Genomic DNA, 230,686 nt, shown 5'->3' on the forward strand with positions numbered 1-230,686 from the left:
GGATGGGCGTGGCGGGTCTGCGCCTTCGCATCAAGCCTCGCCAGCAGGCTGCTGCGTTCGCGCTGCCAGCGGCGCAGCACGGCGTTGACCAGGCCGGCCAGTTGCGGCCGCTTCAGCGCCCGCACGGCTTCGACCGTGGCGGCCACCGCGGCGTAGTCCTGCAGTTCCAGGATTTCCAGCTGGACCAGGCCGAGCACCAGCAGCGCATGCACGGCCGGATCCTTGTGCCGCAGCGATTTTTCCAGCAGGCCGTCGACGGCGGCGTCGAAACGCAGCCACCAGCGCGCGCCTTCGCTGAGCAGGGCCATCAGCAGGGCGCGATCGCGCGGATCGGCGAGCTTCGGCGCGTCGCGTTGCATGACCTCGCGCAGCGAGGCGCCACGCAGGGCGATTTCAGCCAGTCCCCTGGCGGCCAGTGCGCGGGTGTCGACCTTCATGACGGGCGCCGCAGTTCGGGCCGGGCATTCAGATAATCGACCGCCCCGATGCGCTTGCCGCCGGCGCGTTGCACGGCGGTGATGCGCAACACGCCGGTGCCGCAGGCCAGGTCGATGCCGTGCCGCCCCGCGCCCAGCACCTCGCCGGGTAGCGCCTGATGATCCTGGGCGATCGCCTGCGCTGCCCACACCCGCAGGGTCTCGCCGGCGATCTCGCCTTCCGCCACCGGCCATGGATCGAACGCGCGCACCTGTTGCTCCAGGGCGATCGCGGGCCGGCTGAAGTCGAGCTTCGCCTCGGCCTTGTCCAGCTTGTGTGCGTAGGTCACGCCCGCTTCGGCTTGCGGCGTGGCCAGCAGGGTTTCGCCAGCCAGGGTGCGGCGCAGGCCTTCGGCCAGTGCGTCGGCGCCGAGCCGCGAAAGGCGGTCATGCAGCGAGCCGCCGGTGTCGTCGCGACCGATCGGCGTGCGTCGCTGCAACATCACCGGTCCGGTGTCCAGGCCAGCTTCCATCTGCATCAGGTCGACGCCGCTCTCGGCATCGCCGGCCAGGATCGCGCGCTGGATCGGCGCCGCGCCGCGCCAGCGCGGCAACAGGCTGGCATGCACGTTCCAGCAGCCGAGCCGCGGGATGGCCAGCACCTTGCGCGGCAGGATCAGGCCGTAGGCGACCACCACCAGCAGGTCGGGCCGCCAGGCCGCCAGCGCCTGCTGCACCTCGGCGGACTTCAGCGACTCGGGTTGTTCGACCGTGATGCCGGCGGCCAGTGCGGCCTGCTTGACCGGGCTGGGGGTCAGCTTGCGACCCCGTCCGGCGGGACGGTCGGGTTGCGTATAGACGGCCACCACCTCGGCGCCGCTGTCGCGACAGGCTTCAAGGCAGGGCACGGAAAAGTCGGGCGTACCCGCGAAAACGATGCGCAGACCCCGGCGGTCAGGCTCGGCGGCGCTCAAGCACCGACCGCCTGCTTGCGGTGCTTCTCCAGCCGCTTCAGCAGCAGGCTGCGTTTCAGCGGTGACAGGTAGTCGACGAACACCTTGCCTTCCAGGTGATCCAGCTCGTGCTGGATGCACACGGCCAGCGGGCCTTCGGCCTCGATGACGATGTCCTTGCCGTCCACGTCCTGGGCCTGCACCTTGACCGCCAGTGCGCGGGTCACGTCGGCGTACAGGCCGGGGAAGGACAGGCAACCTTCCTGATAGACCTGCGAGCCGTCCTTCTCGAGGATGCGGGCGTTGATCAGTACCAGCGGCTGGTTGCGCTCGTCGCTCATGTCGGCCACCAGCACGCGCTGGTGCACGTTGACCTGGGTGGCAGCGAGGCCGACGCCGTTGGCGGCGTACATGGTTTCCAGCATGTCGGCGACGAACTGCCTCAGCTTCGCGTCGAACACGGTCACCGGCTCGGCGCGGGTGCGCAGGCGCGGGTCGGGGAATTCAAGAATGGACAATACGGACATGATTTTTACCTCGGCGCCGAAAATGCGGGCGATTTGGTAAAAAGCCACCCTCGGAGCCATCTAGAATGTGTCTCATTGTACGTCGGCAAGCATCCGAGTGCAGACGATTTTTGCCAACTCGCACCTGTTGCGCGGGTTAACCATTCGGTTACACTCGACCGAGCATCTGGGGAAGGGGGATTCCCACCAATGATCAAGAAAATTATCGTGTTGCTGACGGGCATGCTGGTCACCGTGGCGGTCTATGCCGCGGGAGCGCAACTTCGCGCCGACCACCCCGACAGCTACACCGTTCGCCGCGGCGACACCTTGTGGGCAATCTCCGCCAAGTTCCTCGCCAAGCCGTGGCTGTGGCCGGAGATCTGGCAGGCCAACCCCCAGGTGCGCAACCCCCACCTGATCTATCCCGGCGACGTGCTCAACCTGTCCTTCATCAATGGCCCCCGCGTGGGCCTGCAGCCCAGCGTCCATCGCGAAGGCGACGCGATCCCCGCCATTCCCCTGTCCGAACTGAAAATGTTCCTCAAGGAAATGCGGGTGATGGACTCGAACGCGGTGAGTTCCGCGCCTTACGTGGTGGGCCTCGAAGAGTCCCGTCTGCGTGGCGCCGTCGGCCAGAACCTGTACGTGCGTGGCCTGCAGGGCGAGCCGGGCCAGCGCTGGGCCATCGTGCGACCGACCCACGTGTTCCGCGGCTTCAACCAGGATGACGCCTCCAGCGCCGACCTGGTCGCCCACGACATGGACAGCAACGCGGCGATGGTCAAGGCGCCGTGGAGCGAGGATTCGCGCAACGACGGCCATTACGGCAAGGGCGACGACCTCGGTGTCGAGGTCAGCGTGATCGGCACCGCCGAGACGCTGCGCACCGGCGATCCGGCCACCCTGCTGCTGCTCAATGCGACCCAGGAAGTGCGCAGCGGCGATCGCATCATGCCGATCGACGACAAGCCGTACGACGCCTACTACTACCCGCATGCGCCCAAGTCGGTGCCCGCCGATGCCAAGGTGATCGGCTTTGCCGACGCGATGGCTGCCGCCGGTCCCCGCCAGGTCATCATGCTGTCGGTGGGGGCCCGCGACGGGATCGACAACGGCAGCACGTTCACGATCTTCCAGCCGGGCGAGACGATCCACGACGACGTGGCCAGCAACAGCATGAACCGCGGCCTCGGCGAGACGGTCAAGCTGCCCGACGAGTACGTCGGTCACGTGATGGTGTTCCGCACCTTCGACCGGGTCAGCTACGGCCTGGTGATGGACGGCCTGCGTCCGGTGGGCATCGGCAGCCGGTTGACCGCGCCGCAATAAGCCGCAGCGGCATCTTCCTACACGACGGCGCGGTTTCCACCGCGCCGTTTTCTTTGCCGGGTGCTCCGTAAACTCGACGCATGACCAGGGACGATCTGCAGGAACAACGCGCGTGGCTGACTGCCCTGCGCACGCCGGGGCTGGGGCCGGGCGGGCTGCGGGTTCGGCTGGATGCGGCCGGCGGAGACATGCATGCCGCGCTGGCGCAGTTGCAGCGCCACGCCGCTGCCCTGGGTGAGCCCGCGCAGGCCTGGCTGGCCCGGCCCGATGCCGCGCTGCTGGATGCGGACACGGCCTGGCTGGCCGAGCCGGCCCATCGCCTGTTGCGCTGCACGGACGCGGACTTTCCGCCGCTGCTGGAAGACATCCCGCAGCCGCCGGCCGCGCTGTTTGTGGTGGGCGACAGCGATCTGCTGCTGTATCCGCAGGTGGCGATCGTGGGAGCCCGCAGCGCCAGTGCCAAGGGACTGGCCCATGCCCGGGCGTTCGCCACCGCGCTGGCCGACGCCGGCTTCGCGATCACCAGCGGCATGGCCGACGGTGTCGACGGCGCCGCCCATGCCGCGGCCCTCGATGCCGGCGCCAGGACGGTAGCGGTGATCGGCACCGGGCCCGATCGCGTCTATCCCCGCAAGCACCATGCGCTGGCCCGGCGGATCGCGGCCCAGGGCGCGATCGTCAGCGAGTTTCCGCCCGGCACGGCGGCGCGCCCCGATCATTTCCCCCGTCGCAACCGGATCATCTCCGCGCTGGCGCTGGGCACCCTGGTGATCGAGGCGGGGCTGAAGTCCGGTTCGCTGATCACCGCCCGCCTGGCGGCCGAGCAGGGCCGCGAGGTATTTGCGCTGCCCGGTTCCATCCATGATCCGCTGGCCCGCGGATGCCACCAGTTGATCCGCGACGGCGCCCGGCTGGTCGAGACGGCGACGGAAATTGTCGAGACATTGGCGCCTGCAGCGCGCATGCTTGGCGGCCAGCTGGCTGCCCGGCTGGACTCGGCGGGGTCGGATGATGCTGATCCGCGAGCCGTCGGAACCCCGGGAATCGATCGTTCCGGTCCTTGCGGCGATCCGGATTATCGGCGGCTTTTGACTGAACTTGGTCACGCGCCGGCGACATTGGACGAACTTGTGCAGCGTACCGGGCAGTCTGCCGGCGCGCTTTCGTCGATGCTGCTGATGCTGGAGCTGGAGCGGCGCGTCGAGAGCCTGGCCGGCAATCGCTACCAGCGCCTACCCGACGACTGAGCCTCGCCGGCGTGGCTCGGCCCCGCGCGGCGGGCTTGACAGCCGCCGGCGGCGCGTGGTTTCAACTATATATATGTCCGGCACGGAAGCGCCGGTGGTTCACTCTCGGATATCCCGCTTCATGGCAAAAAACCTGCTCATCGTCGAATCACCGGCCAAGGCCAAGACGATCAACAAATACCTCGGCAAGGATTTCCAGGTCCTCGCCTCCTACGGTCACGTGCGCGACCTCAAGCCGAAGGAGGGCGCGGTCGATACCGAGCACGGCTTCGCGATGACGTACGAGGTGATCGAGCGCAACCAGAAGCACGTCGACGCGATCGCCAAGGCCGCCAAGCTGGCCGACGACATCTACCTCGCGACCGACTTGGATCGCGAAGGTGAGGCGATCAGCTGGCACATCAGCGAGATCCTCGACGAGCGTGGCCTGACCAAGGGCAAGCAGCTGCACCGGGTGGTGTTCTCCGAGATCACGCCGAAGGCGATCAAGGCGGCGGTGGCCGCGCCGCGCCAGCTGTCGCACGATCTGGTCGACGCCCAGCAGGCGCGCCGCGCGCTGGACTACCTGGTCGGTTTCAACCTGTCGCCGGTGCTGTGGCGCAAGGTGCAGCGCGGGCTGTCCGCCGGCCGCGTGCAGTCGCCGGCGCTGCGCATGATCGTCGAGCGCGAGGAGGAGATCGAAGCGTTCAAGGCGCGCGAATACTGGACCGTCGAGGCCCAGCTGAAGCATGTCGACGGCGACTTCAGCGCGCGGCTGTCGCGCCTCAACGGCAAGAAGTTCGAGCAGTTCGACCTGACCAGCGAAACTGCTGCGCATGCGGCCCGCGAGGCGCTGAAGGCGGCCGCCCGTGGTCGCCTCGTCGTCAGCGAGGTCAGCTCGAAGGAGCGCAAGCGTCGCCCGGCCGCTCCATTCACCACCTCCACCCTGCAGCAGGAGGCCGCACGCAAGCTCGGCTTCACCACCAGCCGCACGATGAAGGTGGCGCAGGGCCTGTATGAGGGCGTGGCGCTGGGCAGCGAGGGCAACGTCGGCCTGATCACCTACATGCGTACCGACTCGACCATGCTCGGCGACGACGCGATGGCCGAACTGCGCCAGCTGATCGCCCGCGACTTCGGTAGCCACGCGCTGCCGGATGCCCCGCAGGTCTACAAGACCAAGTCGAAGAACGCGCAGGAAGCCCATGAAGCGATCCGTCCGACCTCGGCGATGCACACGCCGAAGTCGGTGGCTGCGTTCCTCAACGACGATCAGCGCAAGCTGTACGAGCTGATCTGGAAGCGCACCGTGGCCTGCCAGATGATCCACGCCACGCTGAACACCGTGTCGGTGGAGTTCGCCCTGCCGGACGTGGCCGGCGGCGATGCCTCGTTCCGTTCGACCGGCACCACGGTGGTCGATCCCGGCTTCCTTGCTGTCTACGAGGAAGGCCGCGACCAGAAGAACGCCGATGACGATGACGAAGGCCGTCGCCTGCCCCGGCTGGAGAAAGGCGAGGCCGTGCCGCTGCACGAGATCGTCGCCGACCAGCACTTCACCGAACCGCCGCCGCGTTACTCCGAAGCGAGCCTGGTCAAGGCGCTGGAAGAACACGGCATCGGCCGTCCGTCGACCTACGCCAGCATCATCCAGGTGCTGCAGAACCGCGAATACGTGTACCTGGACAGCCGCCGCTTCAAGCCCAGCGACGTGGGTCGCGCGGTCAGCAAGTTCCTCACCCAGCATTTCACCCAGTACGTCGACTACGACTTCACCGCCAAGCTCGAGGACGAGCTCGATGCGGTCAGTCGGGGCGAGGAAGCCTGGGTGCCGCTGATGGAGCGCTTCTGGAAGCCGTTCAAGCAGCAGGTGGACGAGAAGGCCGAGTCGGTCGACCGCAGCGAGGCCACCGGCGCGCGCGAACTGGGTACCGATCCGAAGACCGGCAAGCCGGTGTTCGTGCGACTGGGCCGGTTCGGGCCGTATGCCGCCATCGGCGACAAGGACAGCGAGGAGAAATTGCAGTTCGCCTCGCTGCGTCCCGGCCAGAGCATGCACACCATCGAACTGGCCGAGGCGCTGGAGCTGTTCAAGCTGCCGCGCAAACTGGGCCAGGCGGAAAACGGCGACGAGGTCAGCGTGGCGATCGGCCGCTTCGGGCCGTTCGTGAAGCAGGGCAGCACCTATGCCTCGCTGAAGCCCGAAGACGATCCGTACACCATCGAGCTGCCCCGCGCGCTGCAGATCGTGCAGGAAAAACTGGAGATGCTGGCGAACCGGCTGATCCTCGATTTCGGCAATGGCGTGCAGGTGCTGAACGGTCGCTACGGCGCCTACATCACCGACGGCGAGAAGAACGCGCGCATTCCCAAGGAGCAGGAACCAAAGGAACTGACCGAAGCCCAGTGCCTCGAACTGCTGGCCGCGGCGCCGGTGCGCAAGGGCCGCTTCGGCAAGAAGACCGCGAGCAAGAAGGCGGCCGCGAAAAAGGCGGCTCCGGCCAAGAAAACGGAGGCCAAGAAAGCGACGGTGAAGAAGGCGGCGGTGAAGAAGACCGCGACCAGGAAAGCCGCGACCAAGAAGACCGCGACGAAGAGCACGGCGAAGAAAGCCGCCACGAAAAAGACGGTCGCGAAGAAGACTGCCAGCGACAGCGCTGAGGCCTGAGTGCTGCAGCGTTTCACCCTCGCCGACCTGGATGCCGCCGCCGCGCTGCTGCACGGCGGCGGCGTGCTGGCGTATCCGACCGAGGCGGTCTTCGGCCTCGGCTGCGATCCGCATGACCGGGTCGCGTTCGAGCGATTGTTTGCGCTGAAGCAGCGCCCGCCGACCCAGGGCGTGCTGCTGATTGCGGCGGACTTCGGCCAGGTGGAGCGCTACATCGACCGGGCGTCCGTGCCGCAGGCGATGCTGCAGCAAGTGCTGGCCAGCTGGCCGGGGCCCTATACCTGGATCTTTCCCCGTTCGGCCGAGGTGCCCGACTGGGTGGCCGGCAACCACGCCGGCATCGCGCTGCGGGTGACCGCCCACGAACCGGCAGCGGCGCTGTGCCGTGCCTACGGTGGCGCATTGGTGTCGACCAGCGCCAACCCCCACGGCCAGCCGCCGGCACGCGCGGTCGAGCAGGTGGCTGACTGTTTTGGCGATGCGCTGGACGGCGTGCTGGAAGCCCCGCTGGGCGGCCAGGTCAGCCCCACGGTGATTCGCGACGTGCTGTCGGGCGCTATCATTCGCGGCTGAGCGTGCGGGGGAGCGCATGCCGGCAGGTCGGGGTCGAGCCGTCGCGGATCTGCGCGACCGCGTTCACGTCGCTGTTCACATGGCCGCGCGATGCTCGCGGACGCAACGTATCGAAGATCAGGGAGACAGCAGTTTGGTTATCGTCCACGACCCGCGCCAGCGCGAGCTCTCGCCGTTGCTGCCCCTGCTGGTGGCCGCCGATCCGGCCCGGGTGGTGGCCTGGCGGCATGGCCAGGCGATCAGCGCCGCGCATTTCCTGGCCGACGTCCGGGCCGTAGCGGCGTTCCTGCCCGACGCGACGGCCGCGGTGAACCTGTGCGAGGACCGTTACGCCTTCCTGGTGGCGTTCTGCGCGGTGGTGTTGCGCGGCCAGACCAACCTGCTGCCTTCCTCGCGCGCACCGCAGGCGGTGGACGAGGTGATGCGGGCTCATCCGGGTTGCCATGCCCTGGGCGAGCAACGGCTCGATCCGCCGCCGCCGAACTATCGGCAACTGCCGTCGTTCGACGCGCTGCCGCCCGCGCAGGTCGAGGCCGGCTGGCCCACGATTCCCGCCGACCAGGTGGTGGCGATCGGCTACACCTCCGGCTCCACTGGCGTGCCCGGGGCGAACCGGAAGACCTGGGGCAGTTTCCACGCCAGCAACGCGGGCAACCTGGCGCGGTTGCATGCCACCGTCGGCGACCGCTTCGAGGTGGTCGCCACGGTGCCGCCGCAGCACATGTACGGGATGGAGATGTCCGTATTGCTGCCCCTGCTGGGCGACGTGGGCGTGCACACCGGCCGCCCGTTCTTTCCCGGCGACGTCGCGGCGGCGCTGGCTACGGTGCCGGAACCACGGGTGCTGGTGACCACGCCGGTGCATCTGCGTGCGCTGATCGAATCGGGCATTGCCCTGCCGCCGATCGCGGCGATGGTGTCGGCCACCGCGCCCTTGCCGATCGAGCTGGCGCGGGCCGCCGAGCAGCGCTTCGACGCGCCGCTGCTGGAGGTGTTCGGCTCCACCGAGACCTGCGTGTTCGCCAGTCGCCGCCCCACCGTGGACGAGGACTGGTCGCTGTATGACGACGTGATCCTGCATCCGCAGCCCGATGGCACCGCGATCGAGGCGCCCCAGCTCGACGCGCCGGTCACCCTGGCCGACATCGTCAGCCTGTCCGGCGGCGGTCGTCGCTTCCGCCTCTGCGGTCGGCATGCGGACATGCTGGAAATCGCTGGCAAGCGCGCCTCGCTGGCCGATCTCACCCGCCGCCTGCTGGCGATCCCCGGCGTGCGCGACGGCGTGGTGTTCCAGCATGGCGACGGCGACGCGCTCGGCGTGCACCGGATCGCTGCCCTGGTGGTCGCGCCCGGCCTGGACGAACAGGTCATCCTCGATGCCCTGCGCCGGGCCATCGACCCGCTGTTCCTGCCGCGTCCGCTGAAGCTGGTCGAGGCGTTGCCGCGCAACGAGACCGGCAAACTTCCGCGAGCCGCCCTGCTGGATCTTCTGCAAGCCCGCGACTGAGCGCAGCTGCCTCACGGCGATCCCGCCGCAGCCGTTACAATGCGCAGCTGCGTCGTGTGGCGCACGGGAGTGCAGGCATGAAGGTTCTGGTGATCGGCAGTGGCGGGCGCGAACACGCGCTGGCGTGGAAGCTGGGGCAGTCGGTGCAGGTCGACGAGGTGATCGTGGCCCCCGGCAATGCCGGCACGGCGCGCGAGCCCGGCGTGCGCAACGCCGATGTGGCGATGAACGACATCGATGGCCTGCTTGCGCTGGCGAAGCGCGAAAAGATCGGCTTGACCGTGGTCGGTCCCGAGGTGCCGCTGGTCGCCGGCGTGGTCGACAGGTTCCGCGCGGCGGGCCTGCGCATCTTCGGCCCGCGGGCGATCGCCGCCCAGCTGGAAGGCTCCAAGGCGTTTGCCAAGGATTTCCTGCAGCGGCACAACATTCCCACCGCGCACTATGCGGTTTTCACCGGCCTGAATCCCGCGCTTGCCTACGTGCGCAAGCAGGGCGCGCCGATCGTGATCAAGGCCGACGGCCTGGCCGCGGGCAAGGGCGTGGTGGTGGCGCTGACCCTTGCCGATGCCGAGCTGGCGCTGCACGACATGCTTGGCGCGCACAGCTTCGGTGATGCCTCCGCGCGCGTGGTGATCGAGGAATTCCTGGACGGCGAGGAAGCCAGCTACATCGTGATGAGCGACGGCAGCCACGCGCTGCCGATGGCCTCCAGCCAGGACCACAAGCGCCGCGACGAAGGCGACCTCGGCCCCAACACCGGCGGCATGGGTGCGTACTCGCCCGCGCCGGTGGTCACGCCGGAAGTCGAGCAGCGCATCCTGAAGGAAGTGATCGAACCGACCCTGCGCGGCATGGCGGCCGAGGGTGCGCCGTTCATCGGCTTCCTTTACGCCGGCCTGATGATCGACAAGTCCGGCGCGCCGAAGGTGATCGAGTTCAACGTGCGTTTCGGCGATCCGGAAACCCAGCCGATCATGCTGCGCCTGAAGTCCGACCTGGTGGACCTGATCGATGCAGCGCTGGATGGCCGCCTGTCCCACACGACGGCGCGCTGGGATGCGCGCCCGGCAATCGGCGTGGTGATGGCCGCCGGTGGTTACCCGGGGCGGGTGCGCCTGGGTGATGCGATCAGCGGACTGGATTCGCCGGAAGGCGGCGACGTGAAAGTGTTTCATGCCGGCACCCGGCTCGATGATGCCGGGCGCGTGGTCAGCGCCGGCGGCCGCGTGCTGACCGTGTGTGCGCTGGGCGCGGACATCGGCGCGGCGCGCGAAAGCGCCTACGCCGCGGTCAGCCGGATTCGCTATGACGGCGCGTTCTGCCGCCGCGACATCGCCCACCGGGCGCTGCATCGGGGCTGATCCTGCAACCAGTACGCAGGCGAATGGTAGGCCGTTGGATGGCTTGACTTTTCCGGGCCGCGCTTTTTGGGCTATGCTTGGAACTTCCCCCGCGTAAAAGTCGTGGCGCCGAGCGCCTGAACGGACACGTGCCTGATTTCACGCTTGAAGAGGTTTCCCCGATGCGCAAGACGGTTTTGTCGCTGATGTCGGTTGCTGCACTGGCCCTGGCCGGCTGCAACAACGCTTCCAATTCGTCCCCGCAGGCGGACTCCTCCGGTCCCGCTTCGGCGAACACCGCTGGCGCCGTGGCGAAGACGCCGAGCCAGGTGAGCGGAACGATTTCGCTGCGTGCCGGCTCGTCGACGCCGTCGGACAAGGCCAGCCTGGTGCTGAACCTGGTCGACGTGTCCTCCACCGCCGTGGGTTCGGCGCCGCTGGCCAGCAAGACCTCGCCGGCCGGTACGTTCCCGCAGTCGTTCACGCTCAGCTTCAACCCGGCTGACGTGAAGCCGAACGACCTGTACGTGATCCAGGCCACCATCACCGACGGCGATCGCCAGTACACCATGCCGATCCAGGCGCCGGTGCTGGCCAAGGGCAGCAACAACGACGCGGTGGCGATCCAGTTGCAGTCGGAGCAGACCCCGTCCGAGAAGCTGCTGGCCGAATTCGGCGAGGTCAAGGCGCAGATCGGCGGCATGAAGATCAGCCATGGCACCAAGCTGGAGGCCAATGACTCGCGCGGCTGGCAGCTGTTCCGCCAGGCCGGCGAAGTGAAGTACATCCGCGAGGAAGTCGACTACGGCGACAAGGGCTACACCAGCACCGATTACGCCTACAAGAACGGCAAGCCGTGGGTGATCGTGCAGGAAACCAAGGCGAACCGCGACGGCAAGCCCAGCGCGATCGACCGCGCCGGCTGGAGCGAGGACGGCACCCTGGTGCTCCAGCAGCATCAGGTCGGCGCCGACGTGCAGCCGCTGGATGCCGCCGCTGCCGCCACCATGAAGAAGGACGCGGTGTCGATCCTCGGCATCGCCACCGGCGGCAAGAACAAGTAAGCCGTCCAGACGTCCAAAAGAAAAAGCCGCCGGGAGACCGGCGGCTTTTTTTGTGCCTTCCGAAAACTCAGAGCCTGTGAAGAAAACCACTTCTTGTGGTGTTCTTCTATCGAACGCCCGGTACATGCCCGGACGTACTCACGTGAATCAGTCACTTGCGTGACCGATCCACGTCCGGCCATCCACGTCCGACCATCCATGGCCGGGCTTCGAGGTTGAAAAAATCACAACCTCTCAGAACTTGATCCGGAAACCCATGTTGAAGGCGTTGTAGCGCTGGCTGGTATCGCTGAAGCGGGCGTTGTAGCCGATCCAGCTGGTCACCTTCGGGGTGAGCTGGGCGGACAGCCCCAGGTCGACCGTGCCCCAGGCCTTGTCCGGGACGAAGCCGACCATCGAGAACGAGCCGTTCATGGTGTTCAGGCCGGTGCTGACCGTGCGCACGGAGTCGGCCTTGCTGTCGCGCGTCCAGGCCAGTTCGGCGTAAGGCGACATGACCAGGTTGGCCACCTGCCACTGACCCTGCAGCCGCCAGCCGATGCTGCCCAGCAAGGCGCGCCGGCGCTGCTTGCCGAACCACATGGCGGTGGCGTCGCTGCCGATTTCGGCATAGCCGTCGACCTTCGCGTCCTGCCATTCGAAGCTGGCGAACGGGCCGGTGCGGATGTCGTCGAAACTGAACCACCAGCCGCCGTTGATGTTGGCGCCGACGTGCGAGCCGTCGGTGTTGCCGACTTCGCTGATGCGCGCCGCGCCGACCTGGAAGTTGCGTTCGATGTGCTTGAAGTCGGACTCGCCGTAGTGGACGATGCCGCCCACGTAGCCGCCGCCGGCCTGCCACGTCACGTAGCCCAGGCCCGAGTAGTCGACCAGGTGGTAGCCACCGCCGCCGTTCATGTGCGCGGTGTCGCGGGCGATGCCCAGCGCCACGCCGGCGGACAGGTTCTCGTTGACGCGCATGTCGTAGCCCAGCGTGAAGTGCGCGTTGTCGCTGTTCACCGACGGCGAGCTGGGGCTGGCGTCGAAACGCTGCTGGGCGTAGTCGATGTTGACGAAGGCGCGGGTGCCTTCACCCAGGCTGTCCTGCAGGATCTGGTTGTGCAGGGCACGGCCATAGGCGGTGATCGCGGACAACGGTGCTTCACCGAGCAGGGAGACCTGCTGCGGCGCGGCCAGTTCGGACGACACCACCTGGCCGAGCATCCGGTGCGCGGCGGTCGTGGGGTGGACGCCGTCGGCGAACAGATAGTTCTGGTCCGCGCCGGCGGCGACCAGGGTCGTGCCGTCGCAGTCGTGGGAGCTGGACGTGGTGCAGGCCGGCGTGGTGACGTTCGCGAAACCGTACTTGCCCGGGTCGGCCAGCACCTGGTCGAACAGCGCGTAGGCATTCACCGCCAGCGTGTGATCGCCCAGGCCGGCATTGAGGATCTGGTTGTAGGACTGCGACACGTCGGTGAGCATGCCGCTGATGCCCGGCACCAGAGCCTCGTTCGCCCGGGCCGACGGGGTGGCGCCGATATTGGGCAGGTTGAACACCACCAGGTGCTGCGCGCCGGCCTGCTTGAGCTGGTTGATCAGCGCCACCTCCTGGGTGGCCGCGGCGTTGATGTTCGTTGTGGCCTGCTGCAGGGTTTCGCCGTAACCGGGGATGACCACGCCCACGCCGTACTGGGTGGAGTGATAGAAGATGTCGTTCGCGCCGCCCCAGATCATGTAGAGGCTGTGCGGATCGGCCTTGGCACCGTTGGCCAGGTAACCGTTGACCTGCTGGGTGATGGTCTGGATCTGCGGCGCCGGATCGCTGTTGGTGGTGATGCCCGCGCCGCCATAGGCGTAGTCGCTGCCGCCCAGTCGGGATGGCTGCAGGTCGAGGCCCAGCTGGTCGGCCACGTTCTGCACGGTGACCTGGCCGGGATTGGTGGTGAACTTGTCGTACGCGCCGGCGGTGTTGGGCAGGTTGCCCGCATCACTGAGGCTGTCGCCGAACACCACGACATGGTTGAACGTGGAGCGATCGGTGGCCTGCGCGGCGTTGGCCAGCAGCATGGCGGCGGCGATCGCGCCGGCCAGATGACGTGTGCGAAGCATGCATGGACTCCTGGAGTAGCGGCCCCGGAAGGGCCGCGTAGATTTCACTAAAGTAACGGAAAGCCTGCGGCTGCACCATCGACGTCAGTTCTTGCGAGCCTTCGCAAAAGCATCCGCGAAGGCGCCGCTGGCGGGTGGTGGCGTGGGTTTGGGCAGGCCGCCACGGCTGGGCGGACGGCCATCGCGTGGTCCGCGGCCTTCCGCGGCGCCGGCGCCGCGTTCGCGCGTCTGTCCGGGTTCGTCGTCCAGCCGCATGCTGAGGCCGATGCGCTGGCGCGGCAGGTCGACCTCCATCACCTTGACCTTGACGATGTCGCCGGCCTTCACCGCGTCGCGCGGATCTTTCACGAAGGTATGCGACAGCGCCGAGACATGGACCAGGCCGTCCTGGTGCACGCCGATGTCGACGAAGGCACCGAACGCCGCCACGTTGGTGACGCGGCCTTCGAGGATCATGCCCGGCCGGAGATCCTTCACGTCCTCGACGCCTTCGGCGAAGCTCGGCGCCACGAATTCCGGGCGCGGATCGCGACCGGGCTTCTCCAGTTCCTTGAGGATGTCGCGCACGGTCGGCACGCCGAATTTCTCGTCGGTGAACTGTTCGACCTTCAGCCCGCGCAGGAAGCCGGTGTCGCCGATGATGTTGCGCACCTCGCGGCCGCACTGGGCGATGATCCGCTCGACCACCGGATAGGCTTCCGGATGCACCGAGCTGGCGTCCAGCGGATTGTCGCCGTTCGGCACGCGCAGGAAACCCGCGCATTGCTCGAACGCCTTGTCGCCCAGCCGCGGCACTTTCAGCAGCGCCTTGCGGTTGGCGAACGGACCGTTGGCGTCGCGGTGCTTGACCACGTTCTCGGCAACGCTGGCGCTGAGGCCGGCGACGCGGGACAGCAGGGCGGCCGAGGCGGTGTTGACGTCCACGCCGACGGCATTGACGCAATCCTCGACGCGGGCATCCAGCGCGCGGGCCAGCTTGATCTGGTTCACGTCGTGCTGGTACTGGCCCACGCCGATCGCCTTCGGCTCGATCTTCACCAGCTCGGCCAGCGGGTCCTGCAGGCGGCGGGCGATCGACACCGCGCCGCGCAGGGTGACGTCGAGGTCGGGGAATTCCCTGGCGGCGGTTTCGGACGCCGAATACACCGAGGCGCCCGCCTCGCTCACCACGATCTTGGCGATCGTGTGCGAGGCGTCGGCCTTGGCCAGGCCCTTGATCAGTTCGCCGGCCAGCTTGTCGGTCTCGCGCGAGCCGGTGCCGTTGCCGATCGAGATCAGGTCGACGTGATGCTGCTTGCACAGCCGGGCCAGCGAGGCCAGCGATTCGTTCCACTGCCGCTTCGGCTCCAGCGGGTAGATGGTGTCGGTGGCGAGGACCTTGCCGGTGGCGTCGACCACGGCGACCTTGCAGCCGGTGCGGATGCCGGGGTCCAGCCCCATCACCGTCTTCGCGCCCGCCGGGGCAGCCAGCATCAGGTCCTTCAGGTTGTCGCCGAACACCCGGATCGCCTCGTCCTCGGCGCCTTCGCGCACGCGGCCGAACAGGTCGAGGGTGAGGTGCAGGTGCAGCTTCACGCGCCAGGTCAGGCGCACGGTTTCGCGCAGCCAGGCATCGGCGGCGCGGCCGCGGTTGTGGATGTTTGCGTGCGCTGCCACCCGGCCCTCGGCTTCGGCGTGGCCCTGCTCGCTGTCGGCGGCGGGTGCCAGCTCGATCTCGATTACGCCTTCGTTGCGGGCGCGCATCAGTGCCAGCAGGCGGTGCGAGGGAATCTTGCCGATCGGTTCGACATGGTCGAAATAGTCGCGGAACTTCGCGCCCTCGTTCTGCTTGCCCTCGACCACGGTCGCGCGGATCTGCCCCTGCGTCCACAGCCAGTCGCGCAGCTCGCCGACCAGGTGGGCGTCTTCGGCGATCGATTCCATCAGGATCGCGCGGGCGCCATCCAGCGCCGCGCGCACGTCGGCGATGCCTTTCTCCGCGTCGACGAAGGACTCGGCGAACGCTTCCGGGGTCAGCGTGGGATCGTCGCGCAGGCCCAGCGCCAGCGGTTCCAGCCCCGCCTCGCGGGCGATCTGCGCCTTGGTGCGGCGCTTGGGCTTGAACGGCAGGTACAGGTCTTCCAGCCGCGCCTTGGTGTCGGCGGCGAGCAGGTCGGCCTTCAAGGTGTCGTCGAGCTTGCCCTGTTCCTCGACGCTGGCGAGGATCGCCGCGCGACGTTCTTCCAGCTCGCGCAGGTAGCGCAGGCGTTCCTCCAGCAGGCGCAGTTGGGTGTCGTCGAGGCCGCCGGTGACCTCTTTGCGATAGCGCGCGATGAACGGCACAGTGGCGCCGCCGTCGAGCAGTTCGACCGCGGCGCGGACCTGGGCGGTGCTGGCGGCGATATCGGTGGCGATGCGTTGTTCGATGCTTTGCATGAGCGACTTTCGATTCCTTGCAACGGCGCGTGGCGCCGGATGAACGGGACTGACCCTTGATGATAACAAGTGATCCCGAGGGCGCTGCCCCGCCAAACAAACGGCGCCGCGGATCGACCGCGGCGCCGCTGCTGTCCCGATTCAGGCCAGGATCACGCGTTGAACGAGTTGTTCTTCCTGCCGGCGGGCGCGCCGTTGAACTCGCTGGCGCGGCCATTCAGCACCAGGGTGCCGCAGATCATGTCGTGCAGGCCCTGCTTGCGCTGGGTCCAGCCGGCCATCAGGAAGCCGACGCCGAGAATGATCACGCTGAGGAACTTGGCGAAATAGCGACCCAGCGCCTTCAGGAAACTGATCCGGTTGCCGTCCAGGTCGGTGACCCGGATGCCCAGCGCCAGCTTGCCCACCGTGCCCTGCCAGGCCGAGCTTTCGCAAACCACGAAATAGAGGATGCCCACCACCATGATCAGCAGCATCGCCGGCCACATCTGGCCGTAGTAATGCGCGTTGGCGGCCATCATCGCGTCCGGGTTGCCGGCGCCATCCAGGATCGCCTGCTGCAGCGCGGCCTTCGCCGCGGTGCCACCGAACGCCTTCTCGATCAGTACCTGCGGGATGTACAGGATGATCGCGTCGAGGATGTAGGCGGCGAAGCGTTTCCAGAAGCCGGCATAGTCTTCCAGCGCGGCGGCCGTGGTCTGCGGCAGCAGCGGTGCGGCAGGTGCGGCGTACGGGTTGCTGCCCGCGGCGGCTGCAGGGGGTGCCGCGCTTACCGCGTCGGGAAACAGCACCGACAGCGGCTGCCAGTCGGCGAGGCCTTCGTACCAGGCCAGGTCGGCCGGGCTGACCTGGCCACTGCGCAGCCACTGGCGCACGTCTTCTTCCTTGTAGGGGCCATGTCGTTCACCGTCGCGGCCGATCCAGATCTCCATTGCGCACTCCCCATGCTGGTCAAAGTGGGCATGATGCCATGAGCGGCCGCGATTGCCGCAAGCTCAGGCCGCGTTGCGGCGCTTCAGGTGCACCAGCAGCAGCGAAACCGCGGCGGGCGTCACGCCGCTGACGCGGGCGGCCTGGCCGACGGTGGCCGGCAGCGAACGCTTGAGCTTCAGCAGCACTTCGGCGGACAGTCCGCGCACCTTGTCGTAGTCGAAGCCGGCCGGGATCGGCAGGTGCTCCTGGCGTCGCTGGCGCTCGATCTCCTCGCGCTGGCGCTCGAGGTAGCCGGCGTACTTCACCTGCACCTCGACCTGCGCCACGACGTCCTCGGCGGTCAGCGTCGGGCCCAGTTCGGCGACCTCGGCAAGCCTGGCGTAGTCGAGTTCGGGACGGCGCAGCAGGTCGGTCGCGCTGGTCTCGCGGGTGACCGTGATGCCGAGCTGCCGCTGCACGGCCGCGCCCAGCGCATTCGTCGGCGAGATCCACAGCGAGCCGAGTCGCTGCAGTTCGCGCTCCACCGCGTCGCGCTTGGCGCGCAAGGCATCGAAGCGCGCCTGCGCCACCACGCCCAGCTCGAAACCCCGTTCGGTGAGGCGCAGGTCGGCGTTGTCCTCGCGCAGGTGCAGCCGGTATTCGGCGCGCGAGGTGAACATGCGGTAGGGCTCGATCGTGCCGTTGCTGGTGAGGTCGTCGATCAGCACGCCGATGTACGCCTCGTCGCGGCGCGGATACCACGGCGCCTTGCCCTGCACCGACAGCGCCGCGTTGAGGCCGGCGATCACGCCTTGCGCGGCGGCCTCTTCATAGCCGGTGGTGCCGTTGATCTGGCCGGCGAAGTACAGGCCGGGGATCGCCTTGGTCTCCAGCCATGGGTTCAGGCCGCGCGGGTCGAAGTAGTCGTACTCGATCGCGTAGCCGGGACGGGTGATGTGGGCGTGCTCGAAGCCCTTGATCGACTGCACCAGGGCCAGCTGCACGTCGTACGGCAGCGAGGTGGAGATGCCGTTCGGGTAGATCTCGAACGTGTCCAGCCCTTCCGGCTCGATGAAGATCTGGTGCGAGGACTTCTCGGCGAAGCGCACCACCTTGTCCTCGATCGACGGGCAATAGCGCGGGCCCACGCCCTCGATCTGGCCGGTGTACAGCGGCGAGCGGTCCAGCGCGCCGCGGATGATCTCGTGCGTGCGCTCGGAGGTATGCGTGATCCAGCAGCTGACCTGGCGCGGGTGTTCGTCGCGCGAGCCCAGGTAGGAGAATACCGGCGCCGGCGTGTCGCCGGGCTGCTCGTCGAGGCCGCTGAAGTCGATGCTGCGCAGGTCGATCCGCGGCGGCGTGCCGGTCTTCAGGCGGTCGGCGGCCACCGGCAGTTCGCGCAGCTTTTGCGCCAGCGTGCTGGCCGGCGGATCGCCCGCGCGACCCCCGGCGTACTGCGCCTGGCCGATGTGGATCTTGCCGGCGAGGAAGGTGCCCGCAGTGAGCACCACACTACGGGCGTTGAAGGTGAGGCCCATCTGGGTGACCACCCCGCAGACGCGTCCCCCTTCGATGATCAGGTCGTCCACCGCCTGCTGGAACAGCTCGAGGTTGGGCTGGGTTTCCACGATGTAGCGGATCGCCGCCTTGTACAGGGCGCGGTCGGCCTGGCAGCGCGTGGCGCGCACGGCCGGACCTTTCGAGGCGTTCAAGGTGCGCCACTGGATGCCTGCACGATCCGCCGCATGCGCCATCGCACCGCCCAGCGCGTCGATCTCCTTGACCAGGTGGCCCTTGCCGATGCCACCGATGGCCGGGTTGCAGCTCATCTGGCCGATCGTCTCGATGTTGTGGCTGAGCAGCAGGGTGCGCGCGCCGGTGCGGGCGGCGGCCAGCGCGGCTTCGGTGCCGGCGTGGCCGCCACCGATCACGATGACGTCGTAACGGGTCGGGTGGTGCATCAAACTGACCTGAGCGTGCAAAAAGTGACGAAACGGGGCGACATGGTAACGCCATCAAGGGTTTGTGAGCCGAAACCGACGAATGGCACGCTTCCTGCTTTGATTGCCGCAGCACTTTCCAGGGCAGACGCTGCGCGACTACGCGCGCCGAGATCGAACTGACAGGGGTTCGATCGCGTACCGGGAAAGGAAGCAAGACGGCACCCCTCGGGGTGCCGTCGTCTTTTGTGCAGTCCGAACGGCCGCGCGCACCGCCGGATCGCCCAAATGACGAGGCCCCGCGGTGGTAGCCGCGGGGCCTCGTGCTTTTAGATCTGGCGCTCGGCGGTCTCAGGAACAGGGGGAATCCAGGATGACCGTATTGCCGAACGCCAGAAACCGGAAACTCGCTGAAACGAAAGCAGCGTCTGCCGTCTCGTGGTGCGGGTCGATAGTCACCGAAAATGCGTGAACAAAGGGTGACTGAAAAGGAATTTTGTGTCCGATCACGGCAGCTGATGACGTGCTGCGTCAGTCGTGTGATCCATGCCCGGAAAAACTGTGACGGACATCACACATGGCATGGCGGTTGCATTCCCTTCGCTACCAAACCACGAAGGGGATATGTCATGGACATGAGCTTCGATTTCCAACCCGTCTATCCGCATCATGACCTGCTGGTCGAACTGGGCCAGGTCGAAATGGACATCGACGAGCTGTACGACCGCAATGACAGCGAGCGTGACGCACTGCAGCCCGACCTGGAATCGCGCATGCAGAGCCTGCTGGACGCGCTTGATCATCTGGCCGTCTGAATGAAGAACCCGCCCACGTGCGTGGTGACACCACCACGCACCGCAGGGCGAGATACCGGGGCAGCCCCACTGCGCGGCACCCCGTCGACGGTCAGTGATTCAACACGCTGCCGATGATTTCGGCGAGATTGCGGGACAGCCCGCGATGCGCCGCCAGCTCCACGATCACCGTCCGCGCCGCCTCGCGCCGCCGCGGCTCCAGCCGCTGCCAGCCGTTGAACGCCGTGGCCAGTCGCGCCGCGACTTGCGGGTTCAGCGCATCCAGCGACACCAGGCGCTCGGCCAGCAGGCGATAGCCGGCACCATCGATGCGATGGAAGCCGCTGGGGTTATTGCGCACGAACGCACCCAGTAGCGACTGCACCCGGTTCGGATTCTTCAGCGTGAACGCGTCGTCGCGCTCCAGCAGTTGCACGCGCTCCAGCGCGGGCTCGCCCGGCAACTGCGCCTGCACCGCAAACCACTTGTCCAGCGCCAGCGCATCGCCGGCATGACGTGCGCGGTATTCGAGCAGGGCCGTGGACGCCTGCGGCGCGCCACTGCGCACCAGCACGGACAGCGCGGCGAGGCGATCGGTCATCCCCGGCGCGTCGCGGAACTGCGCGGCCGCCAGTTCGGCCGCGCCGTCACGGTCCAGCAAGGCCAGCAACTCCAGCACGCGGCGCTTGAGCCGGCGACGCGCCTGGCTGACGGCATCCAGCGCGATGCTGGTGTGCGCGGCCAGCGCGGCGTGGCGCTGGCGCAGGGCGTCGGCGCCCAGGCGCGCGGCCAGCCGCTGCTGCAGTTCCTGGCGCAACTGGTGAATGCGCTGCGGATCGATCGCCGACTCGCGCTCGGCCAGTTCCACTTCGCCCGGCGGGGTCAGCAGGTCGGCCAGCAAGGCGTCGTCGATCGTGGCGTTGCCGAACAGCGAGGCCAGCGCATCGCACCAGGCCAGCAAGGCGTCGGACGCGTTGCCGTCGCGCAGGTTCTCGTAGGCGCGCGCCGCCAGCTGCTGGCCGGCTTCCCAGCGGTTGAAGCCGTCGATGTCGTGGGCCAGCAGCAGGGCCAGCTCATCCGGCGCGTAGTCGCACTCCAGCACCACCGGCGCGGAAAAGCCCCGCAGCAGCGACGGCACCGGCGCGGTGATCACGTTGGTGAACACGAAGTCCCGTTCGGCCTGGTCCAGCACCACCACCATCTCGTTCGATGGTCCGGACGTCTGGCCGTCCAGATGCAGGGGCAGCATGTCACCGTGACGGGTGAACAGCGCCAGCTTCACCGGGATCGGCAGCGGCGGCCGTGCCTCCGCGCCGTTGCCGCCGGGCGCGCGCTGGCCCAGGCTCAGCGTGTAGGTATGCGCGGCTGCGTCGTACTGGCCGTGAGCCTTCAGTCGCGGCGTGCCGGCCTGGCCGTACCAGGCCAGGTACGGGGAGAGGTCGGTGTCGTTGGCTTCGCCCAGCGCGGCGAGGAAATCCTCGATCGTGGCGGCGCGGCCGTCGTTGCGCTCGAAATACCGGTCCATGCCGCGGCGGAAGCCGTCCTGGCCCAGTGCGCCGGCCAGCATGCGCACCAGCTCCGAGCCCTTCTCGTAGACGGTGGCGGTATAGAAATTGTTGATCTCGCTGTACTGCGCCGGGCGCACCGGATGCGCCAGCGGGCCGGCGTCTTCGGGGAACTGGGCGCGACGCAGCAGCGACACGTCCTCGATCCGCTTCAGCGGCGCCGAGTTCATGTCGGCCGAGAAGCTCTGCTCGCGGAACACGGTGAGCCCTTCCTTCAGGCTCAGCTGGAACCAGTCGCGGCAGGTGACCCGGTTGCCGCTCCAGTTGTGGAAATACTCGTGGGCGACCACCGCCTCGACGTGGCGGTATTCGTCGTCGGTGGTCGAATCCGGATCGGCCAGCAGGCACTTCGCGTTGAAGATGTTGAGGCCCTTGTTCTCCATCGCGCCCATGTTGAAGTCGTGGGTGGCGACCACGTGGAACACGTCCAGGTCGTAGTTGCGGCCGTAGGCCTGCTCGTCCCAGCGCATCGAGCGCTCCAGCGCGTCCATCGCGTAGTGGCAGCGGTCGATCGCGTCGGGCTCGGCCCAGATCTTCAGCTGCACCGCGCGGCCGTCGGCGGTGACGTAGTCGCGCTCGATCACCTCCAGCCGGCCCGCGACCAGGGCGAACAGGTAGCTCGGCTTGGGATGCGGGTCGACGAAGCGCGCCCAGTGCCGGCCGCCCTCGAGTTCGCCGGCGCCATCCGGATTGCCGCCGGCCAGCAGCACCGGGAAGCGCGCGCGATTGGCGCGCAGGGTGACCGTGTAGCTGGACAGCACGTCGGGCCGGTCGGGGAAGAAGGTGATGTGGCGGAAGCCCTCGGCCTCGCACTGGGTCAGCAGGAAGCCGGCCTCGCGCGAGCCGGACAGGTACAGGCCTTCCAGTGCGGTGTTCGCCGCCGGCCGCAGCCGCACGCGGGTCTCCAGCACGCTGCCGTCGCGGGCGCCGTCGACTTCCAGCACGTTGCCGGCGTAGCGGTAGGCGGTGGCGGGCAACGGCACGCCATCCAGGCTGATCGACAGCAGCTGCAGGTCCTCGCCATCCAGGCGCAGCGGCCCGTCCTGGGCGGGGTCGCGGCGCAGGCGCAGGCGCGAACACAGTTCGCTGGCGTCGATGCCGAGGTCGAAATCCAGTTCGACCGTCTCCACGCGCCAGGCCGGCGCACGGTAGTCGCAAAGACGGATCAAGGCCGGGGCGGCTTGCTCGGGGAGTGCATGCATGGGATAGAGATGGGGCGTGGGGATCGAAAAGGATACCATGCACCTGTTAAACCACAGGAAAATCCCATGGGTGCGACGCGCTACACCGCCCGGCTCAGCCGCCTTGGCGATCAGGACATCGTGGTGCTGACGGACGTCGACGGCGGCCGCTGCATCCGCATCGCGCGACGTGGCGCGGCCCTGCTCAGCTTCGAGGCCGATGTCGACGGCACAACCCGCGACCTCGCCGCAGGCTATGAAGACGCCAGTGAGATCGTGCACCGGCCGGGTTCGCGCTTCGCGATCATGGTGCCGTTCGCCGGCCGCATCGCCGATGCGCGCTATGACTTCGACGGCCAGCCGCAGGATCTCGATCCGGGCGTCACTGGCGCCGATCGGGCCAGCCGCCACGGCTTCGTGCGCGACGCGGTGTTCGAGGTCGCCGACCTGGGTGCGGACGACGATGCCGCCCGGGTCACCTTGCGCACCAGCGCGATCCGCCCGCAGCCGGGCTATCCGCACGCGATCGACCTAGCGGTGACGTTCACCCTCGACTACGCCGGACTCGGCCTGGAGGCCGTCATGCGCAACGTCAGCGACAGTGCGGCGCCGTGCTTCTTCGGCTGGCACCCGTACTTCCGCGTGGCCGATGGCGAGGTCGACGACTGGCAGTTGCAGGTTCCCGCGCAGACCCTGATCCGCACCGGCGCCGACCTGATCGCGCTGGCCGGCGCCGAGGCGTATGTACCGCTGGACGATGCGCCGGCGCTGGATTTCCGCCGGCCGCGGCTGATCGGCGACAGCATCCTCGACCAGGGTTATACCGACCTGGCGGCCGACGCCGATGGCCGCATCCGCACCCGCCTGGTCGATCCGGCCAGCGGCTTCGCCGTCACGGTGTGGCAGGAGCGCGGCGTGATGCACGCGTTCACCGCCGACACGGTGAGCCGCGATGCGCGCCGCGCGATCGCGCTGGAGCCGATGGAATGCATGGCCGACGCCTTCAACCGTCCCGAATGCGCCGCGGCGATCCGGCTGGAGCCCGGCGCCGTGCGCATTTTCCGCTGTGGTGTGGAGATCGAATCGTGAAAGATGCCCTGCCGTGTTTCGACGACATCCGCGATGCCGCCGCGCGCATCGCCCCGCACGCGCGACCCACCCCGGTCCTGCGCAGCGCCCGGCTGGATGCGCTGGCCAACGCCGAGCTGCACTTCAAGGGCGAGCATCTGCAGCGTGGCGGCGCGTTCAAGTTCCGCGGCGCCTGCAATGCCGTGTGGTCGCTCGACGACGCCACGGCGGCGCGCGGCGTGGTCACCCATTCCTCCGGCAACCACGGCAACGCGCTGGCGCTGGCCGCAGCCACCCGCGGCATCGTCGCCCACGTGGTGGTGCCCGAAGGCGCGGTGCGCGCCAAGCTGGAGGCGATCGAGCGCGCCGGCGCGATCCTGCATCGCTGCGCGCCGACCCAGGCGGCCCGCGAGGCGAAGTGCGCCGAAGTGCAGCGCGACACCGGCGCCGAGCTGGTGCATCCGTATGCCGACACGCGGGTGATGGCCGGGCAGGGCACGCTCGCCCTCGAACTGCTGCAGCAGGCCGGCGCGCTGGACGCGCTGATCACCCCGGTCGGTGGTGGCGGCCTGGCCAGTGGCGTGGCGATCGCCGCCCACGGTCTCGACCCGGCGCTGGCGCTGTTCGGCGCCGAGCCGCTGGGCGCCGACGACGCGGCGCGCTCGCTGGCCCGGGGCACGCGGGTCACCAGCGTGGTGCCCGACACCGTCTGCGACGGCCTGCGCGCCCTGATCGGCGAGCGCAACCTCGACGCGCTGCGCGCTCATCATGTCGAGGTGATCACCGTCAGCGACGCGGAGACCATCGCGGCCATGCAGTTGCTGTGGACCGAGCTGAAGCAGGTGGTGGAAGTGTCCAGCGCCACCGTGCTGGCGGCGATCCTGCAGCAGCCGCAACGCTTCGCCGGCAAGCGCGTCGGCGTGGTGCTGACCGGCGGCAACGTGGATCTCGCCGCGTTGCCGTGGTGATCAGGCGCGGCGTTTCGCACCCACGCCGCTGACCGCCACCAGCCCGGCCAGCACGAACACGATGCCCAGCAGCTCCATCATCGACGGCTGCTCGTGCAGGATCAGCCACGCCAGCAGCACGCTGACGATCGGCACGCCCAGGCTGGAAATGCTGGCCACCGTGGTCGGCAGCCGCTGCAGCACGATCGACCACAGCCACCAGGCCAGGCTGGAAGCCAGCAGCACGCTGTAGGCCAGCCCCGCGACGAAGGCCGCGTTCCACTCGATCGCCCGCTCCGGCACCGCCAGCGCGATCGCGCCCAGCACCACGCCGCCCAGCAGCATCTGCCACGCGGTGAGGTTGAGCACCGACGGCGCGTGCCGCTGGAACATCCGCTTGCTGAGCACCGTGCCGGCCGCCCAGGCCGCGCCGCCGGCGATCGCCAGCGTGGTGCTCAGCGCGCTGCCCAGTTCATGCCACGGTTCGATGATGCAGAGCAGCCCGATCGCCGCCAGCCCCACGCCGATCCAGTGACGTCGCGTGGGCCGGTCGCCCAGCACCAGCCAGGCCAGCAGCACCGCCCAGAACGGCATGGTGTAGGCGAGCAGGGCGACATGCCCGGCGCCACCGCCGATCAGCGCCCATTGCTCCAGCCCCTGGAACGCGGTGGTCTGGCACAGCCCGATCAGCAGGGTGGGCAACAGCGGCGGTGGCCGCAGCGACTGCCGCGACAGCAGCAGCGCGCCGAACAGCACGGCGGCGCCGAGCAGGTAACGCAGCGCCGCGAAATGGAACGGGCCGGCATACGCCAGCACCTGTTTCATCACGACCCAGCTGTACGCCCAGATCAGGATGGTGACGAACAGCGCGGACAGCGCGCCGCGTGAGGGCGAGGGCGACATGGGAAACCGGGCGCGGATGGGGCGACAAGTCTAGCGGGCTGGGTTAGCTTGTGCGGCACCTCGTGAGCACAAGCCCGCCATGACCAGGACCACCGAACCGCACCGTTGCCAATGGGCCGCCGCCGGCGACGCCCTGATGCGCGACTACCACGACACCGAATGGGGCACGCCGCTGCACGACGACCGCGGCCTGTTCGAGTTCCTCTGCCTGGAAGGCGCCCAGGCCGGCCTGTCGTGGCGCACCGTGCTCAACAAGCGCGACAACTACCGCAAGGCCTTCCACGATTTCGAGATCGCCCGGGTGGCCGCGATGAGCGATCGCGAGCTGGAAAAATGCCTGCTCGATCCCGGCATCATCCGCAACCGCCTCAAGGTCTCCTCGGTCCGCGACAACGCCGTCGCCGCGCAGAAGGTGATCGGGGAATTCGGCAGTCTGGACGTCTGGCTGTGGTCCTTCGTCGACGGCAAGCCGCTGCGCAATCGCTGGCGCGAACAGGCCGAGGTGCCGGCCAGCACCGAACTGTCCGACCGCATGAGCAAGACACTGAAGAAACGCGGCTTTCGCTTCGTGGGCACCACCATCTGCTACTCGCTGCTGCAGGCCACCGGGATGATCAACGATCACCTGGTGGGCTGCTTCCGGCACAAGGCGTGCACGGAGGCTTGAGTCGCAGGGCCATAGGCTGAACCTTCGAATCCCCGGAGTCTTCGCATGCGCAATCTGGATTTCAGTTCGTGGCACGGGCTGCTAACGACACTGCTCGGGCTGGCGGTGATCACCCTGATCGGCGTCGGTATCCGTCTGCTGGCGATGCAGACGATCCAGCAGCGGCGCGAGCGCGAGAACCGGCAGATCAACGAACGCCTGCGCACGCTGATCGCCGCGTACAAGACGCTGGGCGGTTCCTTCACCGGCAATCTCGCGGTCGATCCCGCTCACTTGCGCGAGCTACGGCAGCGGGAGCTGCCGGAGGGGCGCGACGACTCCGGCAGCGATCGTTCGCGGCGTATACGCGACGCCGTCGAGGCGGCGTTGTCGGACATCATCCTGCTCGGCACCGAGGAGCAGGTGCGGCTGGCGGCAAGCGCTGCGGAGGAACTCGTCGCCGGGCGGCCCACGCACACCGCCGAACTGGTCGCGTCGCTGCGCGACTTCATTCGCCGGGTGCTGGATCTGGAACCGGTGCCGACCCATCTGTCCATTCCGAAACAGGGCCCCACCCGGGTCGCGGCCTCGCGCGGCAAGGGTGATGGCGCGAAGGACGGCGGCAAAGGTGGTGGTGCCAAGGGCGGCGGCGGAATGGGTGGCGGCATGGGCGGTGGCGGCATGGGTTTCGGTGCCGGCGATGACGGGCAGGATCATCATCACTGAGGGCTCGGTACGACCGACGGCATGAGCCGCTTCGCCTGCCATGGGCTTTGCGCGCGATCGCAGGCATCATGGCCACCGTTGTCCCCGTCGGCCCCCACCCGTGTCCCCACGTTCCGATTACGCCCCGGTGTTGTTCGCGGTCGCCATGCTGCTGGTCAGCATGGTGTCGTACCAGTGCGGCGCCGCGCTGGCCAAGCAGCTGTTTCCGCTGATCGGTGCGCAGGGCGCCACGGCGTGCCGGCTGGGCCTGGGCGCGCTGATCCTGCTGCTGGTGCGGCGACCGTGGCGCACGCCGCGGCGCACGCGCGACGTGCGTGCGCTGTGGGGCTACGGCTTGTCGATCGGCGCGATGAACCTGGTGTTCTACATGTCGCTGCGCACGATCCCGCTGGGCATCGCGGTGGCGCTCGAGTTCACCGGGCCACTGGCGCTGGCGCTGTTCGGCTCGCGCCGCTGGCTGGATTTTGCGTGGATCGCCCTGGTGCTGGCGGGACTGGCCCTGCTGTTGCCGTTGCGCGGGCAGGCGCAGGCGCTCGATCCGGTGGGCGTGATGTACGCGCTGGCCGCCGGCGTGGGCTGGGCGCTGTACATCGTGCTGGGCCAGAAGGCGGGCGCGGCGCACGGCGCGGACACGGTGACCTTGGGCACCTGCATCGCGGCGCTGCTGGCCATCCCGTTCGGCGTGGCGCACGCCGGCAGCGCGCTGTTCGCGCCTGCGTTGCTGCCGCTGGCGCTGGGCGTGGCCGTGCTCAGCTCGGCCCTGCCGTACTCGCTGGAGATGCTGGCGCTGACCCGCCTGCCCACGCGCAGCTTCGGTACCCTGCTGAGCCTGGAACCGGCCATCGCGGCGCTCGCCGGCGTGGGCTTCCTCGGCGAACACCTGAGCTTGCTGCAGTGGCTGGCGATCGTGGCGATCATCGTCGCCGCGGCCGGCACGGCACTCAGCGTGCGCCGACCGGTGGCCGAACCGCCGCTCAACTGAGCAGGTTCGTCAACGGCCCTCCTGCGTTTGCTTCGTCCACCGCTGCGTGCAGCTTAATGAAAAGAGTAGATCTCGGCGCCACTAACTAATGTCCGCTCTTGGGTTCATTTGCATGATTGACGGTCACCCTGCGGAGTGCTTTTTGGGCGACGTCAAAGCAGAGCGCTGGACAAATGGTGGTTCGGAACGAAGGGTCACTCATGCTGCATGGCCTGCTCTAGCCTGCCCCTATTTGCGGCCCCGAGCTTTTGCAGCCCCAGTGCGTGGGTCATAGCGTAGAGGGCTTCTTCTCCGAGCTTTCCTTTAGCTCTTACTTCATGGGCTAACGCGCCAAGCTCTTGAATGCAGATTTCGTCGACCGAACGAATATTGTTTTCATCGATAGGGCGGCGAAAAGCGAGTGTGGCACTGGAGCCTTGATCGCTGGGCCAGAAAAAGGCTCCGACATCTTCGCTTGAACTCTGGTGTACTTGATTTGCGATAAGGATGACGCGATCGCGGATACGTCCGCCCGTACGAAGCCAGCCATGTGCCCTGGCGATGCGGCGAGCCAGGACGACATCGAGAATGGGGCCTTCATGGTTGATGACGTGGGTGATCATCCGGGTCAACGAGGGCGTATAGGAATCGGCGAAGAACCTGTCTGGTTCCACAAGATCCACGGCTTCACTCGGGTCGGCTTCGGAATACGTGTTGCCTGTTTGCGTTGCAGGAACGTCCGGTTCGTCGGTAAGTGATTTCGCATACGCAGCCTCGATGACATGTGATGTGGATGCGGTGGTCTCGGACAAATTCGGATCTGGCCTGGTCACGGAGCTGGTGGTCGTTACGGCAGCATCATGTCCGGCGGCTTCGAGCGCTTGCGCGAGTGCAGCTTCGGCTGCCAGCCGCGAAGCTTCCTCGCGAGCTTCAAGCTCGGCTTTGATGCGTGTGGCCTCCGCGGCACGATGTGCGCGGACCACGCCGAGAAGATCTTGCAGGCATTTGTCGATGCGCTCGACAACGTCGGTGGGATCGATCCACCAGTCAGTTGACCAGATACGCAGAATCTCCCAGCCCAAGCCGCGCAGGACCTGCTCGCGCAGCTTGTCGCGGTCACGTGCAGTAGCGCTACGGTGATAGGTGGCGCCATCACATTCGATGCCGGCCAAATAGCGCCCCGGTGCATCTGGGTCGACCACACCCAGATCAATACGAAACTGCGAGACGCCGATCTGGGTGTGCAGATGCCAGCCGCGCTTTGCCAGTGCGTCAGCAACGGCTTGCTCGAAGGGGCTGTCGTAGCCACCGCGACTTCCTGATGTGACTTCGGCAAGGGCACGGGAGCCACGCGCCGCAAATTCTAGGAAATGCTTGAGGTCGCGTACTCCGGCTGCGCTGGTGCGTGCAAGATCCATTTGCTCGGCGTGCAGGCTCGCGAATACACGGAGTTCATGGCGAGCTCGTGTGATCGCGACGTTCAGTCGGCGCTCTCCCCCTTGGCGATTCAGTGGCCCGAAGTTCATCGAGAGAAGTCCGGCGCGGTCCGGACCGTAGGTGATCGAGAAATACATGATGTCGCGCTCGTCACCCTGGACGCTTTCGAGATTCTTGACGAAGAGAGGCTCGAGTGCGGCCTCCTCGAAATAGGATTCGAGCGATGGATCCTGCCGGCGCGCCTCGTCGAGAAGATCCTCAATCAGGCGTTGTTGTTCGGCATTGAACGTGACAACACCGATGGTAAGCCGGCTCTCCCTGAAACCGGGCGAGCGCAGACGCGCGACGATATCGGCGACGAGTGCTTTGGCCTCGGCGGGGTTTGTACGCGACGCACCTTTCTCATAGACGCCAATCACGGGATGCAGGCTGACAGCCTGGTCGTTGGTTACCGGAGAAGGGAACGTAACCAGTTTACTTTCGTAGTAACGCTGATTGGAGAACGCGATCAGGCTCTCATGGCGACTGCGATAGTGCCAGTTGAGATTGCGCATGGGCAGGTTGGCGCCGATGCATTCGTCGAGAATGCTTTCGAGATCGCCTTCGACGTCCTCGTCGTCACTTTCAGCATCGGGCCCAGTGCGGTCGAAGAATGACGTTGGCGGCAGTTGCTTGGGGTCGCCAACCATGACGACCTGTTTGCCTCGCGCTATCGCGCCGATGGCGTCCCAAACGGGAATCTGCGAAGCCTCATCGAACACGACAAGGTCGAACGTGCTCGCATCTGGCGGCAGGTACTGCGCAATCGACAATGGGCTCATCAACAGGCAGGGAGTGAGTTTGGTCAACACTGTGGGCGCACGCGACATCAACTCGCGCAGTGGCAGATGGCGGGACTTTTTGCTGATTTCATGACGCAGCGTCCCCCATTCCGATGCGCGGTCGACGCTTTCCGGGTCGGGCAGATCGGCACAAAGGCGCGCGCGCAGCCAGTCACGGGTTAGGGTCGTGAATCGTTCGTCGAGTTCGCGGAAGTCCCGGATGCGCTTCTCGTGTTCTGCGCTGACAAAATCCCGAATGACGGGTTCGTTGTCCACCACCGCATTAAGCCACCAACGACAATAGTTGGTCTCAAAACTGCGACGTACGTTACCAAGGCCTACGGCGCCGCTCTCCATGCCGGAGACAAGTGGTGCGAGACCAAGGCCGATCGCCTCAGCACGGATGCGGCGCCAAGCCGTCCAAGCGCGAAGGCGTGGTTCGGATTGAATGATGCCCTCGCATAGAGAACGCACGTCATCGAGCGAGAACGAGCCCAGTTGAGCGCGGCCATCTTCGGTAAAGCAGGCTGTGGTCGCCAGTTCGGTGAGTAGTCTCGGCAGCAGCTCCGCTGCATTCAGCAGCGCGCGCGCTTCGGCGACGATCGGGCCACCCGACTCCAGCAGACTGTTGGCGTCGCCGAGGAGGTGATGGAGTGTTGTTTTGACCGGACCAAGACCTTCCGGCGTCGCTGCAAGGCCCGCGATGGAAGCGGTGATTTGCGCATGGAAGCTCAGTGCGTTCGCTACATCCTCGGCGTGGGTATGCAGCCCGTTCCAGATGCCGCCAGTCATGCTGCGTAGATCATCGAGTTCACCCAGGGACTTTTCGATCCGCGAGCGTTCGTTCAACAGCTTCCAGTCGGCGGACATGGCATCGCCAGCTTCGCCACGCCCGATCGCGTCGTGAGTTCCGTCAAGGCTGCCTTCCTCGCGCAACTGACGCAGCTCGCGCTGGAATGCCAGCGCGGCGCGAAGTTTATCCACGGATGTCGAAAGCCCCAACCACAGCGATGCCGTGTTGGCCTGCAGATCTGCAAGCTTGTCGATCTCCTTTTCCAGAAGGCGCACCGCGCGCATGCGGGCAAGCTCCGCACGTAGACGTTGGCCACAACTGCCGTCGGCGATGGTTTCAAAGCCACGATCTTCCCAAGTTGCTTGCTGTCGAGCGGCCGCAAGTGCGGGCTGGAAGCGCAAGGCGCAACGGATGTGTTGGGGCTTGCTGTCCAAGGCTTTCCAGACATCTGTTGATGCGGTGCCCGGATTGAGCTCGATAATCTTCGCGCGCAAATCGCGAATGTCGGCCCAAGTTGTCAGGTCCCTGGCAACATCGGGTTTGCCGTTGCCGATGGTTGCTGCGGATAGACGGGCTGTGACGCGGTGCTTGAGATACCAGGATTTAGGCCAGATCGACTGCTCGGCGCGGGTCCATTCCTGCTGGAGGGTGGAGATGTCGATTTGCTCGATATCGGTGGCATAGCCGACCGAGAGATTTTTCGTGGCCTGGTCGAGCCGGGCGATCAGTGCCAATCCCTTGTTCAGACCTGTCACGGTGGATGTTGGCCACGGTTCGGCCAGTTGATCGAGCAACTGGCGATGTTTATCCATGTGCTGCAGACCACGTTCGCAGGCGTCGACGACCTCCCCGGGCCATGACACAGACAGACGCGAACTCAGGTCAAGATGCCGATTTATCAGTTCGATACCTTCCTGCAGGCGCCGCGAGATATTGCGTGCATCCGGGAGCAACACGAAACGCCAGTCGCGGCCTGCCGCAGTCGGTAGGCACCGGGCAAGCTGTTCCAGCGCTTGCACGGCCCGCCGATCTGGTGTTGGCAAAGGTAGCTCGATGGCCTGCGCAAACCGCACAACGCCTTGCTGCATCGCACGCACGGCAGGAAGCGTCTTTCGTGCGGCGTCGATGGTGTGTTGCTGCCAGCTCGGGGACCATTCCGCTTGCCCGATGGTGGCTAGAGCGTGAGTCGTGAGTGATTCGTATCCGACGGATTGCGCATTCACCTCCAGCCGGTCGGCGACGTCCCGCATGACAGCCATGGTGGCCGCATCATGCGTGGTGAAAGATGTCCAGGAAAAACTGAGCCCGTCCAGTTCCGTGCCCGCACTGAGCTGCCCGATGGCATCATAGATCGACCATCCGTTGTCGTATCGGCGGTGTAGGCTCTGAACGTACCCGTTCAATGCACGGCGCAATTCAGCCAAATGTTCGGCCTGTGCTTGCCAGGCGCCAGTGTCGACTTTCCCACGCGCCTCCCACGCAGAGTTCAGTTGGGCGAGGACATCAGTTTTCCTAGCTTTGCTTGAATGCAGTTCGAGGCAGAACTCACCGAGTTTTACTTCGCGCAGACGGCGATAGACGACATCGAGAGCCGCGATTTTTTCCGAAACAAACAACACGTGCTTTCCCTCGGCAACCGACTGCGCTATGAGATTGGCGATGGTCTGGCTCTTGCCGGTTCCCGGGGGTCCTATCAGGACGAAGTTCTTGCCGTGCGCAGCGGCCATGATGGCCGATAGTTGTGACGAATCAGCAGCCAATGGGCAAAAAACTTGACTAGGAGGGAAGTCGCAGTCGAGACGGGTGGCTTCCGGGAAGGAGATGCTTGAGTCAAAGCGGTCGCGTGGTGTGTCGAGCAAATGGCGCACGACCGAGTTCTTTCGCAACTGATCCGTGCGTTCTGCCAGATCCTTCCACATCAAATACTTCGCGAAGGAGAACGTGGACAGCACGACTTCGCGGCTCACTTCCCAGCCCTTGATGTCCTTGATGGCGTGCTCGACGTTTTTCCATATCTTGTCGACATCGAGCCCCGCATCGTCCCGAGGCAGTTCCCCTTCTGCGATACCCAGCCCGAGTCGGAAATCCTGGCGAAGCATTTCAATCAGCGTGGGATTGAAGCGCGGTTCGTCGTCGTGGAGTACAAAGGTGAAACCGGAACGCGCGCTATGCCGCTGTAAGGTCACGGGGAGCAAGATCAGAGGCGCGCGGTAGCGCCGGTCATCGCGGTCCTCGCGGGTCCACGACAGGAAGCCTAGTGCGACATACAACGTGTTGGCACCACCTTCCTGCAGCGAGGTGCGTGCAGTGCGGTATAGGTCAATCAGGCGGGCTTCGAGATCCTGCTGGGGGAGGCCGACGAAGACTTCGCGCCGCCTAAGAGCATCGAGTGCATGCTGGCGGCGTACGTTTTCGCGTTCACGTTCCTCGTATAGCGCCTGATCACGAGGATCGGCGCCCGTCATGAGGTCGGGTCGTGGCAGAAGTTTCAGCGTTTCGTTGGTTGCGAGAAGGTCTTCCAGTGCAGCAGGGTCCGGCACGTCGAGACGAAGCGCGCGTTTGCCCTCCTTGAAGTTAAGCAGGTTGTTGCGCAGCGAAAGGTCCAGGAGTTTGCGCTGCCAGCGCGCAAGACGATCTTTGGGGTTGAGTTCTGCCGGTTCAACGTCGACAGCCGCCGTGGACTCATCGGGTAGATCGGGAGCCTCTTCGATGCCGAGTTCGGTGTCAGATGTGTCGACAGCCACGCCTGTTGCCTGATGTGGTGCTGCTTCGGCACTTGCAAGTGGCTTGATACGCTGCATACGCGCACGGCGGACGTCCACCGCGAGTTCGAAGCTTTCGTCGTGGTTCTCGGCAATCAGCTGATCTGCGCGTTCGGTGGCGTAGGAGAACGATGGCACCGGGTGATGGGTGATCAGGGTGGTCTCGAATAGCACCAACTCCTTGAGTCGTACTCGTTTGCGCAGCGCGGTCACGTCGTCGACGACAGTTGTCGAGAACTGTTCATTCTTGAGCCAGACCCCCGCGAACGCATGACCATGCGTGAACACCAGTAGCGGATTGAGTCCAGCCTGTTCCAATGCAGAGCAAAACAGCAGGGTCGAGTCCAGACAGGTGGCGAGCCCGGATTCGCCGATCTGCCAAGCGCCACGCACTTTTTGCCCCGAGTGTTCGAAGCTCGCCGGCGGCAGGGCGTAATCCAGTTTCATCGACGCCACGGCGCTCCAGATGGCGGAGGTCAACTCCCAGGCACGGCGCGCACCACCTGCATAGCCGTCCAATGCAGAGCTCTTGCCGCCCTTGCGCAGTACCTCCGCTGCTTGTTTGAGCAGACGTTCCACCGCTGGTTCGTTGGGCTGGACGAAGGCAGCCACCAGATCTGGAAGGCTTGACAGACCACCCCACTGATTGCGCGGCAACAATTCCAGTTTTACGTCGCATTGCGTCACTATGTTGGCTTCTGCACCGAGGGTGCGGAGCGCGAAGGAAACCGTCGCCGTCTCGGCTTCGGTCAGGCGGCTGAGCAGACTGCCGTCCAATGCGATATCCGGAATCGGGACTTGGTATCGGCTGCGCGCAACCAGTTCATCGATTCGCCATGTTTTCGGCTGAAAAAAGGTTGGCTCGGAGGTGACGCTCAATTCAAGATCGCTAATGCGGGCATCGGTGTCGTTGACGACTGCCAGACCAATGATCACTGGAACTGCGTTCTGAAATGCCGCCAGATTGAGCTTGGTGGCAAGAGTCGCTTCGATGCGAAGCGGTTCCTCATGAGGCGCCACACTTTCTTGCTGCTGCTCCTGCGTCATCCTTGCCCCCTCCTGGCTTCGATTCGCGTGCCTTGAATAGATGCATCGTGCGGCCAAGCTGCGGGAGCCTTGGTACTGTGCACAAGTAGCTGCCTGATGCCAAAGCAAACCTCATGCCACATATGGGTCTTAGTGGCTGAGGGATAAAGGCAGAACACGAGCATGCAGGAGTGTCGCATTTTCCCGTACGCAAACCGGTGCCGCTCTCGTTCTTCGTGGGTGTAGGCAGCTTGCCTTCGCTTCATCGACGACTGCGGCGTTGCTGACGGGCGAACCTGCCTAGCACCCGCCACACGATTGCCCGCCGGTTGCCCCGGTTTTGCCCTTATCGACGCGGGTCGTCTTGTCAGACTAGCAACCTTCCACGTTTCACCCCGATACCAGGAAACCTCATGCAGCGACTCCCCGGACTGGACCTGCTGCGCAGCTGGGCGATCGTCTGGGTGATGCTGTTCCACTCCTACATCGTGGGCGGCGTCGGCGAGCATTTTTCCTGGCTGTCGAACTACGGCTGGATGGGCGTGGACCTGTTCTTCGTGCTCAGCGGCTACCTGATCGGCTACCAGTTGCTGGCGCCGCTGGCGCGCGGCGAGCCGCTGGCGTGGCGCGATTTCTACCGCCGCCGGGCGTTCCGCATCCTGCCGGCCTTTCTGGTGGTGCTGTTCGTCTACGTCGCTTTCCCGGCGTTGCGCGAAGCGCCCGGTCTGCAGCCGGCGTGGCAGTTCCTCAGCTTCACCGTCAACCTGCTGATCGATTACCAGCACAACCCGGCGTTCTCGCACGCGTGGTCGCTGTGCGTGGAGGAGCACTTCTACCTGCTGTTCCCGTGGCTGGCCTTCTGGATGACCCGGCGACCCTCGATGGGCCGCGCGCTGGCGCTCGGTCTGGGCGTGGTCGCGTTCGGCATGATCGTGCGCGGCTACGTGTGGCTGCACGACATGGCGCCGCTGCGCGAGATGGACGGGCCGGCGTTCGGCCTGCGTTTCGTCGAAGGCATCTACTACCCGAGCTGGGCGCGGCTGGATGGCTTGCTGGCGGGTGTGGCGCTGGCGGCGCTGCGGATCGGCCGGCCGCAGGCGTGGGCACGCTGGCAGGCGCATCGCGGCCGCCTGCTGCTGGCCGGCGCGGCACTGTTCGCGCTGGCTTGGTGGCTGTTCGGTGAGCGACTGGACTTCTGGCCCAGCGTGCTCGGCTACCCGCTACTGTCATTGAGCCTGGCGATCTGGGTGCTGCTGGCCACCAGCTTGCCGGCGCGCTGGAAGCTGCCGGGCGCGGGCTGGCTGGCGCGAATCTCCTACAGCCTCTACCTCAGCCACAAGCTGGCGCTGCATGCGGTGGCGACGTGGCTCGTGCAGCCCTGGCAGATGCACGGAATAGCGGCGTTCGCGGCGTATGCCATCGGCGTGCTGGCCGTGGGCGCCGCGCTGCATTACGCGGTGGAGCGACCGTTCCTGCGCTGGCGCGAGCGCATCGATGCCCGGCGGTCGACGCCCCTGCCGTCGGCTGCCGCGGCTTCCTGAATCGGCGTCGGCGCAGCCGGCCAGGCCGTCGGATGCCCGGTCACGGCAAGCCGCTTCGGCGTCGGGCGGCCGTCCGCAAGGCGGCATAACGCTTCGTGACGGTTCGTAACGTGACATCGCATCGGGCTGGCCGAACCATCGGTTCATCGGCCACGGCGGCGACGCCCGTCAGGAGGACCTTGCGATGACCTGGATGAAATTCGCCGACGCCCGCCGGCAGGAGTGGTTCTTGCAGCAGGAGGGGCTGTGGCTGCTATGCCAGCAATATGCGTACGCCCAGCTGCTGGACGAGCGGGCCCGCGTGGTGCCCGAGAAGACGCCCTGGTACTCGATCGGTCCGCATATCAGCAACGTCGAAATCGACTTCGCCAACTTCGATGCGGAGAAGACCCGGTGTGCCGAACAAGCCTACGACGGGCTTACCCGGGCGTCGCTGGAGGACGGGACGAGCGTCTTCAACCAGCTGATCCAGATGAAGGACGAGCTGGATCTGTACACCCGCAGGCTGGCCGCGAAGAAACACCGGGTGGCGCGGGACAACGCCAGCAGCATGGAGAGTCATGTCAATTTCTTCGGCGGCGCCGCCACCGTGGCCAGGTATGTGCGCGATGGTGCGGCGGCGGTCCTGCTGGTCACCGCTTCGGTGGCCACGGCTGGCACTGCTGCGGCGACAAACTCACCTTAGTACTGCCGTTGAATCTGGTGGCGTTCGCTCTGGTTCGGGCGCGTGTAGCCCATTTGCAACTCTACTTGGCGGTGAAGTCGCGCAGGCAACCGCACCTGCGCCACCACCCAGCTGGGGTATTGCACTTAAAAGTTGAATTCGCCCTCAGAACATTCCAGCCTCACTACAATCTGGGCCATTACCGCAAACAGCCCAGCGAACCCTTCCCTTCCTGTTTCCATCTGCGTGATCAATTTCGGCATCGAGTCGCCGGCACTCCAGTGTCGGCATAGTCCGTTGACTGCCGTCAACATGCTCAAGCCAATCACCGGTGTAAGATTTTTCATCTTGGGCAACTACGCAATTGGAAAAGTCAGACTTTCCGCATCCGGGCAAGATAATGGTCAGCACCACTGCCGTACATGAAACCCAATTCAATTTGAACATGCGCACTCCTTTAACGCTGGTGCAAATGTCGATGACAAGCTTTTGTTTCACTGAAGCCACTCCGACATTACAAACGGCGCAAGTTCATTTGCCGTGCTAAATACCGAATCATATTCAAGTTTACAATTTTCGTCCATGGCCCAAATGCGTTCCAATGAAATTTGCCCACCCCGGCCGCCCCGAATCCGCCCACCCTAAACATCCAATCCACGTCCACATCACATGAATGCCCTTTGCCGGATCATTCACGCCGTCAGAGGGTCGGCGCCGTCAGAGGGGCATGTCTTGCTTTAACACGTCACGGGGTGTTGATTACCGGCCATCTTCTGCAATGCCCGGATGGTCATGCGGCAAAGCAAAGCCTAATGCTGAGGCTTTTTCAGCAAAAATGTTTAGTAGTTCATGGATTTAATGCCACATGGTAAATTGTGTAAAAATGTTTCTCTGTACAAACTCCGTACAGCACCATAACCCCGAAATTTTTCGCCACAGAGTCAAGCGCTTGGTCAACGGTCAAATTGGTCATCGAGGCAGGGAGGTGAGGCGCACCCTCGATCGAATTTTCTCCCAGAGATATACGAAGAGGTGGGCCGTCCGGGTAAAAATGAAGCTTCCGCTCAACATCATCTACTTCCTTGTTGTCCATGATGCGCCATAAAGCGAGGCTTTCGGTATACCGCTGGGACTGGTCGAAGGTCAGGATGGCAAGTTTCGTTTTAAGAAGTGCAACGGGTGGTCGCCCTATTACGATTCTAATAATCCCATCCGGGCCATCTGAAATATCAATGTTGTCGTCATTCCGAAAAATATCCCGAACCGCGGAAATCGCGGTGCTGCTTCGAGATGGCGGCAGTACGCGAACATGCGGAAAAGAAACCGCGTAATAATCACCATATTTTTTACACGGCCCTAGGTAATAAATCCGAGCCACCCTTCCTGCAGATTTTAGGATGGGCTTGAGGTAGGCCAGCATGGCTTCCTGGTTCGCCTCATTTTCCGACCATGTTGTCCGTTGCCCTGACGGGGACGCTTCCAGATCATTGAATCCCGATCCCCACGTAATCAGGATAACTAAGAGCATGGCCCATCGCATACCTACCTCCTAAATCTCAAGACGTCACTGTCGTCGTGGTGATAGTTGCCTGCCGGTTTTCATGGGTTACGGAATCAGAGGAGACGGAGGTAATTGAATCTCGATCCTTGATCTTGGTCGCCACGTGGGCGGCAGGCCGCCGCCCTTCCCGGCGTATTCTCCACCATGCATCGAAACTGCTCATCGCCATCAGTGGATCACAGGCCAGCCCAGGATGCGTGTGCACGCTTGACCAGCGATAGTCTTGCGGGCTGGCAGCCATGGCAGCTCGAACGGGGTTGAGCTCGATGTAACGCATTACGGTCAACAGATAGCGCTCGGTATCGACCAGGCAGGATTTGAAGCGACCTTGCCAGAGCGTGCCACAACGCGCGTAGCGGTAGTTGAATGCCTGAACGTAATTCTGGCCGAAAAGTTGGCGCCTGGATTCACACCACGCTGAGTCACCTGCAACGGAATGCCGGGCAACTCAAGTCGTGGCAGGCGGGGCATTCTGAAACCTCGACCAACAAACCGGCCGCCAGCGTGAGGTTGTAGGCTGGCGCGGTCTGCCGACGGGCGCGCCGGTCATGGGCAGGCAGGAACCGTTTAATTACCTCCGCCCCCTTAAATTCCCAGCTCGACCGTCCGCTGTCCAGCGACGACTACATCTGCCGCACCGTGATGCTGCCCGCCTCCTATACGCCGGGGCGATGAAGGTACCTGGCAGTGTTCAGCGTCGCCGCGAGCCGCGCAGCGAATCGATCGAGAACGTGGCTACCTCGCCGCCGGGCACGCGGCGCGGCTGGCCGGTCGGCGGGCCCCAGGCGTGCGCACTGACCACTTCCCAGGTGGCCGGGATGCGGCCGTCCACGCGCATCGTTTCGTAGGCGGCCAGCATGCGCTGGTAGCGCGCCTTGCCGGTGAGGCCGCGCGAGCGCGCGCGGTCGGCGTTGGTGGCGCCCAGGCCTTGCAGTTCTTCCAGCAGCTTGCGCGGTTCGCTGTAGGTGAGGGTGTAGCGGAACACGTCGAGCACGGGATCGCGCAGGCCGGCGGTGAGCATCGCGTCGCCGACGTCGTGCATGTCGAGGAAGCGCGCCACGTGCGGCTGCTGGTCGGCTTCGGCCCAGGCCGCGCGCAGTTCCTTCAGGGTATCCGGGCCGAAGCTGGAGAACGCCATGAAGCCGCCGGGCTTCAGCACGCGCATGCATTCGCCGAACAGCGCGGGCAGGTCGTCGACCCACTGGAAGCACAGGTTGGAATACAGCACGTCGACGCTGTGGTCGGCCAGCGGCAGTTGGGTGGCCTCGGCGCAGACGCGGCGGAACGGCTTCAGCCAGCTGCTGTGCTGCTTCGCGGCGCGCAGCATCGGCAGCGCCAGGTCGATCGCGATCACCTCGGCCTTGGGATATTTCTGCTTCAGCAGGGCGGTGCCGCGACCGGTGCCGGCGCCGACGTCGACTACCCGCGCAGGCGTTTCCAGATAGAAGTCCAGACGTTCCAGCAGCGCCGCCTGCACCTCGCGCTGCAGCGCGTCGTGCTGTTCGTAGCTGCTGGCGGCGTGGCCGAAGTTGCGGCGCACGCGGTGTTGATCGAGGTGGAAATCGCTCATCGAACCTGCTCAGGGGAAGAAGGAGCCAGCAGCGGCTGCAGTGCCTGCACCACCGCGTCGGCGTGACGGAAGAACGGCGCGTGGCCGGCCTGCTGGATCTCGGTGTAGCTGCCGCCGCACTGGCTGGCTGACCACGCCATCGCCTGCGGCGGCACCAGCCGGTCGCGGCGGCCGCTGATCCACGCGCTGCGCACGCCGAGGTCGGGCAGGGCGGCGCGGCGGTCGCTGGTTTCCAGGATGCGGATGCCTTCCTGCAGCACGCGCAGGTCGGGTTCGCCCCGGGCGAACACCAGTTCGCGCAGGTGGCGCAGTTCGGCGCGCGGGTCGGTGCTGCCCATCGCCTCCAGCGCCAGGAAGCGCTCGAGCGTGGCGTGGTAGTCGGTTTCCAGGTCGCTGGCCAGCTGATGCACCAGCTTGTCGTCGCTGCCGTGCGGCCAGCCTGCGTCGCGCACAAACTTCGGCGTGGCGCACAGCATGGCCAGGCCGCGCACCTGCCGCGGCAGCTCCAGCGCCGCGGTCAGCGCGATGAGGCCGCCCAGCGACCAGCCCAGCCAGATCGCCGGCGGCGTGAGTTTCGCGATTGCCTCGGCGCAGGCACGCGGTTCCAGCGGCAGGCCGCAGTCGCGCGAATGACCGTGGCCGGGCAGGTCGACCACATGCATCGTGCATTGAGCTTCCAGAGCCTCGACCAGCGGTTCCAGTACGCCGCCGTGCATCGCCCAGCCGTGCAGCAGCACCAGTTGCACGGGGCCGTGACCGCGATGGTCGATGTACAGGCTCATACCCCGCCCTCATGAAGCATCGCGCTTGTTGCGTTCGCCCCTTCTCCTCCTCGGGCGACCCTTGGGGAGTCCCCTTGCGGGTGAGAAGGTTGGGATGAGGGGCGGGTGCTCGCTGGGAAGTCCATCGAAGCCGGCTCTGAATCAGCTCCTTCCTCGGCGTGGCCCCTCACCCCAACCCTCTCCCCGCGGGGGAGAGGGACTGGTACGCGCTTCGAATCAGCCTTTTCCTCAGCGTGTTCCCTCTCGTCAATCGCGGGGAGAGGAGGCGAAGGCAGGAGCGCTTTATCCACGGCCACCCGTCCGTCGAACACGAAGCAGTCGCCCTGCCAGTGCGTGCCGTCGGTCTGTTCGAGGTATTTCAGGATGCCGCCTTCGAGCTGGTAGACGTGCTGCAGGCCCAGGTCCTGCATGTGCAGTACGGCCTTCTCGCAACGGATGCCGCCGGTGCAGTACGAGACGATGGTCTTGCCTTCGTAGCGCGCGCGGTCGGTGGCGATGGCGGCGGGGAATTCGGTGAAGCTGGCGATGCGGTAGTCGATGGCTTGCGGGAATTTGCCGAGGTCGGTCTCGTAGTCGTTGCGGGTGTCGAGCAGCACCAGTTCGCGGCCGTCGTCGTCGTGGCCCTGGTCGAGCCAGCGCTGCAGCGTGGGCGCATCGACCGCCGGCGCGCGACCGCCTTCGGGGCGGATCGTGGGCAGGCGCATGGTGATGATCTCGCGCTTGATGCGCACGCGCAGGCGGCCGAACGGCACCTCGGCGGACAGCGATTCCTTCGGCGCGATATCGGCGAAGCGGAAATCGTCGTGCAGGCTGGCCATGAAGCCGTCGATCTGCGCGCGGCTGCCGGCGAGGAACAGGTTGATGCCTTCGGGCGCCAGCAGGATCGTGCCCTTCAGCGCCAGCGCCTCGCAGCACGCGAACAGCCGCTCGCGCAGCGCGGGCAGGTCGTCCAGGCTGATGAACTTGTAGGCGGAGATGTTGACGATCGACATGCGGGGGAATCGGCGGAGCAGGCGGCGATTATACGGGGTCGCCGCCGGCTGCCCGGGGTGCGGCAGGCAGACGCAGCGTTTCCAGCGCGGCCAGCAGCCGGTCGACGTGGGCCTCCTCGTGCGCCGCGGACAGCGTGATGCGCAGTCGCGCCTGGCCCGCGGGCACGGTCGGCGGACGGATCGCGGTGACCAGCAGGCCTTGCCGCTCCAGCGTTTGTGCCGCGGCCAGTGCGGCGTCGGCGCCGCCCAGCAGCAGCGGCTGGATCGCGCTGGGCGAGGCCGCCAGCGGCATGCCGAGTTCGGCGGCGCCGTGGCGGAAGCGGGCGATCAACAACAAGAGTTTCTCGCGTCGCCAGGCTTCCTTCTGCGCCAGTTGCACCGCTTCCAGCGCGGCGGCGGCCAGCGCCGGCGGCATCGCGGTGGTGTAGATGTACGGTCGCGCGAACTGGACCAGCCCCTCGATCAGCGCGGCCGAGCCGGCCACGAAGGCGCCGCTGCAGCCGAGCGCCTTGCCCAGCGTGGCCATCAGCAGCGGCACCTCGTGCTGGCCCAGGTTCGCGGCGCCGAGGCTGCCGGAGCCGTCGTCGCCCAGCACGCCGAAGCCGTGCGCATCGTCGACCAGCAGGGTGGCCTGCTCGCGCGTGCACAGCTGGGCCAGCTCGCGCAGCGGCGCGACGTCGCCATCCATGCTGAACACGCCATCGGTGGCGAGCAGGGCGGCCGCGGTCGGGTGGGCGGCAAGTTGCCGCGCCGCGGCGTCCACGTCGGCGTGAGGATAGCGCTGCAGCTCGGCGCCGCTGAGTTTCGCGCCATCGAGCAGGCAGGCATGGTTGAGCTTGTCCTGCACGCAGACATCGCCGCGTGCGAGCAGCGCCTGCAGCACGCCAAGGTTGGCCATGTAGCCGGTGGAGAACAGCAGCGCGCGTTCGCGTCCGGTCCAGGCCGCCAGCGCTTCCTCCAGCTCGGCGTGTTCGCGGCGATGCCCGCAGATCAGGTGCGCCGAGGTGCTGCCGACGCCTTCCTCGCGGGCGGCGCGGTTGAGCGCGGCGATCAGCTGTGGGTGTTGTGCGAGGCCGAGGTAGTCGTTGCTGCAGAACGACAGCAGGCGCCGGCCGCCGATTTCCAGCCACGGGCCGTCGGCGCGGTCGATGGTGCGCAGGCGGCGGCGCAGGTTGGCGCTTTCGCGTTCGGCCGTCTGGACGGCCAGTCGGTGCAGGAGGTCAGGGCGGGGCATGGTCATTGTTCGGCGCAGGTTGAAGAGCACCCCCTCCCAACCTCCCCCTGCGATGCAGGGGGAGGACCCAAGCCGGTGCCGCACGCTGTGCTCCCTCCCCTGCTTGCCCCAAAGGGACTTCCTCCGGTCGCAGGGGAGGGTTGGGGTGGGGTGCTCTCAGGCCGCCGCACTGCAGCCACAGCCCTGCCCGCAGCTGGCGCCTTCGCCGATGTCCGCATGCACGGTGCCCGCACTCTCGACCACCTCCATCGGATGCAGGTCGAGCCGGCGGAACAGCGCGCGATCGGCTTCCACGTCCGGGTTGCCGGTGGTCAGCAGCTTCTCGCCGTAGAAGATCGAGCCGGCACCGGCGAAGAAGCACAGCGCCTGCACCGCGTCGTCCATCTGCTGGCGGCCGGCGGACAGGCGCACGATGGACAGCGGCATCAGGATGCGCGCCACCGCGATCGCCCGCACGAACTCGAACGGATCGAGCGGCTCGGCATCGCCCAGCGGCGTGCCGGGCACGGGCACCAGCTGGTTGATCGGCACCGATTGCGGATGCTCGGGCAGGTTCGCCAGCGCCTGCAGCAGGCCGGCGCGCTGTTCGCGCGTCTCGCCCATGCCGACGATGCCGCCGCAGCAGGTCTTCAGGCCGGCGTCGCGCACCTGCTCCAGGGTGACCAGGCGGTCCTGGTATTCGCGGGTGTGGATGATCTCGCCGTAGAACTCCGGCGCGGTGTCGATGTTGTGGTTGTAGTAGTCGAGGCCGGCGTCCTTGAGCTGCTGCGCGTGGCCGTCGCCGAGCAGGCCCAGGGTGGCGCAGGTTTCCAGGCCCAGGTCCTTCACCGCGCGCACGATCGCGGCGACCTTGGGGATGTCGCGATCCTTCGGGCCGCGCCAGGCGGCACCCATGCAGAAGCGGCTGGCGCCGGCGGCCCTGGCGGCGCGGGCGCGTTCCAGCACGTCGTCGACGTCCATCAGTTTCTGCGCGGCGACGCCGGTGTCGTAGCGCGCCGCCTGCGGGCAGTACGCGCAGTCCTCGGGGCAGCCGCCGGTCTTGATCGACAGCAGGGTCGACACCTGCACCGCGTTCGGGTCGTGATGTTCGCGATGCACCGTGTGGGCGCGATGCAGCAGTTCGTTGAACGGCAGCGCGAACAGCGCGGACACCTCGGCGCGGCTCCAGTCGTGACGGAGAACGGTTTCGGCCATGGAATACCACTCGCTGAGGAACAAGCGCGAGAGTGTGGGAGCCGCCCCGAGGCGTGTCAACCGAACGATATTAAGTGAAGTTGACGAGACTTGGGCGCTCCGCTCCCGCTACCATCGCGCCTTCGCGATACCAACTGGGGGCGGTCGGATGAGTGAAGGGCAAGGCAGTACGGGCAACGTGCTCGCGGCGATCTGCAGTTTTTTCATCCCCGGCCTGGGCCAGCTGGTGCAGGGGCGCCTGCTCAAGGCGATCATCATGTTCGTGCTGGCGGCGGTGTTGTGGATCGTGCTGCTGGGCTGGCTGATCCATCTGTGGTCGATCCTCGACGCAGCACTGTACAAGCCCGCGCGCTGATCCCCCGGATGAACTTCCTGGCCACGCCGTGGCGAACCCTGCAGCGTTTCGTGCTGCCCCTGCGTTGCCTGCTGTGCAACGCCCGCGGCGAGCACGACATCGATCTGTGCAAGGCCTGCGCCGCCGAATTGCCCCGCAACGGAAGTTGCTGCGCGCGCTGCGCACTGCCGCTGGCCACGCCGGCGGCATTGTGCGGCGAATGCCAGCGCAGCCAGCCACCATGGGACAGCGCGTGGGCACCCTTCCGCTACGGCTGGCCGCTTGATCGACTGGAATCGCGCTACAAGTTTTCTTCCGATCTCGCCGCCGGCCGCGTGCTGTCGATGCTGTGGCAGCGCGAACCGCAACCGCCCCGGTTGCCCCAGCTGCTGTTGACGGTGCCCCTGCATCGCAGCCGCCTGCGTCGGCGCGGCTACAACCAGGCGCTGGAGCTGGCCCGGCCGCTGGCCAGCAAGCTTGGCGTGCCGCTGTCGCACGACGCCCTGCTGCGCCGTCGCTCCACCACCGCGCAGACCGAACTCGACGCCGTCGCCCGTCGCCGCAACGTGCACGGCGCATTCGCGCTGCGCGAAGGCGTCACCCTGCCTGCGCACGTGGCGATCCTCGACGACGTGATGACCACCGGCGCCACCCTGGCCGAATGCACCCGCGTGCTGCGCCGCGCCGGCGTGCGGCAGGTCGACGTGTGGGCGCTGGCGCGGGCCGGCAACCGCTAAGAGCGGACTACTTCACCGCCAGCGCCAGCACGATGCCGATCCACACCGCCAGGCCGAGCCAGTTGTTGTGGCGGAAGGCGGCGAGGCAGGCGTCGCGGATGCGGTCGCGGATCAGCCAGTGCTGGTAGCCGAACAGGCCGGCCGCGACCAGCAGGCCCAGCCAGTACGGCCAGCCCAGCACGGCGCGCTGGCCGATGAAGAACATGGCCAGCAGGAAGGTGCCCATCAGCATGCCGAGGATCGGCAGGTCGGCGTCGCCGAACAGGATCGCGGTGGACTTCGCGCCGACCTTGAGATCGTCCTCGCGGTCGACCATCGCGTATTCGGTGTCGTAGATCACCGACCACAGGATGTTGCCGATGAACAGCAGCCAGCCGATCGGCGGCACGCTGCCGGCGACCGCGGCGAACGCCATCGGGATCGACCAGCCGAACGCGGCGCCCAGCACCACCTGGGGCAGGTAGGTCCAGCGCTTGGTGAACGGGTAGATCGCCGCCAGCGCGGCGCCGGCAAATGACAGCTCGATGGTCAGCCGGTTGGTGAACAGCACCAGCACGAAGGCGAAAGCCAGCAGCGCGGCGAACACGATCAGCGCCTCGCGCGGGGTGACCCGCCCCGAGGCGATCGGTCGCCCGGCGGTGCGCTCCACCTGGGGGTCGAGCTTGCGGTCGGCGTAATCGTTGATCGCGCAGCCGGCTGCCCGCATCGCGAACACGCCCAGGGTGAAGATGACCAGCGGCTTCCACGGCGGGAAGTCGCCCGCGGCCAGCCACAGCGCCCACCAGGTCGGCCACAGCAGCAGCAGGGCGCCGATCGGCCGATCCATGCGGGTCAGCACCAGGTAATCCAGCGCCTTCTCGCGATACTGCGCCGGCAGTTTCTGCAGCAGCCAGTTCAGCACCCGCGTGGCGCGGGTCGAACTGTCCGCGGGCTGCACCGGCCTGGGCGCGGCCTTCGCCGCGCCGGGTCGTGGCCGCACGGCAGGCGAGGGTGCGTTCTTGCGCCGCTGGCGTTTGCGAGGTGGAGGAGCCATCGACGCAGTTTAGCGTGAGCCGCGGCCGATCGTGGCGTGACGCCATGCGCGAAACGGCAAGTCGCGCCGGCGAGCTACTGATGCAGCAACAATCGGTACGCCGGATGCGCGCTCTCATCCACATGCGGATAGCCCAGCGCGTCGAGGAAACGCCGAAACAGCGGCAATTCGGCGGCGGGCACCTGGATGCCGACCAGGATGCGGCCGTGGTCGGCGCCGTGGTTGCGGTAGTGGAACAGGCTGATGTTCCAGTCCGGGTGCATGTGATCGAGGAAGCGGGTCAGCGCGCCGGGGCGCTCGGGGAATTCGAAGCGGTACAGCAGTTCGTCGCGGGCCAGCGGCGAGCGGCCGCCGATCATGTGGCGCAGGTGCAGCTTGGCGAGTTCGTCGTCGGTGAGGTCGAGCACGTCGAACTGCTGCGCGCGGAACGCCGCGGCCAGCGCCTCGCGCTCGTCGCGGTTGGCGATGCGCACGCCCACGAAGATGTGCGCGAGGCGGGCGTCGCCGATGCGGTAATTGAACTCGGTGATGTCGTGCCGGCCCAGCGTGGCGCAGAAGCGGCGGAAGCTGCCGCGTTCCTCGGGAATGGTCACCGCGAACACCGCCTCGCGCTGCTCGCCGACCTCGGCGCGCTCGGCGACGAAGCGCAGGCGGTCGAAGTTCATGTTGGCGCCGGAGACGATCGCCACCAGCGCGCCATGACCGCCATCGTGCGTGGCCACGTAGTGCTTCAGCCCGGCCAGCGCCAGCGCACCGGACGGTTCGGCCACGCTGCGGGTGTCCTGGTGGATGTCGCGGATCGCGGCGCAGATCGCGTCGGTGTCGACGCGCAGCATCGCGTCGACATGCTGGCGGCACAGCGCGAAGGTCAGCGCGCCGACCTGCTTCACCGCGGTGCCGTCGGCGAACAGGCCGACCTCGTCCAGGGCGACGCGCGCGCCGGCTTCCAGCGAACGCGCCATCGCATCCGAATCTGCCGCCTGCACGCCGATCACCTTCACCTCGGGCCGCAGCGCCTTGATGCACGCGGCGACGCCGGCGAGCAGGCCGCCGCCACCGACCGGCACGAACACCGCCTCGAGCGGGCCGGGGTGCTGGCGCAGGATCTCCAGGCCGATCGTGCCCTGGCCGGCGATCACCGCGGGGTCGTCGAACGGATGCACGAACACCGCGCCACGCTCGGCCTGCAACCGGGCGGCGGCGGCCTGGGCGTCGCTGTACGAATCGCCGGTCAGCACCAGTTCGACCATCGCGCCGCCGAAGCGGCGCACCGCGTCCACCTTCACCTGCGGCGCGGTCACCGGCATCACGATGGTGGCGCGGATGCCCAGCTTCGCCGCAGCCAGCGCCACGCCCTGCGCATGGTTGCCGGCCGAGGCGGCGACCACGCCGCGCCCGCGCTGCGCCGCATCCAGCTGCACCATGCGGTTGTACGCGCCGCGCAGCTTGAACGAGAACACGCTCTGCTGATCCTCGCGCTTGAGCAGCACGGGCCGGCCCAGCCGTTCGCCCAGCAGCGGCGCCGCCTCCAGCGCGGATGCCTGCGCCACCTCGTAGACGCGCGCGGCACGGATCTGCGCCAGCAGGTCGGCTGCGTCGTCGGGCAGGGGCGCGACGGCATTCATGCCGCGAGCGCGGTGGCCGGATGCGCCACCTGCAGCACGTCGACCAGCTTGCGGGTCTGCTGCAACAGTTGCGCGACACCGGCGTCGTCGCACTGCAGGCTCAGCGTGAGCCGCGACACGGCGGGATCGTGCGTGGCCGCCACGGTCAGCGTGTCGATGTTGTAGCCCCGCGCGGCAAACAGCCCGGCCACGCGCACCAGCGCGCCGGCTTCGTTCTGCAACAGGATGGACAGGGTGTGGTTCATGGCAGGTGACTCCGTTGGGGTGAATCCTTCTCGGTAACGAACCTTGCTGACGATGAAGATTTGTCGCGATCTCTGGTGGATGGAAAAATCACGGCTCAGAACATGTGCGATGCAGCGGTCTCGCGCTCGACCGGTGCCGCCCGCGACGCAATGAACTCGCCGGTGATCATCTGGGCGTAGCTGGCGCCGGGGCCGACCATCGGATACACGCCGGCGTCCGGGTCGATCATCACTTCCAGGAAGGCCGGGCCGTCGAAGGCGAGGAAGTCGGCGACCAGCGGCTCCAGTTCGTCCACGCGCTCCAGCCGCCGCGCCCAGCCGAAGCCGTCGGCCTGCGCGGCCAGCACGAAGTCCTTCCTGTGCAGGCTCTTGTCCGACGCGGCGAAGCGGCCCTTGAAGTACAGCTTCTGCCACTGCCGCACCATGCCGTCGCCGACGTTGTTGAGCACCACGATCTTCAACGGCAGGTTGTACGTGGTGACGGTTTCCAGCTCGCCGATGTTCATGCGGATGCTGGCGTCGCCGTCGATGTCGATGACGAGCTTGTCCGGATGGGCGAACTGCGCGCCGATCGCCGCGGGCAGGCCGAAACCCATCGTGCCCATCGAGCCGGAGGTGAGCCAATGCCGCGGCGCGCGGAAGTCGAAATACTGCGCGGCCCACATCTGGTGCTGGCCGACGCCGGTGCTGACGATGGCGCGGCCCTGGGCGTGGCGGTTGATCGCCTCGATCACCGCGTACGGCTGGATCAGCGCGCTGGCGCGGTCGTAGTTCATCGCGTGCACGCGTTTCAGCTCGGCCACGTGGGCGTGCCAGGCGTCCAGCTTCGGTCGCAAGCCATGGCCGAGGCCGTACGCGGTGAGCCGCTCCAGCGCGCGCTTCAGCGGACCGACATGGTGCCAGTCGACCTGCTTCACCTTGCCGATCTCGGCCGGATCGATGTCGACCTGGGCGATGAACTTCGCCTGCGGGGCGAACTTGTGCGGCACGCCCGCCACGCGATCGTCGAAGCGCGCGCCCAGCGCCAGCACGAAGTCGCAATCCTCCACCGCGTAGTTCGCGTACGCGGTGCCGTGCATGCCGAGCAGGTGCAGCGCCAGCGGGTCGGTGCTGTCGAAGCCGCCCAGTCCCATCAGGGTGGTGGTGACCGGCAGGCCGAACGCGTCGACGAAGGCACGCAGCGCAGCGGCGGCCTCCGCCGCGATCACGCCGCCGCCCGCGTAGATCAGCGGCCGCCGCGCCTGCATCAGCGCGGCGAAGAACGCCGCGCAGTCGGCGTCACCCAGCGTCGACTGCTCCACCGCACGCAGCCGCGCGCGATAGCCGGCCAGCGCCAGCTCGCCACTGCCGCGCCAGGCGAGCGCGGCGTTCTGCACGTCCTTGGGCACGTCCACCACCACCGGGCCGGGCCGGCCGCTGCGCGCCAGGGTGAACGCGGTGCGCAGGGTCGCTTCCAGTTGCGCCGCGTCGGTGACCAGGAACACGTGCTTGGCGCAGGCGCCCATGATGTTGCTGATCGGCGCCTCCTGGAAGGCGTCGCTGCCGATCGCCGCGGTGCCGACCTGGCCGCAGATCACCACCAGCGGGATCGAGTCGGCCATCGAGTCGCGCACCGGCGTGACCATGTTGGTGGCGCCCGGCCCGGAGGTGACGATGGCCACGCCGACCTTGCCCGACGCGCGCGCATAGCCGGCCGCCATGAATCCCGCACCCTGCTCGTTGGCCGGCACGATCAGCGGCATCGGCTCGCTGCCATCGGCGCGCGGGTGCAGGGCGTTGTAGCGGAATACCGCGTCGTACACCGGCAGGATCGCGCCGCCGGAATAGCCGAACAGCACCTCCACGCCTTCGTCGGCCAGTACCTGCACGATCGACTCGGCGCCGCTGGAAGGCGCGCTCGCGAGCGGCGCGGGATCGACGCTGAAGGCTTTGGCAGCGCTGGCTGTCAGGGTTGCTGTGGTCACGATGCATTTCCTGGATGCGACACGCGCCGGCGGTCGATGGAACGTTGCGGTGCGCGGCGCGGGCGGCGAGCTAGTTGCGGATCAGTTCGTCTGCGGCGGGCGCGTGCACGGGCACGCCGTACGTCGAGATGATGCGCAGCTCCTGCGCCACGGGAGAGAAGCGCTCCCACGGGATGCCGTTGACGTCGGCATCGCAGTTGAAGCCGTGCGCGTCGTCATCCTCGAAGCCCACATGGCGCAGCTGGCCCGCGCGTTCGGGCTGCTGGTTGATCGAGAAATTCAGCTGGTCGGTGCGCCACATGGCATAGGTGCCAGCGACCACCGCCTGCGGCGGTTGGCCCAGGCGGCTGGTGTAATCGGCGATGGAGGCGCCCAGGTCGGCAACGGCCAGGGCGATATGGAAACGTTTCATGGCAGACCTCGTGTGTTTGGGCAGGTGATGTGACGGACAGCCGGCGACTGGTGCCGGCGGCCCGGGTCGGGCTCAGCCCACTTTCTTCAGCGGCTCGACGGCGGGTTTTGCCGCGCTCGGCTGCAACCACGGCATCCGCGCACGCAGCTTCGCGCCGACCTGTTCGATCGGGTGATCGAGGTCGGCCTGCTTCAGGCGCTTGTAGTTGGGCAGGCCGGCGGCGTATTCGGCCGTCCAGTTGCGGGCGAAGGTGCCGTCCTGGATGTCGGTGAGCACGTCCTTCATGCGTGCCTTCACGCCGGCGTCGACCACCCGCGGGCCGCTGACGTAGTCGCCGTACTGCGCGGTCTCGGAGACGAACTCGAGCATCTTGCTGAGGCCGCCCTCGTAGAACAGGTCGACGATCAGCTTCAGCTCGTGCATCACCTCGTAGTAGGCGATCTCCGGCTGGTAACCCGCTTCGGTCAGCGTCTCGAAACCGGCAATCACCAGCTCGCTGGCGCCGCCGCACAGCACCGCCTGCTCGCCGAACAGGTCGGTCTCGGTCTCTTCCTTGAAGTCGGTCTTGATGATCATCGCGCGGCCGCCGCCGATGCCGTCGGCGTAGGCTTTCGTCTTCGCCTCGGCCTGGCCGCTGGCGTCCTGGTGCACGGCCCAGATGCACGGCACGCCGCGGCCGCGTTCGTACTCCGTGCGGACCAGCGCGCCGGGGCCTTTCGGCGCGACCAGGATCACGTCGATGTCGCTGCGCGGATTGATCTGCCCGAAGTGCACGTTGAAGCCGTGCGCGAACAGCAGCGCGGCGCCGGACTTGATGTTCGGCTCGATCGCCTCGCGGTACAGCGCCGGCTGCACCATGTCCGGGGTCAGCACGGCGACCAGGTCGGCGCCGCGCACGGCCTCGGCCGGTTCCAGTACGGTGAAGCCGTCGGCTTTCGCCTTGTGCGAGGTGGGGCCGTTCGGGCGCAGGCCGATCACCACGTCGAGGCCGGAGTCGCGCAGGTTGAGCGCGTGCGCGCGGCCCTGGCTGCCGTAGCCGAGCACGGCGATGCGGGAAGAGGCGAGGGTGGAATGGCTGCTCATGCGGTAGCTCCCTGGTTGGATGTTTCAGTGCGTGGCGTGCGGTTGGGTACACGGGTGTCGGGGTGGGTGGTGGCGCCGTCGGAGGCCGAGCCGACCAGCAGGGCGTACTTGGCCAGTGCGCCGCGGCTGACCTTCGGCGCCGGTGGTTGCCAGTGCGCGCGGCGTGCGGTGAGGTCGGCGTCGGTGCGCAGTTCGCGCTGGCCGGCATCGATGGCGATGCGATCACCGTCGCGCAGCAGGGCGATCGGTCCGCCGCGCGCCGCCTCGGGCGCGACGTGGCCGACCATGAAACCGTGGGTGGCACCGCTGAAGCGACCGTCGGTGATCAGCGCCACGTCGTCGCCGAGGCCGCGGCCGACCAGGGCCGCAGTGACGCCGAGCATCTCGCGCATGCCCGGCCCGCCGGCCGGGCCTTCGTTTCGGATCACCAGCACGTCGCCGGCGCGGATGCGGTCGCCCTGCACCGCGGCAAACGCTTCCTCCTCGCTCTCGAAGACGCGCGCCGTACCTTCGAAACTGCCGCTCTTGCCGGGAATCTTCAGGATGCAGCCTTCCGGCGCCAGGTTGCCGTACAGGATCGAGTAGCCGCCGCGGGGCTTCAGCGGAGCGCTGGCCGGATGCACCACGTCCTGGGTGTCGGCGCGCGGCGCCGCGGCGACTTCGTCGAACAGCGAGCGGCCGGTCACGGTGGGCGCGTCTTCCAGCATGCCCGCGGCGATCAGTTCCTGCGCCACCCGCGCGCTGCCACCGGCGCCGAACAGCTCGACCGCGGTGTAGCGGCCGCCGGGCAGCAGGTCGGCGATCACCGGCGTGTGCACCGAGGCCGGCTCGAAATCCTCCAGCGTCCACTCGACGCCGGCCTCGCGGGCGATCGCCAGCAAGTGCAGCACCGCGTTGGTGGAGCCCGCGGTGGCGGCAACCATGCGCGCGGCGTTGCGCATCGCGGTGCGGGTGATCAGGGCGCGCGGCGTGCGGTTCGCGCGCAGGCATTCCATCACCAGTTCGCCGCAGCGGAACGCCGCCGCGCCCTTGGCCGGATGGGTGGCGGGGATGTCGTTGTAGCCCACCGGCGACAGGCCCATCGCGGTCAGCACCATCGCCATGGTGTTGGCGGTGAACTGGCCGCCGCAGGCGCCCGCGCCGGGGCAGGCGTCGCGCTCGACCGCGGTCAGCTCCTCGTCGCTGATCCTGCCCGCGCCGTGCGCGCCGACCGCCTCGAACACCTGTTGCACGGTGATCGGATGGTGGTCGTGGGTGCCGTGCGCGATGGTGCCGCCGTACAGCGCCACCGCGGGGATATCCAGCCGCGCCATCGCCATCGCCGCGGCCGGGATGGTCTTGTCGCAGCCGCACAGCACCACCATCGCGTCGAGGCAGTGGCCGTCCACCGCCAGCTCGATCGAGTCGGTGATCACCTCGCGGCTGATCAGCGACGAGCGCATGCCGGGCGTGCCCATCGCGATGCCGTCGGTGACCGCGATGGTGTTGAATTCCACCGGCGTGCCGCCGGCGGCGCGGATGCCGGCGGCGGCCTCGACCGCCAGCTCGCGCAGGTTGAGGTTGCACGGGCTCACGTTCGACCAGGTGTGCACCACCGCCACCAGGGGTCGCGCGATCGCCGCGTCGTCCAGGCCGGTGGCACGCAACATCGCGCGGGCGGGAGCGCGGTCGGGGCCGCTCTTGATCAGGTCACTGCGCATGGAAAAGCTCCGAAGGACAAATTCCCTTCTCCCCGCTGGGGAGAAGGTGCCCCGAAGGGGCGGATGAGGGGCGGGTGCTCGCCGTAAAGCTCATCGAAGCGAGCTCGCCTGGACCGCGGAAGTCCGAAAAAAAAAGCGCCCCCGGCGTGCAGAGGGAGGTTGGCCGGACGGGACAGGGGGCGGCGCCATCACGGCGACCACGAACCGTCCTGGCCGCTGGCACGCCAGGGGCAGCAGAAAGCGCGGACACGTCCCTGTGTCCGCCGGGGAAAGCGTGGGTGCGCATCAGCCGCATGCGCGCGCTCCACAGAAGAACGCGGCGGCGTTGTCGGCGTGTTCCTCGATCGCGGTCAGCACCGCATCGAGCACCTCGGCAGTGCCGGCCTGTCCGCCGATGTCGCGGCTGTGCGGGCCGTGCCGCAGCACCTGCTCCACTGCCGCCTCGATCGCGACCGCCTCGGCCTCCAGCTGCAGCGAGTGGCGCAGCAGCAGCGCGGCGGAGAGGATCGCGCCGACCGGGTTGGCCACGCCCTGGCCGGCGATATCGGGTGCCGAGCCGTGGATCGGTTCGTACAGGCCCATGAGGGTCGAGGCGGCCGCAGGCCGCACCGAACTCCCTTCTCCCGTTGACGGGAGAAGGTGGCCCGCAGGGCCGGATGAGGGGGCTCGATCGCCAAGCGACGCTGACGGCAGCAGCCCCAGCGAGCCGGCCAGCGCGGCGGCCTCGTCGGTGAGGATGTCGCCGAACAGGTTTTCGGTGACCACCACGTCGTAGCGGCTCGGCTGGGTCAGCAGCAGCATCGCCATCGAGTCGACCAGCTGGTGTTCGAGCTTCACGTCGGGGTAGTCGGCGGCGATGTGCTGCACCGTGCTGCGCCACAGCCGTGAGGTTTCCAGCACGTTCGCCTTGTCGACCGAGGTGACGTGCTGGCGACGATCGCGCGCCAGCTCGAAGGCGCGACGCACCACGCGTTCGATCTCGACCAGGGTGTATCTGCATTCGTCGGTGGCGGTGTCGGCGGTGCGCGTCTTCGCGCCGAAGTAGGCGCCGCCGGTGAGTTCGCGCACGAACAGCACGTCGACGTCCTTCAGCTTTTCGTTCTTCAGCGGCGACAGATCGGCCAGGGCCGGATGCACCTGCAACGGGCGCAGGTTCGCGTACACGCCGAGCGCGGCGCGCAGCGCCAGCAGGCCCTGCTCGGGTCGCACCGGCGCGTTCGGGTCCGACCACTTCGGGCCACCGACCGCGCCCAGCAGCACGGCGTCGGCGGCCTGGCACGCCGCCAGCGAAGCGGCCGGCAGCGGTTCGCCGGTGGCATCGATCGCGATGCCGCCGATCAGCTGCTCATCGAACGCGAACACGTGCTCGTAGCGCGCGGCCACGGTCTTCAATACGGCCACCGCCGCGGCGGTGACCTCGGGGCCGACGCCGTCGCCGGGCAGGGTCACGATGCGGGCTTTCATGCTGCTTGCTCCTGTTGTTCGTAGCGGGCGATGGCGTCACGGTGTTGCAAGAGGTAGCCGAGCTGGTCGACGCCGTTGAGCAGGCAGTGCCGCGCGAACGGTTCCAGGCGGAACGGGATGCGACCGCCGTCGGGCAGCGCGATGTACTGCTCGCGCACGTCGATCGCCAGCTCGATGCCCGGGTGCTTGAGCAGCCAGCGGTGCTCCAGTTCATCGATGACGATGGCGAGCAGGCCGTTCTTCAGCGCGTTGCCGCGGAAGATGTCCGCGATCTCGCTGCACAGCACCGCGCGGATGCCGTAATCCAGCAGCGCCCACGGCGCGTGTTCGCGCGAGGAGCCGCAGCCGAAATTGCGCCCGGCGACGAGGATCGAGCAGCCGCGCGCCTCCGGCCGGTTCAGCGGGAAGGCCGGGTTGTCGCTGCCGTCGGCCTGGTAGCGCCAGTCGTGGAAGCACAGCCGGCCCAGTCCCTCGCGCGTGGTGGTGGTGAGGAAGCGCGCCGGGATGATGCGATCGGTGTCGATGTTTTCGTCGGGCAGCACGGCGGTGCGGGAGTGGATATGGGTGACGGGTTTCATGCGGCTTGCTCCTGCGTCGTGTACTCGCGCGGATCGGCAATGCGCCCGGCCACCGCACTGGCGGCAGCCGTCGCCGGGCTGGCCAGCACGGTGCGCGCACCCTTGCCCTGGCGGCCCTCGAAGTTGCGGTTGGAAGTGGATACGACCAGTTGCCCGGGCTGCGCCAGGTCGCCGTTCATCGCGATGCACATCGAGCAGCCCGGCACGCGCCACTCGGCGCCGGCGGCGGTGAACACGTGGTGCAGGCCTTCGCGCTCGGCGTCGCGGCGCACTGCCTCGGAGCCGGGCACCACCAGCATGCGCACGCCGTCGGCGACGCGGCGGCCATGCAGCACGCGGGCCGCTTCGCGCAGGTCGGACAACCGCGAGTTGGTGCAGCTGCCGACGAACACCACGTCCACCGGCGTGCCCTGCATCGGCTGGCCGGGGCGGCTCTGCATGTAGTCGAGCGCGCGGCGTTCCTGCGCATTCGTCGCCGCCGGCACCGGCGCGTCCATCGCGATCGCCATGCCGGGATGGGTGCCATAGGTGACGGTAGGTTTCACCGCGGCCGCGTCGATGCGCACCTCGCGGTCGTAACGCGCGCCGTCGTCGCTGCGCAGCGCGCGCCATTGCGCCACCGCGTGCTCCCACGCTTCGCCTTGCGGCGCACGGGGACGTCCCTTCAGCCACGCGAACGTGGTGTCGTCCGGGGCGATCAGCCCGGCGCGCGCACCGGCCTCGATCGACATGTTGCACACGGTCATGCGCTCGTCCATCGTGAGCGCCTCGATCGCCGCGCCCCGGTACTCCAGCACGTAACCGGTGCCGCCATCGACGCCGATGCTGCCGATGATGTGCAGGATCAGGTCCTTGGCGCCCACGCCCGGCGGCAGCTGGCCGTCGACATGGATCGCCATGGTTTTCGGCCGGCGTTGCAGCAAGCATTGCGTGGCCATCACGTGGCCGACCTCGGTGGTGCCGATGCCGAACGCCAGCGCGCCGAACGCCCCATGCGTGGAGGTGTGGCTGTCGCCGCAGACGATGGTCATGCCGGGCTGCGTGGCGCCCAGCTCGGGGCCGATCACGTGCACGATGCCGCGGTCTTCGCTGTCCCAGCCGTGCAGCTCGACGCCGAACTCGCGGCAGTTCGCTTCCAGTTGCGCGACCTGGGCCTGCGCCTCGGCGTTCGCATACGGTCGGCTGCCGTCGTCGTTCGTCGGCAAGGTCGGGGTGGAATGATCCAGCGTGGCCAGCATGCGATCGGGCCGGCGCAGTTTCAGCCCGCGCTCGCGCAGTTCGCTGAAGGCCTGCGGCGAGGTGACCTCATGCACCAAGTGCAGGTCGACGTAGAGGATCGCCGGCGTGTCCGCGGTTTCGGCGGCGACGACGTGGGCGTTCCAGATTTTTTCGAAGAGCGTCTTGGCCATCACGCAGCCTCCTGCGCGGTGGCTTCGCTGTGGACGGGCGTTAACCAGGACCAGCGATCCTCGGTACGTCCATCGAACAGGCCGAAGAACGCCTGCCGCAGCTGCTGGGTGATCGGTCCGGGCGCACCTTTGCCGATCGGCTTGCGGTCGACCGAGCGCACCGGGGTGATCTCGGCGGCGGTGCCGGTCATGAACACTTCGTCGGCGGAATACAGCGCCTCGCGGGGCAGGTCGCGCTCCTCCACCGCGATGCCGAGATCGGCGGCCAGCGTGATCACCGCATCGCGGGTGATGCCGGCCAGGATGCCGGCGCTGGACGGCGGGGTGAGCAGCTTGCCGCGCTTCACCACGAAGAGGTTTTCGCCGGCGCCTTCGCTGAGCAGGCCGTTGTGGCCCAGCGCGATGCCCTCGTCGTAACCGTTGCGGCGGGCCTCCAGCCCGATCAGCTGGCTCGACAGGTAATTGCCGCCCGCCTTGGCCCAGCTCGGGATGGTGTTCGACGCGGGACGGTTCCACGAGGACACGCAGACATCGGCGCCGCGCTCGGCCGCCTCGCCCAGGTACGCGCCCCAGTTCAGCGCGATCAGCGCCACGTCGACGGGCGCGTCCGCCTTCGCCAGCACGCCCAGCCCGCCGGCGCCGCGGAACACGATCGGCCGCACGTAGGCCGACGGCATCGCGTTGGCGCGGATCAGCTCCAGGCAGGCGGCGTTGATCTCGTCCTCGCTGTAGCCCACCTCGATCTCGTAGACGCGGGCCGATTCGAACAGCCGCCGCGTGTGCTCGGCCAGGCGGAAGTAGGCCGGTCCGCGCGGCGTGGCGTAGACGCGCTCGCCCTCGAACACCGACGAGCCGTAATGCAGCGCGTGGGCGCTGACGTGGACGTTGGCCTCGGCCCACGGCTTGATCCGGCCGTTGTGCCAGACGAAAGGTGTGTGGCCATGGTTCATGCGGTGGCTCCCAGGTTGCGGGTGGCGGGGGCAGCGGCGGCGGACGCCTGTTGTTCGATGCGATTGACGATCACCAGCGCGGCCAGGGCGGCGGCTTCGACGATGTCGGTGCTGTCGCCGTGGCCGCGCCAGTCGCGACCGGCATGGCGGGCGCTCAATTGCGCATGGCCCGGCGCGTCGGCGCCTTCGCCCATGGCGTCGATCTGGAACCGGGTCAGTTCCAGCGGCGTGCCGGTGGCGCGTTCGATCGCGCGCAGTACGGCGTCCACCGGACCATCGCCGATCGCTGCTTCGGCGGCGTGATGCCCGTCGTCGTGGCTCAACTTGACCGACGCCGACGCGCTGCCGCCGAAATGCGAGTTGGCGTGCAACTGCACCAGGTGCCACGGGCCGCCGGCGTTCGGGTCGCGGCCCAGCGCCAGCGCTTCCAGGTCTTCGTCGTGCAGCTCGCGGCCGTGGTCGGCGAGGATCTTGAAGCGGGTGAAGATGTCGTCCAGCGCGGCGTCGTCGGGCGTGTAGCCCATCGCCTGCAATCGCTGGCGCAGCGCGGCGCGGCCGGAATGCTTGCCCATCACCAGGCTGGTCGCGGCGATGCCCACGTCCTGCGGCCGCATGATTTCGTAGGTGCAGCGATGCTTCAGCATGCCGTGCTGGTGGATGCCCGATTCATGGGCGAACGCGTTGGCGCCCACGATCGCCTTGTTGCGCGGCACTGCCTGACCGGTCAACTCGGTGAGCAGGCGCGAGGTCGGATACAGCTGGCGCGTGTCGATGCGCGTGTCCACGCCGAAGTGCGGCGCACGCACCTTCAGCGCCATCACCACTTCCTCCAGCGCGGCGTTGCCGGCGCGCTCGCCGATGCCGTTGATGGTGCATTCCACCTGGCGCGCGCCCGCGCTCACCGCGGCCAGGCTGTTGGCCACCGCCATGCCCAGATCGTTGTGGCAATGGCTGGAGAAGATCACCCGCTCCGCGCCCGCCACGTGGCGGCGCAGGTACTCGAACAGCGCCACGATTTCCGACGGCGTGGTGTAGCCCACCGTGTCCGGCGCGTTCAGCGTGGTGGCGCCGGCCGCCACCGCGGCACTGAACACCTCCGCCAGGAATTCGGGCTCGGTGCGCAGCGCATCCTCGGCGGAGAATTCCACTTCGTGGCAATGGTCGCGGGCGCGTTCGATGGCGCGCACCGCGGTGTCCAGCACCTGCGCCCTGCTCATGCCCAGCTTGTGTTCGCGGTGCAGCGGGCTGGTCGACAGGAACAGGTGGATGCGCGCGTGCCGGGCCGCCTGCAGCGCGCGGGCGGCGCTGTCGATGTCGCCATCCTGGCAACGCGCCAGGGCGCATACCGTGGTGCTTTTCAGCGTGCCGGCGATTTCCGCAACTGCAGCAAAATCGTCCGGCGAAGCCTGCGGAAAGCCGGCCTCGAGCACGTCCACGCCCAGCGCCTCGAGCTGCTGCGCCATGCGCAGCTTGGCCCGCCGGTCCATCGAGAAGCCGGGCGCCTGTTCGCCGTCGCGCAAGCTGGTGTCGAAGATCCGCACGCGTTCGGCGACTACGTCGTCGTCGCTGGCGGGGGCGTTGTGCTGGTCGGGGTTTTTCATCATGGCTCCGCTGTGTGGGCGTCGCCGAAGGCATAAAAAAACCCCGCATCCGTTACCGGGTGCGGGGTTCTTTGGGTGTTTTCAGGTTTTTCTATTTACCTGGACACATGCCCTCAGCCCGCACCTCCGTTGGTAATGAGGAGTACGAGTACGAGGGCAAGAAGGAGCGTGCCGCGAGCCTGCAGCAGGCCGGCAACCGTCAGGAGACGGTTTCCATTGGCGAGGCTGCGGTGGCTGTTGCGCTGCGACATGTGATCGACCGTAAGCGATGCCCGTATCGGCTGTCAACAAAAATCTTATGAAGAAATCTTCTAAGCGGTCGAAATCGCGTTCGGACGGCTATCCGTCCAAATGGATGCAGATGAAACCATCGGCGAAACCCGCGTCCCCGTCGAACCCTGCCGAATCGGCGGGGTTCCGCGCGACCCGCAGGGCGGTCCGGGTCGCCGGGTCAGGCCTCGAGCGCGGCCGTCAATCGCGCGCGCAGGGCGGCATCGTCGGCGGCGACGGATTCGGCATGGGACCGGCGCGCGAGCATGTTCGCCAGCGCCGCGGGCACCTCGACCGGATGGCCGATCAATGGCTCCACGATGCTCTCGAACTTGGCCGGGTGGGCGGTGGCCACCACGGCCCAGGGCCGCTGATCGCCGCTGCCGCGCAGCCGGTCGAGACGGTGCATGGCGGTGGCGGTGTGCGGGCAGACCACCTCGCCATGCCCGCGCGCATGATCGTGGATGGTCTGTCGGATCGTGTCGTCGTCCACGCTCTGTGCGCGCAGCAGCTGGCGCAACGGCGCGTCATCGGGAAACGTCCAGCGCAGGCGCTCGAAGTTGCTCGGGGCGCCCACGTCCATCGCGTTGGCGATGGTGGCCACCGCTTCGCGCGGCCGGTAGTCCGCGCCGGCGAAGAACTCCGGCAGGGTGGCATTGGCGTTGCAGGCCAGTTGCACCTCGCCAATCGGCAAGCCGATCTCGCGCGCCCACAGGCAGGCCAGCGCGTTGCCCAGGTTGCCGGTGGGCACGATGAAGTCGAGCGGCGTGCCGTGTTCGCGCCACCAGTCCAGCGCGGCGTGGGCGTAGTAGCTCATTTGCGGCAGCAGGCGGCCCAGGCTGATGCTGTTGGCCGAGGACAGCGGCACCTGCGCCTGCAGTTCGGCGTCGTTGAGCGCGGCCTTGACCATGCGCTGGCAGTCGTCGAAACGGCCGGCCACGCGCAACGCGGTCACGTTGTCGCCGAAGCAGCCGAGCTGGTGCGCCTGGCGCGGCGAGACCAGGCCATCGGGATACAGGATCACCACGCGGATGTTCGGTTGGCGATGGAACGCCGCCGCCACTGCCGCGCCGGTGTCGCCCGAGGTGGCGACCAGGATCGTCAGCGGTCGTGCATCGCTGCGCGGCAACCGGCGCAGGCAGGCGGCGAGGAAGCGTGCGCCGAAGTCCTTGAATGCCGAGGTGGGGCCGTGGAACAGCTCCAGCAGGAAGGTGTCCGGATGCGCCGGCAGCGCGCGCAGCGGCGCGTCGAAGGTGAACGCCTCGGCGCAGATCGCGGGCAGTTCGGCGGCCAGTGCATCGCCGGCGAAGAACGGCGCCAGCAAGGTGGCGGCGGTGTCGGCCAGGGTGCCGTGCGGGTCGAACGTGGCCGGGTCGAGGCGCGGCAGCCGTTCGGGCACGTACAGTCCGCCATCCGGCGCCAGCCCGGCGGCGATCGCCTGGCTGATCGGCACGGTCGGCGCGGCGTTGCGGGTGCTGTGGTAGCGGATGGACGCGTTCATGCGTCGTCCCCGAGCGAATCGATCAGCGCGGCCGCCGGCCCGTTGACCGGCGACACCCACGCATCGCTGTCCAGCCCGGCGTCGGCGAACGCGGCCTGCATCGCCACGCTGGCCGCCTCGGCGTCACGGCGATTGTCGTACCAGCCGAACACGCTGGGGCCGGCGCCGGAGATGCTGGCGCCCAGGGCGTGGTGATCGAGCGCGGCCTGTTTCACCTGCGCGAAATGGGGAATCAACGGCGCGCGGCGCGGCTCCACCAGTACGTCCTTCAAGCCCTCGCGTACCAGTGCAGCATCGCCGCGATAGCAGCCGGCCAGCACCAGGGCGAGGTTCGAACTCTGCGCCACGAATTCACCGAGTTCGTAATGACCGGCCAGCGCAGCGCGCGCCTTGCGCGTTTCCAGCACCACGTGCGGATGCACCAGCGCGCAGTGCCAGGCGTCGGGCACGTCGATGCGCAGCAGGCGCTCGTGGGTGGCCAGCACCAGTCCGCCGAGCAGCATCGAGCCCAGGTTGTCGCCGTGCCGGCTGCCGCTGGCCACCGCCTCGCCGTCCAGCGCGAAGGCATACAGCGCCTCGCGCGAAAGCGGCTGGTCGAGCAGGGCGTTGGCCGCGACCAGCGCCGCCACGCACGAGGCGGCCGAGCCGCCCATGCCCGAGCCCAGCGCGATGCCCTTGTGCAGCACCAGCTCGAAACCGCAGGGCAGGTCGAGCGCGGCGCGCAGCGAGAGCAGCGCGGTGCCGGCGGTGTTTGCGCGCGGATCGGTGGGCAGCTCCGTGACGCAGCCGCGGATCGCCGCGATGCGCACCACCGGCTCGTCGATGCGGCGCACTTGGGCGCGATCACCGGCGCCGGCCACGCTGTGGCCGAGCAGGTCGAAGCCGACGCCGACGTTGCCGACGCTGGCGGGTGCGAAGGCGCAGGCGACGGGCGGGCGGGCGGCGGGGTGCGATGGAGCCATGACGGGTTCCGACAATGAGGAAGTCATGCGCGCGCCTCCAGCGACTCGGCGATGCGCAGCAGGTCGGTGAACACGCCGGCGGCGGTCACTTCCGGACCGGCGCCGGGGCCTTGCACCGACAGCGGATTATCGCAGTAGCGGCGGGTGGTGAACTGCACGATGTTGTCGGTCAGCCGGGTGTGCGCGAAGGCGTGGCTGGCGGGCAGCACCTGCAGCCGCACGCTGGCGTGGCCGTGCCGGTCGAGCCGGGCCACGTGGCGCAGCACGCCACCTTCGGCATGCGCCTGGGCCAGCTTCGCGGCCATCGGCGCGTCCAGTTCGTCGAGCCGCTGCATGAAGTCGTCGCGCGGCAGTGCGGCCAGCGCCGGCGGCACCAGGCCTTGCAGGTCGACATCCTCCAGCGACAGCGGCCAGCCCGCTTCGCGCGCCAGGATCACCAGCTTGCGCGCCACGTCCAGGCCGGACAGGTCATCGCGCGGATCGGGCTCGGTATAGCCCAGCGCATGCGCCTCGCGCACCAGCGCGGAGAACGGCTGGCGGCCGTCGTGGCGGTTGCACAGCCAGGCCAGCGTACCGGAGAACATGCCGTCCACCGCCAGCAGCTCGTCGCCGGTGTCGAGCAGGTCGCGCAGCGTCTGCACCACCGGCAGGCCGGCGCAAACGGTGGCCTCGTAGCGGAAGCGCGCGCCGCCGGCGCAGGCCGCGCGGATCGCCTGCCAGCGCGGCAGCGGCCCGCTGCCGGCCAGCTTGTTCGGCGTCACCACGTGCAGGCCGCCGGCGAGCCAGCGCGGATAGTGCGCCGCCACCTCGTCGTTCGCGCTGCAGTCGATCAGCAGCGCGTGGCGGCCATCGTTGCCGCGGACGTGTTCGGCGAACGCGTCCAGGTCATTCGGCCGCCAGACCTGCGCGCCGTCGTGGCGGGCGTTGAGCTCGGCGTCGTCGCAGTCCAGCCACATGCGCTTGCTGGCCACCACGCCGCACAGCTTCAGTTCCAGTCCGCTGTCGCGGGCCAGTCGTGGCTGCGCCGTGCGCAACTGTTCCAGCAGCGCGCTGCCGACCCGACCGGGACCGATCACGCCGATCGCCAGCACGCGGCGACGCGTGCTGGCGGTGCGCGGCGGCGCGGGCGGCGGCAACGGAAAATGCTGGACTTGCTCGGGTGCACAGGTGATCACGACGGCCTCTCCCTTGGAGGCCCGATCTCGCTGGCGTGTCGGTGTGAGCCGGCCCGCCTCGTCGAGGGCGGGCCGTTGCGTGTAGAAAACTTACCTACGCACGACACCCCGCCCGGAACCCGTGGTACCGGTACCGGTGGTAATCGTGGTGGTGGTCATCGCGGCGACAACGCCCGCGCACGACGCCATGCGACCGGTGTGGACCGGTGCGCAGTGCGGGCGTGCTGGCGTGGAAAGCGGCGACATGTGCTCGACCTTACGGGGATTGCTGCGCTGCGGTCAACAGATTCATCTGCAACCTTTTCGTGGCGGGAACCGGGCGGAACGGCGACGCCGCCGGCCTGCGGCAGGTTGTCGCGAGCCCGAAGCGGCCGGTTGCGCAGGCCTACAATTGGCGGATGAACCTGTCCCTTTCCCTGCGCACGAAGCTCCGCGCGGCCGTCGTGCTGCTCGCCTTCGGTGCCGGCGCCACGGCGTCCGCCGCCACCCCGCAGAGCGCCGCGGCGCCGGTGCCCGACACTACCGAGCAGCGCGTCGCCGCGTGTACCAGCTGCCATGGCGCGCACGGTGCGGGCACGCCGGACAACGTGCTGATCCCGCGCCTGGCCGGCAAGCCGGCGGGTTATCTGCTGCAGCAGCTGGAATATTTCCAGACCGGCCAGCGCCAGCACGCGCCGATGGAATACGTGGTGCGCCAGCTCGGTCCGGCCTATCTGCGGCAGATCGCCGAATACTTCGCGCAGCAGGACGTGCCGTATCGCAAGCTGCCGGTGCCGCCGGTTTCCACCGAAACCCTGCGTCGCGGCGAACAGCTGGTGCTGCGCGGCGACTCCACCCGCGGCGTGCCGTCGTGCGTCAGTTGCCACGGCGCGAAACTGACGGGCGTGCAGCCGATGATGCCCGGGCTGATGGGCCTGTCCTACGACTACCTCAGCGCGCAGCTGGTGTCGTGGCGCACCCGCACCCGCGCGGCCGAAGGCCCGTATTGCATGGGCGTGGTGGCCAACCGCATGCGCGAATCCGACATCACCGCGGTATCGGCGTGGCTGGCCAGCCAGGAGCCGCCGGCCGACCTGCACCCGGCACCGGCCAGTGCGCAGACCGAGCCGTTGCCCGGCTGGTGCGTGATGGGCCACAGCGGGGTGGCGCCATGAGCCGGTTGCGACGTGGCTGGTGGTGGCTGGCCTTGCTGTTGCTGGTCGGCGTGCTGGCGTGGGTGTTCGTCGGCGGCGGCCACGTCGCTTCGTCGTCGCCGGCGCAGCGCGATGCCGACACCGCGGCATTGCACGATCCGGCCATCATCGCGCGGGGCGAATACCTGGCCACCGCCGGCGATTGCGCGGCCTGCCACACCGCCCGCGACGGCCAGCGCTACGCCGGCGGCCGCGCGCTGGCCACGCCGTTCGGCGACGTGCCCGCGCCCAATATCACGCCCGATCCGGAAACCGGCATCGGCCAGTGGAGCTTCGACGATTTCTGGCGCGCGCTGCACGACGGCAGGGGCCGCCACGGCCAGCTGCTGTATCCGGTGTTCTCCTACACCTCGTTCACCAAGGTCACCCGCGACGACGCGCTGGCGATCTTCGCCTACCTGAAATCGCTGCCGGAGGTGCATCGCCCCAACAGCGAACCGGGCCTCGACTTTCCGTACAACGTGCGCAAGAGCTTGCTGGCGTGGCGCGCGCTGTACTTCAAGCCGGGCGTGTTCCAGCCCGACCCGGCGAAGTCGCCCGAATGGAACCGCGGTGCCTACCTGGTGCAGGGCCTGGGCCATTGCAACGAATGCCACACCACGCGCGATTCGCTGGGCGGCATCGAACCGGATCGCCACCTCACCGGCGGCCAGATCCCGGCGATGAACTGGTACGCGCCCGACCTCAGCACCCAGGCCGGCGGCGGCCTCGCCGGCTGGAGCGCGCCGGACATCGTCGACCTGCTGAAGACCGGCCAGTCCGCCAAGGGCAGCGCCTTCGGACCGATGGCCGACGTGGTGCGCCTGAGCACCCAGCACATGACCGACGCCGACCTGCAGTCGATAGCCGTCTATCTGCAATCGCTGCCGCCACGCGCACCGGTCGTGGCCGCCGCGCCGTTCAAACGCGCGGCCAGCCACGAGCAGGGCGGCAAGCTGTACGCCCAGCGCTGCGCCGACTGTCACGGCGACAACGGCCAGGGCGTGGCCGGCATCTACCCGCCACTGGACGGCAACACCTCGGTCACCGAACCCACCGGCATCAACGCCACCCGCAGCGTGCTGCTCGGCGGCTTCGCCCCGGTCACCGCGGGCAACCCGCAGCCGTACTCGATGCCGCCGTTCGCGCAGCAACTGAGCGACGAGGACGTCGCGGCGGTGGTCAGCTACATCCGCCAGTCGTGGTCGAACCAGGCGGGGGCGGTGCAAGCTGCGGACGTGAGCACATATCGGCATACGCCGATCGATTGAGTTGGCTCGTCTCCCTCCCCTGCTCGCAGGGGAGGGCCGGGGTGGGGTCTCCGCTCTTGATCTTCCTTCAGGAAGTGGGGGCTTCCTGCCCACGTGCCACCATTCAAAGCAAAAGCTTTCGTCCTCCTTCGGAGGGCGAGTCACTTTCTCTTTGAGTGGCCAAAGAGAAAGTAACCCAAGAGAAAGGCCACCCCGCTTCCGCGCCTTGCGGACATCCTGTCCGCAAGGTCCGCGTGCGGGTTACGGGGTTTGTCGACAGTCCATCCATGGACTGACGCCAAACTGGTCGGCATTCATGCCGACCACCCTGCGGGCTGATCCTCCACCCGCCCGCCGCTACAGAGGGGCCCGGGCAGAGCAGCGGGCCATCGTGGCCCGCACTCGGTGCGCAACCGCTGCGCGGTTGCGAGAGCTGAAAAGCGAAAAGCGAAGAGCGAAGAGCGAAGAGCGAAGGCGGAAAGTTTGCCGTCGGCAGGGCTGTCGACGGGCACGTACGAGTGACGGTGCGCGTCGTTCGTTTTAGGCGTGCGGCAGCGCCTCGCCTATCTCCCTCCCCTGCTTGCCCCTAAAGGGACTTCCTTCGGTCGCAGAAAGGGTTGGGGTGGGGTTCGCTCTTGATCCTTGGAGCCCTGTGAGTGGCTTGATTTCGGCCTCAAGGAGGCGTTCAAAAGCGAGCCCGCACCTCAGGCTCGTTGCACTACTTCGCCCGGCAAACGCCCGCCGAACTTTGGGAGGTTTCTGCTTGACGCGCAACAGGCCAGCGCTGAACATCCGTGGCATATGCCCCCAATGCGGGGCCCAGCATGCGCCGGACGGGCGGGTCGATGAGCTTCGATTTGGGTGTGTGGTATCCGCATGATCGCCTCACGGACAAGGAGGCCGGCTTGCTCTATGCCCGTTTGTGCGAGGACGAGGCATGCCAAATCGAGCCGCATGCCTCCGTCGACGCTTTCTACACCGAACTGACAGCGAAGCATCCCGAAATCGACACGATCCCGGACGACCTCGTCGACGACCACGATCTTTGTCCCTGGAGCTGTGCGCTCGATCGCTCTCCCGGGCACGTCATCATGCCGTCAGTCTGGTCAAAAGCAGACTACGTATCCGTCTTCGTTCACTCACTCGCACGGAAGCATGGGCTGGCTGTATATGACCCGCAGGCCGACCGCATTACGTATCCGGACGGCAACACTTCACCAACAGAAACAAGGCGGCCTTGGTGGCGGTTCTGGTGAGTCGTCCAGCATCTTGATCAAGGCGAACGACTTCGCCGACGCTCAACCTCAGCGTCAGGCTTCCAATTCTGCGCGAACCACTTCAACGGATGTCATGGACCCTCTGGTGCTGGAACAACGTATCCGCAACCGCCTCATCGAGTACGTTGAGTGGGTGGTGGAATATCAAGCCGAGAGCGAGCCACGACTGGGTATGGGCGAGTTGCTCAATCAATGGGAGGACTTCATTACCCGTCCGATCTGCGAGGCCAACTTTCCTTCGCCCGTTTTTTCGGCAGATGAGATCCAGTCACTCAAGCGCCTGGACGATGGCTGGGAACTACTGTGCTCCGCCACGCCCAAACATGTCATTCACGACTCCGAGGTGTTCAAGATGAGCGAGTGGGAGGCGTTCGTCGCATGTGCAGCGGAAGCGGCCCTGACCTTCCACGGGCGGGGCAAGCTTACGGAAGGCATGTCAACTCAGGTTCCGGCCTGACCACTCCGTAAGAGACTTCCCGTCAATCCCAGCCGCGTGAGGCTTTTGTCCTGAGATATCGCGCGAATCGAGTAGTGGTGCTGATCCATGGAAGATTACGAAGACCCCGAAGTGGAGGCGCGCTGGTTCGCGGAGCAGCGTGGCGAAGTGCTCGCATACCTGCATCGTGAGGGCGTTCAACACGGCGTCGTCGAGGAGGTTCCCGCCTGGTCGGCGTCCCCGTACGTGTCGGTGTGGCGTATCGGCAGCGCGTCCACACAGAGTGCTGTCGGTTGGTGGGCCATTTGTGGCGACTGTCCTTGTGACTACGTTTCGGCAGCAGGTGTCCGCAATCCACGTGAAGCCGTGAAAGCCATTGCGTCGCTTTGGCAAGAAAAGGCAGCTTGCATGGCGCGCGGCGAAACGCATCCGACGTTTGTTATAGGCACCGGCGAAAATGATGAAGAACTTGCGCCGCTGCTGGCGTCCAGAGCCGAGCTGCTTCTGGAGTGGGTCGAGGACGATGAGGCGTGGGGCTAGCGCTGACGGCGCAGCTGGCGCGGCTCTGGCCTTTCTGAGAAGTGCGGGCCACGATGGCCCGCTGCTCTACCCGGGGCCCCTCTGCAGCGGCGGGCGGGTGGAGGATCAGCCCGCAGGGTGGTCGGCATGGATGCCGACCAGTTTGGCGTCAGGGCAGGATGCCCTGTTGACAAACCCCGTAACCCGCACGCGGACCTTGCGGACAGGATGTCCGCAAGGCGCGGAAGCGGGGTGCCCCTCTCTTTGGTTCCTTTCTCTCGGGCAAGCGAGAGAAAGGGACTCGCCCTCCGCAAGGAGGACGAAAGCTCTTGCTTTAATTGACCAACGAAAAAACGGCCAGGGCGACGGGCCTTGCCCGCCCTACACGAGATGGCGCTCAATGCGCCAAATCAATCGAGTAAACCGCCGTCCCATCCCGTTGTCCTTCACCAATCGAATGTTCGTCACCCCAGCGACCTTCGCCACGTCGAGCTTGTTGGCGGCGCCGGTGAACACGACGGGGCCGCGCACTTTGAGCGGCGCGAAGTTCCAGTGGGTGGAATATCAAGCCGAGAGCGAGCCACGACTGGGTATGGGCGGCGACGCGGGTTCCGCTATAACTTCGTCAGAATAATGGGAAAGCGCATGCGCTCCAATATCTTTACCCGCCATCCAGCTCTCCATGTCGCACACACCGTTTTCATCGCTTTAGCAGTTGTCAATTTTCTGGTGTTTGCCGCAGTGGCGTATCGCGTGGGCGGCGATGCGTTGAGCGGCAAAGTAGAGGCTAGCCAATACTTCCTGGGCGCCAAAGGTGGCTACACCGAGGTTTCCAGGGAAGTGTTCGAATACAGCAAGATGCACGAACTATCTGTAGTGGTCACATTGCCGTTGGCAATCCTTACAGGTTTTTTGTTCGGCCTGCCCAGGAAATCGGGTGGCGCGTAACCAACCGTTCAAGCGGATGCGCGAAAACCTGCGTGCCGCCTCACTCCAGCGTTAGGCATATGGATACACGACCTCTAAAGAAAATGCGTCGGCGGCGCCGCGTCTTCCGTCTCGGGGTCATGGTGGGGATGCTTGGCGCCGGGATGATGTTGGTGTACTTCGTCTTTCTCGCCTTGGACTCAAGTGCATCCATTGTCTACAACGGCGCACCCACTACAGCGTTTGGTGACAAGCTATCCGCCGCCTTGATTCCTGGCGTGATATTGGTTGCCTTCCTTGGCTTGCTGCTCTTGCCGGATCGCGCCATTGATCGCACTTTCGTCAGGCGTCGGCGCACGCTGTCCGTTCTTTTTTCCTGGCTGCGATAGCGCCAACCAATCCGTGGAAACCTTCCTGTCGACTCCAGTCGCATGAGGCTTTTCTCTTGAGCTTGCGAGCCGCTGCTGGTCGGGTGTCGACAGGGGCAACGCAGGGACGAAAGCTTTTGCTCTAATCGAACAATGAAAGGCAGAGCGGCGGGCAGTGCCCGCCCTACGCAGCATCGCTCAATGCGACAAGTCGATCGCGTACGTCGCCGTGCCATCCCCGTTGTCCTTCAGCTGCCGGATGTGGTCCAGCCCGGCGGCCTTCGCCACGTCGAGCTTGTTGGCGGCGCCGGTGAACACGACCGGGCCGCGCACTTTCAGTGGCGCGAAGTTCCAGGATGCGGGTTCGAGGTTGGCGGCGCCGACCTGCTGTTTGTGTTCGATCCACTTCGCCAGGATTTCGCGGGTGCCGTCGGGCGCGGCGAGCACGATGTTGCTGCCGTCGAGGCCGGGGAAGTGGCCGCCGCCGCTGGCGCGGTAGTTGTTGGTGACGATGATGAACGGGTCACTCGGCACCACCGGCTTGCCCTGGTAGCTCAGCGTGGTGATGCGCTGGCCGACCGGTTTCGAGACGTCGATGACGTAGTGGATGCCGCCCTGGATCTGGTCGAAGTTGTAGCCGACGAAGCGGCTGTTGATCAGCTGCTGCTCGCCGGTTTTGGCCGGGTCGATGCGGTTGAAGCGGCCGGCGGATTTTTCCAGCCAGGCCTTGAGGCCGGCGCCGTCGGTTTTCACCGCGGCCAGGGTGTTCGGATAGAAGTACAGGTCGGCGGCGCTGCGCAGGGTGAGCGAGCCGGCGGCGACGTCGGTGTAATCGTCGGGGCCGCCGAAGCCGGTGCGGAAGGCGGCGGCGGCGGACAGTACCGGCACGTCGGCCAGCTCGGGATGCGAGCGGGGAAGTTCAGTGCGTACGTAGTCGGCCTGGGCGGCGTTGACCGGCGCCAGTGCGCTCATGTTGCCTTCGTCGGCGAAGTAGCTGCTCATTTGCACGCTGCTGTTGCCGATCGGCGTGTTGACGTAGGCGATGGCCGCTTCATGGGCCTGCTGCACCAGCGGCGCGATGGCCGGATCGGCCGGCACGCACTCGACAGCTTGCGAGCCCGACTTGTTCGGGCTGCCTGACTTGCTGCAGATCGGGCGTACTTCGCTGTGGCTCTCGTCGCGGTCGACCACCCAGCGGCCGCCCTGGCGATCCAGCACCAACCGGATCACGCCGAGGTCCTTGCCGAAGAAGCCGCCCATCACCGTGGGCACGCCGCGGACCAGGCCGCGCTTCGCATCGACGTCCTTCATGCCGGCGTAGTGCGGGCCGGGGAATTCGGTGTGCGAGTGGCCGAGCAGCAGGGCGTCGATGCTGGGCACGCCGGCCAGGTACCAGCCCGCGTTTTCCATCTGCGGGGTGTACGGCGCGGTGTTGAGGCCGCCGTGCAGGATCGCCACGATCAGGTCGGGATGTTGCGCCTTGAGCTCGGGCAGGTATTTCTGCGCTGCCTCGACGACACCGCTGACGGTGACCTTGCCGGCCAGGTTCTGCTTGTCCCAGTCCATGATCGGCGGCGGGGTGAAGCCGATGATGCCCACCTTCAGCGGCACCTCGATGCGGCTGCCGTCCGGGGTGTAGGCGCTGATGGTTTTCGTCACCACGGTCCACGGCCTGAAGATCGGCTTGCCGTCGCGCGCGCTGTAGACGTTGGCCAGCACCAGCGGGAAGTGCGGGCCGGCGCAGCGGTTGTCGTGGCCGCCGTCCACGTTCATCGGCGTGCCGGTGACCTGCGACAGGAAGCCCAGGCCGTAGTTGAACTCGTGGTTGCCGGCGGTGCCGCCGTCGTAGCCCATCGCGTCCATCGCCTGGTAGACGGCCAGTTCCTGCGCGCAGCCGACCGGCTTCACCAGCGCCTGGTAGTCGGCCAGCACGCTGCCCTGGATGGTGTCGCCGCTGTCGAACAGGAAGGTGTTGGGAAACTCGGCGCGGGCGCGGCGGATCAGCGTGGCGGTGCGTTCGTAGCCCAGCGAGTCGTCCGGCTTCAGCTTGTAGTAGTCGTAGCTGAGCACGTTCGAATGGATGTCGGTGGTTTCCAGGATGGCCACGTTGGCGCGCGAACCGTCGGCCAGCGCGCTGCCCTGCCATGGGAGGCCGGCGCAGCCGGCGAGCAGGGCGCCGGCGAGGGCGAGCAGGGGAGTGGTGGAGCGCAACAGGCGTGGCGACATGGGGATTCCGGGGACGGGAGCTTGGGTCAGGCCGCAGAAACTAGCAGATCGGCATGGCCGGATGCGTGCCGGGGCCGATGAATGGCTCCGTTCCGGCGGGAGTCCGCCGCCGCGCAGTGCGGTGGCCAAGACCGTAAGATGACAACCCAGTGACAAGGGTCCTACAGGGGGACTGACCAGGCATGCGTCGATTATTTTTGCGCCCATCGCGAGCCGGTGTGGTGGTGTTGTGCGCGCTGGCGTTTCTGGGCGGCTGCATCGCGCTGACGGCGTGGCAGGAACCGCTGCCGCTGCAGCGCGCCTTCATCATGGCCCTGATGCTGTGCAGTTGCGGCGTGCTGCTGCTGGCGTTCGGGCGTTTTGCCAGCGGACTGGTGGTGGGCGGCGGGCTGTTCCTGCTGCTGAAGTCGGTGGCGGTGCTGAAGCTGCGTTATCTCGATTCGCAGCTGATGCCGTCGGACTTCATCTACTACGTGCGCACCAGCCTGATCGACACCTTGCGCCACTACCCGCACCTGTACACCGTTGGCCTCGCGCTGTGCCTGCTGCTGCCGCCGCTGCTGTACCTGGTGTGGCGCTGGGACTGGCGCCTGCTGGCCGGCTTGCGAGCGTCGCGGGCGCTGCCGATCCGGCTGGGCGGGATCGCGGCGTGCGCGCTGGGTTTCTGGCTGTGCATGCTGCCGGCCGGGCCGTTCGCCCGGGCCCATGCGCGCAATGCGTGGCAGAAGATGTCCGACGACGCGCAGCTGACCAATTTCTTCGTGAACCTGCGCGATGCCGACGTGCAGTTGCCGCCGATGGCCAGCGACGAGGTGGCCGAGCGCGACTGGGGCGCCACCGCGTCGGGCGCACCGGCCAGCCGGCCGCCGCCGTATCCGGACATCGTGCAGGTGCTGGAGGAAAGCACCTTCGACCCGTCGAACTACACCAACTGCAACGTGCCGGCGTGCCGGGTGGCGATGTTCCAGCCCGATGCGCGCACGCGGGGGCACGGCGTGCTGCGCGTGCATACCTTCGGCGGCGGCACCTGGGTCAGCGAGTTCGCCGCGCTGACCGGCATGCCGCAGGACATCTTCGGCTCCGGCGGCATGTATGCGCCCTACGTGCTGGCGCCCAACGTGCACGATGCGCTGGCGCTGCAGCTGCGCCGGCTCGGCTACCTCACCATCGGCGTGTATCCCACCGCCGCCAGCTTCATCAACGGCGACAATGCGTACCGCGCCTACGGCTTCGATCATCTGTACGGCGCCGACGAACTGGGCCTGGAGGAATGGGAGGAAAGCGACGCGCAGATGTTCGCCGCGGCCAAGCGCATCTACGACAAGCTCAGGAAGCCGGGGCAACCGGTGTTCATCATGATCCTGACCTTGAACCAGCACGGCCCGCACGACCACCAGCCGATGGACAAGCTGCCCGCGCCCTACCGCAACCTGCTGCGCGGGCTTGCGCCGGGCATGGCGCTGAACTTCGACACCTACCTGTCGCGGCTGCACGATTCGGACGTGGCGATGCGCGGGCTCGAGCGCGCCTTCCTCGACCGCCCGCAGCCGACCGTGCTGGTGCACTTCGGCGATCACCAGCCCTCGTTCAACGGCGGCATCCGCAAGCTGGAGCGGAGCACGCCGCCGGCGCTGGCGCCGTATCGCGACTACCTCACCTATTACATGGTGAAGAGCAATTTCGCCGGGACGCCGCTGCCGGCGTATCCGATGCTCGACATCGCCTTCCTGCCCGGCATGGTGCTGCAGGCGGCCGGCGTGCCCACCGACGCGTACTTCACCGCGTCGCGCGAATTGCGCACGCGCTGCAGCGGCCTGTACGACGACTGCGCGATCCCCGGCGTGCTGGACTCGTACCACGCCTGGACGATCAACCGGCTGCACGTCTATCAGTGACACCCGGGGGCAGTTTGCGTCGCCCATCCGTCGCGGCGCCGGCCTGCGCCGGTGCTGTCTGACGCAGCGGGGCGGCGTCGCGGCGGAAAGCTGAATGGCAAGTGTCTTGCTTTGTTTCCGGCATGAAAGATCGCCTGCCGCCGCCCCCGACTCCCACGCCCGATGACCCGCCCGTCGACCCCACGCTGGAACAGCAGATGGCCGAGTGCGGGCTGTCCGGCGACGAGCGCCACTTCCTGCGTCATCTGCATGTGGCCGAGAAACAATTGAACGAGGCCTTCAGCCAGGCGCGCCAGGGCGGCACGCTGGAAGCCCGGATCAGCGAGGTCTACCGCGAGATGTACGGCAGCCCGCGCCGACGCGCACCCGCGCCGCGCTGAGCGGGGTCGACCCTGTCGCTCAAGCCTGGCCGACAGGTGGCGGCGTCCGGCTATGATCGACGGCAGTCGTCAACGGGGATACGCATGTCCGTTCTTGCCTTCGATACCGCCACGCCTCGCTACCCGCGAGGACTGGCGGTGGCCATCCTGCTGGCGGCATCCGCCGCCATCGCCGGCGCGCTGCTCGCGGCCAGCCATCCGTCGCCGGCATGGCACTGGCTGCACTGGCTGGGCAAGCCGCTGGCCACCGTGCTGATCTTCGTGCTGGCCTGGCAGTCGCGGCCGGCCCAATCGCCGCGCTACCGGCGGCTGGTGCTTGCCGGCATCGCCTGCTCGCTGCTGGGCGACGTCCTGCTGATGCTGCCGGGCGACCTGTTCGTGCCGGGGCTGCTGGCCTTCCTGTGCGGCCACCTGTGTTTCATCGCCGCGTTCACCGGCGACTGCCGCTTCGCGGCGCGGCCGTGGCTGCTGCTGGCCACGCTGGGTTTCGGCGCGGTGAACATGGTCCTGTTGTGGGGCGCGATCGGGCCGGCGCTGCGCATTCCGGTGATCGTCTACGTGGTGGTGCTGGCCAGCATGGGCGGCCAGGCGCTGGTGCGCGCACGGGTGCTGGCCCAACGCGGCGACCCGCAGGCGCCGGCGGCGCGGCTGGCGGCGCTCGGCGGCCTGACCTTCATGCTCAGCGATTGCCTGCTGGCGTGGAACCGCTTCGATGGTCCGCTGCCGTGGTCCAGCCTGTGGGTGCTGGCGGCGTACTATCTGGCGTTGTGGTGGATCGCGCGCTCGGTGCAGCGCGTCGAGCCTTCGATCGAGAAAGAGGCGGCGAAGTGAATACGCAGGAACTCATCATCACCTGGGCCACACCGGTCTTCTTCCTGCTGATCGGCATCGAATTGCTGGTGGCGAAACTGCGCGGACGGCAGGCATACGCGGCCAACGATGCGATCAACAGCATCGGGCTGGGCGTGATCTCGCAGCTGGTCGGCGTGTTCACCAAGCTGGTGACGATCGGCATCTATGCCTGGTGCGTCGAACACCTGGCGCTGTTCGCGCTGCCGGAGAACAGCCTGTGGGTGTGGGCCGGCGCGCTCTTGTTCTACGACTTCTGCTACTACTGGCTGCACCGCATGGGCCACGAGGTGAACATCCTGTGGGCCGCCCACGTGGTGCATCACCAGAGCGAGCACTACAACCTCTCCACCGCGCTGCGCCAGACCGGCAGCGGCGCGCTGCTGGGCTGGGTGTTCTACCTGCCGATGGCGATCGTCGGCGTGCCGCTGAAGGTGTTCGTGGTGGTGGCGCTGATCGATCTGCTGTACCAGTTCTGGGTGCACACCGAACAGATCGGCCGGCTCGGCTGGTTCGACCGGGTGTTCTGTTCGCCGTCCAATCATCGCGCCCATCACGCGGTGAACGATCGCTACCTGGACCGCAACTACGGCGGCATCCTGATCGTGTGGGATCGCCTGTTCGGCACCTTTGTCGATGAGGACGACAGCGACAAGCCGGTCTACGGCACGCGCTCGCCGCTGCGCAGCTGGAACCCGCTGTGGGCGAACGCCGAGGTGTACTGGAAGACCGCGCAGGACGCATGGCATGCGAAGCGCTGGCGCGACAAGCTGCTGGTGTGGATCAAGCCGCCGGGCTGGCGTCCGGTCGACGTGGCGGCGCGCTTCCCGAAGCCCGGCTTCACCATGCCCACCGAGCGTTTCGATCCGCCCCTGTCGCGGCCGCTGAAGCTCTACGTGCTGGCGCAGTTCGCCTTGTTGCTGGGCATGGCCACGCAGTTCCTCGGCATGGCCGGTACGGCTGGCATCTCCGCGCTGCTGCTGTATGCGCTGTATCTGACCGTCAGCCTGTGCGTGATCGGCGCGCTGATGGAAGGCCGGCGTTGGGCGGCTTGGGCGGAGGGCATCCGCGTGCTGGCGACGGCCGCCGTGCCGCTGCTCAGCGGGCGCTGGTTCGGGATTGGCCATCTGGACGGCCGTATCGCGCTGGCCATCGCCGTGGTGTTCGGGCTCAGCGCGCTGGCGCTGCCATGGCTGGGCGGGCTGCGCCCATCGTCGTCGTTGCGTCACGACGTCGCGACGGGCTGAGTTTCGGGCGAACCGTCGATCGCGTAGGGCGGGCAACGCCCGCCGGCTCTTGTCGTTTCGGAAAGACGGCGGGCAGTGCCCGCCCTACGCGCGGCGGTCGGTCAGAACTTCACGCGCGCTTCCACGCCCCACATCCGCGGGGGCGTGACGTAGGCGTACGGCGTGCCCAGCACCGACTGCGAGATCGTGCCCAGCCCGCTGACGTACTGCTTGTCGAACAGGTTCTGCACGTAGGCGCCGAGGCCCCAGCGGCCGTTCGCCGCGTTCCAGTCGAGGCGCAGGTCGGTGCGCTGCTGCGGCTCGCCCAGGTCGAAGTTGGTCGGCAAGGCGCACTTGCCCTGGTAGACCGAGGCGTCGTTGCAGCGCATGCGGCCGCGATAGCCGTAGTTGGCGTGGAAGCTCAGCTCGCCCTGGGCCACGCCGTGCCAGGTGTAGTCGCCGCTGAGGCTGTACGAAAATTTCGGCTCGTCCACCGGCTGGCCGGAGACGTTCAGGTAGAGCGCATCGCCGTTGGCGTCGACGCCAGCCGGCACGCGCGCGGTGGAGTATTTCGAGTCGATGTAGCTGCCGTTGAAGCCCAGCCGCAGGTCGTCCACGGGCACCCATTGCACCTGCAGGTCCACGCCGGTGGCGTCCTGGCTGGTGTTGCTGACCTGGTAGGTCGGCACGCCGAGGCCGTCGGTGGACGGCACCACCACCAGGGTCTGCTTGTCGGTGTAGCGGTAGTGATAGATCGAGGCATTCAGCAGCAGGTGCTGGTCGGGGAAGGTGCTCTTGATGCCGAGCTCGGCGTTCCACACTTTCTCCGGCTGGAACTGCGAACCGGGCTCGGTGCCGTTGTAGCCGCCAGCCTTGTAGCCCCGGGCCAGCGACAAATAACCCATCGTGTCCGGGGTGAACTTGTAGTCGGCGACCAGGCGCGGGCTCAGGTCGTTCCAGCGGTTGTCCTTGCTGACCAGCTGGCCCACCGCGTTGGGGAAGATCTGGTTCTGGGTGAGGATGGCGCGCAGGGCATCGGCACTCAGCGCGCCGCCGGTGAGCAGCGGCGCCAGCGCCAGGATGCCGGCCGCGTCGAGCTGGTCGACCGTCGCGTCGAGCTGGGGCGCGTAGCGCACCGGCGTGTACCAGTCGAAATACTTGCGGTCGTGGGTGTAGCGCAGGCCGGTGGTGATGTTGAGCTTGTCGGTGACGTGCCAGATCGCGTCGCCGTATACCGCGTACGAATTGAAGTGGCCGTTGTTGCTGATCGTCTCGGTCCACGGATCGCCGAGCAGGCGGTAGGGCAGGTTGAACGCCTGCAGCAGCGAGTCGAAGTAGTGGAACAGCGTGCCGTCCGGGGTGAAGTTGGCGCCGAGGCCGCTGTTGATCGCCAGCGTGTCGTAGGTGTCGGTGTTCACCGTGGCCAGGCTGGTCTGCTTGGCGCGTTCCATGTAGTAGCTGGCGCCGGCGACCCAGTCGACCCGCTCGTTGCTGCCGTTGAGCTTGAACTCCTGGTACAGCGTGCGCCCCTCGCTGATCACGCCGGTGTCGAGGTGGGTGGTGACGTGGTTGGTGCCGTCGCCGTCCTCGACGTGCGAGATGTTGTAGGCGGCGTAGTTGGTGGTCGAGCTGAAGCCGCCCCAGTCGAAGCCGTGGTCGAAGGCCAGGGTCCAGCCGTTGTACTGGCGACGTTCGCGGCCGCCGTCACTGTCGTTGAAGAACGGCGCGTGGCGCGGGTCATACCAGGTCGACGGATCGGCCGGGAACGGCGCGCGCTGGTAAAGGTCGGTGGAGGACAGCGGGATCAGGCCCACGTCCATGCGCGAGGGCTGCTTCAGGCGGTCATGGTCCCACGACAGGTGCACCGTGCTGTCGGGCGTGACTTGCCAGCGCGCCACCATGCGCGTGCCCCATTCGTCGTCCTTGCCGTAGTGCTGGCCGGTGACGGCATCCCTGAGGTAGCCGTTGCTCTGGTTGTCCAGGAAGCTCATGCGCACGGCCAGGTCCTGGTTCACCGGCACGTTGAGCAGGGCGTCGCCGTAGCGTCTGCCGTATTCGCCGTAGCGCACGCGGGCCTTGCCCTCGAGCTTGTCGGTGGGTTCGTTGGTGACGATCGAGATCGCGCCGGCGGCGGTGTTGCGGCCGAACAGGGTGCCTTGCGGACCTTTCAGCACCTCGACCCGGGCCACGTCGTTGAGCGCCATCAGCGCGCCGCCGGAGCGCGTCTGGTAGACGCCATTGACGTAGACACCCACGGCCGAGTCGGTGCCGATGCCGAAGTCGTTGGTCTCGATGCCGCGCATCCGGTAGGTCGGCTGGGTCGGGTCGCTGCCGTCGACCACCACGCCGGGCACGAACAGGTTGGTCTGGCTGAGGTCGGTGGCGGCGATGATGTCGAGCTGCTTCGCGGTGACGATGTCCATCGCGATCGGCACGTCCTGCACTTCCTGCGTGCGGCTCTGCGCGGTCACCGTGATCTTGCCCAGCTCGGTGGCATTCGTGGTGGCCGCTGCCGGTGGCGGGCTGGTGTCCTGCGCCGAGGCGGTGGGCGACACGCCGAGCGTGCCGGCAAGCAGGGCGCAGGCGATGCCGGCAGCCAGACGATGGGTGCGGATGAGCATGGATGTATTCCCCGGGTCGTGGTCGCCTCCCTCGCCGCCCGCTCGCGGGCCGGTCGTGGATGCGTGGAAGCATGTTCGCCCGCGTCGCGCGCAGGTGTACAGGTGCAGCGCAACATGCCGCGCACGGGCCAACACGATGGGCGGTATTCGCTATGATCGCCGCTGGTTTCCGGCGGTCATGCGATCAGGGGTGTGCAATGGGTTTCCTCGGCAAGCTGGTGCGGCACAAGACGATCGAACAGTTGCAGGCCGAAGCCGGCACCCGCAGCGACTTCCGCCGGGTGCTGGGCCTGTGGCAGCTCACCGCGATCGGCATCGGGGGCATCATCGGCGTGGGCATCTTCGTGCTGGCCGGCCAGCAGGCGGCGATGAACGCGGGCCCCGCGGTGGCGATCAGCTTCCTGATCGCCGGCTTCGGCAGCGCCTGCGCGGCGCTGTGCTACGCCGAGTTCGCCGGGCTGATCCCGGTCACCGGCAGCGCCTACACCTACGGCTACGCGGTGCTCGGCGAGTTCGCCGCGTGGATCATCGGCTGGGACCTGCTGCTGGAATACGCGCTGGTGGTCGCGGTGGTGGCGATCGGCTGGTCCGGCTACGTGCAGGTGCTGCTGAACTCCGCCGGCGTGCACCTGCCGGAGTGGGCGCAGCAGAGCATGAGCGCGCAGACCATGCAGTATTACCTGCAGCAGCTGTTCGGCCTGCACGGTTCGGCGGCGATCGCCGGGCCCAGCGACGGCCACCGCTTCAACGTGATCGCGGCGGCGGTGTCGATCGGCGTGGCGATCCTGCTGACCGTGCGCACCGAGTGGGGCGCGCGCTTCAACACCCTGGTGGTGGCGATCAAGGTGATCGGCGTGCTGCTGGTGGTGCTGGTCGGCGTGTTCTACATCGACCCGGCGAACTGGCACCCGTTCGTGCCCGCCCGCGTGGTCGACGCCGCCACCGGGGTCGGCCACTTCGGCTGGTCGGGCGTGCTGACCGGCGCCAGCGTGGTGTTCTTCGCGGTGTTCGGCTACGACACGCTGACCACCGCGGCGGAGGAATCGAAGCACCCGCAGCGCGACCTGCCGCGCGCGGTGCTGCTGTCGCTGGCGATCGCGATGGTGCTGTACATCGCGGTGTCGCTGGTGCTCACCGGCATCGTGCCGTACAGCACGCTCGGCGGCGAAGCTTCGGTGTCCGATGCGTTCGAGTCGATCGGCCTGCACTGGCTCAGCATCATCATCGCGATCGCCGCGGTGGTCGGCGTCACCAGCGTGCTGTTCGCCTTCATGCTGGGCGCGGCGCGGATCTGGTTCGCGCTGGCCCGCGACGGCCTGCTGCCGGCCTGGTTCGCCAAGGTCAGCCCGCGCTTCGGCACGCCGGCGCGACCGACCCTGATCATCGGCGTGTTCACCGCGCTGGTCGCCGGCCTGCTGCCGATCGGCGAGGTCGCCGAACTGGTCAACATCGGCACGCTCAGCGCCTTCATCATCATCTGCGCCTCGATCATGCTGCTGCGCGTGCGCCGGCCCGACCTGCAGCGCAACTTCCGCACGCCGGCGGTGTGGTTCACCGCGCCGCTCGGCATCCTGTTTTCCGCCGCGTTGATCTACGGCCTGCCGTGGATCACCTACGAGCGCTTCATCCTGTGGATGGCGCTGGGCTGCGTGATCTACTTCGCCTACGGCATCCGCCGCAGCAAGATGGCCGGCTGATCACGGCAGGCCGGGCGGGCGCCAGCGCCGTCGCTCAGTCGACCGTGCTGGCCACGCGGTCGCGGCCGGCGCGCTTGGCCTGGCGCATCGCACGGTCGGCGCGGATCAGCAGGGTTTCGATCGCCTCGTCGTCCGCCCGGCATTCGACCACGCCGATGCTGACGCTCATGCGGCCGTCGGGGCGCTGGATGGCGTGGATCGCCACCCGCAACTGCTCGGCCCGCTGGGTCGCCTGGGCCAGGTCGAGGCCGGGCATCAACATCGCGAATTCCTCGCCGCCGATGCGCCCGATCAGGTCGTCCGGACGCATCTGCCGACGCATCGTGCCGGCCATCGCGACCAGCGCGGCGTCGCCGGCGGCGTGGCCGAAGTCGTCGTTGAGCGGCTTGAAGTGGTCGGCGTCGAGGTAGAGCACGCACGCGGGCAGCCCGCGGTGCCGGATGTCGGCCAGCGCCAGCCGCGACAGCTGCAGGAAGCGGTTGCGCAGCAGCAGCCCGGTCAGCCCGTCGGTATTGGCCTGCTCGCGCAGGCGGCGCTCCAGCCGGAACTGCTCGAACAGCGTGCGCGCCATGAACGCGCGCAGCACCGCGGCCAGCACGATCGCCACCGCCATGTAGATCAGGTACTGCACCACCTGCACGTCGTCGCTGTTGCCCAGCAGCAGCATCGGCAGCGGGCCCAGCGCGCAGACGATCATGCCGGCGACGAAATCCCAGCGACCGAGCCAGATCACCGACGAGACCACGGGCAACAGCAGGCCCGGCAACACCATCGTCTGCCGATGCGGGTTGCCGAACGTGTTGAGGTTGATGCTCACCTCCAGCAGCACCACGAACAGCAGGGTCAGCGCGCTGAGCAGGTGTGGCCGGCGCGCCTGCCGGGTCGACAGCGTCACCAGCGCCAGCGGCAACAGCGGCAACGCGCGCAGCCAGCCGGACAGCATCGGCCTTTGCAGCACGCTGCTGGCCAGCACGGCGACCAGGTAGACCAGGGTCGCCACCAGCATCAGGGCATGGATCATCGGCCCCATCCGCTGCGCGAGGTACCTGCGGTAGTCGCGCTGCTGCAGGCTGTCGTCGTGGCGCGGAAGTTGGTCGAGCAGGTCGTGCATGGGGTTCCTGGGCGGTGAAGCCGGAAGAGATCAGCGTGGATCGCAGCAAGATGGGTGCCAGATTCGGCGCAAGCGCGGGGACGTGGCAAGGCCGGCCGCGCTGGTCGTGACCTTCGGCAGGGGTGAAGGCGGTCGCGGCCGGTCTAGCATCGGGGTCTGGACTCCTGCCATGACAACTTCCCGTTGCAGGGATTCCCGGGCCCCGTCTGGCCCGAGCCGTGTCATGTCGTGATTTTTCGGCAGGTGCGGCAGCGTTCGCCAGGCTCCCCCTTTCCATCCGGAGAACGCATTGAAAGTCACCCGTCTCGCTTCCGCCCTTGTCGCCGCCAGCTTCGGCCTGGCCAGTTTTGCCGCGTTTGCCGATGTCCCGGCGCCGCAGGATGTGCCGTTTCAGGGCACCTTGAAGGTCAATGTGGACGCCACCGACCTGGCGCGCCGGATCTTCCGCGTGCACGAGGTGATCCCGGCCCAGCCCGGCCCGCTGACCCTGCTGTACCCGCAGTGGCTGCCCGGCCACCATTCGCCCAGCGGCCCGATCGACAAGCTGGCCGGCCTGGTGGTGACCGCCAACGGCAAGACCCTGCCGTGGAAGCGCGGCCCGCTGAACGTCTACGCCTTCCACGTCGACGTGCCCGCCGGCGCCAGCAACGTGGAGGTGTCATTCGAGTTCCTCTCGCCGCAGAGCAAGAGCGAGGGGCGCGTGGTGATGACGCCGGAAATGCTGAACCTGCAGTGGAACGCCAACACCATCTATCCGGCCGGCTACTACGCCAAGCGCATCATGGCCGAGACCAGCGTGAAGTTCCCCGCCGGCTGGCAGTTCGGCACCGCGCTGGAAGTGGCCTCGCGCGATGGCGACACCGTGCACTTCAAGCCGATCGCGTACAACGACCTGGTCGACTCGCCGATCTTCGCCGGCAAGTACTTCAAGCGCATCGACCTCGATCCGGGCGCCAAGGCGCCGGTGCATCTGAACGTCGTGGCCGACGCGGCGAAGTACCTGGAAGTGACGCCCGAGCAGATCAAGCTGCATCGCAACCTGGTGCAGCAGATGTACAAGATGTACGGCGCCCACCACTACAACCACTACGACTTCCTGCTTTCGCTCAGCGACAAGATGAGCGGGCAGGGCCTGGAGCACCATCGTTCCAGCGAGAACGGCGTGGGCACCGGCTACTTCACCGAGTGGGAAAAGGGCGCGCTGGGCCGCGACCTGCTGGCCCACGAATACAACCACTCGTGGGACGGCAAGTACCGCCGCGGCGCCGACCTCACCACGGTGAACTTCAACGTGCCGATGCAGGATTCGCTGCTGTGGGTGTACGAAGGCCAGACCCAGTTCTGGGGTCACGTGATGGCCACCCGCTCGGGCCTGTGGAACGAGGAGCAGGCGCGCGACATGCTGGCCTTCGTGGCCGCCACCTACGACCGCGGCCGCCCCGGCCTGGCCAGCTGGCGCAACGTGCAGGACACCACCAACGACCCGATCATCGCCCAGCGCGCGCCGCTGCCCTACCGCAACTACCAGGGCAGCGAGGACTACTACTCGGCCGGCCAGATGATCTGGCTCGACGTCGACGCCAAGCTGCGTGACCTCAGCAAGGGCAAGCATTCCATCGACGACTTCGGCAAGGCGTTCTTCGGCATGGACAACGGCGAGTGGGCCGTGAACCCCTACACCTTCGAAGACGTGGTGAAGACGCTCAACGACATCCAGCCGTTCGACTGGGCCAGCTACCTGCGCACCCGCCTGGACGGCCACGGCCCGCTGATCGGCGGCGTCGAAGCCCACGGCTGGAAGCTCACCTACACCGACAAGCCGTCCGCCGCGGTGAAGGCCATCGAGGCCCGTCGTCATTCCGCCGACCTCACCTACTCGCTGGGCCTGTCGGTGGGCAAGGACGGCAGCATCGGCGACGTGCTGTGGGACGGCCCCGCGTTCAAGGCCGGCATTTCGCCGGCCATGACCGTGATCGCGGTGAACGGCCACGACTACGACGCCGATGCGCTGAAGGACGCGGTCACCGCCTCGGCCAAGGACAAGAGCCTGCCGGTCGAGCTGCTGGTGAAAAACTTCGACCAGTACCAGACCATCCGCATCGACTACCACGATGGCCTGAAGTACCCGCACCTGGTGCGCGACACCAGCAAGCCGGACACCCTGAGCGCCCTGCTCAAGGCCCGCTGAGGCCATTCCGGCCTCATCAGGCACCGCGCTTCCCTCGTTCGCCTCCTCTCCCACTGGTGGGAGAGGATCGAGGTGAGGGAAGCGCAGGTGGCGGCGCATGCCCGCCCGCGGCAACTCGGCTATACTGCGCTCCCCCGCGGGCCACTGCCCCGCGCGGCCGCACATGCGCCTGTAGCTCAGCTGGATAGAGTACTGCCCTCCGAAGGCAGGGGTCGTGGGTTCGAATCCCGCCAGGCGCACCACACACACGCGAACAAGGCTGCCTCATCGGGCGGCCTTGTTCGCATGCGTGGGTGGTTTTTCATCCATCGGCGTAGCGGAGCCAGCCGAGACAGGCGGTCGATAGAAACGTAAAGTGCGGGGAGAACATCAGGGGCAGGCATGACCAACGAAGAATTCAAGAAGACGCTGTGGGACACGGCCAACAAGCTGCGCGGCTCGGTATCCGCGGCGGAGTACAAATACCCCGTGCTCGGCATGGTGTTCCTGAAGTACGTGTCGGACATGTTCGCGGCGCAGGCCGAGGTGATCCGCCATCGCATCGCCGACCCGGCATCCGAGTACTACATCGACGATCCCGCGGTTCGCGGGGAAAGCGCCGACGCGTTCGCCGGCGACAAGACCTTCTACGACCAGGACAACGTGTTCTGGGTGCCGCCGCAGGCACGCTTCGCCACGCTGCTCGACCAGGCCACCGCGCCTGACCTGGCACAGCGGCTGGATCGCGCCATGGGCGAGATCGAGGCGGAAAACCCCACCCTGAAAGGCGTGCTGTACCGCGAGTTTTCCCGTCTTGCGCTGGAGCCGGGCAAGCTTGGCGAGCTGATGGGCCTGGTCGCCCGGCTCAGCTTCGATCCCCGCAAGCACGGCAGCCGCGACGTGTTCGGCGAGGTGTACGAATACTTCCTCGGCCAGTTCGCGATGAACGAGGGCGCCAAGGCCGGCGAGTTCTACACGCCCAAGAGCGTGGTCAACCTGCTGGTGGAAATCCTCGCGCCGTTCAAGGGCAAGATCTACGACCCCGCCTGCGGCTCCGGCGGCATGTTCGTGCAGTCGGCCCGGTTCAAGGACGCGCACCAGAAAACGCTGGGCAAGCAGGGCGACCTCGCCATCTACGGCCAGGAGCTGATGGCGCAGACCCGCCGCCTGTGCCTGATGAACCTGGCCGTGCACGGGCTGGACGGCAACATCGGCCAGAGCTACGGCTCCAGCTTCACCAACGACCAGCACAAGACCCTGCGCGCCGACTACATCCTGGCCAATCCGCCGTTCAACATTTCCGACTGGGATGGCGACAAACTCACCGACGACCCGCGCTGGGTCTACGGCATCCCGCCCAAGGGCAACGCCAACTTCGGCTGGCTGCAACACATGCTCGCGCGCCTTTCCAGCCGCGGCCGCGCCGGCACCGTGCTGGCCAACGGCTCCATGAGCTCGCAGCAATCCGGCGAAGGCGAGATTCGCCGCGCCATGGTGCAAGCCGACGTGGTCGAATGCATGGTCGCCATGCCCGGCCAGCTGTTCTCCAACACCCAGATCCCCGCGTGCCTGTGGTTCCTGTCCAAAGACAAGAAGGCCGGCGGCAACGGCCGCTTCGACCGCAGCGGGCAGATCCTGTTCATCGACGCCCGCAAGGCCGCCAGCGGCCGCATCAGTCGCACCCAGGTCGAATTCACCGACGAGGATCTGCAGCGCATCGCGCAGACCTACCACCGCTGGCGCGGCACCGAATTTGCTCTTCCCCCTCTCCCTCCGGGAGAGGGCCGGGGTGAGGGTCCGGGATACGAAGACGTCCCCGGCTTCTGCCACAGCGCCTCACTGGAAGAAGTGGAAAAGCACGGCTTCGTGCTGACCCCCGGCCGCTACGTCGGCGCCGTGGCGGAAGACGATGACGACGAGGCGTTTGCCGAAAAAATGGAGCGGCTGACGGCGCAGCTGGCCGAGCAGATGGCGAAGGGCGCGGAGCTGGATGGGGTGATACGGGAAAAGTTGGGAGTGTTGGGTTATGGGGGCTGACGTTGCTTGGAATCCAGACCTTTGGAAGGCAGCCGGTGGCGACGTCCCGCCAGATTGGGACTTAGTTCCCTTTGGTGATCTTCTTCAATCGCCCAAGTCGATAACTGTCGGTGTCATGTACCCGGGAGAACACACAGAGGGTGGCGCGCCGCTCATTCGAGTCGGCGATGTGGCAGGTGGTGGAACCGTTCAAGCGACCAGCATGTGTATTGCTCCGGCAGTCCACCACGAGTATCGAAGAACGGAACTGAGCGGCAACGAATTGTTGATCACGCTCGTGGGTACTCCGGGAATTTGCATTCTGGCCCAGCCGAGAATGAATGGTTGGAATGTTGCGCGGGCATTGGCCGTTGCGCGAATGAAATCGCCCGAGTTAAGGCCTTACGTCAAGGCAGTGCTTGAGAGTTCGGTGATGCGCAACATCATCCTGAGCATGTTGAACACTACGGTACAGCCCACCCTCAACCTCAAAGAGATCAAGATTCTTCCCGTGCCGATGCCTCGTCAGGCCGGCGTCGCGCTTGCGCTGGGAGACGTGGCTGAGCTGTTCAATCAGCGAATCGGTTTACTCCAGCAAACCAACACCACCCTCGAAGCCATCGCCAAAACGCTGTTCAAATCCTGGTTCGTGGACTTCGACCCCGTGCACGCCAAGGCCGAAGGACGCGAACCGGAAGCCATGGACGCCGCCACCGCCGCCCTGTTCCCCAGCGAGTTCGAGGAGTCCGAGTTTGGGCTGATTCCGAAGGGGTGGCATGCAGGGAGAGTCGGAGAAGTCAGCCACCTCAATGCGACCAGCTGGTCGTCAAAACGGCATCCCGACACCGTGAGCTACGTCGATCTAAGCGGCGTACACGAGAACCGAATCGGGGCGGTCAATGAGCTACCGTTTTCCGAAGCACCAAGCAGAGCACGCAGGAGTTTGCAGGATGGCGACACAATCGTAGGCACCGTCCGTCCCGGAAATCGGGCCTTTGCGTATATCCATCGTCCTGCCACCAATTTGACTGGTAGCACGGGCTTTGCCGTGCTGTCGCCAAAAGATGGGGCATGGGCACCATTCGTCTATCTGGCAGCCACCCGGAATGACAGCATCGAGCGGCTGGCCAACCTCGCCGATGGTGGTGCCTATCCTGCCGTGCGCCCAGATGTCGTGTCGGCAACACCCGCCACCATTCCACCCTCCGAGATCAATGCCGCGTTTTCCGTCATCACATCACCAATCCTGTGCAAGATCGGCGAGAACCGTGATGCGGAAGCCGCACTGGTTGAACTCCGCGACACCCTTCTCCCCCGCCTGATCTCCGGCAAGCTGCGCCTGCCGGACGCCGAGCGCGAAATCGAGGCCGTCGTATGAGTTACGCCTGTCCGATCTGCGGTGCGTCGCTCGATCCCGTTCCACGCTACCCGCGCCATGTCTGCCAGGACTGCGCGAGCAAGGCGGCCGCCATCGACGGCCGCCCGCTGCAGTTTTCCAACACCGACTTCTCGGGCGGCTTCGAGGCGCGCTACGCCGACACCGGCGAGGCCTACGCCAGCCACGCCTGCTGGATCAACGGCATCCCCTGCCACGCCGACGAAGCGCGCTTCGGCGGCATCGTTGTCGAGGTGATGGCCTGAGTGGCGACAGCCTTTGCCTGCAACTTCCCGGTGAGCTGCACCTGGCGGAAGCGAGCGGGATGATCGCGAAGTTGTTGCAGGAAAGCCCGAAACAGATCTTCATTTCGCCATAGAGGACAAGAGCATCATGGCGTTTTCAACGGACGAAACCGTGTGGGATACGTTCCTGGCCGAATGGCCACTGGAGCGGTTGAGCACGATGACATTGGCCGACTATACGCAAGCCGGTGACAAGCACTGCTTCACCAACTGGATGGAATCCGGACTGGACCAGTACGGCAGCATCTGGGGCGGTTCGGCGTTCAAATTCGGGATCTATTCGCGCAATGACACCAAGCCCAAGGATGGTGATACCGCGCTTGCCTATGACGACAGCTACGGCTGGTATCGCCGCTTTGGCGAGACACATGATCTGGCGTTCGAGACGGTGCGGCGGGAAGTCGTAGCCGTTGCCGAGGCTGCGCGTGCAGGACGGCTGGCCGATATCGACAAGAGCGAACTTGGCCCCGCATACCGCTGGAAGATCGCATTTCATTACCAGAATCGAAGCAAGCCGCAGCTGTTTCCATGCGTATTCATGCGCAGGCCTCTGCTCTTTGCGTGTGCGCTGCCGGATAGCGACACAGTCACGCCGCTGAGCACGTTGTACGGACGTGCTGCCGAGTTGCGATCGCCTGACGAGACGCTGATGTCGTTCAGTCGTCGCGTCTGGCGGGATTGGGTGATGGCAACGCCTTTGCGCATCCGCTTGACCGAGGGCGCGGTGCGAAATGGCTACATCCCGATCAATCTGGTCAGCGCGCCATTTCCTGAGTCGATTCGGGGTGGGGCCGATGAGAGCGACGCTGGTGAAGTTGTCAGGTTCCGCACCGACACCGGCTGGGAGTTCGAGAGTGACGTTCGGGCGCCGGGCTCCGATAGTGGCCGAATCCGGACGCGGTTCAACCGGTACTTTGACGAGCGGCACGTCCAGCCCGGCGACGTCATCGAGATCCAGCCGGATGAGGACGGCGTTTACCGCGTATCCCATTATCCGAAAGGTGGCGCACCCGTCGTTCAATCCGTAGCGAAGGCAGCCCCGCCTGTCGCAGTCAAGGAACCCGTGTCCGAGTACGCCATGATGCCTACCAACAGAATCCTCTTCGGCCCACCGGGAACCGGCAAGACCTACCGGACGGTCAACGAGGCGCTGCGGATTCTTGATCCCGTGTTCCTCGGTGTCCATGAAAGGGATCGCCCGGCGCTGAAGCAACGCTTCGATGCCTTCGTCAAATCCGGACAAGTCCGGTTTGTCACCTTCCACCAGAGTTTCAGTTACGAAGACTTTGTCGAGGGCATTCGTGCCAATACCGACGAGACCACCGATGGCTTGCGGTATGAAGTAGAGGATGGTGTCTTCAAGCAGATCTGCGAGGCGGCGCGTAGCCGCAACGTGGCAGAAACCGGAACCGGCATCGACATTGCCGGACGAAAAATCTGGAAGGTCTCGCTGGGTGATGCGAGTACCGAAGGTCACATTTTCGATGAATGCATGCGTGAGGGCGTCGCACTGCTCGGATTTGGATCGGATGCGGATTTGTCCGACGTAACGTCACGCTCGGATATTGTCGAACGCTTGCGCGCCGCAGGCGAGAAGGTTGAATCGACCGACTACGCGGTGACTGCTCTCGATCTGTTCGTCCGTCGCATGCAGACGGGCGATCTGGTGGTCGTGACCCAAGGCAACTTGAAGTTCCGTGCGATTGGCGAGGTCACCGGCGACTATGTTCACGTCGACCGAGAGGGTGTGGACACCTATGCGCAGGGCCGGCCGGTACGCTGGCTTCGTCAGTACGATCCGGCCCGCCCCTACGCTGACCTGATGGAAAACCGCTTCAGCCAGATGACGATTTACGAATTGCGGTCGGGATCGATCAATATGGAGCGCCTGGCGGCGCTGCTGGCGCCCGAGCAAGCCCAACTGCATCAACCCGAGGCGCGCGTTTTGATCATCGACGAGATCAACCGCGGCAACATCTCGCGCATCTTCGGCGAGCTGATCACCCTGGTCGAGCCATCCAAACGCGATGGCTGTGCCGAGGCGCTTGAAGTGACCTTGCCGTATTCCAAAGAGCGCTTCAGCGTGCCGCGCAACGTGCATCTGATCGGCACCATGAATACCGCCGACCGCTCGCTGGCCGGGCTGGATGTGGCGCTGCGCCGACGCTTCGAGTTTGTGGAAATGCTGCCGGATATCGAAGCACTTGCCGGCGTGGTGGTAGCCGGGGTGCCGGTGGATGCGCTGCTGTCCACCATGAACCGACGCATCGAAGTGCTGCTGGGGCGCGACTACATGCTGGGCCACGCCTACTTCATGAGCCTGAAGGGCGCGCCGTCGCTGGAGGCGTTGGCCGGAGTGTTCCGTCGGCAGGTGCTGCCGTTGCTGCAGGAGTATTTTTTCGAGGACTGGCAGAAGATCGCCTGGGTGCTCAATGACCATCGCAAGCCGGCGGAGCTGCAGTTCCTGCGGCAGGACAGCACCGGCATGTCCGAGTTGCTGGGCGACGACGTGGCGCTACCGACCGAAGGCCGCGTCTGGACGATCAACGCGGCGGCGTTCGGCAAGCCCGAAGCCTACGCCGCGATCATCCAGGCTCCCCAGGGCGCAGCGTGACGCTGATCACCGTCCGCGAGCACGCCAGGCTGACCACCGGCCTGGTGACTGCCGGCAGTATGGACGAGGCGAGCATTCCGTCTTCTGCGTTCGACTGGCTGTGTCGCGAGGCGCAGCGATTCCGCACGCGCGGTGCGGCGCTGGTGCAGCTGGAGGACCGACGCTGGCTGCGACTGGACAATTACGTGGGCGTGCTGGAATCGCCCTGCGGCACGCGCATCGAGATCCTGCCCAAGCATGTGCGCGGCCAGGGCGATGTGACGGCGGCGCGCAAGGTGCTGGTGCAGATGTTGCAGCACGGCTTGCGCCTTCCAGTGCGGGATACCGGCCCCACCGCGCTGCAGACTTTCGATGCGCCGGTGAGCGAATGGATCATCCAGCAGTTCCTGCGGGAGCTGGACGTGCTGGTGCGGCGCGGCCTGCGTTTCGACTACCACCCGGTGGAAGAAGAGGTGCGGTTTTTGCGCGGCCGCCTGCAGGTCGCGCGGCAGATTCGTCAGCCGGCCGGGCGGCAGCATCTGTTCCAGGTGGAGCACCAGGTTTTCGATGCGAACCGCCCGGAGAACCGGCTGCTTGCCTGTGCGCTGGACAAGGTGGCGGGCATGACGCGGGAGTCCGCCAACTGGCGGATGGCGCATGAACTGCAGCACCAGTTGGCGGAGGTTGCGCGCAGCCGCGACGTGGCGGGCGACTTCCGCCAATGGAGCCACGACCGACTGATGAGCCACTACGGCAGCATCCGTCCCTGGTGCGAGCTTGTCCTCGGCGATCGCAACCCGATGTCGGCACTCGGCGAATGGACCGGACGCAGCCTGCTGTTTCCGATGGAGAAGGTGTTCGAGAATTTTGTGGAAGCCTGCCTGCGTCGTCGGCTCCCCCACGGCGCGACACTGCAGCCGCAGGCGGCCAGCAAATACTTTTGCCGGCAGGGGTCACGCCAGCTGTTCCAGCTGCGCCCGGATTTCGTGATCAAGTACGAAGGCGTGACCTGGGTGGTGGACGCCAAGTGGAAACTTCTCGACCGGGCCGACGTCGGCAACAACTATGGCTTGAGCCAAGGTGACTTCTACCAGCTGTTCGCCTACGGCAAGCGCTACTTGTCGGGAAAGGGGCAACTGGTGCTGGTCTATCCCGGAACCGAAACGTTCGACAAGGCGCTTGAGACGTTCGACCTGGAGGATGGTCTGTCGCTGGATGCCGTTCCGCTGGACCTCGAAAATCGCTGCCTGATCGGCAGCGCATTGCCCGATCGAAATGCCGTGGCAGCTGGCTCCTAGAGGTCCTTCCGGATTGACGACATCATCTTCGGGGATGCGAGCCATGGGTTTACGAAAACATCAAAAAGAACACTCTGAGTGAGCTGTTTTCATCATCAGCAAACTACCGGCTTGCATCAGGTTTCCCAAAGACCTATTTTGCGCACTATGAGTGAGCAAAAAACAACAAAGATAAACCAGTTGCTGCGCTCCCTGGATGACACCCGGCTGGTGACCAGTCGTTGGCTGCAGGCCCGGGGCTACACCCGCAGTCTGGTGGCGCGCTACGTGGCCGGTGGCTGGCTGGTGTCGCCGGCGCGTGGCGTTTATCAACGCGCCGGCGGCGTGCTTCGTTGGGAAAGCGTGCTGGACACGCTGCAATGCCTGGAAGGACTTGCCGTGCATGCCGGGGGCCGTTTCGCCCTGGCCCGACAGGGGCATGAGCACTTTCTTCGACTGGGGCAGGCGGCCACGGTCACTCTTTACGGCGCGGCGAGGTTGCCGGGCTGGGTTGGCAAGCTGGAACTGGCCGAACGCTTCGACTATCGCGGCCGGGGTCCGTTCGACCTTGCGCTTGCGGACCTTGCGACCGCTTCGGACGAACGTCTGCAGGCCTGCGGCTTGACCCGCCTGGCCACGGCATCCGGCGTCCAGCCGGTGGTGCTGGCCATGCCCGAGCGCGCGATATTGGAGTTGTGCGACGAACCGCCTTCAGCGGCGTTGGTGTACGAGGTCGACGCGCTGATGCAGGGACTCGCCACGCTGCGGCCGCGCTTGCTCGGCACGCTGCTGGGGCAATGTCGCAGCATCAAGGCCAAGCGCCTGTTCCTGGCGCTGGCCGAGCGGCATCACCACGCCTGGTGGGACCATCTGCATCCCGACAAATTCGACCTGGGCAGCGGCAAGCGCGTGCTGGTGCAAGGCGGGCGTCTGCATCCGACGTATCAGATAACCTTGCCGGCGGATCTCGATGAGCAGCTGGGATAGGCGCTACGCCGAACAGGTGAAGCTGCTGGTGGAGATCCTGCCGGCGCTGGCGCGCGAGCCACGATTTGCGCTCAAGGGCGGCACCGCGATCAACCTGTTCGAGCATGACCTGCCCCGCTTGTCGGTCGACATCGATCTGACCTGGCTGCCCGTCGGCAACTTCGCGAACGACGCCGCTTCGATCGCCGAAAGCCTGGCGGCACTGGGCGAGGCGCTTCGCTCCGGCCCGATGCGCCTGCAAGTGCAGCCCTCGGCGAACCAGGGCGCGCCGATCAACCGGATCATTGCCAGTCGCGGCCGGGCGCAGGTGAAGATCGAGACCTCGCCGGTCATGCGCGGCAGCGTGCATCCGATTCGCAGCATGACCGTGCAACCGGCGGTGGAGGCAGCCTTCGGTTTCGCCCAAGTGCAGGTGCTGCACTTTGCGGACCTGTACGCGGGCAAGCTTGCCGCGGCGCTGTCGCGGCAACATCCGCGCGACCTTTTTGACATGGGCGCGGTGCTTGAGCAGGAACGGCTGGACGCCATGCTGTGGCGCACCTTTCTGATCTACCTGACCTGCAGCCCCAAGCCTGCCGCAGAAATACTGGCCCCTGCCGAGCCGCGTGATTTTGCGGCAACCTTTGCTGATCACTTCGAAGGCATGACGGCTGAACCCACCAGCGCCGAAGCCTTGCTCGCGATACGCGACCGGTTGCTGGCGCGCATGCGCGAGCTGATGGACGACAGCAGCTGCGAATTTCTCATGGCGGTGGAACGCGAGGCTCCCGCTTTCGACCTGCTCGGGATGCCGCAGGCGGCAAGCTTGCCCGCGATTCGTCGCAAACTGGAGAATCTGGGTCGGCGCTCACACGCGAAGCGCGCGGCCGATCAACGCAAGCTTCAGGATACGCTGGAGCAACTGCGCGGCACGGGCAGCTCACACAGGGGAGTTCCATGAAGGAAGACCACCTCGAATCCGCCTGCCTGGACTGGCTGGGAGAACTCAGCTGGACCTGCGTGCACGGTGACGAGGTATCGCCCGGTGGCGACCAGTGCGACCGCGCCAGGTATTCCGACGTGGTGCTGGCCTCGCGTTTGCGCGAGGCGACGGTGCGGCTGAATCCCGAACTGACCGCCGCCGAAGTCGACGAGGTGGTGGACAAGTTGACGGGCTACGGCGCGCAGTCGCTGGTGGACGGCAACAAGGAGGTCTACGACTGGCTGCGCAACGGCGTGCCGATCCAGCGCATCGAGCCCGATGGCCGGCGCACGGTGTTGCGCGCGCGGGTGATCGACGTCGACGGCGGCAATGACTTGCTGGCGGTGCAGCAGCTCACGGTGCACGGGTTGAAGGTGCGTCGTCCGGATCTGGTGTTGTTCGTCAACGGCCTGCCGCTGGTGGTGATCGAGCTGAAGAACCCGGCGGATCTGCATGCCGACATCGAGGCGGCGTGGAACCAGATCCAGACCTACCAGACCGACATTCCCCAGCTGTTCTACTTCAACCTGCTCAACGTGATCTCCGACGGCACGGTGGCGCGCTACGGCTCGCTGACCGCAGAGTTTGGCCGCTACTCGCGCTGGCGTCTGCTCGGTGGCGAGAGGGTGGCGAAGGGGCGGCTGGAGCTCGACGTGCTGATGCTCGGCCTGTTCGAGCCGCGCACGCTGCTGACGTTCTTCCACAGCTTTGTCGCGTTTGGCGGGGCCGATGGCGGCGCCAGCTTCAAGATCATCGCGCAGTGGCATCAATACCATGGCGTGCAGAAGGCGGTGGCGCGCGCTGCCGACGCGCTGCTGCATCGCAAGGACGGCAAGGGCGGCGTGATCTGGTTTACCCAGGGCTCGGGCAAGTCGCTGTTGGCGCTGTTCTACGTGATGGCGCTGCGCGATCACCCGGAGTTCCGCAACCCCACCGTGGTGCTGGTGACCGATCGCAACGACCTGGACGGCCAGCTTTACGAAACCTTCTCCGATTGCGCCTGGTCGCTGCGCGGCACGCCGGAGCAGGCCGACAGCCGCGACGACCTGCGCGACAAGCTCTCGCAGGTGCAGGCCGGCGGGATCATCTTCACCACCATCAACAAGTTTGCGCCGGAGGCCGGCAAGGCTTCCGTGCCGGTGTTGTGCGACCGCTCCAACGTGATCGTGATCGCCGACGAGGCGCATCGCACGCAGTACGGCTTCAGGGCAGACATGGACGTGCAGACCGGCAAGACGAAGTACGGTCTGGCCAAGTACATGCGCGACGCGCTGCCCAACGCGATCTACCTGGGCATGACCGGCACGCCGGTGAGCCTGGACGATCGTGACACCGAGGCGGTGTTCGGCAGCTATGTCGACGTGTACGACATGATCGCCGCGCAGGACGATCACGCCGTCGTCCCGGTGAGCTACGAATCGCGCATCATCGAACTGCGCTTCAACGAGGCCGAGAAGCAGGCCTTGATGGACGAGTTTCTCGAAGTCACTGAGGACGAGGACGAAGGCCAGCAGAGCAAGACTGCCAGCCGCTTGACCCGGCTGGAAGCGCTGGCGATGGCCGAAGGCCGGCTGGAAGTATTGGCCGCCGACCTGGTCGCGCACTGGGAAGCACGCACCGAATCGGTGGCGGGCAAGGCGATGATCGTGGCGATCTCGCGCGAGGCGGCGATCCGCCTGTACGACGCGATCGTGAAGTTGCGTCCGGACTGGCACAGCGACGACATCAATGCGGGCCACATCAAGATCGTGATGACCGGCAGCTCGGCCGATCCAAGCCACTACCAGCCGCACCGCACCGACAAGCCACAGCGCAAATTGCTGGAAAAGCGTTTCAAGGACCCTGCCGATCCGCTGGAACTGGTGATCGTGCGCGACATGTGGCTGACCGGCTTCGACGCGCCGCCCGTGCACACACTGTACGTGGACAAGCCGATGCAGGGTCATGGCCTGATGCAGGCGATCGCGCGCACCAATCGCATCTGGAAGGACAAGCCGGGCGGCTTGATCGTCGACTACATCGGCATTGGCGAAGAGCTGAAGAAGGCGATCAGGCAATACACCAAGGACGCCGGCGCCGAGCGCGAGCCGGTGGATACCTCCGGCGCTGCGCTGCAGGTATTGCTCGACACGCTGGACGTGATCCGCAAGGAGTTCTTCCACGGCTTCGACTACGCCGGCATCGAGCAGCCGAAGAAGGCGCTGGCGCTGCTTGGCCCGGCGATGGAGCACATCCTGCAGGTCAATCCCGAAGTGGACGGCAAGGGGCGCAACCTCGGTGTGCGCAGTTATCTGGATCAGGTCGCCAAACTGACCACCGCGCAGGCACTGGCCGGCACACAGCCGAAGGCGATGGCGGTGCGCGAGGAGATCGCGTTCATCCAGGCCGTGCGCGTGTGCCTGATCAAGCTAACCCGCGCTGGCGAGGGCCGCTCGCGGCTGGAGAAGGAGGCTGCACTGCGGCAACTGGTCGCCAAGGGCGTGCTGGTCGACGGGGTCAACGACATCTTCGCCACGCTGGGCTTGGGCAAGGCCGACATCTCGCTGCTGGATGAGGAGTTCCTGAAGCAGATCCGCGAAATGCCGACCAAGAACCTCGCCGCCGAACTGCTGGAGCGGTTGCTGGCCGACCAGATCCGGTCACGCGGCCAGAAGAACGCGATGCAGGGCAAGGAGTTCACCAAGAAGCTGGAGGAAGCGATCACGAAATACCAGAACCGCGGCTTGACCACGGTCGAGGTGATCGAGGAAATGATCAAGCTGGCGCAGGAGATCAATGCCGCGCGCCCGCCGGACGGCATGAGCGAAGAGGAGTTCGCGTTCTACCAGGCGCTGATCGAAAACGAATCGGCCGTGCGTGAACTGGGCCATCCGGTGCTGCGCGCGCTGGCGATGGAACTCACCGACAAGCTGCGCCGCTCGGCCACGATCAACTGGCAGAACCGACGGGATTCGCGTGCCCGCATGATGGCGATGATCAAGGTGCTGCTGGCCAAGCACAAATATCCGCCGGACAAACAACGTGAGGCGACCGAAAAGGTGATTGCCCAGGCCGAGCTGCTGGCGGACGCGTGGGCCGGTGATGCATCTCCCGCTTGAGGCGGGAGCTTGGGTCGTACGCGCCTGCATCGGCGTCGACGGAGCGCCCACTACGAGCCGAGTCCAGGGAAAACGCGTTCGCCGTGGCCGAGGGTCTGCGGGCCATTGCAATCCCCATCTGCGCTGGTGAAGATCGGTCGGATGGGTGACGGGTCATCCGGTGAACTCCAGGAGTGGGTGCAGTGACGGCAGTGGCAGCAGGTGGCGAAATTCGCGAGGTGGAGGGGGAGCGGCAAACCACCGGGCTGCTGATCTATCGGGCGAGTCGGCTGGAGAAGCTGCTCGATCCGCTGGTGCAGTTGCTGGCGGTCACCCAGCCGGACAACGTGCTGGCGCCGCAGACCATCATCGCGGCGCATCCGGGCATGCGGCACTGGTTGAACGGGGCGCTGGCGCGCAAGTACGGCGCGGGCGGGATCGCCGCGAATCTCGACATCCTGCTGCCCAGTCCGTGGATCGATCGGCTGGCGCGGCAGCAGCTGGGCCAGCGCGCGGTGTCGTTGCCGCGCTACCAGCGCCAGCACCTGCGCTGGAGCATCCATGAAGTGCTGGGTGGTGACGTGGCGGCGCTGGGCATCAGCGATGCGCGGGTCACCAGCTACCTGCGCGCCGACGGCACGCATCCGTCGGGCGGGGTGGCGGATCAGGCGCGCCGTCGCTTCCAGCTGGCCGACCGGCTGGCGCGGATCTACTCGCAGTACCTGGTGTATCGCCCGGACTGGTTGCGCGGCTGGGAGCGCGGCCACTTCAGCCTGGTGACCGGAAACGCCGCCGAGCCGGTGCTGGCGTCCACCGAACAGCGGCTGCTGGCGCCGCTGTGGAAGCATCTGCATGACCGGCTGGGCGCGCATCGCGGCGACGTGGTCGGCGACCTGATCGAGCAGCTCGGTCGCGTCGAGGCCGGCGGCGAGGCGCTGCACGTGTTCGGCGTCAGCCACCTAGCGCCCTCCGAGCTGGCGGTGTTGCGCGCGGTGGCGCGGCATCGGCTGGTCGCGCTGTATGTGCCCGATCCCTGCCGCGAATACTGGGGCGGGCTCGGCCGCACGCTGCCCGCGCTGCGGCTGCAGGGCGCCGAGGAACAGGCGCGGCTGGACGCGGCCGAAGGCAACGACTACTGGGCGGACCAGGCGCATCCGCTGCTGGCGAGCTGGGGGCGCATGGGCCAGCACTTCATCATGGAGCTGGCCGCGGGCGAGGGCGACGTGTTGTCCGACGTGCGCCATCGCGAGGACGAGCAGGCGCTGCACGGGATGAATCGTCTGCAGCGCGTGCAGCAGGGCATCCGCGCGCTCGATCCGTCGCTGATGCAGGTGCGGCTTGACACGCCGATCGATCGCGCCGCGCGCGCCGACGCTTCGCTGCGCGTGCACAGCTGCCACACCCGCCTGCGCGAGCTGGAAGTGCTGCGCGACCAGCTGCTGGACGCGATCGCCGGTACCGATGCCGACGGCCAGCCGATCCGTCCCGCCGACGTCGTGGTGATGGCGCCGGACATCCAGGCGTACGTGCCGCTGATTCCCGCGGTGTTCGGCGTGGCCGGCCATGCCGGCGGGCTGTTGCCGTACCAGCTGGCCGACGTGGCGGTGTCGCGCAGTCATTCGCTGTTCGGCGCGTTCCGCAAACTGCTGGACCTGCCCGGCACGCGGGTCACCGCGCCCGAGGTGGTCGACCTGCTGGCGGTGCCGGAAATCTGCCGTCGACTGGGCCTGGACGCGGCCGGCGTGGACGAGCTGGCCGAATGGCTGAAGGCCAGCCGGGTGGCGTGGGCGCTCGACCCCGCGTTTCGCGCCCGCTTCGGCGTGCCGCCGATCGCCGAGCATACCTTCGGCTGGGCGATGGATCGCATGCTGGCCGGCTATTTGATGGCCGACGCCGCCGAGGCCGAGCGGCAGCCGTCGGTGCATCTGCCCGACGGCACCGAGCTGGCGCCGCTCACCGGCATCCACGGACCGGCCGCGGGCTATCTGGGCGCGCTCGACCATCTGCTGCAGGAAGTGCAGGCGCTGTGCGACCTGTCCGCCGAAACGCGCCGTGCCAGCAGTTGGGCGAGCGAACTGGAACGCCGCTTCGAGGCGCTGTTCCGCATCGATCCGATGGATCGGGCGGCCCGTGATGCGCAGGCGATGGTGCTCGGTTTCATCCGCACCCTCGGCAGCGAGCCGGCGGCCGCCGGCGAGGACCCGCTGCTGCACTTCAGCGTGGTGCGCGACCTGCTGGTCGAGCGGCTGTCCGCCGTGCCCGAGCAGCAGCGTTTCCTGATGGGCGGCGTCACCTTCTGCGGCATGGTTCCGCAGCGCGCGATCCCGTTCAAGGTCGTCGCGGTACTCGGCCTCAACGATGGCGACTTCCCCCGTTCGGGCAGCGACGCGGGGCTGGACCTGATGGCGCGCTATCGCCGCCTGGGCGATCGCGACGTGCGCAGCGACGATCGCTACCTGTTCCTGGAAACCCTGATGTCGGCGCGCGAACGCCTGCACCTGAGCTACATCGGCGAAGGGGTGAAGGACGGCAAGCCGCGCAATCCGGCGCCGCCGCTGGCCGAACTGCTGGCCGTGCTGGATGCGGCCGCGGGGCTGCGTCCCGACGACGACGAGGCCGACCGGCCGTGGCTGCTGCGGCATCCGCTGCAGCCGTTCGACAGCCGCTACTTCGATGCCGGCGATGGACGGCTGTTCTCCTACAACGCGCTGTTCGCCGGCATGCATGGCCGCGGCGACCAGGCCGATGTCGCGCCGTTCCTCGACCACGGCGGTACCGCGGGAATCGACCCAGGCGCGACGATCGCCCTGCGCGAACTGCATGCCTACTACCGCGACCCCGCCAGGCAGCTGCTGGAACACCGCATGCAGGTCAGCCTGGACGCGCTCGCCGACGATCGCCTGCCCCAGGACGAACCGATCGAGGCGCGGTTCGCCGCGCTCGACACGGTGGCCAGGAAGCTGTTCTTCAACGACGCGCTGCCGGGCTGGCCGCACGCCGCGTGGCCACCGGCCACCGCGCCGGACTGGCTGCGTCTGGGTGGCGTGATGCCGCCGGGCCGGGCCGGCCAGCAGGCCTGGCAACAGGAAAGCGCCGTGGTCGGCCTGTTGCTGCAGGAAGCCGCGAAGCTGCCCGGTTTCGAACACGCGGCGCTGGCCGGTGGCAGTTGCGGCATCGATGTGCCGATCGGCGGCTACCGCGTGACCGGCCAGGTCACCCACGTCCATCGCAGCAGCATCGACGACGGCGAATGCTGGCAACTGCTGCGCGTGTTCGGCGGCAGCGGCGACCGGCTGAAGAAGGAAGCGGAGCTGGGCTTTCGCGAGCGCGTGCCGATGTTCCTCGACTGGGCGCTGCTGCGCCTGCACAGCGCCCGCGCGGGCGGAACGCTGCCCGCGCTGCGGCTGCGTCCGCTGCTGGACGGTGACGAACGCCCCTGGCAGGACGGCATCAACGACTGGGACGCACGCTTCATGGCGGCCGATGACGCCGGGCGCGCGGCGCTGCTCGGCGAACTCGAACGGCGCCTGCAACGGTTGCTGGGCTGGTGGCTCGAGGCGCAGTCGGCGCCGCGCTGGTACTTCCCGAAATCGGCGTGGGCGGCGATCAGCGAACGCATCTATCCGAAGAAGCGCACCAGTCGTTCGGGTGACGTCGAGGCCGCCGACGAGCCGGTGCGGATCGACATCGGTTCGAGCTGGATCGCCGGTCATGGCGGCGTGGGCGAACGCGATTACGCACCCGGTTACAGCCACCTGCTGGCCGGTGAGGTGGACTTCGCCGAGGGCAGCGCGGAGCTGGCCGCGCTGGCGGAATTTGCGCTGACGCTTTATCGCTGCATCAGCTTCGACGCCAGCGTCGAGGTGTCGGCATGAGCACGGCAGCGGTCATCGACTGGCGCAGCCTCGACCTCGCCGATGGCGGGCGCAGCCTGATCGAGGCCAGCGCCGGCACCGGCAAGACCTGGACCATCGCGGTGCTGTATCTGCGATTGCTGCTGGAGCGGCAGCTGTCGCCGCGGCAGATCGTGGTGACCACGTTCACCGACGCGGCCGCGCAGGAGCTGCGCGAACGCCTGCGCGGCAAGTTGCAGTGGGCGGTGTTGCGCGCCAGTAAAGACCTCGCCGGCAGCAACGACGCCGGCAGCGACGAGGGCAGCGACGGACAATGGCTGCGCGCGCGCTGGCAGGGCGATGCCGAGCTGCGCGTGCGTGATCTGCAGCGCCTGCGCCTGGCCCTGGCCGAGATGGACGTGGCGCCGGTCAGCACGCTGCACAGCCTGTGCCGGCGCATCCTGGCCGATCATCCGTTCGCCTGCGGCGTGGCCTTCGTGATGGGCGACATGGTCCCCGGCGAAGCGCTGCTCGACGAAGTGGCCGCCGACCTGTGGCGGCGCCTGCAGCAGGCCGATGCCGGTGACCCGCTGGTGATGCTGGCCGCGCAGGCGGGCGACGAGCTGAGCCTGGCAAGACTCGCCCGGCGGCTGAAGGTCTGCCTGGCGCCCGGCGTCAGCGTGAAGATGGCATCGGCGGCCGAGGTCGACGCCGTGCTGGACCCGGCGTGGGCAGCGCGGCTGCGCGCCGTCGTCGCCGACGGCACGCGTTTCCGCAAGGGCTCGCTGTTGCCGGGATACTGGAGCGAGCTGGCCGACTTCCTCGACGACCGCGCGCGCATGCCTGGCGCGAAGGCGTGCGCGGGGCTGAAGGAAGCCACCGCCCTGACCGGCGTGCTCAAGGGCAGCAAGGACAACGGCGAGCTGCTCGCGCTGGCGGTGTTCGCCGAGCGCTGCGCCGAAATCATCGAAAGCCTGCGCGCCGGCTTCTGGCACGAGCTTGCCGCGCTGGCCCGGGCGGAAATGCGCTCGCGCCTCGCCGCGCGCCACCAGCTGACGTTCGACAGCCTGATCCAGTCGGTCGGCGACGCGCTGGCCCGCGAAGCGGAGCTTGCCGGTGATCGTCCGCTGGCCGATGCCCTGTTCAAGGCGTGGCCGGTGGCCCTGGTCGACGAATTCCAGGACACCGACGGCCAGCAGTACGGCATCCTCGATGCGATCTACCGCGAGCGCGACGGCGGCACCCGCGGCCGGCTGGTGATGATCGGCGATCCGAAACAGGCGATCTACCGCTTCCGTGGCGGCGACATCCACGCCTACCAGCGCGCTGCCTCGGCGGTCGATGCGACGGGCCGGCTGACGCTGGACACCAACCATCGTTCCAGCGCCGCCCTGGTCAGGGCCTTCAACCAGTTCTACGCGGTGGGCGGCACGGCGCTGGATGCCGCGGGCGAGAGTCGCATCGCCTACGAAAGGGTGAAGGGGACCGAACGGCGCGCCGGCCAGCCGTACACGATCGATGGCGAACCGTGCACCGCGCCGCTGGTGATCCACTACCGCAGCGATCCGCCGTCGTCGCAGCCGGCGCGTCGGGCCGAGGCGCTCGAGGTCTGCGCGAACCAGATCGCCGCCATGCTGCAGTCGGGCGCGCATCGCATCGGCGGCGAACCGGTGCAGCCGTCGGACCTGGCCGTGCTGCTGCCCACCGGCAACGACATCATCAGCCTGCGCGATGCGCTGCGCGAACGCGGCGTGCCCTGCGTGACTTCCTCGCGCAGCAGCGTGTTCGACACCGAGGTGGCCCGCGAGCTGCAGGTCGTGCTGTACGCGATCGCGCATCCCGCCGAACTGGGCGCGTTGCGGGCGGCGGTGGCCACGCGGCTGTGGGGCGCCAGCTTCAGCGAGCTGCAGCGCTGGGGCGACGACGTGGCGCAATGGCAACCGGTGGCGGACACCTTCCGCAACTGGAGCCAGCAGCGGGCCGAACGGGGCATCCTGCACGTGGTCGGCCAGCTGATCGATCGCCTGGCCGCGCGTTACCTGCAGACCATGGCCGGCGAGCGGGTGCTGACCGACCTGCGCCACCTCGGCGAATTGCTGCAGGCGCAGAGCGAGCAGCTCACCGGCATCGAGGAATTGCTGGCGTGGCTGAAGCAGTGCCGCGAGGATGGCGCGGCCACCGACAACGACGCCGCCGATGCGGCGCAGCTGCGCATCGAATCGGACAGCGCCCGGGTGCGCCTGATGACGCTGCACGCCAGCAAGGGCCTGGAGTTCCCCATCGTGTTCCTGCCGCTGATGTGGAATCACGGCGAACGCCCGGGTGACGGCATGTACGTGGTCAACGATCCGCGCAGCGGGCAACGCCTGGCCGAGTTCTCCGCCGCGGCCCGGGCGCGCGAGGCGCAGGACCTGCAGGACGAACGTTTCCGCGTGCTGTACGTGGCGCTGACCCGCGCCATCCACGCCTGTCACCTGTTCGCCTTGCCGCCGCAGCGGCCGGCCAGCGCCCGCAGCGGGACGCCCGCCAGCGGCACGAAACGCAGTGCGCTGGACGTGATGCTGGAGCGCATCGATCCCGCGCCGGGTTCGGCCGAACTGCGGGAGCAGACACCGGACATCCGCTGGATCGACGGCTGGCATCCGCTGGCGCGACACGACTTCAGCGCCGCCGCCGCGCCCGCCATCGAGCGCCACGCGCGCGCGTTGCCGCCGCCGCGCTCCGGCCCGCTGGAGGCGAAGCACAGCTTCACCACGCTGACCCAGGGCGAGCATCGCGACGCGGTGAATCCCGGCGCCGCCGCCGGCGACGAGGATGCAGCGGGCAACGTCGAGCTGGCCGATGCCGACGCCGTGGCGGCGGTCGAGCAGCCTTCCCCGATGGCGGCGGCGGAAGCCCATCCCGGCCTGCTTGCCCTGGCCGCGGTGCGCGGCACCGACTTCGGCAACGCGGTGCATGCGGTGTTCGAGCATCGCGAGGTGGGCGCGCCGATGTCGGCGCAACGCGAGCTGATCGCCCAGTGTCTGCGCGACGCCGGCGTGCGGCGCAAGGACATCGAGCAGTCCGCCCTGGTCGACCTGCTGGTCAGCCGCATCCAGGATGCGCTGGACGCGCCGCTGGGCATCGCGGCGTATCCCGCGTTGTGCCTGGCCGATCTTGCCGCGGCCGACCTGCGCGCCGAGATGGGCTTCCACTTCGCGCTGGATCGCGTGTCGATGCCACGCCTGCGCGCCGCCTGCGCCGCCCATGGCGAAGCCGAGCTGGTGCCGGCCAGCCAGCGCGTGCTGAGCGGCCTGATGAACGGCAAGATCGACCTGATCTTCCATCACCACGGGCGTTATCACGTGCTCGACTACAAGGGCAACTACCTGGGCGACACCCTGGCCGACTACGCGGGCGAGGCCTTGCGCGCCCAGATGGACGCCAGCCACTACCGCTTCCAGGCGCTGCTCTACACCGTCGCGGTGGATCGCTATTTGCGCCAGCGACTCGGCGCGGACTACCGCCGCGAAGAACAGCTGGGCGAATGCGTCTACCTGTTCATCCGCGCGGCGGGGCTGGCGCCCGACGCGGGCATCTGGCGGCATCGCTTTTCTTCCGAGCTGCTCGACGCGGTCGGCGAGGTGCTTGCCTCCGGACAGACCACCACGGAGGTCGCATGAACACGCCCGCCCGCAGTTACCACTTCCGTCGCCTCGCCGGCGACGTCGCGCCGCCCGACGCGTGGCGCATGCTCGACGCCACGGTGGCGCGCTGGGTGCTGGCGCATGGCGGCTCGCCGTTGCTGGCGCGGATCGCCGGTTGGGCCAGTCATGCGGAAGGGCATGGCGACAGCGCGCTGCTGCTGAATGGCGAGGCGGCGGCGCGCCACGGCATGCGGGCCTGCTCGGACGAGGACATCGCTGCCTTGCGCGCCGAACCGATGGTGGCGCTGGCTGGCGCCGGCGACGCTGGCGGCACGCCGTTCGTGCTCGATCCGCCGCACTTCTATCTGCGTCGCAACTACCTGCATGAAACCGCCGTCGCCCGGCATGTGCGCCAGCGCCGCGCGTCGTCGCTGCCAGCCAACGAGGTCGACCTCGCGGCGATCGACGCGCTGTTCCATGGCGACTCCGACGAGCGGGTGCAGCCGCAGCGCCAGGCTGTCGCCCAGGTGCCGGGCAAGCGCCTGTTCGTGCTGACCGGCGGCCCCGGCACCGGCAAGACCACCACCGTGCTGCGCATGCTGATGATGCTGATCAGGGAACGCACCGCGCGGATGCAGGCGGCGCCCACGATCCGCATCGGCGCGCCCACCGGCAAGGCCGCGCAACGCCTGTCCGAGTCCCTGCGCGACGGCGTCGCACGGATGCGGGCCCAGGCGAATGCCGCACGCGATTTCGACTGGCAGGCGCAACTCGACGGCGCGCTGGGCGCCGAGGCCAGCACCCTGCATCGGCTGCTGGGCAGCCGTGGCCGGCATGGCGGTTTCGTCCACCACGCCGACAACCCGGTGCCCGCCGACATCGTGATCGTGGACGAGGCCTCGATGGTCGACCTGGCCATGCTGCGCAACCTGCTCGACGCGCTGCGCGAGGACGCCGCGCTGATCCTGGTCGGCGACGCCGACCAGCTCACCTCGGTCGGCACCGGTTCGGTGCTGCTCGACCTGGTCGGCGCAATGGAAGCCGAACATGCGCCGGACCTGGTGCGCCTGAGCCACAGCTTCCGCGCCGACCAGTCACTGGTGCCGATCAACGAGGCGATCCGCCGCGGCGACGCGGACGCGTTCGCGGCCGCGTGGCGCGCCGCCGGCGACAAGGCGCTCCGTCGCCCGCTGGCCGACGCGCAGGATCTGGCCCGGGCGCTGGCCCGGTGGAGTACCGCGCTGGCTGCAACGCTGCAGGAGGCGGGCGCGCTCGACGTGGTGGCGAAGGCCGACCAGCGCGGCGTGCTGGCGGCGCTGGATGCGTTGCGTCAGCGCCAGTTGCTGTGCGCATTGCGCGAGGGCGAGTTCGGCGCCGCGACGGCCAACGCGATCATCGAGCGCAGGCTGAAAGGTCGCCTGGGCGTGGCGCCGGATGACGAGTGGTATCCCGGCCGCGCGGTGATGATCACCCGCAACGATTACACCGCCGGCCTGTTCAACGGTGACGTGGGCCTGTGCCTGCGCGACGAAAACGGCAACCTGGCGATCTGGTTCGAAGTGACCGTGCAGGGTGCCACCGCGATCGATGGCGAGACGCTGGCCGCCGGCGCGGCCCATCACGCCGGTCGCCGTGCCGTCAGCTTTGCGCCGGCCGGCCTGCCCGAACACCAGGGCGCGTTCGCGGTGACCATCCACAAGAGCCAGGGTTCCGAATACGACCACGTCGCCGTGCTGCTGCCGCCGGACCCGCAGCACCGCATCCTGTCGCGGCAGCTGCTGTACACCGGCATGTCGCGGGCCCGGCAGGGCCTCGAGTTGTGGGCTGCCGACGCGGCCTGCGACACCGCGCTGGCCACGCCGGTGCGTCGTGCCAGCGGACTGGCCGCGCGCATCGCCTGACGCACGCGGCCGAGTCCGCGGTCAGAACACCCCGAGCAACCAGAGCACCAGCACGATCACCACGAGCAGGCCCAGCCCGCCCACCGGGCGGTAACCCCAGGAACGGCTGTAGCCCCAGGTCGGCAGCGCGCCGATCAGCAGCAACACGAGGACGATGACGATCAGCAGCGACAGGGACATGGGGACTCCTCGATGCGCGCGCCCCCGATGGGCGCGGCGGCCACCGCGGTGAGGCGGTGCAGGCAGACCATCGCAGGCGCGCGGTGGATGAATCGTCAAGCGGCGCGGCCCGGGTGATCACGAGGCAGTCACGGCAGCGCTCGCGGGTGCCACGACTTCCGGCCAGCATCGCCAGCGCGAACGGCCCGCCGCTGCCGCAACGCAGCAAGCCTGCCGCGCCTCGTCCGTAGTAGCTTGCGTGGCAACGGGGCAGCCATCATCGACCCCGGGGGGACGGACGTTGCGACAGGTGGGGCGGGCCCGGCCAGCGGGACATGTGCCTGTCATGCACGGACGACAATAATGAAACGCCGCCTTCGCTGGCGGCTCGCGCATTTCCTGGGGAAATCATGTCGAATCCGAATCCGCGTGCAGACGTCCTGGCGTCACCTCGCAACTGGTTGTCCTGGTCGATCCGCTGCCTGTTGCTGGGGCTGGCGCCCATGGCGGTGCAGGCGCAACAGGCAGGCGATGCGCCGGTGCCGGCGGACAGTGCGCCGTCGGTGGCCAACGCGATCAATCTCAACCGGGTCACCGTGACCGCGCAGAAGCGCGAGCAGCAGGTGGTCGACGTGCCGATCTCGATCTCGGCGTACTCCGATGATTTCATGCGGCGCTTCGGCATCAGCGACGTGGAGACGCTCAGCCGCTACGTGCCCGGCGTGCAGGTGCAGGTGCAGAGCCCGAACAACCCCGGCATCGCGGTGCGCGGCATCACCACCGACGATGGCGCGGCGACGGCGGCCAGCCGCGTGTCGATCTTCCAGGACGGCGTGGACATCAGCCGTTCGCGCGGCTCGATGGTGTCGCTGTTCGACATGGACCGCGTCGAGGTGCTGCGCGGACCGCAGGGCACGCTGTTCGGCCGCGGCGCCGAGAGCGGGGCGATCTCGCTGATCCAGAACAAGGCGCAGGCCGGCAACTCGGGCGGCTTCCAGAGCGAGTTCGGCAACTTCTCCAGCCGCAAGCTCACCGGCTGGATCAACACGCCGATCTCCGACAACGTCTTCGCCCGGGTGGCGGTGCACAACGCCTACCACGACGGCTACGTCGAGAACCTCAGCGGCGGCCGGCTCGGCGGCGAGGACACCAAGGCGATCCGCGCCAGCCTGCATTTCAATGTGGGCAGCGGCAGCGGCATCGACCTGATCGCGAACTACCAGCGCGACACCCCGCCGGGCACCGACTTCCACAGTGGCATCGTGCCGAACCGCTACGGCTCGACCGACGTCTACGGCGCGGCCGATCTCGATCACGGCGACCAGCTGGGGCTGCGTCGCAAGGTCTACGGGCTCACCGCGATCGGCGACTTCGCGCTGAGCGACAGCTGGCGGCTGTCCAGCACCACCGGCCTGCGCAAGTTCAATTCGCTGGAGAAGTTCGACGCCGACGGTTCGCAGGTCAACATGCTGAACTTCGCCGAGCATTCGAAGAGCCACCAGCTGAGCCAGGAGCTGCGCCTGAACTACGACGCCGGCGGCAGCTTCACCGGCTTCTTCGGCGCCAACTATTTCTACGAGAACGGCAGCGAGGCGGTGCCGTTCAGCACCGACGAACGCAGCCTGCTGCTGCAGCTGCTGGCGCTGGCGCCGACGCTCGACGGGCTGTCCGACTCCACCCGCCAGCTGATCGCCCTGCTGGGCCCGGCGCCGCCGCTGCTCGACGCCAACTACCAGCCGAACCAGCCCTATAGCGCGATCCCGCTGCTCGGCGTGCCGCTGAACACCAACGAGCAGGAGGCGTATACCAACTACGGCCGCACGCGCTCGTACGAGGCGTTCGCCGACGGCACCTGGCGCATCAATGACCGCTTCGACATCACCGGCGGCCTGCGGGTCAGCCGCGAGGAGCAGGCCGGCGCCTACCAGGTCACCAACGCCTCGCCCGCATCGGGCATCGGTACCACGCTGGCGTTGTTCGGCGCGGGCTTCAACGGCGTCACCGGACCGAACAACCTGTTCGTGCCGACCAACGGCCGGCTGCACAACGAGCACGACAGCACCTCGGTGGTCGGCCGCCTGATCGGCAGCTTCCACATCAACGAGGACACCAACAGCTACCTCAGCGTGTCGCGCGGGCGGCGGCCCAACGTGCTGGCCTTCAACGTCAACGAGGCGGGCACCGGCTACGACAAGGTGGTGCTGCCGGCCGAGACCATCCTGAGCTACGAAGTGGGCCTGAAGGGCGAAGGCGACGGTGGCCGTTTTGCCTACGACCTTTCCGCGTTCTATTACGACTACAACAACTTCCAGAGCACCGCGTTCCAGGGCGGCCGGCTGCTGACGCTCAACGCCGGCCGCGCCAAGGTGCCGGGCTTCGAAGCCTCGTTGCAGCAGGCATTCAGCGATCGCTTCAGCGGCTTCTTCAACTACAGCTACCTGCACGCGCGTTTCGCCGACAAGGACAACCAGGGTCGCCAGCAGGGCTACGCCGGCAACCACCTGCGGCTGGCGCCGGACCACACCGTGGCGATCGGCGTGCAGTGGAACCAGCCGCTGGCGGAAGGTCGCAACCTGTACGTGCGGCCCAGCTACACGTGGCGCTCGAAGATCTATTTCGAGGACAACAACAATCCCGCCTATGTGCAGCCCGCGTATGGCCTGCTGAACCTGCGCGCGGGCGTCACCTTCGACAAGGGACGCTGGGATCTTTCGGTGTGGGGCGCCAACCTGCTCGGCAAGAAGTACCTGATGGACGCCGGCAACGTGGGCGAGAACTTCAACCTGGCCACCTACATCCCCGGCGCGCCGCGGACCTTCGGCATCGGCATCAGCGGCAAGTTCTAGCCGATGCGCAAGCGTCGCATCGTGCTGGCGGTGGTGCTCGCGCTGGGCACCGTCGCCGCGTTCGGGCCTCGCGCAAGGAAGCGCGAGCTGACGGTGACGCTGCCGCCGGTGCCCGATGCACCGCAGCGGCTGCAGGCCTGGGTGGACGCCCACGAGGCCGCCCAGCCGGGCATCCGCCCGGACAACCAGGCGCGCATCGTCTGGGCCGATCCGCAGCATCCGGCACGCACCGCCTGCGCCATCGTCTACCTGCACGGCTTCGGCGCCAGCCAGGGCGAGGGCGCGCCGGTGCATCGCGAACTGGCCCGCGATTTCGGCTGCAACCTCTACCTCAGCCGGCTGCCCGGCCACGGCTTGGCCGCGGCGGACGCGATGCGCGGGCTGGATGCGCAGCAACTGGTCGACGGCGCGGCGCGGGCGCTGGCGATCGGTCACGCACTGGGCGACCGGGTCATCGTGATCGGCACCTCGATGGGTGGTGCGCTGGCGATGCAACTGGCCGCGCAACAGCCGCAGGCGGTGGACGCGCTGGTGCTGTGGTCGCCACTGGTGCGCGAACGCGACGACCGGCTGGCGCCGATGTTCTGGCCATGGGGCGGCACCTTTCTGCGTTATGCCTACAACCACGGCGACGAGGTGGTGCCGCAGACGGGTGATTCGGCGTACTGGTCGAAGGCGATCCACATGGACGGCTATCGCAGCGTGGCGGTGCTCAGCCGCAGCGTGCTCAACCCGCGCATGTTCGCGAAGATCCATGCGCCGGCATTCGTGGGCTACTACTACCGCGACGAGAAGAACCAGGACCCCACGGTGTCGGTGCCGGCGATTCTGGGCATGTTCGACCAGCTGGGCACCGCGGCGAAATATCGACGCAAGCAGGACTTCCCCGATGCCGACGCGCACGTGATCGCCTCGTCGGTGTATTCGAAATCGGTCGAGTCGGTGCACCGGCGCAGCCGCGAGTTCCTGCACGACGTGGTCGGGCTGCCCTATGCGGGCGGCGGACACTGAGCGGAGCCACCATGCATCGCCTATGCTTCGCCATCGCCGTTTTCTGTGGAGTGTTCATGCCCGTCGTCACCACCGCCGCCGAGAAGCCGCTGGCCGCGAAAGTGCTGGTGATCGGCCACCGCGGCGCCAGCGCCCTGCGTCCCGAACACACGCTGGCCTCGTATGAAAAGGCCATCGCCGACGGCGCCGACTACGTCGAACCGGACCTGGTGATGACGAAGGACGGCGTGATGGTGGCGCGCCACGAGAACGAGATCGGCAGCACCACCGACGTGGCCAGCCATCCGGAATTCGCCGCCCGCAAGACCCGCAAGACCATCGACGGCGCGGCGGTCGACGGCTGGTTCAGCGAGGACTTCACCCTGGCCGAGCTGAAGACGCTGCGGGCGCGCGAGCGGCTGCCCAAGTTGCGCAGCACGCAATACGACGGCCAGTTCCCGATCGCCACGCTGGACGAGATCATCGCGTTCGTGGCGGCCGAATCGGCAGCGCGCGGGCGCGTGATCGGAATCGTCCCGGAGATCAAGCACGGCAGCTACTTCCGCGGCATCGGTCTGCCGATGGAGGACAAGCTGCTGGCCACGCTGGCCGCACACGCCTATACGCGCACGGCGCCGGTGGAGATCCAGTCATTCGAGATCGGCAACCTGCAGTACCTGCACGGCAAGCTGGCCGACGGCACGCACGGCAACATCCGGCTGCTGCAATTGCTGGGCGACGCCGACGAGCAGCCGTACGACGTGGCCGCCGCGGGCGGCAAGCTCGACTACGGGCAGATGATGACGCCGGCCGGGCTGTGCACCATCGCCACCTATGCGAACGCGATCGGCCCCGGCATCCGCGCGATCATCCCGCTGAAGTTCGACCACCTGCTCGGCGAGCCCACCGCGCTGGTGCACGACGCGCACGTCGCCGGCCTCGAGGTGCATCCGTACACGTTCCGGCCCGAGAACTACTTCCTGCCGCTCGACCGGTGGCGCGGCATCGATCCGCGCAACTTCAACGAGGCCGGTTCGATCACCGAGATCCGCACCTATCTCGCCACCGGCATCGATGCGTTCTTCACCGACGACCCGGCGATCGGGCGCAAGGCGCTGGACGGGATGAACAGCGGGAAGTGAGGGAAGCGAGGGCGAGAGACAACTCCCGCCTCGCGTTCCCGCCGCTTCAGCGGGCGGCGATCTGGAACTGCTGCTTCGTCACCGGCTTGCCGTCGAGCGAGATCTCGACCTGGTACTTGCCGGCCGGCCACAGGTCGGGGTTCTGCACCTTGAACGTGGTGATCGCCGGGCCATCGGTGGCGATCGACTGGCTGATGTTGCTGACCAGCTGGCCCTGGCCTTCCAGGTAGCTCCACTTCGCGTTGAGCGTGGCGCCGCCCGTACTGCCTTCGGTGGCGACGCTGGCGTAGATCGCCTTGTCGTTGCTGGCAAAACTGTCGCCGGGGCGGGTGACCTGGTGGTCGGCGTTCACCGCGCTGCCCAGGGTGAGCTTGGCCACGCTGAACGGCGTGGGCGGCGGCAAGGTAGAGGCGGCGACCGCGATGCTGGCGGCGGTGGCTGGTGCCAGCGCGCTGGATGCCGCCGGTGAAACGGGCGCTTGCGCCACCGGTGCCGTGGAAGCCGGCGCCGGCGTGGGGGCGGGCGCAGGCGGCTCGTTCTTGCCGCAGGCGCTCAGCAGCAGGGCGCCGGCGAAGGCGACGCTGCAAAGCGCGCCGGAACGCGGGAAGGATGTCATGCAGGTTTTCATGGGAACTCCGCTGTCGATCACGTGGCGGCGACCCGTCGCGGGTGTGGCCAGTGCAGCGAGGCTAGCTCGACGGATCTGAAGCGCCGATTACCGGGAGTTGCCGCGGCCGCTGAACTTTCACGCGGCGGCCACGCCCCGCGGGACAGCTACTGGCGCACCGTGCGCGGATTGCCCGGCGTGGCCGGCGTGCTGCTGCGGAACGGGTTGATGTCCAGCCCGCCGCGGCGGGTGTAGCGCGCGTACACGCTGAGCTGCCGGGGCGCGCAGCGCTGCGTGAGGTCGACGAAGATGCGCTCCACGCACTGCTCGTGAAACTCGTTGTGGGTGCGGAACGAGACCAGGTAGCGCAGCAGGCCCGCATGGTCGATCGGCGCGCCGCGATAGGCGATCTGCACGCTGCCCCAGTCGGGCTGGCCGGTGACCGGGCAGTTCGAGCGCAGCAGGTGCGAGACCAGGGTTTCGGCCACCGGCGTCGCCGTGGCGTCGGCCTGCAGGAAGTCCGCGTCCGGCGGTCCGTAGCTGTCGATGGCGATGTCCTGGTCATCGAGCGATTGGCCGTCCAGAACGCTCACCGGCAGGCTGGCGCCGCCGGCGGCATGCAGCTGCACCTTCACCACGGCTCCCGCCGCGGCGGACAAGTCGTGCAGCAAGGTGTCGGTGAGGCTGGCCGCGTCGGCGATGCGTTCCTGGGCGAAGCCGTTGAGATACAGCTTGAACGACTTCGACTCGATGATGTTGGGCGAGGCCGCCGGTACGCGGAACTCGGCCAGCGCCACCTGCGGCTTGCCGCGCGGGTCGAGCCACGACAACTCGTAGGCGTTCCAGATGTCCACGCCGTGGAACGGCAGCACTTCGCCCAGGCCGATCTCGGCGCGCTTGTCGGCGCGGGGGATCGGAAACAGCAGGCCGGGATCGTAACGGTCGGCGTAGACGGTGTCCTTGCCGAGCGGGGAATGTTCGGGAGTGCTCATGCGGTGGAGTTTAACTGCTCGCGCTCCGCGTTCTTGCGTTCAGGCACTTCGACGTCAAAAGCACCCCACCCCGGCCCTCCCCTGCGGGGGGAGGGAGTTCACGAGTACGCGGCAGGCTCTACACGTTGACCATGTGCATCATCGAGTCGACGTAGCGGTTGCCGGCAACGGCATCGGGCGGGAAGATCGCGTCGATGGCGGCGAGTTCGGCGGCGGTGAGCCGCACGTCGAGCGCGCCCAGGTTTTCGTCCAGCCGCGAGCGCTTGCGGGTGCCGGGAATCGCCAGCACCTCGTCGCCCTGCGCCAGCACCCAGGCCAGTGCCAGCTGCGCCGGCGAGCAGCCCTTGTCGGCGGCGAGCGACTTCACCTGCTCGACCAGCTGCAGGTTGCGGGCGAAGTTGTCGCCCATGAAGCGCGGACTGCTGCGGCGGTAATCGTCGGCGTCGAAATCGTCGGGCGAGCGGATCGCGCCGGTGAGGAAGCCGCGGCCCAGCGGCGAGTAGGCGACCAGGCTGACACCGAGCCGGCGGCAGGCGGCGAACATGCCGTTGTCCTGCGGGTCGCGCGTCCACAGCGAGAATTCGCTTTGCAGCGCCGCGATCGGATGCACCTTGCAGGCGCGTTCCAGCGTGGCGCCGGACGCTTCGCTGAGGCCCAGGTAACGCACCTTGCCGGCGGCGACCAGTTCGGCCATCGCGCCCACGGTTTCCTCGATCGGCACGTTCGGGTCGACGCGGTGCTGGTAATACAGGTCGATGGTGTCGATGCCCAGGCGCTTGAGGCTGGCGTCGCAGGCGGCGTGCACGTAGTCGGGTCGGCCGTTGACGCCGCGTGCCTGCGGGTTGTCCGGGTCGCGCACGATGCCGAACTTGGTGGCGATGAAGGCCTGCTCGCGGCGGCCCCTGATCGCCTTGCCGACCAGCACCTCGTTGGTGTGCGGGCCGTACATGTCGGCGGTGTCGAGCAGGTTCAGGCCGCGATCCAGCGCGTGGTGGATGGTGGCGATCGATTCGTCGTCGTCGTGGGCGCCGTAGAACGCGCTCATGCCCATGCAGCCGAGGCCGAGGGTGGAGACTTGCGGGCCGTGGCGGCCGAGCGTGCGGGTCTGCATGGTGTCGCTCCGTGGGGTGAAGGTGGATGCATGGTGCGCCCGGACGCCCATCGGATAAATGCTCAATAATGGCCATCACCATTCAATCAACGGCAACAATGGCCATGGACCGACTCGAAGCGATGCGGTTGTATACGCGGATCGTCGAACTGGGCAGTTTCACCGCCGCGGCGGACGATCTGAACCTGCCGCGCGCCACCGTCACCCATGCGATCAAGCGGCTGGAAGCCCGGCTCGGCGCGCAACTGCTGTTGCGCACCACCCGGCGCGTGCGCAGTACCCGCGATGGCGAGACCTATTACGGGCATTGCGTGCGGCTGCTGGCCGACATGGACGAGGTCGAGGCGGACTTCCGCGAGGCCCTGGTGCAGCCGAAGGGCCGCCTGCGGGTCGACCTGCCGGCGACGCTGGCGCGGCTGCTGGTGATTCCCGCGCTGCGCGATTTCTTCGCGCGCTACCCGCAGATCCAGCTCGACATAGGTACCGGCGACCGCTTCGTCGACCTGGTCCGCGAAGGCGTCGATTGCGTGCTGCGCATCGGCGAGCTGGGCGATTCGGGCATGATCGGCCGCCGCGTGGGCGTATTGCAGCAGGTCACCGTGGCCAGCGCCGCCTACGTGCGCCGGCACGGTCAGCCCGAGTCACTGGCCGCGCTGCACGATGGCCACCTGGCGGTGAACTGGGTGTCGCCGACCACCCATCGTGCCGAGCCACTGGAATTCATGGTGGGCCGCAAGCGGCGCGAAGTGACCTTGCCCGGTTGCGTCAGCGTCAGCGGCGTGGATGCCTACCTCGGCTGTTGCGAGGCCGGCCTGGGCATCGCGCAGATGCCGCGCTATCGCATCGGCGATGAATTGAAGAGCGGCCGCCTGCGCGAAATCCTGCCGGCACATCCGCCGCCGCCGTTGCCGATGACCATCCTGTATCCGCAGCAGCGGCAGATGCCCGCGCGCCTGCGCGTGTTCGTCGACTGGCTGGTGGAGTTGACGGCGGAGCAGCGCTGATCAGGAGCGAATCCCGGCCTGAGCCTCCCTGCCGCAGGGAAGCCAGCCATCAGGAAGCGCGGGGTGGGCCGGGGCGTGGCGCGCTGGTGCCCAGCGTGTCGCTGGTCAGCGGGGCGCCGGCGGTGATCAGGGCGCCGCGCTGCTCGGCCAGCGGCAGGCGCAGCATGCAGTCCTCGAAGCGGGCCAGTTTCTGGAACGCGGGCTGGGCCTGTACCTGCGCCACCAGGGCGGCCATCAGCGGCCAGCGTTCGGGATCGATCGCGTAGCGCACGAACGAGGCGGTGCGGAAGAAGCTGGCGAGGCTGATGTCGGCGATCGACAGTGCGCCGAACACGAAGCCGTCGTCGGGCAGTTGCTGCTCCAGATAATCGAGCGCGGCGGGGATCTCCACTTCGAGCGCGTGCTGTACCACGACCTCGTTCGGGGCTTCGCCGAAGATGTGGCGCTTGATCGCCAGCTGGTGGAACAGCCGCCAGATCAGGCCGTCGGCCAGCCGCGTGTCGGCGTACTCCTCCAGCCAGCGGGCGCGGGCGCGATCGGCGATGTCGCGGGGATAGAGCGAGAGCGTGGGGTGCTGGTCCTCCAGGTACTGGCAGATCACGCTGGAGTCGCTGAGCACCAGGTCGCCATCCACCAGTACCGGGATGCGGCGCAGCGGGCTGAGCCGGCTGAATTCGTCGTTGCCGACGAACGGTGCGATCGGATCGACTTCGTATTCCAGCCCCTTCAGTTCGAGGCAGGCCAGTACCTTGCGCACGTAAGGGGAAATGTAGTTGCCGATGATTCTGAGGCGCTGCGTCACGGGGCATCTCCTCCGGAACGGATGCCGCAGCGTGCGATGGCCGCCGCCCGCGCGTCAAGCTGGCCGGCCCGCGGCGCCGTGGTCGGTCGTCACGAGGCGACCGATATCCGTGCGGCAGCGTATTTTTGCAGCATGGGCCCACAGTCGGGACCAATGGCAGGGGTGTCATTGGTCATGCGCACGCTAGCATCAGGTGTTCGGTACATCTGGGCCAGGGTCGGCAGTCGCAGCAATCCGCTTTCGCAAGGGGAACGCAACATGAGTTTGATGATCGGCAGTTCGCGCGTGCTGGGTGCGCTGGTATTGGGGTCGTTGTCCGCCGGTGTCGCCGCGCAGGGGCGAACCCTGAGCGCGAACGACTATGCGCAGGCAGAGCGTTTCATGGGTTACAACACCGCGCCGCTGGTCGACCACGCGGTGCAGAAGGTCGACTGGCTCGACGCCGGTCATTTCTGGTACGTCGACCACGACGCCACCGGCGACCACTTCGTCCGGATGGACGTGGCCGGTGGCAAGACCGCGCCGTTGTTCGACCAGGCCAAGCTGGCGGCAGCGCTGGGCAAGGTCGGCGGCAAAAGTGTCGACGCCGGCAAGCTGCCGGTGCGCAGCTACAAGCTGATGGCCGACGGCCGCATCGATGTCGGTGTGCGGGGCAAGCATTACGCGTGTGACCTCGCCGCCGTCGAGGCCAGCTGCGCCGATCTTTCGAAGCTGGTGAAGACCGGCGACGAGCCGGGTGCGCTGTCGCCTGATGGCAGGAGCGAGGCGTTCATCCGCGACTGGAACCTGTGGCTGCGCGACGTCGCCAGCGGCAGGGAAACCCAGCTCACCACCGATGGCGTCGAAGACTTCGGCTACGCCACCGACAACGCCGGCTGGAAACACACCGACAACGCGATCGTCGAGTGGTCGCCCGATTCGAAGCAGATCGCCACCTTCCAGCAGGACCAGCGCAAGACCGGCGAGATGTACCTGGTCAGCACCCGGGTCGGCCATCCGAAGCTGGAGAAGTGGAAGTACCCGCTGGTCGGCGACAAGGACGTGACGATGATCGAGCGCGTCATCATCGATGTCGCCGCGAAGAAGGTCACCCGCCTGCAGATGCCGCCGGATCAGCACCGCTCCAGCCTGTGCGACGACGTCAGCTGCGGCCCCGAGGGTGGCTGGGACGACGTGAAGTGGGCGGCCGACGGCAAGACCCTGGCCTTCGTCTCCACCTCGCGCGACCACAAGCACGAATGGTTCCGCATCGCCGACACCGCCACCGGCAAGGTGCGCACCGTGTTCGAGGAGAAGGTGCCGACGTATTACGAGAGCGGCAACGGCGCGGTGAACTGGCGCTACCTGCCCGAGACCCACGAGGCGATCTGGTTCAGCGAGCGCAACAACTGGGGCAACCTGTATCTCTACGACCTCAACACCGGCAAGCTCAAGCGCGCGATCACCAAGGGCGACGGCAACGTCACCGAGGTGCTGAAGCTCGATGCGAAGACGCGCACCGTGTGGTTCCGCGGCGTCGGCCGCACGGCGGGCGTGAATCCCTACTACCAGCAGTTTTTCAAGGTCAGCCTGGACGGCGGCAAGCCGGTGCTGCTGACGCCGGAAGCAGCCGACCACACGGTCACGCTGTCGCCGGACGGCAAGGCCTTCGTCGACGCGTACTCCACCCCCACCACGCCGCCGGTCACCGTGCTGCGCAGCGCCGACGACGGCCGCAAGCTGGCCGACGTGGCCACCGCCGACATCACCCGGCTGAAGGCCACCGGCTGGGTGCCGCCGATTCCGTTCACGGTGAAGGGCCGCGACGGCAAGACCGACCTGTACGGCATGATGTTCAAGCCGAGCCACTTCGATGCCTCGAAGAAATATCCGATCATCGACTACATCTACCCGGGTCCGCAGACCGGTTCGGTGCGCGGGCGCAGCTTCTCCTCCGCCCGCGCCGACCACCAGTCGATGGCCGAGCTGGGCTTCATCGTGGTGGCGATCGACGGCATGGGCACGCCGTGGCGTTCGAAGGCCTTCCACGACGCCTACTTCGAGCGTGTCGAGGACAACACCTTGCCCGACCAGGTGGCCGGGCTGAAGGAGCTGGGCAAGAAATATCCGTGGATCGATCTCGACCGCGTCGGCGTGTGGGGCCACTCCGGCGGCGGCAACGCCACCGCAGGCGCGATGTTCCACCACCCGGACGTCTTCAAGGTCGGCTGGGCCGAGAGCGGCAACCACGACAACCGCAACTACGAGGACGACTGGGCCGAGAAGTGGCAGGGCCTGCTGGTCACCGACAAGGACGGCAAGACCAACTATGACGCCCAGGCCAACCAGAGTTTCGCCAAGGACCTCAAGGGCCACCTGATGCTGGTGCACGGCACGATGGACGACAACGTGCCGCCGTCGAACACCTTGCTGGTGGTCGATGCGCTGATCAAGGCGAACCGCAACTTTGATTTGCTGATGATCCCCAACGCCCACCACGGTTACGGCGAAGCCACTCCGTATGCCACCCGTCGCCGCTGGGATTACTTCGTGCAGTACCTGGCCGGCAATACGCCGCCGGTGGAGTATCAGCTGAAGGCGTGGCCCTGGCGTTGAACCCGGGCTCGACGCCGTGACGACACGGCGTCGAGCCAACTCGGAGGATTGCCCTGATCCTCAGCGCAGGCTGGTCTTCTGCGCCAGCCCCTTGGCCAGGGCTTCGTCCAGCAACTCGCTCATCGACTGATCGGCCGCCTGCTGCGCCTGCTGTTGCTGGCGGTCGATTGCCTCTTGCTGCTTCTCGAAGCCGGCCTGTTGGGCTTCCAGCGCCTGTTGCTGGGCGGCCAGGCGTGCTTCCAGTTCGGCGTGGCGTTGGTCGAGCCGCGCCTGCGCCGCGTCCATCTCGTCCTGCCGTGCATCAAGTTTGCGCTGCTGCGCCTGTGAATCCGCTCCGTTCGCAACGACCGAGGCGATCTGCGCCGCCATCTTCGCCTGTTGCCGCGCCAGCCCGGCCTGTTCCCGTGCGAAGGCGGCATCCTGCGCAGCAAGCCCGGCCTGCCGGCCGGCGATCGCGCCCTGCTGGCCGGCGAGCTCGCCCTGTTGCCGGGCCAGCGCGGTCACCGGTGCGTAGATGCGGCTGGCACGTTCCAGCATGGCCTTGTCGTGGATCACGTAGGCCTCGCTGCCGCGACGAAACCACAGTATCGACTTGTTGGTGGCGCGGAGCTTCTTCACTGTATCGAGATCGGCGTTCGAGCCGTTGATGGTGATCATCGAGTCGCCATTGAACAGGGCGAAGCCATTGTTCGCGTGATCCGTGGTGTCGATGCTGACGTGCTGCGCCGAGAAGCCGCTGTCGCGAGGCGGTGCCGGCGGCGCGGGAGGCGGCGGTGGCGGCGGCGGTGGGCTCATCGCCGGCAGTGCCGGCGGGGCCGGTGGCGGTGGTGGCGGCGTGACGGACGGGGCGGACGAATGCATCGGCGCCATGGGGGCGAGCGGTGCCAACGGTGCCGTGCTGGTCACCGCCGCCTTGGCGTTGTCGTGCTGGTTGCTGGCGGCGGTGACGCGGTAGGGCAGCACGCCGATCAGGGCGATCGCGGCGACGAGCAGCCAGCCGCGTGTGCGGGACGTTGGCTGGTTTGCGGTTTGCTGAAGCATGGTCAGTCGCCTCTTCAGGTTGTGGAAGGTGGGGGATGCGCCGGCCAGGCCGGCATGGACGGGTTGCGCCACGCCGAGGCGCAACAGCAGGCGGCCGTAGTCCTGTGGCGTGGCCTGGTCGTGCAGCACGACCTGCGCGTCGCAGGCCGACTCGCGGTTCAGTGCGTATTCGCGCATCGCCCAGCGCACCAGCGGGTGGAAGCAGAACAGCCACTGCGCGAGCGCCGGAATCCAGCCCAGCCAGAGGTCGCCGCGGCGCAGGTGGACAAGTTCGTGGGCCAGCGCCATCGAGGACTCGTCGGCATTCAGCGCGTCGCGCGCCGGCAGCAGCACGGTGGGCTGCCACAGGCCGATGACCTGGGGCGACACGATCGCGTCGGATACGCGAAGCTGCGGGCAGCGGCGCAGGCCGAGTTGGCGGGACTTGCGCAGGCACAGCGCCTGCATCGCCCGGTCGCCGATCGCTTGCGAGTCGTGCAGAACCTGTCGCGTGGCGCGCCATTCGCGCAGGCTGCGCGAGGCCAGCCACAGCAGCGCGGCCAGCCACAGCGCGACCACCGCGGCACGCCAGGAAAGCACGGGTGTGGTGGCCACGGTGGTGGGCGAGGTATGCAGCACGGTCTCATGGCCGGCCAGCACCGTGGCGTTGTAGGAGACCGGATGAGCAACCTGCACCGTCGCTTCCACCGCCGGCGCCGGCAACCACGGAAGTTCCACCGGTGCATGCCACAGCAGGCCCAGCAGCAGCTGGGCGCCAACCAGCCACCACAAGGTGCAGCGCATCGCCGACGACAAGCGCGGCAGCAATCGTCCAAGCAGGTAGACCAGGCCGATCAGGCCGATTGCCTGGATGGACGTCCATAGCATGCGGGTGAGCAGGGTCTCGGCCAGCGCGTTCAGTGCATCCATCTCACGACTCCTTGCGGCGTGACTGCAGCTGGGACACCAGCGCTTCCAGCTCGGCCAGTTCGTCGTCGCTGACCTCGGCGCGCTCGGACATCCACGCCACGAACGGCGAGACCGAGCCGCTCAGGGTCTTTTCGACGAAGCTGCCCACCGCGCTGCGCATCGCCTCGCCGGCGCCGGTGACCGTGCTGTAGCGGAACATGCCGCGCAGTTGCCTGCGCTTGAGAAAGCCCTTGCCGCGCAGCCGCTCCATCATCGTCAGCACGGTGGAGCGGGCCAGCCCGCGCGGCTCGCCGAAGCTGGCAGCGACTTCGCCGACCGAGGCCGCGCCGCATTCATCGATGTGCTGCAGCAGCGCCAGTTCCTGGTCGCCGATGGAGGGTTTGCGCATGACGGGTTTCGCTTGACTACAGTTGTAGGCAAGCTACGCCATGACTACAGGCGTAGTCAAGTGCCGTTCGATCGGGGCCGGGTGACGCTTCGACTCCGCCCGCCTTTCCGTATCCCCGGTCCCCGCTCAGAACGCCATGTCGAACGCCACCTCGCCCTGCACGCCGACCTGATACGCCGACACCCGGCGCTCGAAGAAGTTGGCCAGTTCCTGCACGTCCTGCAGGTCCATGAAGTCGAACGGGTTCTTCGCGCCGTACTTCTTCGGCAGGTCGAGCTGGGCGAAGCGCTGGTCGGCGCAGTATTCCAGGTACTGGCGCATGTCCTTCACCGACATGCCGGCCACGCCGCCGGACAACACGTCTTCGGCGAAGCGGGTTTCGCAGGCGATGGCTTCCTCCATCATCTCTTCGACCTGGGTACGCATGTCTGCGTCGAACAGTTCCGGCTCCTGCTCGCGCACGGTGCGCACCACCTCGAAGGCGAACGCCATGTGGCAGCTCTCGTCGCGGAACACCCAGTTGGTGCCGGCCGCCAGGCCGTGCAGCAGGCCGCGCGAGCGCAGGTAATAGACGTAGGCGAACGCAGCGTAGAAGAACAGCCCTTCGATGCAGGCGGCGAAGCAGATCAGGTTGAGCAGGAACTGGCGCCGGTGCGCGCGCGTCTCCAGCCTCTGCAGGCCCTGGATCGAGTCGATCCACTTGAAGCAGAACGCGCCCTTCTGCCGGATCGACGGAATCGTCTCGATCGCCGCGAACGCGGCGTTGCGCTCGGCAGGGTCAGGGATGTAGGTGTCGAGCAGGGTGAGATAGAACTGCACGTGCAGCGCTTCCTCGTACAACTGGCGCGACAGGTACATGCGCGCTTCCGGCGCGTTGATGTGCTGGTACAGGTTCAGCACCAGGTTGTTCGACACGATGGTGTCGCCGGTGGCGAAGAACGCCACCAGGCGCTGGATCAGGTGACGGTCGGCCGGCGACATCTTCGTGTCGAGGTCGCGCGTGTCCATCGAGAAGTCGACCTCCTCGACCGTCCAGGTGTTCCTGATCGCGTTGCGGTACATCTCGTAGAAGCCGGGATAGCGCATCGGGCGCAGGGTGAGTTCGAAACCGGGGTCGAGGATGTGGGCGTTGCGGGTGGGGTGGGCGGACATGGTGTGGCTCCTCGGATACATGGATTTTCGTTTGTCATCCCGGCGAAAGCCGGGATCCAGCGACTTTTGCCTACGCGTCGTCACGGTGGAAACCGAAGGCGCTGGATTCCAGCTTCCGCTGGAATGACGGGATTGAAGGGTTGCGGAGAAGATGGCGATGAGGGAGCGCCGACCGTGTGTCTACCTGCTTGCCAGCCGGCGCAGCGGCACGTTGTACGCTGGCGTAACCTCCAATCTCCCCGCACGCATCTGGCAGCATCGAAACAACGTGGTGGAGGGTTTCACCAGGCAACATCACGTGCACGATCTCGTCTGGTTCGAGCTGCATGAAACGATGGAATCCGCGATCACGCGCGAGAAGGCGATCAAGGCGTGGAAGCGGGTCTGGAAGATCGGGCTCATCGAGAAATCCAATCCGTATTGGCGTGACTTATATGCGCAAATAGGCGTGTGACCCCCACGCCGTCGTCCCGGCGAACGCAGGGACCCAGTGCCTCTGCGTCGCGCCGGAAGACGCTGGATTCCAGCGTTCGCTGGAATGACGGTGGGGTGCCTTACAACTTTCGCGCATAGTCGTCATGCACGAAGCGGCTGACATAGGTGGCGAGACCGCGGCCGGCACGCGCGAGTTGCTGCATGTTCGCGACGTGCTCGGGGCCGGTGGCCTTGTCGGTGTATTCGTAGGTGTCGCCATTGACGAAGCGGATGCGGATGAAACCGTCACTGCACTCGTAGGCGGTGACGCCGGAGTTGCCGTCGAGGTTCCGGTAGCGTTTCATCGCGACACCTCTCGCGTTATTGGCAGGCTTCGCAATACTCGGGGTTCTCCAGTGAACAAAACACCGCGGCGGTGGCCTGGGCCTGGTCGGGCAGCGCCGAGACGGTGGTCTTGGCGATCTTCGTCGCCGGTCGCGAGCGCAGGTAGTAGGTGGTCTTGATGCCGGCCTTCCACGCGTACATGTACATCGAGCTCAGCTGGCCGATGTTCGGGTTTTCCATGAACAGGTTCAGCGACTGGCTCTGGTCGATGTAGGCACCGCGCGAAGCGGCCAGTTCGATCAGCGCCTTCTGCGGCAGTTCCCATACGGTGCGGTAGATCTGGCGCAGACGCTCGGGGATCGCGGTGATGCCTTGCACGGAGCCTTCCGCCAGCTTGATCGCGTCGCGGATGTCGGACGTCCACAGCCCGAGCGCCTTCAGCTCGTCGGCCAGATGGCGGTTCACCTGCAGGAAATCGCCGGAAAGCGTCTCGCGCTTGAACAGGTTGCTCACCTGCGGCTCGATGCATTCGTAGCAGCCGGCGATGGACGCGATGGTCGCGGTGGGGGCGATCGCGATCAGCAGCGAGTTGCGCAGGCCATGTTGTTTGATCTGTTCGCGCAGCGCATCCCAGCGCGTGTCGTCGTGTGGCGTGGCCTGCGGCCAGTGGTCGAACTGCAGCTCGCCGCTGGCCGCGCGGCTTTCGGCGAAACCGGGATGGGCGCCTTCGGCTTCGGCCAGTTCGCACGACTGCGACAGCGCGTGGAAGTAGATCTCCTCGGCGATTCGGGTGGACAACGCCAGCGCCTCGGCGGAGTCGAATGGCAGGCGCAGCTTGAAGAACACGTCCTGCAGACCCATCACGCCGAGGCCCACCGGCCGCCACTTCATGTTCGCGCTGCGCGCGGTGGCGATCGGGTAGTGGTTGAGGTCGATCACCCGATTGAGCTGGCGCACGGCCGTGCGCACGGTCGAGGCGAGTTGGTCGAAGTCGAACGCGCCATCGCGCACGTGCCGCGCCAGGTTCACCGAGCCGAGGTTGCACACGGCCGTCTCGTTGGCCGAGCTGACTTCTAGAATCTCGGTGCACAGGTTGGACAGGTGGATCACGTTTTCGGCTTTGGCCGTCTGGTTGGACGTGGCGTTGCAGCGGTCCTTGAAGGTCATCCAGCCGTTGCCGGTCTGCGCCAGCGTACGCATCATGCGGGCGTACAGCTCGCGCGCCTTCACGGCTTTCACGGCGAGTCCGTCGGCTTCGGCCTTGCGATACGCGGTGTCGAATGTCTCGCCCCAACTGTCGACGAAGTGTGGCACCACCTTCGGATCGAACAGCGACCAATCGCCGTCGCTCTCGACCCGGCGCATGAATTCGTCGGGAATCCAGTTCGCGATGTTGAGGTTGTGCGCGCGGCGCGCATCGTCGCCGGTGTTGTCGCGCAGTTCGAGGAAGTCCTCGATGTCGGCGTGCCACGATTCCAGGTACACACAGGCCGCACCCTTGCGCTTGCCGCCCTGGTTCACCGCGGCGACCGACGCGTCCAGCGTCTTCAGCCACGGCAGCAGGCCGTTGGAGTGGCCGTTGGTGCCCTTGATCAGCGAGCCGCGCGAGCGCACCCGCGAATAGGCCAGGCCGATGCCGCCGGCGAACTTGCTGAGCTTGGCCACGTCGGCGTATTTGTCGTAGATCGACTCCAGCGAATCGACCGGCGAGTCGAGCAGGTAGCACGAGGAGAGCTGCTCGTGCGCGGTGCCGGCGTTGAACAGGGTGGGCGAGCTGGCGATGTATTCCAGCGAGGACAACAGGCGGTACAGCTCCAGCGTCTCGCCGATCTCGTTGCCGCCCAGCGCGCAGGCGATGCGCATGAAGAAGTGCTGCGGCGTCTCGATCACCAGGCGCTGCTGCGGGTGGCGCAGCAGGTAGCGGTCGTACACCGTGCGCAGACCGAAGTATTCGAAACGGCGGGTGGCCAGCGGGTCGATCGCGTCGTTCAACTTGCGCGCGTTGGCGGCCACGAAGTCGCGCAAACGATCGTTGAGGATGCCCAGCTCGGCACCGCGCGCGATCGACTGCGAGTAGCTCTGGATTTCCTGGCCGCTGACTTCCTTGTCGATGTACGCGCCGAGCAGGCGCGCGGCAAGCTGGCCGTATTCCGGCTCTTCCGCGGTCAGCGCGGCCGCGGTGCGGATCGACAGCTGATCGAGTTCCTGCGTGGTGGCGCCGTCGTACAGGCCGCCGATGGTCTTCAGCGCGACCCGTAGCGGATCGACGCCGTGCAGGCCCTCTGCGCTGCGCGTCACCGCGCGCACGATCTTGTTGACGTCGACGGCTTCCTGGCCGCCGTTGCGCTTGGTCACGTGCATGGAGGCCGCGCTGTGCGGCGGGGTCAGCGCGAATGCGGCTTCATCGGCGGACGGGCTGGGGGATTCGGCGCGCGCGACGGCGCGCTCGCGTTCGGCGGTATCGAGGGCTTGCATGGCGGTTGGCTCCGGCGAAGGACATCAAACGCCTGCTCCCGCGCGCAGGGCCTGATAGCGACGGATTCCGGAGGCGACGCGCAAGCGGACGCCGGGCGGCGACCTGCTCCACGACGCACTTCCCCGCGGAAGCCGTCACTACGCAACGGGACACGTTCGTCCCGCTGTGTCGGCAGGTCTTCGGACTTGCGGACGAGGATCAGAGCGATCCGCCTAGTTGCTCCCGCTTCCCAGCCGCTGAGGGCCAGTGCATGTGGGCGCGTTCGTTTCCGCTTTACCGCTGCGGGGCAGTTCCGGAGTCACACCGGATTCCCTTTTAAGCCCGACCGATGTCGCATCTGGTCGGGCACCGACGGACACAACATATCGGGTGGCCCGGACAGGGTCAACCCAACAAGTTGTGCATAAGTCGGGGCGAAAGCCGCTTGCGGCGAGCGCTGGCGCGGGCTGCCAAAAATTACAGCGCGTCGTGATCCAACTCACCGGTGCGGATGCGGATCACCTGTTCCAGCGTGCTGACGAAGATCTTGCCGTCACCGATCTTGCCGGTGCGGGCGGAGTTCTGGATCGCCTCCAGCACCCGGTCCAGCTGATCATCGGCCACCGCCACTTCCAGCTTGATCTTGGGCAGGAAGTCCACCACGTATTCGGCACCGCGATAGAGCTCGGTGTGCCCCTTCTGGCGGCCGAAACCCTTCACCTCGGTCACCGTGATGCCCTGCAGACCCACCTCTGCCAACGCCTCGCGGACATCGTCCAGCTTGAACGGCTTGATGATCGCCACGACCAGCTTCATGGGTTTGGTTCCTTGCCAGGGCATCGATTGCGTCGGAGGGCCATTTTGCCTGCCTGCCGGAACATTGTCGCCTGATCGCGACGGGTGTAGGACAATCCTTACAACTATTGATGGAGCGTACCGATGGCGACGCCGATTTGCATTCACCTAATATTCAATCCGACGAGTGCGAGGCGCTATCCATGATGGATAGGCAGGATATCGACCAGATTGCCCTGCGACTTGTGTCGTTGGTACCGCCAGGGTTGGCACAGGCGCATCAGGATTTGCGAACCAACTTCCAAGATGTTCTGGCGCAAGGATTGCGCCGCCTCGACCTGGTCACCCGCGAAGAATTCGAAGTCCAGTCCCAGGTACTGGCGCGTACGCGCGCCAAGGTCGACGAATTGGAGCGACACGTGGCCCAGTTGGAGGCCGCGGTGGCTGCCCGCGCGGGTTCGTAAAACCGCCTCCCGGGAGCCGCCTCCGATCCGTCACCCTCACCCCGAGAACGATCGGAGGCGGTTATTTATTCAGCGCTGCTGATGGAGCCGTTCCATGTCCATGCCCCTCAGCACCACGCCCTCCATGTTTCCCTTCCCGTTGTTCCATCGACCCGCGGCCGCATGAGTCTTGCCGTTACCCTCAGCCGTGCGCAGGAAGGAATCGCCGCACCGCAAGTGATGGTCGAGGTGCATCTTTCCGGTGGTCTGCCGTGTACCAACATCGTCGGCCTGCCCGAGGCTGCGGTGCGCGAGGCGCGCGATCGCGTGCGCGTGGCGATCCAGAACACCGCGTTCGAATACCCCGGTCGCCGCGTCACCGTGAATCTGGCGCCGGCGGAGCTGCCCAAGGACGGCGGCCGGTTCGACCTGCCGATCGCGCTGGGCATTCTTGCCGCCAGCGGCCAGGTGCCGCGCGAGAAACTCGACGACTGTGAATTCCTCGGCGAACTGGCGCTGAGCGGCACGCTGCGCAGCGTATCCGGCGTGCTGCCGGCGCTGCTGCGCGCGCGGGCGCGCGGGCGCCGGGTGGTGGTGCCGCGGGAGAACGCCGCCGAAGCGGCGCTGGTGGCCGATGTCGACGTGCGCGTGGCCGATACGCTGGCCGAGGTCTGCGGCTGGTTGCGCGGCGCCCACGAGCTGTCGATGCCGGTCGGCATTCCCAGCAACGGCGGCGCGGAAGATGGCCCCGACCTTGCCGACGTGCGCGGGCAGTTGCAGGCGCGTCGCGCGCTGGAAATCACCGCCGTGGGTGGCCACCACCTGCTGCTGATCGGCCCACCCGGCACCGGCAAGACCATGCTGGCCGAACGCCTGCCCGGCATCCTGCCGCCGCTGAGCGAGTCCGAAGCGCTGGAGACCTGCGCCGTGCTGTCGGTGGCCGGCCAGACGACCGACCTGGCGCACTGGCGACGGCGCCCGTTCCGTTCCCCCCATCACACGGCGTCCGCGGTGGCCCTGGTCGGCGGCGGTTCGTATCCGCGGCCGGGCGAGGTGTCGCTGGCGCACAACGGCGTGCTGTTCCTTGACGAGCTGCCGGAGTTCAGCCGGCACGTGCTGGAAGTGCTGCGCGAGCCGATGGAATCCGGCCACATCATGATCTCGCGGGCCGCGCGGCAGTCGACCTTTCCGGCCCAGTTCCAGCTGGTGGCGGCGATGAATCCGTGCCCCTGCGGTTACGCCGGCGACCCCCGCTGCCAGTGCACGCCCGATCAGATCCAGCGTTATCGCGGGCGCATTTCCGGCCCGTTGCTGGACCGCATCGACCTGTGCGTGGAAGTGCCGCCCGTACCCTTGGCCGACCTGGGTGCGCCGCGCGGCGACCGCGACGAGGACTCCGCCACGGTGCGCGCGCGCGTGCTCAACGCGCGGCGGCAATCGCTGATGCGGGCGGGTCGGCCCAATGCAGAAATCAGCACGCGTGAACTGGAGCGCGATTGTGCGTTGGGCGCACCCGAGCGGCGCTGGTTCGAGGCCGCGCTGGAGCGGCTGGGCCTGTCCGCGCGCGCCTATCACCGCGTGCTGCGGGTGGCCCGCACGATCGCCGACCTGGACGGCGGCGCCGCCCTGCTCGAACGCGAGCACCTGGCCGAGGCGCTGCAGTACCGCCGCTTCTGAGCGATGGCGAAAACCTGCGTGACTGGACGTCCCGGAGCGCGCATGTTTCGATAGCGCCCGGATCTTCCCAGGGAATGCGATGACTATCGAGCTCAGCCTGATGCTCGCCGGCATGCTGGTGATCGGCTTCCTGGCGCAGTGGCTGGCATGGCGGGTGAAACTGCCGGCAATCGTGTTCCTGCTGCTGGCCGGAATCATCCTGGGGCCGGTCAGCGGCGTGCTGCAGCCGGACAAGCTGCTGGGCGAACTGCTGTTCCCGATGGTCTCGCTGTCGGTCGCGCTGATCCTGTTCGAAGGCAGCCTGACCTTGCGCTTCCACGAATTGCCGGGCATCGGCAAGGCGGTGCGCGGGCTGGTCAGTTACGGCGCGGTGGCGTCGCTGCTGCTGCTGGCGCTGGCCGCCCACCTCGTCGCCGGACTGGCCTGGCCGATCGCCCTGCTGTTCGGCGCGCTGGCCTGCGTGACCGGGCCGACGGTGATCGCGCCGATGCTGCGCACCCTGCGCCCGAATGCCCGCATCGCCAACACGCTGCGCTGGGAAGGCATCGTGATCGACCCGCTGGGCGCACTGTTCGCGGTGCTGATCTACGAGGCCATCGTGTCGCGCCAGGAAGGGCACACCATCGGCATCTTCGTTGCCACGATCGGCTGTGGCGTAGGTATCGGTGCGCTGTCGGCGTGGACGATGGCGTTCTTCCTGCGTCGCCAGATGATTCCCGAATACCTGCAGAACTACGCGGTGCTGGCCGCGGTGCTGCTGGCCTTCAGCGTCTCCAACACGCTGACCCACGAGTCGGGCCTGCTGGCGGTGACGATCATGGGCATCGCGCTGGGCAACCTGCGCGGCGTGCACATCGACGACATCCTGGATTTCAAGGAAAGCCTGACCACGGTGCTGGTGTCGCTGCTGTTCGTCCTGCTCGCCGCCCGACTGCAATGGCCGTTGCCCGACGGCATGCTGGGCGCCGGCATCACCCTGTTCGTGATCGCGCAACTGCTGGTGCGGCCGGTGACCGTGGCGATCGCCAGCTTCGGCAGCAGCCTGAGCTGGCGCGAGCGCGCGCTGATCGGCTGGGTCGCGCCGCGCGGCATCGTGGCCGCGTCGGTGTCGGCGCTGTTCGCGCTGCGCCTCGACGCCCTGGGCGTGGCCGGTGCCGAGGCGCTGGTGCCGCTGGTGTTCACCCTGATCATCGGCACCGTGATCCTGCAGAGCGCCACCGCCCGTCCGCTGGCGATCTGGCTGAAGGTCGCCGAGCCGGAGCCGCGCGGTCTGCTGATCTTCGGTTCCGACGTCGTGGCGCGCGCGATCGGCAAGGCGCTGGACGAGGCAGGCTTCCGCGTGGTGCTGGCCGACGACGACTGGGACGGCATCCGCCTCGCGCGGATGGAGGGACGCAGCACCTTCTTCGGCAACCCCGCCTCGCCGCATGCCGAGCGGCACCTGGACCTCACCGGCATCGGCCGGTTGCTGGCGGTGTCGACCCATCGCGAGCGCAACTCGCTGGCCTGCGTGCACTACCGGCAGGAATTCGGGCGCGAAAAAGTCTACCGCCTGCGCAACCTCACGCCCCAGGAAAACACCGACCGCGCCGCGCTCGCCGGCAGCCTGCTGGCGCCGCCGCTGTTCGACGAGACGATGACCCACGGGCGCTTCGCCGAAATGCTGGAACAGGGCTGGCGGATCAAGTCGACCCGGCTCAGCGCCACCTTCGACTGGCCGCACTTCATCGAGCAATACGGCTCGAACACGGTGCTGATGTTCGGCGTCGAGGAAAAGGGCGCCCTGCGGGTGGCCTCGGCCAAGCGCGAACTGGAGCCGAAGCCCGGCTGGACCGTGATCGCGCTGGTGCCGCCCAGCGAGAAGTGAGGAACAAGAAGTGAGGAGTGAGGGAAAGCGAGAGCAGTCCGTGCCTTTGCTCTCTCTGACTCCTCACTCCCCTGCACTCACTTCTCTTCTTCTCAGGCCGCCGAAGCCTGCTTGAACTGGGCTTCTTCGGTCGAGCCTTTCAGCGCGGTGGTCGACGACTGTCCTTGCTGGATCGCCTGGGTCACGGCGTCGAAGTAACCGGTGCCCACTTCGCGCTGGTGCTTCACCGCGGTGAAGCCGCGATCGGCGGCGGCGAATTCCTTTTCCTGCAGTTCGACGAAGGCGCTCATTTGGCGGCGGGCGTAACCGTGCGCCAGGTCGAACATGCCGTAGTTGAGGCTGTGGAAGCCGGCCAGGGTGATGAACTGGAACTTGTAGCCCATCGCACCCAGTTCCTTCTGGAAGTTGGCGATGGTGGCGTCGTCCAGGTTCTTCTTCCAGTTGAAGCTGGGCGAGCAGTTGTAGGCCAGCATCTTGCCGGGGAACTTCGCGTGGATCGCCTCGGCGAAGCAGCGCGCGTCGTCCAGGTTCGGCTTGCTGGTCTCGCACCAGATCAGGTCGGCGTACGGCGCGTAGGCGAGGCCGCGGCTGATCGCCTGGTCCAGGCCCGGGCGCACGCGGAAGAAGCCTTCGACGGTGCGTTCGCCGGTGATGAAGGCCTTGTCGTTGTCGTCGATGTCCGAGGTGAGCAGGTCGGCGGCGTCGGCGTCGGTGCGCGCCACCAGCAGGGTCGGCACGCCGGCCACGTCGGCGGCCAGGCGCGCCGCGTTCAACTTGTCGACCGCCTCGCGGGTCGGCACCAGCACCTTGCCGCCCATGTGGCCGCACTTCTTCACGCTGGCCAGCTGATCCTCGAAGTGCACGCCGGCGGCGCCGGCCTCGATCATCGCCTTCATCAGCTCGAACGCATTCAGCACGCCGCCGAAGCCGGCTTCGGCGTCAGCCACGATCGGCACCAGCCAGTCGCAGTCGTCCTTGCCTTCGGCGTGGTGCAACTGATCGGCACGCAGCAAGGTGTTGTTGATCCGCTTCACCACCAGCGGCACCGAGTTGGCCGGGTACAGCGACTGGTCGGGATACATCTCGCCGGCCACGTTCGCGTCGGCGGCGACCTGCCAGCCGCTCAGGTAGATCGCCTGCAGGCCGGCCTTGACCTGCTGCATCGCCTGGTTGCCGGTGAGCGCGCCCAGCGCATTGACGAAGTCTTCCTTGTGCAGGGACTTCCACAGCCGCTCGGCGCCATGGCGGGCCAGCGAGTGTTCCACGTGCACGGTGCCGCGCAGGCGCACCACGTCCTCGGCGGAGTAGTTGCGCTGCACGCCGGTCCAGCGCGGGTTGTTGTTCCAGTCCAGGGTGATCTGTTCGGCGGTCGGCAGGGTCGTGGTCTTCATGGCATGGCTCCGTGGGACGGTGATTCGTGGCAGGCGGATCGGTGGGACTCAGGCGAGCTGGTCGTAGGCGGGCAGGGTGAGGAAGTCGCCGAGCACGTCGGCGTGGGTCATCGCCGAGAGCAGGGCTGCGGCCGCGTCGGCGCGGGCGGCGCCGGGATGCTGGCTGTCGCGCAGTCGGTGGGTGTGGCAGGCCAGTGCGTGATCGAACAGGGCGAAGTCGATCGGCGCGTGGTCGGGGAATGCCAGGGCGTCCGCGTGCGACCCGTCGGCGTGATGCAGCCACTGCCACAACTGGGCGCGGGCGATCTCGGCGGTGGCGGCGTCTTCCATCAGGTGATGGATCGGCACGCAGCCCAGGCCATCGAGCCAGGCGGCGGTGTAGCGCAGGCACACCTCGACGTTGTTGTCGAAGCCGGCGCGGGTGATGGTGCCGTTGGGCGCGGCGAGCAGCTGTTCGCGGCTGACCTGCACGTCCTGGCGCAGCACGCCGAGCTGGTTGGTACCGGGCATGTGCTGGTCGAAGACCTGCTGCGCCACGGGCACCAGCGCCGGGTGCGCCACCCAGGTGCCGTCGTGGCCGGCCTGCACCTCGCGCAGCTTGTCGGCGCGCACCTTGGCCAGCGCTGCTTCGTTGGCGGCTTCGTCGCCCTTGATCGGGATCTGCGCGGCCATGCCGCCCATCGCGAACGCGCCTCGGCGATGGCAGGTCTGGATCAGCAGTTCGGAATACGCCTTCAGGAACGGTGCGGTCATCTGCACCTGGCTGCGCTCGGGCAGCAGGCGGTCGCGATGGCCGCGCAGGGTTTTCAGGTAGGAAAAGATGTAATCCCAGCGGCCGCAATTGAGGCCGACCGCGCGACGGCGCAGCGCATGCAGGATCTCGTGCATCTGGAACGCCGCCGGCAGCGTCTCGATTAGCACGGTGGCCTTCATCGTGCCCACCGGCAGCTGCAGTTCGTTCTCGGCGTCGGCCATCACCGCATCCCACAGCGCGGCCTCCTCCATCGCCTCGAGTTTCGGCAGGTAGAAATACGGGCCGCGGTCGCGGCTGTGCAGGGCGCGGGCGTTGTGCAGCACGAACAGGGCGAAGTCGACCAGGGCGCCGGACATCGGCTCGCCATCCACGCTGAAGAACTTGTCGTGCAGGTGCCAGCCGCGGGGGCGCACCACCAGCACGGCGGGGTTGTCGCCCACGCGGTAGTGCTTGCCTTCGGGCGAGGTGAAGTCGATCGAGCCGTTCACCGCGTCGCGCAGGTTGAGCTGGCCGTCGAGCTGGTTGGCGAAGGTCGGTGCCGAGGAGTCCTCGAAGTCGGCCATGAACACCTTCGCGCCGGAATTCAGCGCGTTGATGATCATCTTGCGCTCGACCGGGCCGGTGATCTCGACGCGACGGTCGCGCAGCGCCGGCGGGATCGGCGCCACGCTCCAGTCCGATTCGCGGATCGCCGCCGTGTCGGCGCGGAAGTCGGGCAGGCCGCCGGCGTCGTACGTCGCCTGGCGCTCGCGCCGCGCCTGCAGCAATTTCTGGCGGGTCGGTTCGAAACGGCGGTGCAGCCGGGCCAGCAAGGCCAGCGCTGCCGGGGTCAGGATGCTCGCGTAACCGGCCGCGTCGGCATGAATCTCGATGGCGCCGAGTTCGAGTCTTTCCTGCGGTACTGCCATGGTGTCGCTCCGTGTCGGGAATGACTCGAAGCTAGGTACAAATCAGCTATTTGACAAAGTGAATGTTTCAATCATTACTATGAGCAAATGCAATACATACTCCAAAGTATTGAAATATGGCGATGAAAAAGCGCGACGTGGCGCTGAACGGACCGAAAAAGCCGCGCCGCAGCGCAGCAAAGAAGCGCGGCGAGGTCGCGCCGGCGGAGAACGGCGGGCGCTATTACTACAAAGGCAACCGGCACAAGCAGTTGCGTGCCTTCGTCAGCGTGGTGAAGCTGGGTACGCTGACCCGCGCAGCCGAGGCGCTGTACCTGTCGCAACCCACCATCAGCCTGCAATTGCAGGCGCTGGAGCGGGAACTCGGCATGAGCCTGCTGGAACGGCGCCGGCGCCGCATCAACCTCACCGACGCAGGCGAGGCGCTGTATGAACTGGCGCGGCCGCTGGTCGAAGGCTGGGACACGCTGGACCGCGACTTCCAGGCCAGGGTGAAGGGACTGCAGGCCGGCCGCCTGACCATCGCCGCCGGCACCTCGACCATCCAGTACCTGCTGCCCGACCTGGTGCGCCGCTACCGCGAGCGCTTCCCCGCGGTGCAGCTGCAGCTGGCCAACGTCACCGGCAAGGACGGCATGGCGATGCTGCGCGCGGACGAGGTCGACTTCGCCGTGGGCTCGATGCTCGACGTTCCCAACGACATCGCCTGGGCGCCGGTGCAGCACTACGACCCGATGCTGATCATGCCGCCGGGTCATCCGCTGGCGGCCAAGGAAAAGATCACCCTGGAAGACCTGTCACCTTACGGCCTGATCCTGCCGCCACAGCGGCTGTCCACCTATCGCCTGGTCGACCTGGTGTTCCAGCAGCAGCAGGTGCCGTTCCACGTGGCGATCGAGGTCGGCGGCTGGGACGTGATCAAGGAGTACGTGGCGATGGGCATGGGCATCTCCATCGTCACCGGCATCTGCATCACCGCCGTCGACAGCGAGCGGCTGGCGGTGCGCAACATGAAGCAGTTCTTCCCCCAGCGCAGCTACGGCGTGGTGATGCGCAAGGGCAAGTTCCTCAGCGCCGAGGCGCGGGCCTTCATCGACCTGGTGCGGCCTGGCCTGCTGACCCATCGCGAACACGACGATCCGGGCCATTCGCAGCGTTGATGCGGCGGCAGGGCGCGCGCCCGCATCCGGTCACACGTTGCGGTGCTTGCCCCGGAACGGCGCATAGAACGCGCGCAGGCGGGCGAGGTCCGCCTCCATGTCGTCGCTGGTGTGGAACAGCGGGCCGACGCCGATGGTCTTGTCCGGATAGTTGAACCAGGCCGTGACGATGGGCACGCCGGCCTCGTGGGCGATGCGCCAGAAGCCGCTCTTCCAGCGCGCCACCGGCTTGCGCGTGCCTTCGGGCGCGATGCCCAGCCACAGCGATTCGTGCTGCTGCAGCTGGTCGATCATCTGCTCGACCACGCCTTTGGCGGCGCCACGATTGATCGGCATGCCGCCCAGCTTCAGCAGCAGCTTGCCCAGCGGACCGCGGAACAGCTCCTGCTTGCCCATGAAATGGATGTCGGCGCCGATGCCGACCTTCATCAGCAGGCCCCACACGCCATCCCACCACGACGAGTGCGGCGCGGCGATCAGCACGGCGCGGCGCACGTCGGGAAACTCGCCGACCAGGCTCCAGCCGCACAGGCGAAGTACGCCTCGACAGAGTCGGCGGCGCCAGTTGTCGGCCAGATGCGGCATGCCCGGCGGCAGTTGCCCGGGGCTGGGCAGTTGTCCCTTCATTCGAGATCCGGCTTGCGTGAACGGGACTGCTTGATCTGGCCGCGTTGCTGCTTGCCCACCAGGCGACGTTCCTTCGAGGCGCGGGTGGGGCGGGTGGCCAGGCGCTTCTTCGGTGGCACCAGCACGCCGCGGATGATCTCCACCAGCCGCTCGCGCACGTCGTCGCGATTGCGTCCCTGGTCGCGGAAGCGGCGGCCCTGGATCACCAGCACGCCCTCGGCGGTCAGCCGGCGATCGCGGCGCCCCAGCAGACGCGTGCGGATCTCCTCAGGCAGCGACGGCGAGCTGGCCACGTCGAAGCGCAGCTCCACCGCGCTCTCGGTGCGATTCACATGCTGTCCGCCGGGGCCGTCGGCGCGCAGGAAGCGCTCGACGAGCTCGGACTCGGGCAGGGTGATGCTGTGGCTGACGGTCAACATGCCAGGCAGTTTACGGGCAAGCGAAAGGCGGGGCGAGAGACCGGCTTCTTCCCGTGTGGGCCGGGCATGGCGCCGTGTGCTCATCGACTTCGCCTCCGTGCGGCGACGCTCAGGACGAACCGAGCGGTGGCGGGAAGTCGTTCGCCGGTGCTTCGATGTCCTCGGGCTGGGGCCAGCCGAACCGGGCGAGCAGGTGCGTGTAAGCCTCATCCAGCGGCGCTTCCAGCTGCATCGGCACGCCGGTGACCGGGTGGTGGAAATCCAGTCGCCATGCATGCAGCAACATCCGATGACAGCCGAAATGCTGCTTGTACAGGCGGTTGTGGTCGCCGCGGCCGTGCTGGCAATCGCCGATCACCGGGTGGTGGATATGCGCCAGGTGCTTGCGGATCTGGCGGAAGCGGCCGCTTTCGGGTTCGGCGAGAACCAGCGCGTAGCGCTGCTGCGGATAGCGGCCCAGTTCGATCGGCACCTCGATGGTGGCGAGGCGCCGGTAGCGGGTGCGTGCCTCGCGGCGTGGGCCGGTTTCGCGCGAGCCGGGCAGCGGATAGTCGATCACCTCTTCGCCCGGTTCGGGCCAGCCGCGCACCACCACGAGGTACTGCTTGTGGATGCTGCGGGCCATGAACTGTTCGCCCAGCGCGGCGGCGACCTCCTTGCTGCGCGCCACCAGCAGCACGCCACTGGTGGCGCGGTCGAGCCGGTGGGCCAGGTAGACGTTGTCGCCGATCTGTTCGCGCAACAGGTCGATCAGGAATTCCTCGGCGTTGCCCACCATCTTCGAGCGGTGCACGGCAAGGTTCGCGGGCTTGTTCACCGCGATCAGCGCGTCGTCCTGGTACAGAATCTCGAGCATGGGTCGGTGCGCTCGCCGCAATCAGCGCGCGCGCGGCCAGCCGATCGCGAAGGCCAGCAGGCCGGCGATGCCGGTGCCCAGCGGCGGCCAGATGCCGTAATGCGGCGACAGCGTGCCCAGCAGGGTCGCGCCGATCAGCAGCGTGCTGCCGAGCAGGCTGCAGGCGATCAGCTTGTGCTGGCGACGGGCGTTGTCCAGGCTCAGTTTCAGCGCCAGCGGGTCGCTCAGCACGCGCCGTTCGCCGCGACCAATCTGGCGCAGTGCGTCGCGCACCAGCTCGGGGAATTGCGGTGCCTCGTGCAGCCATTCGGGCAACCGCTTGCGCACTTCGCGCAAGGTGCGCAACGGGCTGTAGCGCTCGCGCAGGATGCGTTTCAGCACCGGGTGCGCCACCGCCCAGATGTCGATCTCCGGATCGAGCATGCGGCCCACGCCCTCGATGTTGAGCAGGGTCTTCTGCAGCAGGATCAGCTGCGGCTGCAGGGTCAGCTCGAAACGGCGCGCGGTCTGGAACAGCTTCACCACCAGCTCGGCCAGCGAGATCTGCGACAACGGGCGGGTGAAGTACGGCTCGCACACCGTGCGCACGGCGGCTTCCAGCTCGTCCAGGCGCACGTCGGCAGGCATCCAGCCCGCGTCCACGTGCAACTTGGCGATGCGGGCATAGTCGCGTTCGAACAGCGCGATGAAGTTCTGCGCCAGCCAGTACTGGTCGGCTTCGGGCAGCGAACCCATGATGCCGAAATCCAGCGCGATGAAGCGCGGTTCATCGGTGCGCGCCGGGTCGACCCAGATGTTGCCGGGGTGGGCGTCGGCGTGGAAGAAGTTGTCGCGGAACACCTGCTCGTAGAACACCCGCACGCCCTTGACGGCAAGCGCCTTGCGGTCGAGCCCGGCGGCGTCGATCGCGGCGATGTCGTCGCTGCTGAGGCCGTGCACCCGCTCCAGGGTGAGCACGCGGGTGGCGGTCAGGTCCCAGTGCACCTCGGGCACGTAGAGGTCCACGCCGCTGGCGAAGTTGCGCCGGAGCAGGCTGGCGCTGGCGCCTTCGCGCTGCAGGTCCAGCTCGTTCTCCAGCATCTTCTCGACTTCGGCGACGACATCCAGCGGGCGGATCTTGTCGGCGTTCGGGTGCCAGCGCTGGGCCAGTTCGCCCAGCGAACGCAGCAGCTTCACGTCGCGGGCGATCTGCGCATCGATGCCCGGTCGCAACACCTTGACCACCACCTCGCGGCCGTCGTGCAGGGTGGCGGCGTGCACCTGGGCGATCGAGGCGGAAGCCAGCGGGGTTTCGTCGAAACGGGCGTATAGACGTCCAATCGGCAGCTTCAGTTCCTGCTCGACGATCGCGCGGGCTGCGCTGCCCGGGAACGGCGCGACCTGGTCCTGCAGCAGGGCCAGTTCGTCGGCGATGTCGGCCGGCACCAGGTCGCGGCGGGTCGACAACACCTGGCCGGCCTTGACGAAGATCGGCCCCAGTTCGGTCAGCGCATGACGCAGGCGCGCGCCGCGCGGCAAGCCGCGGATGTCGATGCGCGGCTTCGCCACCAGCGGCCGCAGCAGCTTCAGCGGACGGTACAGGTGAGCCGCGTCGACCAGTTCGTCGAGCCGGTACGCCAGCAGAACCGAGGCGACCCGCAGCAGCCGCGGCACGACCTTCAGCGGCGTCACGCGGCGTTGCCCGACACGCGCTGCAGCAGTCGCTGCACGCGTGATTCGAGTCGTTCGCTGCGTTCGCGCAGCTCGTCCACGCCGTCGAGGAAACCCTCCACCTCGCCCGGCGCCATCGCCACGCGCGCCTCGTCGCGCAACCAGTCCGCGCCATCCTCGGTGAGGTGGCTGGCGGTTTCGCGGGCGTGGGCCAGGCCCTTGCGCACCGTCCTGGCCAGCGGCACGCCGAGCACGTCGCCGAACGTGCGCGCGAACGCTTCCTCGAAATCGGGGGCGAACTTGCTGGCCAGCTTTTCCAGCCGGCGCGCCAGCTCGGCATCGCCGGCGATCTCCACCTTGCCCGGAGCGATGCCGTCGTCGTCGCGGCGGAACATCATCGCCAGCAGGCTGCCCGGTGAGGCGGCGACCTTCAGCTGGTTGTCGTCCTGCGGCGGGCCCACCTTGAGGCGGGCGTCCTCGACGGTGATGGCCAGCGCGATCTCGGGGCCGCGCAGATGCAGCTGCACGCTGCGTCCATTCAGTGCGGCCAGTTTGTGCTGCGTGTCCGGATCGAGCGACAAGCTGTGGTTCAGCGCGGTTTCCAGCGCACGGCCGGCAAGCTTGCGCAGCGGTTGCGGCAACCAGGAGTTGGGAGTGGCGGCGTTCATCTGCCGATTGTAGCGGGGCGGCGCGAGCGCCGCCGGGAATAGGGAGTCGGACAGGCAAGGGCAAAAGCAGTGGCGCCCGCCCCCTTCAATCTCGCGGAAGAGCGCTCTTCCGATTCCCTATTCCTGGCTCCCGGCTCCAACGAAGCCGAGCTGCCGCCATGCCTCGTAGACGGCCACGGCCACCGTGTTCGACAGGTTCAGGCTGCGGCTGTCCGGATGCATCGGCAGGCGCAGGTGCTGTTCGGCGGGAATCGCCTCGAGCACGGCCGCCGGCAGTCCGGCGGTTTCGCAGCCGAACAGCAAGGCGTCGCCGTCGGCAAAACGCGCCTCCACATGGGCGACACGGCCGCGGGTGGTGAAGGCGAACACCCTGGGCGCGCCGATCGCATCGAGGCAACTGGCCAGGTCGTCGTGCACCGCGAGCCTTGCGTACTCGTGGTAGTCCAGCCCGGCGCGGCGCAGGCGGGCATCGTCAAGTTCGAAGCCCAGCGGGCGGATCAGATGCAGCGCAGCGCCGGTGTTCGCGCACAGGCGAATCACGTTGCCGGTGTTCGGCGGGATCTCGGGATTGAACAGGATGACGTGGAGCATCCGCCATTATCGCCGTACGGCATCGCCCGGGATCAACCGTTGAGCGGCGACGCCGTGCCGAGCTGGGCGCACATCACGCCGTCGGGCGGCAAGGCGCAACTGCTCGGTGCCGCCAGCAGGATGGTCCGCAGGGAATGGCTGCCGGCCAGCTGTATCGAGGCCGGCGTGGTGGTCACCATCGCGCCGAAGATCAGGCCGCATACCGCCAGGCAGGCGATGAACAGTCCGCGCAACATCAGGGTTTCGAATTTCATGAGCTTGTCTCCGACGAATGGGGAAAGAGTCCCTGCACGGCCATAAGAGCAATCCGCGTGCCAACGGTTGCAAACGCCCCAAGTGCTTGATTTGACGGAGTCATCACGGCGACCCCGGGCGAACAATCCTGTCCGCGGACACCGCTGTCGACCGCCGCCGGACAGCCGGACATGCGGGCGGACGCCCCGGCCGGACCCTGCCGCAAGTCATTTGCGACACCTGTCCCGCGCCGCTAGCCTGTGTCGACTTATCCGTGAAACAGGAGGTTCACCGTGACAAAGAAACCACTCGCCCTGCTGATCGCCGGCGCACTCACCCTGGCTGGCGGCGTGCCGCTGGCATGGGCGGCTCCCGCGATTGCCGCGACGACTGCCGCCGCCTCGCAGCAGATTCCCGAGCTGGCCTACAGCCGCTTCACCCTGCCCAACGGCCTCACCGTGGTGGTGCACGAAGACCACAAGGCGCCGGTGGTGGCGGTCAGTGTCTGGTATCACGTCGGTTCGTCGTATGAGCCGAAGGGCAAGACCGGTTTCGCGCACCTGTTCGAGCACCTGATGTTCCAGGGCTCGGAGAACCACAAGGACGAGTACTTCAAGCCGTTCGAGCTGGCCGGCTCCACCGACCAGAACGGCACCACCTGGCTCGATCGCACCAACTACTTCGAGACGGTGCCGACCAGCGCGCTGGACATGGCGCTGTGGATGGAATCCGACCGCATGGGACACCTGCTGGGCGCGATCGGCCAGCCGCAGCTGGACGAGCAGCGCGGCGTGGTGCAGAACGAGAAGCGCCAGGGCGAGAACCAGCCGTACGGCCGCGCGGGCGAGCTGATCCAGGCCGAGGCGTTCCCGGCCAATCATCCCTACCACCACGACACCATCGGTTCGATGGACGACTTGAACGCCGCCTCGCTGGGCGACGTCAAGCAGTGGTTCCGCGACTACTACGGCGCGGCGAACACGGTGGTGGTGCTGTCCGGCGACATCACGCCGGCGGTGGCGAAGGAAAAGATGCAGAAATACTTCGGCGACATCGCCGCCGGCCCGCAGGTGCCGCGTCCGCAGCCGTGGATCGCCCCCCGCGACAGCTCCACCCGGGGCACCATGACCGACAACGTGGCGCAGACCCGCATCTACCGCGAGTGGAACGTGCCCGGTCGCGGCAGCAACGACGAGAACCTGCTGGAACTGGCCGCCGCCGTGCTCGGCGGCAGCAAGACCTCGCGGCTGTACCAGCGGCTGGTCTACCAGGACAAGCTGGCCGACGACGTCTCGGTGGACGTCGAGCAGCACGTGCTGGCCAGCATGTTCAACCTGCAGGTCGACGTGAAGAAGGGTGTCGACCCGGCGAAGGTCGAGGCCGCGATTGCCGACGAGTGGCAGAAATTCCTGAACACCGGCCCCACCGCCGACGAACTGGCGCGGGTGAAGACCGAGACGCGTGCCTCCTTCGTGCGCGGCCTGGAAAAGGTCAACACGCAGGCTTCGATCCTCGCCCAGGGCCAGCTGTATCACGGCGACCCGGGGCAGTACCTGAAGGATTTCAACGCGTTCATGGCGGCGACCCCGGCCAGCGTCAAGGCGGTGGCCGACAAGTGGATCAGCAAGGGTGATTACACCTTGACCGTCGTGCCGGGCAAGGTCGACGCCACCGACATGGCCAAGATGGCCGGTCGTGCCGCGGCCACCGGCGCGCCGGCACCGGTGCTTTCGGCCAAGGGTGACTACAAGACGGTGGCCAGCGACGTCGACCGCAGCAAGGGCGTGCCCGAGGTCAGCAGCTTCCCCGACCTCAGCTTCCCGGAGCTGCAGCGCGGCAAGCTCGACAACGGCATCGAGGTGGTCTTGGCCGAACGCCACACGGTGCCGGCGGTGCAGTTGCAGCTGCTGTTCGACGCGGGCTTCGCCGCGGACCAGGGTCGCAAGCTGGGCACCTCCAGCTTCACCATGAACATGCTCGACGAAGGCACCAAGACTTTGGACTCGGTGGAGATCGCCAAGCGCAAGCAGCGCCTGGGCGCGATCATCGCCAGCGGTTGCGGGCTGGATTACTGCAATGCTTCGCTGAACGCGCTGGACGACCAGCTCAAGCCGTCGCTGGACCTGTTCGCCGACATCGTGCGCAACCCGGCCTTCCGTGACGGCGACACCAGTCGCCTGCGCGGCCAGTGGCTGGCGCGCATCGCCCAGGAAAAGAGCCAGCCCACCGGCATCGCCCTGCGCACCCTGCCGCCGTTGCTGTACGGCCAGGGCCACGCCTACGCGATCCCGTTCACCGGTTCGGGCACCGAGGCGTCGATCAAGTCGCTGACCGCGGCCGACATGCACAACTTCATGGACGACTACATCCGCCCGGACAACGTGAAGATCCTGGTCGCCGGCGACACCACGCTGGACAAGATCATCCCGCAGTTGAACGCGGTGTTCGGCGACTGGAAGGCACCGGCGGGCAAGGTGCCGGTGAAGAACATCGGCCAGGTCACGCCGCCGTCGCAGGCGCGCGTGTTCCTGGTCGATCGTCCCGGAGCGCAGCAGACGCTGATCCTCGCCGGCAGCCTGGCGCCTTCCACCGAAGCGGCCAACAATCTGGAAATCCAGACCATGAACGGTGCCTTCGGCGGCACCTTCACCTCGCGCCTCAACATGAACCTGCGCGAGGACAAGCACTGGGCCTACGGTGCCTTCAGCTTCCTGCAGAACGCGGTGGGGCAGCGTCCGTTCATGCTGTACGCGCCGGTGCAGACCGACAAGACCGCGCCGTCGATCGCCGAAATGCTGAAGGAGGCCAACGGCGTGATCGGCGACAAGCCGCTGACCGACGCCGAGATCAGCAAGGTCAAGGTCGGCGACGTGCGCAGCATGCCGGGCGAGTACCAGACCACCTCGGCGGTGATGGGCGCGATGCAGGGCATCGCCCTGTACCACCGCCCGGATGACTACGTGCAGACCCTGAAGTCGCGCATCGAGGGGCAGACCGATGCCGCGGTGGAAGCGGCGGCGAAGCAGATCATCCATCCGGACCAGCTGACCTGGGTGATCGTCGGTGACCTGGCGAAGATCGAGTCGCCGATCCGCGCGCTCAAGCTCGGCCAGGTGCAGGTGCTCGATGCCGACGGCAAGCCGGTGGCGGCGAAGCCGGCCAAGTGAGCCCGCAGGCGGCGCCGGCATGAACCGGCGCCGCATGTCGTGCGGCCGCCGCGGGACGCATCCGCTTCACCGCGTTACGATGGAGGCCGGGCCGCAAGGTCCGGCCTCTTTCCTATTCCAAGTCACTGTTGCGGAGCCCTCCATGCGCAAGACCCTGCTGTTGCTCGTTCCCGTGTTGCTGCTGAGCGCCTGCAACTGGGGCATCACCATGGACCCGGCGGCGAAGAACGTGCGCACCGCCTGGAGCGGCGACGTCTCTGCCTGTCGCGACCTGGGCAAGGTCACCGTCTCGGTGATGGATCACGTCGGCCCGGTCGACCGCAACGACATCAAGGTGCGCGACGAACTGGAAGTGCTGGCCCGCAATGAGGCCGCCAAGATGAATGCCGACACGATCAAGCCGCTGGCCGAACCCGATGCGGGATCGCAGCCATGGGGCGCGTATCAGTGCGGCGCACGCGTGCCGACCGCCACCCCGGCATCAGGCCATGCCGCGCCGACCTCGGCACCCGGCAACGCGCAGACCTTCCCGATCCAGCACTGAGACGCGGGGCCCGCGCCCGGCGCACGCGCCGCGATGAGCGTCACACCGGGTGCTCACGGCTTCGTCGCGCCGGGAATCCACAGTTCGATCACGTTCGGTTCGCCGCGGATGGATAGCGGGAACGGCACGGCCTGGGGCGCGCGGGGCGAGGCGAACGGGCGGGTGGCGCCCATCCATGCGCTGATCGCCGACGCGCATTGGGTGCCCGCGCCGCTGTAGAGCACGGTGGGTACATGCCACTGGAACGGCAGGGTGCGGCCGTGGCTGGCGGCGCTGGCGGTGACGTTCTCGATGCCGGGCGTGGCCACGCCCAGGTCGCGCAGCTGGGGCAACAGGGTTTCGGCAGAGGCGCGCTCGGCCTCGTCGTAGATCTGCGTGTAGACCACGAAGCGGCGCGAGATGCCCTGGGTGCAGGCGCGGCGTGCAGCGTCGGCCAGGGTGGCGGCGTTCGCCCGTGACGGGTGGGTGACCGTGGCGGTGGCGGGAGTGGGGCGTGCCGCCCGGACCGGTGGCGGTGCTGCCGTTTCGGACGGTGGCGGTGGCGGCGGTGGCGGCGGCGGGGGGACATCCCGCGCGGGTTCCGGTGCCGATGCCAGCGGGGGGCTTTCGGACGGCATGTCGTCAACGGTGATGGGTGTCGTGTCGGTGGTGGATGTCGGGGCTGCGGCGTTCGAGGAGGTGTTCGCGCCCGCCACCACGGGCGCATCGGGATCGAGCGCCACCACCGGTGGCCAGTCACGGTAGCCGACCATGGCGCGTTCCCAGCGGGTCAGCGAGGGTGCGCCGCCGAGGATGGTCAGGTCGTTGTTGCAGGCGAGCGCAAGCTGGCCCGGTGGCAGCTTTTCGCATTTCGCCTGCAGCGAATCGGCGAGGCCGTCCACCACCAGGCGGATCGAGTCCGGGTACGGCGGCGCCCCGGCCTGGGCGCGGAACAGCTGCACCGAGGCATCCATGCCGACATCGAAGGCGGCGTCGTCGCCGATCGCCTTGCCCAGGTCGCGGGCGGCCTCGGTGACCAGTTTCTGCTGCTCGATGCCCTGTTTCAGATGGGCGTCCCACGCCTGCCAGCCGGCCAGCGCCAGGCCGGCGATCGCGCTCAGCCCGAGCGAGGCGCCGACCGTGGCGGTGACCCGCTGGCGCAGCGACATCGCGCTCTTCTGCACGTCCGGGGCGAGCGGGCCGATGCTGGCGGCGACGCCGTCCAGGGCCAGCACGGGGATCGCATCGAGGGTGGCGCGATCGAGCGGCCGGCCCAGCAGTTCGCCTAGCTGGCAATAGCTTTCCCATTGCGCCTCGTCGAAGAACTGGTCTTCCGTGCCCTGCTGCGGGAAGCGCATGTCGCGGTTGGCGTAGCCGACGATGTCGAGCGGCGAATCCGCCGGCTGGCGCGGCTTCACCACCAGCAGGGCGCCGGTGTTGCCGCTGTGGTAGCGGATGCGCGCCAGCAGCAGGCTTTGCGTGCCCGGCCCCGGCATCACGCTGTCCGGCGTGCCGAGCCGGGCCAGCAGCGCGGGCTCGACGGTGCCCGGCGCGAGGCTGGCCGGGTCGATGAATTCGATGATGGCGGCGTAGTCGATGCGCGCCTTGCGGATCAGGTTCTCGACGTCGGCGAACAGGTAGTTCGGATCGGCGCCGCAATCGGCCAGCACGATCAGCTTCAGCTCGCGCTTGAGCAGGGCATAGACGCCGGTGTTGTCGAAATGCCCGCCGTCGGACAGGTACCACACCGGACCCTGCAGGCCGGGGAAGCGCGCCAGCATTTCCTGCAGGGCCGCCCGCGACTTGCCGAGCCACGACCATGACAGCGACGGCTTGCCGAGCCGGTTGCGCCACCAGTAGCCGAGCCGCAGGCCGCTGAGGAAGGTCAGCACGGCCACCCCGGGGCGGGTCATCGAACCCATGCCGGAACCGGCGGCGGCACCGGAGATGGCGATCCATTCGGCCAGCGTGGTGCCTTGCAGCGGTTCGCTGGCGCCCGCGGGCAACGTTTGTGCGGGCCGGGTTCCGGTTTCCACGCCGAACGGACCGACGGTGAGGCAGATGCCCTTGCGATCGGCGTTGAACGCCTCGGTGCGATCGTCGACGGTCTGGTTGATGCAACAGTTGATCAGGTGGATCGGGCCACCGTGCAGGTGCGGCGTGTAGTCGGGCAGGGCCACATCGTCGTGGTCGAGCAGTTCGGTCACCTTGACCACCGCCTGCGCGGTGGCGGAGTCCTTCGACAGCAGCGGCGAGATGGGGAAGCGCGTCGGGCCCGCGGCGGCCACCGGCTGGTTGCCCACCGCAATGTAGGTGCGCGCGATGCGCGAGCGATAGAACGCATGTAGCGACGAGCGGTTGATCGCCTGCAGGTTGCGTCCGGTCAGGCCCGCGTAGGCAAGACAGGGCACCACCACCGCCAGCCAGCGCAGCCAGGCCGCTTCGGCGGAGGTGGTGGTGCCCATGAAGAACAGCAGGTATTGCAGCGCGCTGAGCCAGAACAACAGCAGCAGGCCGAGCAGCAGCAGGCCGCACAGGTTGGCGATCAGGGCCAATGGCAAACGCGCCAGGCTGGGCTTGTCGTTGTGCGGCTGCAGCGCCGGCAGGGCGAACCGCGCCACCGCCACCAGCAGCGCGATCAGGCCCGCGCCGTTCAACGCCGGACCGTGCAGCGCGCCCGATTCCAGCAGCCAGGCAAGGAACCAGCCGAGCAGGTCGGCGACGCCGAGCAGCAGGAACAGCAGCAGGCACTTCAGCAGGAAGGTGAGGCTGATCGTGTAGTGCACCCGATCCTGGGCCGGATGGTTGCCGCGCAGCCGGGTCCACAGCCATGCCAGCGGGATCGCCAGCAGGATCACGCCGGCCACCTGCAGCAGGCCCGGGCCGTGGCTGCTGTCCAGCGGCTGGGCCAGCCACAGCAGATAGCCGCCGAGCGCGGCGGTGACCACGACGATGGTCAGGTCCCCCGCCAGCGAGCCGTCTTCCGGATCGCGCGCCCACCAGTAGGCGAAGGCGCAGGCCGCCGACAACCAGCCCAGCGGAACCAGGCCCAGCCACCACAGGTTCAACGTCAGCCATGGCAGGTGTTGCGCGTAGACCGGATAGCAGAGCAGATGCGGCAACACCACCGCCGATGCCAGCAGGGCCAGCAGCACGGCGATCTCGAACTGGGTGGCCACGAAGCCGCGCAGCTGCCCGGTGGCAGCCTGCAGCAGATCGCCCGCGCCGGCGGGCGTCAGGTAGCGACCGTTGCTGCGCAACCACCACAACAGCAGGGAGCGATCGTTGGCCAGGCCCTGCTCGACCTGTTGCGGCGTGGTGGCGGCATTGAACAGACGTCCAAACGCGGCGCCGATGTAGCCGCCACCGGAGACCGTCGACAGGTAGTCGAAACGGTGCAGCACGCCGTTGCGCGCCAGCGCCCGCAACAGGCCCAGGCAGAAGGTGGCGCTGCGCACGCCGCCACCGGACAGGGCCAGGCCGGCGTGTGGCGCCTGCGGCTCCACCCCGGCGCGGTCGCGCCGCGTGTCAAACAACTGCCTTTCCGTCGCCGGCTCGCCAGCCGAGGGCTGTGCTTCCCTGTTCTGATTCATGGCTTGTTCTCCCCCGGGCCTCGATGCCCCTGCCATGCCGCGGGTGAGGTTATGCGCCCGCACGTCACCCGCGGCAAGTGCCGTCGGCGACGTGGAAGCCGCGCCGCGGTGTAGGCGCATCCGCCGCGGTTTGCGATGATGGGCGTTGTCGTCCATCGTTGTGGCCATGAACAAGCTGATCTCCGCTCCCGGCCGCATCGCGCGGCGCATCCTGCCGTTTCCCCGCAGGCGCAAGCCGGGCGCCTCGACGCAGGCGATGCCGTTCTTCGCGGTGCCCGCCAGCGCGATCGCCACCCTGCCTGATCCGTCGGCATTCCGGCAGGCCTTGCTGCGGCTCATCGGCCAGGCCACCCGGCGCATCGTGATCGTGGCCCTGTACCTGCAGGACGACGATGCCGGCCGTGAAGTGCTCGATGCGCTGTACGCGGCGAAGGCGCGCGCGCCGGGCCTGCGGATAACCGTGTTCGTGGACTGGCATCGCGCCCAGCGCGGCCTGATCGGCAAGCAGAAAAGCGCGGGCAACGCGGGCATGTACCGCGAATACGCGGCGCGGCTGGGGCCGGGCGTGGAGATCTACGGCGTGCCGGTGCAGAACCGCGAACTGTTCGGCGTGCTGCACCTGAAAGGCTTCGTGATCGACGACGCGGTGCTGTACAGCGGCGCCAGCCTCAATGACGTCTATCTTGCGCGGCATGAGCGTTACCGGCTCGACCGCTATCACCTGCTGCAGCACGTGGGCCTGGCCGACGCGATGGCCGGTTTCGTGCAGAAGTATTTCATCGGCAGCGATGCGGTGCGGCGCCTGAACGTGGCGGACGTGCCCTCGACGAAGTCGCTGCAGCCGGCGATCCGCGAATTCCGCCAGGCATTGCAGCGGGCGAGCTACGACGTGCCGCAGGCCAGCCTGGCCGACGGCACGGTGGCGGTGACGCCGCTGCCGGGCTTTGGCCGCAGCGACAACACGCTGAACGAGGTGCTGCTGGAGTTGCTGCGCGGCACCCGCCAGCGGCTGATCGTGCTGACGCCGTACTTCAACCTGCCGCGGCCGGTGCGCGCGGTGCTGGGCCAGTTGCTGCGTCGTGGCTGCACGATCGACATCATGGTCGGCGACAAGACCGCCAACGATTTCTACATCCCGCCGGGCGAGCCGTTCAAGACCATCGGGCTGTTGCCCTACCTGTACGAAAACAACCTGCGCCGCTTCGCCCGCGCGCACCGCCGCCAGATCGACAGCGGCCAGCTCAACCTGCACCTGTGGCGTGACCGCGACAACAGCTATCACCTGAAGGGCCTGCTGATCGACGACGACGTGGCCGTGCTGACCGGCAACAACCTCAATCCGCGGGCGTGGTCACTGGATCTGGAAAACGCACTGGTCCTGCGCGACCCGTCACGCCTGCTGCAGGCACAACACGAAGCGGAGTGGGCGGCCTTGCGCCGGCACGCCACGCGACTGGTCGACTACCAGGCGCTGGAGAGCCCGCGGCAGTATCCGCCCGAGGTGCGCAAGCTGCTGAAGCGGCTCGACCGCAGCCAGCTCGATCACCTGCTCAACCGGCTGATGTAGCAGCGCTGCTACGAATTCGCGGCCAGCCGGCTCAGCCGCATCTCCAGCCAGTTCGACACGTTCGGCCATTCCCCGGCGAGGATGCTGAAACACACGGTGTTGCGCAGGCTGCCGTCGACGCGACGCCGGTGGGCGCGCAGGACGCCCTCGCGCTGCGCACCGAGGCGCTCGATCGCGCGCTGCGAATCCTCGTTCAATTCGTCGGTGTGGAAGGCCACCGCCACACAGTCCAGGGCCTCGAACGCGTGCTCCAGCAGCAGCCGCTTGCAGGCGGTGTTGAGGTGGCTCTTCTGCCAGCGCTTGGCGTACCACGTATAGCCGATGGCGAGCCGCGGCAGCGCGGCGTCGATCTCGTAGTAGCGGGTGCTGCCGACGATCTCGCCGCTGCCGGACTCGCGGATCGCGAACGGCAGCATGTGGCCCTCGGCCTGGCCCTGCAGCGCCCTGGCCACGTAGTCACCCGTCTGCCCCGGCGCGGGGACGCTGGTGACCTGCAGGTTCCACAGTTCGCCGTCGGCGGCAGCCGCTTCCAGCGCCGGTACGTGGTCCGGGCTCAGCGGTTCCAGCACGACGTATTCGTCATGCAGACGGATCGGGGCGAACGGGGTCATCGGGGATTCCACTGGGCGGTCAGGCGTCGAGGTCGGGGATCAGCTTGCTCTCGAGCCGGGCGATGTGGTCCTTCAGCAGCAGCTTGCGTTTCTTCAGCCGGGTCAGCTGCAACTCGTCGCGGCCGATCGCCGAGGCGAGCTGGTCGATCGCGGCGTCGAGGTCGCGATGCTCCATCCGCAGCTCGGCGAGCAAGTGGACGATTTCTGCGTGATCCTGGACCTGCATGATGGTGATGAGGCTGGGCGGCGATTTCCCAAGTGTAACGCCGATTTGCCGCGCTGTTTCCCGCCTCGCCCATGGATGCGGCCCGGCGGCGGCCGGGCCGCTACAATGGCAGGCTCCCGTTGCCGATCGCCCGACATGTCCGCCCCGTTGCCCACCTTCCGTCCACCCGCCGCCGACGGCGGCAAGCTGGCCCGGCGCCTGCGCCGCCAGGTGGGCCAGGCGGTGGGCGATTTCGGCATGATCGAGGACGGCGACAAGGTGATGGTGTGCCTGTCCGGCGGCAAGGATTCGTACACCTTGCTGGACCTGCTGCTGCAGCTGCAGGCGAAGGCGCCGGTACGCTTCGAGCTGGTCGCGGTGAACCTGGACCAGAAGCAGCCGGACTACCCGGAACATGTATTGCCGGACTACCTGACCGCCCGCGGCGTGCCGTTCCACATCATCGAGCAGGACACCTACAGCACGGTGACCCGGGTGATTCCCGCGGGGAAGACCATGTGCAGCCTGTGCTCGCGGCTGCGCCGCGGCGCGCTGTACACCTGGGCGGCGGCGAACGGCATCACCAAGATCGCGCTCGGCCATCATCGCGACGACATTCTCGCCACGTTCTTCCTCAACATGTTCTACCAAGCGCAGCTGAAGGCGATGCCGCCGAAGCTGCGCTCGGACGACGGCCGCCACGTGGTGATCCGGCCGCTGGCCTATTGCCGCGAGGACGACATCGCCGAGTACGCGGCGCAGCAGCGGTTCCCGATCATCCCGTGCAACCTGTGCGGCTCGCAGGACAACCTGCAGCGCCAGGCGGTGGGCCGCATGCTGGCCGAGTGGGAACGGCAGCAGCCCGGGCGCAGCGAGAACATCTTTCGCGCGCTGACCCACGTGTCACCCTCGCAACTGGCCGACCGCCAGCTGTTCGACTTCAACTTCGGCGCGACGCCCGCCTCCTTCGCCTGGCCGGTCGACGGCGCGGACGAGACCGCCACCACGCAGGCCTGAACCCTCCCCGTCACCTCACTTCGAGTAACCGCCGTGTCCTACTTTGCTTCCGTTGAAATGGCCCCGGGCGATCCGATCCTGGGTCTCACCGAGACCTACCTCGCCGATCCGCGGCCGGGCAAGATCAATCTTGGCGTGGGCATCTACGTCGACGAACAGGGCCGCATTCCGCTGTTGCCGAGCGTGCACGAGGTGGAGAACGCACTGGCTGCCGCGGCCAAGCCGCGCGGCTACCTGCCGATCGATGGCCTGGCGGCGTACAACCGGCTGACCCAGCAACTGGTGTTCGGCGAAGCATCGCCGCTGCTCGCCGCCGGACGCGTGGCCACCGCGCAGACCATCGGCGGCAGCGCCGCGCTGCGCGTGGCCGCGGACCTGCTGAAGCAGGTCGGCGGCGCCGGTGCGAAGATCGCGATCAGCAACCCGAGCTGGGGCAACCACCACGTGGTGTTCCGCACGGCGGGCTTCGAATTGCTGGAATACCGCTACTACGATCCGGCCACGCATGGCCTGGATTTCGCCGGCATGCTGGAAGACCTGGGCCGGATGGAGCCCGGCACCGTGGTGCTGCTGCATGCCTGCTGCCACAACCCCACGGGCGTGGACCTGGACGCCGCGCAATGGACGCAGCTGATCGAGTTGCTGAAGGAGCGCAAGCTGCTGCCGTTCGTCGACATGGCCTACCAGGGTTTCGACCGGGGCACCGAACAGGACGCCACCGCGGTGCGCCTGCTGGGGGAGTCGGGCATCGACGCCTTCGTGGTCGCCAATTCGTACTCGAAGTCGTTCTCGCTGTACGGCGAGCGGGTCGGCGCCTTGTCGATGGTCGGCGTCGATCGCGACGAGGCCGCGCGGCTGCAGTCGAAGATCAAGCAGGTCATCCGCACGATCTACTCCAGCCCGTCGACGCACGGCGCCGCGCTGGTCGCCGGCGTGCTGGGCAGCAGCGAACTGCGCGCGCGCTGGGAGCAGGAACTGGGCGGCATGCGCGGGCGCATCCATGCGATGCGCGCGGGCTTCGTCGAGAAACTGGCCGCACTGGGCGCGCCGGACTTCGGCTTCATCAACCAGCAGGCCGGCATGTTCTCCTACTCCGGCCTGAGCAAGGCGCAGGTGCACCGGTTGCGCGACGAGTTCGCGATCTACGCGCTGGACAGCGGCCGCATCTGCGTGGCGGCGCTGAACCAGGCCAACCTCGACACCGTGGCTGCGGCCGTTGCGACCGTCACACGCTGACCTTTTCCGTGTTGTCGACCAGGCCAAGCAGGCGCGCACGCTCCACCGCGTGCCAGCGGGTGCCGGCTGACAGCTTGAGGAACAGGTTCTTGAGGTGCCACTTCACGGTCTCGCTGCTGATGTCCAGGTTGCGGGCGATCAGCTTGTTCGACAGGCCCTGCTGCAGCAGGTGGAGCACTTCGGACTCCTTGGCGGTCAGCAGGTCGGGTTCGCATCCCGGTTCGGTGGCGGATACCGGCGGCGTTGCCGCTTCGTTCGCGGTCGCGGGCTGGCGCACGGTAGGCCCGTCGGCGGTGGCGTCATGCCACGCCATGCCCATCTGCACGGCGAGCGGGTGGGTATCGGCCAGCAGCCTCGCATGGCCACCCAGGCTGGCCAGGGCCAGCGCCTCGGACAACCAGGCCCGGGCCGTGGCCGGATCGCGCTGCCGCAGCGCGACGGCGCGCAGGACCTTGATCGTCCAGCCGTCCCGCTCCCGCTGCAGTTGGCGGGCCAGCAGGTCCGCCGCGACGAGGTGCTGTTCCATCGCCTCCATATCGTCACCGGCCAGCGCCGCGTAGGCCCTGGCGATCAGACCGGACAGCCGGTACTGCGGCAGGAATGGCTGCAGTTCCTCGCTCTGGAACACCGCTTCGAAACGTTCCAGTGCCTGCAGCAGTCCGCCCACCGTTTCCAGGCGCTGGTCCAGCGCATGGATCCGGATCCGCTCCACCAGTCCCTGCAGCTGCAGGCGCGGGAGTCTGCGGTGCTTCGCCAGTGCGTCGAAGTTGTCGAGCGTGTTCAACGCGCGCCGCTCGTCACCCTGACCGAGGGCGATCCGGGTCAGCGTGTGATAGGCGATGGCGAGCGTATCCGGGAAGCTCGCCTCGATGACGTCGATGCGGTTGGCCAGCAAGGCCTGGGCGGCCGACAGCTCGTTGCGCTCCAGCAATGCGGCGGCGAGCACGGCGGCATACATGCAGGCGACCATGCTGCGCCGGCCGTCTTCCTTTTCCGCCCTTGCCAGCGCCGGGCGCAACAGGGCCTCGGCCCGGTTGGCATGGCCGTCCCGGAGATGGCCTAGGCCGGCCATCAGTCTCGCCAGGGCCTCGGCCAGTCGCAGCGAGCCGGAATTGCCGTGCGTTGCCACCTGCGCGGCAAGCCGCTGAACCTCGCTGCTCGAACCTGCATGGAGCTCCAGCAGCGCGCGGGCGTTCAGGGGAGCGACGGCGCAAACCGGGTCCTCGGTCGGCGATGAAGCCGACGGCCAGCGCGCCAGGATGTCGGACAGGCGCCCAATCTCGTCGGCGTAGGCGGCCGCGCCGCCGGCGACACGCAGTGCCAGCTTGAGCATTTCCGTCGAAACGGCGGGATCGGCAGCCACCTCGAGACTGGTGCGCAACGCCTGCGCGTTGTCGTCGCCCAGTGCCAGCACCCACGCGGCGACCAGCCTGAGCAAGGTGCTGCCCGCGATGAAATCGGGCGGGATGCGGTCCAGCCATTCGCGCGCCTCGTTCAACTTGCCCTGGGTGCCCAGCAGCCAGAGCGAGCGTGCGGCGTAGCCGTGCGCGGCGGCCTCGTCGCCTGCCGCCAGCGCGTGGCGGGCCGCTTCGTGAAAGCGCTCGCGACCGGCCAGCCAGCGGGATGCACGCAGGTGCAGTTCGGTCTGCTCGGCGCGCGGCAGCTGTTCGAAGCGGCCGAGCAGGAAGTCCCGGCCGAGCGGATGCAGGCGCACCCAGTCGCTGGTTTCTCCCACCATCATGATCGGTGATTCGAGCAGGAGTTGCTCCAGACGAGCCGGCGCGTCGACGCAGCCCGTCACCGCTTCGCACAATTCCGCGTTCAGGTGTTCGAGGATCGCCGTGCGCACCAGAAAGCTCCGTTGCGGCATCGACATGCGGGAAAACATCGATTCGATGAAGTAGTCCTGCAACCCCTCCCGGCGTGCCGAAATCGTGGCGATGGACCTGGCCGGGTCGTCTTCCTGTTCCACCTTGGCGATCGCCAGTTGCAGCCCCACCGGCCAGCCTTCGGTGAGGTCGTGCAATTGGGCGCGCTGGTCGAGATCCAGCCGTGCGCCCAGTCGTCGTTCGATGATCTCGATGGACTCCTCCAGACGCAGGCGCAGGTCTTCCGCCACCAGCACCGCGAGGTTGCCCTTGGCAACCAGCTCGGTGGTGTGCAGCGGCAAGCGCACCCGCGATCCGATCACCACATGCAGGTTGGCCGGTGCATTCAGCAGCAGGTAGCGGAGCGAGCGGTGCAGCGTGGTCTTCGGCAGCCTTTCCGCGTCATCGATGATCAGGACGGTTTCCCGCTCCAGCAGGGCGACTTCCGCCAGCAGGACGGTCAGCGCGTCGATTTCCTGCCCGGCCCTGCTGGCATGCTCGGCGGCGATCAGGTCGAACGCCTTGCGTCCGCTGACCAGGTACAGCGCCTGCAGCAGGCCCGTGGCGAAACGTACCGGCTGATCCTGGTTGTCGGCGCCCAGCCAGGCCACCAGGGCGTTCCGTTCCAGCCAGCGCCGACGCCACTGCAACAACAGGGTGGTCTTGCCAAAGCCTGCCGGCGCGGCCACGGCGATGGCCGTCCGTTCATGGATCTTGTCCCAGATCTGCATCAGCCGGCCACGGTCCAGGGTGGTACGCGGAAGTCGCGGCGGGGTGATCTTCAGGCGAAATTCGGGGGCGGGCATCGGCAGAGAATACTCGTTGGCCGGCCCTGCCGGCACGACGCCCGGCGGCATCCGTGGCGTTCGTGCAGTCCCCTCTGGATCGCGTCGTGGAGAGGGATGGGGGGGAATCCCCCCCCCCCTTTTTCGGGGGGTGGGAGAGACGACCCGTATGTCGTTCTACTTGGCCTCTGCCAGACGCTGCATTCCGGAGCTGCATTCCGGCGCCAGCCAGGCCCGCATGACTCGGGGGAGTCCCATCTTGATCTTGAACTACAAAACCTTGCCGCTGGCCGTGCTGCTGGCCTTCGGCGCGAATCAGGCTTGCGCCGTCGAGACGAATCCGGCCGCCGTCAGCCGCGCCCTTGAACTGATCCGCAGCCACGGCGCCACCACCCGCGCCGCGGCCGGTGACCATTACGTGAGCCGTGGCGTGATCACCGACGCGAACGGTACGGAACACGTAAGGCTGGACCGAACCTACAAGGGCCTGCCGGTGATCGGTGGTGACCTGGTCGTGCATTCGCGCAATGGCAGCTACCAGTCCGCCTCGCTGACCCAGGGCGCCGCGCTGAACCTGTCGGTCCAGCCGGTGATCGGATCGGACGAGGCCGCGGCCATCGCCGGTACGGAATTCGGCCCCGCCTTCGCCGGGATGCCGGAACGCACCCTGTCGGTTTACGCGCGCGGTCACGGTGCCGCCCGGCTGGTCTGGCGCATCCGCATGCACAACGCGCAGGCCGACACGACCTATATCGTCGACGCCCGCAGCGGCGCCATCGTCGAGCGCTGGAGCAACCTGGAGACGGCGGCCGTCACCGGCCAGGCGAAGACCCTGTATTCGGGCTCGGTCCCGCTGGTCACCAACTCGGTCATCGGCGGCTACGAGCTGCGCGATCCGACCCGCGGCAGGATGCGCACCATCGACGGCTCCAACAGCCGCACCTCGGGCCAGATCTACAAGGACAGCGACAATGTCTGGGGCAACTCCACCACCCTGGACCTGGCCACCGCCGCCGCCGACGCCGAATACGGCGCTTCGGTGACCTGGGATTTCTACAAGACGGCCTTCGGGCGCAACGGCATCGGCGACGACGGCAAGGGCGCCTACAACCGGGTGCACTACGGCACCAAATACAACAATGCGTTCTGGTCGGACGCCTGCTTCTGCATGACCTACGGCGACGGCGACGGCGTCAACGTCGGTCCCCTGGTCGCGCTCGACATCACCGGCCACGAGATGAGCCACGGCGTCACGGCGCGCACCGCGGGCCTGATCTACTCGGGGGAATCCGGCGGGCTGAACGAGGCCAACTCGGACATCCTCGGCACGATGGTCGAGTTCTACGCCAACAACAGTCACGACACGCCCGACTACATGATCGGCGAGTCGATCGTCCCGGCCAACGTACCCGGCAGCCCGAGCCAGCACGCGCTTCGCTACATGTGGAAGCCCAGCCTGGACGGCCGTTCGCCCGACTTCTACGTGAGCAACATCGGCAGCCTGGACGTGCACTATTCGTCGGGCGTGGCCAATCACTTCTACTACCTGCTGGCCGAAGGCACCACGCCGAAGACCTTCAGTGGGGTGGTCCACAGCTCGCCGACCATCAACGGCGCAAGCCTGCCCGGCATCGGACGGGCCAAGGCACAGAAAATCTGGTATCGCGCGCTGACGGTGTACTTCACCTCCAGCACCGACTACGCCGCTGCCCGCGTCGCCACCATCCAGGCGGCGAAGGACCTGTACGGAACCACGTCGGCCGAAGCGAATGCGGTTGCCGCCACGTGGACCGCGGTCAACGTGCTGTAAGCGGCCAGTTGCGGCGCGATCGCCACCAGGCCAACCATCACCGCCCGCGCGGGACCAGCCAGGTCCCGCGCCGGTTCGATAGCCGATTGTCGGGGACACCATGAACCATTCCACGCAGCGCGGCGCATCGCGCAGAACGCGCGTACTTGCCAGCCACCCTGTTGCCCCCATCAGTCGCGCGATTCGCGCGGCCCTGGCCGTATCGGCCACCATGCTGACCCTGTTTGCGCCCACCGCCAGCTGGGCCGCCGATACCGGCACCTGCAGCTACGACGCCGTCAGCAACACGTATGCCTGCAACGGCGATTTCAGCCAGCCGATTCCCGATGCCGGTTTCATCCCGCCGGTCGACCTGACGGTCGTGCTGGGTGACCAGCTGCCGAGCAGCGTGCATCCGGATGCCGGCTACATCGGCATCGACGCGGCGTGGGCCGGTGACATTTCCATCATGGTCAATGCCGGCAGCGGCATCCAGACCGAGGGCGCCGACGGCATTCATGCCTACGGTTCCGATGCCACGACCCGGGTGTCCAACTACGGCAGCATCGGCACGGTGGTAACCGCCGATGACGCCGAAGCGATGGACATCGGTGGCGTGCACGACGTCACCGTCGTCAATGGCGGCAGCGTGCTCGCGGGTGACGCCGATGGCGGTCATGACGTCATCGGCGCCAGCGTGCTCTCCGACTATGGCAGCGTCCAGTTCGACAATCTTGCCGGGGCCGTGATCGGCGCCAGTGCCTACGACGGCAATGCCACCGCAATCGCGGCAACCAGCCTGGGCTATTACGGCCAGCTCGCCATCAGCAACGAAGGCGTGATCAATGCCGACTCGATCCACGGCGATGCCAGCGGCATCGTCGCGTCGGCGGTCAGCCAGGGCTACGCGAACGTCCAGAACAGCGGCAGCGTCCAGGTGAGCGGCTACGCCAGCGCCGTGGGCATCGAAGCCTACGGCGAATACAGCAGCACGGTCGACAACAGCGGCGACGTCGGCGCCGACGCCAGCGCGGCGGGCGGTGCGACGGCCTACGGGGTGAGCAACCTCTCGTATCACCTATCCTATCTCTACAACGACACCCCGGGCACGATCACCGCCACGGCCCACGCCGGCTACGGCGGGGCGGTGGCGGTGGGTGCCTATGTCGTGGGCGGCGATGTCAGCTCGCTGCACAACGACGGCAGCATCACCGCCAGCGCGAAGAGCGACTTCGGATCCGCACAGGCGTATGGCGCCGTGGTCGAGGGCTACAGCGGTGTCGGCCTGCTGATCAGTGGCGGTGACGTCGACGCCAGCGCCGTGGCGGGCATCGGCGGCTATGCGCAGGCCACCGGCGACCTGGTGGTCGCCGCGGTGGCGAGCATCTTCAACGATGGCAACGCCAGCGCCACGGCCACCGCCGGCGCCGCCGGCGTCGCGATCGCCACCGGCCTGCACGCCGAGGGCACCAACACGGCGATCAACAGCTATGGCGACGTGAGTGCCACGGCCAAGGCCGTGGGTGGCGCGGCCAGCGCCACCGGTACGTATGCCTACGGGCACTCGGGTTCGGCGTCCTTCTACAACACCGGGAACCTCTCGGCCCAGGCGTCCGCCTATGCCGGTGTGGCCGACGCCACCGGGGTCAACTCGATCGGCATCTACAACGCCTACGCCACCAACCTGGGGACGATTTCCGCCACGGCTTCCGGCGCCCAGGCGACCGCCGCCGGCGTGGTCAACCAGTCGTATTTCGAGGCGGCCACCACCAACGCCGGCCAGATCACCGTGACGGCGTCCGGCACCGTGGCGCCTTACGGTCAATATGAAGCGGTGGCGGTGGGCGTCTACACGTTTGCCACGATTTACGACGCGATCGTCGACAACAGCGGTTCGGTTTCCGTCACCAGCTCCGCGCTGGCCGACATCGACGACACCGGCGGCTTCCTGGTGGCCAAGGCGATTGGCGTGCGCGCGGTGAATCCCGCCGGCTACGGCGAAGCGCTGGTGACCAACACGGGCGACGTCGGTGCCTCGGCGGTCACCGGCCAGGGCTATGCGTCGGCCTGGGGCGCCATCGCCCAGTCCGGTTCCTACGGCTACGGCCAGGCAGAGATCGACAACGACGGTTCGATCGCGAGCAGCGCCCAGTCGGGCGCAGGCAACTCGGTGACCATCGGTGCGTACGCGCACAGCGGAAGCACGGCGATGATCGTCAATCACGGTGACATCAGCGCCACGTCGCAGGCGGGGCGCGGCATTGCCTACGTGTCGCTCGCCACCGCGTACGCCACCGGCGCCCAGGTGTACGGATTCGCCTATGGCGGCGGCGAAGCCGGCATCAGCAATGACGGCAGCATCACAGCCGACGCGTCCCTCGTTGGCGGCATCGTCGCCGCGACCGCGCTGAAGACTTTCGGATCGACTTCCACGGTCGACAATGCCGCGGGCGCCACCATCGCCGCCACGGCCGAGGCCACCCTGTTCGGCGGCGTCGGCGCAGTGGCGGTCGAAGCCGGCGGACTCTACGGCGTCGCGGTGGCCAACGACGGCAACATCAGCGCATACGCCCGCGCACACGCCTATACCGACGGCGTGCATGGCTACTACGGCGCCAGCCGCGCCTTGGCCGTCGATGCCATCGCCAACTACCGGGGCAACGTGTCCGTGGTGAACCACGGCGACATCGCGGCCCACGCGGTTGCCGAAAACGGCGTCACCTTCTTCAATGCCGGCGCGGGCGCGACCGGCGTGAGCACGTATGCCAAGTACGCCGCCACGGTCGAGAACGCCGGCGACATTTCCGCCGTGGCCGAAAGCGAGCTGGGCATCGTCGGCGCCTACGGCGTGATGGGGCGCGGCAAGTACTACACCCATGTCGCCAACGATGCGGGAGCCAGCATCGTGGCCTCCGCCAGCACCGCCAGCCTGGCCAGCGACCAGTACGGTGGGCGCGCGGTTTCCTTCGGCACCCATGTCTTCGGCACCGATCACGGCGTCACCTACAACGCCGGCAGCATCGTCTCGCACGCGGTCGTCACCGCCGACGGCGGCGCGAACGAAGGTCGCAGCCTGGCCAGTGCCTGGGGCAGCGCCGTCGGTGCCTATTCCTCGATCCAGACCGGCGAGGTGGTCAACGTCGGCGACATCGAGGCGGCCGCCTCGGCCGACTTCGGCTACGCAAACTCGTTCGGAACCTATGTGCTGTCGCACTACGATTCGGGCACGTCCAATGCCGGAACCATCCAGTCGAGCGCCAGGTCCGACCACGGCCACGCGTTTGCGGTCGGCAGCTACGCGTTTGCGCTGCACCAGCAGTACCACGTGGACTGCGACGAGAACGGCTATTGCGACTATTCCAACCCCACGGTCACCCCCGATGCCGGCACGGCTTCGCTCGACAACAGCGGCGGGATCATGGCGGTGGCCACCGCGCACGGTGGCAGCGGACAGAGCTACGGCGCCTCGGTGCTCGGTGCCTTCGTTTCGGGCATCACCAACAGTGGGCACATCGGCGCCAGCGCCGACGCCGATGACGCACGCGCCGTCGGTGGCTTGACCAACAGCGTCTACGGCTACTCGACGGTGCAGAACAGCGGCAGCTTCGAGGCGATCGCATCCGGCGGGACGGCCAGCGCCAGCGGCATGTTCGCCGCCGGTGCCTACGGCAACGCCGACAACGGCCAGTTCGCCGCGACGATCGACAACCAGGGCAGCATCCTGGCCAAGGCGACGGGCACGACCACGGCCACCGCCATCGGCATCGAATCGGTGGGCTGGAAGGATGCGGGCATCCGCATCGACAACGGCGGAACGATCGGCGCAGCTGCCTACGGTGCGGATGCCACCGCCACCGCGGTGTCGATGGATGCCCGCGGCGCCAACGTGCTGACCAATACCGGCAGCATCGCTGCCTACGGTGACGGCAAGCGGATCGCGGTCTCCTCCGGCATCGGTGCGACGGCCACGATCGCCAACCAGGGCTCGATGGTCGGCGCGGTCGTCACCGGCGACCTCGATGACAGCTTCGACAACGCGGCCGGCGCCAGCTGGCAGGCCATCGGCAGCTCCGATTTCGGGGCGGGCGACGACCACGTGGTGAATCGCGGCACGCTGTTCATGGCCGACTCCTCGATCAGCCTCGGCGGCTACGTCAACGGCAACACGTTCGACAACTTCGGCACGATCAGCGTGTCCGGCGCCACCAACCTGATCGACATGGACAATCCGCTCCCGGTGTCCAACAACGGCGTGATCAGCTTCGTGGATGGCGCGCCGGACGACGTGCTGACCGTGGCAGGCGATTTCGCCGGCCAGGGCTCGCTCGATGTCGACGTCAGCGGGCTGCACCAGACCGGCGACCGCCTGTACGTCGATGGCAACGTGATCGATTCGACCCGCCAGGTCATCAACGTGAACCTGATCGACATGCCGACCACGCCCACGGTCGACATTCCGCTGGTCATCGCGAGCGGCACCCTGGGCGGAAGCTTCACGCTGGGCCAGACGCAATCGCAGGCCCGGGGTTTTGTTGCGCTGGATTTCGGCCTGAAGACGGCCGGTGGCACGACATCGCTGGTGATGGACGTCACCGGCCTGAACGCTGCCGGTTCACTGGCGTCCGCCCTGACGCCGGGTGCACAGAGCCTGGTCAATGCGGAAGTGGGCACCTGGCGTCAACGCATGGGCGTGGTGCCGGAGCAGGGCAAGCGCGGGCTGGCGCCGTGGGTGCGCACGTTCTCCGACAGCGGCGACATCCGCCCGGGAAGCCGCAGCAATTTCGGCGCCAGTGGCAACGCCGCGTTCCACCAGACCAATCGGGGCCTGGAGTTCGGGCTCGATACGCGCCTGTCCGACCATCTGTCGGCAGGCGTGCTGATCGGCAAGTCCGATGGCAGCCAGCGCATGGCCGACGGCAGCGGCTCCGATCGCCTGGATGGCAGGACGTTCGGCCTGTACGGCACGTGGATGGCGGACAACAGTTTCTACTTCGACGTTTCGCAGCGCTGGACCGGCATCAAGGCGCACCTGCGCTTGGGGATGGTCGCCACCACCACGGATGCCGACGCGGCGGTCTTCAACGTCGAGGCCGGCGTCACCGCGTGGACCCTGGCCGGTGTCCATGTCATGCCCCAGCTGCAGTACACCCGCACCCGTATCGACGGCATCTCGTCGCTGGACCTGCAGCAGTCGGATTTCGTCGATCACGGTGGCGTGTCGTCGCGGGGCCGTGCCGGTCTGGCTTTCGACAAGACCATCCAGGGCACGCGCTTCAGCTGGACCCCTTATGGCTCGGTCAATGCCGTGCGCGAATTCAGGGGCAACCACAGCTACGCGATCAACGGCGGCCTGCTCGGTTCCACCAGCACCCGGGGCACCAGCGCGATGGTCGAGCTGGGTCTGGGTGCGCGTCGGGGCGGCCTGTCGCTCACCGGTGGCGTGAACTGGACCGATGGCGGGGCGCTGCAGAACGTTCTGGGTGGCCAGTTGGCCGTGCGTTACAGCTGGTAAGGCCGGACACCTCCGGCCGCGCAGTTTTTTTGGTCCGCCCCGACAGCCGGGGCGGACGTGAGGAGTAGCAATCGTGGTCAAGAAAGCCATCCCGGGGCAGGGCAGCCCGGAATCCATCGACGAGAACGACAACGGAGCGGTGCTGCAGACAGTGGATGCCGGGTCCGTGGCCGCCGCCGTGCCGGCGCCACCGCCGCCAGCGGGCAAGCCGGCGCTCGACCTGATGAACCTGAAAGTGGAGAAGAGCTGTTCGCGCGGCCTCGCCAGCTGGCTCGCCGGCAACAAGCTTTCGCTGGCGATATCGTCCTACCAGAGCGGGCGCCTGTATCTGGTCGGCAGCGATCCCAAGGGCCGCGTGTCGTTTTTCGAGCGCATCTTCGAGCGGGCGATGGGCATCGTCGGCAACGCCCAGCGGCTCTACCTCGGCGGCCTCTATCAGCTGTGGCGCTTCGAGAACGTGTTGCGCCCGGGCGAGTCGATCCACCAGCAGTTCGACAAGTGCTACGTGCCGCGCAACGCGCAGACCATCGGCGATCTGGACATCCACGAGCTGGGCATCCGCAGGAACGGCAAGGTGGTGTTCGTCAACACGCGCTATTCGTGCCTGGCCGAACTCAGCCAGACGCACAGCTTCAAGGCGATCTGGAAGCCGGACTTCATCAGCAAGCTGGCGCCGGAGGATCGCTGCCACCTCAACGGCCTGGCCATGGTCGATGGCGAGCCGCGATACGTGACGGCGGTATGCCGCAGCGACAGCGTCGACGGCTGGCGCGACCGGCGCCATGACGGCGGCGTGGTGATCGACATCACCACCAACGAGATCGTCTGCGAAGGCCTGTCGATGCCGCACTCGCCGCGCTGGGCCAATGGCAAGTTGTGGTTGCTCAACGCAGGCACCGGCCACATCGGCTGGGTCGATTTCGCGGAACGGAAATTCGTGCCACTGGCCTTCGTGCCCGGTTTTGCGCGGGGCCTGTCGATCATCGGCAACGTCGCCGCCATCGGGCTTTCCAAGCCGCGCAACCAGCGCTTCGAAGGGTTGCAGCTCGACGAGGAACTGCGCCAGCGCGACGCCGATCCCTGGTGCGGCGTGCAGATCGTCTCGCTGGGCAACGGTGACGTGCTGAACTGGATCCGCTTCGAGGGCGACATCAGCGAGATCTTCGACATCTGCTTCCTGCCCAAGGTGCGCAATGCGATGGTGGTCGGCCTGCGCACGGCGGAGATCCGCGAGCTGATCACCTTCGAGTCCGAGCTCGAAGGCGCGGAGGCCGCCCCATGAGCCTGGGCAAGCTTCCCGGTACGGTGGCGACCGCCCTGGTGCTCTGCGCAGCCAGTGCGGCCACGTCCGCCGCGCCCGCCGCCGCGGCAGGCGACGCCGCCACCGTCCCGCTGGCGCCGCCGGCGACGACGGCAGCGTCGATCTTCCACGCGGTGGACGCCAACAAGGACGGCGCATTGTCGCCGCAGGAGTTCGCGGCGGGATACGCCGCCGTGCAGCGGCTGATGACCCTCGAAATCCGCTTGCGCGAACAGTTCGGCCGGGTCGATGCCGACCATGGTGGCTCCATCGACGCCAGCGAATACGCCAGGCTGATGCTGGTCAGGCGCGCGGGTGCAGCCGCTCCGCCGCTGGCCACGTTCGACGCCGACGGCAACGGATCGCTGAACTTCGCCGAGTACGTGGCCGCGATCCGCCGGCTGGCCGCGTTGCGGCCGGCGCCGACGTCGCCGGCGGCGAAGTAGGGACCAGCCATGTCGCACCCATCCGCGGACGGCCGCCCGAACACCGATCCCTCCTTCGAGATCATTCCGATCTGGCGGAATGTCTCGCCCGAACTGATCGCCGAGCTGTCCGGCCTGTGGGCGCAGACCGGCGCGATCGCCGATCCGGCCAGTGCGGCCACCCGCGGGCAGCAGGCGGTATGCATCGGCCGCGACGCGAACGGCGCGATTTGCGCCGTGGGCACCGCCGTCATCCGGACCCTGCCACGGCTGCGCCAGCCGATGTACTTCTATCGCCAGTTCTTCGCGCCGGGGTTTCGCGGCCAGCGGCAGACCGTGCCGTTCTTCAGGCGTGCCTGCGACATCCTGCAGGCCCATGAGGGGCAGCTCGCCATTCCCGAGGCCCTCGGCGTGCTGGTGGAACTGGAGAGTGCCCTGCTCGCGGCGCGTTACGTCCACGCCTGCGACCCGCATTCCGGCACCACCTTCATCGGCTACTCGCCACGGGGACTGCAGTTGCGGGTCTCCTACTTCGACGACGCCCGCCTGCTCGCGCCCGCGATGCCGGGTCGCCGCCGCGAAGGCGGCCGTTCGTCGCGGGAGTGACCGGCCCCGGCCGGTCGGCACCCTCGCTGCTATAGTTCGGGGTCAGCATGGCGGCCGCGAGGCGTCGGCATCCTTCGCGCGGACTTCCGCATCTCATCGGAAGGTCTGCGCCGGACGCGACCTGCTCCGGCTGCGTGCCCTTCAACTACCGAGTTTTCATGCATGGCCACAGGCAGCAACGTCTTCTTCCGCAATCTCACCCTGTTCCGTTTTTCCCCCGCCGTTGCCACTGATCTCGACCGCCTCGACGAGGCGCTGGCCGAGCATCGCCTGCGCCCGTGCGGGCCGCTGGAAATGTTCACCAAGGGTTTCGTGCCGCCGGTCGGGCGCGGCGAGGGCGAGCCGCTCACGCATTCGGTGAAGAAGTGCACCCTGCTCACCGTGGGCGGCGAGGACAAGCTGCTGCCGGCCGCGGTGATCAACGACGAGCTGCATCGCAAGGTGCAGAAGATCGCCGAGGAAGAGGGTCGCAAGGTCGGCGGCCGCGAGCGCAAGCGGATCAAGGAAGACCTGCTCAACGAGCTGCTGCCGCGCGCCTTCGTGCGGCAGTCGCGGATGTCGGCCTATGTCGACAAGAAGAACGGCTGGCTGGTGCTGGACACCTCCAGCCGCAAGTCGGCCGAGAACGCGCTGAGCCAGGTACGCGAGGCGCTGGGAAGCTTCCCCGCGGTGCCGCTGGCGCCGGAGGAAGGCCCGCGGGTGCTGATGACCGACTGGCTGGCCACCGGCAACCTGCCAGCCGGGCTGGCGCTGGGCGACGAGTGCGAGCTGCGCGACCCGGCTACCGCCACCGGCGCGATCGCCCGCTGCCGCCGTCAGGATCTGGACGCCGAAGAGGTCAAGGAGCACCTGCGCAACGGCAAGCAGGTGTTCATGCTCGGTCTCACCTTCGATGAGCGGATCAGCTTCGTGCTGGGCGAGGACCTGATCATCCGCAAGCTGAAGTTCCTCGACGTGGTGATGGACGAGATGGGCGACAGCCAGCAGGACGCCCAGGCCGAACTGGACGCCAGTTTCGCCCTGCTGACGCTGGAACTGGAGCGCCTGCTGGGCAAGCTGGAAGAGTGGTTCGGCCTGCCGCGTCCGGCCGATAGCTGAACGAAATATCCATACCCGTTTCACCCGCGCCCGCGCCATACTGGCAACCCCGTCGCTTTCCGGCGACGGGGTTCCCCGTTCGATCTACATGAGCCCAGGCAAGAGCAGGCAGGATCATGGCGCAGCATCTGGAAGGCGACTGGCTGGAACTGGCCACGGTGGGCGGCAGCCTGATCCGGGTGCTGAAGTCCGCCCATCCGCGTGCGCGCCGCCTGCGACTGACCATCACGCCGCAGGGCGCGCGGGTGACCTATCCGGTCGGCACCCATCCGGCCCAGGTCAACGCCTTCCTGCGCAACCATGCCGAGTGGCTGGAACAGAAGCTCGATGAGCTGAACCTGATCGTCGAGCCGTTGCCGCCGCTGCGGGTGGGCTATCCCTGCAACTTCCCGCTGCGCGGCGAGACGGCCGCGCTGGACTGGGCGGAAGGTCCGTATCCGCGGATCGAGGCGCATGGCGACGGGCTCACCCTGGTGATCCCGCGCCCGCACACCCGCGCGCTGCCGATCGCCCGTGGCCTGCTGGCCTCGCACCTGGAATCGCTGATCCGCCGCGATGTCTCGCGCTGGCTGGCCGCGTACGTGCCGCTGCTGGGGCTGGCGCCCACGTCGCTGCGCATCCGTCCGATGAAAAGCCTGTGGGGCAGCCTGGATACGCGCGACCGCATCAACCTCGACCTGGCGCTGGCGCTGGCGCCGCCGGCGGCGCTGCGCTACGTGCTGGTGCACGAGCTGTGTCACCTGAAGGTGCGCAACCACTCGCCGCGGTTCTGGGCCCAGGTGGAAAACCTGCTGCCCGGCTGGCGCGAGCAGCGTGACTGGCTGCGCCAGCACGGCGCCATCCTCAAGGCCGAACTCGACCGGCTGGTCGACGACGTGGCCGACTGAGCCGGCTTTCGGCGCGCGCCGCCTTGCGGGCTGCCGCGGATACCTTGATCATCCCGGCCCGCCGACCATGCGGCGGCCGACACTTCGTGGAGCAGACCATGCCATTCCCGACCCAGAGCGTGCTCAATGCGTTGTGGATTCTCTTCGTGGCGTACTGGATCTGGAGCGCACGCAAGGTCAAGGACACCCGTCGCACGGAGCCGGCCGGGTCACGCTTCCTCAAATACTGGCTGCCGCTGCTGCTGGCGGCGCTGCTGCTGGAGCCGGGCCGCCTGTACGGGGGCAGCGTGCTGGCGGCCCGCTTCGTGCCCGCGGCCGGCTGGGTCGTGGCGCTGGGTACGCTGATGACCGCGGCGGGACTGCTGTTTGCCTGCTGGGCGCGCCACGTGCTGGGCAACAACTGGAGCGCCGTGGTGCAGGTCAAGCAGGACCACGAGCTGATCGAAAGCGGCCCTTACGGGCTGGCGCGCCATCCGATCTACACCGGCCTGCTGCTGGCCTTCCTGGGCACGGCAGTGGCGCTGGGCGAATGGCGTGGCCTGCTCGCGTTCGCCATCGTGGCGGTGTCGTTCTGGTACAAGCTGCGCCTGGAGGAACGCTGGATGCGCGAGCAGTTCGGCGCGGCCTACACCGACTACATGCGGCGGGTGAAGGCGCTGGTCCCCGGCATTTTCTGAAGGCCGTCGTTCCGGGGCGCTCGATCCCTCGCCGCGGCTTGCTCCGGGCAAGCGGAAAAACCGGCGCGGGGAAGCCCCCGCGCGTTCAGCCCTTCCTGGGCTGGCGCACGTACTTGGTGCCCAGCAGCACGTCCCACAGCGACGAGGTCACCCCGAAATTGGTGTCGGGATGGTAGTGGTGCACGTGGTGTGCCCCGGCCCAGCGGCGCAGCAGCGGCTGCTTGAAGCGCACGTGGTGGATGATGAAGTGGCTGAGGCCGTACAGGATGTAGCCGAAGGTGATCGAACTGGCCAGCAGCAGGGCGAAGCCGGTCGGCATGATCGCCACGAACACGCCGGCGAGGAGCAGCAACACCACCGGCGGCAGGAAGAACGGCAGCGAGTCGTAGCCCAGCGGCCGGGCATGGTGCAGGTCGTGGCCCTGGGTGAACAGCGGGATGCGCGTGTGGAACAGCCAGCGATGAAAGAGGTATTCGATGAAGCTGAAGGCGAACAGGCCCAGCCCCAGCGCCAGCAGCGCGGTGAGCGCGCCGCCGTCGTGCTGTTGCCAGCCGAGTACCAGCAGCAGCAGGCACAACGCGCTGTCGATCGCCACCTCGGCCCAGTAGTTGGTCCGGGTCGAGGACATTCGCACGATGGCATCCACGCCGGTGCGCCAGAGGCTTTGGTTCATCGGTCGTTGCATTGTTCCCTTGCCACGCATGGATACGCCGGAGTGCGGCGCGATAACGGCATTCTCCCATGTTGTCACGCGCAATTCACGACAACCAGGCCGCATTAACGGTGTCTATTCAGTATTCCCGGGCCGCCGACACCCGCCGTCCGGTCAGTGCGACAGGGCGAAGCCGGTGAGGATCTGCGCGGTCTGCCCGGGCTTTTCCAGCATCGGCATGTGGTTGCACCCGTTGATGGTGCTGCTGCTGATCGCGCTGGAGGCACTCAGGCCGTTGCGCAGGCTGTCCAGCGCGGAGATGTCGACGACGCGGTCGTCGTGGCACCACAAGCCCAGCACCGGCATGCCCAGCTGGCCCAGCCGGTTCTGCACGGAAAGATATTCCGACGGATCGCGCAGCGTATTGAAGTTGCGTTCGATGAACGCCCGGTCGCGCTGGTTGCGCTTGACCATGACGTCGACGAAGCGCCCCGGCAGGTCGAGCGGCTGCTCGAACGCCAGCGAGGTGGCGCGCTCGAAGCCGGCGCGATCGTCGTAGACGAACGGGTTCCTGCCGGCTAGTGCCTCGCGGTCGAACGCATTCTGCTTGCCCTTCAGCCCGAACGCGTCGACCAGCGCCAGGCTGGCGACGTGTTCCGGATGTTCGCTGGCGTATACCGCGGCGATCGCGCCGCCCATCGAGTGGCCGACCAGCACGAAACGCTGGAGGCCCAGCGTGCCGACGAAACTGTCCAGCCGCGCCGCCTGCGCCTCGACGGTGTAGCTGGCGGCGCTGTCGCGCGAGGAATCGCCCCAGCCGGGCAGGTCGGGGATGATCAGGTGGAAGTGCGGCGTGAGCTCCTTGGCCATCTTCAGCCACACGCTGCGATCCGCGGCAAAACCGTGCAGCAGCACGATGGTGGGACCCTCGCCGCCTTCGTCGTAGACCCAGCGCGTATCGCCCGCCTGCACCGAATGCGTCTCCAGGTGCGCGGCCATCGCCTCGCGCTTGATGTTCGCCTGCAGCAGCCATTGCGGCGCGAACAGGTAGCTGCCGCCCAGCACGATCACCAGCAACGCGACCAGCCACGCCAGGAATTTCAGCCGGCGCAGCAGCATGCGTTTCCAGAGCGGGGTGGCGGTGTTTGTCGATGGCGGCATGATGGTTCTGCGTCGTTCGTTAGTGGGAACTGCTCCCTCCCCTGCAAGGCAAGGCAGGGGAGGGCTGGGGAGGAGTAGCTCTTGATCTGGATGGAAGATCAAGAGCGCAACCCCCTCCCCGACCTCCCCCTGCTGCGCAGGGGGAGGAGCCGTGTTGTTACTTCGCCTTCTTCGCCTTGGCGATGATGTTCTCCACCACCTGCTGGGTCAGCGGGTGGTAGCCGTCCTTCGCCTTCGCGTAGACCTGCTCGGCATAGGCCAGCCCTTCGGGCGTTTTCACGAAGGCCCGGTACAGCGGGGTGGTGAGGTACATGCGGCCGATCCGGGTCATGTGTTCGGCGGCGGCGTTCCACACGGCCCTGTCGCCGGCGGCAATCGCGTGGCTGTACCAGCGCATGCCGATTTCCGCGTTCGGCGTGCCGGTGAGATGCCAGGCGGCGTCCAGTTCCTGCATCTTCGCCAGCGGCGGCGCGTCCGGCAGGCGGTCGAGGAAGTACATCCACTCCTGGGTGTTCCAGCCCTTCGCATCGAGCGAGCCTGCGGCCAGCGAGCCGGCGAGGAAGTCGCTGCGTTCCTTGTCGATCGCGTTGAAGCGCGGGGACTCGGGCAGCGGCGCATCCTTCGGGATGCCTTCGCCGTAGACCCAGGCCTTCACCTCGTCCCAGCTCATCTTGCCGGGATACTTCTCGATCAGGTTCGGCTTCATGTAGTCGAGCATCTGCTCGGTGGTGATGCTGTGCCAGGCGAAGTGGGCGAAGTAGCCCTTCAGGTAGTTGTCGAAGTTCTCGCGGCCGAAGCGCTGCTCCAGCGTGCGCAGGAACCACGAGCCCTTGTCGTAGGCCACGTCGGACAGCGAATCGTCGGCGCCCACGCCGCGCGGATCGGGCGCCAGCTTCTGCGAGTTGGCGGGCATCTCGCCGATGCCCTTCTGCAACGCGCGCGCCGACAGCAGCGCCTCCTCGTCGGCCAGCGGCTTGCCGTACACCGCCTCGGTGATGCGGCCCTGCACGTAGGTGGTGAAACCCTCGTTGAGCCAGATGTCGCGCCACGCGGCGGACGTCACCAGGTTGCCCGACCACGAGTGCGCCAGCTCGTGCGAAACCAGCGAGACCAGGCTCTTGTCGCCGACCAGCACGGTCGGCGTGGCGAACGTCATGTTGGGGTTTTCCATGCCGCCGTACGGGAACGACGGCGGCAGCACCAGGATGTCGTAGCGGCCCCAGGCATACGGGCCGTACAGCTGTTCGGTGGTGGCGATCAGCTTCTCGGTGTCCTCGAATTCATGCGCGGCCTTGTCGACCACCGACGGCTCGGCATAGACGGCCGAACGCGGTCCGGTTTCCTTCACTGCGATGTCGCCGGCGCCGATCGCCAGCAGGTAGGACGGGATCGGATGCGGCTGGTCGAACTTGAAGTCGCCGTCCAGCGGATGCTTCGCGTCGTTGATCGCGCTCATCACCACGCGCACGTCCTTCGGCGCCTTCACGCGGGCGTCGTAGGTGAAGCGGATCGCCGGCGAATCCTGCAGCGGCACCCACGAGCGGGCGTGGATCGATTCGGACTGCGAGAACATGAAGGGCAGCTTCTTGTCCGCCGTCTGCGCCGGGGTCAGCCACTGCAGGCCGGTGGCGGTCGGCGCGGTGGTGTAGACGATGCGCACCCGCGCCGGGTGCTTCGGCGCGGTGATCGTCAGCTTGCTGCCCAGCTGCTTGTCGCGCGGGGCCAGTGCGTACTTCAGCGGCGTGGCCTTGCCGTCGGCGGCCAGCGCCTCGATCTTCGCGATCTTCAGGTCGCGCGTGTCCAGCACCAGCGACTGCGCCTCGGGATTCTTCCAGTCCAGCTTCAGCGTGGCCTGGCCGTCGAGCTGCTTGTGCGGAAAGTCGATCGTGAGGTCCAGATCCAGATGGGTCACCCGCACCTGATCGGGCTGCGCGTAGGAATTCGGATCGTTGGCGTAAGCGGCCAGCGGCAGGATCAATGCGCCGAAGGCGAAGGCGGGAAGAAGTCGCATGGAGAAACTCTCGGGCCGGAAAACCCGAGTATGCCATTGCTGCCGTTGGCGCCGCCCGTGACGAAAGCCGTGGCTCAGGGCAGTTCGCGTGCCGAATGCGGGTCGATCGCGTACGGATGCATCTTCACGAGGAAGCCCGGCTGCGCCTGCACCCGCGCCACCCATGCGCGAAAATGCGGGTATGCCTGCAACGACAGGTCGGCTTCTTCCGCGCGACTGGCGTAGGCGAACAGAGAGATGTCGGCGATGCCGTAATCGCCGCCGGCGATGAACGGCCGCGTCGCCAGCTCGTTCTCCAGGATCGCCAGCGTGCGCGCGGCGGCGTGGCGTTTCGTCACGATCAGTTCCGCCGGGCGACGTGCCAGCTTGCCGGTCATCGTCCAGTGCCGCAGCGCGCCGATCACCGACTCCACCCGCTCCTGCTCGAAGCACAACCACTGCTGCACCCTGGCGCGGCCGAACGCATCATCCGGCAGGTACGGAGTGCCGTCGGCGAGATACATCAGGATCGCATTCGACTCGGCCAGCACCCGACCATCGTCCAGCTCGATCGCCGGCACCGTGCCGGTTGGACTGATGCGCCGGTATTCCACGCTTTGGCCCTCGCCCTCGAAGATGCTGACCGGCACCGTGCGGTACGGCCGATCGAGATGATGCAGCAACTGGCGCACCTTCCAGGCGTTCTGAGAGGGGAGGTAGTCGTACAGGGTCAGCATCGCGAACTCCGGTGGAGAGATGCACCGATGGTGGCGAGCCCGGCCGCCGTGCAATATCCGTTTCTTGCGCTGCGAATGCTGGCCGCATCAACCCCACAGCGTCGGCTTCGCCACCATCAACCAGAACGTGGCGATCACGGCGAGGAAGGCCGGCCAGCCCAGCGCAAACCAGGTGCGCATGCAGCGATGGTAGGTCGGCGGCAGGGCGGTGCCGTTGCGCAGTGCGGCGGCGGCGAGGTTGCGCGCGCGCCATTGCAGCCAGACCACCGGCAGCCAGCAGGCGCCGGCCAGCAGGTATAGCGCGATGGCGGCCTGCAGCCACGGCGTGTGCAGGTCGAAACCCATCAGGCGCATCAGCAGGTAGCCGGACAGCGGCTGCACGATCACCGCCGGGGTGGTGAACAGGAAGTCCGCGCGTACGGTCAGCCGCGTGGCCACCGCGATGGCGGGGAGCTGGCCGCTGCGGTGGGTGAACCACATGAAGAAGGCGGTGCCCAGTCCGGTGCCGAACAGCAGGGTGGAGGAGAGGATGTGCACGGTTTTCAGCAGCACGTAGGCATTCATCGGCGTTCTTCCGTCGCCAGCAACAGCGCCAGTGCCGCGATCAGCGGCAGGTTCTTCAGCAGGCCGCCGAACGGGTCCAGCCAGTGGACGGGCCAGGCGATGCCGATGCCGAAGGTGTAGCCGAGCAGCATCGCCAGCATCAGGCCCAGCACGAGATGCGGCCGCCAGCGCAGCAGGCACAGCGTGCCCAGCAGCAGGTCGGCGCTGGCGGTGATGTGCGCCAGCGCGAGCAGGCTGCCGGCCGCGAGTGAACTGCCGGGCGCGGCGGCCACCACGTCGGTTGCCGGGGTCAGCCAGCCGACCACGCCCGAACCGATCCACAGCAAGGCCATCGACACGCGCAGCAGCGGCAGGCAGAAGTACAACCGCGCATGCCAGCGGTCCTGCACGTGGCTGGACGCTTCGGCCAGCGCGCGTTGCAGCGTTCGTGGCTGCAGGCCGAGGCGCTCGCGCAGGCGGGCGACGGCATCGACGGTGCCCACGTTGCCGCGTTCCAGCATGCGCCCGATGGTGTTGCCGAGCGGGCCGTTGCCGAGATGTTCGCCCAGCGCGCAGGCCATTCGCACCAGCGGCATTGGCACGGCGAGCGCGTACGCGTGCCCGAAGCCGAGCCAGCGTCGCCAGGCCAGCAGGTAGTCGCGCAGGGTCAGCACCTCGGGGCCGACCAGTTCGAGCATCTCGCGGGCGACTTGCGGCCGGGTCAGCGCCGCGACGACGGCCAGGCCGACGTCTTCGGCGGCGATCGGCTGCAGCGGCTGCGCGCCGCGGCCGGGTAGGGGCAGCAGGCCGGGCAGCCCGGCCTGCGCACGCAGCAGCGAACTGCCGCCGTACGAGCCATGTGCGCTGTAGACCAGCGACGGGCGCAGCACCAGCCAGTCCAGTTCCAGAGTGGCCAGCGCCGCATCGGCACGATGCTTGGAGGCGATGAACTCGCCGTCGGCGGGATCGCCCAGTGCGGAGACCTGGATCACCCGTCGCACGCCGGCCTGCACGCAGGCGCGGAACAGGGCCTGCGGCGCCTGCTCGTGCACCGCCGCGTAACCGTCGGCGCCGCGCTCGCGCAGGATGCCTGCACAGTTGACCACCGCCTCGATACCGGCGAGGCGGGGCAGCCAGTCCTCGCTGCGCACGTCGCGGGCCATGTCGCAGGCGATCGCGTCGAGTCTGGGGAAACGCGTGTCGAGGCGCGCGCCGCGCACGGCGCAGACGACGTCATGTCCGGCAGCGACCAGCGCCGCCACGATGTGCGCGCCGATGAAGCCGTAGGCGCCGGTGACCAGCACGCGCATGGACACTCCCTGGTTTGCCTTGCGGAGAACGATGACGGTGCGCTTCAGGCGTAGCGGTCGGCCAGCCGATCCGTCGCCTGCACCAGCTGGTCGACGATCGCCGGGTCGGCGGCGCTGTGGCCGGCCAGCACCACGTGCAGGTCCGCCTCGGGCCAGGCCTGGCTGAGGTCGTATGCGCTCGTCATCGGGCAGATGATGTCGTAGCGGCCGTGCACGATGGTGGCGGGGATGTGCCGGATGCGCTCGATGTCGCGCAGCAGCTGGTTCGGTTCGAGGAAGATGCGGTGGCGGAAGTAGTGCGCTTCCATGATCGCCAGGCTGACCGCCTTGTGCGGGTCCTCGAAGTCGCCACCGCCGTGGGGATCGTGCAGCAAGGTGGTGCTGCCGCCTTCCCATGCGCTCCACGCCTGTGCTGCGGCAAGCCGGGTCGCCTCGTCATTGCTGGTGAGCCGGCGCCAGTACGCTTCCAGCATCGAGTCGCGCTCGGCTTCGGGAATGAAGGCGAGGAAGCGCGCCCAGCGTTCGGGGAAGATCTGCGAAGCGCCGCCATCGACTTCGTTGAACCAGCGCAGTTCCGGTTCGCGGCCGAGGAAGATCCCGCGCAGCACCAGGCCGAGCACGCGCTCCGGATGCGTCTGCGCATAGGCCAGCGCCAGGGTGGAACCCCACGAGCCGCCGAACACCACCCAGCGCTCGATGCCTAGGTGTTCGCGGATCGTCTCGATGTCGGCGACCAGGTGCCAGGTGGTGTTGTCGGTGAGTTCGGCGAACGGCGTGGATTGCCCGGCGCCGCGCTGGTCGAACAGCACGATGCGGTAGCGCGCCGGGTCGAAGAAGCGACGGTGATAGGCGGACAGGCCGGCACCGGGGCCGCCGTGCAGGAACACCACCGGCAAGCCGTCAGGGTTGCCGCATTCCTCGACGTGCAGGGTGTGGATCGCGTCGACGGCGAGGCGATGGGTCTGGTAGGGCTCGATGGCGGGGTAGAAGTCGCGCATGGTGATCTTGGCGTGTCGCTGGAAAGGTGCAGCTTACGGGGAAATCGGCTTCGATGAAGTTCGACGCGGCGTGGACCCCACCCCTGCCCTCCCCTGCGGAGCAGGGGAGGGTATCCCGGTGGCGATGGAGTTTCGGGTGGCTCGCTCTGCTCCTCCCCCTGCCTGCAGGGGGAGGCCGGGAGGGGCTCAGGCGTCGAACTGCAGCGCCGCGGTGAGGTCGCCGGGTGGTGGGCCGCCGGCGGCGATCATCGAGGCGTCGCGCAGTTTCAGGCCGGGCAGTTGCTTGAGGCCGAAGCGGCGGGTGAGGAAGCGCAGGATCGAGCCGGTGTCGTAGAGGGTGTGGTCGACGAATCCCTTCTTCGCGTGGGGCGACACGATGATCGCGGGGATGCGCGAACCCGGTCCCCAGCGATCGCCTTTCGGCGGCGCCACGTGATCCCACCAGCCGCCGTTCTCGTCCACGGTGACCACCACCAGCATGTTCGGCCACAGCGGACTTTTCTGCAGCGCCGCTACCACCTGCGCCAGGTGTTCGTCGCCGGCATCCACGCTGGAGTAGCCCGCGTGCATGTTGAGGTCGCCCTGGGGTTTGTAGAACGACACCGGCGGCAGCGTGCCGGCTTCGATCGCGGCGATGAAGTGGTTGCTGTCGGCGCGGTTGCCCACGCCGGCGTCGCGCAGGTGCTGCGCGCGTGCCGGCGTGCCCGGCGCGAAGCTGCGGAAGTAGTTGAGCGGCTGGTGGTGGATCTGGAAGTTCGGTATTTCCGGGAACGCCTTGTGGTCGCCGTCGCCATGGCCGTCCAGCGCCAGCTGCCAGCCGCCGGCGTACCAGGCCCAGTCGACGCCGGCGTCGGACAGCGCATCGCCGATACTGGCGTGCACCTGCGGTGGCAAGGTGTTGTGGCTGTCCGGATCGGCGAAGCGCGGGTCGCGCTTGTCGTGGCTGAAGGCGGGCGCGTAGGCCGGCCCCATCGTGTTGACCGCCCAGAAGTCCGGCGTCAGTGCATCGCGCGAGGCGAACTCCGGCCGACCCTGCATCGCGCTGGCAGGGGAATCCTCGGCCATCACGCGCTGGAGGCCGGTCGGGTCGTCGCCTTCGACGGTGGCGATCTGGATTTTCGCCGGGTGCCGGTCGGCGTGCGGGAAATACGGCGGCTGCGCGGCGGCCAGGTATTGATGGTTGAGGAAGGAACCGCCGAACGCGCCCATGAAGAAGTTGTCGCACAGGGTGAATTGTTCGGCGAGCTTCCACAGCCGCAGGTTGGCCGCGCCGTCGCCGTAGTGGCCCATCGTCATCGCGCCGGTGTTGCCCCAGGCCACGAAGCCGTCGTTCCTGCCGCCGTTGATCTGCAGCTGGTTCTCGTAGAAGCGGTGCACCAGGTCGCGGGTGATCACGCCGTGCGGCAGTGCGTCGCCCTCGGGCGTGCGCAGGACGAACGGGCGGTTGGGCAGGCCGCGGATCGCGTCTTCCCCGATCTGGTAGTGGCGGCCGTCGACGGTCTGCGCGTGTGGCGCCAGGCCACCCCATACCGGCGGCAATTCGTCGAGCAATCGACCATCGCGATCGCGCTGGCGGTAGGCGGGCGAGTCGAGCGCCTGCAGCGGTTGCGCCAGCCCGGGGAAGTTCGCGAACAGGTTGTTGAAGCTGCGGTTCTCGGCGTACAGCACCACCACGTGATGGATGTGCTGGCGCAGCTGCGCATCGAGTGCCGCGTCGCCTGCGCCCGGCGCCGTGGCTGCGCGGCGCTCGCCGAACGGCTGGCAGCCGCTCACGCCGAGCGCGGCACCGGCCATCGCGAGGCCGCCGAGCAGGCGGCGGCGTTGCGGATCGGTGGGCGCGTCGGTGGTGGTCGAAGGGGGCGGGGTGGTGGGCTTGTCGGTCATGGGATGGTCGCAGGGGAGAGGGTCAGTCGCGTGACGCGGCGAGTGCGGCGTTCCACATCGCGCGGGTCAGCGGGCGGTGTTCGTGCGGCGTCTGCAGCACGATCAGGGTGGTGGTGCTGTTGCTGGCGCCGGTCTTGAGCAAGCGGTCGAGCACCGATTCCAGGTGGCCGATCGACATCGCCACCACGTGCAGCAGGGCGGAATCCTCGCCGGCCAGGCGGCGACACTCAAGCACCTCGGGGATGTCCTCCACCAGTGCGCCGATGCGCGCGCAGGTGACGCCGTCGCAACGCAGGCGGATCATCGCGCTGATGCCGTAGCCCAGCCGCCGGGGGTTCACCGTGGCGCGGTAGCCGCTGATCACGCCGGCCTCCTCCAGCCGCTTCACCCGCTCGGCGACCGCCGGTGCGGACAGCCGCACCTTGCGGCCCAGCTCGGCGTAACCCAGGCGCGCATCCTGCTGCAGCGCTTCGAGCAGCTGCCAGTCCTTCGCGTCCAGTTCGGGCTTTGATTCCATGACTTTCGATTCCAAGGCAGGATCAGGTATCGATGAATTCGATCGCTGGCGAAACAGCGTGAAAACGCTTCGGTGCATTATTCCTCGGCGCGACCGGCAAGACTAGGATGCGCACTTCCCCGTTTCAGGAATGCGTCCCCATGGGTACCGTTGACCGCCTCGATGGCCGCGCGCTGCTGGCCATCGCGATCGCCCTGCTCACCTGGTCGTCGGCGTATGCCGCGATCGCCTATGCGTTGCCCTCGTTCACCCCGGGCGAGGTGGCCTTTGCGCGGCTGCTGACCGGCTCGCTGTGTTTCGCCGTCCTGCTGTGGGTGAAGCGGGTGCCCCTGCCGGCGCCGCGTGACTGGCCGCAACTGGCGTTGCTCGGCGTGCTCGGCCTCACCGTCTATCACCTGTGCCTGAACTACGCCGAGACGCGGATCGCCAGCGGCACCGCCTCGATCCTGATCTCGCTGGTGCCCGCGGCCACCGCGGCGGTGTCGGCGTTCTGGATCGGCGAGCGCCTGACCCTGCGCACCTGGATCGGCCTGGCGCTGGCCCTGCTCGGCACGGTGCTGGTGGTGCTGGCCAGTGGGCAGCGGGTGGAGGTGGACCCGCACGCCTTGCTGGTGCTGGTGTGCGTCGCCGTCTCGGCGATCTTCTTCGTGGGCCAGAAGGCGCTGTTCGCCCGCAGCAGCATGGTCGGCGTCACCGCGTTCGCGATGTTCGCCGGCACGCTCGGCGCGCTGCCGTTCGGCTGGCATCTGCCGCAGGCGCTGGTGGCCGCGTCGTGGTCGCACATCGGCGCGCTGCTGTGGCTGGGCATCGCGCCCACCTTCATCGGCTACCTGGCCTGGAACATGGCGGTGAACCGTGCCTCGGCTTCGCAGGTCAGCAGCTTCATCTACCTGTCGCCGCCGATCGCGCTGCTGATCGGCTGGCTGTGGCTGCGCGAGGTGCCGAACGCGCTGATCCTGGTGGGCGGCGCGGTCACCATCGGCGGCGTGGTGCTGGCCAACGCACGGCGGCGGCCCGTGCGGGTCGCGCCGCCGATCGAAACCTGCGAACAGAACTGACTGACCCGGGAGGACTGCCACATGTACCAGCTGCACATCGCCAACAAGAACTATTCGTCGTGGTCGTTGCGGCCGTGGCTGCTGCTCAGCGAGCTGGGCATTCCGTTCGAAGAACACCTGGTGACGTTTGCCCAGGGCAATGGCGCCAGCTGGCAGGCGTTCCGCGCGTTCTCGCCCAGCGGCAAGGTGCCGTGCCTGCACGACGGTGAGCGCGTGGTGTGGGATTCGCTGGCGATCGCCGAATACCTGGCCGAACGTCATATGGACGTATGGCCGTCCGATCCGGACGCACGCGCCTGGGCGCGTTGCGCCGCCGCGGAGATGCACGCGGGCTTCGCGGCCCTGCGCAACCAGTGCGGCATGAACTGCGGCCTGCGCATCCGCCTGCCCGACGAGCTGCCGGCGGCGCTGCAGGGCGACATCGCACGCATCGATGAATTGTGGAGCGAAGGGCTGGCCCGGTTTGGCGGGCCGTTCCTGGCCGGCGCGAAGTTCGGTGCCGTCGATGCGTTCTTCGCGCCGGTGGCCTTCCGCATCCAGAGCTACGGCCTGCAGCTTGGCGCGCCATCCTCGGACTATGCGCAACGGCTGCTGGCGCTGCCCGGCATGCGCCGCTGGTATGACGCCGCGCTGCAGGAGAGCTGGCGCGACGAGGAACACGAGCGCGAGGCGCGGCAGTCGGGCACGGTCTGGCAGGACCTGCGCGCGCCGGCGAGCTGAGGCGCGCCGCGCGCTCAGTTCAGCCGCGTCACGCGAACGACGGCGGGATCGTCGGCATGCTCCAGCAGCAGGCACTTCACCCGTTCCTGCCACGCCTGGCCGAAGGCCGCGCGCTGTTCCGGCGTGGCCTGCGGATCGAGCGCCGCCCCCAGCAGCGGGCGCAGGCTGGCCGGCGCGGGGACATCGCCGAGATCCAGCGCCACCGACACGCTCTTTCCGTTGTCGCGTCGATGCACCCGCAGGCCCGCACCTGCGTCAGGCGTGGAGAAGTGCAACAGCGAATGCCGGGCGAAGCGGCCGGCAATGCCGTGGAAGCCGTTGGCTGCGGCGGCGCCGGTGACCAGGGTGAACACCTGGCCGATCACGCCGTTGACGCCCTCGTCTTCCGCGCCCGCCATTTCCACGCTGACGCCGCCGCGTTCGGCGGGGCCATCGGGATAGAGCGCGCGCAACGCGGCACGCGCCATCAGCCAGGCGCCGGCCACGGTGGGACAGGAGTGGCCGGCCAGCCGCACGGCGTCGATGTAGCGGTAGTCGATCAGGCCGTCGTCGGCCGCGCCAAGCAGGTCCGCCAGCGGATCGCGCACGGTGATCGCCGGCGCCTCGTCGAAGAAGGGCGGATAGCGCATCACTCCACCGGCAGGCCGGTGATGCCGAAATCGATCACCACGGCGTCCGCGTCGCGCTGGCGGTAGGTCACGCTGAGGTTGTCGCCGAGGCGTTCGCGCAACTGGGCGATCAACGGAATCGGATCGTGGTCGTTGACGAAGCGCATCGTCTCGCCCGAACGCAGCGCGCCGATCGCGCCGAAGATCGCCGAATGGCGAAAGCGGCGGGCCACCCCGCGCGCGTCGAAAAGGTGGGTGTTCTGTTCGGCAATGATGTCGCTGGACATGGGGCGGGCTCGTCGGGAAAGGGAGCCCAACATACGCCGCGCGTCGCGGCAGGCCACTGATCTGGATCAGGACGATCCCGGTCCCGGTTGAGGCCGCTGCCGGCTGATGCCCGCATCTGCGATGATTTGCTTCCGGATTCGCGACGGCATGAGCGGAAACCGCGGCTGTCGAGGCGTATATTCCCGCAAAGATCCCGCCTGCCCGTGCAGCGCCCGACGCATCGCGCCGAGGTGGCCCGGACGAGCCTGCCCGTGACACCACTGACGAAGGAATGGAGTTCGCAAGATGCGTCTTGGCTATCTTGGATTACTGGCGCTGGTGCTTCCGGCCGCCCATGCAACGAGTCCGCCCCTGTTGCGGCTGGACACCACGCCCGCCCGGGCGGCCATGGTGAGCCCGGCCAGGACACCTGTGGTGCTTGATGAAAACGCCGCGCTTGCCGCGATGCAGACTGGTGGCCTGTGGCTGGACAATCCGGCGGGCGGACGCAGCTATGTCCGCTACGTACGGCATGAAACCTTTCCCAATGGCGACTGGACCTGGATCGGCAGTGTCGATACGCAGCATGGTCCGCAGTCGGTGGTGCTGACCTTCGGCGCGCATGCCAGTTTCGGCAATATCCCGCAGGCCACCGGCGCCTCCTTGCGCATCTACACGGATCGCACGGGCAGCTGGTTGATGGCGCCGGCGGCGCAGTCGCGACTGCGCCAGCATGCATTGGGACCGGGCCGCAACGATGCGCGGATTCCTCCACGCGACGCGCGAAAGGCATCGTTCGCGACCGCAGGAATGAGTCTGGCGGCACAGCAGGCGGCGATCAGCCCGCCAACCTCCCCGCCGACCGGCACCACCCTGGTCGACGTGCTGGTGGCCTACACACCGGACATGGTCCAGCAGCTGGGTTCCACCGACAACGTGCTGACCCGCATCCATTACCTGATCAGCTACGCCAACCAGGCCTATGCAAACAGCCAGGTCGACATGCGCGTGCGGCTGGCGCGCGCGGTCCCCGTCGACTACACCGCCTCCACGTCCAACGAGCAGGCACTGGACGACCTGACCACGGTCGGCGGCACCACGGCCCTGGAGCCGTTGCATGCGCTGCGCGACCGCTACGGTGCCGATCTCGTCGCGCTGTTGCGTCATTTCGACAACGCACGGGATGGCAGCTGCGGCAATGGCTGGCTCAGTGGCGGCGACGGAACCTCGATCACCGACTACTACGATTTCTCCGCCGGCTATGGCTTTTCGGTGGTGAGCGACGGTTCCGACGAGAGCGGTTACTACTGCGAAGACAAGTCCTTTACCCACGAACTTGGCCACAACATGGGCCTGGCCCATGACGTGGACAACGCCGACGGCACCGGCGCCTATCCGTATGCCTACGGTTACAAGAAGACGGTCGGCTCGGGCGGCTTCGGCACCATCATGGCCTACGAGGACGCGGGGCAGGATTCGACCCAGGTGTTCTCCAGCCCGCAGCTGACGATCTGCCAGAATTTCCCCTGCGGCGTGCAGGATCAGGCTGACAACGCGCGCGCGCTGCGGCAGACCGACTGGCTCATCGGGGGCTTCCGGCACAACCGGATCGCGCCATTCAACGCCGACGGCGACACCACCTCCGACCTGCTCTGGCACAACCCGAACGATGGCCGGATGGTGTATTGGCCGATGCTTGGGGCAGTCCACGATGGCTATCGCAACCAGTCAGTCAGCACCTCGCTGCGGCTGCTTGGTACCGGCGATTTCAATGGCGACGGCTTCGTCGACTTGTTGTGGGCCGACAGCAGTCGTCGCATGACCATCTGGCTTGGCGGTCGGAATGCCGGCAAGAGCGACTATGTCGCCAGCAGCTTCGGCACTTACAACAGCAATGACTGGTATCTGGCCGGCATCGGCGATGTCGACGGCGACGGCAAGGACGATCTGGTCTGGCACAACCAGGTGCAGGGCACGCTCGCCTACTGGCTGATGGACGGTCCCGGCAGGAAGTCGGCGCGCAGCATCGACGTCAACAAGGCCTACCGTGTTCTGGGCGTCGGTGATTTCAACGGTGACGGGCTGGTCGACGTCCTGTGGGGCAACGCGCAACGCACGATGTATGTGTGGCTGGGCAATGGCAGCACGTTCTCGATCAATGCCTTCGGTTCCTACAACGCCGGTGGCTGGAAGCTGAAAGGCACCGGTGATGTCGACGGCGACGGCAAGGACGACCTGCTCTGGTACAACCAGAGCCAGGGCACGTTCGCCTACTGGACGATGAATGGCGCCAGCAGGAAGGGAGCGAAGAGCTTCACGGTCAATGCGGCTTACGACGTGCTGGCCACCGGCGACTTTGACGGCAACGGCGTGGTCGACATCATGTGGGGCAATGCTTCGCGAGTGCTGTATGCCTGGCTCGGCAATGGCAACACCTTCGACGTACAGGCGGCCGGAAGCTACTCGACGGGCGGCTGGAAGGCGATCAATCGCAAGGGCGTGACCGACGCGGACATGGCGACGCCCTGAAGCGAGGAAAGGTCGCAGCGGCGCGACCGTCTGCGTTCCGGCCTGTCGCATGCGCCCGGAATGGCATGGGCGGCGAGGCTGGAAGGCAAGGCGACGAGGAAGGCGCTATGTCGCCGAGCCGGGCACGCTGGTGCCGGCGGATTCGCCGGCTGGCTCCGTCGGGGCCGGCGGTTTCGCGACGTTGGCGGCGGCCTGCCGGGTGGCCTTCTGCGCACGGGCGCGGGCGATGCGGGCGAACAGTCGGGTCAGCAGGGGAATCGTCAGCAGCACGAAGTTGTTCTGTCCTTCCCAGAACCATGCCAGCCCCAGCGACATTGCCGCCGCTACCGGCAAGCCCCACGCCCGTCCCAATGCCCCGGCCACGTCCACGGGGCTGATGTCGTCATGCAGGAAGCCCGAACGCAGCGCACGGCCGAACAGCCAGCGCTGGAGCAGCGCTGCCAGCAACAGCGTGGCGGAATAGAACATTTCCGGCACGCGCGACAGCGGGTTCGAACTCATCAGCGCGGTGGCGAACGGCATGAACGCGATCACCAGCAGCATCAGCAGATTGGGAAGCATGACGCCGGGGCTGTAGCCACAGATCATGCCGAATACGCGGTGGTGTGCCGCCCACAAGGCACCGATCACCAGAAAGCTGAGCACGAAGCCGAAGATGCTTGGTCCCAGCGTGGTGAGTTCCGCGAGGAAAACCCGATCGCTGGCCAGGCCCAGTCGCGGTACATGGATTTCGATCACCAGCAGGGTGATCGCGATCGCGAACACCGCGTCGGAGAAGAAGACCAGGCGTTCCAGCTGGTGGTTGTTGCTGCTCATGCGGCGACGGCCCTGGGGACGGTACGGTCGATATCTGGCTCAGAACTTGTATGCGCGGTGGATCGCCACGACGCCGTTGGTGAGGTTGCGCACCTCGACGCGGCCGAAGCCGGCGCGCTCCATCATGCCTTTCAGGGTTGCCTGGTCGGGATGCTTGCGGATCGACTCGGCCAGGTACTGGTAGCTGTCGGCGTCGCCGGCGAACAGCTGGCCGAGCTTCGGCAGGATCCTGAACGAGTGGAAGTCGTAGAGCTTGCCGAACAGCTCGCTCTGCACCTTCGAAAATTCCAGCACCAGGGCGCGGCCGCCGGGTTTCAGCACGCGGCAGATGTCGGCCAGCGCCTTGTCCTTGTCGGTGACGTTGCGCAGGCCGAAGGCCATGGTCACCGCGTCGAAGCTGTTGTCGGGGAACGGCAGCGCCTCGGCGTTGAGCTGGGCCCAGCGCAGGCCGGAAACCAGGCCGCGGTCGGTCATGCGGTCGCGGCCGACGCCGAGCATGGCCGCGTTGATGTCGCCCACCACGATGTCGCCCTGGTCGCCCACGACCGGCTTGAGGAGCGCGGCGATGTCGCCGGTGCCGCCGGCCAGGTCGAGCACCCGGTCGCCCCGGCGCACGCCGCTGGTGGCCACGAAGTGGCGCTTCCACAGCCGGTGCGTGCCGAACGACATCAGGTCGTTCATCAGGTCGTAGCTGCGTGCGACCGAGGTGAACACCTGGCCGACCAGCTTCTGCTTGTCGCCCACGGGCACGTCGCGGAAGCCGAAGTGGGTGGTCGATTCGGGCGTGGTCTTGGGCTGTTCGTTCATGGCCGGCAATGCTACAGGAACGCCGTCGTCAGGCGTCGGGAGTGGGGCCGCGACGATCGTCGCCGCTGCGTCGTTCGTGTTCGTGCTGCTCGGCGTCGACGTGGCGCTGGTGCAGATCGGCGGCGGAGGCGTCGTCGGGCAGCGCCATGGCCGGCGCGGGCACGGCAGCGAGCGGTTCGTCAGTGGCCGTTTCGCGCTCGCCGCCGGGGGTGATCTTCAGGATCGAATGGCGCACTTCGCGCGACAGGATCACCCGCGCATCGCGCACCATGCCTTCCAGCGCGCTGTCGTAATCGAGCTTGCCGTCGGCATCGGTCCACACGATGCGCCGCTCGCGCAGCTTCTGGATGAAGCCGCGGAACAGCGCCTTGTCGAAGAACTCCGGCGCGCTCAGTTCGTTGAGCAGGGACAGCCGCTGCGCGGTCAGCGTGCAGGCGCTTTCCAGTTCGCCGCCGCTCATCGTGTGCGGACCGTTCTTGGCCAGTGCGGCGATGGTGATGTAGTAGCGCTCGAACGCCTGGATCAGGCTGCGGGCGATCACCTTGAGCTGGAACGCGCCGTCGTCCTGGCCCGGGCTGCGTTCGAGGCTGCGGCCGTCGTTGGTGGACTCAAGCAGGCCGCGGCGCACGAAGAAGTCGATGGTCGCTTCCAGCTGTGCCACGAAGCCGTCCGCGTCCCACGGCAGGAACAGCTCGCCCTGGATGAACGGGTAGATGATCTGGCCCAGCCGCAGCACCGAGGCGCGCGACATGCGGCGGTTGTTGAGGAAGCAGCAGGCCACCCACGCCGCGGTGGCATTGAGATGCAGCACGTTGTTGCGGAAGTAGCTGAGCAGCACCGCCTGTTCGGCGCTCACCGTCAGCACGTCGCCCAGCGGATGCTGCACGCGCTGGATCCAGCCCATCTGTTCGCCGTAGGCGATGATCGCGGCCGGATTCATCGGCGTCAGCGTGACCCGGTCCGAGTACGGCAGTTCTTCCAGCATCGCCTTGCCCAGTTCCAGCTGGGTCAGCAGGTCGGCCTCGGCCATCGCGTGCTTGGGCGTGGCCAGAAGGGCCAGCGCCAGCAGGTTGATCGGGTTGACGTCGGCGGCGCGGTTGATGTTGATCTGGATCTGTTCGGCCAGCCGGTCGGTGACGCTGTTCAGCCATTCGGGCTTGACGTCGGGATCGGCGCCGGCGGCGCGCCAGTCGCTGCTGGCGGCGTCGAGCAACGGGGTCAGTTCGATCGGCTCGCCGAAGTTCAGCGCTACATGGCCATAGCGCTGGCGCAGCACCTTGAGGCCGCGCAGCAGGCCGATCAGCGACTCCTTCTCCTTTGCCTGGCCGCTCAGTTCGCCGGCGTAGGACTTGCCCTCCATCAACTTTTCATAGCCGATGTAGACCGGCTGGAACAGCACCGGCCGGCGCGGCGCGCGCAGGAACGCGCGCACCGTCATCACCAGCATGCCGGCGCGCGGCGCCAGCAGGCGGCCGGTGCGCGAGCGACCGCCCTCGATGAAGTATTCCATCGGCACGCCGCGATCGATCAGCTGCGCCACGTACTCGTTGAACACCACCGAATACAGCGCGTTGCCCTTGAAGCTGCGGCGCAGGAAGAACGCGCCGCCGCGGCGCAGGATCGGCCCGATCACCGGCAGGTTGAGGTTCACGCCGGCCGCGATGTGCGGCACCACCACGCCGGACACGTGCAGCTGGTAGCTCATCAGCAGGTAGTCGGCGTGGCTGCGGTGGCAGGGCACGTAGATCACTTCGTGGCCGGGCGCGGCGGCGCGGGCCTTGTCGAAGTGGTGCATCGCGATGCCGTCGTACAGCTTGTTCCAGAAGTTGCTGAGCAGGAACGAGGCCGAGCGCACCACCGGATGCGAATAGTCGGCGGCGATTTCCAGCAGCAGCTTGTGCGCCTTGCGCCAGGCCTTGGCGTGGCTGATCTTTTCCTTGGCGGCGGCAGCGGCGATCGCCGCGCGCACCGGTTCGGCGTTCAGCACCGCGTCGACCACGGTGCGCTTGTGCGACAGGTCGGGGCCGATCACCGCCGCACGGATGCGATGGAAATGGGTGCGCAGCACCCGGGCGACCTTGCGCGCGAAACGCTCCGGCGCGATCGTGCCGGACTCGTCCAGCATCTGCCGCAGCGATACCGGCGCGGAGAAGTGCACCACGGTGTCGCGTCCGTTCAGCAGCAGCGCAAGCAGGCGTCCGAAGCGGCCCACCATCACCCAGTTTTCCGAGAACAGCACGCGGAACCAGCCGCTGTCGCGGCTGGGCGCGCGGCCGACGTAGATCGACACCGGCACGATCTGCACGTCGAGTTCGGGCCGGCCTTCCAGCGAATGCACCAGCTGGCGCAGCGGCTCGCTGGCGGCGCGCTTGCGGTTGCGTCCGAAGAGCCAGCCGTCGCGGCGGGTCAGCGCGAACACCGAGCGGCGCCGGCGGGTGCCGGACAGTGCCTGCATCGGGCTGGGCAGGCCGGCCTCGCGGCAGGCGCGCTGCAGGATCAGGGCGTCGGAAAAGCCGTCACGCTCGATCACGTAGCAGACCGGCACGCCGGCCTGCAGCAGGGTCGCCGGTTCGGCCGGATCGCGGCGGATGCGCACCCAGGGCTGCAGCAGCTGGCCGGCGAGGTTGAACCACCAGGGAGCGGGTTGGCGGGCAGGAGCGTCCGCGGTCGTGATCATGGGCATCCGCCTATTCTAACGGTTGGGCGGATCAGTCTTTCGTTACGGGGCTGGCCGCGGCGGCGACCGTGCCGGCCAGGGCCACTTGCTGCTGCAGCCGGGCGTGCGAGCGGCGGGCATTCTCGAGCAGTTCCTCGTTGTACCAGCGACCGTTTTCCTCGACCATTTTCGCTTCGGCGGACAGCGGCTTGCCGAGCAGGGTGTAGTCGATCTTCACCACGGCGTGGCCGTTGCCGTTCGTCAGCGGGGTGAGGCGGACCGAGTCCAGCGTCTGATCGATCGACAGGCCGTAGATCGCCAGCAGCTGCTTGGCGCCCGCGTAGCCAGTCGCGTACCTGGTCATGGTGGCGTCGAAATCCAGGCTGCGCAGCTGGTCGGCATCCTTGATGTCCAGCTTGCGCGCGGTGGCCACGGCCACGCCGATCGCCTGCTTCGCATGGGCCGCGTCGAACCACGGGGCCTGCTGCGCCCACGGCAGCAAGGTGTCCAGCACGCTGCCGAGCTGGGCTTTCTGCGTCTCGCCCAGGCTCGGGCTCCGCGCGATGGAACGCTTCAGGAGCGCCTCGCCCACGCTGATCAGCACCGGCAGCTGGTCCTGGTACTGCTGCTGCATCTGCGTAAGTTTCGGCTGCAGCTCCGCATACAGCGTGTTCTCCGCGTCCGGGGCCGTCAGCTTGCGCAGGGTTTCGCTGAAGCGGGCGCGCTGCGCGGCGCTGTCCGGCTGGGCGTGGCGCTGTTGCAGGGTCCAGTCCGCGCGCATGTTGGCGTAGTCGGCCGGCGGCAGCAGGTGCCTCCACAGCCCGTTGATGTCACCGCTGCGGAGCAGGTCCACCGACGACTGCAGTGCCGCTTCCGGCGTGCTGCCGCCGGCCTGTGCCGGCTCGTCCCTGCCGTGGCAGCTGGCCAGCAGCAGGGTGGCGATGAGGGGCAGCAGGGCGTGACGCAGGACGGGCAGGCGCATCGAATCGGTTCTCGCGTGGGGAGCGGGCGCGGATGCGCCGCCTGACGGGTAGGCGCGCAGGGTAAGGGCCGTGACAAGGTCGAGACAAGCGCGGCTGCAGGTTTTTGCGAAGCCGCCAAAAGAAAACCCCGCGGGCGCTGGCCTCGCGGGGAAATCCGGCAGAGCCGGAAGGGAAATGGCCTTGCCTGCAAAGCACTTCGGTCAGCAGGTGTCGGCAGCGAGATATTAACGATTCGTCAAAGCTGAGGCAACACTTTTCTTTTGTTCTACAAGTTATTGATTTAAAAATGAAATTCAATGCGTGCGCAAGGCTTCGATCTTCTTCTGGCGACGCTGTTCGGGCGAAGCGGACCAGTCGTTGCCGAACAGCGCCGGTTCCCACGAGCCGTAGGTGGGGTTGGGCAGCACGAACCAGCGCGTGCCGATCCACGGCAGGTAGTCGGCCACCGCCTTGCGCCGGCCGTCGAGCGTGTTCAGCGGCACGTCGACGAAGTCGCCGATCTGGTCGCCGAACTGCATCAGCACGCGATAGTGCCGGGCCACCAGCTGGCGGCGGCAACCCTTCTCCGAGCCGGCCTGTTCGCAGCCCTCGACCACGGTGCCCAGGCCCAGGAACGATTCCGGGCCGGCAACCGGCAGGCCGGCCTTGCGCAGGTTGGCCAGGGTGACCTGGTCCAGGTCCTTCGCGCGGTTGGAGATGTAGATCACCGCGATCCCGTGCTTCGCCGCAAACTGGGTGAACTCGACGGCGCCGGGCAGGGCGCGGGCGATGGCCTCGCGGCACCAGGCGGCCCATTCGGCCTCGTTGTATTCGCGGTTGCCCTGGATCATGCGGGCGGCAGACGGCGAGTTGTCCAGCACGGTTTCGTCGATGTCCAGGATCACGGCGGGCTTGAGGCCCTTCAGCGGCGTGATGCGATCGTTGCGGCCCAGCGCATCCCAGTGGCGGTCATGCAGCGCGGCCAGCAGGCGCGACTGTGCGTCGCGGTAAGTCTGCAGGTAGATCAGGTCATGTTCGATCGCGTGCTGGCTCCACGCCACCGCATTGAGGTTGTCGTTGGCGGCGACCGTCGCCGTGGCGACAGGCACCGGCGCTGCAGGCGGCGTGACGGCCGCGTGCTGCGTGGGCGCGGCGGCGCAACCGGCCAGCAGGGCGAACGCGAGCAGGGTCGAGGGAAGACGCAGTGACATGGGGAATCCTTGGCAAGACGAACTGGAGCTGGTGCGGTAGGACAGCATGAACGGAGTCTACGACAGTCGCATGGCGGGGCTGGCCGCGGCGGCGGCCTGCTGACAGACTGGCGTCCCCACCGCCACGACTTCATCCGCATGGATTCTTCCCTGCCCGCCTCGCGCGCGCCTTCGCCGGCCATCCGTTACGCGAGCTACCTGCTGACCGCGGCGGCCCTGCTGCTGGTCATCGAAATCCACTTGCTGCCGGCGCTGCTGGCCGGCCTGCTGGTGTTCGAACTGGTCCAGGCGATGGTGCCGCTGCTGGGCCGGCGCATCTCTGGCGATCGCGCCCGCGTGGTGGTGGTGGCGGTGCTGGGCGCGGTGGTGGTGGGCCTGCTGATCCTGCTGATCCTGGGTGCGATCAGCCTGTTCCACAACGAGATCGGCAACCCGCAGCTGTTGTGGCAGCAGCAGCTGATGCCGCTGGTGGAAAAGGCCCGCGCGCAGCTGCCGCCGCTGCTGGTGAACAACCTGCCCGACAGCGTGGACGACCTGCGCGTGGGCGCGATCGAGCTGGCGCGCAAGCATGCGGCGACCCTGCAACTGGCCGGCAAGGGCGCGGTGCGGGTGTTCGTCCACATCATCATCGGCCTGGTGCTAGGCGCGATCGTGGCGCTCAGCCGCACCCGTCCCGCGCATCAGATGGGGCCGTTGTCCGCCGCGCTGAGCCAGCGTTGCCAGCGCCTGGCCGAGGCCTTCCACAACATCGTGTTCGCCCAGATCAAGATCTCGCTGATCAACACCGTGTTCACCGCGATCTTCCTGCTCGGCGTGCTGCCGTTGATGGGCATCCACGTGCCGCTGGCCAAGACCCTGGTGGTGGTGACCTTCGTGGTCGGCCTGCTGCCGGTGCTGGGCAACCTGATCTCCAACACCGCGATCGCGGTGGCGGGACTGTCCGTGTCGCTGGGCGTGGGCATCGCCGCGCTGGTGTTCCTGATCCTGATCCACAAGCTGGAATACTTCCTCAACGCGCGCATCGTGGGCACGCAGATCCGCGCCCGCGCCTGGGAGCTGCTGGTGGCCATGCTGCTGATGGAAGCCGCGTTCGGCCTGCCCGGAGTGATCGCCGCGCCGATCTACTACGCCTACCTGAAGAGCGAGCTGGAAGCGGAGAACCTGCTGTAACCGCGGGCGATGCCGGGGTGAATCCCGGATCCCGACTCACCCGCCGGCCAGCATCGCCTTGATCCGCGCCATGTGCGACTCGGCGGTTTCGCGGGTCACTTCCTTGTCCGCTTCGGGGTCCTTGCCCTGCCAGTGCAGGTCCTCCTGCGGCAGTTCGTGCAGGAAGCGGCTGGGCTGGTTGCGGTGGACCTCGCCGTAGCGTTTGGTCTGTGCGCACCACGACAGCGTCAGCAGCTCCTTGGCGCGGGTGATGCCCACGTACATCAGCCGGCGCTCTTCCTCGACGCGGCCTTCGTCGATCGCGCCCTCGTGCGGCAGGGTGCCGTCTTCGCAGCCGACGATGAAGACGAAGCGGAACTCCAGGCCCTTGGCCGCGTGCATCGTCATCATGCGCACCGCGTTGCCCGGCTCGTCGCGATCGGCGTGGCTGAGCAGGGCCAGTTGCGAGGCGAGGTCGCCCGCCGTGTTGCCGCCTTTCTGCATCGCGCGGAACCAGCCGGCCAGTTCCTGCAGGTTGCCCAGCTTGCGATCGCGCGCGCTGGCGTCGGGCGTGCCGGCGATGATCTGCGCGGCGTAGCCGGTGCGCTTCAGGATCAGCTCGACCAGGTCGGCGGCGTTCTCGTGCAGCGAGGCGCTGCGCAGTTCGTCCAGCAGGTTGGCGAACGAGGCCAGCGCCGCGGCCGGGCGCGGGGTGAGCTGGCGCAGCACGCCGTCGCTGCGGGTGGCGTCGAGCAGGGACGAGTGGCGCGACTGCGCAAGCTGGCCCAGCTTCTCCAGCGTGGTCGCGCCGATCTCGCGTTTGGGCACGTTCACCACGCGCAGGAAGGCGGCGTCGTCGCTGGGATTGGTCAGCAGGCGCAGGTAGCACAGGATGTCCTTCACCTCGGCGCGGTCGAGGAAACTCAGCGCGCCGGTGAGGTGGTAGGGAATCCGCGCCAGGCGCAGTGCCTTTTCCAGCGGCCGCGCCTGGAAGTTGCCCCGGTACAGGATCGCCATGTCGTCCCAGCGCGCCTTGTGTTTCTCGGCCAGGGTGGTGGCGATCGCGGCCACGCGCTCGGCCTCGTGTTCGGCTTCCTTGCATTCCAGCACGCGGATCGGCGCGCCTTCGGGGTGCTCGCTCCACAGCTTCTTTTCGTGCAGGTGCGGGTTGTTGGCGATCAGCTTGTTGGCCGTGCGCAGGATGCGCTTGCCGCAGCGGTAGTTCTGCTCCAGCTTGATCACGCGCAGGTTGGGCCAGTCGCGGCCGAGCTGGTCGATGTTCTCCGGGTTGGCGCCGCGCCAGGCGTAGATCGACTGGTCGTCGTCGCCCACGCAGGTGATCCCGCCGCGCTCGCCGGTCAGCGCCTTCAGCAGGCGGTACTGCGCGTCATTGGTGTCCTGGTATTCGTCCACCAGCAGGTAGCGGAAACGTTCGCGCCACGCCTCGCGGCATTCGGCGTCGGACTCCATGATGCGCAGCGGCAGCCGGATCAGGTCGTCGAAATCCACTGCGTTGAATGCGCTCAGGCGCTGCTGGTACAGGTCGTAGATGGTGGCGGCCTCGATCTCGCGCGGGCTGCGCGCGGCGGCCAGCGCTTCCTCCGGCGACAGGCCGCCATTCTTGGCGCGGCTGAGCAGGTTGCGGATGCCGAACAGCACGTCGTTCTTCACGCCCTTGGGCGCCAGCTCCTTGACGATGCCGCCGCTGTCGTCTGCGTCCAGCACCGAGAAGCCGCGGCGCAGGCCGGCGCGCGCGTGCTCGATCTGCAGGAATTTCAGGCCCAGCGCGTGGAAGGTGCTCACGGTGAGCGCGGCGGCGTCCTCGCTGCTGACCAGCTTCGCCACGCGCTCGCGCATCTCCTTCGCGGCCTTGTTGGTGAAGGTGATGGCGGCGATCTTGTGCGCACTGAGCTTGCGGCGCTGGATCAGGTACGCGATCTTCTGGGTGATCACGCTGGTCTTGCCGGAACCGGCGCCGGCCAGCACGAGCAGCGGCCCCTCGCAGTGTTCGACGGCGGCCTGTTGTTGGGGGTTGAGCATGGATCGGAACAGTGCGTGATGCGGAGGCCGATGTTAGCAGAGCCTCGCTGGCGCGCCGCCGCGCTTCGGCCATAATCCGCCCACGACAGTCGCTGGGGAGAGGCATGGCGGAGCAGCAGGCAGAGCAGCAGGTGGAACAGTGCGACGTGGTGGTGATCGGTGGCGGCCCGGGCGGCAGCACCGCGGCGACGCTGCTGGCGCGCAAGGGCTACAAGGTGATCGCGCTGGAAAAGGCGCATCACCCGCGTTTCCATATCGGCGAGTCGCTGCTGCCGATGAACCTGCCGGTGTTCGAGCGCCTCGGCGTGCTGCACAAGGTGCGCGCGATGGGCGTGTTCAAGCCCGGCGCCGATTTCGAGGCGGACAACGAACGCGGCTACAACACCTACGCGTTCGCCCGCGCGATCGGGCAGAGCCCGCCACATGCGTACCAGGTGTGGCGGCAGGATTTCGACAAGATGCTCTACGACCACGCCCGCGAATCCGGCGCCGATGCGCGCGAGGGCCACGAGGTGGTGCAGGTCGAGCAGCGCGGCGCCCGCGAGAGCTGGCTGGACGTGCAGACCGACCAGGGCGACAACTACGCGATCCAGGCCCGCTACGTGGTCGACGCCAGCGGTCGCGATGCCTTGCTGTCTTCGAAGAAGAAGCTGCGCCGCAAGAACGACCAGCACCAGAGCGCGGCGATCTTCGGCCACTTCCGCGGCGCCGAAACGCGCGCCGGCGAAGACGCGGGCAACATCAGCATCTACAGCTTCGGCTACGGCTGGATGTGGATGATCCCGCTGCCCGATGGCGTGATGAGCGTGGGCGCGGTGTGCCGGCCGGAGTATCTGAAGCAGCGCAAGGGCCGCAGCGTCGACTTCCTGCTCGATACCTTGAAGCTCAGCCCGGCGCTGTGGGCGCGCCTGCAGCATGCCGAGCTGGTCGACAACCAGGTGCGCGTCACCGGCAACTACTCCTACGACTCCACCTGCATGGGCGGGCCGGGCTGGATCCTGGTCGGCGACGCGTTCGCCTTCCTCGACCCGGTGTTTTCCTCCGGCGTGTACCTGGCGATGAGCGGCGCCGAGCAGGCGGTGGAGGTGGTTGACCAGGCGTTGCGCCAGCCGTCGCGCGAGCTGTCGCTGCTGCGCAAGCTGGAAAAGCGCCAGCGCGCCGGCATGGCCCGCTTCTCGTTCTTCATCTACCGCTTCAACGGCCCGGTGATGCAGCAGATGTTCCGCCAGCCCCGCAACACCTGGCAGCTGGAGCAGGGCGTGATCTCGATGCTGGCCGGCGACCTGTTCGACACGCCGAAGGTGCTGCGGCGCCTGCAGCTGTTCAAGCTGGTCTACGCGATCTGCGGGCTGCGCGACTGGCGCCGCTGGCGTGACGAGCACAGGTATCGGCTGGCGCAGGCGCGCTTGCGGTTCACGGGTGGCAATACGCCTTTGGATCGGGATTAGGGAACGGGGAACGGGGAACGGGGAACGGGGAACGGTCGGACGGCGGCTCTGGCAGTCCGGCGTCTGTGAGAAACTGGGCGGCGTGGTCTGGCCTCGGCGCTGCTCCTGCCGTTCCCTGTTCCCCGTTCCCATTCTCCAATCCCGGCACCCATGGCCAAGCTCTATTTCTATTACTCGGCGATGAACGCCGGCAAGACCACCACGCTGCTGCAGAGCGCCTACAACTATCACGAGCGCGGCATGCGCACGCTGATCCTCACGCCGGCGCTGGACAACCGTTTCGGCGAGGGCGTGGTCGCCTCCCGCATCGGCCTGAAGGCGAACGCGCGTCGTTTCAGCAATGACGAGGACCTGTTCGCCCTGGTCGAGGCGGACATCGCCGCGCGAGGTGCGCTGAACTGCGTGTTCGTCGACGAGGCGCAGTTCCTCAGCAAGGCGCAGGTGTGGCAGATCAGCGACGTGGTCGACCGGCTGAACATCCCGGTGCTGGCCTACGGCCTGCGCACCGATTTCCGCGGCGAGCTGTTCGAGGGCAGCCGCTACCTGCTGGCCTGGGCCGACAACCTGGAAGAGATCAAGACGATCTGCCACACCGGCCGCAAGGCGACCATGGTGGTGCGCGTGGATGAGCACGGCCGTGCCGTCACCGACGGCCCGCAGGTTGAGATCGGCGGCAACGACCGCTATGTCTCGGTAAGCCGCGCCGAGTTCAAGAAGATCAGCGCGGGCGACGGCCGCATCGAGTTGCAGCAGACCGTGCTGCCGCTGGGCGAGCGCGAATGAAACGGACCAACAAGGAATCTGCATGAGCGAAGTCACCCCCGCCGTCAGCTGGCCGCGGCCGTACTGGCAGCCTGGCGAAGAAGAGGCCGTGCTGCAGTTCTACGTGTTCGGCAAGTTCGAGCCCGAGTTGCTGATCCCGTCGCCCCGCTACGGCAGCCCGGGCCTGCCCGAAGGTGTCGAGATCCAGCGTTTCCAGAACGCGGTGCTGCGGCAGTGGGAAGGCTATCCGCTGAATGGCGCACTGGGCCAGCTGATCAGGGAAGACACGCCGGCGGCGTACGAGAACGCACGCATCGCGCCCGAGGTGCTGGTGGTGCGCGGCGTGCTCAAGGACGCGGACACCCTGGATTACCTGCGCGACACGCTGGGCGTGCTGGCCGGCATGCTCGACGTGGGCGGCACGGCGGTTCTCGATCCGCAGATCCTCACCCTGTTCGACGCCGACCACTGGCGCCGCCACTACCTGGTGAAGGATGGCGCGCCGCCGCGCAACCACGTGCTGATCCTGCGCAGCGGCGAGGAAGCAGCCGATCGGTCGTGGATACACACCCGCGGCATGCGCAAGTTCGGCCGTCCCGACCTCAGCCTGCACAACGTGCCCGAGGGCGACATCGATCGCGCCGGCGTGCTGTGCGAACGACTGGTGGAACTGTTGTCGCTGGGCGCGAACTTCGCCGCCGGCCAGGAACTGGAGGTCGACGGCCTGGCCGAAGGCCTGGTCGCGCAACCCGGCGGCAGCCTCGACGATCCGGATTTCAACAACACCCACATCGCGTTCCACTGGCCGCAGTAAGCGCCGCCACGGCCGCAACGACAAAGGGCGACACCGAAGTGTCGCCCTTTTTTTCGCCAGTCCGACGGATGAGAGACTGCGAATCATTCGCTCGCGTGACCGATCCGCGACCGGCCATCCGTGGCCGAGCCAGCTCACAACCTCTCAGCCCTTGACGATGAAACGCTGGCTGTCGTCCATGAAGGCCTTCTCGCCGAAGCTGCCTTCGTGCGAACCGAACGGCATCTGCGCGCGCAGTTTCCACGTCGCCGGCACGCTCCATTCCTGGCGAGTCGCCTCGTCCGCCACCGGGTTGTAGTGCTGCAGGCTGGCGCCCACGCCGGCCTCGGTCAGCGCCAGCCACACGGCGAACTGGGCCATGCCACCGGCCTGCTCGGACCACACCGGGAAGTTGTCCGCATACAGGGCGAACTGCTCCTGCAGACCCTTCACCACCGACTGGTCCTCATAGAACAGCACCGTGCCGACGCCGGCGGCGAAGCTGTCGAGCTTGGCGGCGGTGGGGGCGAAGGCGTCGGCCGGCACGATCTTGCTCAGCTCGGCCTTGGTCAGCGCCCAGAACTTCTCGCTCTGCTCGCCGAACAGGATCACGGCGCGCGAACTCTGCGAATTGAACGACGACGGCGTATGCCGGATGGCTTCCTTGATGCGCTGGGTCAGCGCGTCCTTGTCCAGCGACACGTTCTTGCCCAGCGCGTACTGGGTGCGGCGCTGCTTGAGCGATTCGATCAGGGTGCTGTTCATGGGGATTCCTCGGGCAATGGGGTCAATGCATGGGAATCGCGGATTGGAGAAGGCTTGTTACGGAAACAGTGCCGGATGGCCGTGTTGTCCCTTGTGGCCACGGAATAGTTCCGCTTTGTCGCCTTCATCGCTGCGTTTCGCGATCCATGGCGAACATGTTAGGCCCGAAAATCGGCCTGGCTAGCCGGCGGCTCGTGGTTAGTCTGTTTCCATAAAGAAACAATGGGCGGACGGGTACCGGCCTGCTTCAGCGCTGGCAGTGCGGGCACCAGAACGTCGAGCGCTGGCCCAGGGTGACCTGGCGGATCGGCGTGTTGCACACCCGGCAGGGTTCGCCGGCGCGGCCATAGACCATCAGCTCGCGGAAGAAATAGCCGGGTGCGCCGTCGGGGCTAATGAAGTCGCGCAAGGTGGTGCCGCCGCGTTCGATGGCCCAGGCCAGCAGGCGTTTCAACTCGGCGGCCAGTCGTGCGTAGCGTGCCCGTGAGACCTTGCCCGCGGCGAGCCGAGGATCGATGCCGGCGTAGAACAGCGCCTCGCTGGCGTAGATGTTGCCCACGCCCACCACGACGGCGTTGTCCATCAGGAACAGCTTCACCGCTGCCGTGCGTCCGCGCGACAGGTGCCACATCAGGTCGCCGTCGAACGCGTCGGTCAACGGTTCCGGCCCCAGCTTCGCCAGCAGTTCGTGGGTCTCGCCGGGCGCCTGCCACAGCAGGCAGCCGAAGCGGCGCGGGTCGGTGAAGCGCAGGATGCGCGGCGCCTGTGCCGTCGTGCGTTCCAGCGCGATGTCCACGTGATCGTGCTTGCCGATGGGCGCGTCCGGTGGCAGCACGCGCAGCACGCCGGTCATGCCCAGGTGCAGCAGCGCGCTGCCGGCTGCGGTGTGCAGCAGCAGGTATTTCGCCCGGCGTTCCACCGCGTCGATGCGCTGGCCGGGCAGCACGGCGCTGATCTCCGGCGGAATCGGCCAGCGCAGGTCGGGACGACGCAGGGTCACCCCGGTCACGCGCCGGCCGATCAGGTACGGTGCGATGCCGCGACGGGTGGTTTCGACTTCGGGCAGTTCGGGCACGTTCGATCCGGTGGCTCAGAGTTTGTGAAGAAAACCACTTCCTGTGGTTTACCTCTATCGCACGTCCGGTGCACGCCCGGACGTGCTCACATGAATCAGTCATTTACATGATTGATTCGCGCCCGGCCATCCGTGGCCGGCCTGAGAGGTTGAAGCTCACAACCTCTCAGTGCAGCTCGGTCACGGCGATGGCCGGCGATCGCGGCATGTAGCGCGACGACACCAAGGCCACCCGATCGCCCACGCGCACGTAATGCTGCGGTCCGGTGACCGAGCTTTCACCGAACTCGAGCTTTTCGCCATCCAGCACCAGCACCGCACGGGGCGGCTGCAGGCCGATCTTCGCCGGATCGAAATCGCTGGCCGGGCGCCAGCTCAGCACATGGGCGGCGGCGATGCCGGCGAGATCGTCGAGGCGGTCGTCGTTGGCGATGCGGCCGGGCGTGCCGTCAGTGCGCCACCAGTGGCCGTCGTCGTGCTTGCGGTAATCCAGCGGGGTGGCGCCCGGCAGGGTGAGGCTGATCTGCGTGATGGTCGCCGGGTCCAGCGTGGTCAGCGGGCCGGTTTCCCGGCTGGCGTCACGCTGCAGTTGCCAACCGGCCAAGACGAGCAGGACCAGCACGCCCAACACCAGGAACAGCTTGCCACGCTGCGCGCGCTTCATCGCTCAGCGTCGCCGCCGACGCCACACGATGGCGCCGCCGATCAGCAGCAGCAGCAGCGGCAGCGCGATCAGGAAGCCGAAGCTCAGCGCGTTCAACTCGCCCTGCGAGATCTGCAGCAGCCGGTCCGGCGCGCCCCGCGGCGGCAGGTTGACCAGCTTGTCGTCGCCGAGCAGCCAGTCGAACACGCGTTCGCCCAGCGCGCGATTGCCGCCATTGCCCAGGTAGGTGTTGGACAGGAAGTCGCCGTCGCCGATCACCACCGCGCGCTGCTCGCTCTTGTCCGGGCTGGGCGACAGCCGGCTCAGGGCGAAGCCGAAATCCAGCGGACCCTTCAGCTCGCCCACGTCGGCATCGAAGCGGATGTCGGACGACTTCGCGTTGTCGATCGGCTGGAACTCGGTCCAGCTTTGCGCGCTGGAACGCAGGAACGGCGCGAACGCCCAGCCGCTCTGGTCGAGCTGCGCCAGCGCGGAGGCCTGCGGAAACAGCGTGGTCAGGCTGAAGCCGCGGGTGATCGCCTGCGCCGGGTAGTCGCCCAGGGTGATCAGGCGCGGGTCGTGCAGGCCCAGCGCGGCGCCCGAACCATCGACCAGCACGCCGGGCAGCACGCGCACGCCCAGCGCAGCGGCCAGCGGCCTGAGGCCCAGGTCGTCGTTGGCCGGTTCGGCCAGCCACAGCAGGTTGCCGCCGTTGGCCACGTAGTTGACCAGCGCCTGCACCGCCGCCGGCGGCAGCGCCACTTCCGGACTGGCCAGCACCACCAGGTCGGTGTGCTCGGGCACGGCGCTGACCTGGCTGAAGTTCAGCGGCACCGCGCGCATGCCGCGGCTTTCCAGCTGGGTGATGAAGGTGCCCAGGTCGCCATTGCCCTGGCCGTCGGCACGCCGCTCGCCGTCGCCGGTGACGAAGGCCACGATGCGGTCGCGGCCGCGCAGCAACCGTTCCAGCGCATTGGTGAGGCTGCGCTCGGACAACTCGTCCAGGCGTTGCTCGCGATCCTGGTAGTGCAGGATCAGCGCGCCGTCGACCGTGATGCCCAGCTCGCGCATCTTCGCCGGGTCCAGTTGCGGGTCGACGAAGCGCAGCGTGAGGTCGGGCTTCACCGCCTGGTAGCGCTGCAGGAAGCCGGCCACGGTCTGGCGCAGGTCGCCCTGGGGCCGCGCGTAACTGACGATTTCCACCGGGCCCTGCAGCTGCGCCAGCACGGCGCGACTTTCCGCCGACAGGCTGGTGCGGCCGTTGGCGGTCCAGTCGGACTGCTTCGCGTAACGGGCCGAGAGATAGCCCAGCGCGGCGAAGGCCAGCACCAGCAGCGCGGCAAACAGCCAGCCGTCCAGACGTCTGAACAGGTTTCGCATCAGCCACGCTCCCGGTCGGCGACGAGCCGGCGCGTCGCCAGCGCCAGCGACAGCGCGGCCAGCAACACGAACCACGCGATGTCGGCGCTGGACACCAGTCCGCGCAGCAGCGGCTGCAGGTGCGAGCTCATCGCCAGCCAGTTGACCGCGCCACCGTTGATGCCGGCCAGTTGCGCGCCCTGGTTCACGCTCCACAGCGCCAGCGCGATGACCAGGGCGGCGGCAGCCGCAATCGCCGGATGCGAGGCGAAGCTGGAGCAGGCCACCGCGATCGCCGCCAGCGTGGCCAGCATCAGGGCGAGGCCCAGGCTGGCGGCGGCCAGCTTGCCCCAGTCGAAGTGGGTGGCGTGCATCAGCGCCAGCGGCATCGCCAGGGTCAGTGCCAGCCACAACAGCAGCCAGCCGAGCAGGGCCAGGTACTTGCCCAGCACGATGCGCGAAGCGGGCACGCCCGCGGCGAACATCAGCGGCAAGGTGCCGTTGCGACGTTCGCCGGCGATCACCGACATGCCCAGCAGCGGCACCACCAGGAAGGCCAACTGGGCGAGCTGGCCCAGCAGCGGCACGCCGACCAGGTCGACGAAGCCGGGGCCGTCAGGCTGGGCGGCGCGCTGGATCTGGCCGGCCAGGAAGATGCCCAGCAGCAGGGTGAAGTTCCAGGCCAGCCAGGCCAGCGTCAACGCCGCCAGCACCCAGGCCAGCGGGCGCACCAGCAACCGGCGCCATTCCAGTCGTGCCACCGCAAGCAGGGTCATGCAGCCTGCGCCTTGTCGCTGCCGTTCATCGCAATCCCGAAGAAGGTCTGTTCCAGTGCCGCGTGGTCGTCGACCAGCACGGCGCCGTCATGGCGCAGCGTGCCCTCGTGCAGGATCGCCACGCGATCGCACACCGCGGTCACCTCGGCCAGCAGGTGGGTGGACAGGATCACCGCGGTGCCGGCGGCGGCCTGCTCGCGGATCAGCGCGCGCAAGGCGGCGACCTGCACCGGATCGAGCGCGTTGGCCGGTTCGTCCAGCACCAGCAGGGCCGGGCGATGCAGCAGCGCGCAGGCCAGCCCCAGCCGCTGGCGCTGGCCTTGCGACAGCACGCCGGCCAGGCGCCGGGCCAGTGGCTGCAGTTCCAGCCGCTCGATGATTGCGTTGCGGGCCGCGCGCAGGTCGCTGCCGTTCATGCCGCGCAAGCGTCCGTGCGCGTCCAGGTGCTCTTCCACCGTGAGCTCGGCCCACACCGGCGCACGCTCGGGCAGCCAGCCGATCTGGTGGCGGGCGAGTTCCGGATATTCGAGGAAATCCTCGCCGTTCAGCTGGATGCCGCCGCTGTCCGGGCGCAGCGCGCCGGCGATCATCGACAAGGTGGTCGACTTGCCGGCGCCGTTGACGCCCAGCAGGCCCATCACCTCGCCGCTTCTCAGCGCCAGGCTGAGCTCGCGCACGGCCTGGCGGCCGGCGCGTCGGCGGCTGAGGCGATCCAGTTGCAGCACGGTCTTGGGTGAGGCCGGAACGATGGTGGTCATTGCCTGATTGTCATGGCGCCCCCATCCTGAAACAACAGGCGCGTGAATAACGTCGCCTTAGCTTCCACGGCTTGACCAACTGCTATCATTCGTGGTTCGCAACATGCTGGTGGGTACGGAAGCCCCTGATTTACACTGACTTGTCCCTCATCCGGTGCCTTCCATGCTCGACGCGGTAATCAATTTCCTCAACGATGGTCTGACCGGCGCAAGCTGGGGCCAGATCGCCGTGTACATGCTGGTGATGACCCAGCTCACCATCTTCACGGTGACCCTGTACCTGCATCGCAGCCAGACCCATCGCGGCGTGGATTTCCATCCGGCGCTGGCGCACTTCTTCCGTTTCTGGGGCTGGCTCACCACCGGCATGGTCACCCGCGAGTGGGTGGCGGTGCATCGCAAGCACCACGCCAAGGTCGAGACCGCGGACGATCCGCACAGCCCGATGATCTACGGCATCAAGAAGGTGTTCTGGGATGGCGTGTCGCTGTACCGCGACGCCTGCGAGAACAAGCAGGACATGGAGCAGTACGGCCGCGGCACCCCCGACGACTGGGTCGAGAAGCACGTCTACGGCGCGCATCCGTATTGGGGCCCGACCCTGATGCTGTTCATCAGCGTGGCGCTGTTCGGCGTGATCGGTGCGGCGCTGTGGGCGCTGCAGATGGTGTGGATTCCGTTCTGGGCCGCCGGCTTCGTCAACGGCATCGGCCACTGGGCCGGCTATCGCAACTTCGAAAGCGCGGACACCGCGCGCAACCTGATCCCGTGGGCGTTCTGGATCGGCGGCGAAGAGCTGCACAACAACCATCATGCGTTCCCCAGCTCGGCCAAGTTCGCCCTGCGCAAGTGGGAATTCGACATCGGCTGGGCGGCGATCTGCGGCCTGCGTGCGGTGGGCCTGGCCAAGGTGCTGCGCGTGGCGCCCACCCTCGACATCCGTCCGAACGTGCGCCTGCCCGATGCCGAAACGCTGAAGGCCGTGCTGACCCATCGCTTCCAGGCGATGACCGACTACTACCGCGGCGTGATCCTGCCGACCATCGCCGAAGAAGCGCAGCATGCCGGCGAAAGCCTGAAGTCCACCCCGCGTCGCCTGCGTCGCGCGCTGGCCGACGGTGGTCGCTGGCTGGACAGCGAAGGCCGCGACCGCATGCAGGCGGTGCTGGCCAGGCGTCCGACGCTGGCCACCGTGGTCGAGTTCCGCAGCCGCCTGGTGGCGCTGATGGAGCAGCGCGGTGCCGAACAGGCGCTGAAGGGCCTGCAGCAGTGGATTCACGAAGCCGAGGAAAGCGGCATCCGGGCGCTGCAGGAATTCGCCCAGCGGCTGAAGGGCTACGGCGTGGCCACGGCCTGATCGGAAGCCAGCAAGTTTCAGCAGAACCCGCCGTCCGGCGGGTTTTGTTTTTCGGGGATTGGCACGGGGGAAACGGATGGCCTTGCGCGTAGTGTTGATCGGCGCCACCGGCGTGTTCGGTTCGCGCATCGCCAGCCAGCTGGCGGGCGATCCGCGCTTTCAACTGGTCGTCGCCGGCCGACGGGCGCAGAGCCTGGCGGCGCTGCGTGATGCACTGGGCGATGCCTCGGTGCAGCTGGCTGCGCTCGACGTGGCCGCGCCGGGTCTGGCCGATGCGCTGGCCGCGTTGCGGCCGCAGCTGGTGATCCACGCGGCCGGTCCGTTCCAGCAACAGGACTATCGGGTGGCCGAGGCCTGCCTGGCCTGCGCCAGCGACTACATCGACCTTGCCGACGGACGCGACTTCGTCGGCGGCATGAGCCGCCTGGACGAGCGTGCGCGGGAGGCCGGCCGCCTGCTGGTCAGCGGCGCCTCCACGGTGCCCGCGCTGAGCAGCGCGGTGGTGGATGATTTGTTGCCGCGCTTCGCCACCCTCGACGTGATCGAACACGCGATCAGCCCCGGCAACCGCACGCCCCGTGGCGACGCCACGGTGGCGGCGATCCTGGGCTATTGCGGTCGACCGGTGCAACTGTGGCGCGACGGTCGCTGGCAGCGGGGCCACGGCTGGATGCTGACGCGGCGCCTGCGGTTTTCGTTCGGAGCGCGCTGGGTCGGCTTGTGCGACGTGCCGGATCTGGCCCTGTTCCCGTTGCGCTATCCCGGCGTGCGCATGGTGATCTTCCGGGCGGGGCTGGAGCTGAAGCTTCTGCACTTCGGCATGCTGGCCGCGGCGTGGCTGGTGCGGCTGGGACTGCTGCGCGACCTGGCCCGCCACGCCACGCGCCTGCGCCGGATCAGCGAGTGGTTCCTCGGCGCGGGCAGCGACGTGGGCGGCATGCTGGTCGAGCTGGGCGGGCGCGACACGCAGGGGCGGGCGCTGAAGTTGCGCTGGTCGTTGCGCGCCGGTGCTGGCGATGGCCCGCAGATTCCCGCCACACCCGCGGTGGTGCTGGCCCGCAAGCTGGCCGACGGCAGCCTGTTGGCGCGCGGAGCAATGCCGTGCATGGGCCTGTTCACGCTCGACGAGGCGCTTGAAGCACTCGATGGCTTCGCGATCCAGACGCAGCTGGCAACGCTTACGGGCTGAAACGCGCGCGTTGTTCCGGCGTGGGCACGAAGCAACTGTGGCTCTGTCCGAAGATCCGGTAGCGGTGGCGGGCCACGAAGCGGTAAGCCGGGTCGCCGAGCCAGCGCGGCACCCGATGCAGCGCATGGCCCAGCCAGCGCCAGCGACGCTGGCCCAGGCTGCGCAGGATCTGCACGATCGCCCGGGTGTCGGTGTAGCCGCGATGGTCTTCGACCAGCAGGAACGACAGCGGCGAGTCCGGGTCCAGCCCATGCGCCAGCAGCAGGGCGCGGCCGTGCTCCGACTGCATCGCGGCGAAGTGATAGCGCGCCGCGCGATCGTGCTTCAGCAGGAAGCGCACCCAGCGACTGCACAGCAGGCAGACGCCGTCGAACACGATCACCGGCGCGGCGGTTTCAGCCTTCATCCGGTGCCGCCCCGGCTTGCGAAGGTTCCAGCCAGCCGTGGTAGGCGACCAGCTGGCCCAGCCAAGGCAGCCGCACGTCGACGCTGAACTGGTAGCGACCGTCACGGATGCCGCTGCGCGAAAGCACTTGGCCATGCAGCGCCCGCGGGCAGGGCAGGCCGAGGAAGTGCACGCTGCGCAGCTGCCAGTCGATCGCGTCGCCGTCCTGGCGCAGGGCGAAACCCAGCCGGGCCGGTCCCAGCGTTTCGAACAGCAGGGGCGAGCCGCTGCGCCGCCCCAGCGTGGAGCGCATCTGCCGGCTGGCGAAACGGCGGGTCCAGACTTCGCGGTCGTCGCGGCGTTCGATGGTCAGTGCCAGTGCCTGCGCCGGGCCTGGCGACGGCAAGCCCAGCAGCCGGCGCAACCAGCGCGCGGGCAGGCGGCGGTCGCCGGTGATGTCGGCCAGGCCGCTGGCCTGCAGCCGTGGCGACGAGCCGTGCATGGCCTGCACCGCCGCTGGCAACTGTCGCCAGCTCTCGTCGCCGAGCAGCTCGGGAAACAATCCGATCAATGGGGCGGGACTCATCCGGCGATGATGCGTGGCGGTCGCCGGCCCGGCAAGCAGGCAAAAGAAAACCCGCCACGGGGGCGGGTTTTCTTCGGCGCGGCGATCAATTACTTGATCTTGCCTTCCTTGTACATCACGTGCTTGCGAACAACCGGATCGTACTTCTTGAACTCGAACTTTTCCGGGGTGTTCTTCTTGTTCTTCTGCGTGGTGTAGAAGTGACCGGTGCCGGCCGTGGAGATCATGCGGATCTTGTCTTGGGTCTTGTTAGCCATGGTTTGATCCTCAGACCTTTTCGCCGCGGGCGCGCATGTCGGCAATCACGGCCTCGATGCCATTCTTGTCGATGGTGCGCAGGGCGTTGTTGGAAACGCGCAGCTTGATCCAGCGGTTCTCGCTGGCCACCCAGAAACGACGCTCATGCAGGTTGGGCAACCAGCGGCGACGGGTACGGTTGTTGGCGTGCGAGACGTTGTTGCCGCTCATCACACCCTTACCGGTGACTTGACATACACGGGCCATGACGACCTCCGTAAATTTTTTTGACACCCGTTGGCCAGGGTGTGATCGGCCCAGCGGCGCCATGCGCCACGCGATGCTGGAGGTCTTGCGTCGCATGAGCGTGAGGTCCGTACCGCGTGGCGGACCGCCCGGAAGCACCGGGTCGACAGAGGCGAGCCGCGTATTCTCGCAGAAAAACAGCGCCCTGCGCAATCTTTGCCGCATTTGGCGGTTTGCGCCGGCGTGCGCGCGGCGGGGATGTATGGAACAATCGTCCTCTTTTATTCAAACGACCCGACTCGAGGAACGCCCGATGGCACAAGAGATCACCAACGACCAGGCCAACGGCCAGTCCAGTCAGCCGCAGCTGGTGATGCAGAAGATCTACGTGAAGGACGTGTCCTTCGAGGCGCCGAACGCGCCGCAGATCTTCCAGGAGATCGACGAGAAGGACCAGCCGCAGGTGCAGCTGAACCTGGGCCAGAAGGCCACCGATCTGGGCAACAACATGTACGAGGTGGTGCTCAGCCTGACCCTGACCTGCACCATCGGCCAGCGCACCGCGTATCTGGCGGAAGTGGAGCAGGCCGGCGTGTTCGGCATCGCCGGCTTCAGCGAGGCCGACCAGGCCGGCATCATCGGCAGCTACTGCCCGAACCTGCTGTTCCCGTACGCCCGCCAGGTGATTTCGTCGCTGGTGCTGGAAGGCGGTTTCCCGCCGTTCCTGCTGCAGCCGATCAACTTCGATGCGCTGTTCGCCGAACAGCAGCGCCGCGCGATGGGCGGCGACGAAGCCCCGGCCACGCTGAACAGCTGAGTCCGGCCCATGCCTGACCACCCGAAGCTGACCGTTCTCGGCGCCGGCTCCTGGGGCACGGCGCTGGCGGCACTGATCGCACGCAACGGCGTGCCCACCACCTTGTGGGGGCGCGACGCCGGGGCGCTGGCGGCGATGACGGCCGCTCGCGTCAACCAGCGCTACCTGCCGGACATCGAGCTGCCTGAGCAGCTGGGCTACGAAAGCGACCTGGCCCGCGCCGTGCGCGGGGCCGGCATCGTGCTGATCGTGGTGCCCAGCCATGCCTTCGCCAGCATGCTGGACGAACTGGCACCGCTGCTCGATGCGGATACCGCGATCGCCTGGGCCACCAAGGGCTTCGAGCCGGGCACCGGCCGCTTCCTGCACGAACTGGTGGCCGAGAAGCTGCCCGGTCGCGCGGCCGCCGTGGTCACCGGGCCCTCGTTTGCGAAGGAAGTGGCGTCCGGCCTGCCCAGCGCCGTCACCGTGCACTCGGACGATGCGGCGTTCGCGCAGCAACTGGCGACCCTGCTGCACGCGCCCAACCTGCGCGCGTATTCCGGCGGCGACGTGCTGGGCGCCGAGCTTGGCGGCGCGATGAAGAACGTGCTGGCGGTGGCCACCGGCATCGCCGATGGCATGGACTTGGGCCTCAACGCCCGCGCCGGCCTGATCACCCGCGGCATGAACGAGATGCTGCGGCTGGGCGTGGCGCTGGGCGCGCGGCCGGAAACCCTGATCGGGCTTTCCGGCCTAGGCGACCTGGTGCTGACCTGCACCGGCGACCTGTCGCGCAACCGCCGGCTGGGTCTGGCGCTGGGCCAGGGCATCGCGATCGACGAAGCGGTGCGCCGGATCGGCCAGGTGGTGGAGAGCATCCTCACCGCCGACGAGGTGGCGCGACTGGCCGACAAGCACGGCCTGGACCTGCCGATCAGTGCCGGCGTGCGCGCCGTGCTGCATGGCGAGGTCACTCCGGTGGAAGGGCTCAAGGCGCTGATGGCGCGCGAGCAGAAGCCGGAATATCCGCACGGGCTGTTCGGCAACGCCTGATTCCCCCCGCGCCCCGGCCCGCGTTGGCCGGGGATGCGATCGCAACGGTCGCATCCTGCCCGCGCGCTGCTAAGCTCAATGTTTTGGTCATCGCCACGGACCGCATGCGCATGCAGCAACCGGACGAGAAACAGCACGCCGCCAGCGCAGCACCCGGCGACGACGAAGCCCTGCCGCAGGCATGGCGACGGCTGCTGGCTGCGCCCCGGCCAACCGCGACGGACGAGCAGGGCGTGCTCGGTTTCTTCCTGGAAGTGATGCCCGAAGAAAACGCCGCCTTCGTGCGCCTGGACGTGGCGCCGGTGCTGCTCGGCGTGGCCGAGCACGGCCGCTACGCGCGGCCGGTGCCGCTGGACAGTCGGCACCTGGCGCAGTCACCGCTGCAGCCCCACGAGCAGCGCCTGGCCGCGACCATGCTCGGCCTACCGCAGAGCGTGCGCAAGGGACGCAGCTATGCGCGCATGGGCGGCCACGTCGGCGACACCCTGCTGGCCGAGATCCTCGACACCGCGCCCTGCTTCCTTGGCGGGCTGGCCGGCCTGCGCCTGTCGCGCGGCAAGTCGCACCAGCTCAACTGGCACTGGAAGATGGAACCGGACGGCAGCCAGCGCCTGTTGCCGGTGCTGCCGCACAGCCAGCGCCTGCTGCGCATCGACTGCCTGTGGTATCTCGATGTGGAGCGCGCCACCGTGGGGCGCTTCGATGCCGCCGGCGAGGAAACCCACTGGCTCGACCTGCCGCCGCTGAAACATGAGCATGGCCGCCGCCTGCGCAATCGCCTGAGCGGCAGCCGGCTGGCCACGCGGGTGCCGCTGCCCCAAGTATTCGGCGAGGTGCGCCGCTCAGAGCTGGCGCCCAAGCCCATCCTGATCCTGCACGCGCTGACCCGGCATGCGCGGCTGGCCGCCGGCACGCCGCCGCTCGGCTACGCCCGGCTGGCCTTCGACTACGCCGGCGAACGCCTGCCTGGCCGCGGCGGCGAGCCGCTGGTGCGCCGGGTGCGCAACGGCCAGCTGGTGGAGATCAACCGTCGCCGCGCCGAAGAACTGACCGCGATGGAACAACTCGAACGCGCCGGCCTCACCCCCGGCGTGGATACCGAAGGCCTGCCTTGGGACGTGGCCGAGACCTTGCCCGACGACGCCTGGCTGTTCCCCGGCACCGGCTATGCCGGCGCGCTGGAGGTCAATACGCCCGCCCGCTGGCTCGCGCTGCGGCCCAAGCTGGAGACCGAGAATTTCCAGGTCGAGTACGCGCCCAGTTTTCCGTTCGAGGTGCTGGAAGGCCCGGTGCACTGGTATGGCCACGCGGTGGAAGATGCCGACGACCATGCCTTCGACCTGGAAATCGGCATCGAGCTGGATGGCCAGCGGCACAACCTGCTGCCCGCCGTGGCGCAGGCGCTGGCCGAGCATCAGCTGAACCTGAGCCCGGCGCCGAACGAACCGGAAGACGCCGTGTGGTACGCGCCGGTCGATGCGCGCCGGCGCGTGCCGGTGCGCCTGAAGGAACTACGCGGCCTGCTGGCGCCGCTGGCCGAATATCTGGAGAAGCCGCGCAAGAAGCTCCACCTGCCGCGGGTGCAGGCCGGCCGGCTCGAAGAGCTGGCCGCGGCGATGCCCGGCGGCAGCCAGCTGGAAGCGGCCGAGCCGCTGCTCGGCTTCGCCGCGCGCCTGCGCGATGCCGCCGAGCGCGCCAGCGATGCGGTGCCCGAAGGCCTCACCGTCGAGATGCGGCCGTACCAGCGCGAAGGCCTGCGCTGGCTGAATGCGCTGGCCGAGGCCGGCGTCGGCGGCGTGCTGGCCGACGACATGGGCCTGGGCAAGACGCTGCAGCTGATCACCCATCTGCTGTCGCTGAAACAGGGCGGTGCGCTGAGCCAGCCCGCGCTGATCGTGGTGCCGACCAGCCTGATCCCGAACTGGCAGTCGGAAATCGCCCGCTTCGCGCCGATGCTGCAGGTGCTGACCCTGCACGGCCCGCAGCGCGCCGAGGAGTTCGACCAGCTGGGCGCGCAGGACATCGTGCTGACCAGCTACGCACTGTTGCCGCGCGACGTGGTGGCGCTGCGCCAGCAACCGTTCGCGCTGATCGTGCTGGACGAGGCGCAGCAGGTGAAGAACCCGCGCACCCAGGCGCGCCGCGCCTTGCTCAGCCTGCGCACGCCGCGCTATGTCTGCCTCACCGGCACGCCGCTGGAAAACCATCTGGGCGAGCTGTGGTCGCAGGTCGACCTGGCGGTGCCCGGCCTGCTCGGCGACGAGAGTGCGTTCCGGCGTTTCTACCGCGTGCCGATCGAGAAGCAGCACGACGAGGAATGCCAGCAGCGGCTGAACCTGCGCATCTCGCCATTCATCCTGCGCCGGACCAAGTCGCAGGTGGCCAAGGAGCTGCCGCCGAAGACCGAGATTACCCGCCGCGTGGTGCTGGAAGGCCGCCAGCGCGAGCTGTACGAAGGCCTGCGCCTGTCGCTGGCCGAGGAACTGCGCGAGGTGATCGCCGAGCGCGGCATTTCGCATTCGGGCATCGTGGTGCTGGACGCGCTGCTCAAGCTGCGCCAGGTCTGCTGCGACCCGCGCCTGGTGAAGCTGGAGGCCGCGCGTGGCGTGCACGAATCGGCCAAGTTCGAACTGCTGATGGACATGCTGCCGGCGCTGCTCGACGAGGGCCGCAAGGTGCTGCTGTTCTCGCAGTTCACCGGCATGCTGAAGCTGATCGCCGCCGAACTCGATCGCCGGCGCATCCGCTACGTCACCCTCACCGGCGACACCCGCGATCGCGCTGAGCCCGTGCAGCGTTTCCAGAACGGCGACGTGCCCCTGTTCCTGCTGTCGCTGAAGGCCGGCGGCGTGGGCCTGAACCTCACCGCCGCCGACACCGTGATCCACTACGACCCGTGGTGGAATCCCGCCGCCGAAGCGCAGGCGTCCGACCGCGCCCACCGCATCGGCCAGGACAAGCCGGTGTTCGTGTTCCGCCTGATCACCTCGGGCACGGTGGAGGAGCGCATCGAGGAACTGAAGGAACGCAAGGCCGAACTGGCCGCTGCCGTGCTGGAAGGCGGCGGCAGCCGGCAGAAGCTCAGCTTCGACGAAGGCGACCTGGACGCGCTGCTGGCGCCGGGTGGTTGAAGGGTCCGGTCAGGAAGACTGCGGCGGCAGTCGCGTGCGCAGCAGGGCGTCCACCGACTGCTGCCATTCCGGCGAGCCGGGTTGCGACTGCGGCGCTTCCTCACCCAGCTTGCGCTGCACCGCCTGGTTCCATTCGGCCGAACCCTGGTCCGGGCCGTGGCCGTCGTCGCTGATGTGCAGGGATTGATCGACCCAGGCATACCACTGGGCGGAACCGAGTGCGGCATTGGCCTTCGCTCCCTGGGCGGTAGCGGCTTCCGGCGGCGCCGGCGCCGGCGAGCAGGCGGCGAACAACAGGGCGAGCGGCAGACTGGCGAGAAGTCGACGCATGGGCGGCTCCCTTGGCGATGAGTGCAGGATGCAGCGGAGCCTACTGCGTCGCCCGTGGCCGGTGATTAATTTTTCATGAGATGGCGCGTGGCGATTCAGCTGCCGCGCGTGCGCTCAGAACCTGCGAAGAAAACCACTTCCCGTGTTTTCTTCCATCGCGAGTCCGGTACACGCCCGGACTCGCTCACGCGGATCAGTCACTGGCGTGACCGATCCGCGTCCGGCCATCCCTGGCCGGACTACGAGGTTTAAGAAATCACAACCTCTCAGTCGCGCGCCGCCACTTCGTCCACGTGGCGCAGCAGGTCGGCCGGATCGTCATACACGCGGAACGCGCCCGACTGCTGCAGCTCGGCCATGCCGTAGCCACCGCTGAGCACCCCCACGCCCAGCGCCCGGGCGCGCTGGGCGGCCAGCATGTCCCACACGCTGTCGCCGATCACCAGCGACTGCCGGATGTCCACGCCGAGGCGTTCGGCGGCGGCGATGAACAGGTCCGGGTCGGGCTTGGCGTGACGCACCTGGTCGCGCGTCACCACCGGCACCTTCGCCGGATCGACGCCCAGCGCCTGCAGGTTGGGCGCGGCGGTTTCCATCCGCCCGCTGGTGGCGATCGCCCACGGAATGTCCTGCGCGGTGAGGTAGTCCAGCAACTCGCGCGCGCCGGGCAGCGGTCGCACGGCACCTTGCGCATGCTGTCGGTTGAACGCCTCGGCATGCCAGCGGCGCAGGCGTTCGAGGCGGTCCTCGGTGATCTCCAGCCCGGTCTCGCGCAGCAGCATGTGGGAGAACAGCCCGCCACTCATGCCGATCTTGCGATGGATGCGCCACACCGAAAGCTCCACGCCTTCGCGATCCAGCGATTCCTTCCACGCCAGCACGTGCTGGTACACGCTGTCGATCAGGGTGCCGTCGAGGTCGAACAGGAAGGCGGTGTCGCGGCGGGGCATGGCGGACTCCGTGCTGGATCGGTAGGTGGTTTCAGGGCCGCTGCAACAGCGACCGCCCCGACTCCAGCACCGCCAGCGCCGCCGCGCCAAGCAGGCCCGGCTCCGGATTCATGATCGCCTGGGTCGGCACTTTCTCCATGATGTCGCGGAAGCGGCCCTTGGCTTCGAAGCGCTCGCGGAAGCGGCCGCGTTCCAGCCACGGCAGCAGGATCGGGATCAGCCCGCCGGTGAGATAGACGCCGTCCCACGCGCCCAGCGTCAGCACCAGGTCGCCGGCGACGCTGCCGAAGATGCCGGCGAAGGTTTCCACCGTGCGCGTGCACAACGGGCAGCTGCCGTCCTTCGCGCGGGCGGTGATGTCTTCCGGTTTCAGGTCGGCGGGTGTCGCGCCGACCATGTGGCAGATCGCGTCGTAGAGGTTGACCAGGCCCTGGCCGCAGATCAGCCGCTCGTTGGAGACGCGGCCGTACTTGTGGTTGAGGTAGTCGAGGATCGCGATGTCTTCCGGCGTGTGCGCGGCGAAGCCGGCGTGGCCGCCCTCGGTCTGCAGCACGCTGCAGTGGCCGGCGCGCACCAGCAGGCCGCCCACGCCCAGGCCGGTGCCCGGCCCGACGATGGCGAAGGTCTGCTCGGCCTCGGCGCCGATCACCGGTCGCGGCAGCGTGCCCACGTCGACCAGGTCGTCGCCGTGCAGCAGGGTCACCGCCATGCTCTGCGCGGCGAAGTCGTTGACCAGATGCACGTACTCCAGGTCCAGCGCGCTGGCGGTCTGCTGCGCCGAGATCGCCCACGGATTGTTGGTTACCTTGACCGTCTCGCCATCCACGATGCGCCCGGCCGCAGCCACGATCGCGCGGCGCACTTCCAGGCCGGTGTCGGCGAGGTACTGCTTCGCGGTGGAAACCAGCGAGTCGTGCTCGGCCACGCGGTAGCGCCGGATGCTGTCGGTGATCAGCGGCTTGTCGCGCGAGGGGTCGGCCACGCCGAAACGGACATTGGTGCCACCGAGATCGACCAGCAGGGTGGGGGCGCTGCGAGACTGGCTCATGGAGCTTCCTGACGACGTGAAGCGACAAGCCTGCCGGCCTGCTGGCGGTTAGTCCAGTGTTTTGCTTACCGTACGGCGCAGAATGGCCGGGCCGGCACATTCGGCGGAGGCTCGCCGCAACGGCGTAAAATGGGCGGATGCCCCGCCACGAGACCACGCCATGAGCTTCCCCGCCATCCGCATGCGCCGCATGCGCCGCATGCGCCGCGACGCCTTTTCCCGCGCCCTGATGCGCGAGCACACCTTGCTGGTCAGCGACCTGATCATGGTGGCCTTCGTGATCGAGGGCGAAGGCCAGCGCGAAGCGGTGCCGTCGATGCCCGGCGTGGATCGTCTCTCCATCGACGAGTTGCTGAAGCTGGGTGGCGAATGCGTGCGCCTGGGCATCCCCGCGCTGGCGCTGTTCCCGTCGCCCGGGGCCGACGTGAAATCACTCGACGCCAGCGAAGCGTGGAACCCCGACAACCTGATGCATCGCGCGACCCGCGCGCTGAAGGCGAGGTATCCCGAGCTGGGCCTGATCGGCGACGTCGCGCTCGACCCGTACACCACCCACGGCCAGGACGGCCTGATCGACGACGCCGGCTACGTGATGAACGAGCCCACCGTCGAGGCGCTGATCAAGATGTCGCTGGCCCAGGCCGAGGCCGGCATGGATTTCGTGGCGCCGTCGGACATGATGGACGGCCGCATCGGTTCCATCCGCGAAGCGCTGGAAGACGCCGGCCACATCCACACCCGCATCCTCGCCTATTCGGCGAAATACGCCTCCGCCTTCTACGGCCCGTTCCGCGACGCAGTCGGTTCGTCGGCCAACCTCGGCAAGGGCAACAAGCACACCTATCAGATGGACGTCGGCAACAGCGACGAAGCGCTGCACGAAATCGAGCTGGACATCGCCGAAGGCGCCGACGCGGTGATGGTGAAGCCGGGCATGCCGTATCTTGACGTGCTGCGCCGGGTGAAAGACACGTTCGGCGTGCCCACCTTCGTCTACCAGGTCAGCGGCGAGTACGCGATGCTGAAGGCGGCCTCGCAGAATGGATGGCTGGACGAGAAGGCCGTGGTGCTGGAGTCGCTGACGGCGTTCAAGCGCGCGGGAGCGGATGCGATTTTGACCTATTACGCGGTGGATGCGGCGCAGTGGCTGCGGGGAGAGCGATGACTGTCGCTTTTGTGGCAGGCTCGTGAACCAGGATGGACGCAGTATCTGATGTGGCCGGGGACGCCGGCCATCATTCGATGGCACAACGAGGCTGAGCGGAATGAAGTATCTTCTTTCGGGATTGCTGCTGCTGTCAGCACCTGCCTTTGCCGCAGACGATCCATGCGCCCAGGCAATTCCACCGGCGCTTCGCCAGGCGCTGCAGCAGCATTTCCCGGATGAGCGGCTCCCTTCGTTGGCCGATATCTCGTCAGCTGATCGTCGACAAATCATGCAACGCGGTGGCACATGCCTGCTCGTCGCCAGCACAGACGTTGATGGTGACCAGCGTGCGGACGTAATGTTGATACTTCCCTCCAGAAAGCGGCACGGATATCGCCTCGTCGCGGCTCTCAATTCACCGACTGGTTGGGAGCTCGAATCACTTTATGAGTGGGAAGGTGCATACGACCACATGTACGTCGACGTGGCGCCACCCGGAAATTACCGGCAGACGGAAGCTTATGAATTCATTCCTGAGCCCGGAGCCGTTGAGCAGCTGGCCACAAAATTTCCAGGCTTTTTTGCAGGGGAGATCGAGTCGGCTGCGGACGCTTATTTTCTGGACAAGGGTCATTGGGTTCATGTCCATTCAATCGACTAGGTTGCTTCGATGAAGGGCGGTGATAGAGCACCGTCGTGGCCAGGTTCAGTCTGTTGCGGCAAGTTGTAGCGCTTCATGAAGCAGAGCTTTCGTCTGCCTACGGCAGCCGAGCCACCTTTCTCTGAGTGGCCAGAGAAACGTGACCCAAAGAGAGGCCACCCCGCTTCCGCGCCTTGCGGACATCCTGTCCGCAAGGTACGCGAGCCGGGGCCGGGCTTTTCGAGCGGGCTCCTGCCCGCGCGAAAAGGCGTTGCCATCCCTGGCAACGCCCGCTACGCGGCCTGTCGTCCCCGCCTCGCCGCTGCAGAGGGGCCCCGGGTAGAGCGACGCGCATCCTGCGCGTACTTTTCAGCAGAGGCGGAGCAAGAGCAAAGCCACGGCAACGCGGGGCTTTGCTCAGGTTCTTGCTTTTTAGCTCTATCACCGAGTGCGGGCCACGATGGCCCGCTGCTCTACCCGGGGCCCCTCTGCAGCGGCGGGCGGGTGGAGGATCAGCCCGCAGGGTGACCGGCATGGATGCCGGTCAGTTTGGCGTCAGGGCAGGATGCCCTGTCGACAAACCCCGTAACCCGCACGCGAACCTTGCGGACAGGAGGTCCGCAAGGCGCGGAAGCGGGGTGTCGTTTTCTCTTGGTTACTTCTCTTTTGGACAAGCAAAAGAGCAAGTAACTCGCCCTCCGAAGGAGGACGAAAGCTCTGCTTTTGAACGACGATCAGTTGCGGCGAAAGCCCCAATCGCGCCCGCGCGATACCATTACTCCTCTGACAGCAAAACCGAGTCCGCCAGCCATGACGCCAACCCGCCTGGAAATCACCCGCCCCGACGACTGGCACCTCCACCTCCGGGACGGCGAAGCGCTGGCCTCGGTGATCGGCCACACCGCCGAACGTTTCGCTCGCGCCATCGTGATGCCGAACCTGAAGCCGCCGGTGACCACGGTGGCGCAGGCCGATGACTACCGCCGCCGCATCCTGGCCAGTCTGCCGAAAGGCTCGAGTTTCCAGCCGCTGATGACGCTGTACCTCACCGAGAACACGGCGGTCGAGGAGATCGCGCGGGCCAGGGCCAGCGACAGCGTGTTCGCGGTGAAGTATTACCCGGCCGGCGCCACCACCAATTCCGATTCCGGTGTGCGCGAGCTGTCCCGGGTGTACGCCGTGATCGAGGCGATGGAGAAACACGAGCTGCCGCTGCTGCTGCATGGTGAGGTCACCGATCCGGATATCGACATCTTCGATCGCGAGCGGGTGTTCATCGAGCGTCACCTGTTGCCGCTGCGCGAACGCTTCCCCGCGCTGCGCATGGTGCTGGAACACATCACCACCCGCGACGCGGCCGAGTTCGTCAGCGGAGCGCCGAGCAACGTGGCGGCCACGATCACCGCCCATCACCTGCTGCTCAATCGCAACGCGTTGTTCGAAGGCGGCATCCGCCCGCACAATTACTGTGCGCCGATCCTCAAGCGCGAGACGCATCGCGCGGCCCTGCTGCAGGCGGCCACCAGCGGCGATCCGCACTTTTTTCTGGGCACGGACAGCGCGCCGCATCCGCGCGAGGCGAAGGAAACGGGTTGCGGCTGCGCTGGCTTGTACACGGCGCATGCTGCGCTGGAGCTGTATGCCGAGGCGTTCGAGCAGGCGGGCCGGCTGGAGCAGTTGGAGGCGTTCGCCAGTTTCCACGGCCCGGATTTCTATCGCCTGCCGCGCAATACGGATCGGGTCGTGCTCGAACGCGCGCCATGGACCGTGCCAGACGAATACCCGCTGGCCGGTTCCACCTGCAAACCGATGCGGGCAGGCGAATCAGTCGCCTGGTCAGTGGTGGGAACGACGCCACGCTGAGTGGATCTTTCCGCCGGCAGCGAACCTTACGCGTACTGCGCGATCCCGTTGCCGAACGACCAGTTCTCCTTCGCCACCTCGAGCAGGTTGATGAAGACGTCTTCCGGGCGCAGGCCCGGGTCGGCGGAAAATTTCTCCGCGATGCTTCGGTACAGCGCCTGCTTCTGCTCCACCGTGCGTCCCTGGTTGCAGGTGATCTGCACGATCACCAAGTCGTCGCTGCGGGCGATGCCAAGGTAGTTCGGGTCGTAGTCGAATTCGTCCGCGTCGTGCTGGTTGACCAGGATGAAGCGGTCGTCTTCCGGCACGTTGAAGGTCTCGCGCATGGCCTGGTAGATGCCATTGCGCAGGGCGGCTAGCTGTGCGGGCGACTTGCCACGACGCAGGGCGATACGGACGAGGGGCATGGGTTTCTCCGGGGAGACGGCATGGCACGGTCAGGCTGAACGCAGCGAACCTCAGCCTGTGATGTCGTCGGTGATTCAGTAGGCGAACTCGCGGAACACCGGGTCGACGATGCCGTTCCACGCGCCGTGGAACAGTTCCAGCTTGCGTTCGGCCGGGGTCTGGTTGGCCTGCACGATTTCGATCAGCGGTTCGAGGAAGATGCTTTCGTCGGCACCGTTCTTGTTCAAGCGGGCGCGGCGCTTGAGGCCGTGGGCGGCGATCTTCAGCGCTTCCTCGGCCAGGTCGCGCACCGTGCCGCCGCGGAATGGCAGCTTCAGCGCGTGCTTCGGTACGCCGTCGCGCAGGGCGTGGCGCTCTGCCGGGGAGAAGTCCCTGATCAGGTCCCAGGCGGCGTCCAGCGCTTCCTGGTCGTACAGCAGGCCGACCCAGAACGCGGGCAAGGCGCACAGGCGATTCCACGGGCCGCCGTCGGCGCCGCGCATTTCCAGGTACTGCTTCAGGCGCACTTCCGGGAAGGCCGTGGTGAGGTGGTCGGCGAAGTCCTTCATGGTGGCGTGCGTGCCGGGCAGGGCGGCCAGTTCGCCGGTCATGAACTGCTTGAAATCCTGGCCGGCGAGGTCGAGGTACTGGCCGTTCTGCAGGCTGAAGTACATCGGCACGTCGAGGATGTAGTCGACGTAGCGTTCGTAACCGAAGCCGTCGGCGAAGACGAAGTCGAGCATGCCGGTGCGATCCTTGTCGGTATCGGTCCAGATGTGCGAGCGATACGACAGATAGCCGTTTGGACGTCCTTCGGTGAACGGCGAGTCGGCGAACAGCGCGGTGGCGATCGGCTGCAGCGCCAGGCTGGTGCGGAACTTCTTGATCATGTCCGCTTCGGACGAGAAGTCCAGGTTCACCTGCACCGTGCAGGTGCGCGTCATCATGTCCAGGCCCAGCGAGCCGACCTTGGGCATGTATTCGCGCATGATCTTGTAGCGGCCCTTGGGCATCCACGGCATCTCGTCGCGGCGCCACTTCGGCTGGAAGCCCATGCCGAGGAAGCCGAGGCCGAGTTCGTCGGCGACCGAGCGCACGTCCTTCAGATGCGAGTTCACCTCGCAACAGGTCTGGTGGATCGTCTCCAGCATCGCGCCGGAGAGTTCCAGCTGGCCGGCCGGCTCCAGCGTGATCGAGGCGCCGTTGCGCGACAACGCGACCGGGTTCTCGCCCTCGCGCGCCACGTCCCAGCCGTAACGGGTGGCCAGCGTCTCCAGCAGGACCTTGATGCCGCGATCGCCCTCGAAGGTGGGCGGGCGCAGGTCGTCGGTGCGGAAACCGAACTTCTCGTGCTCGGTGCCGATGCGCCAGGCTTCGCGCGGCTTCTCGCCCGCCGCAAGGTAATCCGCAAGCTGCTGGCGACCCGCAATCGGGATGCTCTTCACGGCGCTGGGTATGGACACGGGCAAGGCCTCGCTGGGGGAGCCGACACTATGGGGGCGACGCATGTCGACGAAAAGGGGGTCTGGTGGCACGCGCGGCCGACGGGACATTGGAACATCACGCGGCCAGGGACGCCTTGCGCTGGATCAGGTGCGGTGACTCGCGCCGCATCGTCAGTGGGCGAAGTCGGGAAACCAGGCGCGAAGTCGCCGTTTCAGCGCCAGCGCCGGGGCCTCCACCGCATGCCACGAGCACCATGCCATCATCAGGGTGACGACGGCGGCCATGGCTGCCGTGGCCGGGTATGAAGGCGCCACCGGCCAAAGGTGCACGCTGAGCTGCTGCACGAAGTAGGCGTACAGATAGGCGCCGTAGGACAGGTCGCCGAAGCAGGCCGCCGAACGCAGTCCCGGCGTGCTTTGCTGTCCGAACCACAGGGTGAACGGCACCAGCACGGCCCATTGCGCCAGTCGTGCGTGCTGCAGCAGGGCAGCGGCCAGCAGGCAGGTTGCCAGGGCGGCCGCCACGGCCAGGCGCCGCCGGCTGATCTCGACGACGAACTGGCGCGCGCAGACGCCGCCGAAGAAGAACGCGGTGTAGAAGTAGCAGAGGTTGTCGAAGCTGTTGTCACGGGCGTGCCCGGGCAGCGTCTTGGCGTACATCACCGCGACCACGAGCAGCGCGAGCAGGCTGAAGATCCTGCGGCGCAGGCCGATGGCGCCGAGCACGGCGACATAGGCATAGCACTTCGCCTCCAGGGGTATCGTCCACCAGCTGCCATTGACCGCCGACAGGATCGCGTTGGCCGGCGCCGTGGCGAATACCCCCGGCAGCGTGTAGTAGGCGCGCAACTGGGCGTTGAAGGTGATGAAGCGGCGGGTCTCGCGACCGAAATAGTCGTGCAGCGGCAAGGTGGTGAGCGCGGCTGCGGCGACCACGATGACCAGCGTGGCGACGATCAGCGCAGGCCAGATGCGCAGGAACCGGCGCATGGCGAAACGCATGATGTGCGGGTCGTGGTACCAGCTCTCGGTGACCAGGTAGCCGCTCATGGTGAAGAACATCGCGACCGCGATCGAGCCGAGCGTCATGCCCTCGGCCAGGGTGGCCTCATGCAGGCCAAGCAGCACGAACTGGTGCGAGGCCAGCACCATCAGCGAGGCGACCAGCCGCAGCCCGTCGAAATTGTTGGCATGTTCGCCGGAGGGCGAAAAACGAGGAGGGTTGATCACGAAGATCCTTTTCGCCGCCATGCCGATGGCTCCGCGCATCGCCCGAAGCCATCGCCACGAACAAACAGGGCCGGCATGGCCGGCCCTGTTCTTCAGCGCTTCATGGAATTGAAGAACTCGTCGTTGGACTTGGTGTTCTTCATCTTGTCGAGCATGAATTCCATCGCGCTCAACTCGTCCATCGGGTGCAGCAGTTTGCGCAGGATCCAGATCTTGGCCAGCATGTCCGGTTCGATCAGCAGGTCCTCGCGGCGGGTGCCGGAGCGGTTGATGTCGATCGCCGGGTAGACGCGCTTCTCGGAGATGCGGCGGGACAGGTGCACTTCCATGTTGCCGGTGCCCTTGAACTCCTCGTAGATCACCTCGTCCATCTTGCTGCCGGTTTCGGTCAGCGCGGTGGCGATGATGGTCAGGCTGCCGCCTTCCTCGACGTTGCGGGCGGCGCCGAAGAAGCGCTTCGGGCGCTGCAGCGCGTTCGCGTCCACGCCGCCGGTGAGCACCTTGCCGGAGCTGGGGATCACGGTGTTGTAGGCACGCGCCAGGCGGGTGATCGAGTCGAGCAGGATGATCACGTCCTTCTTGTGCTCGACCAGGCGCTTGGCCCGCTCGATCACCATTTCGGCGACCTGCACGTGGCGCACGGCCGGCTCGTCGAAGGTGGAGCTGATGACCTCGGCGCGCACGGTGCGGGCGATCTCGGTGACTTCCTCCGGACGCTCGTCGATCAGCAGCATGATCAGGTGCGATTCGGGATGGTTGTACTGGATCGCCTGGGCGATGTTCTGCAGCATCATCGTCTTGCCGGATTTCGGCTGGGAGACGATCAGGCCGCGCTGGCCCTTGCCGATCGGTGCGATCAGGTCGAGGATGCGGCCGGTGATGTCCTCGCTCGATCCGTTGCCGCGCTCCAGCTTGAACGCCTTGCGCGGGAACAGCGGGGTGAGGTTCTCGAACAGCATCTTGTTCTTCGACGCTTCCGGCGGATCACCGTTGATATCGTCGACGCGCAGCATGGCGAAGTAGCGTTCGCCTTCCTTCGGGTGGCGCACGCGACCGGTGATGTAGTCGCCGGTGCGCAGGTTGAAGCGGCGGATCTGGCTGGGCGAGACGTAGATGTCGTCGGGGCCGGCCAGGTACGACTCGTCGGCCGAGCGCAGGAAGCCGAAGCCGTCCTGCAGGATTTCCAGCACGCCTTCGGCCCAGATGCCGCCGCCGGAACGGGCATGCGCCTTGAGCACGTTGAAGATCACGTCCTGCTTGCGGGCGCGGGCGACGCCTTCGTGCACGCCCAGCGACTCGGCGAACTCCAGCAGCTGCGGCGCGCGCATGCGCTTGAGTTCGGTGAGGTTGATCAGGCGGCTGTCGCTGCCCGGATCGGCGTTGTCGTCATCCACCGGCAGGCCGTTCGGGTTCGGGCGCGGATGGTTCTGCGGGCGGCCCTGTTGCTGGTTGCTGCGCTCGCCGCGGTCACCGCGTTCGTTGCGCCGGCGGCGGCCACGACCTTCGCGGGCGCCATTGTTCTGGCCACCATTCGGATTCGGGTTGGCGCCGGGCGCCGGCGCCGGGTTCGGTCCGCCCTGGTTCGCGGCCTGGTTCGGGTTCGACGATGGCGCATTCTGCTGGCCGTTCTGCTGGCCGGCGTTGTCGCGCGGTTCCTGCGCTGCGCGCGGCGCGGCAGGCTCGGTCGTGGTCATCGGCAGGCTCGCCTGGGCAGGTGCGGGTGCGGGTGCTGGTGCAGGTGATGGAACAGGCGCCGGAGCAGGCGCTGGCGCTGCGGCCTTTTCGCCGCCGGCAGCCTTCTCGGCGTTCGCCGCGGCAATCGCCGCTGCGCTGCGTCGGGGCGCGCGGGCGCGCGGCTCGGGCTTGCCCTCGACCACGGGCCTGGTGTCGACACTTTTGGCGTCGTTCGGAATTTTGTTATCGGTATCGGACACGGGCAATCCTCGCGGGGCGCCGTTGAATTACAGGAGGGAGGGTGTGCGTCGCGCGGAGGGCGCAAGGGGACAGGACTGTCCCGACGGACGCGAGGAATCTAGCACCCGTCGTGGTTCGGCGTAAAGCCTCGCGAGCCTGCCGGGCTGTGCCGGACAGGCTGCGGATGACGGATCTGCAACGGGTGGCTCAGATGGCCTTGTCGATCATCTGGGTCAGCTGACCCTTGCTGACGGCGCCGATCTGGGTCGCCTCGACCTTGCCGTTCTTGAACACCATCAGGGTCGGGATGCCGCGCACGCCGTAGGTGCGCGGGGTCTGCTGGTTCTGGTCGATGTTGACCTTGACGATGCGCAGCTTGCCTTCGTACTGGCTGGCCAGCTCGTCCAGCATCGGCGCGATGGCCTTGCACGGGCCGCACCATTCCGCCCAGAAATCCAGCAGCACGGGGGTTTCGGACTTGAGCACCTGCTCTTCGAAGGCGTCGTCGTTCACATGGGTAATCAGGTCGCTCACCGGGGATCTCCGTGGCAGGGGGCCAGAACTGGCAGGCCGAAAACAATGGGGTGGTCAGGGCGGAAAAACAAGGAGTGACGACGGGCGGGGCCGTCATCGGCTACACTCAGGCGCCCACGAAGCGCGGGTTGAGCCGGAAACAGGTCTTGCCGGGGCGGCAGATCTTCATTCCAGCGCAACTCCGGGCACGATTCAAGGGTGGCCTTCCAGGCCGCCTGTCAGACCGCCGGCAAAGACGGCGTCGCAGGGATCTGGATGGCAGAGGTCCAGCGAGCAAGGCAATGCAGATTTGGCCAGGTTTTCCGATCGTTCGAGGCGAACAGCCGCAGCTGTTCAACGAAAGGGAGAGGGAAAGTTGACCAAATCTGCGTAGCCGCAGCCGCTGGCACTCTGCCCAGCAGACTCCTCCGCGTCGCTAGCTTGTTGACCCTGACGATTGAACGCTTCGCTGCGCATCGCGCACCCCGTCCTGCACCGTTTCGCGCCGAGGTTCGGCCGCCGAAACGGGTGCAGCGCATCACGCCGCCGTCAGGCCAAGGTCCCGAATTCCCCATATGTCCCAAACCGTACTCACCGAAACCTTCTTCACCAACTTCGATCTTCATCCGCTGCTGCAGCAGGGCCTGGACGACAGCGGCTTCACCCGCTGCACGCCGATCCAGGAAATGACCCTGCCGCTGGCGCTGGCCGGTCGCGACGTCGCCGGCCAGGCGCAGACCGGCACCGGCAAGACCTGCGCCTTCCTGGTCGCACTGATGAACCGCCTGCTGACCACGCCCGCCGTGGCCGACCGCAAGGACAGCGACCCGCGTGCGCTGATCATCGCGCCGACCCGCGAACTGGCGATCCAGATCGACAAGGATGCGCGCAACATCGGCCAGCACACCGGCCTGAAGACCGCACTGATCTACGGCGGCGTCGACTACGACAAGCAGCGCCAGCAGCTGAAGGACGGTTGCGACATCATCATCGCCACCCCGGGCCGCATGCTCGACTACCACAAGCAGGGCGTGTTCAACCTCAACAGCGTCGAGGTGATGGTGATCGACGAGGCGGACCGCATGTTCGACCTCGGCTTCATCAAGGACGTGCGCTTCATCTTCCGCAAGCTGCCGCCGCGCGAGCAGCGCCAGGTGCTGCTGTTCTCCGCCACCTTGAGCCATCGCGTGCTGGAACTGGCCTACGAGCACATGCACGAGGCCGAAAAGCTGGTGGTGGAAAGCGACAACGTCACCGCCGACAAGGTGCGCCAGGTCGTCTACTTCCCGGCCAAGGAAGAAAAGATGCCGCTGCTGCTGAACCTGATCGACAGGCACCAGCCCGCCCGCAGCATCATCTTCGTCAACACCAAGGCGGCCGCCGAACGGATCACCGAGCGCGTGAAGCGCCACGGCTGCCGCGTCGGCGCGATCTCCGGCGACGTGCCGCAGCTGAAGCGGCAGAAGCTGCTGCAGCGTTTCCAGGAAGGCCAGCTGGACATCCTGGTCGCCACCGACGTGGCCGCCCGCGGCCTGCACATCCCGGCGGTCAGCCACGTGTTCAACTACGACCTGCCGCACGACGCCGAGGATTACGTGCACCGCATCGGCCGCACCGCCCGGCTCGGTGCCGAGGGCGATGCGATCAGCTTTGCCTGCGACCTGTACGCGATGTCGCTGCCAGATATCGAGACGTATATCGGGCAGAGCATTCCCGTCGCATCGATGGACCCCGACCTGCTGGTGATGCCGAAGCCGCGCGCGGTCGATGCCGAGTTTGCCGCGAATGCCGCTGCCGACAGCGCCGAGTTCGGCGACGTGGTGCCGCCGCGTCCGGGCGAGAAGCCCCGTCGCGGCAGTGATTCCAGCCGTGGTGGCGAGCGTGGCCGCGGTCCCCGCAGCGGCGGCGCGTCGCGGCCGCCGCGCGAGCGCAAGCCCGCCACCGAGACGGCTATCGCCAGCGAGCAGCCGGTGGCCGTGGCCGTGCACAGGACCGAGGCGGTCGCCGGTGCCGACGGCAGCGTCACCGCCGAAGGCGCGCGCAAGCCGCGCCGTCGGCGTGGCGGCCGCAATCGTCGCCGTGAAGGTGCGCCGGCCGACGGCGTGGCCGCGAACGGCCAGACCGGCGCCGTCGCCGAGGGCAATCGCGCCCCGCGTGGCGAGCGTCGCCCGCCGCGCGAGCGCAACGTCACCCAGCCCACCGAGAGCCCCGCGCACAGCCGGCCCTCGCGTCAGGTGGCGGTGACCTCGGGCAAGGCCGTCGAACAGGTCCATCCGCAGAAGCCGGGCCTGTTCCGCCGCCTGACGAAATTGTTCACCGGCCGCTGAAGCCCGACCGGGGCGGGCCGACGGCCCGCTCCCGATCCGCCGCGTTCTGAATCAACCGCGGCGGATCGGCGTGGCAAGACGTCATCTTGATGCCGGCATCCCTTATCCTTGCGGTTGATACGAAGCAACGCAGGCTCGGGGACGCTCGGTGATCCAATTCGACCAGGTCAGCAAACGCTACGAGGGCGGCCACGAGGCGCTCTCGCAGTTGTCGTTCGAGGTGCCCACGGGCGAGATGGCCTTTGTCACCGGACATTCCGGTGCCGGCAAGAGCACCTTGCTGAAACTGCTGGGGCTGATCGAACGGCCATCGCACGGCACGATCAGCGTGGACGGCAAGAGCCTGGCGAAGATCCGCCACAGCGGCATACCGAAGTGGCGCCGGCACCTGGGCATGGTGTTCCAGGATCATCGCCTGCTGCTCGATCGCAGCGTGTTCGCCAACGTCGAGCTGCCGCTGGTGATCGGCGGCATCGCCCGGCCCGAGCGTGCGCGACGGGTGCGCGCGGCGCTGGAGAAAGTCGGCCTGCTCGCCTACGAACGGCAGCTGCCGGCCACGCTGTCCACCGGCGAGCAGCAGCGCGTCGGCATCGCCCGCGCCATCGTGGCGCGACCCAGCCTGCTGATCGCCGACGAACCCACCGGCAACCTCGATCCGCAACTGGCGGTGGAAATCATGGGCCTGTTCGACGAATTCCAGCAGGTCGGCACCACCGTGCTGATCGCCAGCCACGACCTGCCGCTGATCAAGCGCATGAAGAAGCGGGTGATCGTGCTGGACCATGGCCGGCTGGTCGCGGACCTGGCGGCGCAGGAGGTGTTGTGAGCGAGTCTTCCGAATCCGTGCGGGTGGCGGCGGATGCGCCGCAGCGCAACGGCCACAGCCGCGGCAGCCGTTTCGGCAGCTGGCAAGAACACCATCGCTGGAGTGCCGGCTCCAGCCTGCGCCGATTGGCATCGCGTCCGCTCGGCAGCCTGCTGACGATCGCCGTGATGGGGCTGGCGCTGGCCTTGCCGCTGGCGTTCTACCTGCTGCTGGGCAACGTGCAGCAGCTCGGCCAGGCGCTGGGCCAGAGCCAGTCGATCAGCGTGTTCCTGCAGCCGGGGCAGGGCGCCTCGCAGGCACAGCTGCTGGCGAAACAGATCGGCGACCGGCCCGAGCTGGCCGCGGTCAGCGTGAAGACGCCGCAGCAGGGCATGGACGAACTGGCGAAGATGCAGGGTTTCTCCGGCGCGCTGCAGACGCTGGACGACAACCCGCTGCCCTACGTGCTGCAACTGCAGCCGCGCGACGGCACCACGGCGCAGGCGCTGGAACAACTGGTGGTCGACGTGCGCGGCATGCGCGGCGTCGAACTGGTGCAGGACAGCGGAACCTGGCGCCAGCGCCTGGACGCGCTGCTCGGCGTGGGCAATCGCGTGGTGCTGGTGCTGGCCTCGCTGCTGGCCCTGGCCGCCCTGCTGGTGGTGGGCAACACGGTGCGGGTGGACATCGCCAGTCGCAGCGAGGAGATCGGCGTGCTGCTGCTGGTCGGCGCCAGCGGTGCCTTCATCCGGCGGCCGTATCTGTATGCGGGAATCTGGTACGGCCTGTTCAGCGGCGTGCTGGCCGCCTGCGTGGCGGTGCTGATCGAATGGACGCTGGCCGCGCCGGTGGCCCAATTGAGCCACGCTTATGACGGCAAGCTGCAGGTCGGCGGCCTGCCGGCGTGGTTGCTGCTGGCGGCGCCACTGGTTGCCGCGGCGCTGGGCTGGCTCGGCGCGCGCCTGGTCAGTGCCTGGCAATTGCGCAAGGCGGGCTAGGAGCGGTGACGTGAATCGCAGCGCCGGGGGCGGCATTCGGTGCACTATGCGCTTTCAGGCTTGTGCAGGGGATGCGCTTGCAGTTTCTCTGGTCGGGGATGGCCACGGGTCAAGTGGATGAGCCAAGCAATGAGTACGAAGATCAGCAGCCGTCTGCTCACCGACGCACCGCGGGTGCTGGTGGTCGACGGTTCGCGCGTGGTGCGGCAGTTGATCACCCGGGTGCTGCAGGCCGAGCTGCCCGGGGTCGAGGTGGTCGGTTGCGGCAGCGGCGCCGAGGCACAGCAGGTGCTTGGCGAGGGCGTGTTCGATTTCATCACCATCGCGCTGCGGCTGCCCGACATGGACGGGCTGGAGCTGGCGCGTTTCGTGCGCGAGTCGGCGCCGCAGACCTATGTGCCGATCGTGGTGGTTTCCGGTGACGTCGAGGGACGCCTGCACAGCCGCTCGCTGGGCGAACACGTCACCGACTACTTCGACAAGTCGCTGGGCTTCCAGGCGCTGGCGGAATTCATCCGCGGCTACGTGAGCCCGGACGCCAGCGCCGAGGGCGTGGTGCTGTACGTCGAGGACAGCCGCGTGGTGGCACTGGCCACCCGTCGCATGCTGGAGAAGGTCGGCCTTACCGTGCGTCACGTGGTCAGCGTGGAAGATGCGCTGGCATTGATGGAAACCTCGCGCGCGCAGGGCGAGGTGGGCGCCGACGTGGTGCTCACCGACGTCAGCCTGAAGGGCGAACTGACCGGTGGCGACCTGCTCGAGCACATCCGCAACGAGTTCGGTTACGGCAAGGGCCGGCTGCCGGTGCTGGTGATGACCGGCGACGAGAACCCGGCCAACCAGGCCGCGCTGATCAAGTCCGGCGCCAACGACCTGGTCGAGAAACCGGTCGAGGAAAAATTGCTGATCACCAAGGTGCTGTTCCAGTTGCGCGTGGCCAGGCACCTGCGCGAGCACACGGCCGAGGCATGAGCGAGGCGGCGAAGGTCAGGCTGGAACCCTCATGGCTGGCGCGCATCGGCGACTACCTGCAGCGTCCGGACATGCAGGCGCTGGCGGCCTTCCTGCGCGACGAGATTCATCACGGCAAGCGCATCTATCCGCCCGGGTCGGAGATGTTTTCGGCGTTCGCGCATACGCCGTTCGATGCGGTGCGGGTGGTGATCCTGGGCCAGGACCCGTACCACGGCCCCGGCCAGGCGCACGGCCTGTGCTTCTCGGTGCGCCCCGGCGTGCGGGTGCCGCCGTCGCTGGACAACATCTTCAAGGAAATCCAGCGCGACCTCGGCATCGCGCGCCCCGATCATGGCTGCCTGACGCCCTGGGCCGACCGCGGCGTGCTGCTGCTCAACAGCGTGCTGACGGTGGAGGAGGGCCGCGCCGGCGCGCACCAGGGCAAGGGCTGGGAAGGCTTCACCGATGCGGCGATCGATGCACTCAACCGCGAGCGCGAAGGCATCGTGTTCCTGCTGTGGGGTAGCTACGCGCAGCGCAAGGGCCAGCTGATCGACCAGGCTCGCCACTGCGTGCTGAAGTCGGTGCACCCCTCGCCGCTGTCGGCGCACCGCGGCTTCCTCGGCTGCGGCCATTTCTCCGCGGCCAACCGCTACCTGGAAAGCCGCGGTCAGTCACCGATCGACTGGTCTTTGCCGCCACGGGCTTCGCTTCCTGCCGCTTGAGATGAAGACGGCCCATGCTGGCGACCCACCAGCACGGCTCGCACATGGGCTTTCGCGCGACCAACGGCATCGGCCAGCGGGTGGCCGCGGGCCACGCCCGCCGCGATGCCCGCCGAGAGCATGCAGCCGGTGCCGTGCAGACGGCGGGTGTCTATCCACGGCGCGGCGAAGCGCTGCGTGCCTTCGGCGGTGATCAGCAGGTCGACCGCTTCCGCCAGCGCGGCATGGCCGCCTTTCATCAGCACCGATCGCGATCCGAGCGCGAGCAGGGCGCGGCCTTGTGCCTCCATGTCCGGCTCGCCTTGAGCACACGTCGTGCCGAGCAATGCGGCCGCTTCGGCCAGGTTCGGCGCAAGGCAATCGGCCAGCGGCAGCAGGCGCGAGCGCAGCAGGTGCAGCGCGCCCTCGTCCAGCAGTCGGGTGCCCGAGGTGGCGATGAGCACCGGGTCGATGACCACGAAGGGCGGGCGGCGGCGCTCCAGCTGTCCGGCCACGGCCGCGACGATATCGGCGTCGGCCAGCATGCCCAGCTTCACGGCGCGGATGTCGATCTCGTCGAACACGGCATCCAGTTGCGCGTGCACCATCGCGGCGGACATCGTCTGTACGGCGCGGATGCCCGTGGTGTTCTGCGCGGTGACCGCAGTCACGGCGGTAGCGCCGTCGACGCCGAAGGCGGCGAAGGTCTTCAGGTCAGCCTGGATGCCGGCGCCGCCGCAGGAGTCGGAGCCGGCGATGGAGAGCACGCCAGCTGCCGGCGTCACGTCTCTGCGCGTCACGACGGCAGGCCGGCGAGCGTCACCAGCGTCAGCTGGCGGTAGCCACGGGATTGCAGCTGTCGGGCGGCACGCCATGCGCGCAAACCGCTCTGACAGCAGAGCACGACACGGTGGTCGGTGGGCGGGTGTTCGGCGACGAACGCGGCGATGCGTTCGGGGGTGCAGCGCAAGGCGTTTGCCAGCGGGGAGGTCGGCGCTTCGTCAAGACTGCGCAGATCGATCACGACGTCGCGGGGCGTGACCTCGTCGACGTCGATGAAGCGCAGCACCTCGCCTTCGGGTTCGCCGGCATGGTGGAAATCGAAGCCGCCGAACGCGAGCCGGCCGGCGTCGAAACTCGTCAGTCGGCCCAGCGGCGAGGGCTCGATGCCCAGCAGCCACTGCAGCACGAACTGCGCCTGCAGGCTGCCGAGCAGGCCGACCACGCTGCCCAGCACGCCGGCGCTGCTGCAACTGGCGGCGCGTGCGGGCATCTCGGGAAATACCGCGCGGTAGCTGGGCGCGCCGGCGCAGAAGCCACCGACGTAGCCGGCCAAGCCGATCGCCGACGCGCTGATCAGGGGCGTGTGCTGTTGCAGGCAGGCGTCGCTCAGGACGTAGGTGGCGGCGAGACTGTCCGCGGCATCGACGACGATGTCGGCGGCGCCGACCAGCGCCGTCGCGTTGCCCGGAGTCAGCCGCTGCGCCAGCGCCTCCACCGCGATGTCCGGGTTCAGGCGCAGCAGCGCAGCGCGAGCCGCTTCCACCTTGCGTGCGCCGATGTCGGCCATCGTGTAGAGCGGTTGCCGGTGCAGGTTGCTCTCTTCGACGCGGTCGGGGTCGACCACGATCAGCCGGCCGATGCCGGCGGCGGCCAGGTAGTGCAGCACGGGACAGCCGAGGCCGCCGGCGCCGACCACCAGCACGCGGGCCGCGGCGAGTCGGGCCTGGCCGCTCGGGCCGACTTCGGGCAGGGCGATCTGGCGCGCGTAGCGATCGGTCATCCGCGCGCGCCGGTGAGGGTAACCCAGTCCGCGACGCGGATGGCCGGTTCGGGATGCCGGGTCACATCGCTGACCACGGCGACACTGTCCGCGCCGGCGTCGAAACATCCGGCGGCGCATTCCAGCGTGATGCCGCCGATCGCCACCAGCGGCCGCCTGCCGACCCGCCGTTTCCACTCGGCGATGCGCGGCAAACCCTGCGGCGCCCACGGCATCGCCTTGAGCGTGGTGGGATAGATCGGACCCAGCGCCACGTAATCGGGGTCACAGGCCAGCGCGTGATCGAGTTCCGCGTGATCGTGCGTGCTGATGCCGAGGCGCACGCCACGCGCGCGGATCGCCTTCAAATCGGCATCGGGCAGATCCTGCTGTCCGAGGTGGATGAAGTCGGCGCCTTCGTCCAGCGCGATCTGCCAGTGATCGTTGACCACCAGCTGCACCTGCCGCGCGCGGCAGACCGCCAGCGCCGCGCGCACTTCACGACGAACCTGCGCCGGCGGCCGTTCCTTGATGCGCAACTGCAGCAGCCGGACGCCGAGCGGGGCGAGTCGACCGACCCAGTCGGCGCTGTCCACGATCGGGTAGAACGCGGGGAACGCGTTCATGCCAGCCACGCCGTGCCTGCCACCGGCGTCGAGGGCACGGCGAGATCGCGCGGCTCCATCGGTTGCGCCTCGAAGCCGGCGCGGCCCGCCTCGATCGCCCGTGCGAACGCCCCGGCCATCGCCACCGGATCGCCGGCCATGGCCACCGCGGTGTTCAGCAGCACGCCGTCGACGCCCAGCTCCATCGCCTGCACCGCATGCGACGGGCGGCCGATGCCGGCGTCCACGATCAGCGGCACGTCGGGGAAGTGCGCGCGCAGCGCACGCAGGCCGAACGCATTGTTGAGCCCGCGGCCGCTGCCAATCGGCGCGCCCCACGGCATCAGCACGCGGCAGCCGGCCTGCAGCAGGCGATCGGCCACCACCAGGTCCTCGGTGGTGTACGGAAACACCTCGAAGCCGTCGGCGGCCAGTTCGGCCGCGGCCTCGACCAGGCCGAACACGTCGGGCTGCAGCGTATCGGCATCGCCGATCACCTCCAGCTTGATCCAGGCGGTGTGGAAGATGTCGCGCGCCATCCTGGCGGTGGTCACCGCTTCCTTCGCCGAGTGGCAGCCGGCGGTGTTCGGCAGCACGCGCACGCCGAGGTCGCGGATCAGCGACCAGAAGCCCTGGCCGCTGCGCTGCGTGCCGGCTTCGCGCCGCAGCGACACGGTGACCACCTCGGTGCCCGCAGCGCGCACTGCCTCGGCGAGGATCGCCGGCGAGGGGTAGCGCGCGCTGCCCAGCATCAAGCGCGAGCCCAGTTCGATGCCGTAGAGATTCATGGCTCAGCCGCCCTGCATCGGTGCGAGGATTTCCAGCGCATCGCCCTCGGCCAGCGCGGTCGTGTCGCGCTGGCTGGCCGCCACGAAGCGGCCGTTCAAGGCCGTGGCGACGATGGCCTGGTGGTAATCGAGTTCGTCCAGCGCCTGCGCCAGGGTGGTGGCGCGCATCGCGCGGGCGACGCCGTTCACGGTGATGTGCATGAAGCGGTTTCCGGGAGGGTGGGAAGGATCATCTGCGCGGCCTGCCGGGCGAACGCCGGCGCCAGCAGGAAGCCGTGGCGGTAAAGCCCGTTGAGGTACGCGGTGCGGCCGCGCCTGAGCACGCGCGGCAGGTTGTCGGCGAAGGCCGGGCGCAGGCCCACGCCCAGTTCCAGTATCTCGGCCTCGCCGAACGCCGGGTGCAGCGCATACGCGGCGTTGAGCATGTCCATCGCCGAACGCACGGTGACCGGGCCGCGGCCGCTGCTTTCCAGCAGCGTGCCGCCGAGCATGAAGACGCCGTCGCCGCGCGGCACCACGTACAACCCGAAGCGCGGATGCAACAGGCGCACCGGGCGCGACAGCTGAAGGTCGGGCGAGCGCACGACGATCATTTCGCCGCGTACGCCGCGCAGGCCTTCCAGCGTGTCGCGCGCGGCAAGGCCGCGGCAGTCGAGTACCTGGTCCGCAGCGATGCGTTCGGCATCGGCGTCGACGCCATGGCGGATCGTCACGCCCATGGCCTTCAGTTGCGCGGCCAGCGCGGGCAGCGCGCGGCGTGGATCGAGGTGGGCTTCCTCGGGGAAGAACAGGCCCTGGCGGAAACGTCCGGCCAGCTCCGGTTCCAGCGCGCCGATGCGCTCGGCATCGATCGGTTCGAAGCGCTCGGTACGCCGGCCGAACAGGGCCAGCTCGCCGGCGTCGCGGCTGGCCGCGACGACCAGCGTGCCGCGCTGCACGGTCCCGTCGAAGTGGTGCTGCCACCACGCGATGGCGGGCGCGCCCAGCGCGGCCACCTGCCGCTCGGCGGTGGCCTGCTCGCACCACGGCGCCAGCATGCCGCCGGCGACCCACGCGCAGGCCTGCGCGTGGTCTGGCGCCCGCTCGATGATCTCCACCCGGGCGCCGCGCTCGGCCAGCTCGATCGCCGCGACCAGGCCGGCGACGCCCGCGCCGAGGATGCCGATGTGCATGGCGGCTACTCCGCGGTCGGCACGTAAAGCGTGGCGCCGTGTTCGATGAACTCGCGCGACTTGCCGTCCAGGCCGGCCTGCAGCACGGCCTCCTCCATCTCGCGTACTTCGCGGCGCAGGTCCTGGGTGATCTGCATCGAACAGAACTTCGGCCCGCACATCGAGCAGAAATGCGCGACCTTGTGCGCCTCCTTCGGCAGGGTGGCGTCGTGGTAGGCGCGCGCCGTGTCGGGGTCGAGCGACAGGTTGAACTGATCCTCCCAGCGGAATTCGAAACGCGCGCGCGACAGCGCGTCGTCGCGGCGCTGTGCCGCCGGGTGGCCCTTGGCGAGGTCGGCGGCGTGCGCGGCGATCTTGTAGGTGATGACGCCGGTCTTGACGTCGTCGCGATTCGGCAGGCCGAGGTGTTCCTTCGGCGTGACGTAGCAGAGCATCGCGGTGCCGAACCAGCCGATCATCGCCGCGCCGATGCCCGAGGTGATGTGGTCGTAACCCGGCGCGATGTCGGTGGTCAGCGGGCCGAGCGTGTAGAACGGCGCCTCGGCGCAGTGCTGCAGCTGCTTGTCCATGTTGAGCCGGATCTTGTGCATCGGCACGTGGCCGGGCCCTTCGATCATCACCTGGCAGCCGTGTTCCCACGCGATCCGGGTCAGCTCGCCCAGGGTTTCCAGCTCGGCGAACTGGGCCGCGTCGTTGGCGTCGGCGATCGAGCCGGGGCGCAGGCCGTCGCCCAGCGAGAAGGCCACGTCATAGCGGCGCATGATCTGGCAGATCTCGGCGAAGTGCTCGTACAGGAAACTCTCGCGGTGATGGCTCAGGCACCAGCGCGCCATGATCGAGCCGCCGCGCGAGACGATGCCGGTGACCCGCTGCGCAGTCAGCGGCACGTGCTGCAGGCGCACGCCGGCATGGATGGTGAAGTAGTCCACGCCCTGCTCGGCCTGCTCGATCAGCGTGTCGCGGAACACTTCCCAGTTCAGCCGGGCCGGATCGCCGCCGACTTTCTCCAGCGCCTGGTAGATCGGCACGGTGCCGATCGGCACCGGCGAGTTGCGGATGATCCACGAGCGGATGTTGTGGATGTTGCGGCCGGTGGAGAGGTCCATGATCGTGTCCGCGCCCCAGCGGATCGCCCATACCAGTTTCTCGACCTCCTCGGCGACGCCGGAGGACACCGCCGAGTTGCCGATGTTCGCGTTGACCTTCACCAGGAAGTTGCGCCCGATCACCATCGGCTCCAGCTCGCCATGGTTGATGTTGGCGGGGAGGATCGCGCGACCCCGCGCGATTTCGCTGCGCACGAACTCGGGCGTGGCCAGGGCGGGCAGGGCCGCGCCGAACGCCTCGCCATCGGCCAGCCGGGCGACGGCATCTTCATGCACCTGCGTGCGCGCCAGATTCTCGCGCTGGGCCGCGTAGACCATTTCCTCGGTGATGATGCCGGCGCGGGCGAACTCCAGCTGGGTCACCGGCTGGCCCGGTCCGCCCATGCGCAAGGTGCGTTGCGCGGGACACGGCGCCACCAGCCGTTCCGCGCCGACCCCGCCGTTGTCTTCCGGGCGGGCGGCGCGGCCTTCGATGGTCCGAAAGCCGCGCGCCGCGATCCACGCGTCGCGCAGCGGCAACAGGCCGGCGGCGAGATCGATCCGCGCGTCGTCGTCGGTGTACGGCCCGGACGGATCGTAGACCTGCAGCGACGGCGTCAGCGGATCCTTCAGCGTGATCTCGCGCATCGGCACGCGCAGCGACGGATGCCCGGGCGGAGTCACGTAGACCTTGCGCGAGCCGCGGATTGGCCCGGTGGTGACAGTCGAGGGTGTGGTGGCAGCGGCGGGGTGGTTCATGGATCTCCTCCTTGGATGGAGATCCGGGGCGTGACGCTGCAACGGCGCAGGGGCGCGCCGACTGGGGCCGCCCATGGTGATTCCCGTTCCTACGCCGGCATGACCCGGATCAGGTTCAAGGGTCAGCTCGCGCTATCTCAGCCCCTTGCGGGGCACCCCTCGGAATGCGCCGGAGGATGGCGGCGGGGTCGAAGGCTGTCAA

At 67.6% G+C, this 230,686-nt stretch carries 186 protein-coding genes, 1 tRNA gene, 1 pseudogene and 2 riboswitches (1 of these 190 running past the window's edge); of the genes and pseudogenes, 86 read left to right on the forward strand and 102 right to left on the reverse strand.

Going from position 1 to position 230,686, the window contains the following annotated elements:
- The 3 genes from rsmB to def all read right to left on the reverse strand — a co-directional run.
- Nucleotides 1-437, reverse strand: the 5' end (the start) of a protein-coding gene (gene rsmB / locus I6J77_RS01230; protein ID WP_204110251.1) for a 16S rRNA (cytosine(967)-C(5))-methyltransferase RsmB. It extends 865 nt beyond the left edge of the window; the window shows 437 of its 1,302 coding nt (coding positions 1-437); the start codon lies at nt 435-437; its stop codon lies beyond the left edge, outside the window.
- Nucleotides 434-1,324, reverse strand: coding sequence for a methionyl-tRNA formyltransferase (gene fmt, locus I6J77_RS01235; protein ID WP_239309133.1), 891 nt, complete (start codon nt 1,322-1,324; stop codon nt 434-436). The genes rsmB and fmt overlap by 4 nt, the downstream gene beginning before the upstream one ends.
- 62 nt (nt 1,325-1,386) lie before the next feature.
- Nucleotides 1,387-1,896, reverse strand: coding sequence for a peptide deformylase (gene def / locus I6J77_RS01240; protein WP_204110252.1), 510 nt, complete (start codon nt 1,894-1,896; stop codon nt 1,387-1,389).
- Nucleotides 1,897-2,085: 189 nt separating this feature from the next.
- On the opposite strand from def, the gene I6J77_RS01245 reads away from it, so the two are divergent.
- From I6J77_RS01245 to I6J77_RS01275, 7 genes are all read left to right on the forward strand, one after another.
- Nucleotides 2,086-3,207, forward strand: a complete 1,122-nt coding sequence (locus I6J77_RS01245) for a LysM peptidoglycan-binding domain-containing protein (RefSeq protein WP_204110253.1) — start codon at nt 2,086-2,088, stop codon at nt 3,205-3,207.
- An 80-nt stretch (nt 3,208-3,287) separates the two neighbouring features.
- The gene (gene dprA / locus I6J77_RS01250) at nt 3,288-4,454 is read left to right on the forward strand and encodes a DNA-processing protein DprA (protein ID WP_204110254.1); all 1,167 of its coding nucleotides are present in this window, start codon (nt 3,288-3,290) and stop codon (nt 4,452-4,454) included.
- A 121-nt stretch (nt 4,455-4,575) separates the two neighbouring features.
- Nucleotides 4,576-7,101 (forward strand): DNA topoisomerase I, encoded by a 2,526-nt coding sequence (locus I6J77_RS01255; protein WP_204110255.1) that lies wholly within the window; start codon nt 4,576-4,578, stop codon nt 7,099-7,101.
- Nucleotides 7,102-7,674, forward strand: coding sequence for an L-threonylcarbamoyladenylate synthase (locus I6J77_RS01260; protein ID WP_204110256.1), 573 nt, complete (start codon nt 7,102-7,104; stop codon nt 7,672-7,674).
- Between the two features lie 133 nt (nt 7,675-7,807).
- Nucleotides 7,808-9,181: an AMP-binding protein gene (locus tag I6J77_RS01265; RefSeq protein ID WP_204110257.1), complete on the forward strand. Its 1,374-nt coding sequence runs from the start codon at nt 7,808-7,810 to the stop codon at nt 9,179-9,181.
- Between the two features lie 77 nt (nt 9,182-9,258).
- On the forward strand, nt 9,259-10,542 hold the full coding sequence (gene purD / locus I6J77_RS01270) for a phosphoribosylamine--glycine ligase (protein WP_204110258.1): 1,284 nt from the start codon (nt 9,259-9,261) through the stop codon (nt 10,540-10,542).
- Nucleotides 10,543-10,703: 161 nt separating this feature from the next.
- Entirely contained in the window at nt 10,704-11,585 is an 882-nt protein-coding gene (locus I6J77_RS01275; RefSeq protein WP_056715150.1) for a YbaY family lipoprotein, read from the forward strand.
- Nucleotides 11,586-11,819: 234 nt separating this feature from the next.
- On the opposite strand, the gene I6J77_RS01280 is transcribed toward I6J77_RS01275, so the two are convergent.
- The 4 genes from I6J77_RS01280 to mnmG all read right to left on the reverse strand — a co-directional run bounded on the left by I6J77_RS01280 (nt 11,820) and on the right by mnmG (nt 18,961).
- Nucleotides 11,820-13,673 (reverse strand): autotransporter outer membrane beta-barrel domain-containing protein, encoded by a 1,854-nt coding sequence (locus tag I6J77_RS01280; RefSeq protein ID WP_204110259.1) that lies wholly within the window; start codon nt 13,671-13,673, stop codon nt 11,820-11,822.
- A gap of 84 nt (nt 13,674-13,757) precedes the next feature.
- Nucleotides 13,758-16,088 (reverse strand): Tex family protein, encoded by a 2,331-nt coding sequence (locus I6J77_RS01285; RefSeq protein ID WP_056716564.1) that lies wholly within the window; start codon nt 16,086-16,088, stop codon nt 13,758-13,760.
- A 152-nt stretch (nt 16,089-16,240) separates the two neighbouring features.
- Nucleotides 16,241-17,020, reverse strand: a complete 780-nt coding sequence (locus I6J77_RS01290) for an RDD family protein (RefSeq protein ID WP_204110260.1) — start codon at nt 17,018-17,020, stop codon at nt 16,241-16,243.
- 63 nt (nt 17,021-17,083) lie between these two features.
- Nucleotides 17,084-18,961: a tRNA uridine-5-carboxymethylaminomethyl(34) synthesis enzyme MnmG gene (mnmG, locus tag I6J77_RS01295; protein WP_204110261.1), complete on the reverse strand. Its 1,878-nt coding sequence runs from the start codon at nt 18,959-18,961 to the stop codon at nt 17,084-17,086.
- A 614-nt stretch (nt 18,962-19,575) separates the two neighbouring features.
- Between mnmG and I6J77_RS01300 the strand changes: the two genes are divergently transcribed.
- Entirely contained in the window at nt 19,576-19,755 is a 180-nt protein-coding gene (locus I6J77_RS01300; protein WP_235577698.1) for a hypothetical protein, read from the forward strand.
- Nucleotides 19,756-19,846: 91 nt separating this feature from the next.
- Here I6J77_RS01300 and pepN read toward each other — a convergent pair whose 3' ends face one another.
- Nucleotides 19,847-22,501, reverse strand: coding sequence for an aminopeptidase N (gene pepN / locus I6J77_RS01305; RefSeq protein WP_204110262.1), 2,655 nt, complete (start codon nt 22,499-22,501; stop codon nt 19,847-19,849).
- A 66-nt stretch (nt 22,502-22,567) separates the two neighbouring features.
- Here pepN and I6J77_RS01310 point away from each other — a divergent pair, with 66 nt between their 5' ends.
- Complete coding sequence (locus I6J77_RS01310; RefSeq protein WP_204110263.1) at nt 22,568-23,569, forward strand: aldose 1-epimerase; 1,002 nt, start codon at nt 22,568-22,570, stop codon at nt 23,567-23,569.
- The gene (locus tag I6J77_RS01315) at nt 23,563-24,516 is read left to right on the forward strand and encodes a pyridoxal-phosphate dependent enzyme (protein WP_204111360.1); all 954 of its coding nucleotides are present in this window, start codon (nt 23,563-23,565) and stop codon (nt 24,514-24,516) included. Before I6J77_RS01310 ends, I6J77_RS01315 begins: the two co-directional genes overlap by 7 nt.
- On the opposite strand, the gene I6J77_RS01320 is transcribed toward I6J77_RS01315, so the two are convergent.
- Nucleotides 24,517-25,398 (reverse strand): DMT family transporter, encoded by an 882-nt coding sequence (locus I6J77_RS01320; RefSeq protein WP_204110264.1) that lies wholly within the window; start codon nt 25,396-25,398, stop codon nt 24,517-24,519.
- A gap of 79 nt (nt 25,399-25,477) precedes the next feature.
- Here I6J77_RS01320 and I6J77_RS01325 point away from each other — a divergent pair, with 79 nt between their 5' ends.
- From I6J77_RS01325 to rhtA, 3 genes are all read left to right on the forward strand, one after another.
- Nucleotides 25,478-26,065, forward strand: a complete 588-nt coding sequence (locus I6J77_RS01325; RefSeq protein WP_204110265.1) for a DNA-3-methyladenine glycosylase I — start codon at nt 25,478-25,480, stop codon at nt 26,063-26,065.
- A 45-nt stretch (nt 26,066-26,110) separates the two neighbouring features.
- The gene (locus I6J77_RS01330; RefSeq protein ID WP_204110266.1) at nt 26,111-26,770 is read left to right on the forward strand and encodes a hypothetical protein; all 660 of its coding nucleotides are present in this window, start codon (nt 26,111-26,113) and stop codon (nt 26,768-26,770) included.
- Nucleotides 26,771-26,915: 145 nt separating this feature from the next.
- On the forward strand, nt 26,916-27,752 hold the full coding sequence (rhtA, locus tag I6J77_RS01335; RefSeq protein ID WP_239309249.1) for a threonine/homoserine exporter RhtA: 837 nt from the start codon (nt 26,916-26,918) through the stop codon (nt 27,750-27,752).
- A 194-nt stretch (nt 27,753-27,946) separates the two neighbouring features.
- Here rhtA and I6J77_RS01340 read toward each other — a convergent pair whose 3' ends face one another.
- Nucleotides 27,947-34,591 (reverse strand): DUF3320 domain-containing protein, encoded by a 6,645-nt coding sequence (locus tag I6J77_RS01340; RefSeq protein ID WP_343230157.1) that lies wholly within the window; start codon nt 34,589-34,591, stop codon nt 27,947-27,949.
- A gap of 392 nt (nt 34,592-34,983) precedes the next feature.
- Here I6J77_RS01340 and I6J77_RS01345 point away from each other — a divergent pair, with 392 nt between their 5' ends.
- Together I6J77_RS01345 and I6J77_RS01350 are read left to right on the forward strand one after the other, a co-directional pair.
- Nucleotides 34,984-36,111 carry an acyltransferase gene (locus tag I6J77_RS01345; RefSeq protein WP_204110268.1) on the forward strand — a complete coding sequence of 376 codons (1,128 nt, stop codon included), beginning with the start codon at nt 34,984-34,986 and terminating at the stop codon, nt 36,109-36,111.
- A gap of 184 nt (nt 36,112-36,295) precedes the next feature.
- The gene (locus I6J77_RS01350) at nt 36,296-36,796 is read left to right on the forward strand and encodes a hypothetical protein (protein WP_204110269.1); all 501 of its coding nucleotides are present in this window, start codon (nt 36,296-36,298) and stop codon (nt 36,794-36,796) included.
- Between the two features lie 144 nt (nt 36,797-36,940).
- Here I6J77_RS01350 and I6J77_RS01355 read toward each other — a convergent pair whose 3' ends face one another.
- From I6J77_RS01355 to bioB, 8 genes and pseudogenes are all read right to left on the reverse strand, one after another.
- Nucleotides 36,941-37,273, reverse strand: coding sequence for a hypothetical protein (locus tag I6J77_RS01355; RefSeq protein ID WP_204110270.1), 333 nt, complete (start codon nt 37,271-37,273; stop codon nt 36,941-36,943).
- A 349-nt stretch (nt 37,274-37,622) separates the two neighbouring features.
- A complete protein-coding gene (locus I6J77_RS01360) occupies nt 37,623-38,315 on the reverse strand; it encodes a hypothetical protein (RefSeq protein ID WP_204110271.1) in 693 nt (230 codons plus the stop codon).
- A 208-nt stretch (nt 38,316-38,523) separates the two neighbouring features.
- Nucleotides 38,524-38,807, reverse strand: a pseudogene (locus I6J77_RS17740) (transposase); the annotation flags it as partial.
- 220 nt (nt 38,808-39,027) lie between these two features.
- Nucleotides 39,028-39,906, reverse strand: coding sequence for a malonyl-ACP O-methyltransferase BioC (bioC, locus tag I6J77_RS01365; protein ID WP_204110272.1), 879 nt, complete (start codon nt 39,904-39,906; stop codon nt 39,028-39,030).
- On the reverse strand, nt 39,903-40,688 hold the full coding sequence (gene bioH, locus I6J77_RS01370) for a pimeloyl-ACP methyl ester esterase BioH (RefSeq protein WP_204110273.1): 786 nt from the start codon (nt 40,686-40,688) through the stop codon (nt 39,903-39,905). The genes bioC and bioH overlap by 4 nt, the downstream gene beginning before the upstream one ends.
- The gene (locus I6J77_RS01375) at nt 40,685-41,680 is read right to left on the reverse strand and encodes a sulfurtransferase (RefSeq protein ID WP_204110274.1); all 996 of its coding nucleotides are present in this window, start codon (nt 41,678-41,680) and stop codon (nt 40,685-40,687) included. Before I6J77_RS01375 ends, bioH begins: the two co-directional genes overlap by 4 nt.
- Before the next feature lie 28 nt (nt 41,681-41,708).
- Nucleotides 41,709-42,914 carry an 8-amino-7-oxononanoate synthase gene (gene bioF / locus I6J77_RS01380; RefSeq protein WP_204110275.1) on the reverse strand — a complete coding sequence of 402 codons (1,206 nt, stop codon included), beginning with the start codon at nt 42,912-42,914 and terminating at the stop codon, nt 41,709-41,711.
- Between the two features lie 156 nt (nt 42,915-43,070).
- On the reverse strand, nt 43,071-44,108 hold the full coding sequence (bioB, locus tag I6J77_RS01385) for a biotin synthase BioB (RefSeq protein WP_204110276.1): 1,038 nt from the start codon (nt 44,106-44,108) through the stop codon (nt 43,071-43,073).
- 148 nt (nt 44,109-44,256) lie between these two features.
- Here bioB and I6J77_RS01390 point away from each other — a divergent pair, with 148 nt between their 5' ends.
- Nucleotides 44,257-44,463, forward strand: coding sequence for a hypothetical protein (locus I6J77_RS01390; RefSeq protein ID WP_007808713.1), 207 nt, complete (start codon nt 44,257-44,259; stop codon nt 44,461-44,463).
- Between the two features lie 8 nt (nt 44,464-44,471).
- Entirely contained in the window at nt 44,472-45,179 is a 708-nt protein-coding gene (locus tag I6J77_RS01395) for a ComF family protein (protein WP_204110277.1), read from the forward strand.
- Nucleotides 45,180-45,186: 7 nt separating this feature from the next.
- On the opposite strand, the gene ubiA is transcribed toward I6J77_RS01395, so the two are convergent.
- The 12 genes from ubiA to I6J77_RS01455 form a co-directional block, all read right to left on the reverse strand.
- On the reverse strand, nt 45,187-46,116 hold the full coding sequence (gene ubiA, locus I6J77_RS01400; RefSeq protein ID WP_204111361.1) for a 4-hydroxybenzoate octaprenyltransferase: 930 nt from the start codon (nt 46,114-46,116) through the stop codon (nt 45,187-45,189).
- Nucleotides 46,117-46,286: 170 nt separating this feature from the next.
- Entirely contained in the window at nt 46,287-47,837 is a 1,551-nt protein-coding gene (gene ilvA / locus I6J77_RS01405; protein WP_204110278.1) for a threonine ammonia-lyase, biosynthetic, read from the reverse strand.
- Nucleotides 47,834-48,082 carry an acetolactate synthase small subunit gene (gene ilvN, locus I6J77_RS01410; protein ID WP_007808724.1) on the reverse strand — a complete coding sequence of 83 codons (249 nt, stop codon included), beginning with the start codon at nt 48,080-48,082 and terminating at the stop codon, nt 47,834-47,836. The genes ilvA and ilvN overlap by 4 nt, the downstream gene beginning before the upstream one ends.
- 95 nt (nt 48,083-48,177) lie before the next feature.
- Nucleotides 48,178-49,950 (reverse strand): biosynthetic-type acetolactate synthase large subunit, encoded by a 1,773-nt coding sequence (ilvB, locus tag I6J77_RS01415; RefSeq protein WP_239309253.1) that lies wholly within the window; start codon nt 49,948-49,950, stop codon nt 48,178-48,180.
- Between the two features lie 166 nt (nt 49,951-50,116).
- On the reverse strand, nt 50,117-50,458 hold the full coding sequence (locus I6J77_RS01420; protein ID WP_056716657.1) for a hypothetical protein: 342 nt from the start codon (nt 50,456-50,458) through the stop codon (nt 50,117-50,119).
- A gap of 72 nt (nt 50,459-50,530) precedes the next feature.
- Complete coding sequence (gene ilvC, locus I6J77_RS01425; protein ID WP_056763294.1) at nt 50,531-51,541, reverse strand: ketol-acid reductoisomerase; 1,011 nt, start codon at nt 51,539-51,541, stop codon at nt 50,531-50,533.
- On the reverse strand, nt 51,538-53,241 hold the full coding sequence (locus tag I6J77_RS01430) for a dihydroxy-acid dehydratase (RefSeq protein ID WP_204110279.1): 1,704 nt from the start codon (nt 53,239-53,241) through the stop codon (nt 51,538-51,540). The genes ilvC and I6J77_RS01430 overlap by 4 nt, the downstream gene beginning before the upstream one ends.
- A gap of 285 nt (nt 53,242-53,526) precedes the next feature.
- The gene (gene leuB / locus I6J77_RS01435; protein WP_204110280.1) at nt 53,527-54,705 is read right to left on the reverse strand and encodes a 3-isopropylmalate dehydrogenase; all 1,179 of its coding nucleotides are present in this window, start codon (nt 54,703-54,705) and stop codon (nt 53,527-53,529) included.
- On the reverse strand, nt 54,702-55,283 hold the full coding sequence (leuD, locus tag I6J77_RS01440; RefSeq protein ID WP_204110281.1) for a 3-isopropylmalate dehydratase small subunit: 582 nt from the start codon (nt 55,281-55,283) through the stop codon (nt 54,702-54,704). The genes leuB and leuD overlap by 4 nt, the downstream gene beginning before the upstream one ends.
- Nucleotides 55,280-56,692: a 3-isopropylmalate dehydratase large subunit gene (gene leuC / locus I6J77_RS01445; protein ID WP_204110282.1), complete on the reverse strand. Its 1,413-nt coding sequence runs from the start codon at nt 56,690-56,692 to the stop codon at nt 55,280-55,282. The genes leuD and leuC overlap by 4 nt, the downstream gene beginning before the upstream one ends.
- Nucleotides 56,692-57,642, reverse strand: a complete 951-nt coding sequence (locus I6J77_RS01450; RefSeq protein WP_204110283.1) for a branched-chain amino acid transaminase — start codon at nt 57,640-57,642, stop codon at nt 56,692-56,694. Before I6J77_RS01450 ends, leuC begins: the two co-directional genes overlap by 1 nt.
- Nucleotides 57,639-59,243 carry a 2-isopropylmalate synthase gene (locus tag I6J77_RS01455; RefSeq protein WP_204110284.1) on the reverse strand — a complete coding sequence of 535 codons (1,605 nt, stop codon included), beginning with the start codon at nt 59,241-59,243 and terminating at the stop codon, nt 57,639-57,641. Before I6J77_RS01455 ends, I6J77_RS01450 begins: the two co-directional genes overlap by 4 nt.
- Before the next feature lie 14 nt (nt 59,244-59,257).
- Here I6J77_RS01455 and I6J77_RS01460 point away from each other — a divergent pair, with 14 nt between their 5' ends.
- Nucleotides 59,258-59,545 (forward strand): hypothetical protein, encoded by a 288-nt coding sequence (locus I6J77_RS01460; protein ID WP_204110285.1) that lies wholly within the window; start codon nt 59,258-59,260, stop codon nt 59,543-59,545.
- A 149-nt stretch (nt 59,546-59,694) separates the two neighbouring features.
- Here I6J77_RS01460 and thrC read toward each other — a convergent pair whose 3' ends face one another.
- Genes thrC through I6J77_RS01475 form a run of 3 tightly spaced genes read right to left on the reverse strand, consistent with a single transcriptional unit; the run spans nt 59,695 to nt 63,151 of the window.
- Nucleotides 59,695-61,014 (reverse strand): threonine synthase, encoded by a 1,320-nt coding sequence (thrC, locus tag I6J77_RS01465; RefSeq protein ID WP_204110286.1) that lies wholly within the window; start codon nt 61,012-61,014, stop codon nt 59,695-59,697.
- Complete coding sequence (locus I6J77_RS01470; RefSeq protein ID WP_204111363.1) at nt 61,011-61,991, reverse strand: homoserine kinase; 981 nt, start codon at nt 61,989-61,991, stop codon at nt 61,011-61,013. The genes thrC and I6J77_RS01470 overlap by 4 nt, the downstream gene beginning before the upstream one ends.
- An 8-nt stretch (nt 61,992-61,999) precedes the next feature.
- Nucleotides 62,000-63,151 carry a homoserine dehydrogenase gene (locus tag I6J77_RS01475; RefSeq protein WP_204110287.1) on the reverse strand — a complete coding sequence of 384 codons (1,152 nt, stop codon included), beginning with the start codon at nt 63,149-63,151 and terminating at the stop codon, nt 62,000-62,002.
- Between the two features lie 398 nt (nt 63,152-63,549).
- Here I6J77_RS01475 and I6J77_RS01480 point away from each other — a divergent pair, with 398 nt between their 5' ends.
- From I6J77_RS01480 to I6J77_RS01510, 7 genes are all read left to right on the forward strand, one after another.
- Entirely contained in the window at nt 63,550-64,305 is a 756-nt protein-coding gene (locus tag I6J77_RS01480; RefSeq protein ID WP_056764422.1) for a c-type cytochrome, read from the forward strand.
- Complete coding sequence (locus I6J77_RS01485; RefSeq protein ID WP_204110288.1) at nt 64,302-65,594, forward strand: cytochrome c; 1,293 nt, start codon at nt 64,302-64,304, stop codon at nt 65,592-65,594. Before I6J77_RS01480 ends, I6J77_RS01485 begins: the two co-directional genes overlap by 4 nt.
- An 824-nt stretch (nt 65,595-66,418) precedes the next feature.
- Nucleotides 66,419-66,829 carry a hypothetical protein gene (locus I6J77_RS01490; RefSeq protein WP_204110289.1) on the forward strand — a complete coding sequence of 137 codons (411 nt, stop codon included), beginning with the start codon at nt 66,419-66,421 and terminating at the stop codon, nt 66,827-66,829.
- 13 nt (nt 66,830-66,842) lie between these two features.
- Nucleotides 66,843-67,307 (forward strand): hypothetical protein, encoded by a 465-nt coding sequence (locus I6J77_RS01495; protein ID WP_204110290.1) that lies wholly within the window; start codon nt 66,843-66,845, stop codon nt 67,305-67,307.
- Nucleotides 67,308-67,394: 87 nt separating this feature from the next.
- Nucleotides 67,395-67,826, forward strand: a complete 432-nt coding sequence (locus tag I6J77_RS01500; RefSeq protein ID WP_204110291.1) for a DUF4826 family protein — start codon at nt 67,395-67,397, stop codon at nt 67,824-67,826.
- Between the two features lie 624 nt (nt 67,827-68,450).
- A complete protein-coding gene (locus I6J77_RS01505; protein WP_204110292.1) occupies nt 68,451-68,753 on the forward strand; it encodes a hypothetical protein in 303 nt (100 codons plus the stop codon).
- A gap of 59 nt (nt 68,754-68,812) precedes the next feature.
- Nucleotides 68,813-69,121: a hypothetical protein gene (locus tag I6J77_RS01510; RefSeq protein ID WP_204110293.1), complete on the forward strand. Its 309-nt coding sequence runs from the start codon at nt 68,813-68,815 to the stop codon at nt 69,119-69,121.
- A gap of 177 nt (nt 69,122-69,298) precedes the next feature.
- Here I6J77_RS01510 and I6J77_RS01515 read toward each other — a convergent pair whose 3' ends face one another.
- Nucleotides 69,299-71,326, reverse strand: a complete 2,028-nt coding sequence (locus tag I6J77_RS01515) for a bifunctional 2',3'-cyclic-nucleotide 2'-phosphodiesterase/3'-nucleotidase (protein ID WP_204110294.1) — start codon at nt 71,324-71,326, stop codon at nt 69,299-69,301.
- A gap of 182 nt (nt 71,327-71,508) precedes the next feature.
- Here I6J77_RS01515 and I6J77_RS01520 point away from each other — a divergent pair, with 182 nt between their 5' ends.
- The 4 genes from I6J77_RS01520 (at nt 71,509) to I6J77_RS01535 (ending at nt 75,697) form a co-directional block, all read left to right on the forward strand.
- Nucleotides 71,509-73,221, forward strand: a complete 1,713-nt coding sequence (locus I6J77_RS01520) for a sulfatase-like hydrolase/transferase (protein WP_239309136.1) — start codon at nt 71,509-71,511, stop codon at nt 73,219-73,221.
- Nucleotides 73,222-73,343: 122 nt separating this feature from the next.
- Nucleotides 73,344-73,601: a hypothetical protein gene (locus I6J77_RS01525; protein WP_239309137.1), complete on the forward strand. Its 258-nt coding sequence runs from the start codon at nt 73,344-73,346 to the stop codon at nt 73,599-73,601.
- Between the two features lie 84 nt (nt 73,602-73,685).
- On the forward strand, nt 73,686-74,432 hold the full coding sequence (locus I6J77_RS01530; RefSeq protein ID WP_204110295.1) for a lysoplasmalogenase: 747 nt from the start codon (nt 73,686-73,688) through the stop codon (nt 74,430-74,432).
- Entirely contained in the window at nt 74,429-75,697 is a 1,269-nt protein-coding gene (locus I6J77_RS01535; RefSeq protein ID WP_204110296.1) for a sterol desaturase family protein, read from the forward strand. The genes I6J77_RS01530 and I6J77_RS01535 overlap by 4 nt, the downstream gene beginning before the upstream one ends.
- Before the next feature lie 101 nt (nt 75,698-75,798).
- On the opposite strand, the gene I6J77_RS01540 is transcribed toward I6J77_RS01535, so the two are convergent.
- Nucleotides 75,799-78,297, reverse strand: coding sequence for a TonB-dependent receptor (locus I6J77_RS01540; RefSeq protein WP_204110297.1), 2,499 nt, complete (start codon nt 78,295-78,297; stop codon nt 75,799-75,801).
- Nucleotides 78,298-78,494: 197 nt separating this feature from the next.
- Between I6J77_RS01540 and I6J77_RS01545 the strand changes: the two genes are divergently transcribed.
- Nucleotides 78,495-79,994 carry an amino acid permease gene (locus I6J77_RS01545; RefSeq protein ID WP_204110298.1) on the forward strand — a complete coding sequence of 500 codons (1,500 nt, stop codon included), beginning with the start codon at nt 78,495-78,497 and terminating at the stop codon, nt 79,992-79,994.
- A 34-nt stretch (nt 79,995-80,028) separates the two neighbouring features.
- Here the strand turns inward: I6J77_RS01545 and I6J77_RS01550 are convergent, their stop codons facing one another.
- Nucleotides 80,029-81,105 (reverse strand): diguanylate cyclase, encoded by a 1,077-nt coding sequence (locus I6J77_RS01550; protein ID WP_204110299.1) that lies wholly within the window; start codon nt 81,103-81,105, stop codon nt 80,029-80,031.
- A 289-nt stretch (nt 81,106-81,394) separates the two neighbouring features.
- Between I6J77_RS01550 and I6J77_RS01555 the strand changes: the two genes are divergently transcribed.
- From I6J77_RS01555 to recD, 13 genes are all read left to right on the forward strand, one after another.
- Nucleotides 81,395-83,293, forward strand: coding sequence for a M61 family metallopeptidase (locus tag I6J77_RS01555; RefSeq protein ID WP_204110300.1), 1,899 nt, complete (start codon nt 81,395-81,397; stop codon nt 83,291-83,293).
- 165 nt (nt 83,294-83,458) lie between these two features.
- Nucleotides 83,459-83,535: transfer RNA gene (locus I6J77_RS01560), tRNA-Arg, on the forward strand.
- 139 nt (nt 83,536-83,674) lie between these two features.
- On the forward strand, nt 83,675-85,309 hold the full coding sequence (locus I6J77_RS01565) for a class I SAM-dependent DNA methyltransferase (RefSeq protein ID WP_204110301.1): 1,635 nt from the start codon (nt 83,675-83,677) through the stop codon (nt 85,307-85,309).
- Nucleotides 85,310-85,511: 202 nt separating this feature from the next.
- Nucleotides 85,512-86,666, forward strand: coding sequence for a hypothetical protein (locus I6J77_RS01570; protein ID WP_204110302.1), 1,155 nt, complete (start codon nt 85,512-85,514; stop codon nt 86,664-86,666).
- Nucleotides 86,663-86,929, forward strand: coding sequence for a hypothetical protein (locus I6J77_RS01575; protein ID WP_204110303.1), 267 nt, complete (start codon nt 86,663-86,665; stop codon nt 86,927-86,929). The genes I6J77_RS01570 and I6J77_RS01575 overlap by 4 nt, the downstream gene beginning before the upstream one ends.
- A 127-nt stretch (nt 86,930-87,056) precedes the next feature.
- Nucleotides 87,057-89,582 (forward strand): AAA family ATPase, encoded by a 2,526-nt coding sequence (locus I6J77_RS01580; protein ID WP_204110304.1) that lies wholly within the window; start codon nt 87,057-87,059, stop codon nt 89,580-89,582.
- The gene (locus I6J77_RS01585; protein ID WP_239309139.1) at nt 89,579-90,859 is read left to right on the forward strand and encodes an McrC family protein; all 1,281 of its coding nucleotides are present in this window, start codon (nt 89,579-89,581) and stop codon (nt 90,857-90,859) included. The genes I6J77_RS01580 and I6J77_RS01585 overlap by 4 nt, the downstream gene beginning before the upstream one ends.
- Nucleotides 90,860-91,006: 147 nt before the next feature.
- A complete protein-coding gene (locus I6J77_RS01590; RefSeq protein WP_204110305.1) occupies nt 91,007-91,825 on the forward strand; it encodes a type IV toxin-antitoxin system AbiEi family antitoxin domain-containing protein in 819 nt (272 codons plus the stop codon).
- The gene (locus I6J77_RS01595; protein WP_204110306.1) at nt 91,809-92,765 is read left to right on the forward strand and encodes a nucleotidyl transferase AbiEii/AbiGii toxin family protein; all 957 of its coding nucleotides are present in this window, start codon (nt 91,809-91,811) and stop codon (nt 92,763-92,765) included. The genes I6J77_RS01590 and I6J77_RS01595 overlap by 17 nt, the downstream gene beginning before the upstream one ends.
- A complete protein-coding gene (locus I6J77_RS01600; protein WP_204110307.1) occupies nt 92,762-95,884 on the forward strand; it encodes a type I restriction endonuclease subunit R in 3,123 nt (1,040 codons plus the stop codon). Before I6J77_RS01595 ends, I6J77_RS01600 begins: the two co-directional genes overlap by 4 nt.
- A gap of 182 nt (nt 95,885-96,066) precedes the next feature.
- Nucleotides 96,067-99,738 (forward strand): exodeoxyribonuclease V subunit gamma, encoded by a 3,672-nt coding sequence (gene recC, locus I6J77_RS01605; RefSeq protein ID WP_204110308.1) that lies wholly within the window; start codon nt 96,067-96,069, stop codon nt 99,736-99,738.
- Nucleotides 99,735-103,358 carry a UvrD-helicase domain-containing protein gene (locus I6J77_RS01610; RefSeq protein ID WP_204110309.1) on the forward strand — a complete coding sequence of 1,208 codons (3,624 nt, stop codon included), beginning with the start codon at nt 99,735-99,737 and terminating at the stop codon, nt 103,356-103,358. The genes recC and I6J77_RS01610 overlap by 4 nt, the downstream gene beginning before the upstream one ends.
- Nucleotides 103,355-105,223 carry an exodeoxyribonuclease V subunit alpha gene (gene recD / locus I6J77_RS01615; protein ID WP_204110310.1) on the forward strand — a complete coding sequence of 623 codons (1,869 nt, stop codon included), beginning with the start codon at nt 103,355-103,357 and terminating at the stop codon, nt 105,221-105,223. Before I6J77_RS01610 ends, recD begins: the two co-directional genes overlap by 4 nt.
- A gap of 21 nt (nt 105,224-105,244) precedes the next feature.
- On the opposite strand, the gene I6J77_RS01620 is transcribed toward recD, so the two are convergent.
- Nucleotides 105,245-105,397: a DUF3309 family protein gene (locus I6J77_RS01620; protein WP_200946065.1), complete on the reverse strand. Its 153-nt coding sequence runs from the start codon at nt 105,395-105,397 to the stop codon at nt 105,245-105,247.
- A 395-nt stretch (nt 105,398-105,792) separates the two neighbouring features.
- Between I6J77_RS01620 and I6J77_RS01625 the strand changes: the two genes are divergently transcribed.
- Genes I6J77_RS01625 through I6J77_RS01635 form a run of 3 tightly spaced genes read left to right on the forward strand, consistent with a single transcriptional unit; the run spans nt 105,793 to nt 110,360 of the window.
- Nucleotides 105,793-108,228, forward strand: coding sequence for a TonB-dependent receptor (locus I6J77_RS01625; protein ID WP_204110311.1), 2,436 nt, complete (start codon nt 105,793-105,795; stop codon nt 108,226-108,228).
- A 3-nt stretch (nt 108,229-108,231) separates the two neighbouring features.
- Nucleotides 108,232-109,239 carry a carboxylesterase gene (locus I6J77_RS01630; RefSeq protein ID WP_204110312.1) on the forward strand — a complete coding sequence of 336 codons (1,008 nt, stop codon included), beginning with the start codon at nt 108,232-108,234 and terminating at the stop codon, nt 109,237-109,239.
- A 56-nt stretch (nt 109,240-109,295) separates the two neighbouring features.
- On the forward strand, nt 109,296-110,360 hold the full coding sequence (locus I6J77_RS01635) for a glycerophosphodiester phosphodiesterase (protein WP_204110313.1): 1,065 nt from the start codon (nt 109,296-109,298) through the stop codon (nt 110,358-110,360).
- Nucleotides 110,361-110,406: 46 nt separating this feature from the next.
- Here I6J77_RS01635 and I6J77_RS01640 read toward each other — a convergent pair whose 3' ends face one another.
- From I6J77_RS01640 to I6J77_RS01650, 3 genes are all read right to left on the reverse strand, one after another.
- The gene (locus I6J77_RS01640; RefSeq protein ID WP_204110314.1) at nt 110,407-110,976 is read right to left on the reverse strand and encodes a hypothetical protein; all 570 of its coding nucleotides are present in this window, start codon (nt 110,974-110,976) and stop codon (nt 110,407-110,409) included.
- Between the two features lie 158 nt (nt 110,977-111,134).
- Complete coding sequence (queF, locus tag I6J77_RS01645) at nt 111,135-111,959, reverse strand: NADPH-dependent 7-cyano-7-deazaguanine reductase QueF (RefSeq protein ID WP_204110315.1); 825 nt, start codon at nt 111,957-111,959, stop codon at nt 111,135-111,137.
- Nucleotides 111,960-112,077: 118 nt separating this feature from the next.
- Nucleotides 112,078-113,070: an aldo/keto reductase gene (locus I6J77_RS01650; RefSeq protein ID WP_204110316.1), complete on the reverse strand. Its 993-nt coding sequence runs from the start codon at nt 113,068-113,070 to the stop codon at nt 112,078-112,080.
- 104 nt (nt 113,071-113,174) lie between these two features.
- Here I6J77_RS01650 and I6J77_RS01655 point away from each other — a divergent pair, with 104 nt between their 5' ends.
- Complete coding sequence (locus I6J77_RS01655) at nt 113,175-114,074, forward strand: LysR family transcriptional regulator (RefSeq protein ID WP_204110317.1); 900 nt, start codon at nt 113,175-113,177, stop codon at nt 114,072-114,074.
- 49 nt (nt 114,075-114,123) lie between these two features.
- Here the strand turns inward: I6J77_RS01655 and I6J77_RS01660 are convergent, their stop codons facing one another.
- On the reverse strand, nt 114,124-114,876 hold the full coding sequence (locus tag I6J77_RS01660; protein WP_204110318.1) for a glutathione S-transferase family protein: 753 nt from the start codon (nt 114,874-114,876) through the stop codon (nt 114,124-114,126).
- Nucleotides 114,877-115,134: 258 nt separating this feature from the next.
- Between I6J77_RS01660 and I6J77_RS01665 the strand changes: the two genes are divergently transcribed.
- Nucleotides 115,135-117,471 carry a S9 family peptidase gene (locus I6J77_RS01665; RefSeq protein WP_204110319.1) on the forward strand — a complete coding sequence of 779 codons (2,337 nt, stop codon included), beginning with the start codon at nt 115,135-115,137 and terminating at the stop codon, nt 117,469-117,471.
- A 60-nt stretch (nt 117,472-117,531) separates the two neighbouring features.
- On the opposite strand, the gene I6J77_RS01670 is transcribed toward I6J77_RS01665, so the two are convergent.
- From I6J77_RS01670 to I6J77_RS01680, 3 genes are all read right to left on the reverse strand, one after another.
- Complete coding sequence (locus tag I6J77_RS01670; RefSeq protein WP_204110320.1) at nt 117,532-119,421, reverse strand: M56 family metallopeptidase; 1,890 nt, start codon at nt 119,419-119,421, stop codon at nt 117,532-117,534.
- A 1-nt stretch (nt 119,422) separates the two neighbouring features.
- Nucleotides 119,423-119,809 (reverse strand): BlaI/MecI/CopY family transcriptional regulator, encoded by a 387-nt coding sequence (locus tag I6J77_RS01675; RefSeq protein WP_204110321.1) that lies wholly within the window; start codon nt 119,807-119,809, stop codon nt 119,423-119,425.
- Between the two features lie 126 nt (nt 119,810-119,935).
- On the reverse strand, nt 119,936-120,961 hold the full coding sequence (locus I6J77_RS01680) for a ribonucleotide-diphosphate reductase subunit beta (protein ID WP_204110322.1): 1,026 nt from the start codon (nt 120,959-120,961) through the stop codon (nt 119,936-119,938).
- Between the two features lie 157 nt (nt 120,962-121,118).
- Here I6J77_RS01680 and I6J77_RS01685 point away from each other — a divergent pair, with 157 nt between their 5' ends.
- Entirely contained in the window at nt 121,119-121,415 is a 297-nt protein-coding gene (locus tag I6J77_RS01685) for a GIY-YIG nuclease family protein (RefSeq protein ID WP_204110323.1), read from the forward strand.
- Between the two features lie 100 nt (nt 121,416-121,515).
- Here I6J77_RS01685 and I6J77_RS01690 read toward each other — a convergent pair whose 3' ends face one another.
- From I6J77_RS01690 to glnK, 3 genes are all read right to left on the reverse strand, one after another.
- Nucleotides 121,516-121,740: a hypothetical protein gene (locus I6J77_RS01690; protein ID WP_204110324.1), complete on the reverse strand. Its 225-nt coding sequence runs from the start codon at nt 121,738-121,740 to the stop codon at nt 121,516-121,518.
- Nucleotides 121,741-121,756: 16 nt separating this feature from the next.
- On the reverse strand, nt 121,757-124,195 hold the full coding sequence (locus tag I6J77_RS01695; protein ID WP_204110325.1) for a ribonucleoside-diphosphate reductase subunit alpha: 2,439 nt from the start codon (nt 124,193-124,195) through the stop codon (nt 121,757-121,759).
- A 153-nt stretch (nt 124,196-124,348) separates the two neighbouring features.
- Nucleotides 124,349-124,564: riboswitch (cobalamin riboswitch) on the reverse strand.
- 88 nt (nt 124,565-124,652) lie between these two features.
- Entirely contained in the window at nt 124,653-124,991 is a 339-nt protein-coding gene (glnK, locus tag I6J77_RS01700; protein WP_056717431.1) for a P-II family nitrogen regulator, read from the reverse strand.
- A gap of 182 nt (nt 124,992-125,173) precedes the next feature.
- Here glnK and I6J77_RS01705 point away from each other — a divergent pair, with 182 nt between their 5' ends.
- The 3 genes from I6J77_RS01705 (at nt 125,174) to I6J77_RS01715 (ending at nt 128,957) form a co-directional block, all read left to right on the forward strand.
- Entirely contained in the window at nt 125,174-125,434 is a 261-nt protein-coding gene (locus I6J77_RS01705; RefSeq protein WP_040672624.1) for an accessory factor UbiK family protein, read from the forward strand.
- A gap of 162 nt (nt 125,435-125,596) precedes the next feature.
- Complete coding sequence (locus tag I6J77_RS01710; protein WP_082585288.1) at nt 125,597-127,090, forward strand: YifB family Mg chelatase-like AAA ATPase; 1,494 nt, start codon at nt 125,597-125,599, stop codon at nt 127,088-127,090.
- Nucleotides 127,091-127,169: 79 nt separating this feature from the next.
- Nucleotides 127,170-128,957 (forward strand): sodium:proton antiporter, encoded by a 1,788-nt coding sequence (locus I6J77_RS01715; RefSeq protein WP_204110326.1) that lies wholly within the window; start codon nt 127,170-127,172, stop codon nt 128,955-128,957.
- Between the two features lie 92 nt (nt 128,958-129,049).
- On the opposite strand, the gene aceA is transcribed toward I6J77_RS01715, so the two are convergent.
- Nucleotides 129,050-130,348, reverse strand: a complete 1,299-nt coding sequence (aceA, locus tag I6J77_RS01720; RefSeq protein WP_204110327.1) for an isocitrate lyase — start codon at nt 130,346-130,348, stop codon at nt 129,050-129,052.
- A 48-nt stretch (nt 130,349-130,396) separates the two neighbouring features.
- Nucleotides 130,397-132,010 carry a malate synthase A gene (gene aceB / locus I6J77_RS01725; protein ID WP_204110328.1) on the reverse strand — a complete coding sequence of 538 codons (1,614 nt, stop codon included), beginning with the start codon at nt 132,008-132,010 and terminating at the stop codon, nt 130,397-130,399.
- Between the two features lie 122 nt (nt 132,011-132,132).
- On the opposite strand from aceB, the gene I6J77_RS01730 reads away from it, so the two are divergent.
- The gene (locus I6J77_RS01730; protein WP_204110329.1) at nt 132,133-133,170 is read left to right on the forward strand and encodes a LysR family transcriptional regulator; all 1,038 of its coding nucleotides are present in this window, start codon (nt 132,133-132,135) and stop codon (nt 133,168-133,170) included.
- 30 nt (nt 133,171-133,200) lie between these two features.
- Here the strand turns inward: I6J77_RS01730 and I6J77_RS01735 are convergent, their stop codons facing one another.
- From I6J77_RS01735 to I6J77_RS01765, 7 genes are all read right to left on the reverse strand, one after another.
- Nucleotides 133,201-133,797 carry a 1-acyl-sn-glycerol-3-phosphate acyltransferase gene (locus tag I6J77_RS01735; protein WP_204110330.1) on the reverse strand — a complete coding sequence of 199 codons (597 nt, stop codon included), beginning with the start codon at nt 133,795-133,797 and terminating at the stop codon, nt 133,201-133,203.
- Nucleotides 133,794-134,216, reverse strand: a complete 423-nt coding sequence (gene arfB / locus I6J77_RS01740) for an alternative ribosome rescue aminoacyl-tRNA hydrolase ArfB (RefSeq protein WP_204110331.1) — start codon at nt 134,214-134,216, stop codon at nt 133,794-133,796. Before arfB ends, I6J77_RS01735 begins: the two co-directional genes overlap by 4 nt.
- A 109-nt stretch (nt 134,217-134,325) precedes the next feature.
- Nucleotides 134,326-135,072, reverse strand: a complete 747-nt coding sequence (locus tag I6J77_RS01745; protein WP_204110332.1) for a pseudouridine synthase — start codon at nt 135,070-135,072, stop codon at nt 134,326-134,328.
- Between the two features lie 21 nt (nt 135,073-135,093).
- The gene (gene ubiB / locus I6J77_RS01750) at nt 135,094-136,743 is read right to left on the reverse strand and encodes a ubiquinone biosynthesis regulatory protein kinase UbiB (RefSeq protein WP_204110333.1); all 1,650 of its coding nucleotides are present in this window, start codon (nt 136,741-136,743) and stop codon (nt 135,094-135,096) included.
- Nucleotides 136,740-137,390: an SCP2 domain-containing protein gene (locus tag I6J77_RS01755; RefSeq protein ID WP_204110334.1), complete on the reverse strand. Its 651-nt coding sequence runs from the start codon at nt 137,388-137,390 to the stop codon at nt 136,740-136,742. Before I6J77_RS01755 ends, ubiB begins: the two co-directional genes overlap by 4 nt.
- 117 nt (nt 137,391-137,507) lie before the next feature.
- Nucleotides 137,508-137,981: a tRNA (uridine(34)/cytosine(34)/5-carboxymethylaminomethyluridine(34)-2'-O)-methyltransferase TrmL gene (trmL, locus tag I6J77_RS01760; protein ID WP_204110335.1), complete on the reverse strand. Its 474-nt coding sequence runs from the start codon at nt 137,979-137,981 to the stop codon at nt 137,508-137,510.
- 32 nt (nt 137,982-138,013) lie between these two features.
- Entirely contained in the window at nt 138,014-138,235 is a 222-nt protein-coding gene (locus I6J77_RS01765) for a hypothetical protein (RefSeq protein WP_056717441.1), read from the reverse strand.
- Nucleotides 138,236-138,508: 273 nt separating this feature from the next.
- Here I6J77_RS01765 and I6J77_RS01770 point away from each other — a divergent pair, with 273 nt between their 5' ends.
- Nucleotides 138,509-141,382 carry a pitrilysin family protein gene (locus tag I6J77_RS01770; RefSeq protein ID WP_204110336.1) on the forward strand — a complete coding sequence of 958 codons (2,874 nt, stop codon included), beginning with the start codon at nt 138,509-138,511 and terminating at the stop codon, nt 141,380-141,382.
- A gap of 142 nt (nt 141,383-141,524) precedes the next feature.
- Entirely contained in the window at nt 141,525-141,926 is a 402-nt protein-coding gene (locus I6J77_RS01775) for a DUF4156 domain-containing protein (protein WP_204110337.1), read from the forward strand.
- A 53-nt stretch (nt 141,927-141,979) separates the two neighbouring features.
- Here I6J77_RS01775 and I6J77_RS01780 read toward each other — a convergent pair whose 3' ends face one another.
- A complete protein-coding gene (locus I6J77_RS01780) occupies nt 141,980-145,498 on the reverse strand; it encodes a patatin-like phospholipase family protein (RefSeq protein ID WP_204110338.1) in 3,519 nt (1,172 codons plus the stop codon).
- A gap of 166 nt (nt 145,499-145,664) precedes the next feature.
- Here I6J77_RS01780 and pssA point away from each other — a divergent pair, with 166 nt between their 5' ends.
- Nucleotides 145,665-147,065 (forward strand): CDP-diacylglycerol--serine O-phosphatidyltransferase, encoded by a 1,401-nt coding sequence (gene pssA, locus I6J77_RS01785; protein ID WP_204110339.1) that lies wholly within the window; start codon nt 145,665-145,667, stop codon nt 147,063-147,065.
- An 8-nt stretch (nt 147,066-147,073) separates the two neighbouring features.
- On the opposite strand, the gene I6J77_RS01790 is transcribed toward pssA, so the two are convergent.
- Together I6J77_RS01790 and I6J77_RS01795 are read right to left on the reverse strand one after the other, a co-directional pair.
- The gene (locus I6J77_RS01790) at nt 147,074-147,676 is read right to left on the reverse strand and encodes a GNAT family N-acetyltransferase (RefSeq protein WP_204110340.1); all 603 of its coding nucleotides are present in this window, start codon (nt 147,674-147,676) and stop codon (nt 147,074-147,076) included.
- Nucleotides 147,677-147,695: 19 nt separating this feature from the next.
- A complete protein-coding gene (locus tag I6J77_RS01795; RefSeq protein WP_007804203.1) occupies nt 147,696-147,902 on the reverse strand; it encodes a YdcH family protein in 207 nt (68 codons plus the stop codon).
- A 135-nt stretch (nt 147,903-148,037) separates the two neighbouring features.
- On the opposite strand from I6J77_RS01795, the gene ttcA reads away from it, so the two are divergent.
- Entirely contained in the window at nt 148,038-148,898 is an 861-nt protein-coding gene (gene ttcA / locus I6J77_RS01800; RefSeq protein ID WP_204110341.1) for a tRNA 2-thiocytidine(32) synthetase TtcA, read from the forward strand.
- Between the two features lie 33 nt (nt 148,899-148,931).
- Entirely contained in the window at nt 148,932-150,134 is a 1,203-nt protein-coding gene (locus I6J77_RS01805) for an amino acid aminotransferase (protein WP_204110342.1), read from the forward strand.
- Here I6J77_RS01805 and I6J77_RS01810 read toward each other — a convergent pair.
- Nucleotides 150,124-152,808: a LuxR C-terminal-related transcriptional regulator gene (locus I6J77_RS01810; RefSeq protein ID WP_204110343.1), complete on the reverse strand. Its 2,685-nt coding sequence runs from the start codon at nt 152,806-152,808 to the stop codon at nt 150,124-150,126. The genes I6J77_RS01805 and I6J77_RS01810 overlap by 11 nt on opposite strands.
- Nucleotides 152,809-153,046: 238 nt before the next feature.
- Here I6J77_RS01810 and I6J77_RS01815 point away from each other — a divergent pair, with 238 nt between their 5' ends.
- The 8 genes from I6J77_RS01815 (at nt 153,047) to I6J77_RS01850 (ending at nt 165,081) form a co-directional block, all read left to right on the forward strand.
- Nucleotides 153,047-154,597 carry a M4 family metallopeptidase gene (locus I6J77_RS01815; protein ID WP_239309141.1) on the forward strand — a complete coding sequence of 517 codons (1,551 nt, stop codon included), beginning with the start codon at nt 153,047-153,049 and terminating at the stop codon, nt 154,595-154,597.
- Nucleotides 154,598-154,808: 211 nt separating this feature from the next.
- The gene (locus I6J77_RS01820; protein ID WP_204110344.1) at nt 154,809-160,088 is read left to right on the forward strand and encodes a hypothetical protein; all 5,280 of its coding nucleotides are present in this window, start codon (nt 154,809-154,811) and stop codon (nt 160,086-160,088) included.
- A 73-nt stretch (nt 160,089-160,161) separates the two neighbouring features.
- A complete protein-coding gene (locus I6J77_RS01825) occupies nt 160,162-161,370 on the forward strand; it encodes a TIGR03032 family protein (RefSeq protein ID WP_204110345.1) in 1,209 nt (402 codons plus the stop codon).
- Nucleotides 161,367-161,834 (forward strand): EF-hand domain-containing protein, encoded by a 468-nt coding sequence (locus I6J77_RS01830; RefSeq protein WP_204110346.1) that lies wholly within the window; start codon nt 161,367-161,369, stop codon nt 161,832-161,834. Before I6J77_RS01825 ends, I6J77_RS01830 begins: the two co-directional genes overlap by 4 nt.
- Before the next feature lie 9 nt (nt 161,835-161,843).
- Nucleotides 161,844-162,419 carry a hypothetical protein gene (locus I6J77_RS01835; RefSeq protein WP_204110347.1) on the forward strand — a complete coding sequence of 192 codons (576 nt, stop codon included), beginning with the start codon at nt 161,844-161,846 and terminating at the stop codon, nt 162,417-162,419.
- A gap of 162 nt (nt 162,420-162,581) precedes the next feature.
- Nucleotides 162,582-163,517 carry a recombination-associated protein RdgC gene (locus I6J77_RS01840; RefSeq protein WP_056763470.1) on the forward strand — a complete coding sequence of 312 codons (936 nt, stop codon included), beginning with the start codon at nt 162,582-162,584 and terminating at the stop codon, nt 163,515-163,517.
- A gap of 116 nt (nt 163,518-163,633) precedes the next feature.
- A complete protein-coding gene (locus tag I6J77_RS01845) occupies nt 163,634-164,404 on the forward strand; it encodes a M48 family metallopeptidase (protein WP_056713596.1) in 771 nt (256 codons plus the stop codon).
- Nucleotides 164,405-164,502: 98 nt separating this feature from the next.
- Nucleotides 164,503-165,081 carry an isoprenylcysteine carboxylmethyltransferase family protein gene (locus I6J77_RS01850; protein ID WP_239309143.1) on the forward strand — a complete coding sequence of 193 codons (579 nt, stop codon included), beginning with the start codon at nt 164,503-164,505 and terminating at the stop codon, nt 165,079-165,081.
- Between the two features lie 85 nt (nt 165,082-165,166).
- Here the strand turns inward: I6J77_RS01850 and I6J77_RS01855 are convergent, their stop codons facing one another.
- The 9 genes from I6J77_RS01855 to I6J77_RS01895 all read right to left on the reverse strand — a co-directional run bounded on the left by I6J77_RS01855 (nt 165,167) and on the right by I6J77_RS01895 (nt 174,873).
- Complete coding sequence (locus I6J77_RS01855; RefSeq protein ID WP_204110349.1) at nt 165,167-165,754, reverse strand: sterol desaturase family protein; 588 nt, start codon at nt 165,752-165,754, stop codon at nt 165,167-165,169.
- A 153-nt stretch (nt 165,755-165,907) separates the two neighbouring features.
- A complete protein-coding gene (locus I6J77_RS01860) occupies nt 165,908-166,852 on the reverse strand; it encodes an alpha/beta fold hydrolase (RefSeq protein WP_204111367.1) in 945 nt (314 codons plus the stop codon).
- 199 nt (nt 166,853-167,051) lie between these two features.
- On the reverse strand, nt 167,052-168,905 hold the full coding sequence (locus I6J77_RS01865; protein WP_204110350.1) for a M1 family metallopeptidase: 1,854 nt from the start codon (nt 168,903-168,905) through the stop codon (nt 167,052-167,054).
- A 74-nt stretch (nt 168,906-168,979) separates the two neighbouring features.
- Nucleotides 168,980-169,621, reverse strand: a complete 642-nt coding sequence (locus tag I6J77_RS01870) for a glutathione S-transferase family protein (RefSeq protein ID WP_204110351.1) — start codon at nt 169,619-169,621, stop codon at nt 168,980-168,982.
- Nucleotides 169,622-169,708: 87 nt separating this feature from the next.
- The gene (locus I6J77_RS01875; protein WP_204110352.1) at nt 169,709-170,185 is read right to left on the reverse strand and encodes a DUF2269 domain-containing protein; all 477 of its coding nucleotides are present in this window, start codon (nt 170,183-170,185) and stop codon (nt 169,709-169,711) included.
- Complete coding sequence (locus I6J77_RS01880) at nt 170,182-171,474, reverse strand: NAD(P)H-binding protein (RefSeq protein ID WP_204110353.1); 1,293 nt, start codon at nt 171,472-171,474, stop codon at nt 170,182-170,184. The genes I6J77_RS01875 and I6J77_RS01880 overlap by 4 nt, the downstream gene beginning before the upstream one ends.
- 44 nt (nt 171,475-171,518) lie before the next feature.
- On the reverse strand, nt 171,519-172,472 hold the full coding sequence (gene pip / locus I6J77_RS01885) for a prolyl aminopeptidase (protein WP_204110354.1): 954 nt from the start codon (nt 172,470-172,472) through the stop codon (nt 171,519-171,521).
- Nucleotides 172,473-172,658: 186 nt separating this feature from the next.
- Nucleotides 172,659-174,356, reverse strand: coding sequence for an acid phosphatase (gene acpA, locus I6J77_RS01890; RefSeq protein WP_204110355.1), 1,698 nt, complete (start codon nt 174,354-174,356; stop codon nt 172,659-172,661).
- Nucleotides 174,357-174,378: 22 nt separating this feature from the next.
- A complete protein-coding gene (locus tag I6J77_RS01895) occupies nt 174,379-174,873 on the reverse strand; it encodes an Lrp/AsnC family transcriptional regulator (RefSeq protein WP_204110356.1) in 495 nt (164 codons plus the stop codon).
- A gap of 140 nt (nt 174,874-175,013) precedes the next feature.
- On the opposite strand from I6J77_RS01895, the gene I6J77_RS01900 reads away from it, so the two are divergent.
- Entirely contained in the window at nt 175,014-175,931 is a 918-nt protein-coding gene (locus tag I6J77_RS01900) for a DMT family transporter (protein ID WP_204110357.1), read from the forward strand.
- A 21-nt stretch (nt 175,932-175,952) separates the two neighbouring features.
- On the forward strand, nt 175,953-176,651 hold the full coding sequence (locus I6J77_RS01905) for a glutathione S-transferase family protein (RefSeq protein ID WP_204110358.1): 699 nt from the start codon (nt 175,953-175,955) through the stop codon (nt 176,649-176,651).
- 14 nt (nt 176,652-176,665) lie between these two features.
- On the opposite strand, the gene I6J77_RS01910 is transcribed toward I6J77_RS01905, so the two are convergent.
- Entirely contained in the window at nt 176,666-177,280 is a 615-nt protein-coding gene (locus I6J77_RS01910) for a hypothetical protein (protein WP_204110359.1), read from the reverse strand.
- Complete coding sequence (locus tag I6J77_RS01915) at nt 177,280-177,546, reverse strand: DUF2249 domain-containing protein (protein WP_204110360.1); 267 nt, start codon at nt 177,544-177,546, stop codon at nt 177,280-177,282. Before I6J77_RS01915 ends, I6J77_RS01910 begins: the two co-directional genes overlap by 1 nt.
- A 286-nt stretch (nt 177,547-177,832) precedes the next feature.
- On the opposite strand from I6J77_RS01915, the gene I6J77_RS01920 reads away from it, so the two are divergent.
- Nucleotides 177,833-180,055: a reprolysin-like metallopeptidase gene (locus I6J77_RS01920; protein WP_204110361.1), complete on the forward strand. Its 2,223-nt coding sequence runs from the start codon at nt 177,833-177,835 to the stop codon at nt 180,053-180,055.
- 105 nt (nt 180,056-180,160) lie between these two features.
- Here the strand turns inward: I6J77_RS01920 and I6J77_RS01925 are convergent, their stop codons facing one another.
- The 5 genes from I6J77_RS01925 to I6J77_RS01945 all read right to left on the reverse strand — a co-directional run bounded on the left by I6J77_RS01925 (nt 180,161) and on the right by I6J77_RS01945 (nt 186,507).
- Nucleotides 180,161-180,871, reverse strand: a complete 711-nt coding sequence (locus I6J77_RS01925; protein WP_204110362.1) for a TMEM175 family protein — start codon at nt 180,869-180,871, stop codon at nt 180,161-180,163.
- Between the two features lie 39 nt (nt 180,872-180,910).
- Complete coding sequence (ubiE, locus tag I6J77_RS01930) at nt 180,911-181,678, reverse strand: bifunctional demethylmenaquinone methyltransferase/2-methoxy-6-polyprenyl-1,4-benzoquinol methylase UbiE (RefSeq protein ID WP_204110363.1); 768 nt, start codon at nt 181,676-181,678, stop codon at nt 180,911-180,913.
- 28 nt (nt 181,679-181,706) lie between these two features.
- A complete protein-coding gene (gene plsB, locus I6J77_RS01935; RefSeq protein ID WP_204110364.1) occupies nt 181,707-184,355 on the reverse strand; it encodes a glycerol-3-phosphate 1-O-acyltransferase PlsB in 2,649 nt (882 codons plus the stop codon).
- 31 nt (nt 184,356-184,386) lie between these two features.
- Nucleotides 184,387-185,316: a hypothetical protein gene (locus I6J77_RS01940; protein ID WP_204110365.1), complete on the reverse strand. Its 930-nt coding sequence runs from the start codon at nt 185,314-185,316 to the stop codon at nt 184,387-184,389.
- A gap of 294 nt (nt 185,317-185,610) precedes the next feature.
- Nucleotides 185,611-186,507: a 5'-nucleotidase, lipoprotein e(P4) family gene (locus I6J77_RS01945; RefSeq protein ID WP_204110366.1), complete on the reverse strand. Its 897-nt coding sequence runs from the start codon at nt 186,505-186,507 to the stop codon at nt 185,611-185,613.
- 138 nt (nt 186,508-186,645) lie between these two features.
- Between I6J77_RS01945 and I6J77_RS01950 the strand changes: the two genes are divergently transcribed.
- Nucleotides 186,646-187,677 carry an AI-2E family transporter gene (locus I6J77_RS01950; protein WP_056716042.1) on the forward strand — a complete coding sequence of 344 codons (1,032 nt, stop codon included), beginning with the start codon at nt 186,646-186,648 and terminating at the stop codon, nt 187,675-187,677.
- A 36-nt stretch (nt 187,678-187,713) separates the two neighbouring features.
- On the opposite strand, the gene I6J77_RS01955 is transcribed toward I6J77_RS01950, so the two are convergent.
- Entirely contained in the window at nt 187,714-189,696 is a 1,983-nt protein-coding gene (locus I6J77_RS01955) for a UvrD-helicase domain-containing protein (protein WP_204110367.1), read from the reverse strand.
- A 104-nt stretch (nt 189,697-189,800) separates the two neighbouring features.
- On the opposite strand from I6J77_RS01955, the gene I6J77_RS01960 reads away from it, so the two are divergent.
- From I6J77_RS01960 to I6J77_RS01970, 3 genes are all read left to right on the forward strand, one after another.
- Nucleotides 189,801-191,144, forward strand: coding sequence for an NAD(P)/FAD-dependent oxidoreductase (locus I6J77_RS01960; protein ID WP_204110368.1), 1,344 nt, complete (start codon nt 189,801-189,803; stop codon nt 191,142-191,144).
- 150 nt (nt 191,145-191,294) lie between these two features.
- Nucleotides 191,295-191,927 carry a thymidine kinase gene (locus I6J77_RS01965; RefSeq protein ID WP_204110369.1) on the forward strand — a complete coding sequence of 211 codons (633 nt, stop codon included), beginning with the start codon at nt 191,295-191,297 and terminating at the stop codon, nt 191,925-191,927.
- A 22-nt stretch (nt 191,928-191,949) separates the two neighbouring features.
- Nucleotides 191,950-192,720: a hypothetical protein gene (locus I6J77_RS01970; RefSeq protein ID WP_204110370.1), complete on the forward strand. Its 771-nt coding sequence runs from the start codon at nt 191,950-191,952 to the stop codon at nt 192,718-192,720.
- 144 nt (nt 192,721-192,864) lie between these two features.
- Here I6J77_RS01970 and I6J77_RS01975 read toward each other — a convergent pair whose 3' ends face one another.
- From I6J77_RS01975 to I6J77_RS02000, 6 genes are all read right to left on the reverse strand, one after another.
- Nucleotides 192,865-193,464 carry a nitroreductase family protein gene (locus I6J77_RS01975; RefSeq protein WP_204110371.1) on the reverse strand — a complete coding sequence of 200 codons (600 nt, stop codon included), beginning with the start codon at nt 193,462-193,464 and terminating at the stop codon, nt 192,865-192,867.
- 247 nt (nt 193,465-193,711) lie between these two features.
- The gene (gene mutM / locus I6J77_RS01980) at nt 193,712-194,539 is read right to left on the reverse strand and encodes a bifunctional DNA-formamidopyrimidine glycosylase/DNA-(apurinic or apyrimidinic site) lyase (protein ID WP_204110372.1); all 828 of its coding nucleotides are present in this window, start codon (nt 194,537-194,539) and stop codon (nt 193,712-193,714) included.
- 166 nt (nt 194,540-194,705) lie between these two features.
- Complete coding sequence (locus I6J77_RS01985; RefSeq protein WP_204110373.1) at nt 194,706-195,203, reverse strand: hypothetical protein; 498 nt, start codon at nt 195,201-195,203, stop codon at nt 194,706-194,708.
- 3 nt (nt 195,204-195,206) lie between these two features.
- Entirely contained in the window at nt 195,207-196,562 is a 1,356-nt protein-coding gene (locus tag I6J77_RS01990; protein ID WP_204110374.1) for a GldG family protein, read from the reverse strand.
- On the reverse strand, nt 196,562-197,317 hold the full coding sequence (locus tag I6J77_RS01995) for an ABC transporter permease (RefSeq protein WP_204110375.1): 756 nt from the start codon (nt 197,315-197,317) through the stop codon (nt 196,562-196,564). Before I6J77_RS01995 ends, I6J77_RS01990 begins: the two co-directional genes overlap by 1 nt.
- Nucleotides 197,314-198,075: an ABC transporter ATP-binding protein gene (locus tag I6J77_RS02000; protein WP_204110376.1), complete on the reverse strand. Its 762-nt coding sequence runs from the start codon at nt 198,073-198,075 to the stop codon at nt 197,314-197,316. The genes I6J77_RS01995 and I6J77_RS02000 overlap by 4 nt, the downstream gene beginning before the upstream one ends.
- Nucleotides 198,076-198,238: 163 nt before the next feature.
- Here I6J77_RS02000 and I6J77_RS02005 point away from each other — a divergent pair, with 163 nt between their 5' ends.
- Complete coding sequence (locus I6J77_RS02005) at nt 198,239-199,432, forward strand: fatty acid desaturase (RefSeq protein WP_056716003.1); 1,194 nt, start codon at nt 198,239-198,241, stop codon at nt 199,430-199,432.
- A 76-nt stretch (nt 199,433-199,508) separates the two neighbouring features.
- Nucleotides 199,509-200,621 carry a saccharopine dehydrogenase family protein gene (locus tag I6J77_RS02010; protein ID WP_204110377.1) on the forward strand — a complete coding sequence of 371 codons (1,113 nt, stop codon included), beginning with the start codon at nt 199,509-199,511 and terminating at the stop codon, nt 200,619-200,621.
- Here the strand turns inward: I6J77_RS02010 and I6J77_RS02015 are convergent.
- From I6J77_RS02015 to rpmB, 4 genes are all read right to left on the reverse strand, one after another.
- Nucleotides 200,611-201,027 carry a thiol-disulfide oxidoreductase DCC family protein gene (locus I6J77_RS02015; RefSeq protein WP_204110378.1) on the reverse strand — a complete coding sequence of 139 codons (417 nt, stop codon included), beginning with the start codon at nt 201,025-201,027 and terminating at the stop codon, nt 200,611-200,613. The genes I6J77_RS02010 and I6J77_RS02015 overlap by 11 nt on opposite strands.
- Entirely contained in the window at nt 201,017-201,592 is a 576-nt protein-coding gene (locus I6J77_RS02020; protein ID WP_239309144.1) for a DUF4166 domain-containing protein, read from the reverse strand. Before I6J77_RS02020 ends, I6J77_RS02015 begins: the two co-directional genes overlap by 11 nt.
- A gap of 89 nt (nt 201,593-201,681) precedes the next feature.
- A complete protein-coding gene (rpmG, locus tag I6J77_RS02025) occupies nt 201,682-201,849 on the reverse strand; it encodes a 50S ribosomal protein L33 (RefSeq protein WP_007810357.1) in 168 nt (55 codons plus the stop codon).
- 10 nt (nt 201,850-201,859) lie between these two features.
- On the reverse strand, nt 201,860-202,096 hold the full coding sequence (gene rpmB / locus I6J77_RS02030) for a 50S ribosomal protein L28 (protein WP_007810354.1): 237 nt from the start codon (nt 202,094-202,096) through the stop codon (nt 201,860-201,862).
- Nucleotides 202,097-202,388: 292 nt separating this feature from the next.
- On the opposite strand from rpmB, the gene secB reads away from it, so the two are divergent.
- From secB to I6J77_RS02045, 3 genes are all read left to right on the forward strand, one after another.
- Nucleotides 202,389-202,892, forward strand: coding sequence for a protein-export chaperone SecB (gene secB / locus I6J77_RS02035; RefSeq protein ID WP_007810352.1), 504 nt, complete (start codon nt 202,389-202,391; stop codon nt 202,890-202,892).
- 9 nt (nt 202,893-202,901) lie between these two features.
- Nucleotides 202,902-203,927, forward strand: a complete 1,026-nt coding sequence (locus tag I6J77_RS02040; protein WP_204110379.1) for an NAD(P)H-dependent glycerol-3-phosphate dehydrogenase — start codon at nt 202,902-202,904, stop codon at nt 203,925-203,927.
- Between the two features lie 110 nt (nt 203,928-204,037).
- On the forward strand, nt 204,038-207,058 hold the full coding sequence (locus tag I6J77_RS02045; RefSeq protein WP_056764441.1) for a DEAD/DEAH box helicase: 3,021 nt from the start codon (nt 204,038-204,040) through the stop codon (nt 207,056-207,058).
- Nucleotides 207,059-207,067: 9 nt separating this feature from the next.
- Here I6J77_RS02045 and I6J77_RS02050 read toward each other — a convergent pair whose 3' ends face one another.
- The 3 genes from I6J77_RS02050 to glk all read right to left on the reverse strand — a co-directional run bounded on the left by I6J77_RS02050 (nt 207,068) and on the right by glk (nt 209,386).
- The gene (locus I6J77_RS02050; RefSeq protein ID WP_204110380.1) at nt 207,068-207,388 is read right to left on the reverse strand and encodes a hypothetical protein; all 321 of its coding nucleotides are present in this window, start codon (nt 207,386-207,388) and stop codon (nt 207,068-207,070) included.
- A 266-nt stretch (nt 207,389-207,654) separates the two neighbouring features.
- On the reverse strand, nt 207,655-208,338 hold the full coding sequence (locus I6J77_RS02055) for an HAD family phosphatase (RefSeq protein ID WP_056715989.1): 684 nt from the start codon (nt 208,336-208,338) through the stop codon (nt 207,655-207,657).
- Nucleotides 208,339-208,369: 31 nt separating this feature from the next.
- Nucleotides 208,370-209,386, reverse strand: coding sequence for a glucokinase (glk, locus tag I6J77_RS02060; RefSeq protein ID WP_056763523.1), 1,017 nt, complete (start codon nt 209,384-209,386; stop codon nt 208,370-208,372).
- Nucleotides 209,387-209,546: 160 nt separating this feature from the next.
- Between glk and hemB the strand changes: the two genes are divergently transcribed.
- From hemB to pyrC, 3 genes are all read left to right on the forward strand, one after another.
- Entirely contained in the window at nt 209,547-210,551 is a 1,005-nt protein-coding gene (hemB, locus tag I6J77_RS02065; protein ID WP_204110381.1) for a porphobilinogen synthase, read from the forward strand.
- Nucleotides 210,552-210,651: 100 nt separating this feature from the next.
- Complete coding sequence (locus I6J77_RS02070; RefSeq protein ID WP_204110382.1) at nt 210,652-211,194, forward strand: hypothetical protein; 543 nt, start codon at nt 210,652-210,654, stop codon at nt 211,192-211,194.
- 789 nt (nt 211,195-211,983) lie between these two features.
- Complete coding sequence (gene pyrC, locus I6J77_RS02075; protein ID WP_204110383.1) at nt 211,984-213,036, forward strand: dihydroorotase; 1,053 nt, start codon at nt 211,984-211,986, stop codon at nt 213,034-213,036.
- Nucleotides 213,037-213,062: 26 nt separating this feature from the next.
- Here pyrC and I6J77_RS02080 read toward each other — a convergent pair whose 3' ends face one another.
- The 5 genes from I6J77_RS02080 to trxA form a co-directional block, all read right to left on the reverse strand.
- Nucleotides 213,063-213,443 (reverse strand): tautomerase family protein, encoded by a 381-nt coding sequence (locus I6J77_RS02080; protein WP_204110384.1) that lies wholly within the window; start codon nt 213,441-213,443, stop codon nt 213,063-213,065.
- 75 nt (nt 213,444-213,518) lie between these two features.
- Nucleotides 213,519-214,886, reverse strand: coding sequence for a glutamate--cysteine ligase (locus I6J77_RS02085; protein WP_204110385.1), 1,368 nt, complete (start codon nt 214,884-214,886; stop codon nt 213,519-213,521).
- Between the two features lie 153 nt (nt 214,887-215,039).
- Entirely contained in the window at nt 215,040-216,119 is a 1,080-nt protein-coding gene (locus I6J77_RS02090; protein ID WP_204110386.1) for an acyltransferase, read from the reverse strand.
- Nucleotides 216,120-216,190: 71 nt separating this feature from the next.
- The gene (gene rho, locus I6J77_RS02095) at nt 216,191-218,032 is read right to left on the reverse strand and encodes a transcription termination factor Rho (protein ID WP_204110387.1); all 1,842 of its coding nucleotides are present in this window, start codon (nt 218,030-218,032) and stop codon (nt 216,191-216,193) included.
- Between the two features lie 187 nt (nt 218,033-218,219).
- Nucleotides 218,220-218,546: a thioredoxin TrxA gene (gene trxA, locus I6J77_RS02100; protein WP_007808139.1), complete on the reverse strand. Its 327-nt coding sequence runs from the start codon at nt 218,544-218,546 to the stop codon at nt 218,220-218,222.
- Nucleotides 218,547-219,100: 554 nt separating this feature from the next.
- Between trxA and I6J77_RS02105 the strand changes: the two genes are divergently transcribed.
- The 5 genes from I6J77_RS02105 (at nt 219,101) to ung (ending at nt 224,334) form a co-directional block, all read left to right on the forward strand.
- On the forward strand, nt 219,101-220,852 hold the full coding sequence (locus tag I6J77_RS02105) for a DEAD/DEAH box helicase (RefSeq protein ID WP_204110388.1): 1,752 nt from the start codon (nt 219,101-219,103) through the stop codon (nt 220,850-220,852).
- Between the two features lie 148 nt (nt 220,853-221,000).
- On the forward strand, nt 221,001-221,678 hold the full coding sequence (ftsE, locus tag I6J77_RS02110) for a cell division ATP-binding protein FtsE (RefSeq protein ID WP_056717117.1): 678 nt from the start codon (nt 221,001-221,003) through the stop codon (nt 221,676-221,678).
- On the forward strand, nt 221,675-222,655 hold the full coding sequence (gene ftsX / locus I6J77_RS02115) for a permease-like cell division protein FtsX (RefSeq protein WP_204110389.1): 981 nt from the start codon (nt 221,675-221,677) through the stop codon (nt 222,653-222,655). The genes ftsE and ftsX overlap by 4 nt, the downstream gene beginning before the upstream one ends.
- A 129-nt stretch (nt 222,656-222,784) precedes the next feature.
- On the forward strand, nt 222,785-223,627 hold the full coding sequence (locus tag I6J77_RS02120; protein ID WP_056717115.1) for a response regulator: 843 nt from the start codon (nt 222,785-222,787) through the stop codon (nt 223,625-223,627).
- A complete protein-coding gene (ung, locus tag I6J77_RS02125; RefSeq protein WP_204110390.1) occupies nt 223,624-224,334 on the forward strand; it encodes a uracil-DNA glycosylase in 711 nt (236 codons plus the stop codon). The genes I6J77_RS02120 and ung overlap by 4 nt, the downstream gene beginning before the upstream one ends.
- Here the strand turns inward: ung and thiD are convergent.
- The 7 genes from thiD to thiC are packed head-to-tail and all read right to left on the reverse strand — an operon-like array spanning nt 224,280 to nt 230,484.
- Nucleotides 224,280-225,113 carry a bifunctional hydroxymethylpyrimidine kinase/phosphomethylpyrimidine kinase gene (gene thiD / locus I6J77_RS02130; RefSeq protein ID WP_239309146.1) on the reverse strand — a complete coding sequence of 278 codons (834 nt, stop codon included), beginning with the start codon at nt 225,111-225,113 and terminating at the stop codon, nt 224,280-224,282. The two genes, ung and thiD, sit on opposite strands and share 55 nt — an antisense overlap.
- A complete protein-coding gene (locus tag I6J77_RS02135; RefSeq protein WP_204110391.1) occupies nt 225,110-226,096 on the reverse strand; it encodes a HesA/MoeB/ThiF family protein in 987 nt (328 codons plus the stop codon). The genes thiD and I6J77_RS02135 overlap by 4 nt, the downstream gene beginning before the upstream one ends.
- A complete protein-coding gene (locus I6J77_RS02140; RefSeq protein ID WP_204110392.1) occupies nt 226,093-226,701 on the reverse strand; it encodes a thiamine phosphate synthase in 609 nt (202 codons plus the stop codon). Before I6J77_RS02140 ends, I6J77_RS02135 begins: the two co-directional genes overlap by 4 nt.
- Nucleotides 226,698-227,468, reverse strand: a complete 771-nt coding sequence (locus I6J77_RS02145; RefSeq protein ID WP_204110393.1) for a thiazole synthase — start codon at nt 227,466-227,468, stop codon at nt 226,698-226,700. The genes I6J77_RS02140 and I6J77_RS02145 overlap by 4 nt, the downstream gene beginning before the upstream one ends.
- Nucleotides 227,469-227,471: 3 nt before the next feature.
- Complete coding sequence (gene thiS, locus I6J77_RS02150; RefSeq protein WP_204110394.1) at nt 227,472-227,669, reverse strand: sulfur carrier protein ThiS; 198 nt, start codon at nt 227,667-227,669, stop codon at nt 227,472-227,474.
- Nucleotides 227,654-228,640: an FAD-dependent oxidoreductase gene (locus I6J77_RS02155; RefSeq protein ID WP_204110395.1), complete on the reverse strand. Its 987-nt coding sequence runs from the start codon at nt 228,638-228,640 to the stop codon at nt 227,654-227,656. Before I6J77_RS02155 ends, thiS begins: the two co-directional genes overlap by 16 nt.
- Before the next feature lie 5 nt (nt 228,641-228,645).
- Nucleotides 228,646-230,484 (reverse strand): phosphomethylpyrimidine synthase ThiC, encoded by a 1,839-nt coding sequence (gene thiC, locus I6J77_RS02160; protein WP_204110396.1) that lies wholly within the window; start codon nt 230,482-230,484, stop codon nt 228,646-228,648.
- A gap of 69 nt (nt 230,485-230,553) precedes the next feature.
- A riboswitch (TPP riboswitch) is annotated at nt 230,554-230,654 on the reverse strand.
- Between the last annotated feature and the right edge of the window lie 32 nt (nt 230,655-230,686).

Source organism: Rhodanobacter sp. FDAARGOS 1247 (assembly GCF_016889805.1).
GTDB lineage: Bacteria > Pseudomonadota > Gammaproteobacteria > Xanthomonadales > Rhodanobacteraceae > Rhodanobacter.

Coding starts and splice junctions, on each gene's coding strand:
- I6J77_RS01810 (WP_204110343.1), bottom strand. CDS start 152,808: ATGCCCGCCCCCGAATTTCGCCTGAAGATCACCCCGCCGCGACTTCCG.
- I6J77_RS01710 (WP_082585288.1), top strand. CDS start 125,597: ATGAGTCTTGCCGTTACCCTCAGCCGTGCGCAGGAAGGAATCGCCGCA.
- I6J77_RS01985 (WP_204110373.1), bottom strand. CDS start 195,203: ATGAAGCGCGCGCAGCGTGGCAAGCTGTTCCTGGTGTTGGGCGTGCTG.
- I6J77_RS01745 (WP_204110332.1), bottom strand. CDS start 135,072: ATGCTCGAGATTCTGTACCAGGACGACGCGCTGATCGCGGTGAACAAG.
- I6J77_RS01395 (WP_204110277.1), top strand. CDS start 44,472: ATGAACTTCCTGGCCACGCCGTGGCGAACCCTGCAGCGTTTCGTGCTG.
- recD (WP_204110310.1), top strand. CDS start 103,355: ATGAACACGCCCGCCCGCAGTTACCACTTCCGTCGCCTCGCCGGCGAC.
- I6J77_RS01675 (WP_204110321.1), bottom strand. CDS start 119,809: ATGCGCAAACCCTCCATCGGCGACCAGGAACTGGCGCTGCTGCAGCAC.
- I6J77_RS01505 (WP_204110292.1), top strand. CDS start 68,451: ATGCGCTCCAATATCTTTACCCGCCATCCAGCTCTCCATGTCGCACAC.
- I6J77_RS01455 (WP_204110284.1), bottom strand. CDS start 59,243: ATGAAAAACCCCGACCAGCACAACGCCCCCGCCAGCGACGACGACGTA.
- I6J77_RS01685 (WP_204110323.1), top strand. CDS start 121,119: ATGAGGGAGCGCCGACCGTGTGTCTACCTGCTTGCCAGCCGGCGCAGC.
- I6J77_RS01635 (WP_204110313.1), top strand. CDS start 109,296: ATGCCCGTCGTCACCACCGCCGCCGAGAAGCCGCTGGCCGCGAAAGTG.
- I6J77_RS01875 (WP_204110352.1), bottom strand. CDS start 170,185: ATGAATGCCTACGTGCTGCTGAAAACCGTGCACATCCTCTCCTCCACC.
- I6J77_RS01330 (WP_204110266.1), top strand. CDS start 26,111: ATGCGCAATCTGGATTTCAGTTCGTGGCACGGGCTGCTAACGACACTG.
- I6J77_RS01900 (WP_204110357.1), top strand. CDS start 175,014: ATGGGTACCGTTGACCGCCTCGATGGCCGCGCGCTGCTGGCCATCGCG.
- I6J77_RS01780 (WP_204110338.1), bottom strand. CDS start 145,498: ATGAATCAGAACAGGGAAGCACAGCCCTCGGCTGGCGAGCCGGCGACG.
- I6J77_RS01420 (WP_056716657.1), bottom strand. CDS start 50,458: ATGAAACGTTTCCATATCGCCCTGGCCGTTGCCGACCTGGGCGCCTCC.
- I6J77_RS02015 (WP_204110378.1), bottom strand. CDS start 201,027: ATGAAGGCTGAAACCGCCGCGCCGGTGATCGTGTTCGACGGCGTCTGC.
- I6J77_RS01850 (WP_239309143.1), top strand. CDS start 164,503: ATGCCATTCCCGACCCAGAGCGTGCTCAATGCGTTGTGGATTCTCTTC.
- I6J77_RS01955 (WP_204110367.1), bottom strand. CDS start 189,696: ATGCTCAACCCCCAACAACAGGCCGCCGTCGAACACTGCGAGGGGCCG.
- I6J77_RS01835 (WP_204110347.1), top strand. CDS start 161,844: ATGTCGCACCCATCCGCGGACGGCCGCCCGAACACCGATCCCTCCTTC.
- I6J77_RS01640 (WP_204110314.1), bottom strand. CDS start 110,976: ATGACATCCTTCCCGCGTTCCGGCGCGCTTTGCAGCGTCGCCTTCGCC.
- I6J77_RS01570 (WP_204110302.1), top strand. CDS start 85,512: ATGTGTATTGCTCCGGCAGTCCACCACGAGTATCGAAGAACGGAACTG.
- I6J77_RS01280 (WP_204110259.1), bottom strand. CDS start 13,673: ATGCTTCGCACACGTCATCTGGCCGGCGCGATCGCCGCCGCCATGCTG.
- I6J77_RS01255 (WP_204110255.1), top strand. CDS start 4,576: ATGGCAAAAAACCTGCTCATCGTCGAATCACCGGCCAAGGCCAAGACG.
- I6J77_RS02155 (WP_204110395.1), bottom strand. CDS start 228,640: ATGCACATCGGCATCCTCGGCGCGGGCGTCGCCGGCCTGGTCGCGGCG.
- I6J77_RS02145 (WP_204110393.1), bottom strand. CDS start 227,468: ATGAATCTCTACGGCATCGAACTGGGCTCGCGCTTGATGCTGGGCAGC.
- I6J77_RS01575 (WP_204110303.1), top strand. CDS start 86,663: ATGAGTTACGCCTGTCCGATCTGCGGTGCGTCGCTCGATCCCGTTCCA.
- thiS (WP_204110394.1), bottom strand. CDS start 227,669: ATGCACATCACCGTGAACGGCGTCGCCCGCGCGATGCGCGCCACCACC.
- I6J77_RS01375 (WP_204110274.1), bottom strand. CDS start 41,680: ATGTCGATCGTCAACATCTCCGCCTACAAGTTCATCAGCCTGGACGAC.
- I6J77_RS01665 (WP_204110319.1), top strand. CDS start 115,135: ATGAGTTTGATGATCGGCAGTTCGCGCGTGCTGGGTGCGCTGGTATTG.
- ttcA (WP_204110341.1), top strand. CDS start 148,038: ATGTCCGCCCCGTTGCCCACCTTCCGTCCACCCGCCGCCGACGGCGGC.
- I6J77_RS01630 (WP_204110312.1), top strand. CDS start 108,232: ATGCGCAAGCGTCGCATCGTGCTGGCGGTGGTGCTCGCGCTGGGCACC.
- I6J77_RS01965 (WP_204110369.1), top strand. CDS start 191,295: ATGGCCAAGCTCTATTTCTATTACTCGGCGATGAACGCCGGCAAGACC.
- glnK (WP_056717431.1), bottom strand. CDS start 124,991: ATGAAGCTGGTCGTGGCGATCATCAAGCCGTTCAAGCTGGACGATGTC.
- I6J77_RS01670 (WP_204110320.1), bottom strand. CDS start 119,421: ATGGATGCACTGAACGCGCTGGCCGAGACCCTGCTCACCCGCATGCTA.
- I6J77_RS01590 (WP_204110305.1), top strand. CDS start 91,007: ATGAGTGAGCAAAAAACAACAAAGATAAACCAGTTGCTGCGCTCCCTG.
- ung (WP_204110390.1), top strand. CDS start 223,624: ATGAGCGAGGCGGCGAAGGTCAGGCTGGAACCCTCATGGCTGGCGCGC.
- I6J77_RS01940 (WP_204110365.1), bottom strand. CDS start 185,316: ATGCGCCTGCCCGTCCTGCGTCACGCCCTGCTGCCCCTCATCGCCACC.
- ilvC (WP_056763294.1), bottom strand. CDS start 51,541: ATGAGCAGCCATTCCACCCTCGCCTCTTCCCGCATCGCCGTGCTCGGC.
- purD (WP_204110258.1), top strand. CDS start 9,259: ATGAAGGTTCTGGTGATCGGCAGTGGCGGGCGCGAACACGCGCTGGCG.
- I6J77_RS01910 (WP_204110359.1), bottom strand. CDS start 177,280: ATGCGCTATCCGCCCTTCTTCGACGAGGCGCCGGCGATCACCGTGCGC.
- I6J77_RS01650 (WP_204110316.1), bottom strand. CDS start 113,070: ATGCAGACCCGCACGCTCGGCCGCCACGGCCCGCAAGTCTCCACCCTC.
- bioB (WP_204110276.1), bottom strand. CDS start 44,108: ATGGCCGAAACCGTTCTCCGTCACGACTGGAGCCGCGCCGAGGTGTCC.
- I6J77_RS02055 (WP_056715989.1), bottom strand. CDS start 208,338: ATGCCCCGCCGCGACACCGCCTTCCTGTTCGACCTCGACGGCACCCTG.
- plsB (WP_204110364.1), bottom strand. CDS start 184,355: ATGATCACGACCGCGGACGCTCCTGCCCGCCAACCCGCTCCCTGGTGG.
- I6J77_RS01275 (WP_056715150.1), top strand. CDS start 10,704: ATGCGCAAGACGGTTTTGTCGCTGATGTCGGTTGCTGCACTGGCCCTG.
- leuC (WP_204110282.1), bottom strand. CDS start 56,692: ATGGCCAAGACGCTCTTCGAAAAAATCTGGAACGCCCACGTCGTCGCC.
- I6J77_RS01975 (WP_204110371.1), bottom strand. CDS start 193,464: ATGAACAGCACCCTGATCGAATCGCTCAAGCAGCGCCGCACCCAGTAC.
- I6J77_RS01600 (WP_204110307.1), top strand. CDS start 92,762: ATGAAGGAAGACCACCTCGAATCCGCCTGCCTGGACTGGCTGGGAGAA.
- I6J77_RS01705 (WP_040672624.1), top strand. CDS start 125,174: ATGATGGATAGGCAGGATATCGACCAGATTGCCCTGCGACTTGTGTCG.
- leuD (WP_204110281.1), bottom strand. CDS start 55,283: ATGAAACCCGTCACCCATATCCACTCCCGCACCGCCGTGCTGCCCGAC.
- I6J77_RS02000 (WP_204110376.1), bottom strand. CDS start 198,075: ATGACCACCATCGTTCCGGCCTCACCCAAGACCGTGCTGCAACTGGAT.
- I6J77_RS02140 (WP_204110392.1), bottom strand. CDS start 226,701: ATGAACGCGTTCCCCGCGTTCTACCCGATCGTGGACAGCGCCGACTGG.
- bioC (WP_204110272.1), bottom strand. CDS start 39,906: ATGAGCGATTTCCACCTCGATCAACACCGCGTGCGCCGCAACTTCGGC.
- I6J77_RS02070 (WP_204110382.1), top strand. CDS start 210,652: ATGAAGTATCTTCTTTCGGGATTGCTGCTGCTGTCAGCACCTGCCTTT.
- glk (WP_056763523.1), bottom strand. CDS start 209,386: ATGAGCCAGTCTCGCAGCGCCCCCACCCTGCTGGTCGATCTCGGTGGC.
- I6J77_RS01580 (WP_204110304.1), top strand. CDS start 87,057: ATGGCGTTTTCAACGGACGAAACCGTGTGGGATACGTTCCTGGCCGAA.
- I6J77_RS01325 (WP_204110265.1), top strand. CDS start 25,478: ATGACCAGGACCACCGAACCGCACCGTTGCCAATGGGCCGCCGCCGGC.
- I6J77_RS01625 (WP_204110311.1), top strand. CDS start 105,793: ATGTCGAATCCGAATCCGCGTGCAGACGTCCTGGCGTCACCTCGCAAC.
- trmL (WP_204110335.1), bottom strand. CDS start 137,981: ATGCTCCACGTCATCCTGTTCAATCCCGAGATCCCGCCGAACACCGGC.
- I6J77_RS01970 (WP_204110370.1), top strand. CDS start 191,950: ATGAGCGAAGTCACCCCCGCCGTCAGCTGGCCGCGGCCGTACTGGCAG.
- I6J77_RS01515 (WP_204110294.1), bottom strand. CDS start 71,326: ATGTCGCCACGCCTGTTGCGCTCCACCACTCCCCTGCTCGCCCTCGCC.
- I6J77_RS01430 (WP_204110279.1), bottom strand. CDS start 53,241: ATGCGCAGTGACCTGATCAAGAGCGGCCCCGACCGCGCTCCCGCCCGC.
- I6J77_RS01995 (WP_204110375.1), bottom strand. CDS start 197,317: ATGACCCTGCTTGCGGTGGCACGACTGGAATGGCGCCGGTTGCTGGTG.
- I6J77_RS01345 (WP_204110268.1), top strand. CDS start 34,984: ATGCAGCGACTCCCCGGACTGGACCTGCTGCGCAGCTGGGCGATCGTC.
- thiC (WP_204110396.1), bottom strand. CDS start 230,484: ATGAACCACCCCGCCGCTGCCACCACACCCTCGACTGTCACCACCGGG.
- aceB (WP_204110328.1), bottom strand. CDS start 132,010: ATGGCAGTACCGCAGGAAAGACTCGAACTCGGCGCCATCGAGATTCAT.
- I6J77_RS01920 (WP_204110361.1), top strand. CDS start 177,833: ATGCGTCTTGGCTATCTTGGATTACTGGCGCTGGTGCTTCCGGCCGCC.
- aceA (WP_204110327.1), bottom strand. CDS start 130,348: ATGAAGACCACGACCCTGCCGACCGCCGAACAGATCACCCTGGACTGG.
- I6J77_RS01610 (WP_204110309.1), top strand. CDS start 99,735: ATGAGCACGGCAGCGGTCATCGACTGGCGCAGCCTCGACCTCGCCGAT.
- I6J77_RS01290 (WP_204110260.1), bottom strand. CDS start 17,020: ATGGAGATCTGGATCGGCCGCGACGGTGAACGACATGGCCCCTACAAG.
- I6J77_RS01525 (WP_239309137.1), top strand. CDS start 73,344: ATGAAAGATCGCCTGCCGCCGCCCCCGACTCCCACGCCCGATGACCCG.
- I6J77_RS01925 (WP_204110362.1), bottom strand. CDS start 180,871: ATGAGCAGCAACAACCACCAGCTGGAACGCCTGGTCTTCTTCTCCGAC.
- I6J77_RS01680 (WP_204110322.1), bottom strand. CDS start 120,961: ATGTCCGCCCACCCCACCCGCAACGCCCACATCCTCGACCCCGGTTTC.
- I6J77_RS02105 (WP_204110388.1), top strand. CDS start 219,101: ATGTCCCAAACCGTACTCACCGAAACCTTCTTCACCAACTTCGATCTT.
- I6J77_RS02090 (WP_204110386.1), bottom strand. CDS start 216,119: ATGGCGGCGAAAAGGATCTTCGTGATCAACCCTCCTCGTTTTTCGCCC.
- secB (WP_007810352.1), top strand. CDS start 202,389: ATGGCACAAGAGATCACCAACGACCAGGCCAACGGCCAGTCCAGTCAG.
- I6J77_RS01820 (WP_204110344.1), top strand. CDS start 154,809: ATGCTGACCCTGTTTGCGCCCACCGCCAGCTGGGCCGCCGATACCGGC.
- I6J77_RS01795 (WP_007804203.1), bottom strand. CDS start 147,902: ATGCAGGTCCAGGATCACGCAGAAATCGTCCACTTGCTCGCCGAGCTG.
- I6J77_RS01950 (WP_056716042.1), top strand. CDS start 186,646: ATGGATTCTTCCCTGCCCGCCTCGCGCGCGCCTTCGCCGGCCATCCGT.
- I6J77_RS01830 (WP_204110346.1), top strand. CDS start 161,367: ATGAGCCTGGGCAAGCTTCCCGGTACGGTGGCGACCGCCCTGGTGCTC.
- I6J77_RS01320 (WP_204110264.1), bottom strand. CDS start 25,398: ATGTCGCCCTCGCCCTCACGCGGCGCGCTGTCCGCGCTGTTCGTCACC.
- I6J77_RS02020 (WP_239309144.1), bottom strand. CDS start 201,592: ATGAGTCCCGCCCCATTGATCGGATTGTTTCCCGAGCTGCTCGGCGAC.
- I6J77_RS01840 (WP_056763470.1), top strand. CDS start 162,582: ATGGCCACAGGCAGCAACGTCTTCTTCCGCAATCTCACCCTGTTCCGT.
- bioF (WP_204110275.1), bottom strand. CDS start 42,914: ATGCCCCGCCCTGACCTCCTGCACCGACTGGCCGTCCAGACGGCCGAA.
- I6J77_RS02045 (WP_056764441.1), top strand. CDS start 204,038: ATGCAGCAACCGGACGAGAAACAGCACGCCGCCAGCGCAGCACCCGGC.
- pyrC (WP_204110383.1), top strand. CDS start 211,984: ATGACGCCAACCCGCCTGGAAATCACCCGCCCCGACGACTGGCACCTC.
- I6J77_RS02050 (WP_204110380.1), bottom strand. CDS start 207,388: ATGCGTCGACTTCTCGCCAGTCTGCCGCTCGCCCTGTTGTTCGCCGCC.
- acpA (WP_204110355.1), bottom strand. CDS start 174,356: ATGACCGACAAGCCCACCACCCCGCCCCCTTCGACCACCACCGACGCG.
- bioH (WP_204110273.1), bottom strand. CDS start 40,688: ATGAGCCTGTACATCGACCATCGCGGTCACGGCCCCGTGCAACTGGTG.
- I6J77_RS01845 (WP_056713596.1), top strand. CDS start 163,634: ATGGCGCAGCATCTGGAAGGCGACTGGCTGGAACTGGCCACGGTGGGC.
- I6J77_RS01565 (WP_204110301.1), top strand. CDS start 83,675: ATGACCAACGAAGAATTCAAGAAGACGCTGTGGGACACGGCCAACAAG.
- rpmB (WP_007810354.1), bottom strand. CDS start 202,096: ATGGCCCGTGTATGTCAAGTCACCGGTAAGGGTGTGATGAGCGGCAAC.
- I6J77_RS01520 (WP_239309136.1), top strand. CDS start 71,509: ATGCGTCGATTATTTTTGCGCCCATCGCGAGCCGGTGTGGTGGTGTTG.
- dprA (WP_204110254.1), top strand. CDS start 3,288: ATGACCAGGGACGATCTGCAGGAACAACGCGCGTGGCTGACTGCCCTG.
- I6J77_RS01775 (WP_204110337.1), top strand. CDS start 141,525: ATGCGCAAGACCCTGCTGTTGCTCGTTCCCGTGTTGCTGCTGAGCGCC.
- I6J77_RS01485 (WP_204110288.1), top strand. CDS start 64,302: ATGAGCCGGTTGCGACGTGGCTGGTGGTGGCTGGCCTTGCTGTTGCTG.
- I6J77_RS01715 (WP_204110326.1), top strand. CDS start 127,170: ATGACTATCGAGCTCAGCCTGATGCTCGCCGGCATGCTGGTGATCGGC.
- pepN (WP_204110262.1), bottom strand. CDS start 22,501: ATGCATGCACTCCCCGAGCAAGCCGCCCCGGCCTTGATCCGTCTTTGC.
- mnmG (WP_204110261.1), bottom strand. CDS start 18,961: ATGCACCACCCGACCCGTTACGACGTCATCGTGATCGGTGGCGGCCAC.
- I6J77_RS01340 (WP_343230157.1), bottom strand. CDS start 34,591: ATGACGCAGGAGCAGCAGCAAGAAAGTGTGGCGCCTCATGAGGAACCG.
- I6J77_RS01360 (WP_204110271.1), bottom strand. CDS start 38,315: ATGCGATGGGCCATGCTCTTAGTTATCCTGATTACGTGGGGATCGGGA.
- I6J77_RS01595 (WP_204110306.1), top strand. CDS start 91,809: ATGAGCAGCTGGGATAGGCGCTACGCCGAACAGGTGAAGCTGCTGGTG.
- I6J77_RS01500 (WP_204110291.1), top strand. CDS start 67,395: ATGGAAGATTACGAAGACCCCGAAGTGGAGGCGCGCTGGTTCGCGGAG.
- I6J77_RS01905 (WP_204110358.1), top strand. CDS start 175,953: ATGTACCAGCTGCACATCGCCAACAAGAACTATTCGTCGTGGTCGTTG.
- leuB (WP_204110280.1), bottom strand. CDS start 54,705: ATGAAAGCCCGCATCGTGACCCTGCCCGGCGACGGCGTCGGCCCCGAG.
- I6J77_RS01530 (WP_204110295.1), top strand. CDS start 73,686: ATGTCCGTTCTTGCCTTCGATACCGCCACGCCTCGCTACCCGCGAGGA.
- pip (WP_204110354.1), bottom strand. CDS start 172,472: ATGCGCGACTTCTACCCCGCCATCGAGCCCTACCAGACCCATCGCCTC.
- rhtA (WP_239309249.1), top strand. CDS start 26,916: ATGCTGCTGGTCAGCATGGTGTCGTACCAGTGCGGCGCCGCGCTGGCC.
- I6J77_RS01245 (WP_204110253.1), top strand. CDS start 2,086: ATGATCAAGAAAATTATCGTGTTGCTGACGGGCATGCTGGTCACCGTG.
- queF (WP_204110315.1), bottom strand. CDS start 111,959: ATGAGCACTCCCGAACATTCCCCGCTCGGCAAGGACACCGTCTACGCC.
- I6J77_RS01310 (WP_204110263.1), top strand. CDS start 22,568: ATGGGTGCGACGCGCTACACCGCCCGGCTCAGCCGCCTTGGCGATCAG.
- I6J77_RS02040 (WP_204110379.1), top strand. CDS start 202,902: ATGCCTGACCACCCGAAGCTGACCGTTCTCGGCGCCGGCTCCTGGGGC.
- I6J77_RS01880 (WP_204110353.1), bottom strand. CDS start 171,474: ATGCGCGTGCTGGTCACCGGCGCCTACGGCTTCATCGGCGCGCACATC.
- ilvN (WP_007808724.1), bottom strand. CDS start 48,082: ATGAACCACACCCTGTCCATCCTGTTGCAGAACGAAGCCGGCGCGCTG.
- I6J77_RS01990 (WP_204110374.1), bottom strand. CDS start 196,562: ATGCGAAACCTGTTCAGACGTCTGGACGGCTGGCTGTTTGCCGCGCTG.
- I6J77_RS01790 (WP_204110340.1), bottom strand. CDS start 147,676: ATGACCCCGTTCGCCCCGATCCGTCTGCATGACGAATACGTCGTGCTG.
- I6J77_RS01945 (WP_204110366.1), bottom strand. CDS start 186,507: ATGTCACTGCGTCTTCCCTCGACCCTGCTCGCGTTCGCCCTGCTGGCC.
- I6J77_RS02135 (WP_204110391.1), bottom strand. CDS start 226,096: ATGACCGATCGCTACGCGCGCCAGATCGCCCTGCCCGAAGTCGGCCCG.
- I6J77_RS01730 (WP_204110329.1), top strand. CDS start 132,133: ATGAAAAAGCGCGACGTGGCGCTGAACGGACCGAAAAAGCCGCGCCGC.
- I6J77_RS01480 (WP_056764422.1), top strand. CDS start 63,550: ATGAACCTGTCCCTTTCCCTGCGCACGAAGCTCCGCGCGGCCGTCGTG.
- I6J77_RS01540 (WP_204110297.1), bottom strand. CDS start 78,297: ATGCTCATCCGCACCCATCGTCTGGCTGCCGGCATCGCCTGCGCCCTG.
- I6J77_RS01870 (WP_204110351.1), bottom strand. CDS start 169,621: ATGCTGACCCTGTACGACTACCTCCCCTCTCAGAACGCCTGGAAGGTG.
- I6J77_RS01895 (WP_204110356.1), bottom strand. CDS start 174,873: ATGGAATCAAAGCCCGAACTGGACGCGAAGGACTGGCAGCTGCTCGAA.
- I6J77_RS01860 (WP_204111367.1), bottom strand. CDS start 166,852: ATGCTGCTGCGCCGGCTGAAATTCCTGGCGTGGCTGGTCGCGTTGCTG.
- arfB (WP_204110331.1), bottom strand. CDS start 134,216: ATGTTGACCGTCAGCCACAGCATCACCCTGCCCGAGTCCGAGCTCGTC.
- I6J77_RS01285 (WP_056716564.1), bottom strand. CDS start 16,088: ATGCAAAGCATCGAACAACGCATCGCCACCGATATCGCCGCCAGCACC.
- I6J77_RS01450 (WP_204110283.1), bottom strand. CDS start 57,642: ATGAACCATGGCCACACACCTTTCGTCTGGCACAACGGCCGGATCAAG.
- I6J77_RS01735 (WP_204110330.1), bottom strand. CDS start 133,797: ATGAAGGGACAACTGCCCAGCCCCGGGCAACTGCCGCCGGGCATGCCG.
- I6J77_RS01655 (WP_204110317.1), top strand. CDS start 113,175: ATGGACCGACTCGAAGCGATGCGGTTGTATACGCGGATCGTCGAACTG.
- I6J77_RS01755 (WP_204110334.1), bottom strand. CDS start 137,390: ATGAACGCCGCCACTCCCAACTCCTGGTTGCCGCAACCGCTGCGCAAG.
- I6J77_RS01350 (WP_204110269.1), top strand. CDS start 36,296: ATGACCTGGATGAAATTCGCCGACGCCCGCCGGCAGGAGTGGTTCTTG.
- I6J77_RS01690 (WP_204110324.1), bottom strand. CDS start 121,740: ATGAAACGCTACCGGAACCTCGACGGCAACTCCGGCGTCACCGCCTAC.
- I6J77_RS01915 (WP_204110360.1), bottom strand. CDS start 177,546: ATGTCCAGCGACATCATTGCCGAACAGAACACCCACCTTTTCGACGCG.
- I6J77_RS02080 (WP_204110384.1), bottom strand. CDS start 213,443: ATGCCCCTCGTCCGTATCGCCCTGCGTCGTGGCAAGTCGCCCGCACAG.
- I6J77_RS01300 (WP_235577698.1), top strand. CDS start 19,576: ATGAGCTTCGATTTCCAACCCGTCTATCCGCATCATGACCTGCTGGTC.
- def (WP_204110252.1), bottom strand. CDS start 1,896: ATGTCCGTATTGTCCATTCTTGAATTCCCCGACCCGCGCCTGCGCACC.
- I6J77_RS02120 (WP_056717115.1), top strand. CDS start 222,785: ATGAGTACGAAGATCAGCAGCCGTCTGCTCACCGACGCACCGCGGGTG.
- ubiE (WP_204110363.1), bottom strand. CDS start 181,678: ATGAACGAACAGCCCAAGACCACGCCCGAATCGACCACCCACTTCGGC.
- thrC (WP_204110286.1), bottom strand. CDS start 61,014: ATGAACGCGTCCATCCGCTACCACAGCACCCGCAACGCCGCGCCGACC.
- ilvA (WP_204110278.1), bottom strand. CDS start 47,837: ATGAATGCCGTCGCGCCCCTGCCCGACGACGCAGCCGACCTGCTGGCG.
- hemB (WP_204110381.1), top strand. CDS start 209,547: ATGAGCTTCCCCGCCATCCGCATGCGCCGCATGCGCCGCATGCGCCGC.
- I6J77_RS01960 (WP_204110368.1), top strand. CDS start 189,801: ATGGCGGAGCAGCAGGCAGAGCAGCAGGTGGAACAGTGCGACGTGGTG.
- I6J77_RS01490 (WP_204110289.1), top strand. CDS start 66,419: ATGAGCTTCGATTTGGGTGTGTGGTATCCGCATGATCGCCTCACGGAC.
- I6J77_RS01695 (WP_204110325.1), bottom strand. CDS start 124,195: ATGCAAGCCCTCGATACCGCCGAACGCGAGCGCGCCGTCGCGCGCGCC.
- I6J77_RS02005 (WP_056716003.1), top strand. CDS start 198,239: ATGCTCGACGCGGTAATCAATTTCCTCAACGATGGTCTGACCGGCGCA.
- I6J77_RS02010 (WP_204110377.1), top strand. CDS start 199,509: ATGGCCTTGCGCGTAGTGTTGATCGGCGCCACCGGCGTGTTCGGTTCG.
- I6J77_RS01855 (WP_204110349.1), bottom strand. CDS start 165,754: ATGAACCAAAGCCTCTGGCGCACCGGCGTGGATGCCATCGTGCGAATG.
- I6J77_RS01390 (WP_007808713.1), top strand. CDS start 44,257: ATGAGTGAAGGGCAAGGCAGTACGGGCAACGTGCTCGCGGCGATCTGC.
- I6J77_RS01550 (WP_204110299.1), bottom strand. CDS start 81,105: ATGCACGACCTGCTCGACCAACTTCCGCGCCACGACGACAGCCTGCAG.
- I6J77_RS01865 (WP_204110350.1), bottom strand. CDS start 168,905: ATGCGACTTCTTCCCGCCTTCGCCTTCGGCGCATTGATCCTGCCGCTG.
- pssA (WP_204110339.1), top strand. CDS start 145,665: ATGAACAAGCTGATCTCCGCTCCCGGCCGCATCGCGCGGCGCATCCTG.
- I6J77_RS01510 (WP_204110293.1), top strand. CDS start 68,813: ATGGATACACGACCTCTAAAGAAAATGCGTCGGCGGCGCCGCGTCTTC.
- rpmG (WP_007810357.1), bottom strand. CDS start 201,849: ATGGCTAACAAGACCCAAGACAAGATCCGCATGATCTCCACGGCCGGC.
- I6J77_RS01545 (WP_204110298.1), top strand. CDS start 78,495: ATGGGTTTCCTCGGCAAGCTGGTGCGGCACAAGACGATCGAACAGTTG.
- I6J77_RS01765 (WP_056717441.1), bottom strand. CDS start 138,235: ATGAAATTCGAAACCCTGATGTTGCGCGGACTGTTCATCGCCTGCCTG.